General features: G+C 50.5%; 207 protein-coding genes, 6 tRNA genes, 1 other RNA gene and 4 pseudogenes (2 of these 218 only partly in view). 128 read left to right on the plus strand and 90 right to left on the minus strand.

The genetic code is table 11. The features are described from left to right. From rpoD to rpsU, 3 genes are all read right to left on the minus strand, one after another. On the minus strand, positions 1 to 1,228 hold the 5' portion of the coding sequence (gene rpoD, locus GZ59_RS02830) for an RNA polymerase sigma factor RpoD (RefSeq protein WP_011092296.1). It extends 608 nt beyond the left edge of the window; 1,228 of the gene's 1,836 nt are visible here — the first part of the coding sequence; the start codon lies at positions 1,226 to 1,228; its stop codon lies beyond the left edge, outside the window. A 154-nt stretch (positions 1,229 to 1,382) separates the two neighbouring features. Continuing rightward, positions 1,383 to 3,137, minus strand: a complete 1,755-nt coding sequence (gene dnaG / locus GZ59_RS02835) for a DNA primase (RefSeq protein WP_011092297.1) — start codon at positions 3,135 to 3,137, stop codon at positions 1,383 to 1,385. Between the two features lie 153 nt (positions 3,138 to 3,290). Further along, positions 3,291 to 3,506, minus strand: coding sequence for a 30S ribosomal protein S21 (gene rpsU / locus GZ59_RS02840; protein WP_001144069.1), 216 nt, complete (start codon positions 3,504 to 3,506; stop codon positions 3,291 to 3,293). Positions 3,507 to 3,733: 227 nt separating this feature from the next. Between rpsU and tsaD the strand changes: the two genes are divergently transcribed. After that, on the plus strand, positions 3,734 to 4,747 hold the full coding sequence (gene tsaD / locus GZ59_RS02845; RefSeq protein ID WP_011092298.1) for a tRNA (adenosine(37)-N6)-threonylcarbamoyltransferase complex transferase subunit TsaD: 1,014 nt from the start codon (positions 3,734 to 3,736) through the stop codon (positions 4,745 to 4,747). Positions 4,748 to 4,841: 94 nt separating this feature from the next. On the opposite strand, the gene argR is transcribed toward tsaD, so the two are convergent. Next, positions 4,842 to 5,312 carry a transcriptional regulator ArgR gene (gene argR / locus GZ59_RS02850; protein ID WP_011092299.1) on the minus strand — a complete coding sequence of 157 codons (471 nt, stop codon included), beginning with the start codon at positions 5,310 to 5,312 and terminating at the stop codon, positions 4,842 to 4,844. A 470-nt stretch (positions 5,313 to 5,782) separates the two neighbouring features. Between argR and mdh the strand changes: the two genes are divergently transcribed. Beyond that, complete coding sequence (gene mdh, locus GZ59_RS02855) at positions 5,783 to 6,718, plus strand: malate dehydrogenase (protein ID WP_011092300.1); 936 nt, start codon at positions 5,783 to 5,785, stop codon at positions 6,716 to 6,718. A gap of 224 nt (positions 6,719 to 6,942) precedes the next feature. Here mdh and GZ59_RS02860 read toward each other — a convergent pair whose 3' ends face one another. After that, positions 6,943 to 7,206: a helix-turn-helix domain-containing protein gene (locus GZ59_RS02860; protein ID WP_005971488.1), complete on the minus strand. Its 264-nt coding sequence runs from the start codon at positions 7,204 to 7,206 to the stop codon at positions 6,943 to 6,945. A gap of 187 nt (positions 7,207 to 7,393) precedes the next feature. Here GZ59_RS02860 and GZ59_RS02865 point away from each other — a divergent pair, with 187 nt between their 5' ends. After that, on the plus strand, positions 7,394 to 7,780 hold the full coding sequence (locus tag GZ59_RS02865; RefSeq protein WP_011092301.1) for a DNA-binding protein: 387 nt from the start codon (positions 7,394 to 7,396) through the stop codon (positions 7,778 to 7,780). Positions 7,781 to 8,029: 249 nt separating this feature from the next. Beyond that, positions 8,030 to 8,404, plus strand: a complete 375-nt coding sequence (locus GZ59_RS02870) for a DNA-binding protein (RefSeq protein ID WP_039289959.1) — start codon at positions 8,030 to 8,032, stop codon at positions 8,402 to 8,404. Positions 8,405 to 8,485: 81 nt separating this feature from the next. Here the strand turns inward: GZ59_RS02870 and ispB are convergent, their stop codons facing one another. Continuing rightward, positions 8,486 to 9,457, minus strand: coding sequence for an octaprenyl diphosphate synthase (gene ispB, locus GZ59_RS02875; protein ID WP_011092303.1), 972 nt, complete (start codon positions 9,455 to 9,457; stop codon positions 8,486 to 8,488). A gap of 256 nt (positions 9,458 to 9,713) precedes the next feature. On the opposite strand from ispB, the gene rplU reads away from it, so the two are divergent. The 4 genes from rplU (at position 9,714) to cgtA (ending at position 12,787) form a co-directional block, all read left to right on the plus strand. After that, the gene (rplU, locus tag GZ59_RS02880; protein ID WP_011092304.1) at positions 9,714 to 10,025 is read left to right on the plus strand and encodes a 50S ribosomal protein L21; all 312 of its coding nucleotides are present in this window, start codon (positions 9,714 to 9,716) and stop codon (positions 10,023 to 10,025) included. 19 nt (positions 10,026 to 10,044) lie between these two features. Then, a complete protein-coding gene (gene rpmA, locus GZ59_RS02885; RefSeq protein ID WP_005971498.1) occupies positions 10,045 to 10,302 on the plus strand; it encodes a 50S ribosomal protein L27 in 258 nt (85 codons plus the stop codon). A gap of 89 nt (positions 10,303 to 10,391) precedes the next feature. Then, positions 10,392 to 11,354 carry a DMT family transporter gene (locus tag GZ59_RS02890; protein ID WP_011092305.1) on the plus strand — a complete coding sequence of 321 codons (963 nt, stop codon included), beginning with the start codon at positions 10,392 to 10,394 and terminating at the stop codon, positions 11,352 to 11,354. A gap of 260 nt (positions 11,355 to 11,614) precedes the next feature. After that, on the plus strand, positions 11,615 to 12,787 hold the full coding sequence (cgtA, locus tag GZ59_RS02895) for an Obg family GTPase CgtA (RefSeq protein WP_011092306.1): 1,173 nt from the start codon (positions 11,615 to 11,617) through the stop codon (positions 12,785 to 12,787). 70 nt (positions 12,788 to 12,857) lie between these two features. Here cgtA and dacB read toward each other — a convergent pair whose 3' ends face one another. Further along, positions 12,858 to 14,291, minus strand: coding sequence for a serine-type D-Ala-D-Ala carboxypeptidase (gene dacB, locus GZ59_RS02900; protein WP_011092307.1), 1,434 nt, complete (start codon positions 14,289 to 14,291; stop codon positions 12,858 to 12,860). Positions 14,292 to 14,559: 268 nt separating this feature from the next. Between dacB and greA the strand changes: the two genes are divergently transcribed. Next, positions 14,560 to 15,039, plus strand: coding sequence for a transcription elongation factor GreA (gene greA / locus GZ59_RS02905; protein ID WP_011092308.1), 480 nt, complete (start codon positions 14,560 to 14,562; stop codon positions 15,037 to 15,039). Between the two features lie 127 nt (positions 15,040 to 15,166). Here greA and yhbY read toward each other — a convergent pair whose 3' ends face one another. Then, positions 15,167 to 15,460, minus strand: coding sequence for a ribosome assembly RNA-binding protein YhbY (yhbY, locus tag GZ59_RS02910; protein WP_010283039.1), 294 nt, complete (start codon positions 15,458 to 15,460; stop codon positions 15,167 to 15,169). Positions 15,461 to 15,604: 144 nt separating this feature from the next. On the opposite strand from yhbY, the gene rlmE reads away from it, so the two are divergent. The 6 genes from rlmE to GZ59_RS02940 all read left to right on the plus strand — a co-directional run bounded on the left by rlmE (position 15,605) and on the right by GZ59_RS02940 (position 21,219). Next, on the plus strand, positions 15,605 to 16,234 hold the full coding sequence (rlmE, locus tag GZ59_RS02915) for a 23S rRNA (uridine(2552)-2'-O)-methyltransferase RlmE (RefSeq protein ID WP_011092309.1): 630 nt from the start codon (positions 15,605 to 15,607) through the stop codon (positions 16,232 to 16,234). 47 nt (positions 16,235 to 16,281) lie between these two features. Then, a complete protein-coding gene (gene ftsH, locus GZ59_RS02920; RefSeq protein ID WP_039289965.1) occupies positions 16,282 to 18,228 on the plus strand; it encodes an ATP-dependent zinc metalloprotease FtsH in 1,947 nt (648 codons plus the stop codon). A 118-nt stretch (positions 18,229 to 18,346) separates the two neighbouring features. Further along, a complete protein-coding gene (gene folP, locus GZ59_RS02925; protein ID WP_011092311.1) occupies positions 18,347 to 19,180 on the plus strand; it encodes a dihydropteroate synthase in 834 nt (277 codons plus the stop codon). 7 nt (positions 19,181 to 19,187) lie between these two features. Next, a complete protein-coding gene (gene glmM, locus GZ59_RS02930; RefSeq protein ID WP_011092312.1) occupies positions 19,188 to 20,525 on the plus strand; it encodes a phosphoglucosamine mutase in 1,338 nt (445 codons plus the stop codon). Between the two features lie 250 nt (positions 20,526 to 20,775). Further along, complete coding sequence (gene secG / locus GZ59_RS02935; RefSeq protein WP_011092314.1) at positions 20,776 to 21,108, plus strand: preprotein translocase subunit SecG; 333 nt, start codon at positions 20,776 to 20,778, stop codon at positions 21,106 to 21,108. Between the two features lie 24 nt (positions 21,109 to 21,132). Then, positions 21,133 to 21,219, plus strand: a tRNA-Leu gene (locus tag GZ59_RS02940). Between the two features lie 430 nt (positions 21,220 to 21,649). On the opposite strand, the gene GZ59_RS23795 is transcribed toward GZ59_RS02940, so the two are convergent. The 6 genes and pseudogenes from GZ59_RS23795 to GZ59_RS24025 all read right to left on the minus strand — a co-directional run bounded on the left by GZ59_RS23795 (position 21,650) and on the right by GZ59_RS24025 (position 24,164). Further along, a complete protein-coding gene (locus GZ59_RS23795) occupies positions 21,650 to 21,901 on the minus strand; it encodes a hypothetical protein (RefSeq protein WP_051122318.1) in 252 nt (83 codons plus the stop codon). Between the two features lie 259 nt (positions 21,902 to 22,160). Next, positions 22,161 to 22,349 (minus strand): hypothetical protein, encoded by a 189-nt coding sequence (locus GZ59_RS23800; protein WP_039289967.1) that lies wholly within the window; start codon positions 22,347 to 22,349, stop codon positions 22,161 to 22,163. A gap of 64 nt (positions 22,350 to 22,413) precedes the next feature. Next, positions 22,414 to 22,845 carry a phosphopantetheine-binding protein gene (locus GZ59_RS23805; protein ID WP_228729509.1) on the minus strand — a complete coding sequence of 144 codons (432 nt, stop codon included), beginning with the start codon at positions 22,843 to 22,845 and terminating at the stop codon, positions 22,414 to 22,416. 95 nt (positions 22,846 to 22,940) lie between these two features. Further along, positions 22,941 to 23,357 carry a condensation domain-containing protein gene (locus tag GZ59_RS02955; RefSeq protein ID WP_039289969.1) on the minus strand — a complete coding sequence of 139 codons (417 nt, stop codon included), beginning with the start codon at positions 23,355 to 23,357 and terminating at the stop codon, positions 22,941 to 22,943. Further along, positions 23,281 to 23,694: a lysozyme gene (locus GZ59_RS22555; protein ID WP_162837365.1), complete on the minus strand. Its 414-nt coding sequence runs from the start codon at positions 23,692 to 23,694 to the stop codon at positions 23,281 to 23,283. Before GZ59_RS22555 ends, GZ59_RS02955 begins: the two co-directional genes overlap by 77 nt. Before the next feature lie 46 nt (positions 23,695 to 23,740). Then, a pseudogene (locus tag GZ59_RS24025) lies at positions 23,741 to 24,164 on the minus strand (DUF2589 domain-containing protein). Positions 24,165 to 24,451: 287 nt separating this feature from the next. Here GZ59_RS24025 and GZ59_RS22565 point away from each other — a divergent pair. The 12 genes from GZ59_RS22565 (at position 24,452) to GZ59_RS03005 (ending at position 37,421) form a co-directional block, all read left to right on the plus strand. Then, a complete protein-coding gene (locus GZ59_RS22565; protein ID WP_226302319.1) occupies positions 24,452 to 24,790 on the plus strand; it encodes a response regulator transcription factor in 339 nt (112 codons plus the stop codon). A gap of 310 nt (positions 24,791 to 25,100) precedes the next feature. Beyond that, positions 25,101 to 25,177: transfer RNA gene (locus tag GZ59_RS02960), tRNA-Met, on the plus strand. A gap of 217 nt (positions 25,178 to 25,394) precedes the next feature. Further along, on the plus strand, positions 25,395 to 25,847 hold the full coding sequence (rimP, locus tag GZ59_RS02965) for a ribosome maturation factor RimP (RefSeq protein ID WP_011092321.1): 453 nt from the start codon (positions 25,395 to 25,397) through the stop codon (positions 25,845 to 25,847). A 21-nt stretch (positions 25,848 to 25,868) separates the two neighbouring features. After that, a complete protein-coding gene (nusA, locus tag GZ59_RS02970) occupies positions 25,869 to 27,398 on the plus strand; it encodes a transcription termination factor NusA (protein ID WP_011092322.1) in 1,530 nt (509 codons plus the stop codon). 25 nt (positions 27,399 to 27,423) lie between these two features. Further along, entirely contained in the window at positions 27,424 to 30,126 is a 2,703-nt protein-coding gene (gene infB, locus GZ59_RS02975) for a translation initiation factor IF-2 (protein ID WP_011092323.1), read from the plus strand. A 74-nt stretch (positions 30,127 to 30,200) separates the two neighbouring features. Further along, entirely contained in the window at positions 30,201 to 30,599 is a 399-nt protein-coding gene (rbfA, locus tag GZ59_RS02980; protein WP_005971529.1) for a 30S ribosome-binding factor RbfA, read from the plus strand. Then, positions 30,599 to 31,543, plus strand: a complete 945-nt coding sequence (gene truB, locus GZ59_RS02985) for a tRNA pseudouridine(55) synthase TruB (RefSeq protein WP_039289972.1) — start codon at positions 30,599 to 30,601, stop codon at positions 31,541 to 31,543. The genes rbfA and truB overlap by 1 nt, the downstream gene beginning before the upstream one ends. Before the next feature lie 121 nt (positions 31,544 to 31,664). Continuing rightward, positions 31,665 to 31,934 (plus strand): 30S ribosomal protein S15, encoded by a 270-nt coding sequence (rpsO, locus tag GZ59_RS02990; protein WP_005971532.1) that lies wholly within the window; start codon positions 31,665 to 31,667, stop codon positions 31,932 to 31,934. Positions 31,935 to 32,183: 249 nt separating this feature from the next. After that, positions 32,184 to 34,304 carry a polyribonucleotide nucleotidyltransferase gene (gene pnp, locus GZ59_RS02995; protein ID WP_039289974.1) on the plus strand — a complete coding sequence of 707 codons (2,121 nt, stop codon included), beginning with the start codon at positions 32,184 to 32,186 and terminating at the stop codon, positions 34,302 to 34,304. A gap of 135 nt (positions 34,305 to 34,439) precedes the next feature. Beyond that, positions 34,440 to 35,324: a lipoprotein NlpI gene (gene nlpI / locus GZ59_RS03000; RefSeq protein WP_011092326.1), complete on the plus strand. Its 885-nt coding sequence runs from the start codon at positions 34,440 to 34,442 to the stop codon at positions 35,322 to 35,324. A 110-nt stretch (positions 35,325 to 35,434) separates the two neighbouring features. Continuing rightward, the gene (yrbN, locus tag GZ59_RS24030) at positions 35,435 to 35,506 is read left to right on the plus strand and encodes a protein YrbN (RefSeq protein WP_368858821.1); all 72 of its coding nucleotides are present in this window, start codon (positions 35,435 to 35,437) and stop codon (positions 35,504 to 35,506) included. Next, positions 35,499 to 37,421 carry a DEAD/DEAH family ATP-dependent RNA helicase gene (locus GZ59_RS03005; RefSeq protein ID WP_039289975.1) on the plus strand — a complete coding sequence of 641 codons (1,923 nt, stop codon included), beginning with the start codon at positions 35,499 to 35,501 and terminating at the stop codon, positions 37,419 to 37,421. Before yrbN ends, GZ59_RS03005 begins: the two co-directional genes overlap by 8 nt. A gap of 112 nt (positions 37,422 to 37,533) precedes the next feature. Here GZ59_RS03005 and GZ59_RS03010 read toward each other — a convergent pair whose 3' ends face one another. The 3 genes from GZ59_RS03010 to ubiU all read right to left on the minus strand — a co-directional run bounded on the left by GZ59_RS03010 (position 37,534) and on the right by ubiU (position 40,592). Then, a complete protein-coding gene (locus tag GZ59_RS03010; protein WP_039294678.1) occupies positions 37,534 to 38,541 on the minus strand; it encodes a luciferase-like monooxygenase in 1,008 nt (335 codons plus the stop codon). A gap of 165 nt (positions 38,542 to 38,706) precedes the next feature. Beyond that, on the minus strand, positions 38,707 to 39,585 hold the full coding sequence (locus tag GZ59_RS03015) for a U32 family peptidase (protein WP_039289977.1): 879 nt from the start codon (positions 39,583 to 39,585) through the stop codon (positions 38,707 to 38,709). Positions 39,586 to 39,596: 11 nt separating this feature from the next. After that, positions 39,597 to 40,592 carry a ubiquinone anaerobic biosynthesis protein UbiU gene (gene ubiU, locus GZ59_RS03020; protein ID WP_039289979.1) on the minus strand — a complete coding sequence of 332 codons (996 nt, stop codon included), beginning with the start codon at positions 40,590 to 40,592 and terminating at the stop codon, positions 39,597 to 39,599. A 356-nt stretch (positions 40,593 to 40,948) separates the two neighbouring features. Here ubiU and ubiT point away from each other — a divergent pair, with 356 nt between their 5' ends. Together ubiT and GZ59_RS03030 are read left to right on the plus strand one after the other, a co-directional pair. After that, positions 40,949 to 41,473, plus strand: a complete 525-nt coding sequence (ubiT, locus tag GZ59_RS03025) for a ubiquinone anaerobic biosynthesis accessory factor UbiT (RefSeq protein WP_011092330.1) — start codon at positions 40,949 to 40,951, stop codon at positions 41,471 to 41,473. Next, on the plus strand, positions 41,467 to 42,009 hold the full coding sequence (locus GZ59_RS03030; protein WP_011092331.1) for a GNAT family N-acetyltransferase: 543 nt from the start codon (positions 41,467 to 41,469) through the stop codon (positions 42,007 to 42,009). The genes ubiT and GZ59_RS03030 overlap by 7 nt, the downstream gene beginning before the upstream one ends. Here GZ59_RS03030 and GZ59_RS03035 read toward each other — a convergent pair. Continuing rightward, positions 41,993 to 42,304: a GIY-YIG nuclease family protein gene (locus GZ59_RS03035; protein WP_039289982.1), complete on the minus strand. Its 312-nt coding sequence runs from the start codon at positions 42,302 to 42,304 to the stop codon at positions 41,993 to 41,995. The two genes, GZ59_RS03030 and GZ59_RS03035, sit on opposite strands and share 17 nt — an antisense overlap. Before the next feature lie 773 nt (positions 42,305 to 43,077). Here GZ59_RS03035 and deoC point away from each other — a divergent pair. The 5 genes from deoC (at position 43,078) to GZ59_RS03060 (ending at position 49,965) form a co-directional block, all read left to right on the plus strand. Then, positions 43,078 to 43,857 carry a deoxyribose-phosphate aldolase gene (gene deoC, locus GZ59_RS03040; protein WP_039289985.1) on the plus strand — a complete coding sequence of 260 codons (780 nt, stop codon included), beginning with the start codon at positions 43,078 to 43,080 and terminating at the stop codon, positions 43,855 to 43,857. 129 nt (positions 43,858 to 43,986) lie between these two features. After that, the gene (gene deoA / locus GZ59_RS03045) at positions 43,987 to 45,315 is read left to right on the plus strand and encodes a thymidine phosphorylase (protein ID WP_039289989.1); all 1,329 of its coding nucleotides are present in this window, start codon (positions 43,987 to 43,989) and stop codon (positions 45,313 to 45,315) included. Positions 45,316 to 45,404: 89 nt separating this feature from the next. After that, positions 45,405 to 46,628, plus strand: coding sequence for a phosphopentomutase (deoB, locus tag GZ59_RS03050; RefSeq protein ID WP_039289991.1), 1,224 nt, complete (start codon positions 45,405 to 45,407; stop codon positions 46,626 to 46,628). 44 nt (positions 46,629 to 46,672) lie between these two features. Then, a complete protein-coding gene (deoD, locus tag GZ59_RS03055) occupies positions 46,673 to 47,392 on the plus strand; it encodes a purine-nucleoside phosphorylase (RefSeq protein WP_011092337.1) in 720 nt (239 codons plus the stop codon). A gap of 320 nt (positions 47,393 to 47,712) precedes the next feature. Then, complete coding sequence (locus GZ59_RS03060) at positions 47,713 to 49,965, plus strand: TonB-dependent receptor (protein WP_011092338.1); 2,253 nt, start codon at positions 47,713 to 47,715, stop codon at positions 49,963 to 49,965. Positions 49,966 to 50,054: 89 nt separating this feature from the next. On the opposite strand, the gene GZ59_RS03065 is transcribed toward GZ59_RS03060, so the two are convergent. The 3 genes from GZ59_RS03065 to GZ59_RS03075 all read right to left on the minus strand — a co-directional run bounded on the left by GZ59_RS03065 (position 50,055) and on the right by GZ59_RS03075 (position 51,562). After that, positions 50,055 to 50,534 (minus strand): discoidin domain-containing protein, encoded by a 480-nt coding sequence (locus tag GZ59_RS03065; RefSeq protein WP_011092339.1) that lies wholly within the window; start codon positions 50,532 to 50,534, stop codon positions 50,055 to 50,057. 202 nt (positions 50,535 to 50,736) lie between these two features. Then, positions 50,737 to 51,180: a ribosomal protein S18-alanine N-acetyltransferase gene (gene rimI, locus GZ59_RS03070; protein WP_011092340.1), complete on the minus strand. Its 444-nt coding sequence runs from the start codon at positions 51,178 to 51,180 to the stop codon at positions 50,737 to 50,739. Then, on the minus strand, positions 51,131 to 51,562 hold the full coding sequence (locus GZ59_RS03075) for a DNA polymerase III subunit psi (RefSeq protein WP_011092341.1): 432 nt from the start codon (positions 51,560 to 51,562) through the stop codon (positions 51,131 to 51,133). The genes rimI and GZ59_RS03075 overlap by 50 nt, the downstream gene beginning before the upstream one ends. A 159-nt stretch (positions 51,563 to 51,721) precedes the next feature. Here GZ59_RS03075 and rsmC point away from each other — a divergent pair, with 159 nt between their 5' ends. Next, positions 51,722 to 52,768: a 16S rRNA (guanine(1207)-N(2))-methyltransferase RsmC gene (gene rsmC, locus GZ59_RS03080; RefSeq protein WP_011092342.1), complete on the plus strand. Its 1,047-nt coding sequence runs from the start codon at positions 51,722 to 51,724 to the stop codon at positions 52,766 to 52,768. A 2-nt stretch (positions 52,769 to 52,770) separates the two neighbouring features. Here rsmC and GZ59_RS03085 read toward each other — a convergent pair whose 3' ends face one another. Continuing rightward, complete coding sequence (locus tag GZ59_RS03085) at positions 52,771 to 53,763, minus strand: aldo/keto reductase (RefSeq protein ID WP_011092343.1); 993 nt, start codon at positions 53,761 to 53,763, stop codon at positions 52,771 to 52,773. Between the two features lie 113 nt (positions 53,764 to 53,876). On the opposite strand from GZ59_RS03085, the gene GZ59_RS03090 reads away from it, so the two are divergent. The 4 genes from GZ59_RS03090 to GZ59_RS03105 all read left to right on the plus strand — a co-directional run bounded on the left by GZ59_RS03090 (position 53,877) and on the right by GZ59_RS03105 (position 55,300). Continuing rightward, positions 53,877 to 54,782 carry a LysR family transcriptional regulator gene (locus GZ59_RS03090; protein ID WP_011092344.1) on the plus strand — a complete coding sequence of 302 codons (906 nt, stop codon included), beginning with the start codon at positions 53,877 to 53,879 and terminating at the stop codon, positions 54,780 to 54,782. Between the two features lie 103 nt (positions 54,783 to 54,885). Continuing rightward, positions 54,886 to 54,972 (plus strand) — tRNA-Leu (locus tag GZ59_RS03095). A gap of 77 nt (positions 54,973 to 55,049) precedes the next feature. Continuing rightward, positions 55,050 to 55,136: transfer RNA gene (locus GZ59_RS03100), tRNA-Leu, on the plus strand. A 77-nt stretch (positions 55,137 to 55,213) separates the two neighbouring features. After that, positions 55,214 to 55,300, plus strand: a tRNA-Leu gene (locus GZ59_RS03105). Positions 55,301 to 55,419: 119 nt separating this feature from the next. Here the strand turns inward: GZ59_RS03105 and GZ59_RS03110 are convergent. Together GZ59_RS03110 and GZ59_RS03115 are read right to left on the minus strand one after the other, a co-directional pair. After that, entirely contained in the window at positions 55,420 to 55,710 is a 291-nt protein-coding gene (locus GZ59_RS03110; RefSeq protein WP_039289997.1) for a DUF1435 domain-containing protein, read from the minus strand. 106 nt (positions 55,711 to 55,816) lie between these two features. After that, the gene (locus GZ59_RS03115; protein WP_011092346.1) at positions 55,817 to 56,719 is read right to left on the minus strand and encodes a LysR family transcriptional regulator; all 903 of its coding nucleotides are present in this window, start codon (positions 56,717 to 56,719) and stop codon (positions 55,817 to 55,819) included. Between the two features lie 128 nt (positions 56,720 to 56,847). Between GZ59_RS03115 and budA the strand changes: the two genes are divergently transcribed. Further along, positions 56,848 to 57,630 carry an acetolactate decarboxylase gene (budA, locus tag GZ59_RS03120; protein ID WP_011092347.1) on the plus strand — a complete coding sequence of 261 codons (783 nt, stop codon included), beginning with the start codon at positions 56,848 to 56,850 and terminating at the stop codon, positions 57,628 to 57,630. Positions 57,631 to 57,651: 21 nt separating this feature from the next. Beyond that, on the plus strand, positions 57,652 to 59,331 hold the full coding sequence (alsS, locus tag GZ59_RS03125) for an acetolactate synthase AlsS (protein WP_011092348.1): 1,680 nt from the start codon (positions 57,652 to 57,654) through the stop codon (positions 59,329 to 59,331). 66 nt (positions 59,332 to 59,397) lie between these two features. On the opposite strand, the gene fucO is transcribed toward alsS, so the two are convergent. Then, positions 59,398 to 60,549: a lactaldehyde reductase gene (fucO, locus tag GZ59_RS03130; RefSeq protein WP_039290000.1), complete on the minus strand. Its 1,152-nt coding sequence runs from the start codon at positions 60,547 to 60,549 to the stop codon at positions 59,398 to 59,400. A gap of 563 nt (positions 60,550 to 61,112) precedes the next feature. Here fucO and gcvT point away from each other — a divergent pair. The 3 genes from gcvT to gcvP all read left to right on the plus strand — a co-directional run bounded on the left by gcvT (position 61,113) and on the right by gcvP (position 65,667). Continuing rightward, on the plus strand, positions 61,113 to 62,228 hold the full coding sequence (gene gcvT / locus GZ59_RS03135) for a glycine cleavage system aminomethyltransferase GcvT (RefSeq protein WP_011092350.1): 1,116 nt from the start codon (positions 61,113 to 61,115) through the stop codon (positions 62,226 to 62,228). 58 nt (positions 62,229 to 62,286) lie between these two features. Then, positions 62,287 to 62,679, plus strand: a complete 393-nt coding sequence (gcvH, locus tag GZ59_RS03140) for a glycine cleavage system protein GcvH (protein WP_011092351.1) — start codon at positions 62,287 to 62,289, stop codon at positions 62,677 to 62,679. A 114-nt stretch (positions 62,680 to 62,793) separates the two neighbouring features. After that, complete coding sequence (gene gcvP / locus GZ59_RS03145; RefSeq protein WP_039290004.1) at positions 62,794 to 65,667, plus strand: aminomethyl-transferring glycine dehydrogenase; 2,874 nt, start codon at positions 62,794 to 62,796, stop codon at positions 65,665 to 65,667. A gap of 133 nt (positions 65,668 to 65,800) precedes the next feature. Here gcvP and GZ59_RS03150 read toward each other — a convergent pair whose 3' ends face one another. Beyond that, positions 65,801 to 66,166 (minus strand): winged helix-turn-helix transcriptional regulator, encoded by a 366-nt coding sequence (locus GZ59_RS03150; protein ID WP_011092353.1) that lies wholly within the window; start codon positions 66,164 to 66,166, stop codon positions 65,801 to 65,803. A gap of 104 nt (positions 66,167 to 66,270) precedes the next feature. On the opposite strand from GZ59_RS03150, the gene GZ59_RS03155 reads away from it, so the two are divergent. The 6 genes from GZ59_RS03155 to GZ59_RS03180 all read left to right on the plus strand — a co-directional run bounded on the left by GZ59_RS03155 (position 66,271) and on the right by GZ59_RS03180 (position 72,376). Beyond that, entirely contained in the window at positions 66,271 to 67,020 is a 750-nt protein-coding gene (locus GZ59_RS03155) for an SDR family oxidoreductase (protein ID WP_039294682.1), read from the plus strand. Between the two features lie 135 nt (positions 67,021 to 67,155). Beyond that, entirely contained in the window at positions 67,156 to 68,028 is an 873-nt protein-coding gene (locus GZ59_RS03160; protein ID WP_011092355.1) for a carbohydrate ABC transporter permease, read from the plus strand. After that, the gene (locus GZ59_RS03165) at positions 68,018 to 68,917 is read left to right on the plus strand and encodes a carbohydrate ABC transporter permease (protein WP_039290007.1); all 900 of its coding nucleotides are present in this window, start codon (positions 68,018 to 68,020) and stop codon (positions 68,915 to 68,917) included. The genes GZ59_RS03160 and GZ59_RS03165 overlap by 11 nt, the downstream gene beginning before the upstream one ends. A 246-nt stretch (positions 68,918 to 69,163) precedes the next feature. Then, positions 69,164 to 69,988: a phosphodiesterase gene (locus GZ59_RS03170; RefSeq protein ID WP_011092357.1), complete on the plus strand. Its 825-nt coding sequence runs from the start codon at positions 69,164 to 69,166 to the stop codon at positions 69,986 to 69,988. Next, entirely contained in the window at positions 69,988 to 71,076 is a 1,089-nt protein-coding gene (locus GZ59_RS03175) for an ABC transporter ATP-binding protein (protein WP_039290010.1), read from the plus strand. The genes GZ59_RS03170 and GZ59_RS03175 overlap by 1 nt, the downstream gene beginning before the upstream one ends. Further along, positions 71,069 to 72,376, plus strand: a complete 1,308-nt coding sequence (locus GZ59_RS03180; protein ID WP_039290013.1) for an ABC transporter substrate-binding protein — start codon at positions 71,069 to 71,071, stop codon at positions 72,374 to 72,376. Before GZ59_RS03175 ends, GZ59_RS03180 begins: the two co-directional genes overlap by 8 nt. Before the next feature lie 61 nt (positions 72,377 to 72,437). Here GZ59_RS03180 and GZ59_RS03185 read toward each other — a convergent pair whose 3' ends face one another. The 4 genes from GZ59_RS03185 to GZ59_RS03200 all read right to left on the minus strand — a co-directional run bounded on the left by GZ59_RS03185 (position 72,438) and on the right by GZ59_RS03200 (position 77,825). Continuing rightward, positions 72,438 to 73,700 (minus strand): MFS transporter, encoded by a 1,263-nt coding sequence (locus GZ59_RS03185; RefSeq protein ID WP_039290016.1) that lies wholly within the window; start codon positions 73,698 to 73,700, stop codon positions 72,438 to 72,440. A 94-nt stretch (positions 73,701 to 73,794) separates the two neighbouring features. Then, the gene (locus GZ59_RS03190) at positions 73,795 to 75,939 is read right to left on the minus strand and encodes an alpha-galactosidase (protein WP_011092361.1); all 2,145 of its coding nucleotides are present in this window, start codon (positions 75,937 to 75,939) and stop codon (positions 73,795 to 73,797) included. A 219-nt stretch (positions 75,940 to 76,158) separates the two neighbouring features. Further along, positions 76,159 to 77,163 (minus strand): LacI family DNA-binding transcriptional regulator, encoded by a 1,005-nt coding sequence (locus tag GZ59_RS03195; protein WP_011092362.1) that lies wholly within the window; start codon positions 77,161 to 77,163, stop codon positions 76,159 to 76,161. 53 nt (positions 77,164 to 77,216) lie between these two features. Then, the gene (locus tag GZ59_RS03200; RefSeq protein ID WP_011092363.1) at positions 77,217 to 77,825 is read right to left on the minus strand and encodes an HD domain-containing protein; all 609 of its coding nucleotides are present in this window, start codon (positions 77,823 to 77,825) and stop codon (positions 77,217 to 77,219) included. A gap of 418 nt (positions 77,826 to 78,243) precedes the next feature. On the opposite strand from GZ59_RS03200, the gene trhA reads away from it, so the two are divergent. Then, positions 78,244 to 78,891: a PAQR family membrane homeostasis protein TrhA gene (trhA, locus tag GZ59_RS03205; RefSeq protein ID WP_011092364.1), complete on the plus strand. Its 648-nt coding sequence runs from the start codon at positions 78,244 to 78,246 to the stop codon at positions 78,889 to 78,891. Positions 78,892 to 79,114: 223 nt separating this feature from the next. On the opposite strand, the gene ygfZ is transcribed toward trhA, so the two are convergent. Continuing rightward, positions 79,115 to 80,116 carry a tRNA-modifying protein YgfZ gene (gene ygfZ, locus GZ59_RS03210; protein WP_039290019.1) on the minus strand — a complete coding sequence of 334 codons (1,002 nt, stop codon included), beginning with the start codon at positions 80,114 to 80,116 and terminating at the stop codon, positions 79,115 to 79,117. A 235-nt stretch (positions 80,117 to 80,351) separates the two neighbouring features. On the opposite strand from ygfZ, the gene sdhE reads away from it, so the two are divergent. The 3 genes from sdhE to rlmF all read left to right on the plus strand — a co-directional run bounded on the left by sdhE (position 80,352) and on the right by rlmF (position 82,255). Further along, on the plus strand, positions 80,352 to 80,618 hold the full coding sequence (gene sdhE, locus GZ59_RS03215; RefSeq protein WP_011092366.1) for an FAD assembly factor SdhE: 267 nt from the start codon (positions 80,352 to 80,354) through the stop codon (positions 80,616 to 80,618). Then, positions 80,599 to 81,012: a protein YgfX gene (locus GZ59_RS03220; RefSeq protein ID WP_011092367.1), complete on the plus strand. Its 414-nt coding sequence runs from the start codon at positions 80,599 to 80,601 to the stop codon at positions 81,010 to 81,012. Before sdhE ends, GZ59_RS03220 begins: the two co-directional genes overlap by 20 nt. A gap of 307 nt (positions 81,013 to 81,319) precedes the next feature. Continuing rightward, on the plus strand, positions 81,320 to 82,255 hold the full coding sequence (rlmF, locus tag GZ59_RS03225; protein ID WP_011092368.1) for a 23S rRNA (adenine(1618)-N(6))-methyltransferase RlmF: 936 nt from the start codon (positions 81,320 to 81,322) through the stop codon (positions 82,253 to 82,255). Between the two features lie 117 nt (positions 82,256 to 82,372). Here the strand turns inward: rlmF and GZ59_RS03230 are convergent, their stop codons facing one another. Both GZ59_RS03230 and fldB read right to left on the minus strand, forming a co-directional pair. Next, the gene (locus tag GZ59_RS03230; RefSeq protein ID WP_011092369.1) at positions 82,373 to 82,696 is read right to left on the minus strand and encodes a hypothetical protein; all 324 of its coding nucleotides are present in this window, start codon (positions 82,694 to 82,696) and stop codon (positions 82,373 to 82,375) included. Positions 82,697 to 82,724: 28 nt separating this feature from the next. Further along, positions 82,725 to 83,243 carry a flavodoxin FldB gene (fldB, locus tag GZ59_RS03235; RefSeq protein ID WP_011092370.1) on the minus strand — a complete coding sequence of 173 codons (519 nt, stop codon included), beginning with the start codon at positions 83,241 to 83,243 and terminating at the stop codon, positions 82,725 to 82,727. A gap of 266 nt (positions 83,244 to 83,509) precedes the next feature. Between fldB and GZ59_RS23640 the strand changes: the two genes are divergently transcribed. Further along, complete coding sequence (locus GZ59_RS23640; protein ID WP_155242714.1) at positions 83,510 to 83,647, plus strand: hypothetical protein; 138 nt, start codon at positions 83,510 to 83,512, stop codon at positions 83,645 to 83,647. A 14-nt stretch (positions 83,648 to 83,661) separates the two neighbouring features. Here the strand turns inward: GZ59_RS23640 and GZ59_RS03240 are convergent, their stop codons facing one another. The 5 genes from GZ59_RS03240 to GZ59_RS03255 all read right to left on the minus strand — a co-directional run bounded on the left by GZ59_RS03240 (position 83,662) and on the right by GZ59_RS03255 (position 87,570). Continuing rightward, positions 83,662 to 84,108, minus strand: coding sequence for a lysozyme inhibitor LprI family protein (locus GZ59_RS03240; protein WP_011092372.1), 447 nt, complete (start codon positions 84,106 to 84,108; stop codon positions 83,662 to 83,664). Positions 84,109 to 84,308: 200 nt separating this feature from the next. Continuing rightward, on the minus strand, positions 84,309 to 84,917 hold the full coding sequence (locus GZ59_RS22390) for a hypothetical protein (RefSeq protein ID WP_011092373.1): 609 nt from the start codon (positions 84,915 to 84,917) through the stop codon (positions 84,309 to 84,311). 266 nt (positions 84,918 to 85,183) lie between these two features. Then, positions 85,184 to 85,684 (minus strand): DUF4189 domain-containing protein, encoded by a 501-nt coding sequence (locus tag GZ59_RS03250; protein ID WP_011092374.1) that lies wholly within the window; start codon positions 85,682 to 85,684, stop codon positions 85,184 to 85,186. A gap of 68 nt (positions 85,685 to 85,752) precedes the next feature. Further along, a complete protein-coding gene (locus GZ59_RS23705; RefSeq protein WP_169743489.1) occupies positions 85,753 to 86,061 on the minus strand; it encodes an integrase core domain-containing protein in 309 nt (102 codons plus the stop codon). A 183-nt stretch (positions 86,062 to 86,244) separates the two neighbouring features. Continuing rightward, positions 86,245 to 87,570 (minus strand): MFS transporter, encoded by a 1,326-nt coding sequence (locus GZ59_RS03255; RefSeq protein ID WP_011092376.1) that lies wholly within the window; start codon positions 87,568 to 87,570, stop codon positions 86,245 to 86,247. 311 nt (positions 87,571 to 87,881) lie between these two features. Between GZ59_RS03255 and xerD the strand changes: the two genes are divergently transcribed. From xerD to GZ59_RS03310, 11 genes are all read left to right on the plus strand, one after another. Beyond that, a complete protein-coding gene (gene xerD, locus GZ59_RS03260; protein ID WP_011092377.1) occupies positions 87,882 to 88,781 on the plus strand; it encodes a site-specific tyrosine recombinase XerD in 900 nt (299 codons plus the stop codon). A 125-nt stretch (positions 88,782 to 88,906) separates the two neighbouring features. After that, entirely contained in the window at positions 88,907 to 89,623 is a 717-nt protein-coding gene (gene dsbC, locus GZ59_RS03265) for a bifunctional protein-disulfide isomerase/oxidoreductase DsbC (protein ID WP_039290025.1), read from the plus strand. Positions 89,624 to 89,629: 6 nt separating this feature from the next. After that, positions 89,630 to 91,375, plus strand: coding sequence for a single-stranded-DNA-specific exonuclease RecJ (recJ, locus tag GZ59_RS03270; protein ID WP_011092379.1), 1,746 nt, complete (start codon positions 89,630 to 89,632; stop codon positions 91,373 to 91,375). A gap of 114 nt (positions 91,376 to 91,489) precedes the next feature. Continuing rightward, positions 91,490 to 92,588 (plus strand): peptide chain release factor 2 gene (gene prfB / locus GZ59_RS03275; protein WP_011092380.1). Its coding sequence is split into 2 segments (ribosomal slippage): positions 91,490 to 91,564 and positions 91,566 to 92,588, totalling 1,098 coding nucleotides; the frame shifts between segments, so codons are not numbered across the junction. 8 nt (positions 92,589 to 92,596) lie between these two features. Beyond that, positions 92,597 to 94,114 carry a lysine--tRNA ligase gene (gene lysS / locus GZ59_RS03280; protein ID WP_011092381.1) on the plus strand — a complete coding sequence of 506 codons (1,518 nt, stop codon included), beginning with the start codon at positions 92,597 to 92,599 and terminating at the stop codon, positions 94,112 to 94,114. A 256-nt stretch (positions 94,115 to 94,370) separates the two neighbouring features. Beyond that, positions 94,371 to 95,126, plus strand: a complete 756-nt coding sequence (locus GZ59_RS03285) for an AraC family transcriptional regulator (protein WP_039290034.1) — start codon at positions 94,371 to 94,373, stop codon at positions 95,124 to 95,126. Between the two features lie 62 nt (positions 95,127 to 95,188). Then, complete coding sequence (locus GZ59_RS03290; protein ID WP_039290037.1) at positions 95,189 to 95,872, plus strand: LysE family translocator; 684 nt, start codon at positions 95,189 to 95,191, stop codon at positions 95,870 to 95,872. An 81-nt stretch (positions 95,873 to 95,953) separates the two neighbouring features. Continuing rightward, positions 95,954 to 96,027: transfer RNA gene (locus GZ59_RS03295), tRNA-Gly, on the plus strand. Between the two features lie 511 nt (positions 96,028 to 96,538). Then, the gene (locus GZ59_RS03300) at positions 96,539 to 97,228 is read left to right on the plus strand and encodes a PspA/IM30 family protein (RefSeq protein WP_011092384.1); all 690 of its coding nucleotides are present in this window, start codon (positions 96,539 to 96,541) and stop codon (positions 97,226 to 97,228) included. Positions 97,229 to 97,303: 75 nt separating this feature from the next. Beyond that, on the plus strand, positions 97,304 to 99,025 hold the full coding sequence (locus GZ59_RS03305; RefSeq protein WP_039290040.1) for a tetratricopeptide repeat protein: 1,722 nt from the start codon (positions 97,304 to 97,306) through the stop codon (positions 99,023 to 99,025). 57 nt (positions 99,026 to 99,082) lie between these two features. Beyond that, positions 99,083 to 99,475, plus strand: a complete 393-nt coding sequence (locus GZ59_RS03310) for a YybH family protein (RefSeq protein WP_039290043.1) — start codon at positions 99,083 to 99,085, stop codon at positions 99,473 to 99,475. A gap of 110 nt (positions 99,476 to 99,585) precedes the next feature. Here GZ59_RS03310 and GZ59_RS03315 read toward each other — a convergent pair whose 3' ends face one another. Next, the gene (locus GZ59_RS03315; RefSeq protein WP_039290047.1) at positions 99,586 to 100,656 is read right to left on the minus strand and encodes a DUF1176 domain-containing protein; all 1,071 of its coding nucleotides are present in this window, start codon (positions 100,654 to 100,656) and stop codon (positions 99,586 to 99,588) included. Between the two features lie 378 nt (positions 100,657 to 101,034). On the opposite strand from GZ59_RS03315, the gene lpxP reads away from it, so the two are divergent. Beyond that, positions 101,035 to 101,958, plus strand: a complete 924-nt coding sequence (gene lpxP / locus GZ59_RS03320; protein WP_039290049.1) for a kdo(2)-lipid IV(A) palmitoleoyltransferase — start codon at positions 101,035 to 101,037, stop codon at positions 101,956 to 101,958. A gap of 311 nt (positions 101,959 to 102,269) precedes the next feature. Here the strand turns inward: lpxP and GZ59_RS03325 are convergent, their stop codons facing one another. Next, positions 102,270 to 102,686 carry a hypothetical protein gene (locus GZ59_RS03325; RefSeq protein ID WP_039290053.1) on the minus strand — a complete coding sequence of 139 codons (417 nt, stop codon included), beginning with the start codon at positions 102,684 to 102,686 and terminating at the stop codon, positions 102,270 to 102,272. A gap of 214 nt (positions 102,687 to 102,900) precedes the next feature. Here GZ59_RS03325 and GZ59_RS03330 point away from each other — a divergent pair, with 214 nt between their 5' ends. The 23 genes from GZ59_RS03330 (at position 102,901) to GZ59_RS03440 (ending at position 139,821) form a co-directional block, all read left to right on the plus strand. Continuing rightward, positions 102,901 to 104,256, plus strand: coding sequence for an NCS2 family permease (locus GZ59_RS03330; protein ID WP_011092390.1), 1,356 nt, complete (start codon positions 102,901 to 102,903; stop codon positions 104,254 to 104,256). A gap of 393 nt (positions 104,257 to 104,649) precedes the next feature. After that, a complete protein-coding gene (locus tag GZ59_RS03335; protein ID WP_011092391.1) occupies positions 104,650 to 106,296 on the plus strand; it encodes a Na+/H+ antiporter in 1,647 nt (548 codons plus the stop codon). Positions 106,297 to 106,654: 358 nt separating this feature from the next. Further along, positions 106,655 to 107,365, plus strand: coding sequence for a response regulator transcription factor (locus GZ59_RS03340; protein WP_011092392.1), 711 nt, complete (start codon positions 106,655 to 106,657; stop codon positions 107,363 to 107,365). After that, positions 107,343 to 108,842, plus strand: coding sequence for a sensor histidine kinase (locus GZ59_RS03345; RefSeq protein WP_011092393.1), 1,500 nt, complete (start codon positions 107,343 to 107,345; stop codon positions 108,840 to 108,842). Before GZ59_RS03340 ends, GZ59_RS03345 begins: the two co-directional genes overlap by 23 nt. A 312-nt stretch (positions 108,843 to 109,154) precedes the next feature. Continuing rightward, positions 109,155 to 109,376: a Flp family type IVb pilin gene (locus GZ59_RS03350; RefSeq protein ID WP_010285252.1), complete on the plus strand. Its 222-nt coding sequence runs from the start codon at positions 109,155 to 109,157 to the stop codon at positions 109,374 to 109,376. A 7-nt stretch (positions 109,377 to 109,383) separates the two neighbouring features. Beyond that, positions 109,384 to 109,935 (plus strand): A24 family peptidase, encoded by a 552-nt coding sequence (locus GZ59_RS03355; RefSeq protein ID WP_039290057.1) that lies wholly within the window; start codon positions 109,384 to 109,386, stop codon positions 109,933 to 109,935. Positions 109,936 to 109,983: 48 nt separating this feature from the next. Further along, positions 109,984 to 110,937 (plus strand): Flp pilus assembly protein CpaB, encoded by a 954-nt coding sequence (gene cpaB, locus GZ59_RS03360; RefSeq protein WP_039290060.1) that lies wholly within the window; start codon positions 109,984 to 109,986, stop codon positions 110,935 to 110,937. Positions 110,938 to 111,017: 80 nt separating this feature from the next. Continuing rightward, positions 111,018 to 112,454 carry a type II and III secretion system protein family protein gene (locus GZ59_RS03365; protein ID WP_011092396.1) on the plus strand — a complete coding sequence of 479 codons (1,437 nt, stop codon included), beginning with the start codon at positions 111,018 to 111,020 and terminating at the stop codon, positions 112,452 to 112,454. A gap of 21 nt (positions 112,455 to 112,475) precedes the next feature. Beyond that, positions 112,476 to 113,162, plus strand: coding sequence for a CpaD family pilus assembly protein (locus GZ59_RS03370; RefSeq protein ID WP_011092397.1), 687 nt, complete (start codon positions 112,476 to 112,478; stop codon positions 113,160 to 113,162). A gap of 14 nt (positions 113,163 to 113,176) precedes the next feature. Beyond that, on the plus strand, positions 113,177 to 114,376 hold the full coding sequence (locus GZ59_RS03375) for a CpaE/TadZ family protein (protein ID WP_011092398.1): 1,200 nt from the start codon (positions 113,177 to 113,179) through the stop codon (positions 114,374 to 114,376). A gap of 39 nt (positions 114,377 to 114,415) precedes the next feature. Then, positions 114,416 to 115,819, plus strand: a complete 1,404-nt coding sequence (locus tag GZ59_RS03380) for a TadA family conjugal transfer-associated ATPase (protein ID WP_011092399.1) — start codon at positions 114,416 to 114,418, stop codon at positions 115,817 to 115,819. Positions 115,820 to 115,837: 18 nt separating this feature from the next. Beyond that, entirely contained in the window at positions 115,838 to 116,818 is a 981-nt protein-coding gene (locus GZ59_RS03385; RefSeq protein WP_011092400.1) for a type II secretion system F family protein, read from the plus strand. A gap of 14 nt (positions 116,819 to 116,832) precedes the next feature. Beyond that, positions 116,833 to 117,792 carry a type II secretion system F family protein gene (locus GZ59_RS03390; RefSeq protein ID WP_039290065.1) on the plus strand — a complete coding sequence of 320 codons (960 nt, stop codon included), beginning with the start codon at positions 116,833 to 116,835 and terminating at the stop codon, positions 117,790 to 117,792. A gap of 100 nt (positions 117,793 to 117,892) precedes the next feature. Continuing rightward, a complete protein-coding gene (locus tag GZ59_RS03395) occupies positions 117,893 to 118,744 on the plus strand; it encodes a tetratricopeptide repeat protein (protein WP_011092402.1) in 852 nt (283 codons plus the stop codon). Continuing rightward, positions 118,744 to 119,304, plus strand: coding sequence for a hypothetical protein (locus GZ59_RS03400; protein ID WP_039290066.1), 561 nt, complete (start codon positions 118,744 to 118,746; stop codon positions 119,302 to 119,304). Before GZ59_RS03395 ends, GZ59_RS03400 begins: the two co-directional genes overlap by 1 nt. Further along, positions 119,297 to 119,929: a TadE/TadG family type IV pilus assembly protein gene (locus tag GZ59_RS03405; protein ID WP_039290067.1), complete on the plus strand. Its 633-nt coding sequence runs from the start codon at positions 119,297 to 119,299 to the stop codon at positions 119,927 to 119,929. The genes GZ59_RS03400 and GZ59_RS03405 overlap by 8 nt, the downstream gene beginning before the upstream one ends. A gap of 179 nt (positions 119,930 to 120,108) precedes the next feature. After that, positions 120,109 to 121,740 carry a Tad domain-containing protein gene (locus GZ59_RS03410; RefSeq protein WP_039290068.1) on the plus strand — a complete coding sequence of 544 codons (1,632 nt, stop codon included), beginning with the start codon at positions 120,109 to 120,111 and terminating at the stop codon, positions 121,738 to 121,740. Between the two features lie 58 nt (positions 121,741 to 121,798). Further along, positions 121,799 to 131,494 carry a beta-propeller fold lactonase family protein gene (locus tag GZ59_RS03415; RefSeq protein ID WP_039290069.1) on the plus strand — a complete coding sequence of 3,232 codons (9,696 nt, stop codon included), beginning with the start codon at positions 121,799 to 121,801 and terminating at the stop codon, positions 131,492 to 131,494. 254 nt (positions 131,495 to 131,748) lie between these two features. Continuing rightward, on the plus strand, positions 131,749 to 133,524 hold the full coding sequence (locus GZ59_RS03420) for a TolC family protein (protein ID WP_039290070.1): 1,776 nt from the start codon (positions 131,749 to 131,751) through the stop codon (positions 133,522 to 133,524). Then, positions 133,524 to 134,282: an efflux RND transporter periplasmic adaptor subunit gene (locus tag GZ59_RS03425; protein WP_039290079.1), complete on the plus strand. Its 759-nt coding sequence runs from the start codon at positions 133,524 to 133,526 to the stop codon at positions 134,280 to 134,282. Before GZ59_RS03420 ends, GZ59_RS03425 begins: the two co-directional genes overlap by 1 nt. Beyond that, a complete protein-coding gene (locus GZ59_RS03430) occupies positions 134,279 to 135,637 on the plus strand; it encodes an efflux RND transporter periplasmic adaptor subunit (RefSeq protein ID WP_039290080.1) in 1,359 nt (452 codons plus the stop codon). The genes GZ59_RS03425 and GZ59_RS03430 overlap by 4 nt, the downstream gene beginning before the upstream one ends. Before the next feature lie 2 nt (positions 135,638 to 135,639). Further along, the gene (locus GZ59_RS03435) at positions 135,640 to 137,769 is read left to right on the plus strand and encodes a site-2 protease family protein (RefSeq protein ID WP_039290083.1); all 2,130 of its coding nucleotides are present in this window, start codon (positions 135,640 to 135,642) and stop codon (positions 137,767 to 137,769) included. A 321-nt stretch (positions 137,770 to 138,090) separates the two neighbouring features. After that, a complete protein-coding gene (locus GZ59_RS03440; RefSeq protein WP_039290088.1) occupies positions 138,091 to 139,821 on the plus strand; it encodes a polysaccharide lyase family protein in 1,731 nt (576 codons plus the stop codon). 78 nt (positions 139,822 to 139,899) lie between these two features. Here the strand turns inward: GZ59_RS03440 and actP are convergent, their stop codons facing one another. The 3 genes and pseudogenes from actP to acs form a co-directional block, all read right to left on the minus strand. Further along, entirely contained in the window at positions 139,900 to 141,558 is a 1,659-nt protein-coding gene (actP, locus tag GZ59_RS03445) for a cation/acetate symporter ActP (protein ID WP_011092413.1), read from the minus strand. Continuing rightward, a complete protein-coding gene (locus GZ59_RS03450) occupies positions 141,555 to 141,866 on the minus strand; it encodes a DUF485 domain-containing protein (protein ID WP_011092414.1) in 312 nt (103 codons plus the stop codon). Before GZ59_RS03450 ends, actP begins: the two co-directional genes overlap by 4 nt. A gap of 125 nt (positions 141,867 to 141,991) precedes the next feature. Next, positions 141,992 to 143,953 (minus strand): annotated as a pseudogene (gene acs, locus GZ59_RS03455) (acetate--CoA ligase). 902 nt (positions 143,954 to 144,855) lie between these two features. On the opposite strand from acs, the gene GZ59_RS03460 reads away from it, so the two are divergent. From GZ59_RS03460 to GZ59_RS03490, 6 genes are all read left to right on the plus strand, one after another. Further along, entirely contained in the window at positions 144,856 to 145,248 is a 393-nt protein-coding gene (locus tag GZ59_RS03460; protein WP_011092415.1) for a hypothetical protein, read from the plus strand. Between the two features lie 750 nt (positions 145,249 to 145,998). Then, a complete protein-coding gene (locus GZ59_RS03465) occupies positions 145,999 to 148,368 on the plus strand; it encodes a TonB-dependent siderophore receptor (protein ID WP_039290098.1) in 2,370 nt (789 codons plus the stop codon). 164 nt (positions 148,369 to 148,532) lie between these two features. Further along, positions 148,533 to 149,057, plus strand: a complete 525-nt coding sequence (locus GZ59_RS03475) for a sigma-70 family RNA polymerase sigma factor (protein ID WP_039290102.1) — start codon at positions 148,533 to 148,535, stop codon at positions 149,055 to 149,057. Next, complete coding sequence (locus GZ59_RS03480; RefSeq protein WP_039290104.1) at positions 149,054 to 150,001, plus strand: FecR domain-containing protein; 948 nt, start codon at positions 149,054 to 149,056, stop codon at positions 149,999 to 150,001. The genes GZ59_RS03475 and GZ59_RS03480 overlap by 4 nt, the downstream gene beginning before the upstream one ends. Positions 150,002 to 150,183: 182 nt before the next feature. After that, positions 150,184 to 151,194 (plus strand): AI-2E family transporter, encoded by a 1,011-nt coding sequence (locus GZ59_RS03485; RefSeq protein WP_011092420.1) that lies wholly within the window; start codon positions 150,184 to 150,186, stop codon positions 151,192 to 151,194. Between the two features lie 151 nt (positions 151,195 to 151,345). Continuing rightward, a complete protein-coding gene (locus GZ59_RS03490; protein WP_039290105.1) occupies positions 151,346 to 151,963 on the plus strand; it encodes a hypothetical protein in 618 nt (205 codons plus the stop codon). Between the two features lie 74 nt (positions 151,964 to 152,037). Here GZ59_RS03490 and GZ59_RS03495 read toward each other — a convergent pair whose 3' ends face one another. After that, the gene (locus tag GZ59_RS03495) at positions 152,038 to 153,564 is read right to left on the minus strand and encodes an MFS transporter (protein WP_011092422.1); all 1,527 of its coding nucleotides are present in this window, start codon (positions 153,562 to 153,564) and stop codon (positions 152,038 to 152,040) included. 382 nt (positions 153,565 to 153,946) lie between these two features. Between GZ59_RS03495 and GZ59_RS03500 the strand changes: the two genes are divergently transcribed. After that, positions 153,947 to 154,321 carry a hypothetical protein gene (locus GZ59_RS03500; RefSeq protein WP_039290108.1) on the plus strand — a complete coding sequence of 125 codons (375 nt, stop codon included), beginning with the start codon at positions 153,947 to 153,949 and terminating at the stop codon, positions 154,319 to 154,321. On the opposite strand, the gene GZ59_RS03505 is transcribed toward GZ59_RS03500, so the two are convergent. Beyond that, positions 154,314 to 155,801 carry a mannitol dehydrogenase family protein gene (locus GZ59_RS03505; RefSeq protein ID WP_039290111.1) on the minus strand — a complete coding sequence of 496 codons (1,488 nt, stop codon included), beginning with the start codon at positions 155,799 to 155,801 and terminating at the stop codon, positions 154,314 to 154,316. The genes GZ59_RS03500 and GZ59_RS03505 overlap by 8 nt on opposite strands. A 321-nt stretch (positions 155,802 to 156,122) precedes the next feature. On the opposite strand from GZ59_RS03505, the gene GZ59_RS03510 reads away from it, so the two are divergent. Further along, positions 156,123 to 157,403 (plus strand): O-acetylhomoserine aminocarboxypropyltransferase/cysteine synthase family protein, encoded by a 1,281-nt coding sequence (locus GZ59_RS03510; protein ID WP_039290114.1) that lies wholly within the window; start codon positions 156,123 to 156,125, stop codon positions 157,401 to 157,403. 62 nt (positions 157,404 to 157,465) lie between these two features. Here GZ59_RS03510 and GZ59_RS03515 read toward each other — a convergent pair whose 3' ends face one another. The 4 genes from GZ59_RS03515 to nifJ all read right to left on the minus strand — a co-directional run bounded on the left by GZ59_RS03515 (position 157,466) and on the right by nifJ (position 163,901). After that, positions 157,466 to 158,557, minus strand: coding sequence for a L,D-transpeptidase family protein (locus GZ59_RS03515; protein WP_039290116.1), 1,092 nt, complete (start codon positions 158,555 to 158,557; stop codon positions 157,466 to 157,468). Between the two features lie 181 nt (positions 158,558 to 158,738). Beyond that, complete coding sequence (locus tag GZ59_RS03520; RefSeq protein ID WP_039290119.1) at positions 158,739 to 159,536, minus strand: deaminated glutathione amidase; 798 nt, start codon at positions 159,534 to 159,536, stop codon at positions 158,739 to 158,741. A 21-nt stretch (positions 159,537 to 159,557) separates the two neighbouring features. Continuing rightward, positions 159,558 to 160,094 (minus strand): cytochrome b561, encoded by a 537-nt coding sequence (gene cybB / locus GZ59_RS03525; RefSeq protein ID WP_011092428.1) that lies wholly within the window; start codon positions 160,092 to 160,094, stop codon positions 159,558 to 159,560. 273 nt (positions 160,095 to 160,367) lie between these two features. After that, a complete protein-coding gene (gene nifJ / locus GZ59_RS03530; RefSeq protein WP_039290122.1) occupies positions 160,368 to 163,901 on the minus strand; it encodes a pyruvate:ferredoxin (flavodoxin) oxidoreductase in 3,534 nt (1,177 codons plus the stop codon). Positions 163,902 to 164,290: 389 nt separating this feature from the next. Between nifJ and GZ59_RS03535 the strand changes: the two genes are divergently transcribed. Together GZ59_RS03535 and GZ59_RS03540 are read left to right on the plus strand one after the other, a co-directional pair. Continuing rightward, on the plus strand, positions 164,291 to 164,716 hold the full coding sequence (locus GZ59_RS03535; protein WP_011092430.1) for a hypothetical protein: 426 nt from the start codon (positions 164,291 to 164,293) through the stop codon (positions 164,714 to 164,716). Positions 164,717 to 165,090: 374 nt separating this feature from the next. Further along, entirely contained in the window at positions 165,091 to 165,573 is a 483-nt protein-coding gene (locus GZ59_RS03540) for a GNAT family N-acetyltransferase (RefSeq protein WP_282916247.1), read from the plus strand. Between the two features lie 43 nt (positions 165,574 to 165,616). Here GZ59_RS03540 and GZ59_RS03545 read toward each other — a convergent pair whose 3' ends face one another. The 7 genes and pseudogenes from GZ59_RS03545 to GZ59_RS23235 form a co-directional block, all read right to left on the minus strand. After that, positions 165,617 to 166,243, minus strand: coding sequence for a LysE family translocator (locus GZ59_RS03545; RefSeq protein ID WP_011092432.1), 627 nt, complete (start codon positions 166,241 to 166,243; stop codon positions 165,617 to 165,619). Positions 166,244 to 166,439: 196 nt separating this feature from the next. Continuing rightward, positions 166,440 to 167,222, minus strand: coding sequence for an ABC transporter substrate-binding protein (locus tag GZ59_RS03550; protein WP_011092433.1), 783 nt, complete (start codon positions 167,220 to 167,222; stop codon positions 166,440 to 166,442). A gap of 410 nt (positions 167,223 to 167,632) precedes the next feature. Beyond that, a protein-coding gene (locus GZ59_RS03555; protein ID WP_100675189.1) for an IS3-like element ISPeat2 family transposase occupies positions 167,633 to 168,780 on the minus strand; the annotation gives its coding sequence in 2 pieces (ribosomal slippage) (positions 167,633 to 168,525 and positions 168,525 to 168,780; 1,149 coding nt in all). Positions 168,781 to 168,827: 47 nt separating this feature from the next. Then, positions 168,828 to 169,307 (minus strand): hypothetical protein, encoded by a 480-nt coding sequence (locus GZ59_RS03565; protein WP_226302329.1) that lies wholly within the window; start codon positions 169,305 to 169,307, stop codon positions 168,828 to 168,830. 854 nt (positions 169,308 to 170,161) lie between these two features. Then, a complete protein-coding gene (locus GZ59_RS22395) occupies positions 170,162 to 170,794 on the minus strand; it encodes a transglycosylase domain-containing protein (protein ID WP_158296417.1) in 633 nt (210 codons plus the stop codon). After that, positions 170,731 to 171,351 (minus strand): hypothetical protein, encoded by a 621-nt coding sequence (locus GZ59_RS23645; protein WP_158296418.1) that lies wholly within the window; start codon positions 171,349 to 171,351, stop codon positions 170,731 to 170,733. The genes GZ59_RS22395 and GZ59_RS23645 overlap by 64 nt, the downstream gene beginning before the upstream one ends. A 302-nt stretch (positions 171,352 to 171,653) precedes the next feature. Next, positions 171,654 to 172,081 (minus strand): annotated as a pseudogene (locus GZ59_RS23235) (winged helix-turn-helix domain-containing protein); the annotation flags it as partial. Between the two features lie 375 nt (positions 172,082 to 172,456). Here GZ59_RS23235 and abiEi point away from each other — a divergent pair. Both abiEi and GZ59_RS03585 read left to right on the plus strand, forming a co-directional pair. Further along, positions 172,457 to 173,002, plus strand: a complete 546-nt coding sequence (gene abiEi / locus GZ59_RS03580; RefSeq protein ID WP_039282029.1) for a type IV toxin-antitoxin system AbiEi family antitoxin — start codon at positions 172,457 to 172,459, stop codon at positions 173,000 to 173,002. Then, positions 172,986 to 173,213, plus strand: a complete 228-nt coding sequence (locus GZ59_RS03585) for a nucleotidyl transferase AbiEii/AbiGii toxin family protein (RefSeq protein ID WP_039290135.1) — start codon at positions 172,986 to 172,988, stop codon at positions 173,211 to 173,213. The genes abiEi and GZ59_RS03585 overlap by 17 nt, the downstream gene beginning before the upstream one ends. Before the next feature lie 300 nt (positions 173,214 to 173,513). Here the strand turns inward: GZ59_RS03585 and GZ59_RS03590 are convergent, their stop codons facing one another. The 10 genes and pseudogenes from GZ59_RS03590 to GZ59_RS03635 all read right to left on the minus strand — a co-directional run bounded on the left by GZ59_RS03590 (position 173,514) and on the right by GZ59_RS03635 (position 178,459). Next, a complete protein-coding gene (locus tag GZ59_RS03590; RefSeq protein WP_039290137.1) occupies positions 173,514 to 173,798 on the minus strand; it encodes a type II toxin-antitoxin system RelE family toxin in 285 nt (94 codons plus the stop codon). After that, a complete protein-coding gene (locus tag GZ59_RS03595; protein ID WP_005973616.1) occupies positions 173,788 to 174,039 on the minus strand; it encodes a type II toxin-antitoxin system Phd/YefM family antitoxin in 252 nt (83 codons plus the stop codon). The genes GZ59_RS03590 and GZ59_RS03595 overlap by 11 nt, the downstream gene beginning before the upstream one ends. Before the next feature lie 259 nt (positions 174,040 to 174,298). Then, positions 174,299 to 176,626: a phage/plasmid primase, P4 family gene (locus GZ59_RS03600; RefSeq protein ID WP_039290139.1), complete on the minus strand. Its 2,328-nt coding sequence runs from the start codon at positions 176,624 to 176,626 to the stop codon at positions 174,299 to 174,301. Between the two features lie 10 nt (positions 176,627 to 176,636). Next, positions 176,637 to 176,978, minus strand: coding sequence for a DUF5375 family protein (locus GZ59_RS03605; protein ID WP_039290142.1), 342 nt, complete (start codon positions 176,976 to 176,978; stop codon positions 176,637 to 176,639). Continuing rightward, the gene (locus GZ59_RS03610; protein ID WP_039290145.1) at positions 176,975 to 177,241 is read right to left on the minus strand and encodes a hypothetical protein; all 267 of its coding nucleotides are present in this window, start codon (positions 177,239 to 177,241) and stop codon (positions 176,975 to 176,977) included. The genes GZ59_RS03605 and GZ59_RS03610 overlap by 4 nt, the downstream gene beginning before the upstream one ends. Continuing rightward, on the minus strand, positions 177,238 to 177,432 hold the full coding sequence (locus tag GZ59_RS03615; protein WP_039294697.1) for a hypothetical protein: 195 nt from the start codon (positions 177,430 to 177,432) through the stop codon (positions 177,238 to 177,240). The genes GZ59_RS03610 and GZ59_RS03615 overlap by 4 nt, the downstream gene beginning before the upstream one ends. Next, a complete protein-coding gene (locus GZ59_RS23395; protein WP_039294701.1) occupies positions 177,425 to 177,622 on the minus strand; it encodes a host cell division inhibitor Icd-like protein in 198 nt (65 codons plus the stop codon). Before GZ59_RS23395 ends, GZ59_RS03615 begins: the two co-directional genes overlap by 8 nt. Positions 177,623 to 177,651: 29 nt before the next feature. Next, positions 177,652 to 177,969: pseudogene (locus tag GZ59_RS22585) on the minus strand (ash family protein); the annotation flags it as partial. A gap of 8 nt (positions 177,970 to 177,977) precedes the next feature. Next, a complete protein-coding gene (locus tag GZ59_RS03630; RefSeq protein ID WP_039281995.1) occupies positions 177,978 to 178,202 on the minus strand; it encodes a hypothetical protein in 225 nt (74 codons plus the stop codon). Beyond that, complete coding sequence (locus GZ59_RS03635; RefSeq protein WP_039290147.1) at positions 178,199 to 178,459, minus strand: helix-turn-helix transcriptional regulator; 261 nt, start codon at positions 178,457 to 178,459, stop codon at positions 178,199 to 178,201. Before GZ59_RS03635 ends, GZ59_RS03630 begins: the two co-directional genes overlap by 4 nt. A 546-nt stretch (positions 178,460 to 179,005) precedes the next feature. Here GZ59_RS03635 and GZ59_RS03640 point away from each other — a divergent pair. The 3 genes from GZ59_RS03640 to GZ59_RS03645 all read left to right on the plus strand — a co-directional run bounded on the left by GZ59_RS03640 (position 179,006) and on the right by GZ59_RS03645 (position 181,794). Next, positions 179,006 to 179,767, plus strand: a complete 762-nt coding sequence (locus tag GZ59_RS03640; RefSeq protein ID WP_039290148.1) for a hypothetical protein — start codon at positions 179,006 to 179,008, stop codon at positions 179,765 to 179,767. Beyond that, positions 179,764 to 180,012 (plus strand): ogr/Delta-like zinc finger family protein, encoded by a 249-nt coding sequence (locus GZ59_RS22590; RefSeq protein WP_071598516.1) that lies wholly within the window; start codon positions 179,764 to 179,766, stop codon positions 180,010 to 180,012. Before GZ59_RS03640 ends, GZ59_RS22590 begins: the two co-directional genes overlap by 4 nt. 393 nt (positions 180,013 to 180,405) lie before the next feature. Then, positions 180,406 to 181,794, plus strand: a complete 1,389-nt coding sequence (locus GZ59_RS03645; protein WP_039290149.1) for an ApeA N-terminal domain 1-containing protein — start codon at positions 180,406 to 180,408, stop codon at positions 181,792 to 181,794. Between the two features lie 73 nt (positions 181,795 to 181,867). Here the strand turns inward: GZ59_RS03645 and GZ59_RS03650 are convergent, their stop codons facing one another. Next, a complete protein-coding gene (locus GZ59_RS03650; protein WP_039290150.1) occupies positions 181,868 to 183,055 on the minus strand; it encodes an integrase domain-containing protein in 1,188 nt (395 codons plus the stop codon). A 742-nt stretch (positions 183,056 to 183,797) separates the two neighbouring features. Here GZ59_RS03650 and GZ59_RS03655 point away from each other — a divergent pair. After that, positions 183,798 to 184,001, plus strand: a complete 204-nt coding sequence (locus tag GZ59_RS03655; RefSeq protein ID WP_039290153.1) for a helix-turn-helix transcriptional regulator — start codon at positions 183,798 to 183,800, stop codon at positions 183,999 to 184,001. 918 nt (positions 184,002 to 184,919) lie between these two features. On the opposite strand, the gene GZ59_RS03660 is transcribed toward GZ59_RS03655, so the two are convergent. The 3 genes from GZ59_RS03660 to mobQ all read right to left on the minus strand — a co-directional run bounded on the left by GZ59_RS03660 (position 184,920) and on the right by mobQ (position 187,492). After that, positions 184,920 to 185,297 (minus strand): hypothetical protein, encoded by a 378-nt coding sequence (locus GZ59_RS03660; protein ID WP_039290156.1) that lies wholly within the window; start codon positions 185,295 to 185,297, stop codon positions 184,920 to 184,922. A gap of 36 nt (positions 185,298 to 185,333) precedes the next feature. Next, entirely contained in the window at positions 185,334 to 185,828 is a 495-nt protein-coding gene (locus tag GZ59_RS03665; protein ID WP_039290165.1) for a DUF4755 domain-containing protein, read from the minus strand. 362 nt (positions 185,829 to 186,190) lie between these two features. Continuing rightward, the gene (gene mobQ, locus GZ59_RS22400; protein WP_051122315.1) at positions 186,191 to 187,492 is read right to left on the minus strand and encodes a MobQ family relaxase; all 1,302 of its coding nucleotides are present in this window, start codon (positions 187,490 to 187,492) and stop codon (positions 186,191 to 186,193) included. Positions 187,493 to 187,832: 340 nt separating this feature from the next. Between mobQ and GZ59_RS03675 the strand changes: the two genes are divergently transcribed. Genes GZ59_RS03675 through GZ59_RS03700 form a run of 6 tightly spaced genes read left to right on the plus strand, consistent with a single transcriptional unit; the run spans position 187,833 to position 189,792 of the window. Beyond that, on the plus strand, positions 187,833 to 188,018 hold the full coding sequence (locus tag GZ59_RS03675) for a hypothetical protein (protein ID WP_023214638.1): 186 nt from the start codon (positions 187,833 to 187,835) through the stop codon (positions 188,016 to 188,018). Continuing rightward, a complete protein-coding gene (locus GZ59_RS03680; RefSeq protein WP_039290170.1) occupies positions 188,015 to 188,350 on the plus strand; it encodes a hypothetical protein in 336 nt (111 codons plus the stop codon). The genes GZ59_RS03675 and GZ59_RS03680 overlap by 4 nt, the downstream gene beginning before the upstream one ends. Beyond that, the gene (locus tag GZ59_RS03685; protein WP_039290172.1) at positions 188,340 to 188,690 is read left to right on the plus strand and encodes a hypothetical protein; all 351 of its coding nucleotides are present in this window, start codon (positions 188,340 to 188,342) and stop codon (positions 188,688 to 188,690) included. Before GZ59_RS03680 ends, GZ59_RS03685 begins: the two co-directional genes overlap by 11 nt. Beyond that, the gene (locus GZ59_RS03690; protein ID WP_039290174.1) at positions 188,683 to 189,093 is read left to right on the plus strand and encodes a hypothetical protein; all 411 of its coding nucleotides are present in this window, start codon (positions 188,683 to 188,685) and stop codon (positions 189,091 to 189,093) included. The genes GZ59_RS03685 and GZ59_RS03690 overlap by 8 nt, the downstream gene beginning before the upstream one ends. Then, positions 189,090 to 189,326 (plus strand): hypothetical protein, encoded by a 237-nt coding sequence (locus tag GZ59_RS03695; protein ID WP_001528703.1) that lies wholly within the window; start codon positions 189,090 to 189,092, stop codon positions 189,324 to 189,326. The genes GZ59_RS03690 and GZ59_RS03695 overlap by 4 nt, the downstream gene beginning before the upstream one ends. 1 nt (position 189,327) lies before the next feature. Beyond that, a complete protein-coding gene (locus GZ59_RS03700; protein ID WP_039290178.1) occupies positions 189,328 to 189,792 on the plus strand; it encodes a hypothetical protein in 465 nt (154 codons plus the stop codon). Between the two features lie 201 nt (positions 189,793 to 189,993). Here GZ59_RS03700 and GZ59_RS03705 read toward each other — a convergent pair whose 3' ends face one another. The 4 genes from GZ59_RS03705 to smpB form a co-directional block, all read right to left on the minus strand. Beyond that, a complete protein-coding gene (locus GZ59_RS03705) occupies positions 189,994 to 191,733 on the minus strand; it encodes an LA2681 family HEPN domain-containing protein (RefSeq protein ID WP_080641345.1) in 1,740 nt (579 codons plus the stop codon). Positions 191,734 to 191,815: 82 nt separating this feature from the next. Next, the gene (locus tag GZ59_RS03710; RefSeq protein WP_039290184.1) at positions 191,816 to 193,045 is read right to left on the minus strand and encodes an integrase domain-containing protein; all 1,230 of its coding nucleotides are present in this window, start codon (positions 193,043 to 193,045) and stop codon (positions 191,816 to 191,818) included. Between the two features lie 164 nt (positions 193,046 to 193,209). Beyond that, positions 193,210 to 193,572, minus strand: a transfer-messenger RNA (tmRNA) gene (gene ssrA / locus GZ59_RS22600). Between the two features lie 50 nt (positions 193,573 to 193,622). Further along, positions 193,623 to 194,105, minus strand: a complete 483-nt coding sequence (smpB, locus tag GZ59_RS03715; protein ID WP_011092441.1) for an SsrA-binding protein SmpB — start codon at positions 194,103 to 194,105, stop codon at positions 193,623 to 193,625. A 155-nt stretch (positions 194,106 to 194,260) separates the two neighbouring features. On the opposite strand from smpB, the gene GZ59_RS03720 reads away from it, so the two are divergent. Both GZ59_RS03720 and GZ59_RS03725 read left to right on the plus strand, forming a co-directional pair. Further along, the gene (locus GZ59_RS03720; RefSeq protein ID WP_039290192.1) at positions 194,261 to 194,707 is read left to right on the plus strand and encodes a type II toxin-antitoxin system RatA family toxin; all 447 of its coding nucleotides are present in this window, start codon (positions 194,261 to 194,263) and stop codon (positions 194,705 to 194,707) included. After that, complete coding sequence (locus GZ59_RS03725; RefSeq protein WP_207193906.1) at positions 194,697 to 194,978, plus strand: RnfH family protein; 282 nt, start codon at positions 194,697 to 194,699, stop codon at positions 194,976 to 194,978. Before GZ59_RS03720 ends, GZ59_RS03725 begins: the two co-directional genes overlap by 11 nt. Before the next feature lie 237 nt (positions 194,979 to 195,215). On the opposite strand, the gene bamE is transcribed toward GZ59_RS03725, so the two are convergent. The 3 genes from bamE to nadK all read right to left on the minus strand — a co-directional run bounded on the left by bamE (position 195,216) and on the right by nadK (position 198,325). Beyond that, complete coding sequence (gene bamE / locus GZ59_RS03730) at positions 195,216 to 195,551, minus strand: outer membrane protein assembly factor BamE (RefSeq protein WP_011092444.1); 336 nt, start codon at positions 195,549 to 195,551, stop codon at positions 195,216 to 195,218. A 154-nt stretch (positions 195,552 to 195,705) separates the two neighbouring features. Next, on the minus strand, positions 195,706 to 197,367 hold the full coding sequence (recN, locus tag GZ59_RS03735; RefSeq protein WP_039290198.1) for a DNA repair protein RecN: 1,662 nt from the start codon (positions 197,365 to 197,367) through the stop codon (positions 195,706 to 195,708). A gap of 79 nt (positions 197,368 to 197,446) precedes the next feature. Next, the gene (nadK, locus tag GZ59_RS03740; RefSeq protein WP_011092446.1) at positions 197,447 to 198,325 is read right to left on the minus strand and encodes an NAD(+) kinase; all 879 of its coding nucleotides are present in this window, start codon (positions 198,323 to 198,325) and stop codon (positions 197,447 to 197,449) included. Positions 198,326 to 198,473: 148 nt separating this feature from the next. Here nadK and grpE point away from each other — a divergent pair, with 148 nt between their 5' ends. Together grpE and GZ59_RS03750 are read left to right on the plus strand one after the other, a co-directional pair. Beyond that, a complete protein-coding gene (gene grpE, locus GZ59_RS03745) occupies positions 198,474 to 199,061 on the plus strand; it encodes a nucleotide exchange factor GrpE (protein ID WP_039290202.1) in 588 nt (195 codons plus the stop codon). A 436-nt stretch (positions 199,062 to 199,497) separates the two neighbouring features. After that, a complete protein-coding gene (locus GZ59_RS03750; protein ID WP_011092448.1) occupies positions 199,498 to 200,730 on the plus strand; it encodes an Nramp family divalent metal transporter in 1,233 nt (410 codons plus the stop codon). 31 nt (positions 200,731 to 200,761) lie between these two features. Here the strand turns inward: GZ59_RS03750 and GZ59_RS03755 are convergent, their stop codons facing one another. The 3 genes from GZ59_RS03755 to GZ59_RS03765 all read right to left on the minus strand — a co-directional run bounded on the left by GZ59_RS03755 (position 200,762) and on the right by GZ59_RS03765 (position 203,441). Further along, a complete protein-coding gene (locus GZ59_RS03755) occupies positions 200,762 to 200,965 on the minus strand; it encodes a 2-hydroxymuconate tautomerase family protein (RefSeq protein ID WP_010282462.1) in 204 nt (67 codons plus the stop codon). Between the two features lie 13 nt (positions 200,966 to 200,978). Further along, positions 200,979 to 202,145 (minus strand): MFS transporter, encoded by a 1,167-nt coding sequence (locus GZ59_RS03760; RefSeq protein ID WP_039290208.1) that lies wholly within the window; start codon positions 202,143 to 202,145, stop codon positions 200,979 to 200,981. A gap of 198 nt (positions 202,146 to 202,343) precedes the next feature. Then, a complete protein-coding gene (locus GZ59_RS03765) occupies positions 202,344 to 203,441 on the minus strand; it encodes a glycerol dehydrogenase (protein ID WP_011092450.1) in 1,098 nt (365 codons plus the stop codon). A 377-nt stretch (positions 203,442 to 203,818) separates the two neighbouring features. Here GZ59_RS03765 and nudK point away from each other — a divergent pair, with 377 nt between their 5' ends. The 6 genes from nudK (at position 203,819) to GZ59_RS03795 (ending at position 210,813) form a co-directional block, all read left to right on the plus strand. Continuing rightward, the gene (gene nudK / locus GZ59_RS03770) at positions 203,819 to 204,400 is read left to right on the plus strand and encodes a GDP-mannose pyrophosphatase NudK (RefSeq protein WP_011092451.1); all 582 of its coding nucleotides are present in this window, start codon (positions 203,819 to 203,821) and stop codon (positions 204,398 to 204,400) included. 394 nt (positions 204,401 to 204,794) lie between these two features. After that, positions 204,795 to 206,060, plus strand: coding sequence for an extracellular solute-binding protein (locus GZ59_RS03775; protein ID WP_039290211.1), 1,266 nt, complete (start codon positions 204,795 to 204,797; stop codon positions 206,058 to 206,060). 63 nt (positions 206,061 to 206,123) lie between these two features. Next, positions 206,124 to 207,005 carry a carbohydrate ABC transporter permease gene (locus GZ59_RS03780; RefSeq protein ID WP_039290214.1) on the plus strand — a complete coding sequence of 294 codons (882 nt, stop codon included), beginning with the start codon at positions 206,124 to 206,126 and terminating at the stop codon, positions 207,003 to 207,005. Between the two features lies 1 nt (position 207,006). Beyond that, positions 207,007 to 207,819: a carbohydrate ABC transporter permease gene (locus GZ59_RS03785; protein ID WP_039290217.1), complete on the plus strand. Its 813-nt coding sequence runs from the start codon at positions 207,007 to 207,009 to the stop codon at positions 207,817 to 207,819. Between the two features lie 36 nt (positions 207,820 to 207,855). Continuing rightward, the gene (locus GZ59_RS03790; protein WP_039290221.1) at positions 207,856 to 208,941 is read left to right on the plus strand and encodes an ABC transporter ATP-binding protein; all 1,086 of its coding nucleotides are present in this window, start codon (positions 207,856 to 207,858) and stop codon (positions 208,939 to 208,941) included. 348 nt (positions 208,942 to 209,289) lie between these two features. Next, positions 209,290 to 210,813, plus strand: coding sequence for a glycosyl hydrolase 53 family protein (locus tag GZ59_RS03795; protein WP_039290224.1), 1,524 nt, complete (start codon positions 209,290 to 209,292; stop codon positions 210,811 to 210,813). A gap of 118 nt (positions 210,814 to 210,931) precedes the next feature. On the opposite strand, the gene GZ59_RS03800 is transcribed toward GZ59_RS03795, so the two are convergent. From GZ59_RS03800 to rpiB, 10 genes are all read right to left on the minus strand, one after another. Then, positions 210,932 to 211,963, minus strand: coding sequence for a LacI family DNA-binding transcriptional regulator (locus GZ59_RS03800; RefSeq protein ID WP_011092457.1), 1,032 nt, complete (start codon positions 211,961 to 211,963; stop codon positions 210,932 to 210,934). A 136-nt stretch (positions 211,964 to 212,099) separates the two neighbouring features. Beyond that, on the minus strand, positions 212,100 to 212,861 hold the full coding sequence (locus GZ59_RS03805; RefSeq protein WP_039290228.1) for an amino acid ABC transporter ATP-binding protein: 762 nt from the start codon (positions 212,859 to 212,861) through the stop codon (positions 212,100 to 212,102). A gap of 74 nt (positions 212,862 to 212,935) precedes the next feature. Further along, the gene (locus tag GZ59_RS03810) at positions 212,936 to 213,880 is read right to left on the minus strand and encodes an amino acid ABC transporter permease (protein WP_039290231.1); all 945 of its coding nucleotides are present in this window, start codon (positions 213,878 to 213,880) and stop codon (positions 212,936 to 212,938) included. Beyond that, complete coding sequence (locus tag GZ59_RS03815) at positions 213,877 to 214,773, minus strand: ABC transporter substrate-binding protein (protein WP_039290234.1); 897 nt, start codon at positions 214,771 to 214,773, stop codon at positions 213,877 to 213,879. Before GZ59_RS03815 ends, GZ59_RS03810 begins: the two co-directional genes overlap by 4 nt. A gap of 411 nt (positions 214,774 to 215,184) precedes the next feature. Continuing rightward, a complete protein-coding gene (licT, locus tag GZ59_RS03820; protein ID WP_080641362.1) occupies positions 215,185 to 216,033 on the minus strand; it encodes a BglG family transcription antiterminator LicT in 849 nt (282 codons plus the stop codon). A gap of 148 nt (positions 216,034 to 216,181) precedes the next feature. Then, positions 216,182 to 217,609: a glycoside hydrolase family 1 protein gene (locus GZ59_RS03825; RefSeq protein WP_039290236.1), complete on the minus strand. Its 1,428-nt coding sequence runs from the start codon at positions 217,607 to 217,609 to the stop codon at positions 216,182 to 216,184. A 65-nt stretch (positions 217,610 to 217,674) separates the two neighbouring features. Beyond that, on the minus strand, positions 217,675 to 219,594 hold the full coding sequence (locus GZ59_RS03830) for a beta-glucoside-specific PTS transporter subunit IIABC (protein ID WP_039294713.1): 1,920 nt from the start codon (positions 219,592 to 219,594) through the stop codon (positions 217,675 to 217,677). Between the two features lie 316 nt (positions 219,595 to 219,910). Continuing rightward, positions 219,911 to 221,905, minus strand: a complete 1,995-nt coding sequence (gene tkt / locus GZ59_RS03840) for a transketolase (RefSeq protein WP_039290242.1) — start codon at positions 221,903 to 221,905, stop codon at positions 219,911 to 219,913. Positions 221,906 to 221,920: 15 nt separating this feature from the next. Beyond that, a complete protein-coding gene (tal, locus tag GZ59_RS03845) occupies positions 221,921 to 222,871 on the minus strand; it encodes a transaldolase (RefSeq protein WP_011092465.1) in 951 nt (316 codons plus the stop codon). Between the two features lie 198 nt (positions 222,872 to 223,069). Continuing rightward, positions 223,070 to 223,528, minus strand: a complete 459-nt coding sequence (rpiB, locus tag GZ59_RS03850; protein ID WP_039290245.1) for a ribose 5-phosphate isomerase B — start codon at positions 223,526 to 223,528, stop codon at positions 223,070 to 223,072. A 543-nt stretch (positions 223,529 to 224,071) separates the two neighbouring features. Here rpiB and GZ59_RS03860 point away from each other — a divergent pair. The 6 genes from GZ59_RS03860 to GZ59_RS03885 all read left to right on the plus strand — a co-directional run. Then, on the plus strand, positions 224,072 to 225,454 hold the full coding sequence (locus tag GZ59_RS03860) for an MFS transporter (protein ID WP_039290251.1): 1,383 nt from the start codon (positions 224,072 to 224,074) through the stop codon (positions 225,452 to 225,454). Position 225,455: 1 nt separating this feature from the next. Then, positions 225,456 to 227,228: an L-erythrulose kinase gene (lerK, locus tag GZ59_RS03865; RefSeq protein WP_039290254.1), complete on the plus strand. Its 1,773-nt coding sequence runs from the start codon at positions 225,456 to 225,458 to the stop codon at positions 227,226 to 227,228. Beyond that, entirely contained in the window at positions 227,225 to 228,004 is a 780-nt protein-coding gene (gene lerI, locus GZ59_RS03870; protein ID WP_039290257.1) for an L-erythrulose-1-phosphate isomerase, read from the plus strand. Before lerK ends, lerI begins: the two co-directional genes overlap by 4 nt. Before the next feature lie 16 nt (positions 228,005 to 228,020). Then, the gene (locus GZ59_RS03875; protein WP_039290260.1) at positions 228,021 to 228,848 is read left to right on the plus strand and encodes a sugar phosphate isomerase/epimerase family protein; all 828 of its coding nucleotides are present in this window, start codon (positions 228,021 to 228,023) and stop codon (positions 228,846 to 228,848) included. 27 nt (positions 228,849 to 228,875) lie between these two features. Further along, positions 228,876 to 229,733, plus strand: coding sequence for a phosphogluconate dehydrogenase C-terminal domain-containing protein (locus GZ59_RS03880; RefSeq protein WP_011092472.1), 858 nt, complete (start codon positions 228,876 to 228,878; stop codon positions 229,731 to 229,733). A 199-nt stretch (positions 229,734 to 229,932) separates the two neighbouring features. After that, positions 229,933 to 230,686, plus strand: the 5' portion of a protein-coding gene (locus GZ59_RS03885; RefSeq protein ID WP_011092473.1) for a sugar-binding transcriptional regulator. The gene runs 209 nt beyond the window's last position; only the first 754 of its 963 coding nucleotides appear in the window; the start codon lies at positions 229,933 to 229,935; its stop codon lies off the right edge, out of view.

The raw sequence follows: 230,686 nt of genomic DNA on the forward strand, positions 1-230,686 counted from the left end.
GACCGATGTTGCCTTCCTGAATCAGATCAAGGAACTGCAAACCACGGTTGGTGTATTTCTTCGCGATAGAAATAACCAGACGCAGGTTGGCTTCCACCATTTCTTTCTTGGCGCGGCGAGCCTTTGCTTCACCAATCGACATACGGCGGTTGATGTCTTTAACCTGCTCGATCGTCAGACCGGTTTCTTCTTCGATCTGTTTTAGCTTTTGCAGGCTGCGAGTGACATCTTCTGCAACATCATTCAGTTTTTCAGACCAGGGCTTGCCCATCGCCACTGCTGCTGCAAACCAGCTGTTGTTGGTTTCATTGCTGGTGAACATGGTGACGAAGTTTTTCTTCGGCATTTTGCACTGTTCAACACACAACTTGATGATCAAACGTTCCTGAGTACGGACGCGATCCATCATGGTGCGCATGCTGTTAACCAGGAAATCAAACTGTTTCGGCACCAGACGGAACTGCTTGAAGACTTCAGACAGGTTCAGGATTTCCTGTGCTGCTAGCGCATGGCTACGACCATGGGCCTTGATCACCTTACGGGTCGTTTCATATTGCTCACGCAGTTCAGTGAACTTCTCACGCGCCAGTTCAGGATCGATGCTGTTGTCGTCTTCTTCCTCGTCTTCGTCTTCTTCCTCGTCGTTATCGCTTATTTCTTCGCTCGAAAGCTCGGAACCAACGTGAGTCGCGGTAGGGGCAATGTCCTCTTCCGCATTAGGATCGACGAAACCGATGATCAGGTCGGACAGGCGGCTTTCGCCCGCTTCGACACGATCGTATTGTTCCAGCAGATAGGTAATGGCTTCAGGATACTCCGCGACAGAGCACTGAACCTGATTGATACCGTCTTCAATACGCTTAGCGATATCGATCTCGCCTTCACGCGTCAACAGCTCAACGGTACCCATTTCACGCATGTACATGCGAACTGGATCGGTGGTGCGACCAATTTCCGATTCAACACTGGATAGAACCTGCGCAGCAGCCTCTGCCGCATCTTCATCGGCATCATTGGTGTTTTCGGCCAGCAACAGATCGTCTGCATCCGGTGCTTCTTCCATCACCTGGATGCCCATGTCGTTAATCATCTGGATGATATCTTCGATCTGATCCGAGTCGATGATATCTTCCGGCAGATGGTCATTGACCTCAGCATAGGTCAGGTAGCCTTGCTCCTTACCACGGGTAACAAGCAGCTTCAGCTGTGACTGCGGGTTTTGCTCCATAAGACGGTATCCACACTTCAGAGTATTTGGGTTGGTGTCGGTCAGCGTAGTTCGCTAACAATAGCATTAGGGGTATTTTTCTTATCGCCGCGGCCCCTGCAGCGGCTCTTTGCAGGGATCAACCCTGCTATTTATCGGCAATTAAGCCTCTGTATCAGTGTCTTCTGGTCAATGCCAGTTGCAACGACCAAAGCTCTTTTTTTTCTTTGGCGTTGAGCCCATGCGTTCTGTCACGGGCAATCAATGTATCTTGTCGCTGTTTCAACAGCTGATCGTAGAGTTCTGCCAGACTGATTCTGAACTTCTCGTCTAGCTCTTCCTCTTCGATCATATGGTTCCATGAAGCCATGGTTTCAAGTTGCTTGCGGTATTTGCTGTCACGATATTTTTCCAACAGCAGACCCATATTCATACCAGGGCTGGCGTTGCAGGTTTTCACCAAATCCTGAAACAGTGATAAACCGGCAACTTTGTCTTCTTCAATGCCCTCTAGCGCGAGGTCAGGAACCTCTGCTGCCAGTCTCGGGTTTTGTACTAAAAGTCCTACAAGTATACGCATAGTTGTGACTTTTAGTTGTGGCTGCTGGTAGGATTGAGCCTGATCTGCCACTTTGGGCAGCAGTCTGTCCAACTGACTGTCGTCTAAAATCCCCAGCTTGTTGCCGAGCTGCTGGCGTAAATACAGCCGCAGCGTTTCTCCCGGAACTTGGCCTATTAGCGGTAATGCCAGCGTACTTAGCTTCGTACGACCATCGGGTGAGCTCATATCCACCTGCTGTTGCAGTGTCTCAAACAGAAACTGCGACAGCGGGAGAGCGTGTTCCATGCGCTGCTCAAATACTGCTTTGCCTTCTTTACGCACCAGCGTGTCGGGATCTTCACCGTCTGGCAGGAACATAAAGCGTAACTGACGACCATCGTTCAAATAGGGTAGCGCAGTTTCCAGCGCGCGCCATGCCGCTTCGCGTCCGGCACGGTCTCCGTCGTAACAACACACCACCAGGTCTGTGGCGCGAAATAGTAACTGAATGTGATCGGCTGTCGTGGAGGTGCCCAGCGAGGCCACCGCATAATCAATACCAAACTGTGCCAGCGCCACCACATCCATATAGCCCTCAACAACCAACAATCGCTTGAGTTCTGGATGGTTTTGCTGTGCTTCATACAGGCCGTACAGTTGGCGACCTTTATGAAAAATCTCTGTTTCGGGCGAGTTAAGGTACTTTGGGGTACCGTCGCCTAATACGCGTCCGCCGAAGGCTATTACTCGACCCCGTTTGTCGCGGATGGGGAACATCACACGCTCGCGGAAGCGGTCATACGTTCGACCCTGATCGTTAGTCACCAGCATGCCGGCATCGTTCAATGTGCTGCGATCGTCATTATTGCGGCCAAAGCGTTTTAAAACGTTATCCCAGCCGGGCGGAGCGAAACCAATCGCAAAATGGCTGATAACTTCTGCACTTAAACCGCGCTGTTGCAGATATTGCAACGCTGATGTTCCGATCGATTGGCTCAGTGCTTGCTGATAGAACCCGCTAAGCTGTCCCATCAATTCGTACAGACTTTGCCGTTGGTGACGCTCTAACTGGGTTGGGCCCGTGCCAGTTTCATAAGGCACTTCGAGACCGTATTGTGTGGCCAGTTCTTCAATGGTTTCAACGAATTCGAGACGATCGTAATTCATCAAAAAGTCAATGGCGTTGCCGTGTGCGCCACAGCCAAAACAGTGATAGAACTGTTTGTCACCGTTTACGGTGAATGAGGGGGTTTTTTCGTGATGGAACGGACAACACGCATGGTAGTTTTTTCCCTGCTTTTTCAGTTTGACGCGCGCGTCAATGAGATCGACGATGTCGGTGCGAGCCAGCAGGTCATTAATAAATACGCGTGGAATTCGTCCAGCCATAAGCCCCTAGTGTATACCTTTCTGTAACGTGGCTACATTGGATATAGCTTATAAACGACAACAAGCCGCGCTTCCTTACGGAAAGCACGGCCTTCGTATGCAACTGCTAAGTCTGCGGATTAATCACGCGTTGGAGGGAAACCCTCCTGAAAATTAATACAGACGAGTGCGGCGTGCGTTTTCTCGAGCCAATTTCTTCGCGTGACGTTTCACTGCAGAAGCTTTGGCGCGCTTACGTTCGGTCGTTGGTTTTTCATAAAACTCACGACGACGAACTTCAGCCAGAACGCCCGCTTTTTCACAGGAACGTTTGAAGCGACGTAGAGCTACGTCGAACGGCTCGTTTTCACGTACTTTAATTACCGGCATGTGCCTCTCACCTCAATAAATTCGGTTTGCCGCTGGCCTTGTGCCAGCCTTTTCAAAATGGTGCGGAATTCTACTGCAAACGTGACGCCTTTGTAAAGCATTGCGGTGATCATAAAACACCCAGCCGCGGCCAGCGCAGAAATCAGGTCGCTTATGGTAGACTATCCGCAGTTTGAAGCAAGCGGCATTTAACGAATTCTCGTATCGTCACCAAAGTAGGAACAGTAATGCGCGTATTGGGTATCGAAACATCCTGTGATGAAACCGGAGTGGCTATTTATGACACGGAGGCGGGTTTACTCGCCAATCAGCTATACAGTCAGGTCAAATTACATGCTGATTACGGTGGCGTCGTGCCTGAGCTCGCCTCACGCGATCACGTGCGCAAAACGGTTCCTTTGATTCAGGCAGCGCTGCGTGAAGCTGGGTTACAGGCTGACGATATCGATGGTGTGGCTTACACCGCCGGCCCTGGTTTGGTTGGCGCGTTATTGGTGGGGGCGACAGTCGGCAGGTCGTTGGCGTTCGCTTGGGAGGTGCCAGCGGTCCCTGTGCACCATATGGAAGGGCATTTGCTGGCGCCGATGCTGGAAGATAATCCTCCAGCGTTTCCCTTCGTAGCGCTGCTGGTTTCTGGTGGTCATACGCAGCTCATCAGCGTGACAGGCATTGGCGAATACCGCTTGCTGGGTGAGTCGGTTGACGATGCGGCGGGTGAAGCGTTTGATAAAACGGCGAAGTTGCTGGGATTGGATTATCCCGGTGGTCCAATGCTGTCGAAAATGGCGCAGGCAGGTGATTCCCAACGCTTTACCTTTCCGCGTCCGATGACCGATCGTCCGGGGTTAGATTTCAGCTTTTCCGGGCTAAAAACGTTTGCTGCGAATACGATCCGTAGCAACGGTGATGACGATCAAACGCGTGCCGATATTGCGCGTGCCTTTGAGGATGCCGTCGTGGATACGCTGGCCATCAAGTGTCGTCGTGCGTTGGATGATACGGGCTTTAAACGACTGGTCATGGCCGGTGGTGTAAGCGCCAATCGAACATTGCGTCAGCGCTTAGGTGAGGTGATGGCAAAACGCGGTGGTGAAGTGTTTTACGCGCGTCCCGAATTCTGCACGGATAATGGCGCGATGATTGCCTATGCGGGCAGCGTACGTCTACTTCATGGTGCGAGCCAGACGCTGGGCGTATCTGTTCGTCCACGTTGGCCGTTGGCTGATTTGCCTGCGGTGTAGTCCGATTGGTACTCGCTACGTGTAGCGGGTCTACACGTAGCAAGGAAAAGGTAGCAAAGAACGAGTAACAAAAAACGGCAGCGGACGAGCGGAATTACAGCTCTTGTTCGAATAGCACCAGAATCGCTTCGTAAAGTTGTTTGACGCTGAAGCCTCTTGCCGGGGTGGTGAAGATGGTGTCATCACCTGCGATGGTGCCAAGAATACCCTCTGACTTCCCTAGTGAGTCCAGCAGACGAGCAATGAGCTGCGCGGCTCCTGGGCTGGTATGGATCACGACGACTGCATCGTTGTAGTCCACGTCCAGCACAAGGTTTTTTAGTGGGCTGGATGTGGTAGGGACGCCGAGTTCAGCAGGGAGGCAATACACCATTTCCATTTTGGCATTGCGTGTGCGCACCGCACCAAATTTCGTTAGCATGCGTGACACTTTGGATTGATTGATATTTTCAAATCCTTCGTCTTGCAATGCGTGAACAATTTCACTTTGAGAGCTGAACTTTTCTTCTTTTAACAACGCTTTGAACGCTTTAACGAGATCTTCTTGTTTTGTCGAATTTCGCATTCTGCACCGGATTAATTGTTATGGTTAATCTCTCTATTATGCAGTTGTGTGAATTTTTATGCAATTAAATTGCGTATAATTCCAGTCTATTTCCCCATATATGCGCTAGTCGCTGTTTTCAAAAAAATTCAGCTTTCCGGATAGTCCGAAAAATGCGTCCTGAGTCACATAAAAGTAAAGGAAATGTTATCAGAATGATGTTGTTTGGACGCCATTGATCGGTGTAATGTAGCCCACTGGTTAAACGCACGTGAATGAACACCACGTTATAGCTCAATAGCTTATTAACTTTACTTACCTTTCAAACGAATGGTCGTTTTTGGTTTATTATTAGAGACATAGCGAATTTTTTTGTCTCTCGTTCATTTGTAGAAAGATAAGTAGATTGGTTTTATCCCCACTTTTATATTCTGTTTATAACCAAATGAATTCACGGCACTTTTTTATTTTACGATAATAAGGAGTTTAGGATGAAAGTTGCAGTTCTCGGAGCAGCAGGTGGTATCGGTCAGGCACTCGCACTCCTCCTCAAAACCCAGCTTCCTTCAGGTTCAGAACTATCCCTCTACGATATCGCTCCGGTAACGCCGGGTGTTGCCGTCGATCTGAGCCATATTCCTACAGCAGTGAAGATCAAAGGCTATAGCGGTGAAGATGCTAAACCGGCGCTTGCTGGTGCGGATATCGTGCTGATTTCTGCCGGTGTGGCACGTAAACCTGGCATGGATCGTTCCGATCTGTTCAACGTCAATGCTGGCATTGTACGTAACCTGGTTGAGCAAATCGCGATTACCTGCCCGAAAGCCTGTATCGGTATAATCACCAACCCAGTGAACACGACCGTTGCCATCGCAGCAGAAGTGCTGAAAAAAGCAGGCGTGTATGACAAAAACAAACTGTTCGGTGTAACTACGCTGGATATCATCCGTTCCAACACGTTTGTTGCTGAATTGAAAGGCAAGCAGCCGCAGGATATTAACGTGCCGGTTATCGGCGGGCACTCTGGCGTGACAATTCTGCCTCTGCTGTCTCAGGTTTCAGGCATCAGCTTCAGCGAGCAGGAAGTGGCCGATCTGACCAAACGTATCCAGAATGCGGGCACCGAGGTTGTTGAAGCCAAAGCAGGTGGCGGATCGGCAACGCTGTCTATGGGTCAAGCCGCTGCGCGTTTTGGTCTGTCTCTGGTCCGCGCGCTGCAAGGCGAAAACGGTGTGGTGGAATGTGCATACGTTGAAAGTGACGGCAAACATGCGCGCTTCTTTGCTCAACCAATTCTGTTAGGTAAAGATGGCGTCGCTGAGCGTAAAGACATCGGCACATTAAGTGCTTTTGAGCAAAACGCGCTTAGCAGCATGCTGGATACGCTGAAGCAGGATATTGAGTTAGGCGAGACGTTCATCAAGTAATTGATTACCCGTCATACTTCAAGCTGCATGTGCGTTGGCAATACTTGGCTCATTTCTGAGCCTCGCCCTAGAGGGCCTCGCTCACCCCAGTCACTTACTTATGTAAGCTCCTGGGGACTCTCTGCGTCGCAGCCAGCCTGCAACTCGAATTATTTAGGGTATTATTGAATGTTAATAATACGCAGAATAAAAAGCCGGAGATGTCTATCTCCGGCTTTTCTTTTTTAATCGGGGCGGATGAGTTTTTTTCTATCGATAAGCTCATTGGTTTCTGGATTGTAGTACCTGCTTGGCCAAATCTCTGATGGGTGAATACTCAGCGCATCGGCGATAAGCCATTCTCCCTTGGGCCAAGGGCGCGAGAGCGCGTTGGCTAGCGTAGATGAGCTTAATCCGGCCGCTCGCGATACCGCCGCCAGCGTCGTATTTTTCTTGCGCAGTGCAGCAATGATATCAGCGGGATGCCAGTCTTGTTTCCTTAAAATCATATTCCTTCCCTTATTTGCTATAAGACGACTGTAGATTAGTGGTATAAATAACGGATGTTAGTTATATGCCGGACTAACATGACATTATTATTTGGAAATAATATAGCATTAATTTTTCTTAAAACTCTCAATTAATTTCCAAATAAGCGCGTTTTTGTTAGGGATGGCACTATCAGGATGAATGGCAATGAAAAAAGAGTGGTTTGCTACCAGCGAATTGGTTGGAGTAGGCGGCCTTCCGAAATCAAGACAAGGATTGAATAAGCGCGCCCGCGAGGATGGATGGGAGAAGCGTCGCCGTAAAGGTGTCCAAGGAAGAGGAGTGGAGTACTTAATTCACAGCTTGCCGGATACGGTAAAAAAGTCCCTATTACTCGAAATCGAGCCTTCCGCCTACTCGGCGAAACAGCCTGCAGCGCTAGCTGTATGGATGCAAATTTATCAGCAACTATCTGAAAAAGAAAGAGATGAGCTAATCGCTTATATTCTGCGAATCGGGGTGTCCGCCACGCTGAGCCAGTTAGGCATCACTCCGTCGGATGAGGAACCTGTCTCATCAATGGTGATTGACTGATTCCGCTGCTGGCGATCTCTTCGATCGTTAATCGCAGCGATGAGAAGGAACCTGTATTTTCTTTCGCTTTGTAGGTCTGTTCTGGTCGCGATGTTTTGGCATCGCGTTGGACTTCATCATTTCTTCTATTGCTTAGATGTGTCGGTAACGTGTAAAAGTTAGCGGTTTAGGTAATTATAGTCTACTATATGGAAACTTTTAGGTGAATTGACGCAATGCCTGTTCAAAACAAACAAGGGAGTGACGAGTATGGACAAAGAATGGTTTGCAACAAGTGAGTTGGTTGGCGTAGGTGGGTTGCCTAAGTCACCACAGGGACTGAATAAACGGGCACGAGACGACGGTTGGGAAAAACGCAGGCGGAAAGGGATTCAAGGACGTGGCGTAGAATACTCTATTCGCAGTTTGCCCAATGAGGTCAGGAATTCTCTGTTAGTGAAAGAGAATCCTCCAACAGAATATTATCGTATCGATAATGAGCCGACGCTGCTGTCATCATGGGTGCATATTTTCCATCAGCTATCCGTTGATGAACGAGCTCGACTGATTAATTTCATCTTGCGTGAAGGAACAATAGCGATGTTGTCTCGGCTGGATGATGTCACAATCGATCAGACTGCCTAGTCTGTCGAGCAAGTAGCGCTGCCGGGCAGCGCTACTCAGGCAATAACCAACGTTCTTGTCAGATAAAAATCTAACACCATGCTAGAAATCGCGCTGTACGGCTAAGTGGGCGAGTCCTTCAAGTGCCATACGGTATGGCGTTTTCGGTAGCAGTTGTAGCGCGTTGATCGCTTTATCTGCCTCTTCTTCGGCACGTTGACGCGTGTAATCAAGTGAACCGCATTGCTGCATCGCGGCAAGAATAGGCTCCAGCAGGTGACGCCCGTTTCCTTCTTCAATCGCCTGACGAATTAGCGAACTCTGTTCCGCATTACCCTGACGCATAGCGTGTAACAGTGGTAGCGTTGGCTTGCCTTCATTGAGGTCATCGCCCGTGTTTTTGCCCAACGTTTTACCGTCTGCACTGTAGTCAAGCAGATCGTCAATTAACTGGAACGCGGTGCCAAGATAGCGTCCATAGTCCTGAAGTGCTTTTTCTTGCTCTGGCGTAGCGCCTGCAAGGATGGATGAGGATTGAGCTGCGGCTTCAAATAAACGCGCCGTTTTGCTGTAAATGACGCGCATATAACTTTCTTCTGTGATATCCGGGTCGTTGCAATTCATTAACTGCAAGACCTCCCCTTCAGCAATCACGTTGACTGCTTCTGACATCAGTGCCAGCACGCGTAAGGATTCGAGGCTGGTCATCATCTGGAAGGCGCGGGTATAGATAAAGTCCCCAACCAGCACGCTCGCCGCGTTGCCGAAGGCCGCATTCGCTGTCGCTTTACCTCGGCGCATGTCGGATTCATCTACCACATCATCATGCAGCAGCGTTGCGGTATGGATAAATTCGATCAGTGCGGCGACGGTGACGTGTTTATCACCGTTATAGGCAAGGGCTCTGGCTGCAAGCACAGCAATCATTGGACGTATACGTTTCCCACCACCGCTAATGATGTAATGACCAAGCTGGTTGATCAAAACGACGTCGGAATTCAGTTGTTCAAGAATGACTTTATTAACAGCCGCCATATCCTGTGTGGTTAATGTTGTAATTTGTTCTAGATTCATGGTTTGTGCCAACGTATGTCTTCAACACTGCCGTAAGATTGCTGCTGCATATCGGCAAGACGAAACTGATTGCGCCGATTGTACTTGAAAAATGAGAGAGATAAACGGCAGTTCATACGTTGTATTCTTTTTCTTCACATCCGTTGATTATGCACTTGTCATCCTCAGTATTTTTGCGTAGAATTCGCGCCCTATTATGAATATTTATAGCGCGCTCTGAAACCTATTAACGGGTGCGCGGAAAGCGGAGTTTTATATGTACGCAGTTTTCCAAAGTGGTGGTAAACAACACCGAGTAAGCGAAGGGCAAACCGTTCGCTTGGAAAAGCTGGACATCGCAACTGGTGAAGCCGTTGAGTTTGACCTAGTTCTGATGGTTGCCAACGGTGAAGAAATCAAAATCGGCGTTCCTTACGTTGATGGCGGTAAAATCAAAGCTGAAGTTGTTGCTCATGGTCGTGGCGAAAAAGTGAAGATCGTTAAGTTCCGTCGCCGTAAACACTACCGTAAGCAAGCAGGCCATCGTCAGTGGTTCACTGACGTGAAAATTACCGGCATCAGCGCTTAAGACTAGGAGAGCGGATTAAATGGCACACAAGAAAGCTGGCGGTTCAACCCGTAACGGTCGTGACTCTAACGCACAACGTCTGGGCGTAAAACGTTTTGGCGGCGAAAGTGTATTGGCTGGTAACATCATCGTTCGTCAACGTGGCACCAAATTCCACGCAGGAACTAATGTTGGCTGCGGGAAAGACCATACTCTGTTTGCTTTGACTGACGGTAAAGTTCAGTTTGAAGTTAAAGGCCCAAAAAACCGTAAATTTATCAGCATCGTTGCTGAATAATTTTTCGCGTTAGGTCTTACGGATTTAAGCCCCGCAATTCTTTGCGGGGCTTTTTACATTCTGATTCTGAGTAAACCATCTGGATAAGTATGAATACTAAACAACAGACGGGTATCGGTCTCTGTCTGGCGCTTACCACGGCTGTTTGTTGGGGGGCGTTGCCGATAGCCATGAAACAGGTTCTGGTAGTTATGGAGCCTTCTACTATTGTTTGGTATCGCTTTCTTATCGCGTCGATTGGACTCGGCATTATTCTGTCATCCCGTAAGAAGTTACCGCCAATGCGAGTTTTCCGTCATCGGCGTTGGTGGGTTCTGCTGCTGATTGCGACGGCGGGCTTATTAGGTAATTTTGTTTTCTTTAGCTCGTCTCTGCAATATCTGAGTCCGACAGCGTCTCAGGTTATTGGACAGCTTTCCCCAGTTGGTATGATGTTCGCCAGCGTACTAATCCTTAAGGAAAAGATGCGTGGCACGCAGATCATTGGGGCAATCATGCTGATCTGTGGTCTGATTTTATTCTTTAATACCAGCCTGATTGAGATTTTTACCCGGTTAACAGACTACACGCTGGGTGTACTGCTCGGCGTTTGCGCATCGGCAGTATGGGTATCTTATGGTGTAGCGCAGAAAGTCCTGTTACGGCGTCTGACATCGCAGCAGATTCTGTTTCTGCTCTATGTTCTGTGTGTTGTCTTTATCACGCCTTTTGCCAAGCCTGACGTTATTTTCCAGCTTAGCGGGTGGCAGTTTATCTGCCTACTATTCTGCGGCGCGAATACATTGATTGGGTATGGCGCGCTAGCGGAGGCGATGGCTCGCTGGCAAGCGTCACAGGTTAGCGCGGTTATTACCTTGACGCCGCTGTTTACACTGTTGTTTTCTGATTTACTTGCGTTGGGGTGGCCGAGTTTTTTCGCTGCGCCGGTGCTGAACTGGATTGGCTATTTTGGCGCGTTTGTCGTTGTTGCTGGTGCTATGTTTTCCGCTATCGGACACCGTTTCCTCCCCGGAAAAAAAGAACCAGTACCACCATTGATGGCGCAAAAGTAGATTAAGAAAAGCGTATTGCGGCAGGTCACTGCCATCTTTTGACATTTTGCATGCGTTGTTTATTTTTAATACAGATGAAATTATTGAGGCAGGCAGGTACAATCCTGCTCCTTTGCTGGAATGCGTTCTAGTGCGTCAGTTTTTTAATGGTGAGTAGAAATACGCTACATGCCTTAAAATCAAAAAGTTACGCCAAAGAGAACCAATAACAAGCCTAAAACACGTAGATATTCTCTATTGGTTTTTTGCGGAGAGAATCAATGAAGTTTGTAGATGAAGCCACAATTCTGATTGTGGCGGGCGATGGCGGTAACGGTTGTATCAGCTTTCGCCGTGAAAAATATATTCCCAACGGTGGTCCAGATGGCGGCGACGGTGGTGACGGCGGCGATGTCTATCTGCTGGCAGACGAAAATCTGAACACGCTGATCGACTATCGTTTTGAAAAATCCTTCCGTGCTGAGCGTGGACAAAACGGGCAAAGCCGCGACTGTACGGGTAAACGCGGCAAAGATATTACGATTAAAGTCCCTGTTGGTACCCGTGTTCTTGATCAGGGAACCGGCGAAGTGCTGGGCGATATGACACGTCATCAACAGAGCCTGATGGTCGGGAAAGGCGGTTGGCATGGTTTGGGCAACTCGCGTTTTAAATCGTCCGTCAACCGTGCTCCCCGTCAGAAAACCAACGGTACGAAGGGCGAAGAACGTGAGTTGACGCTGGAGCTGTTGCTGCTGGCTGACGTGGGGATGCTTGGCCTGCCTAATGCGGGTAAATCTACCTTTATTCGTGCGGTATCTGCGGCGAAGCCGAAAGTAGCCGATTATCCGTTTACTACGCTGGTGCCTAGCCTTGGCGTGGTCCGTATGGATAGTGAGCAGAGCTTTGTTGTGGCGGATATCCCCGGTTTGATCGAAGGGGCATCCGACGGTGCTGGACTGGGAATTCGTTTCCTGAAGCACCTTGAGCGCTGCCGTGTGCTGCTACATTTGGTTGATCTGGCGCCGATCGATGAGTCAAATCCGATTGAAAATGCCAAAGTTATTATCAACGAGTTAGAGCAGTATGGCGCTGGTTTGGCAGAAAAACCGCGTTGGCTGGTTTTCAACAAAGTTGATTTGATCGACAAGGCTGAAGCAGAAAAACGCGCTAAAGAGATTGCGGCTGCGCTTGGCTGGGACGATAAATACTATCTGATCTCTGCGGCAAACCGTGAAGGCGTCAACCCACTTTGCTGGGATGTGATGAACTTCCTGAAAGCCAATCCGAAAATGATGGCTATTGCTGAAAGTGCGCCGGAAAAAGTTGAGTTCATGTGGGATGATTATCACCGTGAACAACTGGCTGAAGTAGAAAAAGAAGCCGAAGAAGAGTGGGATGATGACTGGGACGATGAAGACGATGAAGGCGTTGAGATTATCTACCAAAAATAATTCATTCTTCTGCTAGTCAATTTTCGCCTATCACGGCCTTACCCTGTCAGGGTAAGGCCGTATTCTTATATTAGTTGCTCTGATAAATGTCTTTGTAGAGACGGCTTTCAAATCTCACCAGAGGGACGCGACGTGCGCGCTGGTCTTCTGGCGGTACGGCATAGCCAGACAGGAACTGGACAAATGCCATACGCTGGCCGCTCGCGGTGGTAATGAACCCCGCCAGATTGTATACGCCCTGTAACGCCCCAGTTTTAGCCGAAACTTTGCCGTCAACGCCAGCTTCATGCAGGCCGCCACGATAGCGTAGCGTGCCGTCATAGCCGGAAAGTGGGAGCATCGTGATGTAATTCAGCTCATTATCATGCTGCGCGATGTACTGTAATACCTGCATCATCGTTTCCGGTGAAATCAGGTTGTGCCGTGACAGACCTGAACCATCCACAACAATACTGTTTCCTAAATCTACACCCGCCTTCTGCCTCAGGATCTGACGCACAGCATCGGCACCTGCACGCCATGTGCCTGGCACGCTAAAGCGCTCATGCCCAATGGTACGAAAAACCGTATCGGCAATCATGTTGTCCGATTTTTTCAGCATGATAGTGAGCAGGTCGTGTAGCGGAGGCGATTGTGTCTGGGTTAGCACAGTCCCGGCTGGCCCCGGCTGCGTCTGGCGGCGCAAACTACCTTTAATGCGGATATCCGCCTGCTGAAGTTCATCTTTAACGATAGCGCCAGCATAGCTAGCCCCATCCTGAATCGCGAACGCCAACGGAAGTGGTTCTGTTCGCTGGGTTAGGCAGCCAGTGAGCGTAAAGCGATTCAATTCTCCGGGGACCACGTCCAGTTCGCAGTACTGGGCATCGGTAGATCCTTTAGCCAGCGTGCGCACCTCGCTGAACATCTGTACCGGATAATAGGATGCAACGCGGATAAAGGCGTTATCACCCGCTTTAGGCGCGCTGTAGAGTGAGACGGAAAAGCAGTTACGATCGACAATTGCAGCGCCCGGCGGGGCACTGAAACACTGTGTCATGTCGTTCCAAGGCCAGCCTGGTGCTTTGTCGTGACTGGCAAAAACGGAGGTATCGATTAGCACATCGCCTGCGATTTCCCGTATTCCTCGTTTCCTTAATTCCTGCACCATATTCCGTATTTGTTGGCGCTTCAGGGTCGGGTCACCGCTAAACCGTACGATCAGGTTGCCGTTTAGCAGGCTGCCGGTAACTGGGCCATGACTTTCCATCGTAGTGATGAATCGATAATCCGGACCCAATTGCAGTAATGCAGCTAATGCGGTTATCACCTTTTGCGTACTGGCAGGAAGCGCCATTTGCTGGCTATTGAAGGCCATGCTGGGTGTTGTTGCGCCAACTTTTTGTACCAATAACGCCAAATTGGCGCCATCAGGCAAATATTGACGATGATCTTCAACAGAAGCTGCATTGGCATGCAGAACAAAAGCGCAGGCAAGTCCGGTAACAATCGATGAAAAACGCATAATCTCAGCTAAGAACGGGGTAACGTGTGGTCATACTACGGCGCAATAAGGTCTAAAGTAAACGATGACCCTCATTGAACTCTGGGGTAAAATACGTATCAAAATGCAAAACCGCTGCTAGCCTGGATATTTTGTTCTGGGGCTGGTTGCTTTTGTTTTATGTCCAGTGAGGACTGGCACGTTGCAGAGACTCCGTCGCCTTTGATTTTTAGCGCGTCAGGATGACGATTATTTGAGTCTTACGGACTTTTTTAGAGGTATAGACAATATGAAACAATATCCGATGACGTTGCGTGGTGCTGAAAAATTGCGCGAAGAGCTTGATCATCTGAAATCTGTGCGCCGACCTGAGATTATTACGGCGATTGCGGAAGCACGTGAGCACGGCGATCTGAAAGAAAATGCAGAATATCATGCTGCACGTGAGCAGCAGGGTTTCTGCGAAGGGCGTATTCAAGACATTGAAGCCAAACTGTCTAACGCGCAGATTATCGATGTTACGAAAATGGCCGCTAACAACGGGCGTGTCATTTTTGGTGCAACCGTGGCGGTGATGAATCTGGATAGCGAGGAAGAGCAAACCTACCGGATTGTTGGCGATGACGAAGCGGATTTTAAGCAAAATCTGATTTCTGTTAACTCTCCGATCGCGCGTGGCCTGATCGGTAAAGAACAAGATGATGTCGTTGTCATCCGTACGCCGGGCGGCGACGTGGAATACGAAGTACTGAAGGTCGAATATCTATAAATTTACCATTTTGTTGATTAAAACAGCAAAAATTGTAAAGAAAAGAAAAAGGCCGCTTGCGGCCTTTTCTCTAACCGAGAGGCATGGCACCTTTCCGTTAAAGCTGAGTATCCTGAAATAAAAAGTGTTATCGTGGTAACACAATTTTACGTTCTTTCGCAGGGCGGTAGAGCACCAGCGTATGGCCGATGACCTGTACGTTAGCGGCACCCGTTTCACGAACAATCGCTTCAACAATCAAGGCTTTGGTTTCGCGATCTTCTGTCGCTACTTTTATCTTGATCAGTTCGTGATGCGCTAATGCTTGTTCGATCTCAGCCAGAACACCTTCGGTGAGACCGTTATTACCTAGCATGACAACCGGTTTTAGCGGATGTGCCAAGCCTTTCAGGTGTTGTTTTTGTTTATTACTTAGGTTCATTGTCTTTTTTACTTAGGTTGGGATTGAAAACGGTTCATTCTACCGCCATCTCATGATTATAACCAATTTGACTGTTCTGATTGGTAATATGTGAGAAGTTTCTTCCCCACCACGAGCGTGTTACTGAGAATAGTTGGAAAATCGATGGCGAATAAAAAGCGTTCTGCAAGCTCCAGTCGCTGGTTGCAGGAACACTTTAGCGATAAATATGTGCTGCAGGCCCAGAAAAAAGGCCTGCGCTCACGTGCTTGGTTTAAACTTGACGAAATACAGCAGAGCGACAAACTGTTTAAACCCGGCATGACAGTTGTGGATTTAGGCGCAGCACCTGGTGGTTGGTCACAATATGTGGTCACGCAAATTGGTGGAAAGGGTCGAATTATCGCGTGTGATATTTTACCGATGGATCCGATTGTTGGCGTCGATTTCCTGCAAGGGGACTTTCGTGATGAACTGGTCCTCAAAGCCTTGCTCGAAAGAGTTGGCGATAGCAAAGTTCAGGTGGTGATGTCTGACATGGCCCCTAACATGAGTGGTACACCAGCTGTTGATATTCCGAAATCGATGTATCTGGTTGAATTAGCACTTGGTATGTGTCGGGATGTATTAGCGCCAGGCGGAAGTTTCCTGGTGAAAGTGTTTCAGGGAGAAGGCTTTGATGAATACCTGCGGGAAATTCGCTCCCTGTTTACGAAGGTGAAAATTCGTAAACCAGACGCTTCACGTGCCCGGTCTCGTGAAGTGTATATTGTAGCGACAGGGCGCAAACTGTAGTACCCTAACGCTGTTTTTTAACACAGTTGTAATATGAGGTTAATCCCTTGAGTGACATGGCGAAAAACCTAATTCTCTGGTTAGTCATCGCAGTTGTGCTGATGTCTGTTTTCCAGAGCTTTGGGCCCAGCGAGTCGAATGGCCGTAGGGTGGATTATTCAACCTTCTTGACCGAAGTGAATCAGGATCAGGTCCGTGAAGCACGTATTAACGGGCGTGAGATCAGTGTTATCAAAAAAGACAGCAACAGATACACGACTTACATTCCTGTCAATGACCCCAAGCTACTGGATAACCTGCTAACGAAGAACGTGAAAGTCGTTGGTGAACCACCGGAAGAGCCGAGTTTGTTGGCTTCTATCTTTATTTCCTGGTTCCCGATGCTGTTACTGATTGGTGTCTGGATCTTCTTCATGCGTCAAATGCAAGGCGGCGGCGGTAAAGGTGCCATGTCCTTCGGCAAGAGCAAAGCGCGTATGTTGACTGAAGATCAGATCAAGACGACGTTTGCTGATGTAGCCGGTTGCGACGAAGCGAAGGAAGAGGTTAGCGAGCTGGTCGAGTACCTGCGTGAACCTAGCCGTTTCCAGAAACTGGGTGGTAAAATTCCATCAGGCATTTTGATGGTCGGGCCGCCGGGAACCGGTAAAACATTGCTGGCGAAAGCCATTGCCGGTGAAGCGAAAGTGCCTTTCTTTACGATTTCCGGTTCTGACTTCGTTGAAATGTTTGTCGGTGTCGGTGCCTCCCGTGTTCGTGACATGTTCGAACAGGCGAAGAAAGCTGCACCCTGCATCATCTTTATCGATGAAATCGACGCCGTTGGCCGTCAACGTGGCGCAGGTTTAGGCGGTGGTCACGATGAACGTGAACAAACGCTGAACCAAATGCTGGTTGAGATGGACGGCTTTGAAGGCAACGAAGGCATTATTGTTATTGCGGCGACTAACCGTCCCGATGTTCTGGATCCCGCGTTGCTGCGTCCAGGCCGTTTTGACCGTCAGGTTGTTGTTGGTCTGCCGGATGTTCGCGGTCGTGAACAAATTCTGAAAGTCCATATGCGTCGCGTACCGCTATCTCCAGATATGGATGCGTCAGTTATCGCGCGTGGTACGCCAGGCTTCTCTGGTGCGGATTTGGCTAATCTGGTTAACGAAGCTGCATTGTTCGCTGCTCGTGGCAACAAACGTGTTGTTTCGATGGTCGAGTTCGAGAAAGCTAAAGACAAAATCATGATGGGTGCAGAGCGCCGCTCCATGGTAATGACGGAAAAGCAAAAAGAATCGACGGCGTATCATGAAGCCGGACACGCCATCATCGGTCGTCTGGTGCCAGAGCACGATCCGGTACATAAAGTAACGATCATTCCGCGTGGTCGCGCACTAGGCGTAACGTTCTTCCTGCCTGAAGGGGATGCGATCAGCGCTAGCCGTCAGAAGCTGGAAAGCCAGATCTCTACGTTGTACGGCGGTCGACTGGCCGAAGAGATTATTTACGGCGTAGAACATGTCTCTACTGGCGCGTCCAATGACATCAAAGTCGCAACGTCGATTGCCCGTAACATGGTTACGCAGTGGGGCTTTTCTGAAAAACTCGGTCCATTGCTCTATGCGGAAGAAGACGGTGAAGTATTCCTCGGTCGCTCCGTAGCAAAAGCCAAGCACATGTCAGATGAAACGGCACGCATCATCGATCAGGAAGTGAAATCTCTGGTTGAACGTAACTACTTGCGTGCTCGCGAACTGTTGATGGCAAATATGGACATCCTTCATTCAATGAAAGACGCGTTGATGAAGTATGAAACCATTGATGCGCCGCAGATCGATGACCTGATGGGACGTAAGAAAGATGTACGTCCGCCTGCGGGTTGGGAAGAGTCTCGCTCTGACAACGATTCTGGTAACGGTGGTGCACCTAAAGCCCCTACGCCTGTCGATGAGCTGCAAACGCCTAATCCAGATAACACAATGTCTGAGCAAGTGGACGACAAATAATTCGCTCGTGATAGACATCTGTAACGTTACGAAACCCCAGCTCAGGCTGGGGTTTTTTACGAGTAATGTTCTTCAAATCATACTCCATGCTAACTACACCAGAATGCGGAGGTAAAACATGCAACTGGTTGCCAGAGACTCAACGCTGGACCTTTCCTGTCCACACGTCATGGGCATTCTTAATGTTACGCCGGACTCTTTTTCCGATGGCGGCAAGCACAACAAGTTCGATACCGCATTACTGCACGTTCAAGAGATGATTACCGCTGGTGCGACCCTGATCGATATTGGCGGTGAATCGACGCGCCCCGGTGCGGATGAGGTGAGCACAGAAGAAGAGCTGGAACGCGTGGTGCCTGTGATCGAAGCTATTGCTAAACGTTTTGACGTATGGATTTCGGTCGATACTTCAAAACCGGAAGTGATGATGGCATCGGCGCTGGCGGGAGCGCACCTGATTAATGATATCCGCGCTTTGCAAGAGCCTGGTGCTCTGGAGGCTGCGGCGGCAACAGGTTTGCCAGTGTGCCTGATGCACATGCAGGGTATGCCGAGAACCATGCAGCACAAACCTCATTATGATGATCTGATGCAGGACATCGGGAATTTCTTACAACAGCAGATTGAACGCTGTGTGAGCGCAAATATTCCGAAAAGTAAGCTATTGCTGGATCCTGGGTTCGGATTCGGTAAGAATCTTGCCCATAATTACGCGCTTCTGGCTCGCCTGAGCGAGTTACATCGTTTTGAACTGCCGCTTCTGGTTGGCATGTCGAGGAAGTCCATGATTGGACAGCTCCTCAATGTACCGCCTGCACAGCGTGTTCATGGTAGCGTCGCTTGCGCAGTGATCGCTGCGATGCAGGGTGCACAGATTATTCGCGTTCACGATGTTAAAGAAACGGCTGATGCCATGCGCATTGTTGAGGCCACCCTTTCTGCGAAGGAATAAAAACAAGATGAGTAACCGCAAATATTTTGGTACCGATGGTATACGTGGCAAGGTTGGTGATACGCCGATTACACCTGACTTTGTGCTTAAACTGGGTTGGGCTGCTGGGAAAGTGCTAGCGCGACATGGTTCTCGTAAAATTATTATCGGCAAAGATACCCGTATTTCTGGCTATATGTTGGAGTCTGCTCTGGAAGCTGGGCTGGCCGCTGCCGGTTTGTCGGCTTCTTTTACCGGCCCGATGCCTACGCCTGCGGTTGCTTATCTCACTCGAACATTCCGTGCTGAAGCAGGTATCGTTATTTCTGCTTCTCACAATCCTTATTATGACAACGGTATTAAATTCTTCTCGATTGACGGCACAAAGCTACCTGATGACGTGGAGGAAGCCATTGAAGCTGAGATGGAAAAACCGCTGACGTGTGTTGAGTCTTCAGAGTTAGGTAAAGCGAGTCGCATTGTTGACGCTGCCGGGCGCTATATCGAATTTTGTAAGGGGACTTTCCCGGGCGAACTGAGTCTTAATGGCTTAAAGATTGTCGTCGATTGTGCCAATGGCGCTACCTACCATATTGCGCCCAGTGTTTTGCGTGAGCTTGGTGCTAAAGTCATCGCGATTGGCTGTGAGCCGGATGGCATGAATATCAACGAAGAGTGCGGTGCAACGGATGTCAGACAGCTACAGGCTCGCGTGCTGGCTGAAAAGGCGGATGTTGGGCTGGCATTCGACGGCGATGGCGATCGACTCATTATGGTCGACCATTTGGGTAACAAGGTCGATGGCGATCAGATTCTGTATATCATCGCCCGCGAAGGCTTACGTCAGGGACAACTACGCGGCGGTGCGGTAGGTACCCTGATGAGTAACATGGGGCTTGAGGTCGCGTTAAAGCAACTCGGTATCCCGTTTGCTCGTGCCAAGGTGGGCGACCGCTATGTGTTAGAAATGATGCAGACAAAAGGGTGGCGCATTGGTGCGGAAAACTCCGGCCATGTCATCCTGTTAGATAAAACCACGACGGGCGATGGTGTGATTGCCGGTTTGCAAGTACTTACTGCGATAGTGAAAAACCATATGAGTCTGCATGATTTATGCAGCGGTATGAAGTTATTCCCACAGATTCTGGTTAACGTGCGGTTTACGGGTGAAAACGATCCGCTGGAAGACAAAAGTGTGCAGCAGATTACGCAGGATGTAGAAAAAGAGTTGGCCGGACGCGGGCGAGTATTACTGCGTAAATCTGGTACTGAACCACTTATCCGCGTGATGGTTGAAGGTGAACACGAAGAGACAGTAATAGCGCAGGCGAATCGTATTGCTGATGCAGTGAAAGCCGTCAGTTGAGGTTTTTTTGATTCACCAATCAGGTAGATAAGGCTTTCGAGATAGACCTTGTGTCGAAAGCCGCTGTTTTTTTCTGCAATCAACCTGTGGTGACCAAATTACCCTTGCGTACGTTACATCCTTTGGTTAGTATTCAGACCCGCTTGATAAGGGATGTACCATACATCCTGCTTAGCGGAATGACGCGCGGTTTACCGCCAGAATATAGCATCTCCATGAATCATGGGGAAAACGGTTAACGGGTACGACTATGTACGAAGCTCTGTTAGTAATTTTCCTGTTAGTGTCGATCGGGTTAGTTGCCTTGATCATGCTTCAGCAGGGTAAAGGTGCTGATATGGGAGCCTCGTTCGGAGCAGGTGCTTCTGCCACTTTGTTCGGTTCGAGCGGCTCTAGTAATTTCATGACCCGCATGACGGCGATACTGGCGACCCTGTTCTTCATTATCAGTCTTATTCTGGGCAACTTGAGTACGCTGCAGAAAAAAGGCGGTGCATGGGATAACCTGAGCCAGCCAGAAAAAGTCGAGCAGACGACAACGCCTGTTGCGCCTTCAACGCCGGCAAGTGACATTCCGAAGTAAGCGTTTTAAAGCAGTAATTGTGATGCCGTGGTGGTGGAATTGGTAGACACGCTACCTTGAGGTGGTAGTGCCCGATTGGGCTTACGGGTTCAAGTCCCGTCCTCGGTACCAACATAAAAAATAGACGTCGATAGACGTCTATTTTTTTGTCTTTAATTTACTGTCTCAGCCTTACAGGCGCACCAACTGCTTGCCAAAGTGTTTTCTGTCTAATAAGTCGATAAAGGCTTGAGGCGCGTTCTCTATTCCCTCAATAATATTCTCCCGATATTTCAATCGTCCTTTCTCAACGGCATCGAGTAGCCAAATATCGGCTTCCGCATTACTACTTTGGGTTTGGCTATTTTATTCAGGCCAAAATATGCGGAACGTCCCAGTGTTCCTGCTGCCCCAAAAAAAATAGAAGGCGACAACGTCGTCGGCAGTACGCGATGAGTAATAAAATCCTGAGGTGTGCCAACATAGTATTTCTGCCGGCCTGAAAAGGTGAATACGCAGTCTCCAAACTGAAATTTTGGATTTTTCGTTGCTACGATATTACCTATTGTTTCTCCTTAAATAACCTATCCCGGCTTGATAGGGCTAACAAAGGCCGTATTTTGCTGAGTCGAGTGCGTGTGTATTGGTCAATAGATAGCCACTTATTTTCAACTATGTATTCGCCGGATTGTAACGCATTGATCTGGCGCTCTTCGAACCTGAAATTCTCTAACTGGGCTGGGCCATCAGGATGGTGAGCGAGTACGATTAGTTTATTTGTTAACGGGTTCATAATATCCCCTATATTTATCATTCATTACGCATGGCTTGATGGCTGGTTCAGGCAGCGTTATCGTGCGCATGTGAAGACCAGCGATATTTTGGCCATTTGAGGCTGAAAATGACGATGGCTTTTATCAGATAGGTCAAAATCCACACCAATGAGACTTCGTTCTATATTTTGGTGTAGCGTGGGGTGCCATAGTTAGGAAGTGTTTTCAGTCTTGGCGTAGCTTATTCCGCTAATGTCTGTATGACCTGACGCCCGAGCATGCTGTAAATGCTGAAGATAATCACGGTGGACATTGCGCCGCTGACGGATAAAAAGACGTACCGGTAAATAAGGCGACATTCTGCGCAAAATACGCCAGACGTTCAGCTTCATTCATGTTTGCTGAACCGTCGATGTTGATCTCTGGCGTAGGCTGGTCCAACACTAATACGGTGGGTATCATGCCTTTTTCCGCGAACTGCTGCGCCATTTCAAAAGCGATAGTTGCGCCGAGAGACCATCCTCCGAGTACCAGACGAGATTAATGAACGATGTCACCAGCCTGTGAAAGATAGAAAGCGCAATCGTTTTGATATCGGCGTTATAAGGTTGGTTAACGCTAAAATTGGGCACCTGAATACCGTAGATCGGATAGCTTTCGCCCAATTTACGCGCCAGCCTGGAATGACACAGCACGTTACCGCCCGCTGGGTGGATAGAAGCAAGGTGGGGTTATCTTCAGGCTGCCCACGATTGAGAGTCACCCTTGCTGTTTGAGTCTGGGATCCTTTTTCTTCAATCACGCGGGCCAACTGGGTAATGCTGCTGTTTTCAAACAACTGCCCCAGAGACAGGGATGTCCCAAAATGCTGATTAACGCTGAGGATAAGTTTTAACGCGCTGAGAGAATTCCCGCCAAGCGTGAGGAAGCTCTCCTGCGTATCAACGGTATCGTTTTGTAAAATATCGCGATAAATCTTATGCAGGTTGTGTTAGTGCTGATTTTCTGGCGCATGGAACGAGACATTTTTTTCCACCGAAGGCAGAGGTAACGCGGCATAATTTATCTTACCGCTGGCGGTTAATTGCTTAGCATAAGCTTGATGGTGGTGCTGGAGAATAATGCATTGCTGTAGTTCATAGTAAACAGCAAACCGCCATTATCTCTATCTTCTTCTATCCATAAATTCAGATCTACTTTGGCACTGCCATAATCGACTTTTAGCAGTTTATATTTTATTCCGCTATTTCGACTGTGAAAATGAGGCAATACCTGATACGGCAATATTTCCTGAAACAGTGGGTTTATTTGGGGGGTACGAGTATAGGTGATTTCATCCAGAATATAATTGAATGGCACATCCTGATACTTCATGGTTTCTTCACATTCTATGCGGGCAGCATCAATCAGATGAATAATACTAGCGTATCTCCCTGCAACAGGCGAAAGTAATTCTATATTTACGGCATAAAAGTCCTTCCACGACTTTTTCACCATCTTTACCCCACCGTGGAAACTGTTCGGTAGCGGCGTTATAGTCGCCCTGATTAAACCGGCGTAATAATGTCGATTTCTCCAAGTTTTCTACTCCTAGATAGTAAGTAAATGAGGTTAATGCGCCAAATTTATTTCCATTGAGATCAAATTTTACGTACTTCTGAACTCCAGTTTTCGCTGTTTTTAAGTTTTTACATAATAGAAATTCAGCCTCCTGAGAGGTGGTCTCATTATCAAAATTTTCATTTTTCAGTATTAAATGTCCATATCCAATGGTCCATCTTCCTGCTGTGTCAAGATACCTTGTTAATCTCAGACCTTCAACGTTATTAGTCAGATCAAGGCCAGCCTAGTTGATTGTATTTGGAATTTTAGTCATTTTTTTATTCCTCTTGGGTTATTTGGGGGAGAATAAGATTAGTATATTCATCAATTAACCGCATAATGCTTTCTAGTGGATCGATCGAAGTAAACTGCATTTCTATATCGACGTGCTGACTATTTCTTCCCTTTTTATCTTCTCCAGCATCAATCCTCGTGGAGTAGAAAGGGCGACCAGGGCAGCTCGACGTGGTGCCGAGGATCGAGCTGAATCGTAATTATCTTTGGGGTTAACGCGCCATCTGCATCACGTTCAAAAAAAAGGATCTAGCGTTTGTTGATATTGATGAGCAATAAATTGATTGGCGGCGGTAGCCGCGTGCTGCATGCAGCGAGTAATGTCTGCAAATGTCATTGCCTTTGATGACGTAACGTGATTTTCTCTTGGATATTATCCACATTATCTGGTTTTTTATTTTTCCCCATAATTCAATTTTTGAATGAAATTTTCTCTCCTTATCTTATTTTTAGTTGCTAAGCGTAAGCAGCCTAGAGGGAAATAAATGATGATTTTAGAAAGTGTTAATAGCTAATAAAATAGGGTCACATCAGTCATTGTGTTGGATATGTCATGCAATGTGTCATAGGCCATTTATTCATGGTTTAAGAATTCATTGCGTTGGTTTTTTATACATTTATGAAATTATTACGCCATTATGGTTTATTTCGAATACCATTATTGTTGATAATGGTATTCCTCCGTGGTTTCTTATGTGAAACACCATGTTATTGGAGTCATTCTTAAAACATCACCCTTCGATTCCATTGCTCAGGCATTAAAAACAGTATCGATGGGTATGGTCTGCTTGCCGGATGATGGGGTGGTTTATGAGGGATGGAGTGTAGATAACAGCGTAAAAGGCAAACTCCGTGAAAGACAACATGAAGTTTTGCAACTGATTGTATCAGGCGCTTCTAATAAGCAAATTAGTCGGACATTAAACATCAGCGCAGGAACCGTTAAGTCACATTTGGAGTCGATTTTCAGACGGCTTAATGTGCGTAATAGAACGCAGGCTGCGATCGTGTTGTTAGAAGAAGAACGAAGATAAGTTTTATTCATTGCATTATTTATATTTAGTTATTGTCTGATTTAAGCATTAGGGAATCTTCATCGCGTTATCTCTTTCTGCCGCCCTAGCAGTGAGTCTTTCCTCAATGGTCGGCCAGCTTTGTGGCTAGCGTGACAGCACAAGATCGGTCCACAAAAAGTGGAATATCTATTGCGTGATGGCCGCTGCCAGGCGACCCGCGGATGTTGACAAAGGAACGTATTCCGCGTATAAAAATTGCCTTCGAACCAATCCTATGGATAACTTGCATTTATGCAGTTGTCAGCGTAGTATTTGCCACGTTTTCGGACGCGGGGTGGAGCAGCCTGGTAGCTCGTCGGGCTCATAACCCGAAGGTCGTCGGTTCAAATCCGGCCCCCGCAACCACTTAACTTCCAGTAAAGTGTTTTTTCAAATACGTCTTCACTCAATTTCTATCTCTTTTTGCAGTGATTTTTGAAAAAATCCTTCACCGAAAGTTATGCCGCGTTTGTAAGCGGTATTAGGGTCCAGTTGCATAAAGCCCCGATTTATCGGGGTTTTTTGTTATTTGGCAACAAACAACTGGGCTATTAGGCCCTTTTTTTATGTCTTGGGGGTGGACTTGTCCACATTAGAGCAAAAATTAACAGAGATGATTTCAGCACCCGTTGCTGCATTAGGCTACGAATTGGTTGGGATTGAGTTCATCCGTAGTCGCCAATCGACGCTGCGTATCTATATTGATAGTGAAGACGGGATCACTGTTGATGATTGTGCTGATGTCAGCCACCAAGTCAGTGCGGTATTGGACGTAGAAGATCCAATCACTGTCGCCTATAACCTGGAAGTTTCGTCTCCAGGTCTTGAGCGTCCCTTATTCACGGCGGCACATTATCTGCATTTCGTCGGAGAAGAGGTGGCAGTGGTGCTGCGTATGGCAGTCCAGAATCGCCGTAAATGGTTGGGTGTGATCAAAGCTGTTGACGGCGAAATGATCACCATAACAGTGGAAGGCAAAGATGAAGTATTCGCACTGAGCAACATTCAGAAAGCGAATCTTGTACCCCACTTTTAAAGTTTGGATGAGGCAACTAGGATGAACAAAGAGATTCTGGCTGTTGTTGAAGCAGTTTCCAATGAGAAATCCCTTCCGCGCGAGAAGATTTTTGAAGCGTTGGAAACCGCACTGGCGACAGCGACCAAGAAAAAATACGAGCAGGAAATTGATGTACGCGTCAGTATTGATCGCAAAACGGGCGATTTTGATACCTTCCGTCGTTGGTTAGTGGTGAATGAAGTCACTCTGCCAACTCGCGAAATTACGCTTGATGCTGCGCAATTTGAAGATCCTTCTCTTGATGTTGGCGGTTACGTTGAAGATCAAATCGAATCCGTAACCTTTGACCGTATTACGACGCAAACAGCAAAACAGGTTATCGTACAGAAAGTTCGTGAAGCTGAACGTGCGATGGTTGTTGATCAGTTCCGTCAACAAGAAGGCGAAATTATCACCGGTGTCGTGAAGAAGGTAAACCGTGATAATATTTCGCTTGAAGTCAGACCAATCGATGGTTCTAACACCAGTGCAGAAGCGGTAATTGGCCGTGAAGATATGCTGCCTCGTGAAAATTTCCGCCCTGGCGACCGTATTCGTGGCGTACTGTACTCTGTTCGTCCCGAAGCTCGCGGTGCTCAACTGTTTGTCAGCCGTTCCCGTCCGGAAATGCTGGTTGAACTCTTCCGCATTGAAGTGCCAGAAATCGGTGAAGAAATTATCGAGATTAAGGCAGCGGCCCGCGATCCGGGTTCACGTGCGAAAATTGCAGTGAAGACGAATGACAAGCGTATCGATCCTGTCGGTGCTTGTGTCGGTATGCGCGGTGCGCGTGTACAGGCCGTTTCCAGTGAACTGGGCGGCGAGCGTATTGATGTCATTCTGTGGGATGACAACCCAGCACAGTTTGTGATCAATGCAATGGCACCTGCTGATGTGGTATCGATCGTCGTTGATGAAGATACCTACACGATGGATATCGCTGTTGAGTCGAGCAATCTGGCTCAGGCGATTGGTCGAAACGGGCAGAACGTACGTCTGGCTTCCCAACTGTTGAAACAGCATCGTTCAGAAGATCGTTGGGAACTGAACGTGATGACAGTGGAAGATCTTCAAGCCAAGCATCAGGCCGAAGCACATGCTGCAATCGACGTCTTTACCAAGCACCTTGATATTGATGAAGAGTTTGCGACTGTGCTGGTTGAAGAAGGTTTCTCTTCACTTGAAGAATTGGCCTACGTGCCAATCAAGGAACTGTTGGCTATCGAAGGCTTTGATGAAGAAACCGTTGAAGCATTGCGTGAACGTGCTAAAGCTGCATTAACAACGCTGGCACTGGCGCATGAAGAAAGCCTTGGTGACGGTCAACCTGCTGAAGACTTGCTTAGCTTGCCTGGGCTGTCGCGTGAGTTGGCGTTCAAGCTTGCTGCGATCGGTGTTTGTACGCTGGAAGATCTTGCTGAACAGGGCGTTGACGACCTGACAGATATTGAAGAGCTCAATGATGAGCAAGCGGGCGAATTGATTATGGCCGCACGTAATATCTGTTGGTTTGGCGACGACAACGAATAACGAACTGTAGCAGGAAAGGAACAGCATGACAGATGTAACCGTAAAATCGCTGGCCGCAGAGATTCAAACTCCGGTTGACCGCCTGGTACAGCAGTTTGCTGATGCGGGAATGACCAAGTCTGCATCGGACTCTGTGACCCAGCATGAAAAAGAAACGTTATTAGCGCATTTGAACCGCGATCGCGGTAATGCGCCGAGTAAATTGACGCTGCAACGCAAAACGCGCAGCACGTTAAATGTCCCTAGCACTGGCGGTAAAAGTAAGTCGGTGCAGATCGAAGTCCGCAAGACACGCACTTATGTAAAACGCGATCCGATTGAGGCCCAACAGGCTGAAGAGGAAGAGCAGGCACGGCGTGAAGCGGAAGAACAGGCACAACGTGCCGCTGAAGAGCAGGTTAAACGCGAGGCCGATCTGCGCGAAACTGCTGAGAAAGCGAAGCGTGCTGCCGACGAGCAAGCCAAACGTGAAGCCGCCGAAAAAGCTAAGCGTGATGTAGCGGAAAAAGAAAAAGTGACGAACCAACAAAACGAAAATATGACCAAGCCAGCTCAGTCTGAGAAAGCGAAACGCGAAGCGGAAGCTGCCGAACTTAAGCGTAAAGCAGAAGAAACTGCACGTCTTAAAGTTGAAGAAGAAGCACGTCGTATTGCTGAAGAAGCTCGCCGTATGGCTGAAGAAAACGCCGGGCGTTGGGAAGCGGAAAGCGCGACTAAACCTGAAGAATCTGCCGATTATCACGTGACGACGTCTCATCATGCCCGTGAAGCGGAAGATGAAAACGACCGTCAGGTTGAAGGTGAACGCCGTACTCGCACCCGTGCTGCTAAAGTAACCAAGCAGAAGAAAGGCAATCGTCAGTCTGAGTCTAAAGCTGACCGTGAAGAAGCGCGTGCTGTTACCCGTGGCGGTAAAGGCAAGCGTAAGCCAAGTTCACTGCAGCAGAGCTTCAATAAGCCTGTTCAGGCGGTTAACCGTGATGTTGTGATTGGTGAAACCGTTACTGTTGCTGAACTGGCTAACAAAATGGCAGTTAAAGGCTCTCAGGTCATCAAAACGATGATGAGACTGGGTGCGATGGCAACCATCAACCAGGTCATCGACCAGGAAACCGCGCAACTCGTTGCGGAAGAGATGGGCCATAAAGTCATCCTGCGTCGTGAGAACGAGCTGGAAGAAGCCGTAATGAGCGACCGTGACATGGGTGTTGCTGCGGAATTCCGCGCGCCGGTCGTGACCATCATGGGTCACGTCGACCACGGTAAAACCTCTCTGCTTGACTATATCCGTTCAACCAAGGTAGCAGCAGGCGAAGCGGGTGGTATTACCCAGCATATCGGTGCTTACCACGTTGAAACAGACAACGGTATGATTACGTTCCTGGATACACCGGGACACGCCGCGTTTACCGCAATGCGTGCTCGTGGTGCTCAGGCTACGGATATCGTGGTACTGGTTGTGGCGGCAGATGATGGCGTGATGCCTCAGACAATCGAAGCTATCCAGCACGCGAAAGCGGCGCAGGTTCCTGTTGTTGTCGCAGTAAACAAAATCGATAAGCCTGATGCCGATCCAGACCGTGTGAAAACCGAGCTGTCTCAGTACGGTATCATGCCGGAAGAGTGGGGCGGTGAATCTCAGTTTGTCCACGTATCCGCTAAAGCTGGTACGGGTATCGACGAACTGCTGAATGCGATTCTGTTGCAGGCCGAAGTTCTGGAACTGAAAGCTGTCCGCAGCGGCATGGCAAACGGTGTAGTGATCGAATCCTTCCTGGATAAAGGTCGTGGCCCGGTTGCAACCGTACTGGTTCGTGAAGGTACGCTGAATAAAGGCGATATCGTTCTGTGCGGCTTTGAATATGGCCGTATCCGTGCGATGCGTGATGAGTTAGGTCGTGAAATTACGTCCGCAGGTCCTTCTATTCCTGTAGAAATTCTCGGTATGTCCGGTGTCCCTGCCGCAGGTGATGAAGCCACGGTTGTTCGTGACGAGAAGAAAGCACGTGAAGTTGCCTTGTATCGTCAGGGTAAATTCCGTGAAGTCAAACTGGCTCGTCAGCAGAAATCTAAACTGGAAAACATGTTTGCTAACATGACAGAAGGTGAAGTTTCTGAACTGAACATCGTTCTGAAATCTGACGTTCAGGGCTCTTGCGAAGCGATTTCCGATTCACTGCAGAAACTGTCTACTGATGAAGTGAAAGTGAAGATCGTCGGTTCCGGTGTGGGCGGTATCACAGAAACGGACGCCACGCTGGCAGCGGCATCGAATGCGATTATCCTTGGCTTTAACGTTCGTGCAGATGCATCAGCTCGCCGCGTAGTTGAAGCGGAAAGCTTGGATCTGCGTTATTACTCCGTCATCTATGATTTGATCGACGAAGTGAAACAGGCGATGAGCGGTATGCTGGCGCCGGAATATAAGCAAGAGATCATCGGTCTGGCCGAAGTACGTGACGTCTTTAAATCACCGAAATTTGGCGCTGTCGCTGGCTGTATGGTGACTGAAGGTATCGTTAAACGTCACAACAAGATCCGTGTACTGCGTGACAACGTGGTTATCTATGAAGGCGAGTTGGAATCTCTGCGCCGCTTTAAAGATGACGTTAACGAAGTCCGTAACGGTATGGAATGTGGCATCGGCGTGAAGAACTACAACGACGTTCGCCCAGGCGATATGATCGAAGTCTTTGAAACGATTGAGATCAAACGTACGATCGCGTAATCCGTTTTCAGCGACGACGTAAGTGATTCGTAAGGGGGGCCTAGTGCCCCCCGATTTTTACTGGAGGATTTATCATGGCAAAAGAATTCAGCCGCACCCAGCGCGTTGCGCAGGAAATGCAAAAAGAAATCGCCATTATCATTCAACGTGAAGTGAAAGATCCGCGCATCGGCATGGCGACCGTATCCGGTGTCGAAGTGTCTCGCGATTTAGCGTATGCCAAGGTCTTTGTGACCTTCCTGAATGATAACGAGCCAGAGCAAGTTAAAATAGCGGTGAAAGCACTGCAAGATGCGTCTGGCTTTATCCGTATGATGATCGGCAAAGCAATGCGCCTGCGCGTTGTTCCAGAATTGACGTTCTCCTATGACAACTCATTGGTTGAAGGGATGAGAATGTCCAATCTGGTGACCAATGTGGTCAGAAATGATACGGAACGTCGTTCTGTTACGGGTGAAGATCAGGAGGATTAATGAGTCGTCCTCGTCGCCGTGGCCGTGATGTACACGGCGTATTGTTATTAGATAAGCCGCAGGGCGTGTCGTCTAATGATGTTTTGCAGAAAGTAAAACGGATTTTTAACGCTAACAGAGCGGGACATACGGGTGCGTTGGATCCATTAGCAACCGGTATGCTGCCGATTTGTCTTGGGGAAGCGACGAAGTTTTCTCAATATTTGCTGGATTCTGATAAACGCTACCGTGTCATTGCTCGGCTTGGGCAACGAACCGACACCTCTGATGCCGACGGTAACGTGATCGAAGAACGTGCTATTGGTTTTTCTGCTACGGATCTGGAACTCGCACTGGAGAGCTTTCGCGGCACCACGCAGCAAGTGCCATCCATGTACTCGGCGCTGAAATATCAGGGGCGTAAGCTGTATGAGTATGCACGTCAGGGGCTGACGGTTCCGCGTGAAGCGCGTGAAATCACCGTGTATGAACTTCAGTTCATTCGCTGGGAAGGTGATGAGCTGGAACTGGAAATTCACTGCTCGAAAGGGACGTACATCCGTACCATTATTGACGATCTGGGTGAACAGTTGGGCTGTGGCGCGCATGTGATTTACCTGCGCCGCTTGCAGGTTGCTATTTATCCTACCGAAAGAATGGTGACGCTAGAGCAGCTAGCGGCATTGGCCGAGCAGGCTCAGACGCAAGAGCACTCACTTTCGCTGAGCCTTGATTCGTTGCTCATGCCGATGGAAAGCCCGGTTATTGATTTCCCTGAAGTGAATTTGCCGCTAGTTGTTGCAGGCTATTTGAAGTTGGGACAAGCCGTTCAGGCAGCGAATGCGCCGTTGAACGGCATGGTGAGGATCACCGAAGGTGATGCGCACAAATTTATCGGAATGGGCGAAATTGACGGCGATGGCCGCGTTGCACCACGGCGTTTGGTTGTTGAGTTTCCGGTGTAAATCCGCCCGTTGCTGCCTTGCTATCGCAGAATGCTGAAGGTAGAATAGCGCGGCTTGACTATTGGGTGGCTGAATTAGAGATCGGCGCCTGTTTTTTTATCTATAATGTTGGAGTATTACAATGTCTCTAAGTGTTGAAGCTAAAGCTAAAATCGTAGCAGACTTCGGTCGTGGCACTAACGATAGTGGTTCTACTGAAGTTCAGGTTGCTTTGCTGACTGCGCAGATCAACCATCTGCAAGGCCACTTTTCTGAGCACAAAAAAGATCACCACAGCCGTCGTGGTCTGCTGCGTATGGTTTCTCAGCGTCGTAAGCTGCTGGACTACCTGAAGCGTAAAGATGTAGCACGTTACACCAGTCTGATCGCGCGTCTGGGTCTGCGTCGCTAAGTCTTCTGCGTTTCAGTGGGAAGGGGCCTCTTTTGGCCCCTTTCTTCTAGGAAGCATTAGCAAAACAGAGTAGTGTATTGTTGTTAATAGGATCTTTCATTACAGAGGTTCGCGCGGCTAATGAGAGGCTTTATCTGCATAAGCAAGATAAGGGTTGTCATTAGTCGTGAGAATGTAGTGCAAAGGTCGGGAGTTCACTGGTGCGTTTATCTTGAATACGTGTAACGCGCCCCAGCTAAGGATATTATTTTGCTGAATCCGATCGTTCGTAAGTTTCAATATGGTCAGCATACCGTCACATTAGAGACAGGTATGATGGCACGCCAGGCAACCGCCGCTGTGATGGTAAGCATGGATGACACAGCGGTATTCGTTACCGTTGTCGGCGCTAAAAGCGCTAAACCCGGCCAAAGTTTCTTCCCATTGACGGTTAACTATCAGGAGCGTACCTACGCTGCTGGACGTTTCCCCGGTGGTTTTTTCCGCCGTGAAGGTCGTCCAAGTGAAGGCGAAACGCTGACTTCCCGTCTGATTGACCGTCCGATTCGCCCTCTGTTCCCAGAAGGCTTCCTGAATGAAGTTCAGGTGATTGCGACTGTGGTTTCCGTCAACCCACAGGTTAGCCCTGATATCGTTGCTATGATTGGTGCTTCTGCGGCGCTGAGCCTGTCTGGTATCCCGTTCAGCGGCCCTATCGGTGTTGCACGCGTCGGTTACCTGAACGACCAGTATGTCCTGAACCCAACGACAGATGAACTGAAAGAAAGCCGTCTGGATCTGGTCGTTGCAGGTACACAAGGCGCCGTTCTGATGGTGGAATCCGAAGCTGAATTGCTGAGTGAAGATCAGATGCTCGGTGCGGTGGTTTTTGGCCACGAGCAACAGCAAATCGTTATCGAAAACATCAACTCACTGGTTGCAGAAGCTGGCAAACCGAAGTGGGAATGGCATGCGCCAGAAGTTAATGTTTCTTTAGAGCAGCGCGTACAGGCTCTGTCTGAAGCACGTTTGGGTGACGCTTACCGCATTACCGAAAAACAAGAGCGTTATGCACAAGTTAACGTTATCAAAACTGACGTTGTTGCCGCTCTGCAAGCCGAAGATGAAACGCTGAATGCCGGTGAGATCCAGGAAATTCTGGGCAACATTGAGAAAAACGTTGTGCGTGGCCGTGTACTGGCTGGCGAACCGCGTATCGATGGCCGTGAAAAAGACATGATTCGTGGTCTGGATGTGCGTACTGGCGTACTGCCGCGTACCCACGGTTCTGCATTGTTCACCCGTGGTGAAACGCAGGCATTGGTAACTGCAACGCTGGGTACTGAGCGTGACGCGCAGAATATCGATGAACTGACCGGTGAACGTACCGATCGCTTCCTGCTGCACTACAACTTCCCTCCGTACTGTGTCGGCGAAACCGGTATGGTTGGTTCGCCTAAGCGCCGTGAAATCGGTCACGGTCGTCTGGCTAAGCGCGGCGTGTTAGCTGTAATGCCAAAGGCGAACGAATTCCCGTACACCGTGCGTGTGGTGTCTGAAATCACGGAATCTAACGGTTCTTCTTCCATGGCGTCTGTCTGCGGTGCTTCTCTGGCGCTGATGGATGCAGGTGTGCCAATTAAATCAGCCGTTGCGGGTATCGCGATGGGTCTGGTGAAAGAAGGCGACAACTTTGTTGTGCTGTCCGACATTCTGGGTGACGAAGACCACCTAGGCGATATGGACTTCAAGGTTGCTGGTAGCCGTGAAGGTATCACCGCGCTGCAAATGGATATCAAGATCGAAGGGATTACTCGTGAGATCATGCAGGTTGCTTTGAATCAAGCCAAAGGTGCGCGTTTGCACATTCTGGGTGTGATGGAGCAGGCAATCAGCACGCCGCGTGGCGATATCTCCGAATTTGCACCACGTATTCACACCATCAAAATCAGTACCGATAAGATTAAAGACGTGATCGGTAAAGGTGGTTCTGTGATTCGTGCGCTGACGGAAGAAACGGGCACGACTATTGAAATTGAAGACGATGGTACTGTGAGGATTGCTTCAACCGACGGCGAAAAAGCGAAACACGCGATTCGTCGTATTGAAGAGATCACTGCCGAAATCGAAGTCGGCCGCGTGTATCAGGGTAAAGTTACCCGCATCGTTGATTTTGGTGCTTTCGTTGCTATCGGCGGCGGTAAAGAAGGCTTGGTGCATATTTCTCAGATCGCAGACAAGCGCGTAGAGAAAGTGACTGACTATCTGCAGATGGGTCAGGAAGTGCCGGTCAAGGTTCTGGAAGTTGATCGTCAGGGCCGCGTGCGCTTAAGCATCAAAGAAGCCAATCCGCAAACTCAGGAAGCGGCAGCCCCGTCTTCTGAGGAATAACGACTGTTAAAACGGTCTTATGGCACCTTGCCTGATTATGGCAAGGTGCTGCGTGTATCGTAAGGATATGGATGTCCTTGCGTTGAGCGGTCCGGGACAGGATGTTCATCCAATGTTTGTCTTCGGGAGTGGGAAATGAAGCCTTTCTTGCGCTGGTGTTATGTTGCAACAGCACTCATGCTGGCAGGATGCAGCAACACGGATTGGCGTAAAGACGCAGTATTGGCGATTCCGTTACAGCCGACTTTACAGCAGGAAGTGATCCTGGCACGCATGGAACAAATCCTTGCAAGCCGGGCATTAACCGATGATGAGCGAGCACAGCTATTATATGAGCGCGGAGTGCTGTATGATAGTCTCGGGTTACGGGCATTAGCGCGGAATGATTTTTCACAAGCGCTGACTATCCGCCCTGATATTCCAGAAGTTTTTAACTATTTGGGTATCTATTTAACGCAGGCAAGCAATTTTGATGCTGCCTATGAAGCGTTTGATTCTGTACTAGAGCTTGATCCAACTTACAATTACGCGCGTTTAAACCGTGGCATCGCTTTGTATTATGGCGGTCGCTATCTGTTAGCGCAGGATGATCTGCTGGCGTTTTATCGAGACGATCCGAATGATCCTTTCCGTTCGTTATGGCTGTATCTTGTGGAGCGAGAAATCAATCCAGAGACGGCCAAAATTGCGTTGAAGAAACGCTATGACGACGTCAAGAAAGGGCCTTGGGGATGGAATATTGTCGAATTCTACCTGGGCAGTATCAGTGAAAAAACACTGATGCAGCGTTTACAGGAAGAAGCTACGAATAACACTTCGCTCGCTGAGCATCTCAGTGAAACTGACTTCTATTTAGGTAAGCACTACCTAAGTCTGGGGGACAAGAACACCGCTTTGGCGCTGTTCAAGCTGACGGTTGCCAACAACGTCCATAACTTTGTTGAGCACCGCTATGCATTGTTGGAATTGGCGCTATTAGGCCAAGAGCAAGACGACCTATCAGGATCGGACCAGCAATAGCTGACGAACACTTAATCAGCCTGAAAAACTTCGGTTATCACCTTCACGGGTGAGGGCTTTTTTGTTCGCTTTTTAATCCAATTTGAGCCGGTTCACACTTTTCAATGAAAATGACTGAAAATTTTCACGACAAGTTATGTAGACTGGCCGCCATGTCTAATGAGGCACGTGTACATGACTGATTTATTTACTTCTTTTTCCGATTTGGGGCTGTCTGCTCCTATTATTAATGCCCTGACCGATCTGGGCTATGAAAAACCATCGCCGATTCAGGCTGAATGTATTCCTCACCTGCTGAACGGTCGCGATGTGCTGGGTATGGCACAGACCGGCAGTGGTAAAACTGCGGCTTTTGCTCTGCCATTACTCAATAATTTAAAACCTGAGTTAAAAGCGCCGCAGATGTTGGTGTTGGCTCCAACCCGTGAACTGGCTGTTCAGGTTGCTGAAGCTTGTAGTGATTTTGCCAAGCATATGCACGGCGTTAACGTTGTTGCACTGTACGGCGGCCAGCGTTATGACGTTCAACTGCGCGCTTTGCGTGGTGGAGCACAGATTGTTGTTGGTACTCCAGGTCGTCTGCTGGACCACCTGAAACGCGGTACGCTGGATCTGTCCAACCTGAGTGGTCTGGTACTGGATGAAGCTGATGAAATGCTGCGTATGGGCTTCATCGAAGATGTTGAAAACATCATGGCTCAGATCCCTGCTACGCATCAAACTGCACTGTTCTCTGCAACCATGCCAGAAGCGATTCGCCGCATTACGCGTCGTTTCATGAAAGATCCACAGGAAGTTCGCATCCAATCAAGCGTGACTACGCGTCCAGACATCAGCCAGAGCTACTGGACGGTGCAAGGTATGCGTAAAAATGAAGCGCTGGTTCGTTTCCTTGAAGCTGAAGATTTTGATGCGGCGATTATTTTCGTTCGTACCAAGAATGCTACGCTGGAAGTGGCCGAAGCGTTGGAACGTAGTGGTTATAACAGTGCCGCGCTAAACGGTGACATGAACCAAGCGCTGCGTGAGCAAACGCTGGAGCGCCTGAAAGATGGTCGTCTGGATATCCTGATTGCGACCGACGTTGCGGCGCGTGGTCTGGACGTTGAGCGTATCAGTCTGGTAGTCAACTACGATATCCCGATGGACTCCGAGTCTTACGTGCACCGTATTGGTCGTACCGGTCGTGCTGGTCGTGCTGGTCGCGCATTGCTGTTTGTAGAAAACCGCGAGCGTCGCCTGCTGCGCAACGTTGAACGCACAATGAAGCTGGCGATTCCTGAAGTGGAATTGCCAAATGCGGAATTGTTGGGGCAACGCCGTCTGGCTAAATTTGCTGCAAAAGTACAGCTACAGCTGGAAAGCAGCGACTTGGATATGTACCGCGCTCTGCTGACGAAGCTGCAACCGCAGGAAGAGCTGGATATCGAAACGCTGGCTGCTGCTCTGCTGAAAATGGCGCAGGGTGAACGTCCTCTGATTCTGCCGCCGGAACCGGCATTCCGTCCTCGCCGCGAATTCCGCGATCGTGATGAGTCTCGTAGTGATTCACGTGGCGATCGTCGCCGTGAACCCCGCGATGCTCGCGATGCTCGCGATTCCCGTGAACCCCGTGACGGTGACCGTCCACAACGCCGTGAGCGTCGTGAGTCGGGTGAAATGGAACTGTATCGTATCGAAGTGGGTCGTGATGACGGTGTTGAAGTACGTCATATCGTTGGTGCTATCGCCAACGAAGGTGATATCAGCAGCCGCTACATCGGTAACATCAAGCTGTTCGGGTCTCATTCGACGATCGAACTGCCGAAAGGTATGCCGGGCGACCTGCTATCACACTTTACCCGCACGCGTATTCTGAACAAACCAATGAATATGCAATTGCTGGGTGATGCAGTAGCACAGCCAGAACGTCGTGGCGGCAGCCGTCCTGCTGGTGCTGGTACGGGTGGTGAACGTCGTGATGGCGCAGCTCCACGTCGCTCTTTCGGTGGTGGTGAACGCCGTGAAGGTAACGCTAACGGCGGTGAGCGTCGTGAACGTTCTGTCAACCGTGATGCGGCACCGCGTGCTCCACGTCGTCGTCCTGCTGACGCGTAAGCTTCAATACAATTTGTTTTAATGCGGATTGTTTCAACGAAATAAGCTGCAATGCAAAACGACCCGTTCACGGGTCGTTTTTTTTTGGCTGCAATAAATCTATCTATATATGTCAGAGCGTCTTCTGCACATCCATCGCAATTTCAAAAGATTGTAAACGTGCTTGATGGTCAAAGATCTGACCATTAATCATCACTTCATCTGCCTGAGTTTCACGCAAAAGACTCTGTAACCCATGACGGACTTTCGTGCGATCGCCGACAATCGACAGCCGTAAGGCTTGCTCAGTGCCAAACTGTTCGGCAGGTGACCCGACTGTGCTGATGTTTTCTACTGGTGCGGGCAGCGGGCCCGGTGTGCCACGGCGTAGGTTGATGAACTGTTGCTGCATCGAAGTGAAGAGGAAGCGTGCATCCCGATCGCTATCGGCTGCAACCACATTGATGCAAACCATCGCGTAAGGCTTGGCGTGGGTGGCTGAAGGGACAAAATTCTCACGGTAGAGGCGGAATGCTTCCAGCAACATATCGGGTGCAAAATGGGCAGCAAAGGCGAAAGGTAAACCCAGTCTTGCTGCCAGCTGTGCACTGTACAGGCTAGAACCCAGTAGCCAGATCGGAACGTGTAAACCTTGTCCTGGGACGGCCTGTACTGCCTGACCCGGTTGTGCATCAGCGAAGTAGCGCTGTAGTTCCTGCACATCGCGTGGGAAATCTTCGATATCGCCATTAAGGTGACGACGTAGTGCCATCATGGTGCGTTGATCGGTCCCGGGTGCGCGGCCTAATCCCAAATCGATACGGCCAGGATACAGCGATTCCAATGTACCGAACTGCTCGGCGATGACGAGCGGCGAGTGGTTCGGCAGCATAACTCCACCAGAACCGAGACGGATGCGCTGCGTACCCGAAGCAAGATAGCCGAGAAGCACCGATGTTGCTGCACTGGCGATACCGGTCATGCTGTGGTGTTCCGCTAGCCAATATCGGTGATAGCCCCATTTTTCTGTATGTTGTGCCAGATCCAGCGAGCGATGGAAGGCGTCACGTGCTGTCGCACCTTGCGGAATCGGCGCAAGATCGAGGACGGAAAACACAGCGGATTGAGAAGGTGTGGACATAATATGGCTCACTTTGTTGTTCACTGACTCTACCTTGTCGATAGATGCTAACGCTGTCAGTCAATGATGAAAGTCAGAGCAGTATGATGGAATGTCGCGGTTATACGTAGTTCAAAGGTGCGCTTAGGAAGGAAAGGGCGGTTGGCCGCCCTGACAGGATGTGAGTTATTGAACGAGCTCAAGGCCGGCGACGCGACGCCAGTAGCCGTTACAATCGGCCTGATTTTGCAGCGTTAATGGCATATTGCCTTGTTCGTTGGCGCGGAAGGTATCCAACATAGCCGGAGTGGTGATGTCGTTTGGAGACAGCCGGACAATATCGACCAAATCCCGCATTGACGTCAGCTCGTTGCCGAGGTTGTAGCAATAGCCGCTTTGCGTCTGGATGCCATTGAGGACAAAGACCTGCTGATTCTCCTGCGACAGCATTTTCCTGCCTTGCGGGTAGCTAAGGCAGCAGGTTTCGCATTCATCTTTCGGCCGATCTTCTGAGCGGGCGGTGAAGCAACGTGCGGAATAGGCTAATGGCAAATGGCCATAGCTGAGCACTTCCACTTCAAACTGATGGCGAAAACCAAGCTCTTCACACTGGTTCAGCAGGTTTTGTAGCCAGTCACGAGAGAGTTCGACCGGCATGCACCAGCGCACCATGCCTTGTTTGTGCAGCACACGTAGGGTGTACGCGTTGTAGCAGTTGAGCGCGTGTCCGGCGACAAATGGCAGGTTGCGTTCGGCTGCGATGTTGACTGCGCCCAGATCGTTAGCTTCCAGCAAGAACTCGCCATTTTCCACATAGCGTCTTAACTCCGTGAGTTCAGACGGTGCCTGTAAGAGTGCCAAGGTAGAGATCACCACCTGCTTGCCGCTGTTGGCGACTTCGCGGGCAACGTGGAACCAGTCCGCCACTTTCATCAGACGGCGCTTGCTGCACACCGTTTCGCCGAGATAAACGATATCGGCGCTGCTGTTCACCGCGGCCTGATAAAACGCCTCGACGTCTTCTTTCGGCCAATAGTAGAGGATATTGCCTAATGCGTATTTCATATGTTCTCCTGCTACTGCCATTTACGATGATACGCGCCAAGCGTGGTCTGCGTGCCTTCTGCCACTGCGCCTAATGCATCCATCCAAGCCTGAGTGGGTACGAATGTCTCAGGATTGGCACGGCAGCGATCAATAGCCTGTCGCCATACCTGCGTAATCTGGCTGACGTAGGCCGGGCTGCGCTGGCGACCCTCTATCTTCACGGAGGCAATATTGGCAGCGATCAGTTCAGGCAGAAGCTCCAGCGTGTTCAGGCTGGTTGGTTCTTCCAGTGCATGGTAGCGCTGCCCATCGACCAAATAGCGGCCTTTACACAACGTGGGATAACCGGCGTTTTCATCGTCCTGATAGCGGTCGATCAGGATATTGTTCAGACGCGATTCCATGCCGTTTTCCGTCTGCTGCCAGCGTACAAACCGCGCAGGCGAGCAGGCACCCACGGTATTCGGTGATTCGCCCGTCAGATAAGAAGAGAGATAGCAGCGTCCTTCCGCCATGATGCACAGGCTACCGAAGGCGAAAACTTCGAGCGGCACTGGGCTGGTGCGAGCGATTTGCTTCACCTGATGAATGGACAGCACGCGCGGCAGCACGATACGTGAGACATCGAAATGACGATGATAGAAACGGATCGCTTCAGTGTTAGTTGCGGAAGCCTGAACCGACACGTGGCGCTCGATGTCTGGATAGCGCTCGGCGGCATATTCCAACATGGCGAGGTCGGCGAGGATCAGCACATCGGCGCCGACCTGCGCGGCCATATCCACGGCGCGCTGCCAGCGTTGATAGCCGTTCGGGTGAGCAAACGTATTGATGGCGATATGCAGTTTACGCCGATGGCGGTGCACGTACTCACGTGCTTCCTGTAGTTTCTTATCGGTAAAATTCAGCCCGGCAAAATGACGTGCGTTGGTGTCATCTTTCAGGCCGATATAGACCGCATCCGCGCCATTATCGATGGCCGCTTTCAGTGCTGGCAGATTACCAGCGGGGCAAAGCAATTCCATATACAATCCTTCATTAATCCCTTCGGAGCCGTAGCGGCTCGGTACGATCAATGATGTTCAGACTGATGACCGCTTTTATGACGGGCGTTCTGCCTGCCGCCTTTGTGGGCCGTCGTAAGCGATTATTTATCAGTCGATGAATGTTGTTAACGATTGGAAATTTTAATTAACCCATCAGGTAAGGACTTTGATTTAAGGCAGTGAATGGTGCTAATCGTCGCGCAAGGACAAAATCTGTTGGGCATAATCGGATAAGCGACTAAATTATTGACATAGACCTCTGCCGCTTGCGGTGGATGTGGCAAAATGTTTGCAGATTATCTGAACAGTCAGATTGCTTTAAGAGGAGTACGCCAGTGTTGGAAAAACTACGAGCGCAGATTGTGCGTCAGGGACCGAGCTTATTAGGTAAGCCACTCAAGTTCACTCCCTTTGCGCTACAGCGTCAGGTTTTGGAACAGATGTTGGGCTGGCAGTTCCGTCAGGCGCTGGAAGAGGGCGATCTGGCATTTCTCGAAAGCCGCTGGCTGAAAATTGAAGTGCGTGATGTCGGTTTGCAGTGGTTTATGACGCTGCGTGAGGGGCGTCTGGTGGTAAGCCACGATGAGACGCCAGATGTCAGCTTCAGTGCGGATGCAAACGATCTGATTTTGATCGCCGCGCGTAAAGAGGATCCCGACTCGCTGTTTTTCCAACGTCGTCTGCGCATTGAGGGCGACACCGAATTAGGTTTGTATGTGAAGAACCTGATGGATGCCATTGAGCTGGAGGCTATGCCTGCGCCACTGCGTATTGGTCTGCTACAACTGGCGAACTTTGTTGAAGCTGGCTTACAGGAGGGCGTAGTGCAAACAACGAATCACGCGCCAGTATCATGCTAGTTCGGGTGGAAATTCCCGTTGATGCGGCAGGGATCGACAGCTTATTGCGTCGTTCTTTTCCTACGGGTGCAGAAGCCGATCTGGTGCATCAACTGCGTGAAGACGGCTTATTGACGCTTGGCGTCGTGGCAACCGACGATGAAGGTGGCGTGGTGGGCTACGCCGCATTCAGCCCAGTGCTGATCGAAGGTGAGGATCGGCAGTGGGTAGCGCTTGCACCGTTGGCGGTAGACGAAAGTCTGCGTCGACAGGGCGTGGGTGAGAAGCTGGTCTACGAAGGGTTGGATGCGCTGAATGAATTTAGCTATACCGCCGTTGTTGTGCTGGGTGAGCCTGCGTACTATTCCCGCTTTGGTTTCGTTCCGGCTACGGAGCACCAGTTGCATTGTCGCTGGCCGGACAGCGAATCGACTTTTCAGGTCTACCCACTGGCGGACAATCAGGTTGCCGGTGAAGAGTCGTCTGAAGGCGAAAGTGGATTTGAAGATGCCATCGGGCTGGTTGAATACGCCGAGCCGTTTAACCGCTTTCTCTAGCTGAGAGCGTATCAATACAAAGCGCCTGAGGCTGGTCTTGTACCAGCCTTTCTTTTTGGTTTTTGCTTAACTGCTTAATGCGGTATTCCAGCTTAAGTGCATTTGAACGATCGCCTGCCAGACAGTGAAACACTAGCGTCAACTCCCCTTTCCCCCGCAGTGCTTTTGCCCCTTTTCCTGCTTGATGTTGATTCATGCGACGGCTGACATCCGTCGTGATACCGGTATACAGCGCCCCGGCGACCGTGCGAAGTATGTACAGATACCAGCGGGAGTGTTCGGCGTGTTCAGTCATGATTTTGTCTGCGGTTTCTCGGAAGCAGTCTTATTGGCAGTCAGTGTAGGGTGCTTATCTTGTTACGTGAAGTAGCACGTCGCTGTTGTGAAACGGATTGCAACCTCCCGTAAGGAAATAATTTGCCTGCTCTGCCACAGTTTCTCCCTGTACTTAGGGAGAAGCCGCTATGCTTATTCTATACCCGTCATACTTCAAGCTGCATGTGCGTTGGCTGCGTTCAGTCACCCGAATCACTTACTTGAGTAAGCTCATCGGGACTCCTTCGCTTGCCGCCTTCCTGAAACTTGAATTATTTAGGGTATATATATGACTTCAACCAGAAGCATTGGGCGATCTGCGACTGTGTGCTGCCGCCTCTTTATTCATTTATGAAGGGCGGAGCTGGTCGACAAGGCTATCAGCGCTATTCCCCAGCTTGGCCTTATTCTGGGCAGTATGTGTGATAAAAATCACATATAATCATTATCTATTGCATTTCTCTTACATCAAGTGTGAATGAATGCACAAAATAGTCCGGCATGGCGTGTTCAAATATCTGATATGTCCACGTGTATAAAGCGTTTCTTTCGATATCGTTCTTTCGGTGTTGAAATAATCACAGGATGAAGGGTAGAGGAAGGTTGACTGCGGCGAGAAGGATCTCGGTGCCGCTACAGGTTGTTTCTCCTGAGCGCTATCTTCAAGGAACCAAGTCCGCTCGCCAAACGTACTGGTTTTACACCAGTTAATGTTCAGGGCCGGTTAGACCGGCTGACGAGTTGGAGAGTTGTATGACCAAGCTGACCACGGCCGCGCAGCGCGCGCTGGCGTTGATGGATTTAACCACGCTGAATGAGGATGATACGGATGAAAAAGTGACGGCACTCTGCCGTCAGGCAAATAGCCCGGCAGGAAAAACTGCTGCTATCTGTATCTATCCACGTTTTATCCCCCTGGCGAAAAAAATCCTGCGTGAGCAGGGTACGCCGGATATCCGTATTGCGACGGTGACCAACTTCCCGCACGGCAATGATGATGTTGACATCGCTGTTGCAGAAACCAGAGCGGCGATAGCCTATGGCGCTGATGAAGTTGATGTCGTATTCCCTTACCGAGCACTGATTGCAGGCAATGCGCAAATTGGTTTTGAGCTGGTGCAGGCATGCAAAGCCGTATGTCAGGATGCCCACGTGCTGCTGAAGGTGATCATCGAGACAGGCGAGCTGAAACAGGAAACGCTGATACGTCAGGCGAGCGAGATTGTCATTGATGCGGGTGCCGACTTCATTAAAACCTCAACCGGTAAAGTGCCGGTGAACGCGACGCCGGAGAGTGCCTCGATCATGCTGAAGACGATCCGCGATAAAGGCGTGGGTGAGTATGTCGGCTTTAAAGCCGCTGGCGGCGTGCGTAACGCGGAAGACGCCGCCATTTATCTGCAACTGGCGGACGATATCATGGGCGCTGAATGGGCGAATGCGCAGCATTTTCGCTTTGGCGCATCCAGTTTGCTGGCGAGCCTGCTGACAACGCTCGGACACGCGGCAGCGGCCCCACAGGGCAGCTACTAATCATGCGGCCACGGCGCACTATTTTATTCGTGACATCATGTTGTTGATGGCTGCATTGGTCCACAACAGCAAGTGTGCTCGCAGCGACAGTCTGCTGAGCCATATCAGAATTCATCAGGAGTACAGACCTTGTTTCTGATTCAAGAAATTATTCGTAAGAAGCGTGATGGAAAAACTCTGAGCGAAGAGGAGATCCGCTTTTTTATCAACGGTATTCGTGACAATACCGTCTCTGAAGGTCAGATTGCCGCTCTGGCGATGACCATTTACTTTCACGACATGTCGATGGATGAGCGTGTGGCGCTGACGTTGGCGATGCGTGACTCCGGTACAGTGCTGAACTGGAAGAGCCTGAACCTGAACGGACCGCTGGTGGACAAACATTCTACCGGCGGCGTAGGGGATGTTACCTCGCTCATGCTGGGGCCGATGGTCGCCGCTTGTGGTGGCTACGTCCCGATGATCTCTGGGCGTGGGCTTGGACATACTGGCGGCACGCTGGATAAGCTCGAAGCGATTCCGGGACTGGATATTTTTCCGAACGATGAAAATTTTCGTCGCATCATCCAGCAGGTTGGCGTCGCGATTATTGGGCAGACCTCATCGCTGGCTCCGGCGGATAAACGCTTTTACGCTACCCGTGATATTACCGCTACGGTCGATTCGATCCCGCTGATTACGGCGTCGATTCTGGCGAAGAAGCTGGCCGAAGGGCTGGATGCGTTAGTGATGGACGTTAAAGTGGGTTCCGGGGCGTTTATGCCGACCTATGAGCTGTCCGAACAGCTGGCGCAGGCGATTGTCGGCGTAGCAAATAACGCAGGATGCCGCACCAGCGCATTATTGACGGACATGAATCAGGTGCTGGCCTCCAGCGCGGGTAATGCGTTGGAAGTGCGGGAAGCCGTGCGTTTCCTGACGGGAGAGAGCCGCAATCCACGCCTGTATGATGTTACTATGGCGCTATGTGGCGAGATGCTTCTAGCGGGCGGACTAGCAAGCTCGGCGGACGACGCGCATTCACGTTTGCAGGCCGTGTTGGATAACGGCAAAGCCGCCGACGTCTTTGGCCGCATGGTCGCCGCACAGCGTGGACCGGGCGATTTTGTCGAACACTACGATCGTTACCTGCCGGTGGCGACGTTAAGTAAGCCGGTGTTCGCGACGCGTGAAGGCATTGTGACCGCGATGGATACCCGTGCTCTGGGCATGGCGGTCGTGTCGCTGGGCGGCGGACGTCGTCAGGCCTCGGATACGATCGATTACAGTGTCGGTCTGGATAGCATGATTAGCCTGGGTGAACGCGTTGACGCGCAGCGCCCGCTGGCGGTGATCCACGCCAATACGGAAGCGCAATGGCAGCAGGCGGCGAATGAAGTCCGAGCTGCGATCCAACTGGGCGATACGGCACCAGAAAAGACTCCGATGGTCTATCGTCGGGTGAGTGCGGAAGCGTGATTGCGTAGGGTTGGCGATAGATAACCTTGAATTGATTTTCCCCTGCCGGTAGGCAGGGCGTGAGCGCATCGCTGCGCAGGAGAGAAAGAATGAAACGTGTACATATTATGATTCTCGACTCGTTCGGGATCGGCAGCAGTGCTGATGCAGAACGCTTTGGTGATGTCGGTTCGGATACACTGGGCCATATTGCTCAGGCGTGTGCGGCGGGAAAGGCGAATAAAGGGCGCAGCGGCGCGCTGCATTTGCCAAATCTGAGCCGTCTGGGTCTAGGTAAAGCCGCCGAAGCCTCAACGGGAACGTTCCCAGCAGGGCTGGATGAAAACGCAGACATTATCGGTGCTTACGCGCACGCCAGTGAAATTTCTTCGGGTAAAGATACACCGTCTGGTCACTGGGAAATTGCCGGTGTGCCTGTCCTGTTCGACTGGGGCTATTTTAAAGATGAAGAAAACAGTTTTCCGCAGGAACTGCTGGATAAACTGGTGAAGCGCGCCAATCTGCCAGGCTATCTGGGCAACTGTCATTCTTCCGGTACGGTGATTCTGGATCAACTGGCTGAAGAACATATGAAAACGGGCAAGCCGATTTTTTACACTTCTGCGGATTCGGTGTTCCAGATTGCCTGCCATGAAGAGACGTTCGGTCTGGATAAGCTGTACGAGCTGTGTGAAATTGCCCGCGAAGAGCTGACTGAAGGGGATTACAACATCGGGCGAGTGATCGCGCGTCCGTTTATCGGTGACAAACCCGGCAACTTCGAGCGTACTGGCAACCGTCACGATCTGGCCGTTGAACCGCCAGCGCCGACCATCCTGAAAAAGTTGGTGGATGAAAAAGGCGGTGAAGTGGTTTCCGTCGGTAAAATTGCGGATATCTACGCGCAGGTCGGTATCACGAAGAAAGTGAAGGCGACCGGCATCGATGCGCTGTTTGACGCCACGCTGAAAGAGATGGATAGCGCGGGCGACAACACGATCGTGTTTACCAACTTTGTGGATTTCGACTCCGCCTACGGGCACCGCCGCGATATTCCGGGCTATGCGGCTGCGCTGGAGCTGTTCGATCGCCGTTTACCCGAGCTGATGTCCCGCGTGACGGGCGATGACATCCTGATTTTGACTGCCGATCACGGCTGTGATCCGAGCTGGCACGGGACCGATCATACCCGCGAAAACGTACCGGTGTTGATCTATGGGCCGAAAGTGAAGCCGGGGTCATACGGTCACCGTGAAACCTTCGCCGATATCGGGCAGACGGTCGCAGCCTACTTTGGCCTGTCGCCTATGGACTACGGTAAATCGATATTGTAAAAACACCGTTTTTAGTGAAACTTGATTAATTAAGGAATAAACGCATGGCTACGCCACATATTAATGCAGAAATGGGTGATTTCGCGGACGTTGTACTGATGCCGGGCGACCCGCTGCGCGCTAAGTTTATTGCAGAAACCTTTTTGGATGACGCCCGCGAAGTGAACAACGTGCGTGGCATGTTAGGGTTCACCGGCACGTATAAAGGCCGTAAAATTTCGGTCATGGGTCACGGTATGGGTATTCCATCCTGCTCGATCTATGCGAAAGAGCTGATCACCGAGTTTGGCGTGAAGAAGATCATCCGCGTGGGTTCCTGCGGTGCGGTACGTGAAGACGTCAAACTGCGCGATGTGGTGATCGGTATGGGCGCCTGTACGGATTCCAAAGTGAACCGTATGCGTTTCAAAGATCACGACTATGCGGCTATTGCCGATTTCGACATGGTGCGTAATGCCGTTGATGCTGCTAAAGCACGCGATGTTTCTGTCCGCGTAGGTAACATCTTCTCCGCCGATCTGTTCTACACGCCAGACCCGCAGATGTTCGACGTGATGGAAAAATACGGCATTCTGGGTGTAGAAATGGAAGCCGCCGGTATCTACGGCGTAGCGGCAGAGTTCGGTGCGAAAGCGCTGGCAATCTGTACCGTTTCTGACCACATTCGTACCGGTGCACAAACCACCTCAGAAGAGCGTCAGACTACGTTCAATGAGATGATCGAGATCGCGCTGGAATCCGTTCTGCTTGGCGATAACGAGTAACATTATTTAGCCCACGCATACTACTCGGCGGTTTGTCTGTAGCTGCCAGGCAGGTCTGAATTCGTAAGTCAGCGGATTCAGACCCTGCTATTTCCTATGACCCCTATAGCGACAGATGCGCTGACCCGCGCGTAATATCGGTGTTCTTCTTTATCAGCGCACGCTTGCTAAGGTGCCGCACGCTACTGTTTTATCTATTTTCCAGGTTCGAGCGCCGTGATTCACGACAAGTTAGGTTCTATGACTTGTTTTATGAAAAGCTGAGTTCATAATTAATAATGAAAATAATAATCATTATTATTATTAATTCTGGGAAAGAGATGAAAGCATTCATTCTGAAAAAGCGTATCGCGGGTATGCCAACGAAACTGGCGGTGTTAATCGGTGTACTGTGCAGCGGCATGGCCATGCCGCTGTTGGCTGAAGAGCCGCCAACAGCGGTACAACCCACCACAGCATCCTCTGCATCAGAAAAGGAAACTCGCGGCGACACGATGACCGTCGTGGCTAAGCCAGGTAATACGTTCCGTGCAGGGGGTGACGATCTGGTTCCCGCCTATCTGGATGGACAAATTGCGAATGGTGGACGTCTCGGTTTTCTGGGGCAGCAGAATGCGCGTGATGTGCCATTTAACGTGATTAGCTATACCGACAAGATGATCCTGTCCCAGCAGGCGGAAACGCTGGCTGATGTCGTGAAGAACGATGCCTCTATTCAAACTCTGAAAGGCTTTGGCAATTTTATGGAAACCTATCGCATCCGTGGTTTTACGCTGGATGGCGATGATATTACCTTCGGAGGACTGTATGGTGTGATGCCGCGTCAGATGGTGTCGACCAATATGGTTGAACGCGTAGAAGTCTTTAAAGGTGCCAGTGCATTTGTTAACGGGGTATCTGGTAGCGGGATTGGGAGTGGCGTCGGCGGTTCGATAAACGTGGAACCGAAGCATGCGACAGATGATCCACTCACTCGTTTGACCGTTGACTATGAATCGAAAAACAAGATTGGTGGTGGGGTGGATGTCGGTCGTCGTTTTGGTGATAACGATGAGTTTGGTGTACGTGTCAATGTGTTGCACCGCGAAGGAGAAGGCGCCATTCACCACCAAAAAGACCGTATGTCGATGGCCTCTGTTGGCCTTGATTATCGCGGCGATCGTTTCCGTACTTCATTGGATGCAGGCTACCAGCACCAGACCGTGCACGGTGGGCGAATTGCAGTAGGTACTGGGAGCGCCACAGTAATCCCTTCTGCCCCGGATGCCACATTAAATTATGGTCAGAAATGGGTCTCGACTGACCTGAAAACGACTTTCGGTATGTGGCGCAGCGAATATGATGTTGCCGACAACTGGACGTTGTATTCCGGTATCGGTAGCAGTCGAGCGGATGAATATGGAGTCTATGGTTCACCTAAGCTGACGGATAACAACGGCAATGCGACAATATCGCGGATGGATGTCCCCTTTAAACGTGATACGTTCTCCGGCTTGTTAGGCATCCGTGGACAGTTTGATACAGGCGCGGTGACACATAAAGTTAATATCGGTTATTCAGGTGTGTATGCGAAAAGTCGAACGGCTTACACGATGTCTGACAATGTCGGGCCAATCGATATTTATCATCCTGGTGATATTAGTAACCCTCCGTCTATCTACTTTGGTGGGGATATGGGGGATCCTAAAGTACGTAACCGTGTCAGAAGTGCGGGGCTTTCGTTGTCTGATACCCTATCGATTATGGATGATAAAGTTGCGTTGACTGCTGGGTTACGTCGGCAAGAAATTATGGTACGTAACTATAGTTATGAAGGGATTGAAGAAAGTGACAGTACCTTTAACCGTACTAAAGTCACGCCAGCATACGGTTTGGTTGTGAAGCCGTGGGAGAATATTTCTCTGTATGCCAACCATATAGAGTCATTATCACCGGGCGGCATTGCGCCGTTTAATGCTGCGAATAAAGGGAAAGTCACGGGAATTTATGTTGCTAAACAGAATGAAGTGGGCGTGAAGTTTGACTATGAGCGGGTAGGTGGATCGCTGGCGCTGTTTGAAATTAAGCGACCAAATGAATATATCAATAGTCAGACGGGCAATTTCGGGATTTACGGCGAGCGCCGCCATCGCGGCATGGAACTCAATGTGTTTGGTGAGCCGGTATTTGGCCTGCGACTGAACGGTAGTGCGACATGGATTGCAGCACAGCAGATTAAAACGGATGGTGGCGCTAACAATGGTAAAGATGTTGTCGGCGTGCCACGCTATCAACTGGTTCTTGGGTCAGAATATGATATCAAATCCGTCGAGGGGCTAACGCTGTCGGGAACGGCGATCCGTTCCGGTTCACAGTATGCGAATAACAGTAATACTATGAAGCTCAAACCGTGGACGCGATTGGATCTTGGCGCGCGCTACAGTATGCCGATGAACGATCACACGCTGGTCTGGCGAGCCAATGTTGAAAACGTAACGAATGAAAAATATTGGTCGTCAGTCAACGATTCCGGTGCCTATCTGTATCAAGGCGATCCGCGTTCACTGAAACTGTCTATGTCAGTCGACTTCTAACGACGGTAACCGTCATACTCATACTTGTATAGAAAACCCACCTCAGGTGGGTTTTCGCGTGTTTGGCCGGTCGAAATTTTTGGGAAGGGCTACTTAATCGCTTGGGCAGGAACCTGCGCAGCGCTGTTAAAGCTGATCTCGTTGATAGCACTCCATTTATTCACATCGGTACCAAACGTATCCAACTTGAAGAATTTTGCTTTAACGGCAGGGAAGGTGAATTTTTCACCGTCTTTGGCATTGCTGGACGTGACCAGATTGTCAGCCAGTTTTTGCCAGGTTTTACCGTCGGTAGAGTAGGAGACGGAGAACTTCAGCTTGCGCTCGTCCGCTTTGAAAGGAACCAGAACAAAGTTCTCAACCGATTGTTCTTTATCCAGTTCTAACTGAACCCAACTCTCACCATTTGCTGCCCAGCGCGTTTTTACGTCACCATCGGCAATGTTGGCAGGTTTGTGACCTTTGTCTGAGTCATAAGCGGAGGCCGTAACCGCTGTGACTTGTACCGCGTAAGCGGAAAGAGAGAATAAACCGCACAGGAGCGTCGTAGCCAGAGTGTATTTTTTCATATTATTCCTCGTAGATAACGGATAAACCATGGCATGCCTGCAAACCAGAAACATGAAATGGAACCTTATTGTGATAAAAAAGAAACGAGGTTTTATTTATGACGATCACGTTGCGGGGATTTTTCTGTCGGGAAAAAAGGCAGGGCGGGACGGGGAGCACATTATGGCACCCGCCTTGTCGCGAGGAGTATAGATAAAGAGGTTAGCCGAGCGGTAGCGCCATGAGGATCGCGTCCTCTCGGCCTTGTGCCGCGGGATAATAATCGCGGCGCACGGAGACTTCGTTAAATCCCAGGCTTTCATACAGCGCGATGGCCCGCGCGTTTGACTCACGGACTTCCAGCCACAGTGTAACAATACCGCGCTGCTCCATCTCGTCGATCAGCTGTTCCAGCAACTGGCGGCCCAGCCCCTGACGCTGGTGGTCAGGATGCACGGCGATATTGAACAACGTCGCTTCATCCAGCACCACTTGCGTGATGGCGTACGCGGCAATCTGTTCGTCATGGCTCAATTTCAGATTGAAATAACGTTCACCCTGATTGCTGATAAACGTTTTTTCCGTCCAGGGAAAGGCGTGGCTAGCTTGTTCAATTTTAAAGGCTTGTGCCAGATCGGCTGGCGTCAGAGAAGATATCGTGTTCATGTTCACAGATCTGTTGCCACAGCGCCCGTTTGGCGTCGGCATTTTGATAAAGTTCAGAAAGCAGAGGGCTGGAAAGCTGGATGCCCTGTAGCGCAATGGGCTCCGCGATGCCCAGCCGCCAGCTATGGCAGCGTGCATCGGCGGGCAACATCTCTATCTGCTGCGGCGTCAGGCGGTAGGCTTGCGCAGGGGTGAGCGCAAGACTGTGCAGAACGTCGGCCAGCAGCGGTTCATCATCGGCCAGCGGTTCGGCGGAGACGATCACCAGACGCACCTGATCGGGCAGACTGACGGCGATTTCGCCTTGCAGCACCGTCGGGCGACGCAGCGTCCACTGCGTAATCCCCAGTTGCTGTAGCAGCCTGTCACGTCTTGATTCCATGCGTTATCCTGTCTGGCGTGCGAGAAAATGATTCGTGCCTATGCTAACAAACCCCGCCATGCTGCGCCAACGTCGGTGCGGTTATTTCCTCTCCGCTCTGCAACTTCGAGGCCGAAGCGTATATAATCCCCCGTTCAATGATTAAGGAGCCGTAGCCCGATGTCCGCATTAACCCCCGCCAGTGAAGTCATACTGCGCCATAGTGACGAATTTCTTTCACGCCGAGTTCTGTTTGCCGGTGATTTGCAGGATACCCTGCCCGCGCAATTTGAGGCGGCGTCGGTGCGTGTCCATTGCAACCAATATCACCACTGGCAACAGATGGCAAAGCCACTTGGGGATAATGCTCAATACAGTCTGGTAGCGGACGCTGAGCTGGTAGCGGATAGCGATACGCTGATTTATTACTGGCCAAAGAGCAAACAAGAAGCAGAATTCCAACTGTGTAACCTGCTTTCACTGCTGCCGGTCGGCGCGGAGATCTTCGTTGTTGGGGAAAACCGCAGCGGCGTACGCAGCGCTGAAACCGTGTTGTCTGATTTCGTTGAACTGGTAAAAATCGACAGCGCACGCCGCTGTGGGCTTTACCACGGCCGAATTGATAAGCAGGCCAGCTTCACGCTGGATGATTGGTGGGACGAATATGTGACGGAAGGGGTGACGGTCAAAACGCTTCCGGGCATCTTCAGCCGTGATGGTCTGGATCCGGGCAGCAGACTACTGTTGTCTACGTTTGAGCCACATATGAAAGGCAAAGTCCTGGATATTGCGTGTGGTGCGGGTGTGCTTGCATCGGTGTTGGCGAAACAGTCGCCGAAAATTCGCCTGACGCTGAGTGATGTCAGCGCCGCAGCGGTGGAGTCCAGCAATGCAACACTGGCAGCGAATGCGCTGGAAGGCAGCGTGATTGCGAGTAACGTCTATTCAGACATCGACGGCCGCTTCGACATGATCGTGTCCAACCCGCCGTTCCATGACGGCTTGCAGACCAGCTTGCAAGCCGTAGAAATGCTGATTCGTGGTGCGGTAACGCATCTACCGATTGGCGGACAATTACGCATCGTCGCTAACGCCTTCCTACCTTATCCGGCGCTGTTAGATGCCGCGTTTGGCAGCCATGAAGTGCTGGCGCAAACCGGACGCTTCAAGGTGTATCAGGCTACCGTTGGGCGTCCTCCACGTACAGGTAAAGGTCGCCGCCGGTAATCCTACTGATTAAGGGTCGCCATACTCTCCTTGCCGTAGCGTTCTCCTGCTGCGGCATCAGGCGGGAAGATGGCATTAATGGCGGCCAGTTCCTCTTTCGTCAGTGTGACATCCAGCGCGGCAACGTTCTCTTCCAGATAGAGACGGCGTTTGGTGCCCGGAATCGGCACGATATGTTCGCCCTGCGCCAGTACCCACGCCAGCGCGAGCTGTGAGGGTGTGGCCTGTTTTTCCTGCGCCAGTTGGTTAATTTTCTCTACCAGTTGCAGGTTTTTCCCGAAATTTTCCCCAGCGAAGCGTGGATTGGTGCGACGAAAATCGTCGGCTGCCAGATCGTCTAGGCTGCGAATCGCGCCAGTCAGAAAGCCGCGACCGAGTGGGCTGTAAGGCACAAAGCCGATGCCCAAACGCTCACAGGTGGGCAGAATCTCAGCTTCCATATCGCGCGTCCACAGTGAATATTCGCTCTGTAACGCTGTAATAGGGTGCACGCGATGGGCACGCTCCAGCGTGGTGACAGAGGCTTCACTCAGGCCGATGTAGCGAATCTTGCCTTCTTTAACCAGCTCGGCCAGCGCGCCGACCGTCTCTTCAATCGGAACCGTCGGGTCGATACGGTGCTGATAGTAAAGATCGATAACGTCTGTACCGAGCCGTTTCAGGCTACCTTCCACCGCTCGACGGATATAATCCGGTTTACCGCAGACGCCGCGAGCGTAGGGATTAGCCGGATCGCGCACGATGCCGAATTTAGTCGCCAGAAAGACCTGCTCGCGTTTGCCCTTTATCGCGTTGCCAAGCAGTTGTTCATTGGTGTGAGGGCCATACATATCGGCGGTGTCCAGCAGCGTAACGCCCAGCTCCAGTGCGCGATGCAATGTGGCAATGGACTCTTTTTCATCCTGCGCAGTAGAGTAAAAATCACTCATTCCCATGCAGCCTAGCCCAATCGCTGAAACCTGTGGACCGTTCGCCCCTAATTTGCGCTTTTGCATCGTCATCTTCCTCATCTTATTGGCAGTGAGAGTAGTTTGGTTGTTTATAGCACAAAGATAAATACTGCTTTCTATGCAACACTATTCAAAAATAACTAACAATGGTGGCGGCGATGGATCATATTCAGGCGATGCGGGTTTTTGTGCGTATTGTCGAATTGGGAAGCTTTAGCCGTGCGGCGGAGCGGCTGGCGCTACCGCGTGCGACGGTGAGCAACACTATCAAGCAGCTTGAAGGGCGGCTGGGTGTACGTTTACTGCAACGCACGACCCGTCAGGTACAGATCACCGATGAAGGGCGCGTTTATTATGAGCGTTGCCTGCAATTGCTTGCTGAAATTGAAGAGATCGACACACTTTTCACACAGCAAAAGCTACAGCCGGTTGGTAAAGTGCGGGTTGATATGCCGCACTCGCTGGCACGGGAAATCGTTGTTCCGGCGTTAGGGGAGTTCTATGCGCGTTATCCGCAAGTGACGCTGATGCTAAGCGCCAACGATGCGGCGATTAATGTGCTGCGTGAAGGCGTCGACTGCGTGCTGCGTGCCTGGCAGACGGATGACGAGACGCTAGCGACCCGCCATTTGCCGTCGATGCCGCAGGTAACCTGTGCGTCCGCTGACTATCTGGCGCGATATGGCGTGCCGCGTTCGCTTGATGAGCTGTCGGGGCATCACATGGTGGGCTATTTCTCTCTGCGTACCGAATACCTTTATCCGCTGGAATTTATGTCTGGCGACGAGCGCATTACGCGTATGCTGCCCGGCACGTTGCAGGTAAACGGCGCCGATGCCTATATCGCAGGTGCATGCGCGGGATTGGGAATTATTCAGGCACCGCGTCGCGGTTTGATCTCACTTCTCGACGGTGGAGAACTGGTAGAGATTTTGCCGGAGATACCGCCGCCCGCGATGCCACTTTACGTGATGTATACGCCCGGTCGCTTTCTTGCGCCGCGGATTAGGGTGTTCATAGAATGGCTCGATGAACTCTTTACGCGCAACGCTGCGGTGAGATGATGTTTTTTACAGCAAACCCCGCATTCCAGAGGAAATAATCATTGACGTGAACGCGAAAACCTCTAGAATTCGCCCCCGTAGTGATATTGCGTAAAGCAGTGTTGCGAAGGTGGCGGAATTGGTAGACGCGCTAGCTTCAGGTGTTAGTGTTCTTACGGACGTGAGGGTTCAAGTCCCTCTCTTCGCACCAACATCACTACAACGGTTCTGGTTTGTCGAACCGAAGCAGTAATCAGTATTGCGTAACCAGAAATACATGACAGAGTTGCGAAGGTGGCGGAATTGGTAGACGCGCTAGCTTCAGGTGTTAGTGTTCTTACGGACGTGAGGGTTCAAGTCCCTCTCTTCGCACCAACATCACTACAACGGTTCTGGTTTGTCGAACCGAAGCAGTAATCAGTATTGCGTAACCAGAAATACATGACAGAGTTGCGAAGGTGGCGGAATTGGTAGACGCGCTAGCTTCAGGTGTTAGTGTCCTTACGGACGTGAGGGTTCAAGTCCCTCTCTTCGCACCACCGAACGCCTCTGTATCTTCCTGATTTTCCTCTCTGTTTATTCTCTTTTATCCTATTCCTGGCTATAGCGCTTTTCTGCGTTTGTTGGCAATTCTGTGCTGCTTATCATTTGCGTGTGTTTATAACGTCGTCAAATTAAACATGACTGACAGCGCCGCCAAACCGCCAGCTAGCGCAATGCAGGATGGCAGCAATAAATAGTGGCGCAAACGTTGATGAAACAGCATGGCGAGGGTCGCCAACAAAGCGACGGCGATAATCACTTTCAGGTGTGTCAGGTTCAGATTGAGTAGTGCCAGCAGCGGCATAATGGCACAAGGTAACAGCACGCCCCAGGCACTAGACAGGTGCTTCCCCATACACCAACTCACACCCCATAGCCCGCAGGCTGTGATCATTGCTGTCAGCATTTATCCACCCGTCAAAAATGATAATGATAACTAATATCATATAAGAATTTATATCAATTACTAGCTTTTTGACGAGTAGAATGCCGGAATTTGCTACCTAGCGGCGTTAATCGGGATGTGAGCTGCTCAGATGCTGTCGTATTAGGTGGATCATATTCACGATCGCGGCCGATCGTTCATGTTTACGCCAGATAGCCGCAATTTGTGTATGGACTTCGGGCATGCCGATATCATGATATGTCACATTCTCAGCCTTAATACAGGCAAGCGACTCCGGTACAAGGGTAATGCCGAAACCTGCGGCGACCATCCCAATGGTGGCCGTCAACTGTGGGGCAAAGGGACTGGGTCTGGGACCATAACCTGACAGGTAGCAGGTACGAATAATCATATCGTGCAGCCCCGGACATACCTCGCGTGGGAAAATAATCAGCGGCTCCTGACGCAGCTCGCTTAGCGAAACCTGTGTTTTATGGCTAAGCGCATGCCCTGCGGGTAACACCAATTTCATTGGCTCTTCTGCCAAAATTTCCCCGTTAATATCATCACTGAGATCGCAAGGTAAGCGCAGAAATGCGATGTCGATATTGCGTTTTTGCAATGAGGCGATAAGCGTTGCCGGGTTTTCTTCCTTCGGTAACGGTTGAACGTGCGGATGCTGCTGACAGTAGCTATGCAGCAGCCCAAGCACGGTGGGATGGAACATGGCCGACGGCGAGAAGCCCACGTTCAGGCTACCTTTCTCGCCTCGCGCAATGCTTCTTGTACGCGCGATCGCCGAATCGGTGAGTTGCAGAATCCGGCGGGCGTCTTCATACAGCGCTTGTCCCGCCTCCGTCATTTCTACGCCGCGCGTCAGTCGCTTGAACAGCGGTGTACCGATCTCCAGCTCGAATTTCTTGATCTGCTGGCTGAGCGGCGGTTGTGACATCCCCAGATTTTCTGCCGCACGAGTGAAATGCCGGGCTTGTGCAACGGCGACAAAATAGCGCAGGTAACGTAGTTCCATTCACGTAACTCCATATGTATCCGATCTTGAAGTGACCTTAATTGCATATTGGAATTTTGTTCTCTTCCGCGTCAATCTTTATCTAAATATTAGCAATATTTAAGTAATTGTGCGGTGAAAAGGAATGTATGAAAACGAGTATCGGTGAACAATCCTGTGAAGAAGCCTTTGCTAGCTACGCTTATGACTTTCGGCAGGAGCACGCAGACTGCGTTATTTATCAGACCTCATTAATGAGTGGACTAATAAATGGCGTATACGAAGGTAGCCGAACGATGGCTGAATTATTGGAACATGGTGACTTTGGATTAGGAACATTTAATAGTTTGGATGGGGAACTGGTTGCATTAAATAGCCAGATTTTCCAGCTGTTATCTGATGGTAGCGCACGGGCGGCGAGGCCGGAGCAGAAAACGCCATTCGCGGTAATGACGTTCTTCCGCCCGACGGAAACGATCCGTTTCCATCGCTGGACCTCGCGTGAAGAAGTGCATCGCCAGATCGATGAGATCGTGGGAACAGACAATCTGTTCTGTGCGTTGCGGATTGATGGGCGTTTTCGCTGTGTTGAAACTCGCACCGTCCCTCGGCAGTGCCGGCCTTACAAGCCGATGCAGGAAGCTATTGAAGGGCAGCCGACGTTTCATTTTGAACACCGGAGCGGCAGCGTTATTGGGTTTCGCAGCCCAGCTTATACCCAGGGAATTAATGTCGCGGGTTACCACGAACACTTTATTACTGACGATCGCCAAGGCGGTGGCCATATTCTGAATTATGACGTTGAAAACGGCACGCTGACATTTGGCGTGATCGCCAAATTGATCATCGACCTGCCTCAGGATCGGGAATTTCTCAATGCCGATCTGTCATCAGAAAACCTCAACAGCGTAATCAAGTCAGTAGAGAGCTAGTCATTTCATCGGAGTCATGTCATGGAAAAGTCCACCGAAAAGCAAAGCTGGAGTAGCGGAGCTGAGCTGATTGTAAAACACTTAGAAGCGCAGGGCGTGAAGCATATCTTTGGTATTCCCGGCGCAAAAATCGATCGCGTGTTTGATGAACTGGAAGACTCGACGATTCAAACGATCCCAGTACGGCATGAGGCGAACGGCGCGTTTATGGCGGCGGCAATAGGACGCCTCACAGGAAAAGCCGGCGTGACGCTGGTGACATCCGGCCCTGGCTGTTCCAATCTGGTGACTGGGCTGGCGACGGCAACCGCAGAGGGAGATGCCGTCGTGGCGTTAGGCGGGGCGGTCAAACGGGCGGATAAGCTCAAGTTGACGCACCAGAGTCTGGATACCGTTAGCCTGTTTCAGCCGGTTAGTAAATTCAGTGCGGAAATTACGGCTTCCTCCGCAATATCGGAGGTGTTGGCGAATGCTTTCAGGGCAGCGGAAAGTGGGCGTCCGGGGGCGGCGTTTGTCAGCCTGCCGCAGGATATCGTCAATGAACCGGTCATTAGCCCGGTGTTGGCCTGCCCGCATTTACCGTTATTAAACGGTGCACCACAGAGTGACATTGCTGAAGCAGCCAAGCTGCTGCGGCAGGCTAAAAATCCAGTGTTGCTGCTCGGATTAATGGCCAGCCAGCAGGAAAATGCGCAGGCACTGCGCCGTTTTCTGCATCATAGCCAGTTACCCGTTACCAGCACGTATCAGGCTGCTGGTGTGATCGACCAGCAACAGTTCAATCATTTTGCCGGACGTGTCGGATTATTCAACAATCAGGCTGGTGATAAGCTGCTGCAACAGGCGGACGTGATTGTCACCGTGGGTTACAGCCCGATTGAGTATGATCCATCGTTGTGGAACAACGGCAAGGCGACATTGATTCATATTGATGTACTGCGAGCGGAGATCGACAGTGCCTATCGCCCTAACATTGAGCTGCTCGGGAATATCGCGATGACGGTGGACACGCTGAATGCCTGTATCAGCGAACCCTTTATCTTATCTTCCGGCACCCAGGCTGTATTGCAGGATCGTCAGCGTCAGCGCCACGATCTCAGCACACGTGCCATCAACATGACAGGGTTTGCAATCCACCCGCTGCGTCTGGTGCGGGCGATGCAGGATATCGTGAATGAGGATGTCACGCTGTGTGTAGATATGGGGAGTTTCCATATTTGGTTGGCGCGTTACCTGTATAGCTTCCGGGCGCGACAGATTCTGATGACTAACGGTCAGCAGACCATGGGCGTAGCATTACCGTGGGCGATCGCCGCATCGCTGGTACAACCCGGCAAGAAAGTGGTCTCCGTTTCCGGCGACGGTGGATTTATGCAATCCAGCATGGAACTGGAAACAGCGGTGCGCCTGAAAAGCAATCTCCTGCATATCATCTGGGTGGATAACGGCTACAACATGGTGGAAATCCAGCAACTGCACAAATACCATCGTCCAGCAGGCGTGTCGTTCGGGCCGATAGATTTCAAAGCCTATGCGGAAGCGTTTGGTGCAAAAGGGTTCGCGGTGGAATCTGCCGATGAACTGGTTAGCAAACTCCGTCAGGCAATGGACGTTGACGGCCCTGCGGTGATTGCTATTCCGGTTGATTATTCCGACAACCACTGGCTGATGGAGAATCTGAATATTAGTGTGCTGGTGTAGAAGGTATAAATTTTGTGCCCGCATAATAACGATAGCGGGCACAACCTAGAGCCTTGTTGTTATGCGTTAATAAATAGATTGATACAGCGCTTTTATGTCGTCGATGTTGGTATCGCGCGGGTTACCGCCGGTGCAGACATCGTCAAAGGCGGCCTGCGCCAGCGCTGGAATATCCTCTTCTCTCACGCCGACATCGCGCAATCTCGGTGGGATATCTACATCGTGAGAAAGCTGTCGCACCGCATGAATAGCTGCTTCCCTCGCCTGAGCAATCGACATATCTGTCGCGCCGTTTACCCCCATCGCAACGGCGATATCCCGGAATTTTTCACCGGTGTAATCTGCGTTGTAGGCCATGATATGCGGCAGTAGGATCGCATTAGCGACGCCGTGCGGGGTGTTGTAGAACGCGCCGAGTGGGTGCGCCATGCCGTGTACCAGCCCAAGCCCAACGTTCGAGAACCCCATACCGGCGATGTATTGTCCCAGCGCCATCTCTTCCACGCCTTTCGGCTTCCCGGCAACGGAATCACGCAGTGAACGGCTGATAATTTCAATGGCCTTCAGGTGCAGCGTATCAGTCAGTTCCCAGGCGGCTTTGGTGGTGAAACCCTCAATGGCGTGCGTCAGAGCGTCAATCCCCGTTGCCGCTTTCAGCGAGGCAGGCATGCTCATCATCATGTCAGGATCGACGATGGCGACAATTGGAATGTCATGTGGATCGACGCACACGAATTTGCGGCGTTTTTCTTCGTCGGTGATCACGTAATTGATCGTAACCTCTGCGGCTGTGCCTGAAGTGGTCGGGATAGCGATAATCGGCACCGAGGGGCGTCGGGTGGGCGCAACGCCTTCGAGGCTGCGGACATCGGCGAACTCAGGATTATTGATAATAATTCCGATGGCTTTGCAGGTATCCTGCGGTGAGCCGCCGCCAATCGCGATCAGGTAATCGGCCTGCGATGCCTTGAAGTGCTCGATGCCTCTTTCCACCACGCCGATGGTAGGGTTGGGAATCACCTCATCGTAGATATCGTAGGGCAACCCTGCCGCATCCAGCTTCGCCGTAACCTTGGCGGCGACACCGAATTTAACCAAATCTTTGTCCGTCACCAGCAGGGCTTTCTTGAACCCGCGCCGTTTTACTTCATCGGCAATCTGAGCGATAGCGCCTGTGCCAAAATAGGATGTTTCGTTAAGGATCATTCTGTTAACCATCATCTCTCTCCTAATAACGTTTTATTTTGATAACGCGAAAAATACATGCTGCGCAATTCCTTGCTATTAGTATGGGAAATGCCAGCTATGAATGCCTTCCGCCTGCTGCCATGTACATCTTGTACGCTGGCACTGAGGTAAAGACGCTTGAGAAGTGGCTCACAGAATCGTGATGATGGCTGCGTAAGGTAGGGAGTAAGGCTGAGATTCGCTGTTGGGTTTTGATTGAAAAAATCTAATTTAGGCCTATTTTTATCATTATATTATCTAATTCGAATGGGTTTTTTCTTCGAGTGGCATTGTCTGAGTTGTCCGGTTTTAATGTCATTAATCTGTGCTATGTGCTCATTTAAATAATTTACGTGCTTAATTTTATCGAATATTAAGCATATTAATCTGCTTTGTTTTTTGTGAGTGGCTCGGATTTCTTCTCTTTCTATATAATTTATCTTATGACTAAGAGTGTGGTTTAACCTGCGCTTCAGTGGTAAGTTCAGTCATAAGATATCGTTTGCGCAGTGTGTTTTATCGCCTAAACGCCATGCGCTGAAGAGGGATGAGGAATGGCAAAGCAGACTCCGTTGTACCAACAACATCTGGCCGATGGCGCCAAAATGGTGGATTTTCATGGCTGGATGATGCCACTGCATTACGGCTCCCAACTGGATGAGCACCACATTGTGCGTCGGGACGCTGGCATTTTTGATGTCTCCCACATGACTATTGTCGATTTGCATGGTGTGAGAACCCGTGAATTCCTGCGTTACCTGCTGGCGAATGATGTCGCCAAACTCACACAGCCAGGAAAAGCACTTTATACCGGCATGTTGAATGCTTCCGGCGGCGTGATCGACGATCTGATTGTTTATTTTCTGACGGAAGACTATTTCCGTTTGGTAGTGAACTCCGCGACGCGTGAGAAAGATCTTGCCTGGATCGAGCAGCATGCTGCCGCGTTCGGTGTCGACATCCGTGAGCGTGACGAGCTGGCGCTCGTCGCGGTACAAGGTCCGCAGGCGCAGGAAAAAGTTCAAGGCCTCCTGAAGGCAAAAGGCCTGAGTGATGAGGACGTAGCTGCGGTTGCCAGCATGAAGCCGTTTTTTGGCAAACAGGCGGGGGACTTCTTCGTCGCCACGACGGGATATACGGGCGAAGCGGGTTATGAAATTGCGCTGCCAAATGAGCAGGTGGTCGATTTCTGGCAGCAACTGCTGGCGGTTGGCGTGAAGCCTTGTGGGCTGGGCGCACGCGATACGCTGCGGCTGGAAGCTGGGATGAACCTGTACGGTCAGGATATGGATGAGGGGATTTCGCCGCTGGCGGCTAATATGGGCTGGACGATCGCCTGGCAGCCGGAAGATCGCCAATTTATCGGGCGTGAGGCGTTAGTGCATCAGCGTGAAAAAGGCACTGAGCAACTGGTTGGTTTGGTGCTGACGGAAAAAGGCGTATTGCGCAATGATTTATCTGTGCGCTTTACTGATAGTGATGGCGTAATGCGCGAAGGGGTGATCACCAGCGGATCGTTCTCGCCGACGCTCGGCGTCAGTATCGCGCTGGCGCGTGTTCCGGCGGGAATTGGTGAACAGGCAATCGTGCAGATTCGTAACCGCGAACTGCCCGTGCGCGTGACCAAACCCGGCTTTGTCCGTGCCGGAAAAGCCATCGTTCAGTATTAATAGCCGCGTGCTTATCAAAATAAGCCCATAGGATTAACGACTTTAGATAGGGGATTCAATGAGCAATGTACCAACAGAATTAAAATATGCCACGTCACACGAATGGGTACTGCATGAAGGCGACGGTATCTACAGCGTGGGCATTACCGAACACGCGCAGGAGCTTCTGGGTGACATGGTTTTTATCGATTTACCGGAAGTCGGCACGGTGGTCGCGGCAGGCGATGACTGCGCGGTTGCGGAGTCGGTAAAAGCGGCCTCGGATATTTATGCACCGATCAGCGGTGAGGTCGTGGAAGTTAACGAAGACCTGGAAAATTCCCCTGAGCTGGTCAACAGCGCGCCTTATACCGACGGCTGGCTGTTTCGTATCAAAATTTCTGATGAGTCTGATTTGGATGAACTGCTTGATGCCGAAGGCTATCAGGCGTCGTTAGAAGAAGACGAGTAGTTATCGCGCCCCAGCCTCTGTGCTGGGGCGTTTTATTTTATTCTCCCGCGTCGTATTTCAGCGCGGCAGCTATCACGATTGATGCAGGCACGATTGATTCAGGAATTTACTGTAATGACCCAGACACTCAGTCAACTCGAACATGACGGCGCGTTTATCGAGCGCCATATCGGCCCTTCTGTCAGCCAGCAGCAGCACATGCTGTCGGTGGTGGGGGCGACGTCGCTGGATGCGCTGATTCGCCAGATTGTTCCGGCGGACATTCAACTACCTAGCCCACCAGCGGTGGGGGAAGCTGTGACGGAGCATGAGGCGCTAGCTGAGCTGAAGGCCATTGCAGGACGCAATCAACGTTACAAGAGCTATATCGGCATGGGCTACAGTGCGGTGCTGATGCCGCCAGTGATTTTACGCAACGTGCTGGAAAACCCAGGTTGGTACACCGCTTATACGCCGTACCAGCCAGAAGTCTCTCAGGGGCGTCTTGAAGCGCTGCTGAATTTCCAGCAGGTTACACAGGATTTAACCGGATTGGATCTGGCTTCCGCTTCGCTGCTAGATGAAGCTACTGCCGCGGCGGAAGCGATGGCGATGGCAAAACGCATCAGTAAACTCAAACAGGCCGAGCGTTTCTTCGTTGCCGATGATGTACACCCGCAAACGCTGGACGTGGTGCGCACCCGTGCGGAAACGTTCGGTTTTGAAATTGTGGTCGGCAAGGCTGAAGAGGCGCTGAAAGACGATGCGGTGTTTGGCGTACTGCTGCAACAGGCAGGAACCACGGGCGAACTGCACGATTACAGCGACCTGATGGCCGCACTGAAAGCGCGTAAGGTCGTCAGCTGTGTGGCGTCGGATATCATGGCGTTGGTACTGCTGACCGCACCGGGCAAGCAGGGCGCGGATATCGTCTTCGGTTCCGCACAGCGTTTCGGCGTGCCGATGGGCTACGGCGGCCCACACGCGGCGTTCTTCGCCTGCCGTGATGAACATAAACGTGCCATGCCGGGCCGTATTATCGGCGTGTCGCGCGATGCGGCGGGCAATACCGCGTTTCGCATGGCGATGCAGACGCGTGAACAGCATATTCGCCGCGAGAAGGCGAACTCCAATATTTGTACTTCGCAGGTGTTGCTGGCCAACATTGCGGGGATGTATGCGGTATTCCACGGGCCGGAAGGGCTCAAACGTATTGCGGGGCGTATCCATCGTCTGACTGACATTCTGGCGGCAGGATTAACGCAGGGCGGGCTGCTGCTGCGCCATCGCAGCTGGTTCGACACGCTAACTATTGAGGTTGCGGACAAGGACGTGGTACTGAGCCGCGCATTAAGTTTTGGCATCAATCTGCGCAGCGATTTGGCGAGTGCTGTGGGTATCACGCTGGATGAAGCGACCACGCGTGAAGACGTGCTGGCGCTGTTCGCGGTGCTATTAGGTGACGATCACGGGCTGGATATTGAAGCGCTTGATGCGTCCATCGCTCAAGAGGTCGCGACGATCCCGGCTGGGTTGCTGCGTCATGATGCGATCCTGTCGCATCCGGTTTTCAACCGGTATCACAGCGAAACCGAGATGATGCGCTATCTGCACCGTCTGGCGCGTAAGGATCTGGCGCTGAATCAAGCGATGATTCCGCTCGGATCTTGCACCATGAAGCTTAACGCGGCGGCGGAAATGTTGCCGATTACCTGGCCGGAATTTGCCGAACTGCACCCATTCTGCCCGCCGGAACAGGCGCTGGGTTATCGTCAGATGATCGAGCAGTTATCGGGTTGGCTGGTGCAACTGACGGGTTATGATGCAGTTTGCATGCAGCCCAATTCGGGCGCACAGGGTGAATATGCGGGACTGCTGGCGATCCGTCGCTATCATGAAAGCCGCAATGAAGCGGGTCGTCATCTCTGCCTGATCCCTAGCTCCGCGCACGGAACTAACCCAGCATCGGCGCAGATGGCGGGGATGGAGGTGGTGGTAGTTGCCTGTGACAAACAGGGCAACATCGACCTGCACGATCTGCGTGAGAAGGCGCAGGCAGCGGGTGAACAGCTTTCCTGCATCATGGTGACCTATCCGTCTACCCACGGCGTCTATGAAGAGACGATTCGCGAAGTGTGCCAGATCGTGCATCAATACGGCGGTCAGGTGTATCTGGACGGCGCGAATATGAACGCACAGGTCGGCATTACGACGCCGGGCTACATTGGCGCGGACGTATCGCACCTGAACCTGCATAAAACTTTCTGTATTCCGCACGGTGGTGGCGGTCCGGGTATGGGGCCGATTGGCGTGAAAGCGCATCTGGCACCGTTTGTACCGGGTCATCAGGTGGTCAAAATTGATGGTGTGCTGACGGATCAGGGCGCTGTCTCTGCGGCACCGTTCGGCAGCGCTTCTATCCTGCCGATTAGCTGGATGTACATCCGCATGATGGGCGCGGAAGGGCTGAAGCAAGCCAGCCAGATGGCGATCCTGAACGCTAACTATATCGCGACACGCTTGCAGCAGGCGTATCCGGTGCTTTATACCGGCCGTGACGGTCGTGTCGCGCACGAGTGCATTCTGGATATTCGTCCACTCAAAGAAAGTACGGGCATCAGCGAAATGGATATTGCCAAACGTCTAATTGATTACGGTTTCCATGCGCCGACCATGTCGTTCCCAGTAGCGGGTACGCTGATGGTGGAACCGACGGAATCAGAAAGTCAGGTGGAGATCGACCGCTTTATTGATGCGATGCTGGCGATCCGTGCCGAAATCAATCGCGTTGCGCAGGGCGAATGGCCGCTGGACGACAACCCGCTGGTCAATGCCCCGCACACGCAGGCAGAGCTGGTTGCCGACTGGGCGCATCCATACAGCCGCGAGCTAGCGGTATTCCCGGTAGGTAGCGAACACAAATACTGGCCGAGCGTGAAGCGTCTGGACGATGTTTACGGCGACCGTAACCTGTTCTGCTCGTGTGTGCCGATGAGCGACTATGCGTAATTAACCGCACTGGCAGTCATTTACAATGTCGGTAGCGTTGTTGTTCATGGTTCTTTAAAGCCTCCTTTCTACAGAGGAGGCTTTAATTTATTGATTTTTTTATTTTTATCCCTCCTCTGTCGGCATCGTGTGCTTAGCCACCATCAGCCAATGTTTTGCCATGTGTCCTCATCCAGTCTGCCAGTGAATCCAGCGTTGGCTGGAGCGATTTGCCCAGTGGAGTGATCTGGTACTCCACTCGCGGTGGCACTTCTGCATACACCTTACGTTGCACCAGCTTGCGCTGTTCAAACAGGCGCAGTTGTCGTGTCAGTTCCTTCTGAGTGATAGGGGCGATAGCGCGTTGTAGTGCACTGAAGCGTACGGGTTCGCCGATCACGATCAGGCGGTACAGTATGGGTATCGCCCATTTTCCCGCGATGAGGTTGACGAAATTTACCATTGGGCACGGTTCTGCCATGTCAGATGGCGTATTTGCTGATGGGCTGTGAACAGACATAGGGTTCCACTATCCTCTTTAGTATCCAATTGGTGCCTACTTACAAAAAGATACTATTGATGAAATACTGCCGTTTTTCAAGCAACGAGATAGGACACATCATGATGAAACGGCTACAAGATAAGTTTGCTTTGATCACGGGTGGCACCAGCGGCATTGGGATAGAAACTGCACGTCAGTTTCTGGCTGAAGGGGCGACGGTCGCGATTACTGGACGCGATGAGAAAGCGCTGGCGCGTGCGCAGGCTGAGTTAGGCCATTCTACGTTGGCGATCCGTTGCGATGCTGGAGATATCCGCGCCCAGCATGATCTGGCGCAGACGCTGGCACAACAATGGCCTCGTCTTGACGTGTTGTATGCCAATGCAGGCGATGTCACCCATCGTTCCTTGGAAGACTGGGATGAAGCGGCCTGGGATCGACTCATGGCAACCAATCTCAAAGGGCCATTCTTTCTGGTTCAGGCACTACTTCCGCTGCTGAACAACCCGTCTTCGGTGATCCTGTGTGGATCAACCAGTGCCCATATCGGTCTACCGCAGAGCAGCGCCTACGCCGCGAGTAAAGCGGGATTACTCTCTCTGGCGCGTACGCTATCGGCTGAGCTGGTGACGCGTGGCATTCGGGTTAACGGCTTGAGTCCCGGCCCCACAGAAACGCCCGCGCTTGATAAGCTGGGTCTCTCTCCCGAACAGCAACGTGCCATGCAGGAACAAATTCGACAGTTGGTGCCGATTGGCCGTATGGGAACGCCCTGGGAGCTGGCGAAGGCAGCCGTTTTCCTTGCCTCCGACGAGTCCCGCTTTGTTGTTGGAACGGAACTGCTGGTCGATGGTGGTGTTGCCAATCTGTAGGTGATGGGCCTGCGAAATCATTCGCAGGCATATTTTCCCAATCGGAAAACAAACTGTCATTAAACTGACGCGCCAGTGACACGCTGGCGTTCTAGGGTAAGGCCTCTGTGTTTCACACTGAGCGACCCTTGAGTTATGCGTGCAAAATGCTTTCCCTACCTTGTGCTGTTGCCGACGCTGGTTTTTTTGCTTGCCTTCACTTATTTCCCCCTGCTGCGCTCGGTCATCGACAGTCTGTATGACACCCGTTTGAATGCAGATACGCCGCTGTTCGTCGGGTTGGATAATTTTGCGCGTCTGGTGCAGGACGCGGTGTTCTGGCAGGCGTTGCTGAACAACGTGCTGTATATCCTGATGACGGTCGTGCCCGGCGTGCTGTTGGCGCTGTTGCTAGCGGTGCTGCTGTGGGAAAACACGCGCGTGAATCGCTGGCTGCGTACCGCCTTTTTCTTTCCGATGATTATTCCGTTGGTCAGTGCTGCGACGCTGTGGTTGTTCATCTTTATGCCGGGGCTGGGGCTGCTGGATTACTATCTGGCGAAAGTGTTCGGCCCAATGAATAACAACTATCTCGGTATGAGCGACAGCGCGCTGGTGGCGGTGAGCGTCATTGGTATCTGGAAATTTGCTGGCTACTACATGCTGTTTTTTCTCGCCGGTCTGCAAGCTATTTCTACCTCTGCACGCGAGGCGGCGCTGATGGAAGGAGCCTCGCGGCGTCAGGTGTTTTTCTACGTCACGCTGCCGCTGCTGCGGCCAACCATCGCCTTTGTAGTGACCATCGCTTTTATCTACGCCATTACACAGATCGACCACGTTGCCGTGATGACGCGCGGCGGGCCGAATAACGCCACGACCGTGCTGCTTTATTACATTCAGGATCTGGCGAATGACACGCACGATCTGGGCAAAGCCTCTGCGGCCACCTTCCTGACGCTGGCGCTGCTGTTCGCCTTTTCCATCATGAACCTGAAAGTACTGGAGAAGGGGGCACATTATGAGCGCTGAAAATCAGATCGTTGATGTTCGGAGCGTGAAAAGTCAGCGTGGTGAAAGCCGAAGTGTGACTAATCCTCTTCGTGTCACGACGCGTTTTACACTGCCGCTGCTGCTGATTTGTGCCGCGTTGCTGTGGGTCAGTCCGTTTATCTGGATGCTGTCTTCTTCCATCAGCGCCAGCAGCTTTGGCGTGGACATGGCCTCGCTGTTGCCGCGTCTACCGCTGACGTTCGATAACTTCCGCGATGCGTGGGACAGTGCCGACTGGTTACGGCTCTACACCAACACGCTGATCTTTGCGGTCGGCACGTTTCTGGTACAGCTGGTCACGATCACCACGGCGGGCTACATCTTCGCCTACCACGAATTCCGTGGCAAAACGCTGCTGTTCTATCTGCTGCTGATTCAAATGATGATCATGCCTGTCGTTATGATGGTGCCAAACATGATGACGCTTAAGCAGCTCGGCCTGCTCAATACCCTGACTGGCGTGATGATGCCGTATTTCGCTTCGGCATTTGGCGTGTTTCTGATGCGTCAGGCGTTTCTCAATATCGCTAAAGAAATCGAAGAAGCCGCGTTGATGGAAGGCTGCCGCTGGTGGCAGGTGGTGTTTCACGTCCTGATTCCTATGACCTGGCCGTCGATTCTGGCCTTCGCTACGGTCAGCATTACCTACCATTGGAACGAATATCTCTGGCCGCTGATGGTGCTCAATGACCCAGATAAACAGGTGCTGACCATCGGGCTGGTGTCGTTTGCGATGGGCGCAGAGTCCGGCGGACAGTGGGGATTGATCTGCGCGGGTACGTTGCTGGTGTGCCTGCCGCTGATGGTGGCCTTTGTGGTGTTCCAGAAGCAGTTCCTGAGCAGCTTCGGCTTCTCGGGTATTAAGTGAATCGCTGATAAGGCCATGCGGATAATACTGGTTACTTAAGCCCGTTGTTAGGGGAAACACAGGGGGAGGTTCCCGCAGGGATGCCTCACCCCTGTGGTCGCCCCGTGTATCTCGATGCTTAAGCGATCGGCGTTAGGCCATGCGGGTTAGTTAATTCTATTTATCAGGAGCGACACGCTCCGTGTATCTCGATCCTTAAGCGATCGGTGCTCGCCAACGGGCGAAATAATGATAGAGGTGGTTGTTATGTTGCTGGCTCAGATTTCCGATCTGCATTTTCGCAGTGAAGGGCGCAAGCTCTATGAGTTTATTGATATTAACGGGGAAAATGCCAAAGTCATCAATCAGCTGAACGCGCTGAGCGAGCGGCCGGACGCGGTGGTCATTAGCGGCGACATCGTCAACTGTGGGCGTCCGCAGGAGTATCAGGTTGCCCAGCGCGTGTTGCAGATGCTGGATTATCCGCTGTACGTGATTCCGGGCAATCATGATGACAAGCAGCATTTCCTCAACGCGATGCGTCCACTTTGCCCGCAATTGGGCGATGATCCAGAAAATATCCGCTATGCGGTGGATGATTTTCCGATGCGCCTGCTGTTCATCGATACCAGTTTGACTGGGCAGGCGAAAGGCTGGCTGACGCCATCCACGCTAGGCTGGCTGGAACAGCAATTGCAGGATCACTCAACGCGTGAAACGGCGATCTTCATGCACCACCCGCCGCTGCCGTTGGGATCGGCGCATATGGATCGTATCGCCTGCGAAAATGGGCACGAGCTGCTGACGCTGATCGAGCGTTTCCCACAGCTTACGCGGATCTTCTGCGGCCATACGCATCGGCTGATTATGACGCAGCATCGGCAGGCGATTATTGCTACGGTGCCGGGCACCGTCCATCAGGTGCCGTATTTCTACTATGACGACACGTCATACTACAACCTGGAACCTGCCAGCATTGTCATGCACCGCTATGTGCCGGTAACCGGGCTAGTGAGCTACTGCCAGTCGATCGCGTCGAATACCGGGCCTTACCTCTACGATCCACGAATCAGCTGTCCGGTGGATGCGTAATGGCCGTGATTCAGTTACGTAATATCAGTAAACGCTTCGAACACATGCAGGCGCTGGCGTCACTGTCGTTAGATATCGCTGACGGTGAGTTTCTGGTGCTGGTCGGGCCGTCCGGCTGTGGCAAAAGTACGCTGCTGCGTATGCTGGCCGGTCTGGAAGACGTGAGCGATGGGCAAATTCTGCTGGGCGACGACGACATTACGACGTGGAGCCCGAAGCAGCGTAATTTCTCGATGATCTTCCAGAACTACGCACTGTTTCCGCATTTGACCGTTGAGCAGAACATCACTTTTGGCATGCGGATGCGCGGCGAACCGAAGGCCGAATATCCACAGCGGGTACAGCGCGTTGCCAGCCTGCTTCAGCTTGAGCCGTTACTCAAACGCAAACCGGGAAAACTGTCCGGTGGTCAGCGTCAGCGCGTGGCGATGGCGCGTGCGATCGTGCGCGATCCTCGCTTGTTTTTGATGGATGAACCACTGTCGAATCTGGATGCTCGCCTGCGCAGCGATGTGCGGGACGGCATTATGGATCTGCATCGGCAGTTGAAAACCACCACCGTCTACGTCACGCACGATCAGATCGAGGCAATGACGATGGCGGACAGGATCGCCGTGCTGGATCGTGGTGTGTTGCAACAGGTCGGTACGCCGGAACAGCTGTATTCTTACCCGGCTAACGTCTTTGTCGCCGGATTTATCGGCACGCCCGCAATGAACATGGTGACGCTGGTATGTTCCGAAGGTCACGCGTTTTTACAAGCATTGCCTGTGGTGCTGCCCGTCAGTGAAGAAACACGTTCATTAACCAGTGTGCTGCTAGGGATTCGTCCTGAGCATATTACCGAACACGCCGCGTCAGACGGCGATTTGTCATTGTCGGGAACGGTGAAGCAACGGGAGCTGTTTGGCGCGGAGTATCTGATGCATGTGGATACGCCGTTGGGAAATATTCGCTACCGTCGTCCAAATCGCGATGGCGTGCCGAACATCGGCGCGTCCGTTGTGCTTCATTTTTCACCGCAGGATTGTCATTGGTTTTCTGGGCAAACCGCCCGTAATTTATCCCAGGAGAAAAGAAATGCGTAAGCCTCGTATGATGGCGCTGGCGATAGCCTTGCTGATGTCTGGCCCTGCTCTGGCAAAAGAGAATATCGATTTTATGTTCCCCGCGCCGGTTGATGGCAAGCTGACGATGGAAATGACGCGCATCATTAAAGAGTACAACCAATCGCAGGATCAGGTTGAAGTGCGTGGGATCTTCACCGGCAGTTACGACACGACGAAAGTGAAAGCGGAAGCCGCCGCCAAAGCGGGCGATCCGCCAGCGCTGGTGATTATGTCTGCAAACTTCACCGCCGATCTGGTTATCAAGGATGAAATCCTGCCGATGGACGAGCTGTTCAAATACGGCAACGAAAAAGCCACGCCTTTCCTGACCAAAAATTTCTGGCCCGCGCTGCATCAGAACGCGCAGGTGATGGGGGTGACTTACGCGATCCCATTCCACAACTCGACGCCGATCCTCTATTACAACGAAGACATGCTGAAGAAGGCGGGCTTTAACGAACCGCCAAAAAATTGGGATGAAGTGGCTGCGGTCGCCAAGAAACTGACCGATCCGGCGAAAGGGCAGTGGGGCATCATGATCCCGTCCACGAACGATGACTACGGCGGCTGGATGCTGTCTGCGCTGACGCGTGCCAACGGCGGGGCGTATTACAATGCTGATTATCCGGGTGAAGTGTATTACAACACGGCATCGACCAAAGGTGCGCTTCAGTTCTGGCGTGATTTGGTGTACCGCGACAAAGCAATGCCAGCCGGTGTGCTGAATTCCAAGCAAATCAGTGCCGCGTTTTTCTCCGGCAAGTTGGGCATGGCGATGCTGAGCACCGGTGCGCTGGGCTTTATGCGCGAAAACACCAAAGATTTCTCGCTCGGTGTGGCGATGATGCCGGAAAAAGAGCGTCGTGGTGTGACCATCGGCGGGGCGAGTTTGGTGAGCTTCAAAGGGATTTCCGAGGAGAAGAAGAAAGCGGCCTGGCAGTTTATGAACTATCTGGTCAGTCCGGAAGTCAGCGGAAGCTGGAGCCGTTTTACCGGCTACTTCGCACCGCGTATGGCGGCCTACGATCTGCCAGAAATGAAAGACTATTTGGCGAAAGATCCGCGCGCAGCCATTGCGTTGTCACAGCTGCAATATGCCCATCCGTGGTACGCAACTTATGAAACGGTTGCCGTACGCAAAGCGATGGAAAATCAGCTGGCGGCGCTGTTAAACGATCCGGCGAAAAAGGTCGATGACGCTGCTGCCGCTGCACAGAAAGAGGCGGATGGCATCATGAAGCCTTACGTGGATAAAACCGCGTTGCGAGACGTGAAATAAGGACATCTTGCCCCGTTGATGTTAATTCAACGGGGCAAGAGGGCTCGAAGCGAGACCGTTTTCAGTGCGCAGCCTGAGAATGCATATTCGTCGTGCTGCGTGAAGATGACAGCGTAAAGGCGGAGATCGCTGTAAAGGTGAGCGCGATACCACCAAGAATCAGGTAAGTCTGGTTGAAGCCGATACGATCGTACAGATTGCCCGCGGCGGAGGAGAGAAATATCGCCATGAACTGTTTAGCGAACTGGAAGCCCACCAGATAAATCGTGGCCGACAAGCGCGAATCAAACGTACTGGCGATGTATTTGAAAATCCCGATAAGCAGTAGCGGCACCTCGAAGGCGTGCAGCATTTTCAGGATGATGACTTCTGTGATAGACGTGGCACAGGCTGAGCCCAAAATCCTGATCGACATAATCGTTCCCGCCACCAGCAGCGCATTTTTGGCACCGATCCGCCCGATCAGCCATGGCGTGCAGAACATCACCAGCGCATTCGCTGCTTCCCCAGCCGTGGTGACAAAGCCAAAGATCTGATTGCCCTGCTCCTGCGAGTTAAAAAACGATTTAAAGAAATTAGCGAATTGCTGATCGTAGACGTCATAAATACAGGCGACACCGACCACGTATAGCACCAGCAACCAGAACTGACGGTTGGCCAGCAGACCTAATGCCAGCTTCACACTAAAAGGCGAGGTATTGGCACCGAGCGAGTCCATGACGGCGGCGGTCGGGTTGCTTTCCGTCTTCGCCAGACACAGCAACACGATCAAAATAATCGCCGACCCGGATCCCATCCAAAACACAATATCGGGGTTGATGTTAAACAGCATTCCCGCCGTTGAAGCACAGATTCCCCAGCCAAAGCAGCCAAACATGCGCGCCTTACCGTACTCAAAATGGTGCTGTCGGCTGATGCGTTCGATATAGGCTTCAATGGCACCTGCTCCCGCACTGAAAGAGAACCCGATATACAGGCCGCCGACTAAGGCACCCAGTATCACGTTGATTTTTAACAGCGGGGCGAAGACATAGAGAAAGAAAGGGGCAAAGAAGAGCAAGAGCACGGAGATCACCCAGAGCAGGTGCTTCTTCATGCCCAGCTTGTCGGACAGAATGCCGAGGAACGGTTGAAACAGGATCGCGAACAACGACAGGAAGGAAAAGACGATACCGGTATCGGTTTTGTTGAGCCCGATGACGTCCGACAGCCAAATCGGCAAAAACGGAAAGCACGTCGCCATGATGAAAAAATAAAGAAAGAAGAACGCGCCGAAAACCCAGAAGTTACGGTTATTTTTATAGTAGCAGGAAGTAGTAGGCATCTTTATTCCCTCCTAGAGGGCAGAAGTCATCATGACGCGGGACAGTGCTGTCCCGCGCGGTCGTGTTGCGAATGTGTAGGGCTGGGGAAAAAAGTTATCTGCCAGCGCTCTCCGGCACCGCGGAAAGCTCGACCAGAATGGCGGTTTCTGGCGTCAGGACAGGGAGGGCAAGACCGGCCTGCATTAGCCAATCGCCGGAAACGACCAGCGGTTGGCGTAACCAAGGGGGAAGTTCACGCATGGTGCTGCCACCTTCGCGCACCGTTTTGATTTCCGGGCCGTCCAGCAGTTTGATTTCATAACGTGCGTCAGGCAGCAGGCCAGGGAAGCGAAGCGTGCCTGCCAGCGAATAATCTGGCATTCGCAACTGGGCTACCTGGAAAACGGCATGCTGTCGATCGCGGCTCACCACGCCGGTGACTTGCACCGTATCGTCCGGCATCTCGACCCGCCAGGTTGTGCCGCTGTGCAGCAGCGGGCGCAGCGTTTTATGCAACTGGATATAGTGGCGATAGCCTTCCAGCTCGTCATCATCGGCTTTGACAGGATCGAGCTCGATTCCCATATGGCCGAACAGGGCGGTCAGGCCGCGAAACGCGATAGTGTGACGCCGATACGTGGCGTGGCAGCGGGCGTGTCCGATGTGTTGCCCCATCACCTCTGGCGGGAAGAAGTAGCTCATACCGCGTTGGATGGTCTGACGCTCCAGCGCGTCGTTGTTATCCGATACCCAGAAACGCTGGGTGCGCTCCAGCACGCCATAATCGATGCGGCCGCCGCCGGAGGCGCAGGATTCAAATTCGACATGGGGAAAACGCTGGCGCAGGGTATCGAGCAGGCGATAGAACTGCCGGGTTTGCGCATCGGCGGCCAGACGTCCTTCATGGCCGGGTTGCACCAGTTCGCGGTTCATATCCCATTTGACATAATCGACAGGGTGTTCGCCCAGCAGCCAGCTCAGCCGTTCCAGTAAATAAGCGAAAGCGTCGGGCTGGTTTAAATTCAACACATACTGGTAGCGGCCTGTGGGCTGCTTATAGCCGGGCAATTGCAGCACCCAGTCGGGATGGGCGCGAAACAGATCGGAATCGGGGTTAATCATCTCCGGTTCGACCCAAATGCCGAATTCCATCCCCAGTGCTTTGACATGCTCAATGACTGGCATCAGCCCGTTAGGGTACTTTTCCTCGTCCAAATACCAGTCGCCGAGCGCGGCCCTGTCGTGATGACGCCCGCGGAACCAGCCGTCGTCGATAATGAAGCGCTCTACGCCGACGTCGGCGGCTTTGCTCGCCATCTGCATGATGTACTCTGGGGAGTGATCGAAATAGATCCCTTCCCACGTATTGAGGTGCACCGGGCGGGGCTTATCGCCGCAGAATTGGATCAGCGATTGGCGTAAGAAGGAGTGATAACGCTGGCTCATGCCGTTCAGGCCAGTGTCGGAGAACGCCGCGTAGACCCATGGTGTCGTGAGCGATTCCGACTGTGCCAGCGTGATTTCGCCCGGCAGATAAAGGGCTTCTGCCTGTACGACGCGACGTCCGTCGGTTTTGATATCGGCACGCAAACGGTGGTTGCCGCTCCAGCCTAAATGCACGCCCCAGACGGCCCCACGTTGCTCGCTAAATGCGGGTTCGCCGAGAATTAGGGCAGGGAAATATTCGTGTGAACTTCTTCCCCGACGGCTTTCCTGAATAAAACCGCCGTGCTGCAACGTCAGGCGGTGAGCCTGAAACTCACGCAGCCAGCGACCGTGAAACGCCATGACATCGCTCGCCCGTTCAGGGACGGGCAGCGTGACGGCAAGACGCTGTACTTGCCAGGCGTCAGCGCGCAGATTCTGTAACGTGTGGCGCAGTTGTAGCACATCGGTCTGCGGATCCAGTCGCAGTTCGCTGGTCAGGCGAAGGCCAGCCTGCGTGTCGTCTGCCGTGATGGTGAGCGTGTTGCCTTGAACATCAACCTGCGTGGTCGTGAAGATTGGCGCGGCGTCGTAACCTGAACGATGGCCTTCAATACCTGGCGAACCGAACTGGCCACGCCCATATTCCATCGCCAGCGTCAGGGGGAGATCGACATCCAGACGACCATTGGCGACGGGGCGTTGCAGAGAAGCGACATCTTCTGGCAAAAAGCCGCGTAGCCGTGGCCCCCAATAGAGAATTTCTGCTGCTGGCGCGCAACGCACGATGACATCGCACTGCGCACTGGTTAATTGAACAATATCACGCATCATGAGGAAGGCTCCAAATTACGACCAAACTGCAAGTAGTGCCTTTTAGTGGAAACTTAAACGTTTAAGTGATCAACTTAAACGTTTAAGAAATGTGATTTTGTTAAAACAATCGTGAGTAAATGGGAATGAATTTCGAAGAAGATGTGAACGGCATCTCGCTGTCGGATGGTGTAAAAAACCAACCGGTGTCTTTATGAGGGAGGGAGAGAACGGAATAGCTTAGGCGGGAAAACTCGTTTTACCGATGCGCAGCGTCGGCTGCCATAATACCTGCAAGTTTTCTACGGCTTCGCCCGCGATGAGCGCCTGCGTCATGCTGGCAATTTGTTCGCCAACCTGTTCGCGTGTCGCCTGCTCTATTGCGGTTACGTTGAGGTCGGTCAGGCTGTCCTGTGGTAAACCGTCATACATCACTAACGCGATAGGGTGTGGACCGGAAAGACGACCGGCCTGCTGCAAGGCGGCAACGGCGCCGTCACCATGAACGTTGCCATCCATCACAATCGCGGTTGGCGGTTCAGGTAGCGCCAGAAGGTCGAGCATGGCCTGGTAGCCCGCGCGGCGTGTTGGGTCCACACCACGCAGATAGTCATCGTGAAACGGCAAGTTGTGGCGTTGCAGAGCATCGCGATAGCCCTGACGACGTTGCATGATGAACGCCTGTGGATGGTCTTCGCTTAACATGGCGATGCGGCGATGGCCGAGCGTAATTAGGTGTTCGGTCGCCAACGCCATGCCTGCGCGGTTGTCAAAATCGAACCAAGCGTAAGGGTGCGGTAGTTGGCTGCGCCCCAGTGCCAGAAAAGGCACCTTGTGGTGTTGCAGCAACATCAGTCGCGCATCTTGTTCGCACGTATGCGCCACAATCAGCGCGTCGATACGGTGGCTGGTGATCAACCGGACAGCACCCTGACAGGCGTCTTGTTCGTCTGCCAGCAGGAGAAAATCCACGTCGTGCTGCGCCAGTTTGCTGCTGATCGCACCAATCATCTCAAAAAAGATATCGTTACTCAGGGAGGAGGCGTAGGGATAGACCAGCCCGATGGCATCGCTTTTACCCATTTTCAGACGGCGCGCGTGCGTATTGGGACGATAACCGATACGTTCCGCTTCTTCCTGAATACGCTGGCGCGTGGCTTCGGAGATATCCCGATGGCCGTTCAGAGCACGGCTCACCGCGGTTACCGACAAACCCAGGTTATTCGCGATTGTTTTTAAAGACATCACCCTCTCCTGACGTGAATGCCCGGCGACGGGCGTCTATCGGGAAAACCGAATTATAGCAACCACCCTTTGGCTTTGGCGTCTTCCAGATGCTGCTTCATGTATTGCCACAGTTCCGGGTTGATAGTGGCGATGAACTCGGCGCGGTCGAGAACCTGTTCCAGACGGATGCCGTTTTCTACCCAGCTTTGCCCGCCGTTGTACAAGTTCATCAGCATCGGCATAACGCGATCGAGTACCAGAGCGAACTGGGCGCTGGGGGTTTCATTGGCTTCGTATTCTTCCCATAGATCCTGGAATTGCTGACGCTGTGGTTCCGGCAGTAGGCCGAAAATGCGGGCAGCGGCAGCGACTTCCTGATCGTGAATCGCCAGACGAGCGGAAAGATCGTACACGATCACATCGCCCGCATCGATTTCGACGATATCGTGAATCAGCGCCATTTGGATCACGCGCTGAATATCCACGCCTTCACCTGCGTAAGGAGCCAGCGCCATCGCGGCGACGGCAAAATGCCAGCTGTGTTCGGCAGAATCTTCGTGACGTTCGCTGCCGATAATCTTGGTGCGGCGCTGTACGCTTTTCAATTTATCGATTTCTATCAGAAAGCCGAAAACATCGGTCATGGAACCGAAATTCAGAGTAGATGGGGAAGATGACATGAAAGGCTTACCTCTTGCAGTGAAAACGATGCAGTAAAAGTCATGCAGTGAAACGGTATGTAGTGGTAACTACAGCAAGGCGCTGTGAGCATCAGAACCGGATAACCGTTAACGCGAATAACCGGTAAGAACGACAGAGCCCTTCAAAAAACAGGAAGATATCGAAGTCGAACATTCTAGGGGATGTTGTCCGAGATTGACATGCATGATTGCACGTTAAGTGGGTGAGAAAGCCAAAAGTAAGGCGGTAATAATTATTTTAGCTTACACGTGTACACTGAAACTATTCTCAGTTAATCTGCTCAAAGGTTAAACACCTACGCCTGCTTCGCTCTGTACCAGAGCGGGAAAGGTAAGGCGGATGACGTCAGCGTACGACGTTGTTGAATGTGTACTGTTAATACTGCGGAACCTATTGATGTCAAAAAATGCACAGATGTCGGACTACTCGCTGGCAGAGGAAATTGCGAATAGCATAAGCCATGGAATCGGTGTGATTTTCGGTATTGTTGGCCTGGTTTTACTGCTGGTGCAGGCGGTCAACAATGATGCTGGTAGCGTGGCGATTACCAGCTATAGCCTCTATGGCGGCAGCATTATCCTGCTGTTTTTAGCGTCGACGCTGTACCACGCGATTCCCTCGCCGCGTATCAAACCGTGGCTGAAAAAATTCGACCACTGCGCTATTTATCTATTGATTGCCGGAACCTATACGCCATTTTTGCTGATCGGGCTGGATTCACCGCTGGCGCATGGCTTGATGGTTGTCATCTGGAGCATGGCGCTGTTGGGCGTGATCTTCAAGCTGGCGTTTGCCCACCGTTTTGAAGTGCTGTCGTTGATTACCTATCTGGTCATGGGCTGGCTGTCGCTGGTGGTGATTTATCAGATGGTGATGAAGCTGTCGGCGGGGAGTGTGACACTGCTGGCGGTAGGTGGCGTGGTGTATACACTGGGGGTGATTTTCTACGCCAGCAAGCGTATTCCCTACAATCATGCGATTTGGCACGGATTTGTTTTGGGCGGCAGCGTCTGCCACTTTCTGGCGATTTATCTTTATATTTAATCTTTGTGTGCTTGCCGATAGCGTATGGCGTGCAGTGATAATGGGTAGATCGTAAAGACGCTGTGAATACATCCCTGTACGCTCGAGCCGCGCGGATATGAATCTCATCCCTGAGATTCACCCTTTCAGGGCTGTCGCGGACGCTTTACTCTTCTATCCCATTATCACTGTTATCGTTCTGAGAAGAGATTTGCCATCTTCATGATGTGGCTTACTCGTCGGATTAATCCGTTATTTCATACGGCAGAGGCTGAACGGTGAGTTGGCTGTCGGCATCGTCACGTACACGCAGGGTATTCTCTGCGTTCAGATCGTTATTCAGCACTGCCTGCACCCACACGTCACCGTTCTGCAATTGGCTGGCTGCCAGCACCGTACCCGTACGACGCCAGTTCTCGCCGAGCTGCAATTCGAGATCGTCCCCTGCCTGAGGCACCTTATTTGCCTTACCCGCCAGCCAGTAGAGCGCCCGCTTGTTTGCTCCGCGATATTTTGCCCTAGCGACCATTTCCTGACCGGTATAGCACCCTTTGCTGAAGCTAATCCCATTTAATGCCTGTAAATTAGTCGCTTGCGGGATGAACTGCGCACTGTTTGCGCTGTCAATGATGGGTTGACCTGCTTCAATATCTAGCGTCAGCCACTGGCGGCTGTCATTCAGGCTGACTTTATCGCCGAGCTGTTCAAGCAGCGAAGCACTGTGTTCAGGAGACAGCACCAGCAGGAAACGTTCTGCAGGATGGGCGAAATGCAGTAAGGTGGCGCCTTCATGCTGAACGACAGGGTGCTCAGCGTCTGGAAGTTGGCTAAATACAGAGGCCAATAGATCGCGGATACCTGCACCCGCGGCGCCCAGCAGGATAGTGTTATCGTCTGGCGCGATGGTCGTTTTCGAGAAAACGGCGTATTTTTTCAGTTCGCTAAGCTGGACGTCGCGTAGGTTACGACGCTCAATGAAAGCAAAACCTTCGCCGTGATGGAACAGACGCAGGTTGCTCCACATTTTCCCTTTCGCGTCGCAGTGGGCGCAAAGGATGTGCCCATCGTCAGGCAGCGCCCCGACATCTGCGGTGACCTGTCCCTGAAGATATTTGACGGTATCCGGCCCGACCAGCGTGGCCAGTGCCCAGTCATCCAGTGAGATGAGCGTGGCGGCCAGTTGGGTGGACGCAAATGGGAGCTGTGAGGCAAAAGGAAGTTGATGAGCCGTATGTTGGTTAACCATATAGTACAATCCTGCGCTAAGGGCGATACCCGAATGGCCTAATGGTAAAAGAGCGCTCAGGGTTTGCAAGTGGTTATTCACGCAGCGTTGTGGCATAGCACATCCTGATACTGATGAGCGCACTTGGCGCAGTACACGTGGGTAAACTATGTCAAAATGTTACTATTAGTTGATGCCCGCTACCGGAATCGGAGTACACTAACGGCAAGTAGCGATAACAAGGTGGACATGAAATATGGAAATCGATAATAAATCACGCATTCATTGGGCATGCCGCCGTGGTATGCGTGAACTGGATATCGCGATCATGCCGTTTTTTGAGCATGACTATGACACACTTAATGACAGTGATAAGCGCGCGTTTGTACGCCTGTTACAAAGCGACGATCCCGATTTATTCAACTGGCTGATGAACCACGGTGAACCGAAGGACGGAGAGTTGAAACGTATGATTTCCCTTATTCAGACGCGAAATAAAGACCGTGGCCCAGTGGCAATGTGACCTTCGTGTTTCCTGGCGCATGCAACTGCTGTCATTGGTTGTGCATGGCCTACTCGTATTGCTCATTCTGCTGGCACCGTGGCCGGACGGTTACGCATGGCTATGGCTATGCTTAGTCACGATGGTGATGTTCGGTTTTATCCGTAGCCAAAGGAATATCAAATCCCGACAGGGGGAAATCGTTTTGCTTAGCGAAACGACCCTGAACTGGCGGCAGCAGGAATGGCAGATCGTCAAACGACCGTGGCTTTTGAAAAATGGCGTGTTGTTGGCATTGCAATCTATCAACGATAAAGAAAGACAACAGCTGTGGCTGGCATCGGACAGTATGGGCGATGATGAGTGGCGCCATCTGCGTCAGCTTCTTTTGCAGCAGAAACACTGGGCGCGATAACGGCGCGTTTTTACGCGGTGTATCGCGGCCTGTGTGTAGAAAAATCACCACGGTGATTTACGGAAATAATCGCAGCAGGTATCTTACGCCGCTTCGTGAGGATAGGATATCGGCTGTTCCCGTCAGGGAAATGTTGGCTTTCCTTTCTCTTTCCTCTGTTCTATACCCTAAATAATTCGAGTGGCGTGACAAAACGTTGGCGTTTTGAACAACGCACAAGCAGCTTGAAGTATGACGGGTATATACGGGAAAATGTTCTTATTCGGCCACCGTCTGGCCGTGCCTTGAAATTTATTGGGTATAATTGATGACTAAGCCCGCAGTGCAAAAAAGTGGTCTGCATCCTCGCAATCGCCATCGCGACCGTTATGATTTTCCCGCGCTCAAACAGAGCTATCCTGCGCTGATCCCGTTTGTAAAGGTGAATGCCTACGGTGATGAGTCAGTGGACTTTGCCAATCCCGAGGCGGTGAAAACGCTGAATCAGGCGTTGTTGCAGCATTTTTATCAGATTGAGCACTGGACGATTCCAGACGGCTTTCTGTGCCCACCGATCCCCGGTCGCGCCGACTATGTCCACCACCTTGCCGATTTACTGGCGGAAGATAACCGCTCGGTGGTGCCGCGTGATGCATCCGTGCTGGATGTCGGCTGCGGTGCTAACTGCGTTTACCCGCTGATTGGACATCGTGAGTACGGTTGGCGTTTTACCGGCAGCGAGGTTAATCCGCTGGCGATGAAAGCGGCCAATGAGACGATTGAGGCGAACTCCGGCTTGAACCGTTCGATTCGTCTGCGCCGTCAGAAAAACAGCAAAGCGATACTGGCAGGCATTATTCACAAGAATGACTCGTTTGATGCCGTCATGTGTAATCCACCGTTCCATGCCTCTGCTGAGGATGCCCGTGAGGGATCGCAACGCAAGTTGCATAATTTGGGGCTGGATAAACGCTCACCGCTGAATTTTGGCGGCCAGCAGGACGAGCTATGGTGTGAAGGCGGCGAGTTAGCCTTCATCGGTCAGATGATCAAAGATAGCGTCAGCTTCGGCCGTCAATGCCTGTGGTTTACGTCGCTCGTGTCGCGCAAAGAGCACCTTCCGGAGATTTACCGTGCGCTGGAAGCGGTTGATGCGGAAAAGGTCAGAACGATAGATATGGCGCAAGGCCAGAAGCAAAGCCGCTTTGTCGCGTGGAGTTTTCTGGATACCGCCGCACGGGCCCGCTGGTTACAAAAGCGCTAAGCGACTTCAACCTTTACGGATACCAATCTTCGCGGACATTAACCTTCACGGATAGTTGTCGCAAAGGTATCCGTGAACGTTTTGTTGTCAGCAAACCACCTCTCTGGAGGTGGTCCTTTACTCCACGCTAACCGTATCCGCTTCCTGTTTGGTCACCTTCAACGATGTGCCTTGAATCGCCATAAACACCGCTTCCCGCCTTGTCAGATAGCCTTTGACGGGATGTGGCTTAATCGCGCCAGTCAGCGAGGTGTCGGTGGTGATGCCGCAGCCCGTCGCATGCGCGATTTGCTGCGCTGTCTCATCAAATCTTGAGAAATCGATATCGTAATATTGCGGCACATCGCATTTCCCGCCCAGATTTTTGGCGTATTTCTCTGTGCCTGTTTGCGCACAGCCAGCGAGCAATAATCCTGCGACCGTTATGAGTAATATCTTCATCGTGTTTACTCCTGTTGACGCGTACCGTTTACAGCAGTGACGCCATCTCTTGCAGAATCTGTTCGCACCACTGTTCCAGCCGTTCATCGCTGAGATCGTATTGATTCACTTCGTCCAGCGCCAGCCCGACAAAATGTTTTCCGTCAGTGGTCAGCGGTTTTGGACTGGTGAACTCGTAGCCATCGATTGGCCAATACCCAATGAATGTGACACCTAACGGCAGCAGTTGTTCATGCAGCATGCCCAGCGCATCAAGGAACCATTCGCTATAGCCAAGTTGGTCGCCCATACCGTAAAGCGCGACCACTTTTCCTTTGAGGTTCAGCGTCGCCAATTGGCCCCAGATGTTCTCCCAGTCTTCCTGAATCTCACCGAAATCCCAGGTCGGGATGCCGAGAATCAGCGTACTGTAGTCTTCCATACGTTGAGGTTCGACATCCTTAACGTTGTGCAGATCCACCAGTTCTTCGCCCAACATGTCGCGAATTTTTTCCGCTGCCATCTCGGTGTAACAGGTGCTTGAGCCGTAAAACAGACCGATTTTCATACTATCTATAAGTCCATGATTTAATTATTTTCTACAATCAATGCGTTGATTCAGTCTCTGCGCTGTAACGTGATTGCCTAAAGGCGACAAGTCCATAACTCATGTGCAGCAGAAAACAGGTAATGGCTGCCATATTCGATGATATTGAGGTCTTTTACAATCGCTGGTGAAGCACGCGGTGCAGAGCGATTGGCTTCAATGGTGGAGGGAAGAAGCGTATTTAGGGGATGATTTCAGGGGGAGGAACGCCTCTCTGCGATGGACAAGTGAAAAGAGGCGGAACCTCCCTCGGTGCCGCGACCCACAACGAAACATGTGTCGCCAGCATCACCGACATCGTGAGTATCAATGTCGGTGATGCTGGCGGCGTTGTCATTTTGATTGGCTATGGTCTGCTCCATTGAACAGCAAGTTGCGGCTACTGATCGTTTGCGATCGACAAATATTCCTCCAAAACATTGGTGCGTTCGCAGAGACGAAAAATTTCTCTCTGCATGACTTCAAAGCTGCTCACCGTTTCGCTGCCATAGAGTGACGACTCAAAGGTCTTGCTGGCGCTGTGGAAATCGAGCCAGGCGCGCTCGGCGCGGATCAGATTGTCCTTGGCCGTGCCACTCTGTTTGCTGAGCAGCGCTTTATAAGCAGCGTTCAATCGTGCGTCTTGTCGTTTTTTCTCCGCAGATTGACATGCAGCAAGTGCGATGTTTTCTGATCCCGCATTTTCAACGCAGCTATAGAACACATCGGTAATGCCTGCTGGCGCTTGACGTTTGATGACCTGAGCGGTGCTCTCATTCGCCTGTGCGCCCGACGCATACATAACGAGTGCGAGGCTGAGGGTAAAAATTCCGGTTGCTGTTTTCATGCGATTCCAACCTCGATGTAGGAAAGTGTTGAAAGAAAGTGTTTGCTCGGGTGCACGGTGTGCACATGGATCACCTTGGAATTCGCCGTTCCGGGGTTGTCGGCATGGTTGACAGTTTTACACGTCACACCACCCAGGACAACTTCCTTGTTGAGCTCACGAATCCTGTGCCCGCAGCGGGTAATCCATGGACTTGCTCGTCATTGGAATTTCTCCTTGGCAGAGAGCGATATCGAGAAGGTGTTCGTCGGATCTTTGAATTCGGCCCGGCTTGCGTTGCCACTGCTGCCACGCGGGTGGTCGCTTTTTGGCGACCTGGCATCTTCGCTAACGTAAGACAGTTTGTTGAAATACCGTGTGTCTGACTTACTTGCCAGAATGTCTTCAAGGGAGATGGACTGAGCGAACGTCAGGTTTCCAATTTGCAGAGCGAAGTTAGCGAAAGGCATGGACCAGCGGCAGAGGCCCCGCCCGAAATAGTCCTCATCCGTCAACAGATCGACGTAGAGCTCGCCCTTGTAGACCTTGTCGCTCACACGGGTCAATGCCATCGGTACATTCTTCCTGGGAGTCAATGTTGCCCCGCTGAAAGGCGTGAGCGGCACGCAATCGCCGTTCGCTACTTCATAGCCAGCAGATCCCTTCACGGCATCGAACGGCCCCGGGGCGTCCTCAATGGTCAGCGTGATTTCGTAGCGCATCTTGGGATGCGGGTTGAGCTTGATGTCGATCTTTTCCATGGACTTCCCAAACACAGGGAGAGTGAGGGTTGAAAGAATGAAGAGGGCTATGGCATAACGGTGCTTCATGACGATTTCTCCTGTGACACGCTTGGGCGGTGCGCGTTTGCGCTGGTGGGTTAATTGGTGGCAATTGATAGAGAAGCTTCATGGTGCCAAGAAAGTAAGTGGGGCGCTTCACCCATTCTGCGATTGAGCCGAAGTCATTGACATAGATAGTAGAAAAATGCTGCACACGCGCGTCTGGCACTGGAAATATCTTCATGCCCAGCCCGATCTTCATCGACGCCGTGGCGGCATTGGAGGCGGTATAGGTCTTCATTGAGAGTTTTAAGCTAACGGATACGGACTGGAGGACTGCAAGCGCTGTAGTAAGTCTCGCATTTCTTGTCTGTTTCATTACACTTTTTCAAGCCATCGGCAACCGCTTGGTGAAGTGTGGCCATGGCCCCGCGGTAATAGTTCCGTTCGCCGATCGTAAAAGCGGTGCAGCCGTTTACATAGGAAATCTCGATCTGGCAGTTGTCACCACCTTTGACTTTGCAGTGATTCAGCGCAGCCGACTTTGCGGCTTGCTCACTTGGGAACTCAGCGGATGCACCCAATATGAATTTGGGTCCATCGAATGCAATTGCGCCCCATCGATCCTCCCACACAGGCTCGGGAGCACTGGGCGCTTGCTGTTGTCCGCTGCCGTTACCGGGAATAGGAGCACATCCTGCTGTCGCGCCCCCACCAATCGGGTAGGAACCTGGCGGGCAGTTTCCTTCGGCATGGACGTCTATGCTGAAGCAAGAAAGAGCGAGCAACGCACCTGCCAAGTGTATGTGTTTCATTGCCGTGCTCCCGGATCACCTTGATAGGGCTTCACGCTATCAGAAGGCGCGCGCGCTGGTCAATTAATTCAGGACACTGCTATAGGTGGTTCTGATGCCATCGTCCGTTCGTATATGGTCGGTGGTAGAGAGCTCAGCTTTGAGTGAAGCCGTTCGTTGTTATAATACCCAACGATGTATTCCGTGATGTCTCTTATAGCCTCGGCATGATTGGCGTAATCGCGCCTCCAGACAGGCTCCATTTTTAAACTCAGGAAAAAACGTTCAACGATGCCTTGAGTTGTACAACCACAGGGCAACTGTGCTGAACAGGCGCCTTGGCACGCTTCTGGGCCTCGTAGAAACCGGAACGACTGACATTCAGTATCGACAGACATACGCCACCGAATTTGATTGTTACATCGACAGGGTTGTTGGTATACCTCACTTAATTAGCGTGGTAAATGCGAAATGTATCAAAGTGATAATAACAAGAGGTGATGATTTGAGGTGGTAACAGGTTGGTGCCGGGGTGAAACAGGAAAGGTGCTGTGAGGGCCGTAGCCCTCACAGAAGGGAAATTATCCCAGAGACTGGTGACGCGTTTCTTTGGTTAGCAGCAGTGCAATCAGCGTCAGTGACGCCATAGCCGCCAGATAAACGCCGACGTAGAACAGACCATAGTTAGCCGTCAGCCACGCGGCGATATAGGGTGCAACTGATGCGCCCAGAATCGACGAGACGTTATAGGAGAATGACGCGCCAGTGTAACGTACTTCCGTCGGGAACAGCTCCGGCAGCAAAGCACCCATCGGGCCGAACGTCAGCCCCATTATACTCAGACCCAGCACCAGAAAGCCCATTACCAGCGCCTGATTGCCTGAACCGAGCATATAAGGGAACAGCATGGAGAAGACCAGCATGATACAGGTAACGGTAATCATGGTCTTGCGGCGGCCAAAGGCATCTGCCAGATAGCCCGCGACCGGTACCATCAGACCAAAGCCGATTACCGCGACCATCAGCATCAGCAAGAAGCTATTACGCGAGAAACCCAGCCCCCTAGGTGCTGGCGTTGTGCCGTACGTCATGGAGTAAACGGTCATGATGTAGAACAACGTGTAAGTCGCCAACATAATGAAGGTGCCGAGGATCGTGACTTTCATATGTTTGCTGAGCAGCGTTCCTAGCGGCATACGCACCTGCTTACCGGCTTTGACCGCTTTGGTAAAGACCGGTGCTTCATGCAGAGATATGCGGACATACAGGCCAACCAGCACCAGCACGGCAGACGCGACGAACGGTACGCGCCAGCCCCAGGCCATGAACTGTTCTTCCGTCAGCAGCCAGGACAACAGCAGGAAGGTGCCGTTAGCGAAGAAGAAGCCAATCGGTGCGCCAAGCTGAGGGAACGACCCATACAGCGCACGTTTATTGGACGGGGCATTTTCGGTCGCCAGCAGCGCCGCGCCACCCCATTCCCCGCCAAGACCCAATCCCTGACCGAAACGAGCGATGGCCAACAGGATCGGTGCAAGAATACCGATGGTTTCGTAGGTCGGTAACAGTCCAATCAGAACGGTCGAAACACCCATGGTCAACAGAGACGCGACCAGCGTGACTTTACGTCCGACGCGATCGCCAAAGTGACCGAAGACCGCCGAACCAATAGGGCGAGCCACAAAGGCAATGGCAAAAGTTGCCAACGACTGTAGCGTAGCGGCAGTCGGATCGCCCTGTGGGAAGAAAATGTGCGGGAAAATCAGCACTGCAGCGGTAGCGTAGATATAAAAATCGAAAAATTCGATCGCGGTGCCAATGAGTGACGCAACAATCACTTTATTGCGTGAATTTACGGGTGGTGCTTCCGTTTCGGCATCAAGAGTGGGGGTGATGGTGGCTTGCATAATGTTTCTTTATTTTAACAACACGAACAGCCATTCTACGCATAGAAAAATCGGCTTTTCAACGTTGATTAAGTAAGGTCAATACCAGTAGACATGCGGCATCAAGATGCCTGTTCCGATATATTGACGATACATGAAATATAATGTGCCACGGCCTTATTTTTGCCGGAGAATGTTATGGCGATGTTGATGTTCACGGAATATGTGAGATCGCACACAATTCTGTTTGTGAGAGAATACAGCCTTGATGAAGGTGTAAAGTAGTCGCTTCATCGGCATAATATTGCCAATAAGTGAAGAAGGACACGGCGATGCAAGAACACGATCAGACGCTTATCGAACAGTTTCTCGATGCGCTGTGGCTGGAAAGAAATCTGGCCGAGAATACGCTGGCGTCTTATCGCTTGGATCTGCGTTCGTTGGCTGAGTGGCTTGCACACCATGACAATGATTTGCTTCATGCGCAGGCGCTCGACCTTCAGGCGTTCCTCGCCGATAGGATCGATGGAGGCTATAAAGCGACGAGTTCTGCCCGTTTGCTGAGTGCGATGCGTCGCTTCTTTCAGTACCTTTATCGAGAAAAGCAGCGTAGCGACGATCCGAGTGCCGTGCTGTCGTCTCCGAAACTGCCGCAGCGTCTACCCAAAGATTTGAGCGAAGCGCAGGTTAGTGCGTTACTTGATGCCCCGAGCATTGAACAACCGCTGGAATTACGCGATAAGGCCATGCTTGAGGTATTGTATGCGACGGGGCTACGCGTTTCCGAACTGGTTGGTTTGACGATGAGTGATGTCAGCCTGCGGCAAGGCGTGGTTCGCGTGCTGGGGAAAGGTAATAAAGAACGGCTGGTGCCGCTGGGTGAAGAAGCGGTGTATTGGATCGAGTATTATCTGGAACATGGCCGCCCGTGGTTGTTAAACGGGCAGACGTTGGATGTCCTGTTTCCCAGCAATCGCGCACGGCAAATGACGCGCCAGACGTTCTGGCATCGGATCAAGCATTATGCGGTGCTGGCGTCCATCGACAGCGCCAAGCTCTCGCCGCACGTTTTGCGTCACGCGTTTGCTACCCATTTATTGAACCACGGCGCGGATTTACGGGTCGTACAGATGCTCCTTGGGCATAGCGATCTTTCCACGACGCAGATTTATACCCATGTTGCGACGGAGCGGCTGAAGCAACTGCATCAGCAGCACCATCCGCGTGCATAGCATAGAGTAAATAGACAGAGTAACAGGATGTTATCTGACTGGCGGGGCCTCTCGCCAACCACCTTAGCGCATTGCTACGAGCGACGTATTCACCATGACGTTGCGACACAAACAGGATTGATGAAATGAAAAAAGGGTTATTACTGCTTTCTTTGCTGGTGGCGACGGCGACTAATTTTGCTCACGCCGATGATGCCGCAATCAAGCAGACGTTGACGCGTCTGGACATGCAAGGTGCGGAAATACTGCCTTCGCCGATGGCTGGCATGAAAACTGTCATTACCGAGAGTGGCGTGCTGTACATCAGTGAAGACGGCAAGCATTTGCTGCAAGGCCCGCTTTATGATGTGAGCGGCACGATGCCGGTCAATATCACCAATCAAATCCTGATCGGCAAGCTGAATGCGCTACAGGAACAGATGATTGTTTATAAAGCCGCGCAGGAAAAACATGTGATTACCGTTTTCACCGACATCACCTGCGGCTATTGCCACAAACTGCATGAACAGATGAAGGACTACAACGCGCTGGGTATCACTGTGCGCTATCTGGCTTTCCCGCGTCAGGGAATGAAATCCCCGGCAGCGAAAGATATGCAGTCCATCTGGTGCGTGGCCGATCGCAATAAAGCGTTTGATAACGCGATGAAGAGCGAAGCTATCTCGCCGGCAACGTGCAAAACCGATATCGCCGCGCATTACCAACTGGGCATCCAGTTTGGTGTGCAGGGGACCCCTGCTATCGTGCTGCAAGACGGCATGGTTGTGCCGGGATATCAAGGGCCGAAAGAGATGCTGGCGATGTTGGAAGCACACAAAGCCTCGAAGAAAACTGGCGGTTGATGCTACGTGAATATGATTACCCAACTCCGCCGGCGTCCGCTGGCGGAGGATATTGATTTACCTGACACCGTTCCACCCTTACTGCGTCGCCTTTATGCGCAGCGTGGCGTTAAAGGGGCTCAGGAGCTAGAACGTGGCCTGAATGGTTTACTCAATTACCGTTTGTTAAGCGGCATTGATAAAGCGATCGACCTGTTGCAACTGGCGCTAGCCGAGAAGCGTTGCATCGTGATTGTGGGCGACTTTGATGCCGATGGTGCCACCAGCACCACGCTTGCCGTACTGGCGCTGCGCAGCATGGGTGGCGAGAACGTAAAATATCTGGTACCGAATCGTTTTGAAGATGGCTACGGGCTAAGCCCAGCAGTGGTGGCGCAGGCTGCCACGCTGGGGGCTGAGGTGATTGTTACCGTTGATAACGGGATATCTTCTCATGCGGGCGTCGAGGATGCGCATCGGCGTGGTATCGCGGTGCTAGTGACCGATCACCACCTGCCGGGCGAAATCTTGCCTGACGCCGATGCCATGATTAACCCCAATCTGCCTGACTGTCAGTTTCCTTCCAAAGCGCTGGCTGGCGTGGGCGTCGCGTTTTACCTGATGATGGCGCTTTTTGTGCGCCTGCGCGATAGCGACTGGTTTACGCAACAAGGGCTGGCGAAACCGAATCTCACCGAATTACTGGATCTGGTGGCGCTGGGCACGGTGGCGGATGTCGTACCGCTGGATGCCAACAACCGGATTCTGGTGGCGCAAGGGCTGAATCGCATTCGTGCCGGAGAGTGTCGGCCGGGCATTCGAGCACTGCTTGAGGTGGCTAACCGCGATGCCAGCCAACTGGTCGCCAGCGATTTAGGTTTTGCCATCGGGCCACGGCTCAATGCAGCCGGACGGCTGGATGATATGACGGTCGGGGTCGAACTGTTATTGAGTAACGACATTACTCAGGCGCGCATGTTGGCTAACGATTTAGATGCGTTAAATCAGGATCGGCGAGAGATCGAACAAGGAATGCAGGTAGAAGCCTTGCGCCTGTGCGAATCACTGGAACGTACCCGCACCGAGTTGCCTTACGGTCTGGCGATGTATCATCCTGAGTGGCATCAGGGCGTCGTCGGTATTCTGGCTTCGCGCATCAAAGAACGCTTTCATCGTCCGGTGATTGCCTTTGCGCCTGCCGGTGACGGCATGCTGAAAGGATCGGGACGTTCTATTTCTGGTCTGCACCTACGTGATGCGTTGGAGCGGCTGGATACGCTGTATCCCGGCATGATGGACAAGTTTGGCGGACATGCGATGGCAGCAGGGTTATCGCTGCATGAAGATCGGTTTGAGGATTTCCGCCAGCGCTTCGGCGAACTGGTTGGTGAGTGGATCGATCCGTCTCAGCTTGAAGGCGTCGTTTGGTCTGATGGCGAACTGGCTTTGCCAGAACTGAATTTGCTCTCAACGGCAGAAATGCTGCGGTACGCTGGTCCGTGGGGGCAGGAATTCCCGGAACCGACGTTCGATGGGTGCTTCCGTATTATCAAGCCTCGTCTACTCAAAGAGCGCCATTTGAAAGCAATGTTTGAGCCGATCGGTGCAACAGGACCAGTGCCGCTGTTAGATGGCATCGCATTTAATGTCGATACGACCGTTTGGCCGGATCCGAGCATTAAAGAAGTGGAAATGGTGTACCGGCTGGATATTAACGAGTTTCGTGGTAAACGCTCGGTGCAGTTGTTGATTCAACATCTGTGGCCGCGTTAACTTTGCGAACCGAATAGGGTGGGCGGAAAGTCTATAAAATGCGCCTTTTATCCGCTAGAATGGCGGGTTACATCATTCCGTTGTCAACGACTTAACGTAAGAATATAAAAAATCATGTTTGAAATTAATCCGGTAAAAAACCGCATTCAGGATCTGGCTGAACGTAGCGCCGTTCTTCGGGGGTATCTTTGACTATGATGCCAAGAAAGAGCGCCTCGAAGAAGTAAACGCCGAACTGGAGCAGCCTGATGTCTGGAATGAGCCTGAACGTGCTCAGGCATTAGGAAAAGAACGCTCCTCGCTGGAAGCTATCGTAGACACCATCGATCAACTGGCTCAGGGTCTGGAAGATGTGACCGGTTTGCTTGAGCTCGCGGTGGAAGAAGATGACGAAGACACTTTTAATGAAACCTCGGCAGAACTGGACGTGCTGGAGAATAAATTAGGCCAGCTCGAATTCCGTCGCATGTTCTCTGGTGAGTACGACAGCGCGGATTGCTATCTGGATATTCAGGCGGGATCTGGCGGTACGGAAGCGCAGGACTGGGCCAGCATGCTGGTACGTATGTACCTGCGTTGGGCGGAAGCCAAAGGATTTAAAACCGAAATTATTGAAGAGTCAGACGGTGACGTGGCGGGTACGAAATCTGCCACCATCAAGATCATCGGTGACTATGCGTTTGGCTGGCTGCGTACGGAAACCGGTGTACACCGTCTAGTTCGTAAGAGCCCGTTCGATTCCGGCGGTCGCCGCCACACCTCATTCAGCTCCGCGTTTGTCTACCCGGAAGTGGATGACGATATCGATATCGAAATCAATCCGGCCGATCTGCGTATTGACGTTTACCGCGCATCCGGTGCGGGTGGTCAGCACGTTAACCGGACAGAATCCGCGGTGCGTATTACCCACCTTCCGACCAACATTGTCACGCAGTGTCAGAATGACCGTTCCCAGCATAAAAACAAAGATCAGGCGATGAAACAGCTGAAAGCCAAGCTGTACGAGTTTGAGATGCAAAAGAAAAATGCTGAGAAACAGGTGATGGAAGACAACAAGTCTGATATCGGCTGGGGCAGTCAGATTCGTTCCTATGTTCTGGATGATTCGCGCATCAAAGACTTACGTACCGGAGTGGAAACACGTAACACTCAGGCCGTACTTGATGGCGATCTGGACAAATTTATTGAAGCAAGTTTAAAAGCGGGGTTATAAGAATTCGCATGGCTGAATCACAATCACAGGGTGCCGATCAGGCGCAAGATCTGAATAATGAATTAAAAGCGCGTCGTGAAAAGCTGGTGACGCTGCGTGAAAACGGGATCGCATTCCCGAATGATTTCCGCCGTGACAGCATCTCCGATCACTTGCACGCTGAGTTCGATGCCAAAGAGAACGAAGAGCTGGAAGAACTGGGTATCGAAGTGACCGTTGCGGGCCGTATGATGACCCGTCGCATCATGGGTAAAGCCTCTTTCGTAACCTTGCAGGACGTCGGTGGCCGCATTCAGCTGTATGTTTCCCGCGACGATCTGGCGGAAGGCATCTATAACGAGCAGTTCAAGAAATGGGATCTGGGCGATATCCTGGGTGCGCGCGGCAAGCTGTTCAAAACCAAAACGGGCGAGCTGTCCATTCACTGTACCGAGCTGCGTCTGCTGACCAAAGCGCTGCGCCCGCTGCCGGATAAATTCCACGGTCTGGCCGATCAGGAAACCCGCTATCGTCAGCGCTATCTGGATCTGATCGCTAACGACGACTCTCGTAATACCTTCCGCATCCGTTCTAACGTGATGGCGGCCATTCGCCGCTTCATGGTGGATAACGGCTTTATGGAAGTGGAAACGCCGATGATGCAGGTGATCCCCGGCGGCGCGTCTGCTCGTCCGTTTATCACGCACCATAACGCGCTGGACATTGACATGTACCTGCGTATTGCACCGGAACTGTATCTGAAGCGTCTGGTTGTAGGTGGTTTTGAGCGTGTGTTCGAGATTAACCGTAACTTCCGTAACGAAGGTGTTTCCCCACGTCACAACCCTGAATTCACCATGATGGAACTTTATATGGCGTATGCCGATTATAAAGACCTGATTGTGTTGACGGAAAACCTGTTCCGTACGCTGACGCAGGACGTGCTGGGCTCGACGACGGTGGTGTACGGCGATCAGACATTCGACTTCGGTAAGCCGTTTGATAAGCTGACGATGCGCGAAGCGATCTGTAAATACCGTCCTGAAACCAACGTTGCCGATCTGGACGATCTGGAGAAAGCGACCGCGATCGCACTGTCTCTGGGCATCAAGATCGAGAAAAGCTGGGGCTTGGGACGCATCGTTACCGAGATCTTCGAAGAGACAGCAGAAAGCAGCCTGATCCAACCAACCTTCATCACCGAATATCCGGCTGAAGTGTCGCCGCTGGCGCGTCGTAACGATCAGAACTCGGAAATCACCGATCGCTTTGAGTTCTTCATCGGCGGTCGTGAAATTGGCAACGGTTTCTCCGAGCTGAATGATGCCGAAGATCAAGCAGAGCGTTTTGCTCAGCAGGTCAATGCTAAAGATGCGGGCGATGACGAAGCGATGTTCTACGACGAAGACTACGTGACGGCGTTGGAGCACGGTCTGCCGCCGACAGCGGGCCTGGGTATTGGTATCGACCGTATGGTGATGTTGTTCACTAACAGCCACACCATCCGCGACGTAATCCTGTTCCCGGCGATGCGTCCGCAGAAGTAAGCTCGTTTTAGCTGAGCCTTCCAAACCGGTGCAATTGCACCGGTTTGACGTTATCGGCTACGTCAAATTTTAGGGGAAACACGGGGATGAGGTTCCCGTAGGGATACCTCGCACCGTGGTAGCCCCGTGTATCTCGCACTCACCTCGATAGTACTACCTCTCGTTTTATCTCTGCACTCTTGTCGTCATTCTGTGATTGTTGCCCGACGGGGGAAGATGCTATTTTCAAGCATTCATTCACTGCCGGAACGCCCTCATGATGACTTACCGCGATGCCTGGTTTGAGCTTGCGCTGTTAACTAACGGCCGCAGTTTTCCACGGCATACGCACGACGAGTTCGTCATCAGTGCCAATCTCAGCGGATTGGAAACGGTCTGGTTGGATGGAGAGACCTTTGTTGCCACCAACGATATGGTGACGACCTACAATCCCAATCAGCTACAGGGCAGCGACAATGCATTTGACCGCTGGCAGTGCGCATCGCTGTACGTTCACCCGCGGGCATTCGAGCATTATTTCCATCAAACGTTTCTATTCTCACAGGGCTGGAATCCGTCGGCGCAACTGGCGTCTGAGCTAAAACAGCTCGTCACCTCTGATTTGGACGACAGCGTCCGTCAGGAGCGCATTATCCTGCTACTGGCAGGATTGATGGAAGGCCAGCATAAAATGCCGTCCCAAAGCCAAGTCAAAGAGGCTGAGCGGATCACGCGGATCAAAAACGGGTTGCTGAACGATCTCAGCGATATCCCCACGCTTGACCAGCTAGCGCAGCAGGAAAATCTGTCGGTTGCGCATCTGGTACGTTCGTTTAATCAGGCGGTTGGTCTGCCACCGCTGGCGTGGCTGATGCAGCGGCGTATGTGTAAAGCACGAGAGCTGTTGCGGCAGGGCACAGCGATCAGTCAGGTCGCAGGCGATGTTGGGTTTGCCGATCAGGCGCATTTCACGAAAGCCTTCAATCGCTATAACGCGATGACACCGGGACAGTTCCGCCGTATCAATTTTTGACAATACAGCGTTCCCCTTGGGTTCTACACTCGCCTTATTGCTTAACGCTCTAAGGGAATATCATGCTGTTAGTTGCCTTCACGGGGATGCTGCTATCCTTGTCGTTGTGTCTCGATCTGGGGATGGTCAATACCGCGATTATTAACCGTGGGCTACGGCACGGCGCGCGTTCTGCCTTTTATATCGGGCTGGGCTCCTGTTTCGGCGATCTGTTTTATGCGACGTTGTCGGTACTGGGGTTGGCAGTGGTGTTTAACCTGACACCGGTGCGCTGGGTGCTATGGATTGGCGGCGGACTGATTCTGATCTGGATGACGATCAGCATGGCGCGTGCGGCATGGCGTGACTATCAGGTTAAACGCTTTGCCGATCTGTCTACGACAGCGAATGCGGTGGATTCCACCACGCCACCTGCTCGGTACACCGAGTTTTTCAGTGGCGTCGGCATGGCACTGGCTTCGCCGACTGCGCTACTGTGGTTTGCGGCGATTGGCGGCACCATTATTGCGCAGTCTACGGATGGCTCTGCTTTCATGATCAGCCTGTTTCTGCTGGGCTTTTTCTTCGGCGGTGTACTGTGGACGTTCTTACTCGCGGCGCTGGTGAAGTATGGTCAGCGGTTGCTGAAAGAACGCATTTCATTTTACTGCAGCCTGATCTCTGCGCTGTTATTTGCCTACTTTGCCTGGCACGTCATTTCCAATGGCTATGAGACGTTGTTCCTACCGCTATCAACTGCTGCATGACCGGTCAAAACAACAGCACTTTGTCGGGTTTTTTACTTGCTCGGCAACGGCATAGCGCTATAATGCCACTCGCCTCTCCGTGCGAGTGTAGTTCAATGGTAGAACGGCAGCTTCCCAAGCTGCATACGAGGGTTCGATTCCCTTCACTCGCTCCAGGCTCTCTTCCTACAACGTCCATCCATGTTTATTAAATCCAGTAACCACAAGACTTAGCACTACTTTTCAGTCGTTCAGGGAAAGCACTCGTCTATCTAAATCAGTATCTCAATGTATATAGTTATGTATAGGGCATGGTGACACTCTAAATCCTATACACATTCTCCCCCTACTCAGATAGGAAACTATACACATGCCGCTTACTGGTTTTGAGAGCAGCGGCGCCAAGCCAGTACCTTTCAGGAAGATGTTTTCCTGTTCATTTACATCGACCACTGTGGATATTCAGGTAGTGGGGCTAATGCCAGTGTTAGAAAAATGGGATGAATGTAGATCCACCTAGAAATGTTGCAAAGCTTTGAAAATGTAAAGTTTATTTATAATAATTGGTTTATATTTCACAAGATATATTATAGATTATAAGAGAGCGATTTATTTAAAGGATTAGCGGTGAGTTGTTAAGTGTCTGGTAGCTTAATACTAATAATTTTAAACAAGGAGAGATATTGCATGAGTCTTTTATCTAAAGTAGTGACACAAATTAAGGGTTTCCTTCATGATTCCGTAGATAAGGCTTCTGATGACGGACGTACTGCACGCCAACTTATTCGTGATGTCGGTGAAAATGAAGAAAAAATCAAAGAGGCGTTAGTAGAATCCAGATCTCAGGCTATTATTTCCAAACAGAAAGTTGAAGATAAGCAATCTGCAATCGCTTTGTCGAAAAAACGAGCAGCAAAGGCAGTTGAGTTGGACAAGGAAGATTTGGCAAGAACTATTCTTGTTGAAAAAAGACAGCAGGAAAGTGATTTGGCAGCGCTTCAAAACCAGCAAGCTAAATTTGATAATATTGTAGTTACATTAACTTCACGTTTTAATGACATTCAGAAAAAACGTTCTGAAATGGAAAGAAAGGCAGATAGTATTGACTTGCGTTCTAAAGTCGCAGCGGCAACTGAAGAAGCAACAAAATTACTTGATGTAGGTAATTTTGCTTCTTATGATAGCGCTTCTAAAGTATTTGATCGTTTAGAAGATAATATTGCAAAAAAAGAAGCAAAATCTCAGGCTCGTGGTGAGTTTATTGATGCAGAGAAAGATAAGCAAGACGAGTTGGTTTCTCTTGATAGACATGGCCTTGATGAGTCAATTGAAGATGAGTTAGCGGCATTACGTGCTATGAATAAAAAACAAGAATAAAATAAAAATAATCTTCGAGGGTATAGAAATATACCTTCCATTGTATTTATTTTTCAATAGAAGATAAGAGGTTCTATGAAAAGTGTCAGTTACTCTATCATTAAAAGTCTTTTTTTTTCGATAGGTATTATTTTTTTTATAGGGGTAATCAGTGGCACTGATTTTTCACCACAAAAAGCTATCGCTGCTCAAAATCAGGTTGTTCCTAAACCGAGTGAAATAAAAGCAGCCGTTAGTAGTGGTAATTGGACACTAGCTCATGCTCTTATTAAAAAAGTAGTGGCAGCTCATCCTGATAAACCTCAGTCTTGGTATCTGAAATCTCAGATTGAAGAACGATTAATGCCAAGTGGAAAATCGACACCACAAGAAGCATTAGCTTCTTTAAATAAGGCAATGGAGTTAGATCCTACTTATTCTTTTAGTACTTCTTATGGGAATGTAACAGAACTGCATGATAGGTTAACGACGAAGGTCAATGTTTCAGAAGGTAAGCTTAAAGTATTTACTCCAGATGATGATCCTATTCTTAACAAGGATAAGATTATTACACCATCAGAAACAGAACCTTTAATGGCGAAAGAAATTAATAAATTAAGTGACAATGATAATTTAAAAAATATTATTGCAGCATCAAAAGAAGTGGAGGATGACTCTTCGAGTTTTTTTGAGTATCTTGTTGTTATTTTTATCGCCATAGTTCTCTGTTATTGTGCTTATTATTCATCTAGAGAAGACAAGAAGAAGTTTAATGATACGAAAGAAAAAGAGTTAAATAGAATTAAATCATTAGACTTGGCTACACAACTAGATGATATGTTATCTAAAGATATTTCATATATCGAACTGGATTTGCCACGTGAATTAGATAGCGAAGGGATGATTATTGAATATAAAAAGAGGAAGAAAGATCTTGTTTCTATAATGGAAGAACTTTTGGATAAAAATAAAAAAAGTTTTAGACTGGAAATATCTAAATTAGAAGAGTTATCAGTCCTTCAAGTCACTGAGCGGAATTTTATAAGACAGGCTGTTGAAAAAGCTAAATTCCATATGAATGATATTGAAGAGTATAGAGGTAAAGAATTATTTGAGAAAATAGAAAGTATTTGCTTAACGTTTTTATGTGATAGGCTTAAGAATATCGATAATGTCATTAGTGAATCACCAGGGAGCTATAGTTCCATGTTGAGAGTTTCATTAAAAAGCGTTTCTCATTCTTTTATTAAAGTTCAAAAAGACAATAATGAATTTTTGATTAATTCAATTGATGATAATTTTATTTCTGAAAAAATGATTGGTAAATTGAAGTCAGCAGTTATTGGATTTTATTTTTATAATGAGGTTTTTGAGAAAGAAAAACAAAATTATCGAGATAACATGGAGGATCAGCGCAGAGCGTTAATTGAGGAGGATTTGCGAATAAACAGAGAGCTGGAAGAGAGCGCTTCTAATAGGAGAAGACAAGAGATTAGTGAGCAAAAAATAATTATGGAGGCTGAATATCGTCGTAATAACCTACCAAGGAAGATATATCGCCATAGATCAGGTAGTAATGGCGGTGACTTTCTTTCAGGAATTATTGCAGGTAGTATTTTTAATAGTGCTAATAATAACTCCAATAACAGTAATTATAATAAAAATAGCAGTGGCGATAATCGTTCATCATCTGATTCTACATTTGATTTTGGAAAGAGTGATAGTGGAAAGAGCGATAGTAGATTCGATTTTGGTAAAAGCAGTGGAAGCAGTAGTAGTTTTGATTTTGGCAGTAATAAAAATGATGATAAATGGTAAATTATAAATTATAAATACTATGAAATGTTCTGCGCTGCGTTACTGAGGTCAATACTTATGAAGCCACATCCGATACGCGAAATCATTGAAGCCTGTGATAGAGCAATATCTGCACGAAATTTTGATGCCTTGATGAATTATTATGCCGAGGATGCTGCACTTGTTATCAAACCAGGAATGGTTGCAAGAGGGAAAGGTGATATAAGAAAAGCATTTGTCGCTATTGCCGATTACTTTAAAAATCAACTTGTTGTTGAACAAGGAAATATGCAGGTCATAGAAGGTGGTGGCGACGCTTTAGTTATCATGGAAACGGTGTTTTATTACCCAGACGATCAGGGGAATATTGTCACAACAACTCGGCGAGCGACCTACGTATTCAGGAAAGAAGCTGATGGAAGCTGGCTTTGCACTATTGATAACTCCTATGGAACAACACTTCTTGACTGATTATGTCTAGTCAATTCAGGCGTGCTCAGGATGATGTTAGCGCGTTTTTATTCTTTCGTAACAGCTTCCCCATGTTTGAATATGAGGCCCGCGAGTGGCCCCAATTTCTTTCATTTTCCCGGTCTAATCACAGTCGCTGTCCAGTAGGGTAAATCCCAAGTGCCGCCGAGACGGATCATACGGCATGAGCCTGTAATTGATGCTCGGCTTTGCTGGAATGTTTTGCCATCCCAGACCCAGGCACTATCGCTCATGCAGTCCGCGAGTCCACGTCCTTTCTGTACGGCGGTAATTTCACCGTTTTCGTAGCCTACTCCGATTGTGGTCACGAGCTGGGGCTGAGTTTGCATGGCGTTGTCGATGACCCAGTAAGCGTAACCTTCGTTGTAGGCTGCACGCCAGCAGAGGGTGCTGAGCAGCGACATGCTGCCATTGAGCGGCGTGATCATCATCGGTTCTGCTACTCTTTCTTCCTGTGGCGGAAAGTCATAGCAGTCATCTTCCTTTAGCGTCTTAAGCAGCTTTTTCTGGATAGCGGCTTGTTCCGCATTCGTCAGATTTCGTGAGGGTTCCTGTTGGGTTGCTGCCGCATAGATAACAGGGGCTGTTACGGCGGATAGCTCACTACTTTTGTTGCCTTTTTTGGTGATGGCGTCTGTTGCGCCAATGCGACCCTGTCTCTCATCCATTTTTAGCAACACAGCGTAGGCACCTGCCCCAGACAGTTCGGAAACCATGCCATCGTGCAGAAAAGCCACTTTCCCGCTCCCTTTCAACGCCTGTAATACGGCAGGGATTTGTGTCTCATTGAGCTGCCAGAGATTGTCTTCGGTCGAGGTAAGTGCGCCTTTATCCACACCATCAATCGCGAGTGTGAGCCGCGTACCTTTAGAAATCTCTTTGTCTACTTCAGCGAGTGTAACCTCAGCCGTTATTGGCGTATTTTGCCCAGCATGGCGCGTTATGAGCAGTGAAACGTCTTGAGTTTCGGTATCTTCTCCCATGCCTTTTTCTTCTGGCGAGTAACCAGCCGCCCGGCACGTTAGCGTGTTATCGCAGACGATTTCCCAGTCTTTATGAAAGAAAGTGCTATCGGAGAATGTTGTGGAAAATGCGAGCGTAGGAATGCTGGCGATGACAACACTTAATATATTGAATCGGTAAGGGAGCGGAAAGAACATATTTCATCAAGTCCTTGATTATGCAATGGCTTGTTATCTTCTATAACCTGATGTCGGGAAGCCAGTCGCGTTTAGTGGCGCAGGGTATTATGTTAGCTTCAGGTTGCCTCAGATTGCGAATATTTCTTATCCCACTACTCCTTTATTGAGCGTGAATCGGGTATAATATCGCTACCGTCAGCCGTTCATCGGCTGTGCAAAATCCCCTCGGTGTTATCAGCATGTTTATCCTGCTTTTTAACCTCATGCGCGATAACGGTCAGACGTAAGTTTTCCACACAACTGAAACGATCCCTATAAATAAGTGTCATGATAGATGTAGCGCGATGAGAACGACTCTTTATGCGGTACGCTGTTAATCACTTAAAGATGAGTATCATGAAGATTAAGCAAACATTTACCAGGGCATTACTCCATCCACGCTATTGGACGACTTGGTTCGGCCTCGGCGTGCTGTTTTTATTAGTCCAACTTCCTTATCCGTTGTTGATGAAAATCGGAAGCAGCGCAGGTCGTTTATCCCGTATCTTTCTTAAACGTCGGGTGTCGATTGCTCGGCGCAATCTTGAGCTGTGCTTCCCTACGATCTCTGATGACGAGCGGGAAGCTATGATCGACAGCAACTTTGCGTCGCTTGGAATGGCATTGGTCGAAACGGGCATGGCCTGGTTTTGGTCCGATCGTCGCGTGCGCCACTGGTTTGATGTTTCAGGGTTGGAGCATCTACAGCATGCTACCGCAAAAGGTCAGGGCGTGATGGTGATTGGTATTCACTTCATGTCACTGGAACTGGGCGGTAGGGCGATGGGACTATGTCAGCCGATGATGGCGATGTACCGTCCGCACAATAATAAAGCGATGGAAATGGTGCAAACCTGGGGGCGTTCACGTTCGAACAAAGCGATGATCGACCGTAAAGATCTGCGTGGCATGGTGCAAGCACTGAAGCGTGGTGAAGCGGTATGGTTCGCTCCCGATCAGGATTACGGCCCTAAAGGCAGCGTGTTTGCGCCGTTCTTTGCGGTGAAAAATGCGGCGACCACCAGCGGTACCTACACCATCAGTCGTCTGGCAAAACCCGCGATGATGACAACGGTGCTGATTCGTAAGCCTGATGCTTTGGGTTATCAACTGGTGATTCAGCCTGAATTACAGGATTATCCTTATCATGATGAACAAGCTGCGGCCTGCTACATTAATAAGGTGATTGAGAAAGAAATCATGCGTGCACCTGAACAATATCTCTGGCTGCATCGCCGCTTTAAAACTCGTCCGGCAGGCGAAGTGTCACTCTATGCCTGATGGGCGTAGTGAAGGATAATCGTGAGATAGCGCAAACACGTGTGACATCGGATGGCGCTTCGGTGCCATCACTGCATAGTGAGCAGAATCAGTTACGCATGGTGTAGAAAAAAGGTCTAGAAACAATAAAGGTGTACAAACAAAAATGGCTACCGGATGGCAGCCATTTTAGGGTGGTTAACGTACACGAGTACGATTAACGGAAGATAGCGTGGGGGTTAACACCGCGATAGGTTTTGCCCAACGCTTTTAATATTTGATTGATTTTGCGGACAACGCGCATCTTTTTTATCCCCACGATTCTTAAATAATTATTGGTTGAAAGTACCAAAGTTGATGTTGATGTTTTCAAACATAGCGATGATTTTGTTTAGCAGTTTCATGGTCATTTCCTCGTTGTTCGTTGATTTGTTTTCTGTGATGCTGCTCACGTTTTTAAGAATACTCGCACAGATACGGACGGTCAACTTTTTTGTGATGTGAATCACAAAAAAATGAACGAGCAGTTTGTGAGGAGTAAACCGCTGTTTTGATTTCCGTCTAAGAACCCTTTCTGCTTTTTCTTCATACTGGCGCGTTTTCAGCGGCTTGCCTGATTGAATGTTACCTGTACGAGTTGCGCATTTCCTTATCGGAAAGATGATGTGAGATAGGTAAATTGTCTCGATTAGCAGTTGAAATAAGCGCGGGGTAAGCGGGATAATCGTGCGCTTCGCATTGTCTGGCACCGTTTTATCCGGCTTGTTTAGTGCCGCCTGTTTTTATTCGACAATGTCTTGAGACAGTAACGTTTTCCGGTTCTGCATTCAGCGAGCTAATCGTTTGCGTGCGTGACCATACGGTTCATGGTGCGCCAGTGATGTTGGTGCGCTCGCGGGGCAAGGCTGCGGGAACCGTTCAGAATTGATCTTAAATAATAATGACATTTCAGGGGATACCACCATGTCAAACACCACCCGTCAGGCTGGCTCGCAAGGCTCGCTTGATGCTTTTTTCAAAATTACACAGCGCGGCAGCAACGTGCGTCAGGAAGTGTTAGCAGGCCTAACGACGTTCCTGGCCATGGTTTACTCGGTGATTGTGGTGCCGAGTATGCTGGGCAAGGCTGGCTTCCCGCCGACGGCCGTGTTCGTTGCGACCTGTCTGGTTGCGGGGCTGGGATCGCTGCTGATGGGGTTGTGGGCCAATCTGCCGATGGCGATTGGTTGTGCGATTTCTCTGACCGCATTCACCGCGTTCAGTCTGGTGCTGGGGCAGCAAATCAGTATTCCCGTGGCGCTGGGGGCAATCTTCCTGATGGGCGTGCTGTTTACCATCATTTCCGTCACGGGCATCCGTTCCTGGATCTTGCGTAACCTGCCGCTGGGCGTAGCGCACGGTACAGGGATTGGTATCGGTCTGTTCCTGCTGATTATTGCCGCCAACGGTGTAGGTCTGGTGGTAAAAAACCCGATTGACGGCCTGCCGGTTGCGCTGGGTAATTTCACTTCTTTCCCCGTTATTATGTCTCTGCTGGGGCTAGCGGCGACCATCGGTTTAGAGAAACGTCGCGTACCGGGCGGTATTTTGCTGGTTATCGTGGTGATCTCTATTCTGGGACTGATTTTTGATCCAAACGTAAAATATGCTGGCTTCTTTGCATTGCCGAGTCTAACGGCGGCTGACGGTTCGTCGCTGATCTTCAGTCTGGATATCATGGGTGCGTTGCAGCCGCTGGTTCTGCCAAGCGTGTTGGCACTGGTAATGACAGCGGTGTTTGATGCTACGGGTACGATTCGTGCGGTAGCCGGACAGGCGAATCTGCTGGATAAAGACGGGCAAATCATCAACGGTGGTAAAGCACTCACCGCAGACTCCGTGAGCAGCATTTTTTGCAGTCTGGTCGGGACGTCACCAGCGGCGGTCTACATCGAATCCGCAGCAGGTACGGCGGCTGGTGGTAAAACTGGCTTAACGGCAACGGTAGTCGGTGTGCTGTTCCTACTGCTGCTCTTTGTATCCCCGCTAGCGTATCTGGTTCCCGGCTATGCCACCGCGCCAGCGCTGATGTACGTTGGTCTGCTGATGCTGGGCAACGTCTCCAAACTGAACTTTGATGATTTCGTTGATGCGATGTCCGGTTTGGTATGTGCCGTATTCATCGTACTGACCTGTAACATCGTGACCGGCATCATGCTGGGCTTTGGTGCACTGGTACTCGGACGCATCTGCTCCGGCGAATGGCGTAAACTGAACATTGGTACAGTGATTATCGCTGTCGCGCTGGTAGCGTTCTACGCTGGCGGCTGGGCGCTGTAATCCCTTCCCGCAGACCTTCTGGCTCCGTCCAGAAGGTCTGTAATTCCCCGTTTTTCCTTCCTCTCTCATTACCTACGTCAAACGCGATTTTATGTGCCCTTTTATTGGCTTTGGGTTGATGTTACTTGTGTGATAATCAATAAAGTAATTATCCGTCATACTTCAAACCGCATGTGCGTTGGCTTTCCTCGCTCACCCCAGTCACTTACTGATGTAAGCTCCCGGGGATTCGCTGTGTCGCCGCCTTCTTGCAGCTTGAATTATTTAGGAGGAAACCTCTCTTCTTTACCCAGAAATCCATTTTCATACCGGACTAAATGCGTTAAATATGTAAGGGCAATTCACGCGCTCGCAGGCAGAGTTTTTTGATTTAGGAGTACGTCTAAGGAAAGCATGGAAATATTTTTTACGATTCTTATTTTGACCCTGGTTGTATCCCTTTCCGGGGTAGTTACGCGCATTTTACCTTTTCAAGTTCCTCTGCCTTTAATGCAAATCGCGCTGGGTGCCATCCTCGCCTGGCCCCAGTTCGGGTTGCACGTTGATTTCAATCCTGAACTGTTTATGGTGCTTTTCATTCCGCCGCTGCTGTTTGCCGACGGTTGGAAGACACCCACGCGTGAGTTCCTGAGACACGGTCGAGAGATTATCGGTCTGGCGCTGGTTCTGGTTCTGATTACCGTGGTTGGCATCGGCTATTTCATCTACTGGATGGTGCCAGGGATGCCGCTGATCGCCGCTTTTGCGCTGGCTGCTGTACTGTCGCCGACGGATGCTGTCGCGCTGTCTGGCATCGTAGGCGAAGGTCGTATTCCGAAAAAACTGATGGGCATTTTGCAGGGCGAAGCGTTGATGAACGATGCGTCCGGCCTGGTGTCGCTGAAGTTTGCTGTCGCTATTGCGATGGGCACGATGGTATTTACGGTTTCCGGTGCGACGCTGGAATTTGTTCAGGTCGCGCTGGGCGGGCTGCTGGCGGGCGTCGGTGTGACCTGGATATTCGGTAAATCGCTGCGCGTTATTAGCCGCTGGAGTGGTGATGATGCTGCAACGCAGATCGTACTGCTGCTGCTGCTGCCTTTTGCGTCGTATCTGATTGCTGAACACATCGGTGTGTCGGGCATTTTGGCTGCGGTAGCGGCGGGGATGACGATCGGCCAGTCGGGTGTGATTCGTAGCGCGCCACTCACGATGAGAATGCGTGCCAACGGCGTGTGGTCGATGTTGGAATTTGTGTTCAACGGCATGGTGTTCATCATGCTCGGCCTGCAATTGCCGGACATTCTGGAAACGTCGGTTACGCAGGCAGAGCTGGACCCAACGGTTGAAACCTGGATGCTGTTTACCGATATCGCGATCATCTATGGTGCCTTGCTGTTACTGCGTTTCAGCTGGCTATGGGTGATGAGAACATACAGTGTGCACATCCAAAAAAAGCGCCCTATGGTCTTCGCCGAATTTTCCACGCGTGAGCTGTGGATCGCTTCCTTTGCCGGCGTGCGAGGGGCGATTACGTTGGCGGGGGTGCTGTCTATTCCGCTGTTGCTGACTGACGGCACGGCGTTCCCATCACGCTATCAACTGGTGTTTATCGCCACGGGCGTCATTTTGTTTTCTCTGCTGTGTGGCGTACTGGCGCTACCGTTTCTGCTGCGCGGTGTGGTGGTGGCGGACAAAGCGGCGCATGCCAAAGAAATCCGCATGGCGCGGATGGCCGTGGCGGAAGTGGCGATCAAAAGCATGCACAAAATGGAGGAGCGTCTGGCAGCCGATCGAGAGGAAAACATTGATGAGCAGGTGCTGAAAGAAGTCAGCGCACGTGTCATCGGTAACCTACGTCGACGGCTAATCAATAAAGACGATCCTGAAAACGGTCTGTTGATTGAGAATCTGGAGCGGCGTTTTCGCCTGACTGCCCTGAATTCCGAGCGTGCAGAGCTGTATCACTTACGCGCCACGCAGCAGATCAGCAATGAAACGTTGCAAAAAATGCTGCGCGACCTCGATCTGATGGAAGCGCTCTTGATCGAAAATGAGTAAGACGCAGTGAGGCGCTCCCCGCTACCGCGTTGATTTCTTTCTCTTCTCTTTCCTTCCTCTGCATCCCCATGGCGTAAGCGATGGGGATGTTTTTTATACGCCTAACCTAAGAACTGTGTCAGGTGATTGTAAACTGCTTGTCACTAAATGATAATGATTGTTATTATCCGTAGGATTTTTCTTAGCAGTATAGAAATCCTAAGTAAAAAGCTAAGAAGTAGAAAACCAGAAATAAAAAACGGCCCGCACGGTATCAGAACCGCGTGGGGTGAATGGCTGTTTGAAAGACCAGATAAAAAATAAACGGACATTAACCCTGAATTAATTAGGTAATAAGCCACGTTTATAGGGGAAAGTTATGCGTGTATTAGTGGTTGATGATGATTCTGTGCTGTGCCATTGGCTCGGGTCTAAATTACATTCCCACGGCCATTCTTGCCGGATGGTGCACGATGGCGCACACGCATTAAAAGCGATCAAGGATGAAGTTTATGATGTCGTTCTGTTGGACAGAATGCTCCCTATCATGGATGGATTTACGGTATTACGTGAATTACAAGGCTCACGTCATCCGCCTATTATGCTGCTCTCGGCGCTGGATCGTGATGTCGATCGGGTGATGGGGTTAGAGCTGGGTGCAGAAGATTATCTCGGCAAGCCTTTTAATTTTAATGAGCTTAGATTACGTCTGGATATTATGGCGCGACGCGGTAAACGTCATGCTGATAATCCTTCCATGCTGATTTTTGAAGATCTGCAACTTGACCGTATGCAGCGCGTAGCATGGCGCGGTACCAAGCGTATCGATTTGACCGATAAAGAAATCAAGTTACTGATTATATTGATGGAAAACCCGGGGCAAGCGATTACTCGCACGATGCTGTTAGAGCGAGTATGGGGCTACAATTTTGATCCGCAGACCAATCTGATCGACGTTCATATGTCAAAGCTGCGGGCGAAAATTGATAAAGGATTCCCTCGTCCATTAATTAAAACGCTGAGAGCGATGGGCTACGCATTAGGCGCGGTAGATAAGGACAAAACTGATGTTGGCAGCCACGCTGAATAAAATAAAAATAAAGAAGCTGGGGCAGCGCTGGCAGATAAAAATAAAACACTGGCAATTACTAGGGGCAAGCCAATACCCCGGTTTTTTATGTACCTCTAATTTTCGTCAGGCAATAACCATTGTTTTTCTGTTCTTATTGATGATGCTGATGTGTATTGTTGGCTTCAGTTCATTAAGCGAAACGCTGATTCGAACGCATGTCCGTGAAGTTATTCTGGGTAATATTTATGATTACTCGATGCAGTCGCGTTTAACCAATGCCGATAGCCTGATTGCGCAATTACGACAGGATAATCGAGCGAAGGGTGATGAATTACCGCTGTTTCTGGTGATGAATAAACACGGTGATATTCTGTATCACAATCATCCTCTAAGAACGCATCCTTTAACCCCCGATTCTGCCAACACGCATCCTCTGGAAATGCGCCAGCATACTGATTGCCAGATGGATGTCAGCTGTCTTAAAGCCGAAATTTCCAGCCCAGACGATCCCAATCTGATTGGTTTGTCCGTCATGTTGGATGATGGGGGCGTGCTGTTTACCGCTTACAACATTCGACCCATGTTAGAACGAGTGAGGACGATCCCGCTTGTTGCGGGAGCTGGATTGTTTATCGTGCTGCTCTTCTGCCTGTTTGTCAGCCGCCATTTCAGCTTACGTAGCTTGCGGAGCGTGGAGAAAATCCGCGCGGCGCTGCATCGCTACAGCAGCGGTGAGCAGCAGGTGCGTATGCCGTTGTCGCCTTACGATGATGATTTTGACAGCCTGAGCGCCGATATTAACCAGAATCTGGAACGGATTGAGCGCCTGATGGAGCAGGTGCGCAATACATCGAGCCATGTTGCACATGAACTGCGTACTCCGTTGACGCATCTGCAAAATCGTTTGTTCAACCTGACTGAGCGTGCAGGGCTGGATAACGACGTTCGTGATGAATTGAATCTGGCGGTGGACGAGGTGCATAAAATCCTCGGGCTGTTCCGTACCGTGATGCGTATCGGCGAAATCGAAAGCGGGCGCTGCGTGCATCAGTTTGAGAACATTGAGGCGCGCCAACTGCTGGAAGAAATTGCCGAATATTATCAACCGCTGGCGGAAACGCGCGGCTGTCGCTTGAAGATTGAAATCAAAGCCGGAATCCAGCTCTTTGGCGACCGTGCGCTGCTGTTTCAGGCGCTGGCAAATCTGGTGGAAAACGCGCTGAAATACGCGGCACAGGGGAAATACATCACGTTGAGTGTGACGCTTTATCGCGGTTGGATCGCCCTAAGCGTTGCGGACCGAGGTCCGGGTATTCCGCCTGCACTGCACACCAAAGCGCTACAGCGCTTTCAACGGCTGGATACCTGGTTTCAGTCCGGCTATGGGCTAGGATTGTCTCTGGTTCAGGCGATTACCGATCTGCACGGCGGTAAGCTCTATCTGGACTCCTCCGAACCGGGGTTGAACGTCTATCTGTGCCTCAATCGCTGTTAATGTCTTTTTCCTCGCAATGAATACGACTCGTGGTGAGCGGTTTGTACTCCGATCACCACGACGATCCTCTCTGGTTTTTATGAATACCCTTGCAAAAAATATGAATATTTATTAATTTTTCCCGCAATAAAACTTATGTTAGTTATTGATTTATATTGATAATTTTCTTAATGGAAAGATTAACGAATATTAATGTTCTGCTGCTTGTAGTGTTTGATAATAAGTCTCATTATTAATCTTATTATCATCATGGCGCCCACGAATCCCCGAGTAGGCCATGATTTCTTTGGCTGCGGATTAGAGAGTCTTCCCATGAAAAATATGAAAGCAAAATTGCGTTCTTTCCTGCGTGACGAGAGCGGTGTAACGGCAATCGAATACGGCATTCTTGCGGCGGCAATGGCTGCGGCCATCGGCGCTATTTTCGGCGGCGACGGTATTTTCGTAAAAGCGCTGAATGAAAAATTCAGCCAAATTGCCGATCAGATTACCGGCACGGGCACCAGCGGCGGTACATCCGGCGCAGCGAAATAAGCGCGAGATGGCGGATTACACGCACTGGCCGCAGACGGCGCTGCTGATGGGCTGTCTGCTGTGGTGTATCAGTACCGATCTGTTAGTACGCAAAATCACGAATCAGGCGGTATTGATTTTATTGCTGGGCTGGCTGTTTTTCAGTGCTTCACACGTCCTGCAATCCGGTGCGTTAGATAGGTTGGCACTACAGAAAACGTTATGGGCGTTACCAGGCGCGGCGGCAGTACTGGTTGTGGGTTTTTTGCTTTTCCTCACCGGCAGATTAGGCGCTGGTGATGTCAAGCTGATGAGTGTGCTGTGCCTGTGGGTGGGTCAAGGACATCAGATCGTTTTCGTCATGGTGACAGCGCTGGCTGGTGGTGTTTTAGCACTTAGTCTGCCGCTGCTTAATACCGTACCCACAGCGGTGGCGATGGGCATTCAAACCACCAACCGGATATTCAAGAGTCGGTTGCCTATGCCACCCGCGTTGCCCGCCGATCTTTCTCAAGGCATACCTTACGGCGTAGCCATCGCGTTTGGCGCGATGTATGTCCTGATTTTTCCCTTGTTTTAATTCTGTCGCAGCTTTTTAAGACACACACGCTAGGGTAGGCAAGTTGAAATGAAAGTGAACTCTACATACGTACTGTCAGGCGCACTCGTGCTGGCAGGCATTGTTGCGCTGATGGTGCGTAGCCATCTCTCTTCTGAACCCCCAGCGCCACCTCCGATGGTGGTTAAAGCACCGGAAAAAGTCGCAGTTCTGGTGGCCGCGAAAGCGCTTCATCCCGGTGATTTCATTGACTCCGCATCACTGCGCTGGGACGAAACAGATAAACCCGTTTCCCGCACGTTCAATTTTATTCGTGGTAAAGACAGCCAGTCTTTGCTGCTGGGCGCAACGCTGCGTGAAACGGTAGCGGAAGGTACACCGTTGACCAGCAACGTATTGGTTAAGCCGAATGAACCGGGCTTTGTTGCTGCCGTATTGCATAAAGGCATGCGTGCTATTTCTGTGCCTACCAGTGCCGTTGCCAGCAATGCCGGATTAGTGACGGCGGGCGACCGTGTCGACATCATCCTGAGTATGAAAAGAGACGATCAGCCAGAACTGCCGGTAAGCCGCACCCAGCCAGTTATGATGCCGCTTTTGGCTTCACAGACCATTGTGCGCGATTTGCGTGTGTTGGCGCTTAACGATCGCACAGATGCCCCTATATACCCGCGTACGGATGTCAGTGCAGAAGACGGTGGTGAGCTGAATACTACAGCCAAAAGTCGTGAATCCGCGATGGGAACTCGCTCGCGTACCGCTACCTATCAAACCGTCACGCTGGAAGTGACGCCGCAGCAAGCCGAAATGTTGGCTGTTGCAAAAGAGTTAGGTGTTTTACATCTGTCTCTGCGTAGCGCAGCTACGGATGAAACAGGGGATTTGGTTACCGCACCTTCTCAAGTAACCACTGTGACACAGGCTACGGATATCTATGGTGTTTTATCCGCAGGATCCGGCGGTCATAAAGTCAAAACGTATCGCGGTGAGCAAAAAGACGTGGTGACGTTCCCCTCCCGATAGAACAAATACGCAATCTGACAGCCTGCGGGGTGCCGCGAGTTGCTCATAGAACAATGAAGCCCATTACGGAAATTAAGTAAATGACGATGTTTTCGCTGTTTTTGAAATCGGACTTTCAGGGTACGTGCAAACGATTGCTGGCCGCTGGCCTGTTTAATGCGGTATTGCCTGTCACGCTGACGACGATGATGTTGCCTGCGACCACGATGGCTGCCGGGGTATCTGAAGTGGCTGAGACCAACGTGGTGCACTTGACCGTGCATCAGGGGCGGTTATTACAGCTCGACGCGCTGCCAGACAGCGTGCTGGTGGCCGATCCGAATATTGCCAGTTTTGAATTACCTTCTCCGGGTAACCTGTTTGTTTACGCCAAAAGCGTCGGCACCACCACGCTCTATGCGATGGACGAAAATGGCAACGTTATCAACGCCATTCGTCTGGTGTCTGAACATGATTTGAAAGCGTTGGGTGAACGCATGAAGCGTGAATTCCCCGGTGCGGATATCCAACTGGAAGCCTCGATTCCTAGCGGTGTGATTGTGCGCGGCAGCGTCGATACACCGCAGGACGCCAAGCGTGTCATCGACAGCATACAGGCTTATATCAGTGCGTCCGCAGGCGGGCAGGGCGGCGGTGGAGGCGGTGGCGAAAAACTGCCTGGCTCCAGCGAATCCTCCGGCAAAGTGATCAACCAGCTCAAAATCAAAACGCCTTCGCAGATCAATATTCAGGTGCGCGTGGTGGAAGTGTCCCGCAAGTTGACCAGTGAACTGGGATTCAACTGGGCGGCATCATTGAGCACTGGCAGCGGCAACATGAGCGCAGGCAGCGGTTCGCGCCTGAATCTGTTCAACGCCACAACCGGTCGATTTGCTAACCCAACGGATTCGGGCTTCCTGAACTTCGGTCGTTCCAGACTGAGCGGATTGTTAACCGCCATGAACCAGCAGGGCATGGCAACTGTTTTGGCTGAACCCAACCTGACGGCGATGTCAGGGGAAACCGCTGCCTTTGCCGCGGGTGGTGAAGTGCCCATCGTTTTGATCACCAACAACAGCGTCAGCATCGATTACAAATCCTACGGTGTGATTCTGCGTATGACGCCGACGCTGCTGTCTGCCAACCGCATCAGCCTGCACATTGCGCCGGAAGTCAGCGAACTCACGGACGTAGGTTCCGTACAGTTGGAAGGCGGATCGCGTATTCCAGCCTTAACGGTACGTCGTGCAGATACCACGGTGGAGCTGGCTAGCGGACAGAGTTTTGCGCTAGCGGGGATGCTGCGCAGCGCGGGTAGCCAGACAATCAACGGCGTGCCGGGGCTGAGTAGCGTCCCGATGTTTGGCCGCCTGTTTGAAAGCGAATCCACCAGTCAGGAAGAAACGGAACTGGTAATTATCGCGACCGCTTATGTGGTCGAGCCGGTCAATGCAGGCGATCTTCAGACGCCGGGACAAGGCGTAAAAATGCTGGACTCGTCTATGCCACGTTCTGCATCTATCGGCTATCTCTACTGAGTTCGTGAGGGGAAATAAAATATGAAAACGATCAACAGCAACCACCCTCCGTTTCGCCCGCTGCACGTGCGTGCGGCAGTGCTAACCGCCGTTTTTCTGCTGGCAGGATGCGGATGGAACAAGCCGATTAACGATGTGCGGATGCAGCGCTTTGATCAGCCTGCTCTGCAACCGATCGCGGTTCAGCCTTCATCAGTGTCCGTGCCGTTGCTGGTTGCACCGAACGGGCGGGGCTTTCTGCCGGAATCCTTGAAACAGCTCAATATCATGTTGAAAGATCAAGGGCGGTTATCCGCGCAGACGCTAACGCTTATCCCGCACAGCGCGAGCGGCGAGCAGATGGCCGGGCGACTGGCGACGGTGCTGAAAAATGCCGGTGCCAATGCGCAGAATGTGAAACAGATGCGCCGTTCTACTGCGAGCGGACAAACTGGCGATCTGGAAGTGATCTCCGAGGCGCTGGTCGTCAAAACCACCCGCTGCACGATCAACGATCCCAATCAACTGATGGTGAAGCCCTATGAGGCGATAGGCACTCTCGGCTGCGCTACGCAAAACAATCTGGCGATGATAGTCGCTGAACCACGCGATCTGATTCAGGCGAAAGCGCTGGACGGTGCGGATGGCGTGGCGGCAGTCAATAGCATCGAACGCTATCACAAAGGTGAAGTGAAAGAGCTTATCGACATTAACTTTGAAGAAGATTAAGGGCGTGACATTCCATGAGTGAAATTACCCCTAACGATGGTGAAGAACTGGCGCTGCCGCTGGTGGCGTTCGCCAATGACGTACGCGATGTAGCTGATATCAGCGATCTCTTTACTCGCCTGAAACAGCCGGATGTACCGGTGATGTCCGGTGGTATCGCCGCTGCTCGTCAATGGTGTGAACTGAATGTTCCGCCGCGCATTTTACTGGTGGATCTGGAAGGCGCGCACTGGCCGCTTCCCGCGCTGGAAGAACTACTGAGCGTCTGCGGCCCTACCAGTCAGGTTATTGCGACAGGCAAAGAGCAAGATGTTGGTTTATACCGCGCGCTGCTTCAGGCGGGCGTGGTGGACTATCTGGTCAAACCGCTCACGCTGGATCTGCTGGCGACAACGTTGGCGAAGTGTGAAGGCCAACAGGCTGGGCCGGAATATGCACGTATGGGCAGAACGATTGCGGTCGTCAGCGCTAGCGGCGGAAGTGGTGCCAGCACTGTGGCGATGGGGCTGAGTCGCCTGCTGTCTGGTGAACGTCATTTACCCGTGGCACTGGTGGATTTTGACCGTCGTAACGGTGACCAACTGCTGCTGCAAGGGCAAACCGATGATGCGGGTCTGGCGGCGGTATTAGGGACTCAGGAACTGGATACCCGACTGTTGCAGCGCGCCATGCTGCGCGTGGATACCCGCTTGCACCTGCTAGCGCAGAAGCCAGAACTGGGTGAATTGAGCCCGGTTGAGGTGGATAACGTGCTGAATCTCGGCGGTGCACTGTGCCGCATGTTCAATCAGGTGATTTGGGATCTGCCCAGCAGCTATCCGACCGGGGCGCTGGACGTACTGACCTATGCGGATCTGCGCATCATCGTGACGGAATTGACGCTTCAGGATGCGCGTAATGTGCGGCGTGTACTGAATGAAATCGGCGACGAAAGCGAAGGGCAGCGTCTGCTGCTGGTGCATAACCAGAGCCGTTTTGCTACGACCGCGCCGTTAAGCCGCGATCAGTTTGAACAATTTACCGGCCGGAAGATTGATGTCGTGCTGCCGAATGCAGGCCACGCGCTGGCGCAGAGCCTCACGCTCGGCGCATTGAATCTGGCTGCGGCTCCTGCTTTCCAGCAGGGATTACGCCAATTGGTCGATCTGGCCTGTGGCGTACGCGCCAGACCGGCGGAAAAACGCTGGTTCTCGCGTTGGTTAAAACGCGCCTGATGATGTTCAGCGTTCACCGTTTTTCAAAGGGTTACGGACATGTTGATTCGCAAGAATAACCTGCAAAAAAGTGAAGCAGGAAAAAGCACGCCTCAGCCTGCGCCTGCTGCCAACGTGGCAGAACTGAAAACGCGCCCGGCTGCGGAGAACCGCACACAGCCTGCGGCGAACACGTCTTCTGGATCTGCAACAGCTGCCCGCCAGACGGACAACCGGAACAGTCAGCGTCGGATTATCCGCGCGCAGCTCTACGATCAGATCGATGCCGGTAAAGCGGCGATGATGGGGCGTGACAAACTGCTGGTACAGATCGAAACGGTGATCCGCCGCATCTGTGATGAGCAACGTTTGCAGCTTTCTCGGCAGGAAGAGGAAGCCATCGCTGCCGAAATGCTGGATGAGATGACCGGAATTGGGCCGATCCAGCCGCTGCTGTCGGATGACTCGGTCAACGACATTCTGGTTAACGGTGCCGGTCAGGTGTTTGTCGAGCGTTTTGGCAAACTGGAGCTGTCGCCGATTACCTTTATCGACGAAGAACATGTGTTTAACACCGCGCAACGTATTGCCGCCGCGGTGGGACGCCGTATCGACGAAGCCAGCCCGATGGTGGATGCGCGTCTGCCAGACGGTAGCCGCGTCAACGTCATTACTTATCCGCTGGCGATCGACGGCACTACGATCTCGATCCGTAAATTTATGCGCCGCAACCTGTCGCTGGAAATGCTGGCTGAGCGCCGCTGCATGTCCTATGCGATGGCGGATGTTCTGAATAAAGCGATGCAGGCGCGCGTTAACGTGATCGTTTCCGGTGGAACGGGTGCGGGTAAAACCACCTTGCTGAATGCGCTGTCGCAGAAGATCGGTACCACCGATCGCATTATCACCATTGAAGATGCCGCCGAGCTGCAATTGCAGCAGGAGCACGTGGTGAGATTGGAAACCCGTCCTGTCAGCGCCGAAGGTACTGGACGCGTCGATCAGCGCGATCTGATGCGTAATGCCCTGCGTATGCGCCCCGACCGCATCATTTTGGGTGAGGTGCGCGGTGGCGAAAGCTTCGACATGTTGCAGGCGATGAACACTGGGCACGATGGTTCGCTGTGTACCGTCCACGCCAATACCTCGCGTGACGCGATACAGCGTCTGGAAAACATGGTGATGATGGCGAACATGCAACTGCCGCTGATGGCGATCCGTCGCCAGATCGCCAGCGCGGTTCATTTGATCGTGCAGATCGAACGTATGCGTGACGGCATGCGTCGCGTGGTGTCCATCACCGAAGTGTGCGGCATGGAGAACGAAGTAATCCAGCTTCAGGACCTGTTCAGCTTCAACATTCAAGGGATGGATGGGCAGGGTCTGTTGACAGGTGAATATGTTCAGCACATTCAACGCCCGCAGTTCTACAGCGATAAAGCGCATCTGTTTGATGCGCAATGATGAACTGAGGAGACGCCGATGAGTGATTTACGCCTGAATCTGATCACGTTGCTGGTATTTGGCAGCGTGCTGATGCTGCTTTTGGCGGTCAACGCCTGGAGAAAATCACGCCAGCAGCGCATGCAGCGTGAACAACGCTGGCAGCAGATTTTGAACGAGGTCAGCCCGTCGGCTGCCGCCGTCGCGTCTGATTCGATCCTGCGTGACGAGATCAAAACGCCGTTGATGGGCGTCCCTGTGATTGGGCGCTGGATGGCTATCCTCTGGGCGCAAATGACGTTCATCGGCTGGAAAAAGAACCTGCTTCAGCGTTCTCTTTCGCTGGGAGCGGTCAGCCTGATACTCGGCATGGTCCTGGGGCAGCGTACCCTGCTGCCGCTCACGATGGGGCTGATATTTACGCTGTTGCTGTTTGTCAGCATCGGCATGATGTTGTTTCGTTCGACGTTGCAAAAACATTTGAAAGCGCTGCGCGAAAGCCTGCCCGAAGCCATTGATGCGATTACCCGCAGCTGTCGTGCGGGTGTGCCTGTGGCGAATACTTTCTCGATTGTCGCCGAGCACCTCGCTGGGCCGCTGGCGAATGAATTCAAGACGATTGACCACTGGCTGAAACTTGGTATTCCACTGCGTCAGGTCATTCAGGCCTCGGCGACGCGGGTGCCGATGGCTGAGTACCGCTTTTTCGTGGTGATTTTGATCATCAATCAGGAGGCCGGTGGGCGACTGGGGGAAACACTGGAGCGTCTGTCTGCGACGCTGCGTGACCGTCGGGAACTGCAATTGAAAGTGCAATCCAAGACGTCTGAAGCGCGTGCGTCGGCCAAGATTGTCGCCATGCTGTTCCCAGGCTGCCTGGCCTATTTGTATATGAAATCACCCGACGATTTCAGCTTCCTGTTCTCCGATCCGGTTGGAACGACGGTACTGATTTACGCCTTGTGCAGTGTCTCGGTCGGCATGTTGATCACGCACGTTATGGTTAAACGGATAGGGTAAAGGGAGAGCCACTCATGACTGTTTTTGACGATCCCTTACTGCTGTTGGCGCTAGTGCTGATGGTGGCTGGAATCTATCTGGCCCGTACACAACATAAAATCCAGCAATACAAACAGCTGGAAATTCGCATGCGTGGGCATTTACCCAGCGCCTCTATAGAGGCGGCCTCTCAGGATAACATCCTGAGAGGCCAGGGAACGTCATTATCCCCCCTGTTGGAAAAACTGTTGCAGCCTCTCGCCACGCAGGGCGAACGCCTGTCGGGATCGGATCGCGATCGCCGTAATCTACGCCGCCTGCTGGATCTCGCAGGGCTTCGCCGTAACGAAGCGGTGGGCTGGCTGGTGATGGGGAAATTTGCTGCTGGGGCGTTGCTCGCTATCGCTCTGGTGTGGGGATGGTTGCCACCTGCTGACCGTGCAGGTTTGACGGGCGTAGCGGCAGGTCTCATTGGCTTCTTTGTCGGCTCTATGGTGCCGGAGTGGTGGCTGAAATGGCGTGCAGCAAGTCGGGGGGAAAAGCTGGCACGCGCAGTGCCGGATGCACTGGATCTGATGGTGGTCTGCGCTGAGGCTGGGCTGCCTATCGGACGCGTATTGCAGGTGGTATCGAAGGAGTTAGGGCTATCTTCGCCGGAAATGGCGGATGAACTGCACTACACCGCTGCCGAATTACAGATCCTGTCGGATCGTACGCTGGCGATGAAGCATTTGGCAGAGCGTACACGGGTCAGTGAGATCGAAAGCATGGTGGCGACACTGATTCAGGCGGAGCGCTACGGTACACCGCTGTCTCAGGCGCTGCGTACGATTGCAGATGAAAGCCGAAAGACGCTGATTTTGGGGCTGGAAGAGAAGGCCGGGAAATTGCCTGCACAACTGAGCGTGCCGCTGATGGCGCTGATCCTGCCGCCGATTATCGCGATTATGGCATCACCCGCGCTGGTGCGAGTGATCCGCCTGCTGGCGCAATAGCTTTTTACTTTCAACATATTGATTTTAAGTTTTTTTAAACACATTGATTCCCGGTGTTAGCCGGAAATTACCAAGGTTACAACCGATGGAGTTATCGAAGATGGTCGATCTGGTAGCAAAACTCAAGCGCGGCGCGCCCATGCTGGCCCTGCTGATTGTCAGTACCGTGCTGGCGGGATGCAGCAGCTCGACGGCGATTAAAGGCAGCAAGGATGAAGGCCTGCGTTTGGCACGTCTGCTGCGCGATCAAGGGCGTGTTGAAGCCGCGACGGAAGTGTACGCGCGCCTCGACAGTCGTGATGCGCTGAAAGGGGCTGAAATGCTGGAATACGCCAGCGTTGCGGCTCTGGCACGTTCGCCACAGCAGACGTTGGAGCTATACGGACGAGCACGTCAGGCACTGGGCGGTGATACCAACAAAATGACACCGGGAGAAGCGCTGGCGGTGTGTCTGGGTATGGGGCGTACACAGTTGGCTCTAGGACGTAATGCGATGGCGCAAACCGACTTTGCCTGTGCGCTGAAAGCACAGCCGAATGACGCTGGCGCACTCAATGGCATGGGCGTGGTGATGGATGCATCAGGCAAACACGCAGAAGCGCGTCAACTGTTTGAAAAAGCATTGCAGGTGAACCCAGCCGATGTTGCAGCACTTAACAATCTAGCGCTGTCATGGTTGGCGAGTGGCAATACGGACAAAGCGATTTCTCTGCTGCGTTCGGTGGATGAGAGCAACGCAACCAGCAGGCTGAATCTGGCGCTGGCCTACCTTTCTGGTGGCAGAGACGATGAAGCGCGTTCGGCGCTGGCGACCATTGCACAGCCGCAGCGTATTGATGGCTTAATGGACGAGCTGAATCAGCGTTTACAGCAGATGCAGAAGGATAAATCCCGTGGTGAAGCGCTGCTGTTGTCCAGCCGTCAACGTCTGCAATTGAGTGCACCTGAGTAATGGTGTGGCTCCGTAATCGCGACCCGTGGCGTAAGAAAGGCATAATGCAAGGAATCGTGCCACACCATGAACGCAATTGGCGCAGCACGCGCGGCGTGATTGCCACGGAAGTGGCATTTCTGGTGCCGGTGGTGTTGGTCGGGGTGATGATGCTGTTTGAACTGGCTCGTATCGGGCTGGTGATTGCCGTTGGCAGCGCCGCGCTGGATAAAGCCGTGCAGACGTTTCGTCTTGATAACCTCGTTACGGACAGTGCGGAACAGATGGGAACGCGGCTAAAGGCGCGCATGGTTGAAGCGGGATACGGCTACCTCAAGGAAGATGATTTAACGGTTAGCGTGTTGCACTTCGACAATTTGACTCAGCTTGGCGGGCTGACGAACGGCAATAGCAGTCAGGACAACCCCAATGGCGAAGAAACGACGACGCTACCGGTGTGGTCCGTGACGGTGCAGATCAAAAAAGCGTTCATTACGCCGCTGCCTGAAGTGTTAACGCTGGGGGACACTTTCCGCTATCAATACAAGCATGTGTTTGGGACGGAACTGCGCAATGACTGATCGCTTATTGAAAACCAGTCATGTATTGAAAAACAATCGCTTCCTGAGCGGGCTCCGTCGCTTCTGGTTTTCTCGCCGCGCTTCTATTGCGGTAGAAACGGCGCTGGCGTTTCCGATTGTGCTAGCGATAGGGTCGCTGTGTGCGGATCTCTACACCGTAGGGTTGGAACGTACGCGCATGGAACAGCGAGCGGGTGCCATTGCGTCAATATTAGCGATGCAGCAGAAGCTGGATGAAAAAGGGCTAAAAGGGCTGCTCGATACGATATTGCCAACGGAAGGTGCAGGAAACTATCAGTTGTTAATCAGCAACGTGCGCCAGACTGGTGAACTGTACTGGCAGTTGAGCAGAGGCACAGCAGAAGCGCTGTGTGTGGACAGTGAAACACTGCCAGGTGAAGAGTATCTCCCTGAACTGCCAGAAAGAGATCGTGAGGAAGGCAGTAAGACGACCTCCATGATAGTGGTCGAGATTTGCCGTCAGGGTAAAGACGTGAGCCTGCTGGGCGGCATGTCGCTGGGCGGTCTGCTGCACGCGTCGTCAGTCAGTCGGGTTGCTATCAACGTGGTTGAACTGGACGAGGTACTCAGAAAAGAGGCTCGGCTAGAGGAAGAAGATCAGTAATAACCGGCGTATATACAGATACAGAAGCGGCACATAGACCGCAAACGGCAGCGAGTGTCTCGTTACCGAAATAACGAAACAATTAAGACAAATAGGCATATGAGCAATGTCGTTTTTATTTTCCCGTTTTATGGGCGGGTTGAGTACGTGCTGAATCTAGGTATACAGGATAGGAATTGATGAAAAAAACCTTACAGAACAGAAGCGTAAAAAAAGACGATACCGGAATAACGCTGTTCTTACGTGAGCGCCTGTCTGCCTTTGTTCATCAGGAAAAGGGTGCAGGCACGGCATTCTATGCGCTGGGTGCGATGGCGTTATTGGTGACGGCGGCTTTTATCGTCGATACCTCGACGGCAACCGGCGATGCGACGCAGATCAAACGTGCGACGGATGCCGCCGCGCTCGCAGTCGGGCATCAGGCGACCATTAATGGCGAAGAATACAGTCAGGAAGACACGAATAAGCTGGCGTATGAATACGTCAAAAACAATCTGGGGATGAATAAGGCCCTGAGTGAAAAACTGGTGGCGAGTGATGTGTCCGTTACTGAAGGGCGCAACAGTGCCACACGTAAAACCTATACCGTTACTGCCGCCTTTGAAACCAAGCCTAGCCTGCTGAGCCTGGGCGCAAAGAAGCAGGAAGTGTATTCGACCTCGGAAGTCATCAACCGTCCGACCGAAATTGCTCTTGTCATGCCAGTGACAGGCGATATGAGTGAGGGGGATATCCGCTCGCTGAAAAGCGTCAGCCGCTCGTTTGTCGAACGCATGCTGAGCAGCGCGGACGGTAAACGTGACAACCTGTGGCTATCGCTGGTGCCGTACAGCCAGTCCGTGAACGTGTACGACGCAGAAGATGCGAATCGCATTCGCCGCTGGTCTACGCCGAGTGCACTGAACCCGCCGGAGCTGCGTTCGCTCTTTGCCAGTGGCGTTGTCAGTAGCCTCGCCGACCGTCGTTTCCCCGATCGCCGCGCTAACCTGCTGTGCATGTATCGTGGGCTGGGTCGAGAGGAAAACTTCTTCTGGGATGAGCCGCCTGCCGGCCAATTCAGCATTTACTACCGTCACGACTTGCCGCAAAACGGCAGCCCCGGCGCACCGCCGATCTCTTGGCGCGGCCCGAATCCCGACCTCTATCCGTGGGATAACAACTCCAATGCCGTGGATACCCGCTTTATTGTGGCAGACCGTGGGTGCCCTAACGCGGCACTGATGCCGCTGACCAACGAAGAAAGCAGGCTGAATCAGCGTATAGAGCAATTTTCTGCCCGTTTTAACGTGAACTACGCCATCGGCATGTCGTGGGCGGGCGCTGCGCTGTCGCCAAATATGCGCGGTTCAGACGGCTGGGGCGATGCCAAGCTGCCGCTGGATTTCAATCTGGACGGCAACGGTGATGGGCAAAAGGTGATCGTGATGATGGCCAACACGATTGGTAACTGGTTCGACACCGATGGCTACAACTTCAAGCGTAATCAGTTTTCTGGCAGCACCGGATCAGATGTCGCACGCGAGTTCGCACAGCAGCGCTTCCGCGATCTGTGCTCCAGCTTCCGTGCGCGGAACATCAAATTTTATTTTGTCGGCATTCGCCCCGGCGACCCTGAAGACTTTGGCCGCAACCTGTTTGACACGGAGGCAACGCCGGGCCTGCTGGTCTGCACTGAAGGCGAAAAACGCATGAGCTTTATCGATGGTTCAGGCTTCGGCGCAGAAGGCGTTGAGGATCAATTGATTCAACGGTTGGATCGTATTGCCGGCCAGATCGAAACCGAGGGCGGTTATGTTCGGCTGGTTGAATAACTGCTGAATGTAGCCAGGAATGACGCGATTTGCCCCTTTTATTACAGGACATGACACGATGACTTTTTCCCGCTCAAAATCTGGTTCAGCCTTAACGCGCACGCCGCGTCAGGCGTGGGTATTGGAACCGCGCATGATGTTTGATGCCGCTGCTGTGGTCACTGCGGTGGATGTGGCTGCGCACGTTGCCGTTGCGGCAACGGATTCCGCGCCCGGCGTCGATGCCACGCCGGTTAAGGCAACGGTCACCATCACCGATTCCAGCGACAGCTTTGCACCGATTGATCTGTTCAGCGGCGTTAGCGTGTCAGCGGATAACGGCGGGCAGGAACTGAAAGATCTCGTGATTACCGTCAACCGCACGGGCGCAAATCAGGCAATCGTCATCGACGGTACTGACATTACGCTGGAAGCCGCTAATGGCGCAAAAACAACAGCGGGTGATGGACAATACAGCTATACCGTTGCGGTGAGTGGCGCGACGACAACCATCACGGTGAGTATTGAGTCATCTGCTGATGCATTTGAGCCTACTGACGTTGCGAAACTGATCGACGGTATCGCCTATAAACCACTCGATAAAACCGTGGCTGGCGGCGATGTGACGGTAACGCTGAAAAGCCTGAGTGACGACAGCGACACTGCTGACCTGAATATCCACGCGACTATCACTGTTGACAGCAAGATCAATGTGGCGCCCGTGGTGTCTGCATCGGATGCGCCAGAACTGGCCGAATTAATCATCGTACCCGGTATGGAATCGCCACAGGACGTGCGTTACTCCAATAATGGCGAGCGTGCCTATGCCATAGGAATCGATGGCACACTGGGTGTCTTTACCGTTGGCGAGCATGGCAAACTGACGTTGAGCCAAACGCTGAGTGATATCAGCGCGCTCAAGGATGTGAAAGACATCGCGCTGAGTGCGGACAATCGTTCACTTTATGCCATCACGGGCGATAGCAATATTGTCGCACTTAGCCTTGACGACAATGGGCAGATAATTCGGCTCAGCGGCAGCGATGAGCTGCCGGTATATACCCAGACGATTGCTGTGCAAAACGGCAATATTACCGGACTTGCTGTCTCCAGCGATGGCACTCAGGTTTATGTCACTACGCAATGGAACGGCATGATCGTCTTTACTCGCGATGCGACGACGGGCAGCCTGACATTCTTCCAGCGCGTGAATGAGAGCGGAATCGATCGCAGCGGCATTGTGGCGAGCAGCGGTAACTATGTTGTCACGATGGGGATGGGGGCAAAGCACACGCTGTCGGTTTTCCAGCGGAGTGAAACCGGAACATTAACCTCTGTCGCGACGCTGGAAACGTCTGGGGAAGGTTATGGCGCAGTAGATTACCAACTGACGATCTCGAAGGATCAGCAGTTCATCTACGTCGCCGATCCTGACAGCGGTGAAATCAGCGTCTATCAACTGCGCGATGGTACTGAAGGGAAGACGCTGACCCGCACGGATACGAAAACGCTGGAAGGTGTCAACGCACTCTATCTTAACGCCGACGGTAGCCAGCTCTATGCCTTGAGCAGCGAAGGTGCATTACAGATTTACAGCGTCAACGCCTCTACGGGTGCGCTAAGCGAAAGCGGCCAGATTAAGGATATTGGCGATACGCGCGGCATGGTGCTGTCGCCAGATGGGCAATCACTGCTGGTTGCTGGCGAGGCGATTCAGCGCTTTAGCGCGTTACGCACTTATCTCTATGGCAGCGACTTACCGTTTGCCGATCATATTGCGCTTTCGGATAGCAATCTGGATGTGTTAAACGGCGGCGCAGGTAACTATAACGGTGCCACACTGACTATCGGTCGTGAAACGCCTTCCGCAGACGATCAATTCGGCCTGAGTGCAGGTAACAGCCTGACGCTGCAAGACGGAAAAATTCTGCAAGCAGGTGCAGAAATTGGCACCTTTGCACAGAGTCAGGGCACGCTCAGCGTAACCTTTACCGCTGATGTGACGAAAGAAACCGCCAATGCTGTCCTGAAACAGATTACCTACCACAATGTCGGCAGCCAGAGCACCACCGACGCGGTAGTGCTGACGGTGACAGCGAACGATGGAGAGCTGAACAGCACGGTGACCACTGTCGCGTTGCTGTTGACCGCCAATAGTGCGCCAACGCTGGTTAGCCAGGGCGGAAGCAACCTGACGCTGGATACGCGTGGCGCATCCGTCACACTATTCAAAGATACGGCGATCAACACCGGGGAAGCCGGACAGGCACTGACCAAACTGTCGATAGGTATTGATGGCCTAAACAACCCGCATCAGGAATACCTGACGGTGGATGGCACTGTCATCGACCTGAGCAAAGACAGTTCGGGCACCACGGTGAGCGGTTACCAGTATAGCTACACCTATAACGCCCTGAGTGATGAATCTTCACTGGTGCTGAGTCATGCTCAGGGCATCAGCAGCATGGCGATGATGAAGCTGGTCGATGGCCTGAGCTACTCGGCTGGCAAAGAGAGCACCAGCGCCAGCGGCTTGCGTACCATTACGCTAACCGAGTTGCAGGATAACGGCGGCACCGCCAATGGCGGGAGCGATACCGCGACGCTGCTGGTATCCGGCAGCGTCAATCTGGCCTTCAACGAACTGCCAACGATCGAGGCGACCTATTCCCCCGATGCTGCGCTGTTTTACAACGATGGGAAGCTCAGTGACTACAACGAGCGCGTCTCGGCGATCGGCGTTTCTCAGGATGGTAAAACCCTGCTGGTCACCGGCAGTGAAGGGAACAATAACGGCGGCAAGACCTACCTGCGCGTTTACGCTCGTGATGCGGAAACCGGCAAGCTGACGCTGCTACAAAGTTTCACGCAGGGCGAACAGGACGATCCGTCCACCCCTGTGATTGAAGTTAACGGACTGAATACCCTCACCACGCTGGCACAGTCGAAAGACGGCTCCAGCGTGTATGTGGCGGGCGGTAGCGGTAGCGCCTACTCGCTGGTGCAGTTTAGCCGCGATGCGACGACGGGACAGCTGAGCTATGTCGGCATCGTCGCCACACAGGACGTGAATGGCGTTAGCGGCCTGGATGCGGCGGTTTCCGAGATCGTGGTGTCCGACGACGGCACCTCGCTATATACCATTAATGGTGTGACGCCAGTTGATGGTTCTACCGGTAAAAATGCTGTTACCTTCTTCTCGCGCGATACCACTTCCGGTGCGCTGGCGTTTGTCGGCTCGCTGGTTGGTAGCGATACCATTCCACTGAAAAGCCCAAGCGGCATTGTGCTGTCCAGCGATGGTAAATCGGCCTATATCTCTAATCTGGGGAACAACAGCATTACCGTACTGTCGCGTGATGCGGATACGGGCAGCCTGAGCTATGTCACCACGATTAATAAAAGTACGATCGCAGCTGATACGAATAGCGCAGACATTCCGAAGGACGATCGTTACCTCACCGCGCTGCAAGATATCGTTATTTCACCCGATAACCGTTTTGTTTATGTGTCGTCAAATACGCAGGGTACCGTCTCAATTTTCAGCCGTGATGGGGACACAGGGGCGCTGACCTACGCGGGGACAATGGATTTATACAACAGTGAAAGCCATGTTCCTGCTGAGCTACGTGCGACATCACTGCGCGAAATTATTCTCTCTCAGGATGGTTCAGCGCTGTATGTTGCGGCGTTCGGCGGTAAGTCACTGCTGGTCTTCGCCCGCGACGCAGATTCTGGTGCCTTAACGTACCGTAATAGTGTTGAGCTCTCGGTTGCCACCGTCAACCACCTCGCTGTTAGTGCAGATGGTAAAAATATCTATGCGGGCGTCAGTACGTTTTTTGCGGGGCTAAACGTGTTCACCGCAGCGGCAAATGCACCTTATAGCCAGACGGCGGATGTACCGTTTGCCACGGGCGTTACGCTGTCAGACCAGGAGTTGGACGCCGCTGATGACTACAAAGGCGCATCGATCGTCATTAGTCGCAATGGTGAAGCATCGGCAAATGACCACTTCGCTTTCCAGAATGGAAGCGATCTGACGCTGTCCGGCAGCGAGATTCAGTATCAGGGCGCGACCATTGCTACCTTCAATGTGAGTGATGGTGCGGTGTCTATTGTGTTTACCGAAAGTGCTACGAAAGCGGTCGCCAATCAGGTTCTGCATCAGATTACCTATCGTAATGATGGTGATACGGCTGGCGCATCGATTCCACTGAAGATCACCTTGAGCGATGGTGCTAAGGATACCAGCCTGCTGTTGACGCTGGTGGAGAACAAAGCGCCGATCGTGGATAACGTGGGGTACGTCCCGCCGTCTGGTACAGCAGGACAGTCATATAGTGCCGTATTGCCAGAAAATCTGTTCCGAGCTCCTGAAAATGGCGCACTGACGTGGCGGGTCAACGGTCTTCCTGATGGATTAACCTTCGATTCCACAACCCGCACGATTTCCGGTACGCCAGCGCTTAATGGCGCAGGAGCCTTTACTCTTACCGTGATAGTGACCGATGAATCAGGTGCAGAGGCGGAGCAGACGCTTACGCTAACCATGACATCCGTTCTCGCACAAATGCCAGTGATTGGCGGTGAGTCGAGCGCCCTTCAGAATGATTACGGCCTTGATGGTTATGACTCCAATAGTTATGTCGATGTGCTGAGCGGAGTAAAAGACAGCGCGCTGGCTGCGGATGGGAAAACCCTCTATGTCGTGAGTTCACCTGAGGGGGGATCTGCGGTACTGAGCATTTTTGTACGCAATGAGGAAGGCAAATTTACCCTGTCGAAAACCTTCTTTAACTACCGCTCTGTTTATAACGATGAGACAGGGCAAAACGATAACGTTGTGGACAATGCCGGATTGGCCGGCGCGTCAGACGTCATTCTGTCCGCTGATGGGCAGTACCTGTATGTGGTGGGTAGCGAAGGCAATGCGGTAACGATCTTCCGCGTTGGTAGCGACGGTGAGCTGACGCAGGCTGGCGTCCTTGATTCGGCTGAACTGGATGGTCGTTCGCTGGATGTGCGTTCTCACATTGTTTCTCAGGGCGATTACCTCTACCTGACGGCCGCGCAGTCTGACAGCGATACAGATGCGCGTAGCGTGCTGGTGTTTAAGCGCGGGGTGGACGGCAGCCTGACGTCAGTTTCCCAGACCGATAATTTGATCGGGGCGAGCCGTCTTGTTCTTGATCCAACCGGACGTTATCTGTTCGTGTCGGGTTCAGGCGGTACGGTTGGTGTCACCGCATTCAGTATTGATGCACAAGGCGCGTTGTCTCAGGTCGGCCAGATTAGTGGAACGAGCGAGTATGACATCAATGGGCTCGCCCTCTCGCCTGATGGCAAAACGCTATATGCGATTAATGCTGATGGAATTCAGTACACACTCAATACGATAACGGTAGGTGCCGATGGGGCACTGACGCTTACGGATACAACGCCAATTACCGATGATGGGGGCGATACCGGTGAAGCGCTGGCAACCAGTCTGGTGGTTTCTGCTGATGGCACGTCGCTGTTCGTAATTGGCAAGAATATTTCTGTTTTCTCTCGTGCTGAAGATGGCAGCCTGACGTTGAAGCACACGATTAGCGGCAGTTGGGATAGCCCGCTCAATATTTCCTTCTCTGATCTGCAAAACGTGGAATTGAGTGCAGACGGCAAGCAGCTGTACCTGATTGGCGGCGATAAGATCCATGTGCTGAATGTCGGTACTGCCAGTGCTACCTACACCGAAGATACTGACGCAACGGTGCTACTGCCATCAGGTCGTTTGTCCGATCCGCAGTTAGATGCGTTAAATAACGGTGCGGGTAATTATAGCGGTGCGAGCATCACGGTAGGCCGACAAGAAGGCGGGCTACCGGAAGATATCTTTGGCTTTAAGGCCTATAACGGCTTGGCACTGGACGGTAATAATATCGTCAAAGATGGCACCACTATTGCCACCTTTACGCAGGCTGATGGTGTGTTGACGGTGACCTTTACGGCTGTGGTGACAAAGGCCGATGCGCAGAATGTGCTACGGCAGATCACCTACCACAATACCAGTCCGGATCCAGAACACGCGGGATCGTCACCGGCCTTCACCTTCAGCATCAATGATGGCGACAATAACGTCGCTACGATGGACGTGACGGTTAATCTTGTTGGCGTAAACGATCCGGCTGTACTGAATACGACGGTGCTGAATCCACAAATCCCAGGCAACGGCGAGTTCGTTAAGCTGTTTAAAGATACGCATATCGACACCGTCGAGAGTGGGCAAACTATCTGGCAGGTGGTGCTGACGTTTGATGTCTCAGGGCCAAATGAGACGATCAGCGTCGATGGCAGCACGATCGTGCTCGAAAAATCCAACGGTACACCGCGCACAGCCAGTGGATTGCAATATTCCGTTGAAGTGAAAGACGGTAAAGCCACGGTTCTCCTGTATGTCGGGAAAGACGGTAGCGGTACTGCCGAGATTATTGACAGCATCGGCTACAACTATCTGGGCAGCGAGTCCAGCGGGGAACGCCACGTTACCCTAATGGTCAAGGAAAATAACTATAGCGGCAGCGCCCCGGAAACCACTCTGGAACAAACCATTACGCTGACGCTGGTACCTGCGGCGGAAGCCAATACCGCGCCGGTTATCACGGTTCCGGCTACAACTCCCGCGTATACCGAACGCGCCGAACCTGTCGTGCTGGCACCTGACGCAACGGTGTCTGATGCACAGATGGACAAGCTCAACGACGGTAAAGGCAACTACGACGGCGCGACGCTGAAGATTACGCTGGGCGAGGGTAAAACGGCGCTGGATAAGCTGAGTCTGGGTGCTGGTAACAGCCTGACATTATCGGGTGATACGCTTCAGAAAGATGGTGTGGCGATTGGTCAGGTCAGCAATAAAGACGGCGTGTTGACGATTCACTTCAATAGCAATGCAGGCACGATCCCCACCACGGAAGACGTGCAGAACACGCTGCGTCAGATTACCTACGCCAGCGACAGCCATACGCCCGCCGCACAGGTCGCGGTGACGGTAACATTATCCGATCGCTATCTGGTGTCTCAGATCACTGCCTTGTCAGTGGCGATTACCGCTATCAATGACACGCCTGTGGTGGCGAACGATCCGGTGCTCTCTGCCGATGAATTGCGTTTGGTGAATGCGTATACCGCGATTACCGGGCTGGGCACGGTGACGGCTGCTGCCCGCACGGCAGATGGGTTGGCGGTGTATGTCAGCGATGATAAAGGGGCGATTGCCTTATTCCAGCGTGACGCGAATAGCGGTGAATTAACCTATGTGCGTACTTTTTCCGCCGTAGACGGTGTTCAGGGGATAAGTCAGCTACAGGTTTCTGCCGAGGGCAATAGCGTGTATGCGCTGCGTGCCGACGGCAACGCAATTGTTTGGTTTAGCCGTGATGCTGAGGGCAATCTGGAGCATAAAGAAACGCTTAATGAGGGAGAAACGAATCGTTTCGAAGGCAACCTCTGGGACGTAAAAAATATTACGTTGTCGGAAGATGGCAAGACGCTGTATGTCATCAACAACTACAACCTTCTCTGGTTTAGCCGCGATGCGGCAACAGGCAAACTCGATTATGTTGGATTGATCGAGGGGGGGATGTGGAGTGAGCCTTACCTATGGCAACCCAGTGAGCTGGTCAGCCGCGGCAATCTGCTATTTGTGACGACGAATACCAGCAGTGGTTCATCACTGATTGTGTATACGCGTGGTGACAACGGCGAGCCGACGCTATTGGGGTACACCCGCGACTTTATCGATGCCTCGGATAATACCGTGCAGCTCTCTGGACTGGAACAGATAACGGTCAGCGCCGATGGACGCAGTGTCTTTGTCGCCAGCGCAGGGCAGATCGATGCCTTTGCGCTGGATACGGCAACGGGAACCTTCACGCACCTTGCTCGTGTCGCAGCAGAAGGCTCGGTGAGTGATATTGCCCTCTCTGCGGATGCGCGAGTGCTGTATGTTACGAAAGACGATGGTTCGCTCACTCGCTATGTGTTGAACGATCAAGCGCTGATAGCGCTCGATACGCAGGTCAGTGGCGGTGCGGGTTTCACTCATCTGCTGCCGGTTGACGGTAGCCTGATTGCAGCTGGCAGCGGCGTAACGGCGCTGGGTGAATCATCTCGCCTGCCGGTTTACCGTATCGATGGTTCAGCGGTCATCGTCGCACCAGCCATCATACTCAATGATGCGGAACTGGATGCATCGAACGGTGGGGAAGGAAATTATCAGGGGGCGTCGATCACGCTACAGCGTGGTGAAGCGGCGTCTGCAAGCGATCGTTTCGACTTCTCCGCTGGCAAGGGTTTCACGTTGGCGAATGGCGTGATTAGCCAAGAAGGGCAAGCGGTTGCGACCTTCACGCAGGTGGACGGCAAACTGACTGTAACCTTCACCGCAGCCATTTCTCGTGCAGATGCGACGACGCTGGCCCGCCAGATTAGCTGGGCGACGAGCGCTCCACTGACCGGAAACGCGGTGTCGTTGACGCTGGTATTCAATGATGGCGAAGCCGATTCCACCGCGCAGACGCTCGGTGTTACGTTGCTACGAGAGAGCAACCTGCCGCCTGTTGGTCATGCTGAGCAGTTCACTCCGCCAGCCGCACAGGTTGGTACCCGCTGGTCTTACTCCTTGCCCGATAGCCTGTTCAGCGATGCGGAAAATGATGCACTGACGCTGTCGATCAACGGTCTACCGAACGGGCTGACGTTTGATGCCGCAACGCGCACGATCGGCGGCGATCCGACCGTATCGGGAACATTCAACCTGACGATTATTGCCACGGACAGCGTGGGCAACGTGACGGCGCTGAATGTGGCACTGACGGTCAATACCGCCTCGACGCCTGTCGATCCCGGCACACCAGTCGACCCCGGCATACCAACGGAGCCGGTCAATCCTGATAACACCACCACAGCGGCACCGGTCATCCTTGTGCAGCAGGGCGTAAGCCTGCCTGTTGATTCGAACGAAAGAGATCGCGAACAGCCGCTGAGCGCGATTGTCGCCGACCTGTCTCGTCCAGATGTTCAACCGCTGCCGACCAACATAACTGCTGAGCCTGTGCGTCAGCGCGATGCTGATACGGCGCGCCAGTCTGATGCCCCGTGGGTGCTCGATCCCGTGATGTCGCAGCTGATGCCGACGCTAGATCAGGTCAATTTCTCTTCTCGTGCTAGCACTGTCGTGCGCGATAGCACGGCAGTCTCTCCGGCGGATTCCAATCTGTTCCTGAGCGTGCGCGGTCAGACAACGGCGCTGGAGTCGGCGTTTAGCAGCGTGCAGGGCGCGTTACGGCCGGATGCCTCCGGCGCACTCGCCTTTAGCTTGCCGCAGCGCATGTTCAGCGTGCGTGAAGGCAATGCCACGCTGACGCTGCAACTGGCGAATGGGCGTCCACTGCCTGCGTGGATACAGTTTGATGCCCGCAGCGGCGTGGTACGCATTACCGATGCCAGTGCATTGCAGGTGAATCAGGTCCAACTGGCGCTGAAAGCTCAAGCCTCAGACGGCACCAGCCGGACGGTGCCAATCACGCTGCAAACCGGACAGGGCGATGGCGCAGCGATGCCTACTGACCATGGCGCGATGCAATCGCCTTCCCTCCCCATTGAAAACTGGGATGTTGAACGGTTAGCGCCAGCGGGGAAAACCGCTTTTACCGAACAGTTGCGTCAGCATCAGCCTGAACAGGATGAACTGCTGGCGGCGCTCAGTGAGTTGAGCAGCCTGCGTACATAGCACACGTAGGCTGAATATTAAGACGAGATTTTATTTACTTATACCCTAAATAATTCGAGTTGCGTGAAGGCGGCAACTGCACGAATCCCCAGGAGCTTACTCAGGTAAGTGACTGGGGTGAGCAAGGGCAGCCAACGCACAAGCAGCTTGAAGTATGACGGGTATAACCACTAACCCGGGCGCTTGCAGGTGGTAATCAATCTACCGCCTGCAAGATGAAGGGACCAGACAAATAGAAGATGGGGAGAACCCGGGTGAATCAGCACATAGCGCATTTCTGGGATAGCCAGCAACACGACAGTCAGCAGCAGAACGTTCAACGCGAGGCTAGACCACGCTCCACAGGTTCCCGGGCGTTACGGATCGCGGTGACCCTCGCCTGTCTGGGATTGGCTGGCTGTGCCGTCAAACCAGAACCGGTAACGGTTGAACAGCAGGTTGCACAGGCGCTAAGCGACAGAACACAGATGTTCGCCAATCAGGAACCGGTGCGCGGTACGATCACGCTGGATGAGGCCATTGCCCGTGCGCTGAAATATAACCTGCAACAGCGGGTCGCGCTGCTGGAACAAGCGATGGAAGATGACCTATTGGGCGTACAGAATCTGGACATGCTGTTACCGAAACTGACCGCGCGCGCCGGGCTACAAACCCGCGACAACGTAGCGGGCTCTAGCAGCGAGTCGGTCACTACGGGCCGACAGTCGCTGGAAGCGTCCACCAGTCAGGATCAGACCATGCGCACCGCCGATTTGACGATGAGTTGGAATGTGCTGGACTTCGGTATCAGTTATTTCAATGCCAAAGTGCAGGCTAACAAATCTCTGGCGGCGGAAGAACGTCGTCGTCGCGTGGTGGCAGATATTACCCGTCAGGTGCGTACCGCTTATTGGGAAGCGGCAACGGCGCAGCGTTTGCAGCCGGAAGTCACTACTTCGTTGACGCAAGCACGTCAGGCGCTGGAATACGCGCGTCAGACCGAACAGCAGCGTCTGCTTGCACCGGTTGAAGCGCTGCGTTTCCAGAAAAATATGCTGGAGATGGTGCGCCAGTTGGAAATTGTCGACAGCGATCTGGTGGTGGCGAAATCCCGTCTGGCGGCGTTGATGAACCTGCCGCCGTCCAGCAAATATGATGTTGTCGTGCCGAGTGAAAGCAGTCTCGTAGCGCCGAAGATGGCCTACTCGCTCGACGATCTGGAAAACTTCTCGATGGTGAAACGTCCGGAAGTGCGTGAAGAGAACTATCTGGCACGCAACAGCGTACTGGAAACGCGTAAATCGCTGCTGCGTCTGCTGCCGGGTGTGTCGTTATTTGCCGGTATCAACGGCGATAGCAACAGCTATCTGGTTAATCACCAGTGGGCGAATGCGGGCGTTCAGGTCAGCGGCAACCTGCTGAACGTGCTGTCGTGGTCATCGGTTAAACGTGCCGGACAGGCGAATGAAGATCTGGCAGAAGTCCGTCGTCAGGCGTTGCGCATGGCGGTATTGACGCAGGTGAATGTAGCCTGGCAAGAATACCAGCAGAGCACGTGGATGTTCGGTCGCTATCAGGAACTGGCGCGGATCCAGCGCGGCATCCTGAACCAAACCACGCTCAGCGTACAGCATCGTGCCGAAACGCAGATGGAGCAGGTACGCGTCAGTACGGAAACCATTCTGACGACCCGCGCGCGCGACCGTAGCTTTGCCGACGTGCAGAACTCGCTGGGCGCGGTGTATCAGGCTGCCGGGCTGGATGTGCTGCCGGATAACGTGAACGATGTCAGTCTGGCCGCACTGAGCAGCTCGATTGCCCGCACCACGGGGAATCTTGAAAAAGGCGGTGTTGCGGTGCCGCGTCTGTCCCTGTCAACACCGGCTACGCCTGCCACCACGACGGCTTCTACCATAATAGCTCCATCTGCAACGAAGCCCGTCACGCCTGTTGCCGTGACGCCATCGGCTAACACGGGGAAACCCTATCGCGTGGTGAACACGGATATGTGGGACAACCTGCAATCTCTACAGGCGGGAGGCTCGCGTTAATGGCTGTCTGCATGATGCGTCCGCTGTTACTGGTGAGTGCGTTAAGTCTGCCCCTGTGGGGGCAGGCTGCGACCACAGGAGACATTCGTGTGCAGCTTAGCGCACAGCGTTACACCGTGTTATCCAGCGAAATAGCCGGGAAAGTGACGGATATTGCAGTGAAGGAGGGCGAACACTTCAAACAGGGTGACACGCTGGTAACGTTTGATTGCACCGTGCTGCGTGAAAAACTGAACTACTCGAATGCCGCAGAGAATGCCGCGCGTAAGAAGCTGGCGATTGCCGATCGGTTGGATAAGCTCAATTCGATCAGCCTGTCGGATGTCGATCAGGCACGATCGTCGGTGTCGATGGCGCAGGCAGAAAGCGGTGTCAATCGCGCCATGCTGCAACGCTGCGTCATTAAAGCTCCGTTCTCTGGTCGCGTAACGGAAACCAAGGTCAAGCGTTGGGAATCCGTGCCTGAAGGGAAAGAGCTGTTGGCGATTTATGATGACAGCGCGTTCGAGCTGGAAATGATCGTGCCGTCGCGTTGGTTAGTGTGGTTAAAGCAGGGCAGCGCTTTCCAGGTCACGCTGGATGAAACCGGCCTGAGCTATCCGGCTGAAATCAGCCGCCTTTCGTCAGCGATCGATCCGGTCAGTCAGTCGGTGAAGGCCTTTGGTCGGATTACGCAATCCACCGCAGGATTACTGCCGGGCATGAGCGGCGTCGCGCAGATTGCACCGCCTGACGCAGCAGGTAGCGTATCGCCATGACCGATCGGAACACAACGGCAGCAGCAGCAACCGAACAGGATACCCGACTGGCGCTGTTGGCCGAGCTATTGCAGTTGCAAAGCCGTGCCAGAGCGCGGGAAACGCTGGATGAACTGGCGTTTTTCATCGTCAATGAAACGCACCATCTGGTGAAGTATCGGCAGGCGCTGCTGTGGGACTGCGACAAACGACGCTTGCAGGCAGCTTCCGGGCTGGCCTCGCTCGATCACAACGCGCCGTTTTGCACCGAATTTAGCCGCCTGTGCCGCCAGTGGCAGGAGGAAGGACGCCAAACACAGGTGCTGCAATGCCAAGAGTTGCCTGCTGACGATCGGGTTCTATGGCAGGAGCATTTGCCGGAATTTTTACTCTGGTTACCGTTGCGTGTCGCTCAGGGGAATGCGCCGCTGGTGCTGGTGTTAGCACGCGACAGCGCATGGCTGCCTGCCGAAATCGTGCTGCTGGAAAAACTGGCTGACGCCTACGCGCATGCGTGGTCAAGCCTGTGCAAAGTGCGTCGTCGCCCATCGAAAACGCCGCCGGCCAGACGCCGCCTGATCCTTGCCGCCGCGATCGCGCTGGTGCTGATCTTATTGATCCCGGTTCGCCAGTCGGTGCTGGCTCCGGCGGAGATCGTCGCGCACCGTCCGGTTATGGTACGCGCGCCCGTGGCGGGTGTGGTGGATGACATTCTGGTTCGGCCCAATCAAACCGTTAGCGCTAACCAACCGCTGGTGCGGCTGGACGTGCGCGAACTGGAAAATCGGTTGGAATCGGCGCGGCAGTCTTTTGCCACTGCCGATGCCCAGTACCGTCAGGCGCAGCAGCAGGCGTTGTTCGATGCTAACAGCAAAGCCAGTCTGGCTGTGCTGCAAAGCCGCCGAGAACAGGCACAGAGCGATATGGATTTTCTGCAACGTCAGCAGGAACGTATGCAGCTCGTTTCCCCGCGTGACGGCGTGGCGATTCTTGATGACGCCAGTGACTGGATTGGGCGCTCGGTGGCGGTCGGGGAGCGCATTATGATGATCGCCGATCCGCACGATGTGGAGCTGGAAATTCAGTTGCCTGCGGCGGATGCGATTGCGCTGGAAAATGGCGCGGATGTCCGCCTGTTCCTCAATGTTGCACCGAATTCTGCACAGGAAGCGCGGCTTGAACAGATTGGTTATCGCGCTGCGCCGACGCCGGATAATGTGATGGCCTATCGGCTGCGGGCGCGTTTTACGCAGGATGACCCACTGCTGCGCGTAGGCCTGAAAGGTACGGCTAAGTTATACGGGAAACGCACGGTGCTATTCGTTTATCTGCTGCGTAAACCGCTGGCATCCCTGCGTGTTTGGCTGGGCGTCTAACGATGGCCGGAGGTGCGACGCCAACTGCTGGGCTCAGTCCGCTGCGCGATGAACTGATCCTGCATACCGGGCCAGCTAATCGCGATGGATCGCCAAGCTGGACGCTGGAAGATCCGCTGCGCGGTCTTTATTTTCGTATCGGCTGGGCAGAAATGGCGATGCTATCGCGTTGGTCGATGGGGAACGCCGCACAGATCGTGGCCGAGGTTAACCAGACTTCTGCATTGACGCTCGATGACAGCGATGTGCAGTACTTCAACCGTTTCTTACAGGCTAACAGCCTGACGCGTGTTTCCGGTGATGAAGCGCTGGCGCAGTTTACCCGTCAGGTGGAGCAGTCACGCGTCTCGATTTGGCGCAAGTTACTGAAGAATTATCTGTTTTTTCGTATTCCTTTATGGCATCCCGATCGTTTTCTGGGCGCGACGCTGCCGTGGATCGCGCCGCTTTTCAGCCGTACTTTTCTCAAGCTGACGCTGCTGGTGGCCGTGCTGGGCTTATTCCTCGCCGGACGCCAGTGGGAAACGTTCAAACATACGTTTTTGCACTTCTTCACGCTGGAAGGCGCTGCGTTAGCCGGGCTGACGCTGTGCTTTACCAAGATCCTGCATGAGTTCGGCCACGCCTACACCTGCAAGCGCTTTGGTGCGCGGGTTGCCACGATGGGCATCGCATTTCTGGTGATGATGCCAGTGCTGTACACCGATACATCCGGTTCATGGAAACTCACCCGCCGCCGACAGCGGATGGCGATTGGCGCAGCGGGTATGATGACCGAACTGGTGCTGGCGGCGTGGGCTACGCTGGCATGGAGCTTCTTACCGGACGGCATGCTGCGTAGCGCCGCGTTTATGCTGGCGACGACCACCTGGATCATGACGCTGGCGATTAATCTCAGCCCGCTGATGCGCTTCGACGGCTATTTCCTGCTTTCAGACGGATTACAGGTGCCGAATCTGCAAAACCGAGGTTTTGCCATCGGCCGCTGGCAGATGCGGGAGTGGCTGTTCGGGCTAGGGGATACACCGCCGGAGCACTTTCCGCGCTGGCTGCAACGCACGCTGGTGGGCTATGCGTTTGCGGTGTGGATATACCGTTTCTTCCTGTTTACCGGTATCGCGATTCTGGTTTACCACATGGCGTTCAAGCTGCTGGGGATGCTGCTTTTCGCGATTGAAATCGGCTACTTCGTGGTGATGCCTGTGGTGAATGAAGTGCGCGAATGGAGTAAACGTCGTAAGGACTATCGTATGAACCGTAATATGACGACGACGCTGACCGTGAGCGCCGTGGTTCTGCTCTTGCTGATGATTCCCTGGCAGCGCAGCGTGTACGCGCCGGCGCTGCTGCGGGCGGAACAGCAAAGCAGCCTGTATATGCCTGTACCCGCGATGATTCAGCACATTAACGTGCAGGTTGGTCAGCCTGTGCGCGCTGGTCAGGCACTGTTTACGCTATCGTCTGATGCGCTGGCGCATGAACGGCAACAACTGGAACGACAAATCTCTACGCTGAACTGGCAAAGTACCTTTCAGGTATTCAACAAGGAAGCAGTTGGCGATCATCAGCGTGTGAAGCAGGAGCACGAAGCCGCGCTGCAAAAATTACAGGTATTGCAGCGTCAGTCTGAACAACTGACGGTACGTGCGCCGATCGATGGGGTGGTGGCAGACATGGCGACGCCGCTGGAAACGGGCGAATGGCTGGGGCAGGGCGAATGGCTGGCCGTCGTGACCAAGCCAACCGGCGGGCTGGTGGAAGCATTCGTGTCGGAAAAAGACTGGCAGCGACTCAGCGCGGGCGGAAAAGGCACGTTTTATTTACAGGATGTCAGCCGCTCGTCGCTGCCGCTCACGATTGTGGAGATCGCCAGTACCGCGACCCGCGACCTTAATGCCGCGCCGGAACTCGCCTCGGTTTACGGCGGTGATATTGCCACTCTGAGCGATTCACAACGCAGGCTGCATCCTGAGCAGGCGGTTTATCGGGTCTTGCTCAGTCTACCTGCCGATTATCGTGCTCAGCCGCAGGTACTGCGCGGCACGGTAGTCATGGATGGTGAGGCTCAAAGCCTGTTGATTCGCGGCTGGAAAGTAGTATCCGCCGTGCTGATCCGTGAACTGTCATTCTGATCGGTTTTGATTTCTGCGATGTCGATCCTGACTTTCTTCCCGCTAGTGCCAGATTCTTGTTTTTACTGGCAGTAGCGGGAAGGAGGGCGCTTATCTCCTCGATTATGTTGTTCCTATCACTGCTATATATTTTAAATAGCTGGAATTTTTATATCTCAGGCTACACCCAATGTTGGATATTAGGGGAAACACGGTGATGAGGTTCCCGCAGGGAGACCTCGCACCGTGGTAGCCCCGTGTATCTCGATATTGAAGCGATAATAGCTTGAACCATCGCGATAAACGTTTCTGTCTAAACAGTGGAACACAAGAGGGCTGACTGTGAAGCGATCTGTCTTGTTGTTGGTGGGTGCCACGCTGGCACCCTATAGCTATAGTGCGCAGGATAATGCCGTGTCGTTATCCGTTTCCGGTTTGAATACCGTTCTGGATAACGGCTTGCTAAAAGCCACATTCGGGGAGGATGGCAGCGCGGTGAGCATGGTGACGGGCGGCAATAATATTGTCACTAACCTGTCCGGTGCGGCACGCGATCCGAGCAAAACGCGTAGCGCTTACCTCGATTACTATATCAATAATGGCAATGTTAAAGGCGTCAAAGATTTCACTCCCGAGCGCGTGGAAGTGCTGCGTAACGATCGTGAGATGGCGCATGTGGCCTATATCGACGATCGAGGCGGGTTGTTAAAGCTCGAATATCATCTGATTATGCGTCGTGGCGTTAGCGGGCTTTATAGCTATGTGGTGGCCGAAAATAGCGGAAGTCAGGATGTTAACGTCAGTGAACTGCGTAATGTCTATCGCTTCGATCCTGCACGGTTAGACCATCTCTACAGCGGCGTTCGTCAGGGTAAGCCGCTGCTCTACAGCCAGCTTGAAGCCTCGCCAAAGGTGCAGGATGAAACCTGGCGACTGCCGGATGGCAGCATCTATTCCAAATATGACTTCGCTGGTTATATGCGGACCGCGCCTTTCTGGGGTGTTTTCGGCAATGGCGTGGGCGCATGGTTGATTCACGGCAACCGAGAGTATTTCTCCGGTGATGCGCTCAAGCAGGATTTGTTGGTGCATCAGGATGCGATCATTCTGAACTATATGACGGGGTCGCACTTTGGCACGCCGGATATGGCGGCACAACCGGGCTGGAAAAAATTCTATGGCCCATGGCTGCTGTACATTAATCAGGGCGATACCGAACAGATGCTGGCGGATGCCCAGCGTCAGGCGCTGACGGAAACGGTCAGTTGGCCGTATAAATGGGTGAGCGATTCCCGTTATCCTATCGATCGCACGCAGGTTAGCGGACGCGTTGCCAGCCAGCAGTCAGTCACTGTTGTGCTTTCATCATCATTGGATGAGCCATTTGATGTGCAGACCCGCGGCTATTCGTATCAGGCAACGATTGACTCGAAGGGGAATTTTGCCATTCCTCATGTCCGACCGGGTAATTACCATCTGGCCGTGTACGCTAACAGCGGTACGCAGCCGGGGATATTGGTGGAGCAAACGCTGTCCGTTTCTGGTGATAAGCAAGTACTGCCGATGATAACGCTGCCTAAAGCCGAATCGGTTGTCTGGGCCATCGGACAGGCAAATCGACAGGCGAGCGAATTTCGTTTTGGCAATGAGGCACGCAACACCCGCTGGCAGCATGAGGTTCCTGCAAATCTGACGTTCGATATTGGCCGCAGCGACTATCAGCGCGACTGGTATTACGCGCAGACCAAACCGGGAAAATGGGATATCCGCTTCGCGCTACAACCTGAGAAGAAAACCTATTTCCTTAACATCGCACTGGCGGCAGCCAGCAACAGCGGCATGAGCGAGCCAACCGTGCCACAGTTGGCGGTAATGGTAAACGGCACCATGCTGGAGACACTAACTTACGACAACGATAAAGCCATCTATCGCGGTGCGCTACAGAGCGGTCGCTATCACGTTGCGCGTATCCCCGTGTCATCCGGTTTCCTGAAAAAAGGCAACAACACAATCACGCTGCAATTAAAAGGCGGCAGCGTGATGTATGACGTGGTGACGTTAAGCGAGGAGTAAACCCCGTTTCAGCAACTCAGAGCGTAGGATTTCATAAAGGAGCTGGCCCGCGAAATGCGGGCCAGAGAGAGGCAGAGATTAGTGAGAACTGCCTTTTGAAGCACCGACGCCGGTTTGTGAGCGGACAAACTGCGCATGGAAGCGAGCACGTTCCTGCTGTCCTGTTTCGGAACGATCGGTGATGGAGAAGAACCAGATACCGATAAACGCGACCAGCATGGAGAATAGCGCTGGATAATCGTAGGGATAAATAGGCGCAGCGTGACCGAGGATTTTCACCCAGATCGTCGGCCCCAGTACCATCAGAATGACGGCTGTTAACAGTCCCGCCCAACCACCAATCATGGCGCCGCGTGTCGTCAGCTTCGACCAGTACATGGAGATGATAATGATGGGGAAGTTACAACTGGCGGCAATGGAGAAGGCCAACCCAACCATGAAGGCGATATTCTGGTTCTCAAACAGGATGCCGAGCGAAATAGCCACGACACCCAGTACCAGTACGGTGATTTTCGAGACTTTCAGCTCATCGCGTTCTGTCGCTTTCCCTTTCTTAATGACGTTGGAATAGAGATCGTGGGATACGGCAGACGCGCCCGCTAGCGTCAACCCAGCGACGACAGCAAGAATAGTGGCAAAGGCCACGGCGGAGATAAAGCCGAGGAAGAAGTTGCCACCGACCGCATCGGCAAGATGTATTGCCGCCATGTTATTTCCACCGATGAGTGCGCCCGTTGCGTCTTTAAACTCCGGGTTGGCGCTCACCAACAGGATGGCTCCGAAACCGATGATGAAGGTCAGGAAGTAGAAATAACCCATGAACCCAGTGGCGTAGAACACGCTTTTTCGGGCTTCCTTGGCATCGCTGACGGTGAAAAAGCGCATCAGAATGTGTGGCAAACCGGCCGTACCGAACATCAGCCCTAATCCGAGAGATAACGCGGATATCGGGTCAGAAACCAGTCCGCCGGGGCTCATGATCGCCGCGCCTTTTGGGTGAACCTCCATCGCCTGTTTGAACAGCGCGTCAAAGCTGAATCCCACGGATTTCATCACCATGACGGCCATGAAGGTGGCGCCGAATAGCAGCAGTACAGCTTTGATAATCTGTACCCATGTGGTGGCGAGCATGCCGCCAAACATCACGTACATCACCATCAGAATGCCGACCAGTACCACGGCCACATGATAGTTTAGGCCGAACAGGAGTTCGATGAGCTTCCCCGCGCCAACCATCTGTGCGATGAGGTATAACGCCACGACCACTAGCGAACCACAGGCAGAGAGGCTGCGGATGGGGTTTTGTTTCAGACGGTATGACGCGACGTCGGCAAAGGTGTAACGCCCAAGGTTGCGTAGTCGCTCCGCGATCAGAAACAGAATAATCGGCCAGCCGACCAAAAATCCGAGCGAGTAGATCAGGCCGTCATAGCCGGAGGTATAGACTAGCGCAGAAATACCGAGGAAGGATGCGGCTGACATGTAGTCACCCGCAATCGCCAGACCGTTCTGGAAACCGGTAATGTTGCCGCCAGCCGTATAATAGTCGCTACGTGAACGGGTTTTCTTCGACGCCCAGTAAGTGATATACAGCGTACCGCCGACGAACAGCAGAAACATCACGATGGCCTGAATATTCAGCGGCTGGCGCTGGACATCCCCCGTGAGCGCATCCGCCGCCCATGCAAGTACGGGTAGCGTCAACAGTCCGAACAGCATCATAAAGCGTATTTTCATTGCTTTACCTCATCCAGTAACTGCTTGGTCAGACGATCAAATTCACCGTTGGCGCGATACACATAGACGCCTGTCAGAATGAAGGAAATCGCAATCAATCCCACTCCGATTGGAATACCACGGGTAATGCTCGAATCGGGAGCGATTGGTGTTCCCAGCCAGCCTGGCGCAAAGGCGATCAGCAGAATAAAACCGACATAAAGCACCAGCATGATCAACGAAAGAAAAGCGGCAAAACGCTGTCGCTTGTTGACCAATTCTCTGAATAAGGGGTTACTTTCAATCCGTTGATAAATGGCATCATTCATCGTAAGTCTCCAGTAATCTGTTAGGTTGAGTATTGCCGCAACGTGGCCGCCTGATTTATCGCCAGCCACATTCCCGCAAGCCACGTCATGGCTTACGGGGATGGAGAACGCGGTGGGTCAGGTAGTTATTGAGAGGCGGTACTCATGGCCTGCTTTTCTTCGAGCAGTTTTTCGACGACACCAGGATCGGCCAGCGTTGAGGTATCCCCCAGATTGCTGGTGTCACCGGCGGCGATCTTACGCAAAATACGACGCATGATTTTGCCGGATCGCGTTTTCGGTAAGGAATCAGTCCAGTGCAGGATGTCCGGTGTGGCAATGGGGCCGATTTCCTTACGCACCCAGTTGCGCACTTCCGTATACAGCTCGCTGGACGGCTCTTCGCCGTGGTTTAGTGTGATGTAGGCGTAAATAGCCTGCCCTTTCATATGGTGCGGGATACCCACCACTGCCGCTTCGGCAATCTTAGGATGTGCGACGAGAGCAGACTCGATTTCCGCTGTCCCCAGACGGTGCCCGGAAACGTTCAGCACGTCGTCAACACGACCCGTGATCCAGTAATAGCCATCCTCGTCACGGCGCGCGCCGTCGCCGCTGAAATACATGCCTTTAAAGGTGGAAAAATAGGTTTGCTCAAAGCGATCGTGATCGCCAAACAGGGTTCTTGCCTGACCTGGCCAAGAATCTACAATCACCAGATTGCCTTCACTGATGCCTTCCTGCGGGTTGCCGAGATTGTCGACTAGTGCAGGTTGTACGCCAAAGAACGGACGCGTCGCGGAGCCAGCTTTCGCTTCGATTGCACCCGGGATCGGGGTGATCATGAAGCCGCCCGTTTCCGTTTGCCACCAGGTATCGACGATAGGGCATTTACCGTTGCCGATTTTGTTGAAATACCACTCCCAGGCTTCCGGGTTGATCGGCTCACCGACAGAACCCATGATCCTGAGCGATTCGCGCGATGTGCCCTCGATCGCCTTGTCACCTTCAGCCATCAGCGCGCGGATTGCAGTAGGGGCGGTATAGAGGATGTTAACCTTATGCTTATCGACCACTTGCGCCATACGGCTAGCGTCCGGCCAGGTTGGTACACCTTCGAACATCAGCGTAATCGCGCCGCATGCCAGCGGGCCATAAAGCAGGTAGCTGTGCCCCGTAACCCAGCCAACATCCGCCGTACACCAGTAGATGTCGCCGGGATGGTAGTCAAATACATACTTGAAGGTCAGCGCGGCATAAACCAGATAGCCGCCAGTGGTGTGTAATACGCCCTTGGGTTTACCGGTCGAACCCGATGTATAAAGGATAAACAGTGGATCTTCCGCATTCATCTCTTCTGGTGGACAGTGATCGTCTGCTTTTTCAACCAGATCGTGCCACCACAGATCGCGTCCGTCCTGCCATTCATTGATCTTACCGGTACGACGGAAAACGATAACGCTGGAAATTGTCGTGACGTTCGGATTTTTTAACGCCTCATCAATATTCTTTTTCAGTGGAATCACACGCCCGGCTCGCATGCCTTCATCGGCGGTGATGACCAGCTTGGCGCTGGAATCGATGATACGCCCAGAAATCGCTTCGGGAGAAAAGCCTCCGAAGATCACCGAGTGAATAGCGCCGATTCTGGCGCATGCCAGCATTGCCACAGCCGCTTCTGGCACCATCGGCATATAAATAGCAACGACATCACCTTTCTTAACGCCCTGTGACTTCAACACATTAGCGAAACGGCATACGGACTGGTGCAGTTCACGATAGGTGACTTTTTTACTTTCGGTTGCGTCATCCCCTTCCCAGATGATGGCCGTTTGATCGCCACGCTCGGCCAGATGGCGATCCAGGCAATTTGCTGCCACATTTAATGTACCGTCTTCAAACCAGCGAATACGTATGTGGCCAGGGTCGAACGAGGTGTTCTTGATCGTTTCATAGGGTTTGATCCAATCGACAATCTTTGCCTGCTCACCCCAAAAGGCGGCGGGATCGTCAACGGATAGCCGATACATATTTTCGTATTGCTAGGCATTTATCAGTGCATTTTCCGCAATAGAGGCGGGAATGGCGTGTTTATTATGTTGTGTCATAGCGCTTCTCCTTAAACATGTTAATGCTATGTCAAATAATGGTTAATTGTAGTTAACTAGTTATCTTTGTTTCTTTTTTGCGCGATTGATCACGCAATGCAGGAAAAGCAATGCAGCGTTACTTAAAAGATAGTCTTTTAGTTCAGAAAGTAGGCAGTTTTTTCGCGGTAGCCAAAACGCGATAAGTGATGTATGTCACAATATGAAAGTCAGCAGAATTATCTATGCTGTTATAATGTCATTAACGATCAATTCATTGTTTTCAATAGATTATATCTATTGTTATCAAGTTTTTGATCGCCCTTTACGATCAAAAGGCATAAAGATCCCGCTTATTCAGCCGATAGTAAAAATCCTGTTCAGAGTATATTCCTACGTGAGCCAGCTATTTAGTGCGTTCAGCTGTGGTTTATGTGTTGAAATTTTGTACCAGTTGTTAATTATATGTAGGCTATTAATGAAATAGATTTATCTGATTATCAACGGGCAGATAAGTATGAATAATCTACACTCTAGGTGGGTTACACAGTACAGATGTGGGCCTTCTTAAAAAGGGTAAAGATGCCGTCTGCTAGCCGCAGACAAAAAGAAAAAGTGAAGTGTTATTTTTTGTGCCTTATTCAGAAATATCCGGTTTCCAAAAATAAATAACAGAGATATACCCAACATCACTGACGCTGAGTAAGGCGGCAGATGTTTGAGCCCCGGTAACCAGAGAACAGGTAAAAGGTTCCGGTTAGCGAAATTCACTATTTTCATTAGGTGATTTTCTGGGGTGGGAAGAACACTATTAGTCCGGAAACCTTTTAAATTCCGGTAGGTTGATTGCTTATCAATGGTGTGCCGTGACGTCATGGTGCGCTGTGAGATATCTTTTTACATAGCATGATGCAGAGGAAACAATGAGTCTGATATTTGGCCGGAATGAGATTTTAGGCATGCTTTCTCAACCAGTTCAGAATGATCGGCGTGCTGTGGCAGTGATTGACGAGAAATGTAAAGTCGTCTGCGCGAATTCTGCCTTCAACGCCCATTTTGGATTGCGTGCTGAAATGAATACGCCCGTCTCAATTGATGATGTGCTACCTATCAACGTGAAGTTTGCTTATCACGACTTTATGACGAATTCCAACGTGTTGAGTACGCGTGTGGTCTCGGATCTGCTGTCTGATGGCTTTACCAAAAAGCAGTTAAGTACGCTGTCTTTTTCTAAGCTGAACGTTGAAAATCGAGTGCTTTCTCTGCTGATCCTGAATCAGGATGCGGTTGAGCCTTCGACAAATTTGGCGTCATAAGCTTGAATAATCGTAGACTATCTGGCCGGAAGAGTAGATACGTGTATTTTCCAGTGGAATATAACGACAAAAGAGGCGTTGTTGTTATTGATAACGTTGTTATTGCTAATTTAGCATCGTTTTCTCAACAGCAATCGATTGCGTTGGTTATTCTCTGATACCCGCTGACGGCCAGTAGAACGATAAAGCAGCACCGAGTTTTCATGAATGGAGAATAAAAAACGTTTTTTATTAACCTCCATAGTGTGAAAAATTAAGAAAAATAGAGAGTTAACTATTTTATTGCATGTAATATGCTCCTTTTGAAATAAACAGCGAAACGTTTCGATATCATCCTGCCTTACTCTTCGCCTATTCCCTTTTCCTTCTGTCTTTTTGTGGATTATTCCTTTAGGTAACACGGTTTATTAATCATTGATAATAAGCTCTGAAAATTTTCTTTATTTTTAGTGCGTTGAATCCTGAAGGATGACGAATGAATAAGTAGACTCTCGTCTAATTATTGATGAGGTTAAGCCGATGCAGCGCTTATCGGCATATAGCACTTTTTGATAAAACCCGACGTTAGTTTTTTACTGGTAATGATATTTTTGCCCATCGGTTTACCAATATCGACAACGCGCTTTCCGTAATAATTCTGACTCACAACGCATTACTTTAATTATTTTTCGATTTCTGGTTCCCCTTTTTACTTTCTCAATTGGCATAGCTTCTGAAAACAAGCGTTTCTTATGCTATAGGGGATAAATAATGGTTAAATTTCGTACCCACCTGTTGGCTCGTATTTTACGTGCCGGGGTACTTGGGGCATCGTTTGCTTCAGTGCTGCCAATGGCGGCGGTCTATGCTGCATCTGCTGTGTCTGTCCAACAATACGCGGTGTCGTCTGGCCCGCTCAATCAGGTACTGAATCAATTTGCCCAACAGGCTGGCGTATTACTTTCTTACGATCCAGCATTAGTGGCAGGTAAACGCGGTGCGGGGTTGCAGGGGAACTACAGCATTGAGCAGGGTTTCCAGCAGATTCTCAGCAATAGTGGCATAAGTGCGCAGTACAGTGCTGATGGTAGCGTGATGCTAGTGCAGCGCACGACGAGTGAGCCAGTACCCGTTTCTGCACCTGTTGTCGCTAAAAACGATCGAATTGTCGTTAATGCCCCGCCGAATACCGCGATGAAGTTGGATGTACCGGTTTCAGAAACGCCGCGCGCGGTTGCGGTTGTGACAGAAAAACAGATCGAAGAGCGCGGTGCGCAAAAAATCGATCAGGCACTGCGCTACAGCAGCGGTATTCTGGCCACGACATACGGGCCGGATAATAAGGCCGAATGGGTGACTATTCGTGGATTTAGCGATCAATCTCGGTTCCAGAATGGTCTGGCTACGCTGAATGAAGATGGATTCTATGGCCAGCAGATTGAGCCATTTGGGGTCGAGCGTATCGAGGTTCTGAAAGGCCCAGCCTCTGTTCTGTATGGACAAAACCCGCCGGGCGGCCTGGTTAATGTCATCACCAAACGGCCGACGCGTTTGCCGCAGGGAAAAGTGGAGCTGGAATACGGTTCTAACGACTATCGCCATCTGGCCGTCGACAGTGCGGGTCCGTTAAATGATGATGGCTCGGTGCTGTATCGCGTTGTCGCGCTGGCTCGCGATACCTCGGGTGAGATGGATTTCTCGAAGAGTAAGCGACTTTACCTGGCTCCGAGCGTCACGTTCCTCGGAGAAGACACCGAACTGACCGTGTTAGCCAGCTACATGGATACGAATTCCGACACGACCAACGGCTTTAAACTGCCGTACGGTACATTACATGGCACGCCGTTTGGCAAAGTTGGCTATAAAACATCGCTGGGTGAACCGGGAATGAACCGCCATGATACCCGGCAGTTCAATCTGGGTTATGAGTTCACGCATCATCTGAATGATACCTGGACGTTCCACCAGAATCTGAACTATGCCTACCTTAATTTGGATCTGCGTAATGCTTATGCGCTGAGTATGGCTGATGCGCGTCAGGCTAATCGTGGGTTGACCTACCGCGACGGCTTTGCGCAAAACTGGGCCACGGATAACCGCTTAGTGGGGGAATGGCAGTGGGAAGATATTGAAAACACTCTGTTGCTCGGGTTTGACTATCGTCGCGCCAATGCGCAAAGCCGCGATGGTAATCTGTACTCCTTTGGCGCCCCTATCGATATTTTTAATCCGGTCTACGGTAACTATGCGTCACCTGACAGCCAACTGTTCGATCATCGTTCTGGACGCCATCAGACCGGTTACTACGTTCAGAATCAGATCAAGTATGACGAGCGCCTGATCGTCTTGCTGGGTGGACGTTACGACGTGGCGAAGTCTCGCGACCGTAATTTATCATCAGGCGAGGATACCCGCACCGACGATACCAAATTCACCAAGACTGCTGGGGTAATGTATCTGTTTGACAACGGGATCTCCCCTTACATCAGCTACTCGGAATCGTTCCTACCGGTGTCAGGCCGTGATGGTTACCAACGTCCTTATGTGCCGGAAGAAGGCCAACAGACGGAAGTTGGCGTGAAATATACGCCGGAAGGCTTTAACGGTTATGCGTCTGCTGCCTTGTTTAATCTGGAACAGAAAAACGTTAAAACGACGGATCCTAAAAACCCGAATCTGACTATTCAGTCGGGTGAAGCCCGGTCACGTGGCCTCGAATTGGAATTGAGTGGTGAGGTCTATACCGGCCTGACGCTGACGGCAAACTACACTTACAACGAAGTGGAGACGACCAAATCGGGTTCCGTTGGTGAAGTCGGCAAACGTCTTCCGGGATTGCCTGAGCAAATCGTGTCTGGCTGGGCGACCTATGCCTTTAACGGCAAACTGGGAGGGTTAAGTATCGGTAGTGGCGTGCGCTATGTTGGCAGCTCTTACGGCAACATTGCCAATACGGCGGATATGAAGGTTCCGGCTTATACGCTGTGGGATGCGATGATTGCCTATGATTTCAGCAAAGACTGGCGGTTGCAGGTTAATGCCACCAATCTGGCAAATCACGAGTACGTCAGCGCCTGTAACTATTGGTGCTACTACGGCGAAGGCCGTAACGTTAGCGCGAATGTCAGCTATCGTTGGTAATTTCCCGTTTTGAATATCGCTGAAAGAAGCCTTCGGGCTTCTTTCTTTTTTGCACCACTCGCCATGCAACTCCCTCCTTTTTACTGTAATCGGCACGATAGTCGTTGACTTTGCTGTTAATGATAATGAAAATCATTTCATTGCTGTCACATTGAGCGAACACCGTGAAGAGTCCCGCCGCTGCCTGCCCTCATCAGCCTGAAACCTTAAATGTTCAGCAGATTTATCATGACCATCATGCCTGGTTACAGGCATGGTTGCGTCGGCGTTTGGGATGTTCACAGCAGGCGGCGGATCTGGCGCAAGACACGTTTCTACGTTTGATTTGCCAACATCAGACCGATCACATTCGTGAACCGCGTGCCTGGCTGACGACCGTGGCCCACGGGCTAGTGGTTAACCACTGGCGACGTAAAGACATTGAGAATGCCTACCTTCAGGTGCTAGCTGAGCAAGAGTTTAACTTTTCCCCTTCGCTGGAGCTGCAGGCCATCGTGGTGGATGCGTTGCTGGCCATCGACCAGATGCTGGCGATGCTGCCTGTTAAGGTGCGTCAGGCATTCTTGCTGGTGCATCTTGACGGCTTGACCTATCGGCAGGTTGCTGAAAAATTAGCCGTTTCCGAGCGGATGGTAAAAAAATATATGGCACAGGCAATGCTGAATTGTCTATTGTGTCAGGACTTATGATTTCCTCTATCACTTCTTCTATTCCGAAAGATGTTCTTTATGCTGCCGCTGAGTGGTATGCGACGCTGTATGACGAAGACTGTTCCGAAAATGATCGTCAGACATGGCAGCGCTGGTTACATGAAGATGAAACCCATCAGCTTGCCTGGCAGCAGGTTGAACAGATTCATGCCCGTTTCCATGCGGTAGATAGCCAATTAGCTTCTTCGGTGCTGAGCAGGCGGGGTGAAGAACGCCGACGCATGCTTAAATTGTTGGTTATCGCCAGCGTTACCGGAGGCGTGGGTTTTAGTCTGCCGTGGGACAGTTATGCTGCCGATTACCGCACGGGAACGGGAGAGACGCGTGAGCTCAGCATCGAAACGGGGATGACCGTCTGGCTGAATACGGATTCTGCATTGAATCAGCAGGGCAACCCCGCGTTGTCTCAGCCGCTGACGTTTCAATTGATAAAAGGTGAATTGATGCTGGACAACCAAACGGCGCATGCTGCTCGGTTGTCCACCCCGCATGGCGATCTCGCTGCTGCTGCGTATTCCTGCCAATTGGCGCTCCGATACACTTCCGCCCACAGCGTCCTTTCTGTTTTTAGCGGTGAGGTTTTGCTACAAACGGCAGTACCCGCCGCACAGCGAGTGACGGCGGGGCAGCAGGTTATTTTTACTCGAGACAGGTGCAGCGAGCCTGCGCCCGTTGAGAATTTCCGCCAGAGCTGGCGCAAGGGACTGCTGGTCGCGGATAGCATGCCGTTAGGACAGCTCATCAATGAAATTTCCCGTTATCATAATGGTTATTTTCATGTCGATTCCGCTGTCACGAATTTACGGATTTCGGGCGTTTTTCCGCTGCATGAAACCGACCGCCTGCTTGACGCCATTGTACGGACGCTGCCAGTGAAGGTGAGCAGACGTTTTTCTTGGTGGGTAGATATCCGCCCGAGCTAAAACACAGCTGGTATTTCGCCGATAAAACACCAAAAATATGCCGCATTTGTTAGCTGGTTGGTTATCACTCGCAGACTAAACACAAATCTGGCGCATATATATCAATCTGTTGATACCGAAAAAGGCGTAGCATACTCCACAAAGGGTATTCTGAGCGTTGCCTCTTCATACGGGATGTCATCATGCAGTTACTGAACCTGAAACAAGCTCGCCTGTTGAGCTTTTTCTTTATTATGGGTGGCCTGTTTATATTGCTGCCTTTACGCCTGCTGACCTGCTTTATTGCCGGTTTTTTGGTGTATGAAATTGTGAATTTGCTGACTCCCTATTTTCAACGGGTCATCAGTGGTAAACGTGCTCGTTGGATTGTGGTCGCAGTGATCAGTACGCTGGTAGTCAGCCTATTGAGTCTATTGTTTGGCAGCCTGGTCGGATTGTTGATGCAGGAAATGAAGGATACTGCCGCGTTCAATATACGCATTGGCTACATCCTCAATGACATCCAGCAGCAGATTATCCACTACTTACCGGGATATCTGCCAGTCAGTATTGAAGAACTCCAACACGAGTTTCTGCAATGGGTTCAGGCGCATATTGTGATGTTGCAGAACATGGGGAGAAGTTTCCTGCATGGATTTGTGACGATGCTCATCGGTATGGTGCTTGGGGCGATTGTCTCGCTTTATAACGTCGATCCGGACACGGAGAAACCGTTACTAAAAGCGGAGTTACTGCGCCGGGTTTCGTTGCTGTCGGCATCGTTCCGCAACATTGTTTTCGCCCAGGTGAAGATCTCTGCCGTTAACACGTCGCTGTCCGCCATTTTTATTCTCGGTGCTTTGCCGCTGTGCGGTATTCATCTGCCGTTTGCCAAAACGCTGGTGGTGCTCACCTTTGTTTTTGGTTTGCTACCGGTCATCGGTAACCTGATTTCTAACTCCATCGTTTTTCTGTCTGGCTTATCTCTTTCACTGCCAATCGCGCTGGTTGCGCTGGTGTATTTGATGCTGATTCACAAGCTTGAGTATTTCCTCAATGCACAAATCGTCGGAACGAGGATCAAAGCACACGCATGGGAAATTCTGTTGGCAATGCTGGTGTTTGAAGCGGCATTTGGCTTGTCCGGTGTGATTGCGGCACCGATATACTACGCCTACCTGAAAAGTGAATTAAAAGAAGCTGCACTGATTTAATCCTGCATTTCGGCAGGCGATTGACGCGATCGCCTGCCATATCATTCCATTGCCATATAGCACGCTACAACTGCGCACCAACGGCCCAATGCCCTCCTTTCCTAAATGATACCCTTAGCAGCATTACTATTGTCGTACGGATTAGTGAAGTATGAGTAAAGATGTTGCTGTTGTTGTTCGCCGTTTGGGATTTGCCTTGATGCTGGCGGTGATTGTGGGCTTGGTGTTGCTTGCGCTGTTTATTGACGTGGTGGTGCTGAATAACGCCGTGGGGGAGATTTCCATTACTGAGTTTTCTCAGGAGGCGTTCTTATTATTTACTGGGCTGCTGTTCTTGCACATCGCGATAAAATGGCGTGCGCGTCGGGGTGGCTATCTGCTTATCGCTGGGTTCTTTTTCTGCTTGTTAATTAGAGAAATGGATTTCTTTCTGGATAATATTGCGCATGGCAGCTGGTTCTATTTCGCCATACTGTGTGCGGTGGTCTGCATTGGCTACGCGGCATTTTCACTAAATAATACGTTTGCCGGGCTGGCGCATTTTCTCCAGCACGCTAGCTACAGTTATATGGTGTGTGGATTACTGGCCGTTCTGGTCTTCTCTCGCCTGTTTGGTATGACCCAACTGTGGGGAACGCTGATGGATGATGGGTATATCAGAACCGTGAAAAACGTTGCAGAGGAAGGGGCTGAACTATTCGGCTATACGCTGTGTCTGATCGCTGGCTTACTGTATACCCGCTCTGTTAATCAAAAAACGAAGATCTAAATGAATCAGCCCAATGCAAGATTGGGCTGATTGTTTTTAAGTGATGCTAGTTTTTAGCTAATAATCATCTTCGATTAATGCTGCGCAGTAGCAACCTGCGGCTTCGTCTCTTCTGACTGAACACCTAACGGGTTGTTGCCCCAGCACTTCTCATATTCCCAGCCTGTCAGCTCTTCAGCGACGACGCGGGCATGAGCCGGGATATCGGCAATGGCACCGCCCGCTTTGATACGTGCAATTTCTTCCAGCAGAATGGCGTGGTTCTTACGATCCAGCTTCATCTGCGTCGTATAGTAAATCGCAACCAGCGCAAGAGCGATAACGCCCAGTGAGAACACGCCAACAATCGCCTGTACGGCAGATTCCGGCTGTACTGACTGCCCAGAGATAAAGCCGAATTGGCTCAGCGTCCAACCCATCGCGAAGACAATGACAGAACGCACCATTTTGCCGGCAAATGTCATTGCACCTGCGTAAATACCCTCACGGCGACGTCCGGTCAGAACTTCATCCACATCGGCCAGGAAGGTATAAACCGTCCAGGGAATGTAGTAGATACCGCCAGTGCTTAGGCCAAATACGGCGGTAATGGCAAACAGGACGAAGATAGTCATGTCTTCTGACCAGTTCGCAAAATAGAGTGCGGCATAGGCTATTACGCTAACAATTACTACCATCAGAGCCAGACGGAACGGCCGTGCAAAGCCCATTTTGACGCAAATACCGATGAAGGCTGCGGTAGAAATGAGCTGCATAACTGAACTAAAACTGTTGAGGTGTGACACCAGTGCCGTGTTTTGTTTCAGGCCAAAGACGATGAAGTAGGTAAATGCAGAAGCGAAAAGCCACTCCGCGCCGAAGCCAAATAGGTACATCCCCAGATGCTTGCGGAAAATACGCAGGCGGAAGGTGGAGGCCATATCTACGCTCAGCTTCTTCATGGCTTGCCACAGGCTGGATGTGCTTTCGCGTACAATTTCGTTTACCGGACGCTCCCAGGATGTCATATACAGTGCGATCATCGCCGCAGACATAATGGCACCGTAGACCAGACCGGTGTAGAAGAATGGCGTTGCAGAGTCTTTACCGTAGACGGCAATAAACTGCCCTGGAATGAACGCTGCCAGGAAGTTGGCGATTTTACCGAAAATGGCTTTAGAACCTGTCAGCTTAGAGCGCAGTTTAAAGTCGGAGGTCATTTCGGTAGCCAGCGTCTCATACGGCACCATGATCGAGGTATAAATCAGCTCGAATAGCACGTATGTCGCCAGATAATACCAGAAGCCAAAGCCTTCAACCCATAGCATGGGGTAGACCAGAACCAGTGGGGCACCCAGCAGAATAAAGAAGCGGCGGCGACCAAATCGGCGACCAATACGGGTGTTGTAAAAATTATCGCTGATGTACCCCATGATAGGGTTACTGATAGCATCAATGATGCTGGCGACGGAGAAAATAGCAGCAGCCTGAACCAATGTTAAACCACAAAATGTGGTGTAAAAGTACATCAGCCATGCGCCGCTGATAGCAAGCGCGCCACTGCCGAGCAGGTTTGCGCTGCCGTAGCAGAACGTATTTTTGAAAGAGATTGGTTTATTCATGATCAGCCTAATTACAAATATGAAACAATATTTCAGTTCAATTGAACTATCATTTCTTTATAATTTGCTCTATTGAAAAGAAAGTAAACTGACGATCACGCTTTTGAGTACTTTTAATAACGATCTGTCAGGTGGATCATGAAATAAGATATTTTAATTTGATTTTTATAATTTTCTGATTTTGGTTTTATGTGATTAATTTACAAATTTTGTAGGTTTCCTACAACAAGCCGTACGCGCGCAGATTGACGGCGAGACGATATTGGGCGCTATCCCACAAATCGATAGCATGGTGTGAAATAACGCATTGACCTCAGAGAGGAAATGTCGTCATCATCCCGCCCAGTTTACTTTATCGTATTCCCTCATCAGGAGCCGTAACGTGAGTCATTTGCTGGTCTATGCCATTATTTATGTGATTTTTATTGCTGTGGTTGGGTTGTTTGCTTTTCAGGCTTGGTTGCCTTCTTCCGCTCCGCGTGGGTTGAGAGATCGCGCGGGTATTCTGGTAGGGGTATTACGTTGCGTCACGTTGTTTCTTGTGGTTTCCGCGTTGCAAATTCTGTTTCCCAATTCGCTGCTGGATAAGTTTGTCTGGCTGGTTGCCGCAGCGCTGTTGGTCATCGCTGTTATCGGTGGGGGAATGAGTTGGTCATCGTTGCCGTGGTTGGATGAAACAAAAGGTAAAATCCGCACTCTGGCACTGGGTGCCCAAAGTGCGGTATATCTTGCATTGCTTGGGATTATCGTTATTTAAAGCTTTGTACCAATGCAGCCACGGTGTTCTTTGCGCCGTGATCGCGCAGCTTCAGATAAGACTGTGCGATAGCGTTGAACACATCGTGGTTTGTAGGCAGATCCTCGCCAAAAATAGAACGAATATTGAGAAATACACTGACCCGCTCGGCGCTATCTGACGTCTCTGCAACGATGCGTCCGAGCTTCTCTGCTAGCGGATCGCGGATTTCGATAGGGTTACCTGCATCATCTTTTCCGCTGACATAACGCATCCAGCCAGCGATCCCCAATGCCAGAACACGATAGTCCCCTCCATTACGCACATGCCAGCGTAGGGATTCCAGCATGCGCTGAGGCAGCTTCTGTGAACCGTCCATTGCGATTTGCCAGGTTCGATGCTTAAGCGCGGGGTTAGAGAAACGGGTAAGCAACTGAACGGCGTAGTCTTTCAGGTCGATATCCACCACGCTAAGCGTCGGTGCCTGCTCCAGTAACATCAGATGAGACACGGCTCGGCGATAATTCTCGTCATTCATACAATCGCTGACGTGATCATAACCGGCGAGATAGCCCAAATAGGCTAAAAACGAGTGACTGCCGTTCAACATGCGCAGTTTCATTTCTTCAAATGGTAGAACATCGTGCACCAGCTGAACGCCTGCTTTTTCCCACTCTGGGCGTCCGGCCGTGAAATGATCTTCGATCACCCATTGAATAAAGGGCTCACAGGCTATCGCACAGGGATCGGCGACGCCAAGGTGATCGGCAATTTCCTGTAACGCTTCAGGCGTCGCTGCCGGGACAATGCGGTCGACCATCGTATTTGGGAAGGAAACATTATCCTTGATCCACTCGATCAGGCTCTGATCGTTGATCCCTGCGGACTCCAGCACGGCCGCTTTGGCCGTTTTACCATTTTCCGGCACGTTATCGCAGGAAAGTACGGTGAACGGGGCTATCCCTCGTTCATGACGTAGGCGTAGCGCTTCCGCCAGTAACCCCGGTACGGAGGCGGGATGGCGGGGATCGATGAGATCCTGTTGAATCAGTTTATTGTTACGATCCAACTTGCCGCTCGAACCGTCCATGCAATAGCCTTTTTCGGTAATCGTCAGGGAAACGATGGCCGTTTCTGGTGCGGCGAGTTTCTCAATAATGGCGTCAATGCCTTCTATTTTAGCATGTAACGATTCGCACACGGCACCGACGACAATGGGCTGATTGGCCGTAGCGGCTTTTTCCAGCACGGTAAACAGATGATCCTGCTGACGAAGCGCATTGATCATGGTGTCGTCGCTAAATAGCACGACTTCACAAACTCCCCAGTCTCCTCCTACCATATTCAGCACGCGATCGGTGAGCAGCGCCTGATGAGCGCGATGAAAAGCGCCAAAACCGATATGGACGATGCGTGGCTTCAGTGCCTGGCGATCGTAGTGAGGGAATTGAACGCTGGCAGGCAATTCGCTGGTGGCGATATTTTTCATTTTATCAGTCATTTATTGCGCTTTCGGGTGGGTGATCCATGACGTTAAAAGTAGCTGTGATTTACAGGCGGTGCAATACGCGACGCGCAGATAGGTTACGATGCGCACGTTTTTTTCTCTGTGCAAATTTTAGCGCTTTTTCAGATTAGGTTCAGCGGCAGCGTGTGGTTTTGTGAGGGGGTTCCAGCGTAATAATGTAACGCTGAAATTTAGTCTTGTTTTTACTAACTTATCTCCATTTCTTCTACATCATCACGTGCCTTTCCCGATCGCAGTCTGCTATTTTGTTTCGATATTTCCTCACTCCAACGATCAACAAAAAAGGCCCGTAAGATGAAACTTGAGTCCCTCGCGCTACATCATGGTTATGAATCTGAAGCGACAACGAAGTCCGCCGCAGTGCCGATTTATCAAACGACCTCTTACACTTTTGACGACACGCAGCACGGTGCCGATCTGTTTGATCTGAAGGTGGCGGGCAATATCTATAGCAGAATCATGAACCCGACGAACGCGGTGCTGGAACAGCGGCTGGCAGCCATTGAGGGTGGAATCGGTGCGCTGGTGCTTTCATCCGGCATGGCGGCAATTGCCTATTCGCTTCAGGCTCTCACACAGGTTGGGGACAATATCGTCAGTACCAGCCAGCTGTATGGCGGCACTTATAACCTGTTTGCTCACACGTTGCCGCGTCAGGGGGTTGACGTGCGGATGGCCTCTTTCGATGATTTTACGACGCTGGAATCGTTGATTGATGAGCGCACCCGCGCCGTTTTTTGTGAATCTATCGGGAATCCGGCGGGAAATATCGTGGACATTGCTAAAATCGCGGAGATTGCACACCGCCACGGTGTACCGGTTATTGTCGATAACACCGTGGCGACGCCCGTGCTGTGCAGACCTTTTGAGCACGGGGCAGATATCGTCGTCCACTCGCTGACCAAATATATTGGTGGTCATGGCACCACGATCGGCGGTGCGATTATCGATTCTGGCAAGTTTGACTGGGTCGCGAATAAAGCGCGTTTCCCGTTATTGAACGAGCCTGATCCTTCTTACCACGGTGTGGTGTATACCGATGCTTTCGGTCCTGCGGCCTATATTGGACGCTGCCGCGTGGTGCCGCTGCGCAATACTGGCGCGGCGCTTTCTCCTCACAGCACGTTCTTGTTGTTGCAGGGACTGGAAACCCTCAGCCTGCGTATCGAACGCCATTGCAGCAATGCGGAAGTGTTGGCTAGTTATCTGAATCAGCATCCGCTGGTGACCTGGGTGAACTATGGCGCATTGCCTGATAGCCCCTACAAGGCAAACTGCGACAAAATTACCTCGGGTAAGGCGTCTGGGATTATCAGCTTTGGTATTAAAGGTGGAAAGACATCAGGTGGCCATTTTATTGATGCGCTGAAGATGATCTTACGGCTGGTTAATATTGGCGATGCTAAATCGCTTGCGTGCCATCCGGCAAGTACCACGCATAGGCAGTTGAATGCGGAAGAACTGGCGAAACCGGGAGTGAGTGAGGATCTGGTTAGAATCTCGGTCGGCATTGAGCATATTGACGACATCATCGCTGATGTGGCGCAGGCGCTGGAAGCCTCGCAGAAAAATTAAACGGTAGGGGCGTTTGAGAAACACGTTGGAAACCCGAATCGGTTTCCAACGTGTCATAGCGATCACGAACGGTTGGCGTTGGCCTCTGTCGTAGTCGTCTGTGGCTCAACGGGTGCAGCGTTTTGTACCGCATTGAGGCTGTCTTGCGGCTGTGCTTCTGGTGCTTCTTGTTGAATTTCTGGTGTAGCGGGTACCGCAGCAGATTCAACCGGAATTGCCGGTGTGGCTTGTTCGATCAGACCATTGATTTTGGTCGGCATACCAGAACGTCTCTGGACTGCCTGATCGACTTCGCTGGTGTTCACACTGGCATCAGCCAGAACCTTGCTCACTTTTGGCGTCATGCTGATCGGTGCCGGAGAATCAGAATGGAATTCTTCTACCGTGCGGGACAGCGGATTGTGAACTTCAACATAGCGTGAACCATCTGGCTCAACGGTGGCTTTCACTGGCTCATTGATGAACTGAACGCGTGTACCGACCGGAACGCTGTTGAACAGATATTTAATATCATCGGCACGTAGACGAACACAGCCGTGGCTTACGCGCAGGCCAATACCGAAATTGGCGTTGGTCCCGTGGATCGCGTACAGATTACCGATGTAGAGCGCATACAGCCCCATAGGGTTATCCGGGCCTGCTGGGAAAACTTTTTGCAGCGTCTCACCGCGTGCTGCATATTCTGCGTGCATCTTGGCGGTTGGTGTCCAGGTTGGGCCCGCTTTCTTACGCTGAACGGAGGTTGTCCAGTTAATCGGCGTATCTTTACCTAATTCACCAATCCCGATTGGCAGTACAACTACGGTCTTGGAACCTTTCGGGTAGTAGTACAGACGCATTTCGGCGCTGTTGATGACAATGCCTTCACGCGGTGCGTCTGGCAGAATTAACTGATGAGGAATCATCATTTTGCTGCCGGGAACGGGCAGATAAACGTCCGCTTCTGGGTTGGCTTCCATGATGTTACTCAGGCCCATTTGGAACTGTGCAGCAAAATGTTCCAACGGCTGCGTGCTATCTTCCGGTACGGTGATTTCTAGATTTTCGCCTACCAATCGGCTGTTAGCCGCAGGCAGAGGATAAACTACGGCAAAAGCGGCCTGGCTGAATGTGGCGGCTGCAAGAACTAAAGTAAAGATCGCGCGAATACTCATTTTCATTTCTTTATTTGAGTGATAAATGCGCCTCCGAATAGGGAGGCCGGGCTGCTAAGGTCGATAACGACCGGATGCGCATTATATGTGCAGAATGGCCTTTGAGGGAAACAACATGTGTAACTAATCACACTTTTTGACGCACCAATGAGAGAGCGGGTTTATCGAGTATATAGCTGACTTAGTTTTCCCCTTCCAGTGTGGGTTTTTGAAAGCGGCGATTAGCCAGTACCGGAAGAGCCTGACGAGCGTACGCCAGCCGTTCTGGTTCAATGTCGGCATAGATAAGAGCAGGTGTTTCCGGTGCCTGAACCACGACAACGCCCAGAGGATCGACAACCATGCTGTTGCCGATATTCTTGACGCCGCATTCGCCAACGGCGACGAGATAAGTGGTGTTTTCCAGTGCTCTTGCGCGCACCAGCAGCTCCCAATGCGCTTCTTTCAGCGGCCCTTTAATCCAGGCGGAAGGGAGGACAAGTACGTCTGCGCCGTCCAGAACCAGACGGCGTGCAAGCTCAGGGAAGCGAATGTCATAGCAGGTCATCAGCCCAACGTTCAACCCAGCGATGGTCAACAGCGGTGGAATCGCTTCACCTGCTAGTACGTTTTCTGATTCTTGTACGGAGAACGCATCATACAAATGCAGCTTTCGGTATTGGGCGATGATCTCGCCGTTGCGCAGCGCCAGCAGCGTATTCCAGACTTTCCCCTCTCCGTTCGGGATATGCACACACAGCATGGTCGTCAGGTTGCTGCCCTTGCTGGCTTCCAGCAGATGTGACACAAACGGGCCATCAAGCGGCTGGGCGGCGGTGAGCACCATGTTGGGATTGGTGATATCGCGAGCCAGCACGCCTTCAGGCAGCACCAGCAGATCGGCACCGTTTTGCTGTGCTGCCGACATAAATTCAGCGATTGTCGTGGCGTTTTGTTGCCACTTGCGGTCAACAGCGAATTGTCCCAGCGCGACTTTCATTCTTGCTCCTTCTTTGCCTGATTAATCACGTTTGGCTGGCATCATGCGCAGCAGCGTGTTGTCTTTCATGACATAGTGGTGGAACAGGGCGGCTGCGGTATGCAGTGCAATGAGCCAGTACCCTAGCGGTGCCAGCGTTTCGTGCCAGCCAATCAGTGTTTCAGCAAGCTCGAAATTCGGTGTAGCGGATGTTGGCATACTGATACCAAAAAGCATCCAGTCGCGGCCATTGTAATAGCGTGAGGCAACGCCCAGTATCGGCAGCGTGATAAACAGCAGGTAAATAACGGCGTGAGTGAGTGAGCCCAGCGCACTCTGCAAACGGGACAACGGCGGCGTAATAGCGGGTGAGGTATGCCGATGGCGTAAGAACAGACGAGCCAGCATAAGAACAAGTATGGCTACACCACAGCTAAAGTGCGTCACGATCATCACGGTGCGCAGCAGTGAACCTCGTTCAGCAAATCCGCGTAGTTCTATCGTGGCATAGGTAACAACGAGCAAAATAAAAACCAGCCAGTGCAGTGCAATCTGCGATGGTGCGAACTTTCCTTTCATGTTTCATCCTCTGCAACGTTGAGCTCGATTTAACACCGTAACGAACGAATAATCCCATAAAGTATAAGGTAACGTGCTTCTTGTCAGCCCTTCTTTACCCTGCCTGACAAACTGGGTTATCAGCGTTGGATTTCTCAGTATTAATCCCTATTCGGTTCTCCGTTTATCGTAAGAGAAAGCAGATCAAATTGCATTGATGAGCCAGTACAAAGGGGAGATCTCGGAAAACGTAGATATAAAAAAACCGGCCGAAGCCGGTTTGGAGGGGAAAGGTTATTCCTGCGGGTTTTTCTCTGCCTTGCCTGCCATCATGGTCAGGAAGTCAAAGCGGCGACGCAGATCCAGTTCTGCCTCTTCATAGAGCCGTGCGGTTTCTTCCGGCATCATGTTATTCAGGCGGCGGAAGCGTTGCTCTTTCAGCAGCGTTTCACTCAGGCTGCTTGATGGCGGACGAGAATCCGTCACCAGCGCAGGTTTACCTTCCTCGGTGCGACGTGGGTCGAAGCGATAGAGTGGCCAGAAACCGGTAGCCGTCAACTGACGCATCTGATCGTGGCTGAATGCCAGATCGTAGCCGTGCTCTTCACACGGGCTGTAGGCGATAATCAGTGACGGACCCGGCCAGGCTTCTGCTTCCTGAATCGCTTTCACGGTCTGGTTCAGCTGTGCACCCAGCGAGATCTGCGCAACATACACGTGACCATACATCATGACGTTGATGCCCAGATCTTTACGCGCTTTGCGTTTACCCTTCTCACCAAATTTGGTCACTGCGCCCAGCGGCGTGGCCTTGGATTGCTGGCCGCCGGTGTTGGAATAACACTGCGTATCCAGCACCAGTACGTTGACGTTTTCACTTAGGCTCATGACGTGATCTAACCCGCCGTAGCCGATGTCATACGCCCAGCCATCACCACCGATGAGCCAGATGGATTTATCAACAAAGTGGTCGGCTTCGCTCGCCAGCACTTTGGCGTCAGTATCATTGACGGCTGCCAGCAATCCACGCAGTTGCTCAATCTGCTGGCGGCGCAGATCGGGCGCGATGGCGTCTTCCTGCAACGCACTAACCAGATCTTGCGGCAGTTGCGGTGCCAGTTTATTGAGCAAACGTACGGCGCGCTGACGGTGTTGATCGACGCTCAGACGGAAGCCCAGACCGAATTCGGCATTGTCCTCGAACAGAGAGTTAGCCCAGGCTGGGCCGCGACCGTTGGCATCGGTGGTCCACGGCGTGGTCGGCAGATTACCGCCATAAATAGACGAACAGCCCGTTGCGTTCGCCACCAGCAGACGGTCGCCATAGAGCTGCGTCAACAGCTTGATGTACGGCGTTTCGCCACAGCCGGAGCAGGCACCTGAATACTCGAACAGCGGTGAAATCAGCTGAGAAGTCCGGATATCGATACGTTCCAGCGTAGATTTGTCGATTTCCGGCAGTTGCAGGAAGAAATCGAAGTTCTCTTTTTCCGCCGTCAGATTATCCAGACGGGATTCCATATTGATAGCTTTGATTTCTGGGTTCTGACGGTCTTTAGCAGGACAGACTTCCACACACAAATTACAGCCGGTGCAGTCTTCCGGAGCGACCTGCAACACGTATTTTTGGCCGCGCATGTCGCGTGCTTTCACATCCAGTGATTGCAGTGACGCAGGTGCATTCTCCATCGCATCTGGCTGGACAACTTTGGCGCGGATGGCAGAGTGCGGGCAGGCGGCGACACAGTGGTTACACTGCGTGCAGAGCTGCGGCTGCCATAGCGGAATCTCTTCCGCGATATTACGTTTTTCCCACTTGGTGGTGCCGGTTGGCCAGGTGCCATCGGGCGGCAGGGCTGAAACGGGCAGCGTATCACCCAGCCCAGCCAGCATCGCGGCCGTGACGGTCTTGACGAAATCGGGTGCGGCGTCGGAAACCACTGGTGGCCACTGCGGGCTGTCTGGGTTAACGGCTTCTAGCGGGACTTCTGCCAGCGCTTCCAGCGTGGCGCTCAGCGCCTGCCAGTTACGTTCAACCAGTTCCTGGCCTTTACTGCCATAACTCTTGGCGATGGCGGTACGCAGTTTTTCTACCGCAACATCCGCTGGTAAAATCTGTGACAGGTGGAAGAACGCCATCTGCATGACGGTGTTAATACGCGCACCCAGATGGCACTCACGGGCAATTTTGGCGGCGTTGATACAGTACACGCGAGCATTGCGCTGATTCAGCCCTGCCTGCACTTCCTGCGGCAAACGGTGCCACAGATCGTCGCTGCTATACGGCGAGTTGATCAGGAAAACGCCGCCGGGCTTCAGTCGTTCGACCATGTTGTACTTGTCGATAAACTGCCACTGATGACAGGCGACGAAATCGGCCTGATCGATCAGATAGGCTGAGTTGATCGGGTGCGGGCCAACGCGCATATGGGAAACGGTGAGGCTACCGGCCTTTTTCGAGTCATAGACAAAGTAGCCTTGTACAAACATCGGGGTGGTTTCACCGACGATTTTGATTGCGTTCTTGGTTGCAGAAACGGTGCCGTCACTGCCTAGGCCGTAGAACAGGGCTTCGAGTGATGCACTACTTGGAAAACGCTGTTCTGGCAGTGGCAGGGACAGGTTAGTGACATCGTCATAAATCCCAACGGTAAAGCGGGGTCGTGGGTTAGCAAGTGCTAACTCATTAAAGATCGCCTGTATGCACTGAGGGGTAAATTCTTTGGAAGACAGCCCGTAACGTCCACCAATCACGCGTGGCATAAGTGAACGCTCACCAGCGGAGAACGCCTCGGCCAGCGAGGTCATCACATCAAGATATAGCGGCTCTGCCAATGCACCTGGCTCTTTAGTGCGATCCAGCACCGCAATGCTCTTCGCCGTTTGCGGAATGACGGCCAAAAAATGTTTGGCAGAGAACGGGCGATATAGGCGGATTTTCACCACGCCGACTTTCTCGCCGCGCATCAACAGCGTATCGACGACTTCTTCGCAGGTGCCGACGCCGGATCCCATCAGGATGACGATTTTGGTCGCTTCTGGGTGGCCATAGTATTCAAACGGCTGATATTGGCGTCCTGTGGCGGCGGCGAAATCATTCATCGCCTGCTCAACGTGCCCATAACCTGCGTCATACCACCGGTTAGTGGCTTCACGAGCCTGGAAGAAGGTATCTGGGTTAGATGCAGTACCTCGAATCACCGGACGTTCCGGTGTGAGTGCTCGCTCACGGTGTGCATCAATGGCGTGCTGTGGCAGAAGCTGGAGGAGCACCTCATCACTCAGCGGCTCAATCTTGTTAATTTCGTGCGAGGTACGGAAACCGTCGAAGAAATGGATAAACGGCAGACGGCTGTTCAGGCTAGCGATTTGCGAAATCAGCGCAAAGTCCTGCGCTTCCTGCACATTGCTGGCACACAGCATAGCGCAACCCGTCTGGCGTACGGCCATGACGTCCGAGTGATCGCAGAAGATGGACAACGCATGCGTCGCAACCGTACGCGCCGCGACATGCAGGACGAACGGCGTCAGCTCACCGGCCAGCTTATATAGCGTGGGGATCATCAGCAGTAGACCCTGCGATGAGGTAAATGTGGTGGCTAGAGTGCCCGTCTGTAATGCGCCGTGGACGGTAGCGATCGCGCCGCCTTCCGATTGCATTTCAACAACGCGTGGCGTGTCTCCCCATATATTCAGCCCGCCGTCGCTCGACCAGGCGGCCGCGTGTTCAGCCATGCTGGAGCTGGGAGTGATGGGGTAGATGGCGATGACTTCACTGCTTCGCCACGCCACAGAGGCGACTGCGTTATTACCGTCGGTGGTGATCATGACTTATAGCCTTCTTGCTCACTAAGCCTTTCATTTTACATGGTCTTTTGGGGCGATGAAAATGACTGGGCATAAACGAAAATACGATTTTTATCGGAGGATTATCGCATTTCAGGAAAAAAGAGGGTGGAACGATGTATGCAGAGTTGTATCAATATGTGTTTTATCTCCGTCATACTTCAAGCTGCCTTTCTGCGCGTTGCTTTCGTGATTAGGAAGAGCCGCGTTTCCGAAAGATGGGCGTTATTATACACCGCAGAGCAGATTGATGTCTTTTTGTACCTCTTCAAGAGTACTGGAGCATGATTTTGTTTGCTCATTACTGTCATGACAGGTAGCGTGCTTATACTAAAATAACATCTGCAATGAATGTATGAAGGAACCGAACGATGGCAAATGATGAAATAAAAAATAAATTGGTTTCCGTACTGGCTTCACAACAGGCGCAGGGAAAAACGCCAGAACAGGCCGTCGAACACATCCTTCAGGCATTGGGTGGGCGAGCAGGTGATGTGTCCCGTATTTCAGTTTTGACGTCGACATTAATTGCTGATGTGCTTTATACCGTGTATCAGGATGCGATAACACACCAACAGATTGCGGTGATTTTACGCCAACTGTGTTATCCCGCTCGCGACATTGCCGTCGCATCACACGCCATCTACCCTAAGTTGACGGTACAGGAAATTGGCCAACTTTTGCAGAGCCCAGAGATTTATCCGACGATCGATCGCGCCGCGCTACTTGATGCGCTGACCTACGCAAATTTTTCCAAAGCGGAAAGCGAGCAGGCTGCTGATGTTCTCGGCGTTTAATACCCGAGCAATTCGATACCAGAACAGTACCGAAGAGTAGACAGCCAGACTCGTGATTTTCCTATAGCCGCTATCGGACCGGACTATTGTTCGATAGCGGTGACCTTAACGTCCTTTACCCGAGCGTGACTTCCGCTGTTTCCTGATGCAGTCGTCAGCTCATACAACCCCACTTTAGCGCCTACCCATTTCTGCGGCGAAATGTTCGTCAAGTGTACAATATTCCCCGTTATCGCCCAGCCAGGCGAACTGGCAAATGGCGTTCTGCCGCACGGTGACACGCAGTGTGATGCTCTGCGGTCCGAGTAGGTACTGGAAAGTTAGCATCATAGAAGAGAGACTTTATGAATCGAGCCCGTATGGACCGAACCTGTATAGATATAGTCATCCGCCCCGCGCAGAAATCAGATGCGAGCGTGATTCTGGAGTTAATTATTGAATTGGCCGTATACGAGAAGGCGCGCCACGAAGTGTTAGCCTCGCTTGAGGATATTGAGAACTCGCTATTTGGCGAGGGTGCGACGGCCGAAACGCTGATTTGTGAGATTGACGGCAAACCTGTCGGCTATGCGATTTTCTTCATGAGCTATTCAACCTGGCTGGGGAAACACGGCATTTATCTGGAAGATCTCTATATTGCGCAGGCGTATCGTAATGCGGGAGCAGGAAAGGCGCTGCTGAAACAGATTGCGCGTCTTGCGCAGGAAAGGCAGTGCGGTCGTTTGGAATGGAGCGTGTTGGACTGGAACCAACCTGCGATCGATTTCTATAAAAGTATTGGTGCGAATCCGCAGGATGAGTGGGTTCGCTATCGGATGGACGAGAAGGGCATTGCTGATTTCGTTACGGCATCGTAACGACTTTGCTCCTGCTGGCTTTAAGGCAGCAGGAGCTGATGGTTTAACGCGTTGACGCCGCCAGCGTAGTGCCTGCCAGAATAAATATGCCACCCGTTGAGCGGTTAAACATCTTAATGCGGCGTGGGTTGGAAAACAGGCCCGATAAACGGCGGCCGGTGCAGGCATAGATAAACATGATGCTGAAATCGAAGAAAGCCCAGGTTACCGCCAGAATGATGAGCTGTAAGGCGTGCGGCGCGCTGGTATCGATAAAGTTTGGGAACAGTGCAGCGAAAAACAGCAGATCTTTTGGATTGCTGATCCCGACCAGAAAGCCTTTGCGGTATAGCGGAAACCATCCCGGAGCCCCTGTTTCCCGCACGTCCTGCTCCGCTGTGGTCATATCTTTGGAACGCCATGACGCGATACCTAACCAGATGAGATAAACCGCACCAATAATTTTTAATGCGATAAATGCAGTGGTTGACGCGGCGAGGATGGCACCTAACCCCAATGCTGAACAGGACATCAATATCATTGCCGCGCTGACTCCGCCGAGTACGGTTGCTGTTGCGCGTGAAGCGCCGTAGCGTAAACCGTGCGACATGCTGATTAAGGCAGAGGGGCCCGGAATGGCAATCAGGGCGATGATGATTCCTGTATAAGCCAGCCAGAGGTGAAGGCTCATGATTTCTCCTGCGTGTCGTTCACGGTGAAAGCGTCATTAAAAACGGTGATGTCGAGCAATATGTATTCACATACATATCGATATTTTCCAACGCGTGATAGTAACAGAAAAGGGGCTGATGGCGCGCTCCCTCTTTATCAACATTCTGTTGCTGACGCTGGTGTGGGGCGGATCATGGCTGTAACCACGCCTGATGTTATTCCTTCACGCTTAAATCGATATCGCCAAAATAGCGTTTCTGTATATTGGCATATATGCCTTTTTGGACGATATTTTTCAGCCCCTGATTGATTAGCTGTTTTGTTTTTATATCATCTTTGCGTATGCCGTATGCGGAACCAATACTGAATAAATTAGCATCGGTGACTTCCGGGCCTTTTAGTTCAAAATCCTTGCCCTGCGGACTGTGTAAAAATCCAAATGTCAGAGCAACGGACGGGCACAGCGCGCCTTCAACTCTGCCTGAATATAAATCCTCATAAATGGCTTCTTGGTCAGGATAGCTTTTAACTATGACTCCTGCGGGCAGCCAATATTTGTTGGCGTAAGCTTCCTGAATAGTGCCTTGCTGTACCGCGATATTTTTCCCGCGCAGCACATCTACATTGGGAAGAATATTTGCCTCTTTCCTTGCGACAAGTTTAGTGGGGGCGTGGAAAACGTAGTTACTGAAATCTATCGATTCCCTTCTCTTACGCGTCACCCCAAGCGGTGCAATAACGTCTATTTTTTTCGAGAGAAGGGCGGGAATCTGGGAATCGAATGTGTTGACGATATAGTCGCATTTTGCATTTATTGATTGGCAGATGGCATCGGTCACCTCAATATCAAAACCCGATGGATTACCATTTGTACTCATGCTCTGAAAAGGAGGATAGGTCAAATCGACGCCAATACGCAGTATGTCCGATTTTGCACATGCAAAGGGCGAAATAGCAAAAATGGCAACGATTTTCAGGAAAGATAATTTTCTGGACATAATAGTAACACCTCTTTTTAGTCGTATGAAATGAAGATGAATATTCCGATCTTCATATCATCAGTGATCGGACTTGAGCGGATTGGGTGCCGCAATATCATTCAGGCATATTCGAAAAACTGACGTTAATTTACACTTGAAATTATAATCAATTGTTATTATTTCTTTTCGGAATGTAATATTGAGAAATCGATGATGTCCAGACGTGTAAATAATAAATCGATTCCAATCGATAATTTAATTTTTTTTGCGGGGAGTCTTACTTGTAGGTAAACCGATAATCGACAATATAAGTGCCGAGTTTATTAACTCGTGCGGTGATCCATAACTCATCCATGCCTTGTCTTCTTTTTTTAAACAACGTCTCTCTATTGGTACACTGATCCTACCCACCTAATGTGGACACGGCCCTAAGCGAGGTTCTGGTTTTCAAATTGTTCCGGGCTGAGTCCGCCACAGGCACTGTGACGACGCCAGCGATTGTAATCACACTCGATATAATTAAACACCGCTGTTCGCATTATTTCCCTGCTGACAAAGCGTTCGCCGTGGATACATTCTACTTTTAGCGAGTGAAAGAAGCTTTCCGCGCAGGCATTGTCGTAACAACATCCCTTCGCACTCATACTGCCACGCAGATTATGCTCATTCAGCATCGCTTGATAATCCGCTGAACAATACTGACCACCGCGATCGGTATGTACAATAACGTTTTGTGGACGCTTTCGCCTCCACAGTGCCATTTGCAGTGCATTACATGCCAGCGCCGCCGTCATTCGCGATGACATCGACCAGCCTATAACTGCACGCGACCACAGGTCGAGAACAACGGCAAGATAAAGCCACCCTTCATCCGTGCGTAAATACGTGAAATCGCCGGCCCATTTTTGATTCGGGCCGCTGGCGTAAAAATCCTGCTTCAATAGGTTCTCTGATACTGGCAACCCATGTTCACGGTAGCTGACCGGGCTGAACTTCCGAGCCGCTTTCGCTCGTAGTCCCTGACGACGCAGGCTGGCGGCAATGGTTTTGATGTTGTAGGCCGGAAGCTCATCAGCAAGACGTGGCGCACCATAGCGCTGTTTTGCGTCACCGAATGCCTTACGGACCGCGCCATCGCAAGTGAGACGGAACTGCTGACGCGGGCTTATCTGATGGCGGCGCACTCGCCAGGCATACCAGCCGCTGCGGGCAACCCGAAGCATACGACACATGGTCCTGACAGTGAATTCAGCCCGATGTTTTTCGATAAAGACATACTTCATTTCAGGCGCTTCGCGAAGTATGTCGCGGCCTTTTGGAGAATGGCCAACTCCTCATCCCGCTCAGCCAGTTGTCGCTTAAGGCGGGCATTTTCAACGGCAAGCTCGCTCTCACGCTCTGAAGAAGTCATTTGTTGCTGCTGTTTACTGCGCCAGGCATAAAGCTGTGACTCGTACAGGCTGAGTTCACGGGCTGCGGCAGCAACACCGATGCGTCCAGCCAATTTTAGGGCTTCATCGCGAAACTCTGGCGTATGCTGTTTACGGGGCTTCTTGGTTGATACTGATTTTGTCATGTGAGTCACCTCTTACTTGAGAGTTTACTCACTTAGTTGCGTGTCCACTATTGTTGGGGAGGATCACACAGCTGTTTAAATTGACCGGTATGCACATCTTTAATCCATAAACCTGCTTCGCAACGACTACTTTTCCCTTTGGATGGCCCGGGAAAAACAATTTCATAGTCGGATGTGTAATTAATCACGTCATCGGGGAACAGATAAACGTATACGTCAAAAATATTAACGATGGAAAGAAATCCCAAAACAAAGCCACCTAGGAACATTTCGAGCATGTGTTTTAGTTTTTTCTTTATCGATTGAGAGTAGAGCGCTCGGACAGAAAAAATCAGCCCCAGAACGAGTCCAAAGGTAAGATAGAGGGCGAAGTCTGGAAGTGTCTTTATCAATATTGTGCTACGCGACAGATTCGAAGCCCAAAGCATGTACCAGAGAATCGGTAACATGATGGATAAAACGAGGAGAATAACGAGAAAATCCTTGGATAATAAATAGGTTATCGATTTTTTATAGAGACGTTGCATCTATCCATGACCTTGTATCAACAGCTTGTTTTGTTGGTATGTTACATGACTTTGCCACTTAGAGAACCAAGATGGTTACTTGTTATTGCTTATTGGCCTATGCGCTACTGCTTAATAAAATAAATCATTATATTCAACCCATTGTCGTTGTAGGGTATTACCGCAACAATACAAGGCTATTTAATTTATTCAGAAGGGTTCGTTATAAACCACTTGATACTAAATAGCCTCACCTATTGTTGCTCCATTTTAGCCCTGTCGTGCTGGGGGAAGTTGAGGTAAATGGCTATCTTTATTTTTTAAAATGTTAATTCTGAATCCAGATCTGTAGTGTGTACCTAAACGTATACCAGTACAGATAACTGTGCTTCGTGATGTTCATATTTTGAACTCTTTCGAAGAGGGACTTTGACAAAACCTACGCAATAAAAAAGAATTATGGAAAAACTGATTGTAGTATTCATTTTTTAATCTAACTGATTAATGATTTATATAGTGATGACTATGTTGTTAGTTGACCTAAACTAACTAACCAGCTGTTATTAAAAGTCTTTCTTCTAAGAAAATATTAGTCTTAAGCAGCGCAGATATTCCAGAGGTACTATATATGTAATGAACATTGAAAATAATAGGAAGTCCTGTAAGTATGCCTTGCTAAAATAAAATGACATAATTTTTTTAAAATTAAAGTGTTGTTCTATTAAAAATAGCATATTAAATATCATAAGTTATTTTGTGAATTAAAGTAATTAGCGCTGTGTTATTTAGTGTTGTATCTTTTATTTTTGTATGAGGTTTTTTTATATGTAAGTTTAAAGTTTTTTCAATCGACATGAAATGTATGATTAAATGTGTTATAAAAAGTTTTTTAATAACAAGTTTTCTATGTGTTTATATCTTGCAGTGTGCTTTTTAGAATGATTGCTATCCGCAATGATTGGTTTGGGGTATTTAAGGTATGCAATGCATTTCGATTCAAAAAAATCTACTGAATCGCTTTTTATTTTCTCTATTCCTAAAGTCCCAATCATACCACTACCGTAATAAGCACAGCTTAGATAACTAATAGATATTATATTTTTAGGTACTAATTGGTTTAACATAACAGCTAATACTTGTTCCCGTATTTTCCTTCGTAGCGTTCGCTCATAACGTTGAGTTATGGTTCTAACAAATTGTTGCTCTATAGTGCTTGCTCCCTGATATTTCCCATATAATATGCGTAATTTTATAACACGCAGTATAGCCAACAGGTCAACACCAAAATGAAGGCTGTTTCTGTGATCTTCTGAAATCACTAATGCTTTTATTAATTGGTTCGTGATTGATGAATTTTCATTTCCTTGCGTTGCATGAATATACGTTAGACATTTTTTCAAATCTTTAATAAGTGGTTTGTAATTAACCAGTTTTAAGAGGAATATTATTGTAAATATCGGGATGGTGAAGAGTGCGAAGGATGTTCTGTAAATTTTGAATCTTGACATATTATAGAGCCTTTTGAATCTGCAGAACTTGAAAAGAAACTTCCACTGAACAATTTTGATTCTCTTTTTTTCCAAACTTTCCATTTGAATGGATCGTTATTTTTTAAATAGATATAGTGAGAAAAGGATCTTAAACTGCCATTTTCTTCAATGTGTATGTGTATCTTATGAGGTCTTAGATATCGTCTTTCTATTCTTCCTGTTACTTTTCCTCTACTTCTGAATTTTCCAGTATACAACCAATCTCCCTTGATAGGGGCTGTCTCTGCTGTTTTTTCAGAGGTTCCCTCTATAATGCTTCCATCAGAGTAAATTATTAATGTATAATAAATAATTATGTTTTTGTATGGATTGTAAGATGATTCTGTTGTCGTTGATTTAAGATAGAAAACTCCAGATAATTTTGGCGGTATTCTGAAAAATTCTTTTATGAAAAACAATATAAAAGCAACAATAATAGCTGAAACGATAGAACCATAATTATCAGGTTGATGAACTACTTTATTTATATAATTAAATGTTAAGGAAGTGAATTCAAGAAAATTGCAAATAATCATAATAAATCCTAACTATTTATGTTATAAAAACACTGGGTTCTCAGCATTGCGCTCACAGCATCTTTCATTAAACCATTGAAATCTTATTTAAGTAATATGAATATAATATCCTTAAAATATCTCATTTAAAAGGGTTCTAGAACAATTAATTACTTTATCTATTTATTTTAATTAAGCCTTAAAAAACATATAGTTAGTTTGCAGGCGGTCATGAGATGGTTAGGAAGATGAAAATTTTTAGATCTACCGTCTAATATTGATAAACTGGCCTGATTCGGTTTTATTGAGTAAGTAATTTAGGCTTAGTACTTCGGCAACCAATCCACCTCACTGTCGTCGTTTAATGTAAGATTAGTTTGCACATTCCCTGATTTGTCTTGCGCTTCAAAAATTCAATCTCATACTCCTTTAACGTTTGCGGCACTGCCCGACCAAAAGCCGTCATGCTCATAGGGCGCTCATGCCCTCGCGCTTCCATCATACACGAAAGGTAAGCGTGATAGAGGTACTTGCGCGGGTTAGCAGGATGCCAATATAGAGGGCATTAGTCGCACTGGCAGACAGCAGGTAACCGCAGAAATCAACTAAAGGATCGGCGCTGCGTTTTATCTCCAATGCCTCATTGGAATTCTGCTGTATCTGTAACAGCGCGTGCGTCATCGGGAACGGCAAAGCGTTGCATCAAGTGGTGAACAATGATGACCAGTTCCTGACCTATTTTCTCTACTACGGACACAAAAAAAACCGCAGGGCTTGCGCCATGCGGGTTTTTCGTACTTCATCGGACTTATCTGGTAATACCCGATGTCTAAATTGGGCTGGGGAATCTGAATAATTCACATAACATCATGATATTTATGTTTTAAGTATGAGTTTAGACTTTGTTGGTATACCTAAACGTATACCAATGCAGAAAAGTGATAGGTTTTTTTGCTAACGTTCTCACCCTACTAGCCCCACCTTTTTGTTACCTCAATCTATGACGATTCTTTGATAAGTACACGTGAATATCACTTTTTAGTGGTATTGGCGTCAACTTGACGGATGGCTTCTATTTAAGTATACGTGAATAACACAATTATGTGGTTTTCATGTGGACTTATGAATGGACAGGATCACTGCTATTGAGCGTTTAAATGCTTTCGATAAGCAAGGGCGTTATGTCTTCACCTCCCGCGATTTAGCCAAGATTTTCCATGAAGATACGCCCAGAGCGTTTAATGCTGGGCTAAATCGTTTGGTAAAAGATGGCATTCTTACCCGTGCGATTCGCGGCGTGTACGTTTACAACCATGCCAAAAGCAAAGATGCCTATACGCTTGAGCGCATCGTGTTAGCGCTACGCCGTGGTGAATATAACTATCTTAGCCTTGAATCCGCATTGTCTGAATATGGTGTGATTTCTCAAATCCCGATTGACCGGATCACGGTGATGACTACCGGACGTTCCGAAGAACATAAAACGCCTTTTGGGGTGATTGAATTTACCCATACCAAGCGGCCCCCAGAGCAGATTTTGCAGGATACCTATTTTGGCAATTCCCCGTTACGGCAAGCGACGAAGAAAACCGCCGTGAGGGATTTACGCCGCGTTGGGCGCAATACCCACCTGATTGACGAATCGGAGCTATATCATGAATCAGAAAGTTAACTTTGCCGAATTGGTCAGCAAAGCGGTGGAATCAGCCGAGCTTGAAGGCTTGCGCAATGTGGTGGAGAAGGAGCTTTTGCACTACGACATCCTCTATTGTTTGGATAATGCGGGCTTGCTGGAGCAGCTTACTTTTCAGGGAGGGACATCGTTAAGGCTGTGTCATGGCGCAAACCGCTATGCGGCGATTCCTGCCACAAGCAGTATTTGATAGAACGTTAGGGAGTGAGGCTTTTAGCCAATATTTAAGCAGCGAATTAAAAGCACTCTTAAGTGCGTTACAGCAAGCGTTAAAAGGAGAGGGCGGGAAAGTGCCGTTCGTCATGTAAGCGTCAGTAGCCAAAATAAAAAGATTTTGCACAAAACTGTTCACTCTCTTCACTATGGTTTTTTATTTTTACTAATCAATACATTAATGGGTGATGAGTTGGTGAACAGGTGACGAGTGACTCATCACCTTGATGGCAGATAGGCCATATAACAAAAAGCTGTAAATGTAAGATATTCGCGCTTATAGTCGGTCTTTGGCTGCTTGATAAACCTCTGAGCGTTCACGCTTGCCCACAGCTAAAACCAGTACTACGATCTCATGCTCAAGCACTTGATACACTAGCCGATAGCCAGCGGAACGAAGTTTGATTTTGTAGCAGTCAGCCATTCCATGAAGTCGGTTGGCGGGAACGTGGGGATTTTGTAAAACCGCTTTCAGCTTTTTGGTGAACAGCTCCCGCACGGGTGCACCCAGCTTCTTAAATTCTTTCAGCGCGTGCTCTTCAAACTCCAGCTTATAACTCATCCAGATCGACCTTCACACGTTTCCCCTTCATCCGGGAGCGGGCAATTTTGGCAAGTTCGATATCTTCCTGATAGTCGGCCAGCGCTTCCCATGTTTCCGGGGAAACATAATAGCCAGAGATACGGCCATTGGTTAACACGGCTACAGGCTCGCCGTTAGCTTCTTTCAACGCTGCATTGGGCGATTTTTTAAAGTCGCTAATACTCACGGCAGCATTGGCAAGAATAGGTTGCACGGACATAATCAGCCTCTTTTAAGTATGATATTTGATACTTAATTTAGCACTTAATCAAAAAATCAGCAACGCTATGGTATAAACGTGACACCAAATAAAAAAATTTTTCACAAAACTGTTCACTATCTTCACTACGGATTTTTATTTCTATTAATCAATTAATTACATAGTGATGAGTCGGTGAACAGGTGATGAGTAACTCGTCACCTTTGAAGTGTTTGGACGTAAAAAAACCGGCCGGAGCCGGTTTTGTCGTTTCTGGTGTCTACCTCGCTATCTCGCATTTGGGCAGCCAGTCAGCGTCGGATTCGTCTTTCAGTTCAAGGTTAGTCTGTATGCCCTGATTGGTTCGCCCCTTGAGATACGTCTGCCCATATTCCGACATCATGTTCGGCAGCACCTTACCAAACGCCGTCAGGCTGATAGGCTTCTGGTGGCCGTGCGACTCCATAAAGGACAGGTAGGCATGGTACAGGTATTTACGCGGGTTACGGGGCGTGATGTTGGCGTTGCCCATATACAGCCCGGTGGTGTCGCCATGTGCCAGCAGGTAGCCGCAAAAATCAACCAGCGGGTCAGCCTGCCGTTTGATTTCCAGCGCCTCAGCGGAGTGTTGCTGTGCCTGTAACAGCGTCCGGGCATCGTTCGGGTCAGCAAAGCGTTTCATCAGGTGACGCACAATCACCGCCAGTTCTGCGCGGATTTTCTCTTTCAGCTTGGGGTCGCGTTCGCTGGCCGGGATGGTTTCGCCGAAGTGGATAATCACCCGGCGACGGGACACGCCGCCGCTGCGGTCGCTAAAGCGCATCGGCGAGTTATTGACGGCCAGAATCACCGCCGGAATACGGGTGGAATAGGCATCACGGTATTTCGGGTCAACCATCACCGCATCGCCGCCGGTAATGGCTTTAATGCCTGCACCGTCACCGCTCCATTTTTCTTGGTCAGGCAGGACGATTAACGAGAAGCCGATAATCGACGAGCGTTCACGGGACGATTCAATGGTGTTGATGGTCGCCGCCGTGGTGTTGTCCTCCCCGGCCAGCATGGTGGCAATTTCTGCCAGAATACTTTTTCCACTGCCGCCGGGGCCGGTGACCTCAAGAAACAGTTGCCAGTCGTAGCAGTTCGCCAGCACCATAAACAGCGCGGCCAGAATACGCTCCTGCTTATCCGCGTGGTTCCCGGCGGCACGGGTCAGCCAGCGCCAGAAGTGCGGGGCGTTATCCGCAAGGTTTTCCCCAGCCTTAAACGGCGTGTAATCCACATCATTGACGGTATTCAACCAGTGCTCCCGGCGATGCGGTTTAAATTCACCGCTGGCAGTATCAAACACCCCGTTACGAAAACCGATTAACCGGCGCTGGGGCTTCTCCTGCGTCGGGATAATCAGTTTCAGGGTGTCCAACACGCTGCCAATGCCGGACGCGGTAAAGGGGGCGTGTATCTTCTGAAACAGCGCTGCGATATCCCGGCTTAACAGGCGATAGGGCAACACTTTCCACGCACCATTCTGATACTGGAAGAAGGTTTCCACGAAGGCGTCAATCGCCAGTGTGTCGCGGTAGTGGTCGCGTATCTTCTCTGCTTTCTCGCTGGCGCTCATGGCCTTGAATTCAGCCTCGCCCAGCGACGCAAACGGGCTGACTGGCTCCGGCTGGGTAAACACGTCCAGGTGCTGCCGGGTGGCGTCAGCACCCTCGGCACGATAGACATCATTCCAGTCACCAAACACCGGCGGCAGCGCGACACGGCCATTCACAGCCGCGGCGGCTTGTTCGGCTTTGGTCTGGCCGGTGCCGTTCTCGTCCCGGTCAGCGGCTATCAGCAGCGTGACCGCCGGGTGGCGGGTTTTCAGCTCACGGGCAAGGGACGGCAGGTTGTTGGCACTGAGCGCGACATACACCGTATCACCGGTTAACTGATGCAGCGTTAAGCCCGTGGCGTAGCCCTCAGCCAGCCAGATAACGCTGGCCTGCTTACCGCTGAAAGCGTGAAAGGTGCCTTTGACCTGTCCACCTTTTAACGTGCGCTTGTCACCCTGTGCATTGATAAGCTGGAGATTCACCACTTCACCGTCCGGTGTGGTCAGCGGCACCAGTACATCGCCGGGCTGATAGGTGATACCGCCCACGCGCAGCGGCTTACCCTGTAGGGTTGGCACGGCGCTATCCGGCCAGCCTTTGACGCTGAGATACGCGTTGCCGGGTTGTGTCACCGCCTCTTTCAGTTTCGCCTGTGCCTGAACCGCCGCCCGTTGCCGGGCGGCCTCGCTGTCTTCTTCATCGGGTGTTGACGCTGCCGGACTGTCCGGCAGATCGCCCAGCCATGCGCCCACTTTCAGGGCGGCTTCTGTCGGCGTCAGCTTCAGCACTTTTTCAACCAGATTCAGGCCATCCCCCGCGCCGCACTGGTTACAAATCCATGTGCCGCGCCCTTCCTTGTTATCGAAGCGGAAACGGTCTGTGCCCTCGCACATCGGGCAGGCGGTATGCTGCCCGGTGGCATCAATGCGGATACCCACTGCGGGGAGCAGTTGCGGCCAATGGCCGCTGGCGCGTTTCACAGTCTGTGTCACGGTAAGGTGTGCCATGCGTTGCCCCTTAATGTAGTGTGGTGGTCGGGGTCGCCGCTGTCGCGCACTGGCACAGCTCCCCCATGATGATGTGCCCCAGCACGGTTAGCCGGGGTTTATCGGTCAGTAAGGTGGGTTGCACCATATCACCCAGCATGGCGCAGGCGATTTCCATCCCGGTGGCGGTGCCGTGCTCACGCACGTGTGCGCCCTCCAGCTCCAGCGCAATGGCGATTTCCAGTTCGGTTAAGTTGCAGTTCAGGGCAATGCCGGTTTCCCGGCAGTTATCCAAATAGGCCTGTGCCACGGCGCGACGGTACACGGCAGTACGCACTTCCAGCGGAATACAGGACTGATTATTGATGTTCATTGTGCTGTCTCCCGTGCGGTGAAAAGGTGGGCTTCACAGTGGGTCATGACGTGGCCTATCTGGTCAGTCAACAGCGCCACCAGTGCGGCCATATCATCGGCCGGTAGCGTATTGGGTTTGGCGGCGGTCATGCCGCATTGCTGGGCATCCAGCATATCGAGAAACATCACGCCGACGCGGTGCGCATGAGACAGGCGCAGGTAGTCAGCATGGGAAACAGGATAGGTATCATGATTATTGAGACGGGCGGCTAAGGTATTCATGCGCTCACCCCGTTCTCGGTTTCGGACGCTTCCGGGCTTTGCAGCGTCGTCGCCAATAATTCCAGCCGTTCAGCGAGTACAAACGTCAGCACCTCTTTGGCTACCGGGTTATCCAGCTCAATCACGGCGTGCGTCAGGGCGCGGCACTGGTCGGCGATTTCATCAAGGGTCAACGGAGTAGAATCAAACATGGCTAACCCCCTGAGCAGGCAGACGGCCAGCAAAAGACAGCACATAGTCACGCGCCAGTAAACGGCGGGCGCTGATTTCATCCGGAGCGATAACAGCTTCACGGTGCGGTAAGGCGCGTAATTCGGCGCGGCGCACGGCCAGAAACAGAAAGGTAAATTGCGGGTGTGACGGAGTGAGGGTCGTAGCCATGTGGGAGTCTCCAAGTTTAGCTGATAACAGCTACCACCGGAGTTCCTACACTCATGGGTGGTAGCCCAGACGGGGGTAGGAATACCGGCAACCTTGGAAACCGGCCAGCCCGAAGGCTGCCCCGCCTGAGCCACCATTGTTTGGATGCAATAACGGCGTAAAACATGCCGCACAACATGCAGGTGTGCTAAGGCTACGACACAAAAAAAGACGCAAGCGGCGTCTGGTGTCGCCAAGATTAAACACGGGTTCCTACGCCCGGCTGTCGATTTTGCGACAGCAGCGAGACTATAACGCCAAAAAGCCCCGGCAGGCAAGCCGGGGAAACGGATAAATTGCGCAGTCATGAACAGCCTCAGCAGTTGGTCAGCGCATCACCGGCACGGGATGCACAGTAACGCCGGGGTGAATCAGAAGCGGCGGGCGTCGGTGCAACGCTCAGCAGCAACGCGCCGAAACGCTGTTCACGGGCGGCAACGGTGGCCGGATTACGGATGGCGGGAAACAGTTGATCGCACAGGCTGAGGGCTTCCCGTTCATCGAGTGTGACTGACTGACCGGCGATAGTTAAGGTGATCATGCGTGGTTCTCCTGTTGACGGGCGGCGATACGCTCAGCCACCCAATGATGAATTTCGGACTCAACCCATGCGACGTTCTTTCCACCCAGTGGAACACGGGCGGGAAAAACTTTGCGGCTGCTCAGTTCGTACAGCGTCGAGCGGGAAATGCCGGTGACGTGCAACACTTCCGGCAGACGCATTAAGCGCTCTCTGACCGGATGAAGTGGCATCGGGGGCATAGCAGGAATAGGGGCTAGGGGTGTGGCTGACAACATGTGATGCTACCTCGTTAATGTCCGCCCGGGTCTGGCCGGATGGCGCTGGATTGCTCTGGTAGCTCGCTATTATGTGAATATTTTCGGAGACCGCAACAAGGTGCTGTTGTGCTATCGGTGAGCAAAATACGGTCTATTTTTTCCACCAACTGTTAATAAAGGGCAATAAAAAGCAACGAAGGGCAGCGTGATTTATTCAATAAAAATATAAGTGTTTGTAACTATCGATAACCCACTTATCTATAGGAAATAACATCGTAAAACAGGCTCGCCAGAAAAAGGCTCAAAAAAACGGGTGAACAGTGTGAACACTCGGTGAAGAGTTTTTTACCGACTATTCACCTCTTTATTTATTGATTTATCTATTCTTTTCTCTCAAGTGAAGAGTAGTGAATAGTTTTATAAAAGAGTTAGTTCTAAATCGAGGAAACCGCCTAAGGGTGAGATTGTTTTGTGTGGTCGATGGCAGGACAGGCTCAGATAGCGGGGGTTGTGTGGTGAATTGCACAATAGCCACCAGACACTAACCCCATACAGAGAATGACAATGAGCCAGACAACCACATCAGACACGAAACCGGTTAATACCCTGCCGGATACGCTGACAAAAGCGACTGACTATTACCTGAAAATGCGGGAAGCGCACACCGTTAACGCGGGTGAGCTGGATAACATCGATACCGCCATTGCGCGTGCCAAAGAGCAGAAAGCCAACACGGAAGCGGAAAATCAGCTTTCCGATACCGACTGGCGTGCGCGTTTTCTTGCCGCACGTGGCGAAATGACGGAAGAACTGAAAAATCAGCAGTTACAGCGGCTGGCACAGCGTGAGCTAGCGCAGGAGTATGACGGCTTGCTAGCACAGTTGGAAATAGAGCAACTGAGACAGAAAGCGAAGTGTCACTCATCAGCAAAAGATTGCTCTAATGCTCACGCCAGCGCCCTACGTGACTACGCTGAATGGGAGTTTAATCAGGCGTTAAATAACATCAGTACAAACCTGATCCGGGCGATTGAGTTAAAGCGGCATATGCTGGATATCACCACCTCTGAATTTACCCTAGGAGTCGCCTATCAGAAGCCTGAAAAAGTGGTAATGGATTTGATTGTTGAAAAGCTGAAGGTGAAAGCGAATGACTACCGCTTTGATATGAGTAACGAGCCAGTGCTGTCATCGCTGGGGCTGAACTCCCCTTCACTGCCGCATGCCGATTTCGCACCGGTATCCAGCCCGGCAAAACGAATGATATTTTCCCGTGAATTGAAAGAAAAAGAAGAGGCATTAAAAACACGGAGCCAAAAATTATGATGCATTGCCCGTTCTGCGGCCACGCTGCTCATGCCCGCACCAGTCGCCCGTTATCGGAGAACGTCAAGCAGCGTTATCACCAGTGCCGGAATATTGAATGCTCGGCAACCTTTCGGACACTGGAATCAATAGAAGAAATTATTCAGCCATCGAATAGACGAGATCTGCCAATACCGGATATTCCATTATCACCGGCTATGCAGAAAAAATATAAGGATTACCCAGCCTCAGCCCTACGGAATTAATTAGCCAGATTATGGTTTCATTTCCGCCAATATCAGGACGTCGCCCGCCACTGCGCGGGCTTTTTTGCGAGCTTTTTTCTCTGGCTAGCGATTTTTTGGCCGTACATGCATACGGTGCATGGATTTGCATGCAATACTTACCCCCGAATCTGCCCTACAGCGCCAGTATTGGCGCGGCCTGAACGCTTCCATGCAACTGCATGAAATGCGCTACATAAAGCGGGCAGGCGTGGCGGGGATAGCATTGCGCGCTAGTGGTTGGTGATTTATTTTATAGCTTTGCTGGCGTAGCTGCAGTGGTGGTACTCAATACGTTGAAAGTCAGAAATTATGCTGGTATTGATTTTTAATTAAGCTGATATAAATAGAAAATATTAAAGGAATTATTTGGATATGAAAAACATTAAGTTTTACGGAGAGTCTGTTGATGAACACCGTAAGGGGGTGATAAGAGTTGATGGAGAAGATTATCCTGCGGACTTGAAAATAACACAGTCTAATATAGAAATTCGTTTTTTCGATTTTAGTTGTAAAATGAACCGGGATTTCTCAGACCTTCTCAACCTCAAAACCGCAGTTTTTAATGGAAGTGGCGGCTTTTTTCGCCTTTTTGGCATGGAATTAAATGAAAGCTCCTTTAGGTTTATTGAACCATCCAATAGTTTTAACGATTATACCTTCTCGGCAAGTGGTTTTTTATATTCGAGTGCTAACTTAAACGATATTGAGATGTATCAAGTATTGAGATTTTATTCAAGTGGAATAAAAAATTGGTTGGGGAATACTGAAAAATTAAATAAAATAATAAATCGGTCTATTTTAAATAAATTACCTGAACAGGAAGATTTAGTTGAATTTGAGAGGGGTATTAAAGATGTAGGTACAGTAGGTGGCTATTATGGATATAGATATGGTGGTTTAGATGGCTTACATACCGTAGGCATGTCAGTTACACCACACATAACATTGCATCTTGAAAACAAAGTGGACTTAAACGGACTGCTTGAGAGATATACTGATCTCTATATGCTTATGAGGTTTTTAATTGGGAGACAACTCGATTTCACGGATGTTAAGGTTCGTGTGAGTGAAAACAGCAGGCACAGTGACATTAGCCTTTACTTTCCAGAAAGAAAGAGCATCAGCAGTGAATTGCATAATTCGATGTCACTTCTCTATTCTTCAGTATACAATGACGGTTCTGAAAAAAAATTCCCGCTTCAAATATTTGATAATTATTTTCATGGCAAAGAAAATGAAACTAATTTGCTAGTTAAGAAATTTATTAATTATTCTCTTATAGATAGTGATGAAGAGAGGTTTTTAGGTTTTTATCGAATAATAGAAAGATCAACGTTTAAACAATCTTATTATGTTGATAAAAATAAGCTATCGGTATTACTTGACCGTTCAAGAAGTATACTCCAAAAAACATTCCATGGCTCATCAATTAGTGAATTCAAAAGAGCAGTGATGAGGGTGAATGGTAGCAAGGAAAACACTGAGACATGCATTCGGCATTATATAAAAAACCTACCTGAAGAGTTTGTGGTTGCTTTGGGGCTTGATAAAATAAAGATAGATGCATTATGTAGAGTCAGAAATAATATAATTCATCAACCTTTGTTTTCTGTGTCTATTTCTAAACTGCATGACTGTATGGTTATATCAAGAATATTGGCATTTGTTATACTAATGGAGAAGTTAGGTATACCTTATGGTTTGATTGAAGAAGTAGCTAACTTGAATAGATGGAAGGGGGGGATATCATATTTAATCTGAGGGTTTCTTAGATATTATATATTTATTCAATATTAAAAATTGGCATATTTATTAATCTGCCAATTTATTTAAATTATTTTTTTACTACCTTTCCCCACCAAACCATCAATTCTTTCCGCTGTTCAAGATAGGTAGAGCGGTTATAAGCCCGTCTAACTTCATTCTTATCACAATGCGCTAACGCTGCTTCAATCACATCAGGATTAAAACCAGCTTCATTCATGGCTGTGCTGGCTATTGAGCGTAAACCATGTGCGACCAGTTTGCCACCGTAGCCGATGCGTTTTAACGCAGCATTCGCGGTCTGGCTGTTCATGGATTTTTTAGGATCGTTACGGCTTGGGAATACGTGTTCGCGGTTTCCGCTGATAGGGCGCATGATATCGAGCAGTTCCAGCGCTTGATCGGAGAGCGGAACGATATGATCGTGCTTGGCTTTCATTCGTTCAGCCGGAATGCTCCACGTTCTTTTCTCTATATCGATCTCTACCCATGCCGTCGCGGAGGCTTCTGCCGGGCGAATCAGCGTCAGCAACTGCCATTCTAATAAGCAACGGGTCGGAATGGACAGGTTAGACATGGCAATGGTGCGCATCAGCTTAGGGAGTTCTTCTGGCCGGATAGTCGGCATGTGCTGCTTTTTCGGGCGCTCAAAGGCCATACCAATGCCAGAGGCGGGGTTAGCGTCAATCAGCCCCGTATTGACCGCGTAAACCATGATTTCATTGATGCGCTGTACTAACCGCCTGACTGTTTCCAGTGCGCCACGGGCTTTAATCGGCTCTAGCGCCTGTATCAGCGTGCGGGCTTTGATTCCTTGTACCGGGATATTCTCAATCGCCGGGAGTACGTCTTTTTCCAGCGATCGCCAAATGTCTTTGGCATGATCCGCACTGACCTTGGTCTGCTTCAACGTGAACCAATTACGCGCCACATTGATGAAGATGCTTTCTATCGCGATTTGTGCTTCTTCGACTTCCTTAGCCACTTTTTCCTGTGGGTCTATTCCTTTGGCTAACAAAGACAGTTTTTCGTCTCTCATGGCGCGTGCGTCGGCTAATGACAATGCCGGGTAAGTGCCAAATCCGATCATAGTGCGCTGGCCGGTTATGGGTTTCTGGTAGCGGAACCGCCACAGCTTTTTACCTGTGGTTTTGACTAAGAGGAATAACCCGTTGCCGTCATGTAACGTCAGATCTTTGTCTGTCGCTTTGGCTTTTTGTACTTCAGTGTGGGTGAGGGAGCGGGTTGTCCGTGCCATGGGGGAATATCCTTCGTGATTGGTATACGCATGCAATTGGTATACGCCTTTTGGTATATATCCTACCGTATACCAATTCGTATACCAATAATCTCTGGATTCAGGCGAATATCGTCGGACAATGACGGACACAAAAAAGCCCGCAGAGCTTGCGCCATGCGGGCTTTCCGTACTTCATCGGACTTATCTGGTAATACCCGATGTCTAAATTGGGCTGGGGTCCCTGTGATTATACTTATAATAAATTGATTTTTATCGTTATTTTGTTATGGTTTTTAATTGAGGGTTCAATAAAGGAACCAAAGAAACACTATGAGCAAAGTCGTATCGTTTTTCAGCGTTAAAATCATCGATTGTGCCGATGCTGAGGAGTTGAACTCACGACAAGCATCAAAATCTATTAGGATCAGAGATAGCATATTTAAAGGTCAGTGGTAAATCTTACACCTACCCAAATCTTTTTTAGCCTGAAGCAAGATGAATAGCAGATAATAGTGCAGAATTTAAACGCAACGAAATTAACTAGATGATAAATAAGGTAATATTAAATAACTTAAAATAGAGCGAAAAATAGCACTTTTTGCAAAACAGCTTCAAAGCCCGCAGCAACTGGCTTTTTCTACTCCCATCTCTAATCTGCCTAAAAATCCACCACCGCTTGATCAATTCGTGCTTTTTGAACGTTGATCGTCATAAGCGATCTGAAGATACTACCTCCATCAAAACAACAATGGAGAAATGTATGACCAAAGCAAAAAGATTTATCCGTTTACCTGAAGTGCTGGAAAGAACCGGATTTTGTAAAGCTTGGATTTATCGATTGATCAGTCGTGGTGAATTCCCTGCGCCTATAAAAACAGGTGACCGAGCAATCAGGTTTGTAGAAAGTGAAATAGATGCATGGATTGATGAAAAGATATATTTCTCAAGAAATAAAGTCGCCTGAATGTTATTGCATTCTTTTTTGATTTATTCCTGACAGATTACATCATTAAAAGTGAAAGCATCTCAAAATCGCGTATAGAGCGTTTTAGAGCCACATATGAAAAATATCATTTATTTAAAATAAAAGACTGGGTTTTTATCTGGTCTTTTTTGTTTTTTATCTAATCGTGTTTTTAAAATATTTTTGATTTTATCTATTGACTGATGTTATAAATGTATTTATATAATATAAAGATACAAAAAATTAAAAACTCTTCGCCGACTTTTAACTTATGTTAAATACCACTTCCAGAAGATTTTAATCTTTAATAAAGCAATAACGCTAATCCTATGTATCGGGTATAAGAATGAAGGTTCCTCAAGTGTTTGGCAATTCTTATGTTATTGTGGCAGTGCCGGATGACGCGTAGCTGCCAACCTGAATCGCACAATCTAAAAAATTTACAAATGGTAGTATAAACTCTTTAGTAAAACGAGAGTCGTTTGAAAGTTTAATGATTTGTGTTTGCGCGGGTCGTGGGGGAAGTATCAGGATGGAAACGTTCTGAATATTTTCAAGGCGCAATGAGCATCTCCTATCTCTCTCTTTTAGCCTTTTCGGCGTGGGGGGTAGGGGGGGAATGCTTAAAGAAAAACTATTTCCTCCTTCGGAGGAAAACTACTACGGCTGAAAGCCGCCCCGCTAAAACACAAACCCCAAAACCTTAAAACAAAAAACTTTTAAATTAATTAATTAGTACTACTAGTACAAAATTAATTTCAATAAAAACAAAGGTTAAACCCCCATATAGAGAAATATAAAAAGTAAGGTGCCATTTCATAAGGCACTAATATAAGAAATGTCATGTTATTGATAAAATATAAAAGAAGTCGGATTATTCCAACTTCTTTTTAAAGATAAAATGGTATTTTATTTAAATTAATCTAACAACCCGCGAGAAGCTTTGCTTGCCGTTTGTCTAAAGGTATAGCGTTCAACCACATCACCTTTAAACCAGATCTCAAGTTCTTTCATGTGCGCTGTGCTGCTATTCTTCAATAACGCTAATCCCGGTATGTAATTTGAAATCTGAGATTCACCGGACATAACGGAATATCCCCACATTTCTTTACCATCGTTAGTTTCTTTAGTCTGAGGTTCTCCATAAAGTTGAAGGATATCTTTTTGAGTAGTTTTACCTTTTATAATTTTAGAAGCTATATTTTGCTGCGTTTCGTCTTTAATGGAATTGTTTCCATAAACAGTACAACTCGCTAAAGGGAGAATAATAAATACTGCCGCAATCAATTTTTTCATGTCAACTCCATATATAAATAATAAAACGCAACAAGGTTATAAAACGTATTTATTAAAAATGAGAAGCCAGCGATCGCAGATCTCCTGATTGGTCGATGATGTTTTGTTTTTCATTGGTAGATTGATTTTCCATGAAGGATTTTTTATATCATCTGTAAGTATAAAAATACCGGAACGCTGATTAGCTAACATTTGTTCATTACTGTTAGCTCCAGCGGACTTTATCATAGAGTTTAGATTATTACCTGCGTTATAAATTTTTCCAGCTTCGGATAGCGTATAATTTATTTCCCTGATGTTGTCGTATTCAAAAGTGCTATCTTTATCTGCATTGAAAATACGCACTGTGCGTTTTTTAGTATTAATGACTATACCGGTGTTTTGGCATTCATATGAGAGAATATCACCATCTAATATCTCTGTGTAAGTATTGAGATGCCTTCTTTTCTTAGGGCCAAAGTAAAAAAGCTGGCAGAGAATCAGGATAAAAATCACTGCCCAAAAAAGAAAAATAATGTTTTCGGTTTTCATAAAATTTCATTCCTCATAGAGTGATAGTTTTTAGCTTAATCATGAAGATACCAAGGTGATTCGCCCGGTCTTCCACGCTCCGAGCATAACATGAGGAGGGCTGCTCTCAAGTAAAATGATCGTTATTACAGATCAATTATTTAATATTGATAGTTTTTAACGATTAAAAAGTGCTTATCGATCGGTTTTTTAATTGTTTTAATCGATCAATGGTATTATTATGATAGGTGGTAACTATCATTATATCGATTTTGATCGATATAAACGATACGACGGCAGGTGGAAATAAACCAACACTATCAATTGGTTAAAGTGAATATGACTCCAAGTCATTCATTGGGGATAAAAAATGAGCAAAATATTTAGCGCGTTATTGGTCGGTTTCTTCTTTTCTCATATGCTTCACGTTCTTCATTAAATCTCTGTTCAGTTAATGATATTGATTGTTTAGCTGTATGAAGCTTATTTTTAAACTCACTTTTTGACTGTGTTTTGTTATCTTGAGAAAGTTCAGGAACGACAGCGCCGCCCATCAGATAAGCTTTTTTCTTCGCTGCTGTTTCTTTATTTTCTAAATCCTCTAACTCTTCTTTTTGTGCTTCTGTTAAGTGTAGATTCTTATCTACTTTCTCATCGGTTAAATTAATATTTGATGTTGAACCTATAGCCGCTGCTGAACTGCTTTTACTATTATTTTTAGTGGTGTGAACTTTTATTTCATTATCAGCATTAAGATCTGCTTTATCTTCTTTATTGAGTTTAGATTGAAGATATTCGCCAACTTCGCCGAGTCTATTTTTCGGGTTGTTTTCATTGCCTCCCTGTGTAGCATCTTGCAAAGATGCGGCAGGGAAGGAAGCTGGAGCCAACGGCGAGGGCTTAAGCTGTTTCTGTTCAATGTGGTTAAGTGCTTTTGCCTCTTGTGATACTTTCACTTCTTGGAGCACGTCAAAGCGTGCTTGTCGCTCTGGATTGCGGCTATGGCCTCTATGGATAGTCGCCGGTCTGTCTAAGCTGATTGCCTGCGCCTCTTGCTCAACCGTTCTGAGAGGGGGCAGGATAGCGTCAAACTCTGCTTTTTGTTCTTTCAGTGATCTGTGATCGATATGCGCATCGATGCCAGCCTTTTGCATGTGCTCGTTTGCTGCGTCTGCCCAGCTCTTGCGCCATTGCTCTAACAGTTCTTTATCGTTCCATTTCCTTTCCTTCTGACCGAACCCCGCGCCATCAGGAGTAAGGAGGCGAGTAGTTAGCATTACGTGAAAATGCGGGTTGTCGCTATCGAGTTTGTGGAAGGCTATATCAGCAATCATTCCATTTTTTACAAAATTCTCTTGGCAAAAATCTATTGCTAACGCCTTTTTTTGTTCGTCTGTCATTTCGACAGGAAGCGCAATATTAAACTCGCGTGCTAACTGCGCATCTTTTCTTTTTTCGCTTTTTTCTATCGTGTTCCATAAATACGCAGGCTTTAAAAAATTACGGTCTGCGCTTTCAGGTAATAATATCACACTGTCTGAAATACCTTTCTTTTTGCTGTAGTCGTGGATCTCTCCTGTGTGTTCGTCCATTAATTTTTCGCCGTGGCGATAAGCTGCCGCAGCTACGCTACTATGCCCCTTGCTGCGTGTTATTGTTTGAGCGCTCATATGAAATATTGCCATTGTTTTTATCTCCTGATATTGAAAGCACATACTTTTTAAAACAAGAAAAATATATTTGTTTTTTTAAAAATTGATTAAGTAATATTGAGCATAAAGCGAATATTACTTTTTATTTTTATGCGTTAGTAAATCCCCATTTATGGGGCGCGCACATTCGAAGAATGTATAAGTGCGCTATTGTAGTTTTTAGCAAAACTAAAATAGCCGCTATACGTAAACCTTTTATCTATAAAATCGCGCTCTGGAAATTAAAATACATATATCGCGCTTTACTTAAATAAATAAATATATTACTTAAAATATATATAACAGAAAAACATAAAAATAAAAGAGGTGAAATATGAATGATAATGATAAAAAAATAGAAGTGGCAGCGTCTGAACTTGTTAGATTGATTATTAAAAAGCTACAAGATGAAAATACGGATGTTATATGTAGAACGAGCTTATTTATAACTTACAATCTTTTTTCTCATGAAAGCGATTTTACTGTTGTTTATGACACGTTAGGGGGAGATCTGGAATGATTGGAAATTATAACAATGATTACGACTATGATGATAATGAGTATTTAAATGATGACACTATAGAAATCCCTTTGAGCTGTGAAGATGACGAATATAGAGAGGATTATTTAAGAGAACAAGAGCAAGAACAAAAATCTGTTTTACAGAAAATGATTGAGTATAAAAATGAAAATACATTTTTTGGTCATTTATACGAAATGTCCGGCATTTTTGGTTTTACTGTTGTTTTATTGTTAGGGTTTATTTTTACGCTGCCGATTTTGTTTATAGCTGGATTGATTGCGTTTTTTATTACGATAAAAGAAAAAAGAGGCTCTAAAAATGGCATTTAATATTGATAAATATAATAAATTGAAAAAAGAACTTGAACAAAAAGCAAACTTACTAAATAGGTTGGAGCAAGAAATGAAAGCTGAAAAAAGAAAAGAAGATACAGCGCGCAAAATAAAAATTGGTGCTGAGTTAATAAGGATAGTTAGAGAAAATAGCAAAGAAGTATCTGACGAGTTAGATTTTATTAATGATTTATCGCTATTGGTCGGGGCTTTAACTAATCATATGGTATTAAAAAGAATATACGATCAGCGCGAGTTTTTGAGAGCGGAAGGGGATAAGAGGCTTAACGAATGGAAACTAAAAAACAATAAAAAAAGGAGTAAAACGGATGAATAACTTAAGACCTAACCCGAACCCTCCACGCGAGGGAACGGCGGACATGATTAACCGCCTGAACTTCTATGATACGTCTTTTACTTGCTTACATTTTTTAATGATAGATTTTGATAATGACATGCAAGAAATGAAAAGAAAAAAAGATTTTAACCCGCTCCAGCTTTTAATCAAGCACGATAGAGCAAGTTTATATTTAGAGATATTAAATATTATTAGAATATCACTTGCTAGCAAAACTTTAGATATTCAAAGTGAAGAGCTATTGAGTGCTTATTTATATTTTAATAAAAAAGATGAGTTAGATATGGGGGAGGATGCGAGAATAATAGGTTTTGTGTTTAGAGACTTTGTAAAACAAAGAATAGAAACAGCGATTAAAACTATTGAGGAGAAAAATATATGAATATATTAGGTTTAATAGCAAAAGCAAAACCTGCTGTAGACGATGGCGGCGGTAGTCTCATTCCTGCCGCGATGGGTTTTTTTATTTGTGCTTTTTTAGTTGCTATCATTGCCTCTGTTGTTTCTAGTGCTTTTCGTTCTGCTAAAAATTCAGCAGACGTGAGTATAAACAATGCAAAAAAATATCACATAGCACTAATAAAAGAGCAGTATAGAAAGAAAGGCGGGGGCTGATATGTTTTATTTAATATGTATGGTTTTTATGGTCATATTTTTTATTGCTTGTATGTTGTCGGTTATATATGCGTCTGAAATATATCAGTGGCAGCATTATAACAGCTATAAGTTTAAGCAATGGTTAAAAAGTGGGAGTATAAAAAAAGATGTGCATGAAGAAAAAATAAAAAAGGAAGTGAAAAAAATGCCTATAGATTATATATTAAAACTTCTTAAAAAATACAATATAGATTTTGATGCTAACGAGTTTGTAAAAGCAAGTTTTAATATTAAGATGAAATACTACAAGTTAATATTAAATGAAAAGGAGAGGCTGAAAGAAAATAAAATATTAGATGAAGCAGTTAAACAAAAAATAAAAATAGAGACTGACACATTTGACGCTGAAAAATTTCAAAAAGAAGCTGATGAACGTTATAAGTTATTCATGGAACGCCGCAATCTCTCCAATAGAGAAAAATAACAACTCCTATATTTAGGACGTCAAGAAGAATGGCGGGGGTTCCCTTTTAAGGGTTCCGCTATTGTTCTTGATGACACATAGATAAAGAATTTTTATGAGTGGGTGATTCACGTAGTGAAACACTCCACCTATTAGACCTTTTTATCACGGCCTTACATGAAAAAGCATATGTTTAGATCTGCTGAAATGTTCTTAGTACAATCATAAATTATGCTTGAGTGGTACTTCTCTTTGCATGTAAATACCGTCGTTTGGGCGTTTTCGCTCTTCAAAATGGATAGCTAATGATAGATACATTATTGAGTTACGAGCTAAGCCAATGAGTTGCATAATTCTTGATTCGAATTGGCTTATTGGCACTAAAAGACAATGTGATGATAGTTTTTCTTTTTCATGGATTTTTGCTTTTAAGTCTGAATGCTTAGTATTTAGTTTGTTAATCTTTTCTTTAAGCTGTATAGATAAATGAGGGTCATTGTCTTCATTTGTTTTTTTTATCTTTAATTCAATTTCTCTAATTTCATCTGGTATCGTATTGACCTCTCTTTGCAATTTTGTAAATTCTTCATCATTGTAAGTATTATGTGATGTTGCGAGTTCATAGCCAAAATCATCAACAATTTTCAATGAACGATGTTCCATAGCATTTCTGATTTCAGCAAATGCTACAGCATTTGGATCTAACCATTTTGATACTGAATCAGAGCTACCAACTTTGCGAATATCTTTTAATATATAGAATAAAGCATGGATAAAAGGATTATCACTATCCTTAAGTTTTTTATGGGGCTTCCATTCATTATTCTTGCCTGTGAAGTCGCGAAATAAATTGTCGATGCTTATTTTTCTGTCATGCTTCAAGTCATTTAAATCAAAAAAATGGCTAATTAGGTATGCTATTTTGTCAAAAAGTGAATATATTATTCTGAATGCTGATTTGTATTGGGCAACCTTTAAATTGTTAATTGAGTAAGTCATATCTTCAACGTGTTGAAAAGTTGAGTTGAATATATGAGGCGCATCGTCCGGTATATCCTTTGAGGAGTATATTAAATACCGCGCATAGCAGTAATCATTTTTTAATTCATCATAATTACCATGATATGATAATTCTTCATGCATTGTAAGCGCACCATTAAGAGATTGGATAAATGATGGTAATGAAAAAATATCTTGGTAAGTAATCTGGTAATCGCAAACATCATTTAAATCATTAAGGAAAAGCTTGTTTTTTGCACACCATTCAAAATACTTTTTCTGTTTTATTGATGTAAGTTTTTCAGTGTATTTCATGAAATAATCGAAAGATGATATCTCAAAATTATCCTCAAACCATTTTTGGAAATTGTGTAATCGCCCCCCATCTTCAAGTGATTCTTTTTGTTCTGGATATTGTTTTTTGAAATTATCGAGTCCCTTTTTTAATAGATTGTAAGCAATGAAATAATGATATTCAGAATGTCCTTCATCGTATAGTGAATTTCCAAGAAATAATTCATTATTGGCTTTTGATATAATTGCTACGGGATTGTTATCTATAGAAATAGCTTTGTCATAGTGAGGGATACAGCATAGTGCTCTTCCCTGTGATGAAAGACGGTTAGCTAAGTTTGTCTCAATCATAGATCTAAGACTATCATATGCATGAATGTTATTTACGTGTTCCTGCCAGTTTGCTTTAGGGAGAGTATGTATGGCTTTTCTGTAGAAGATGACCGATTTCATCAAATCCTCTGAATACCACTCTGTTTTACGTGTTTCATAGAGTTTGGAATAACAATTTCCTAGACAGTAGAGATAATGGGCTTCGTACAAGGGGTGAGAAAAGGTGAAATCCTGTTTTGTATAACTTTCGACTAACGCAGCTAAAGAAGCGTGATCACATGTTATGATGTATTGATCCGCAAGTTTACTGAACTCCTCAAGTTCATCTTTTACCATTAACAAGGGAACTCCTTAAATATTGATAATTACTGATTGCCGAACTTCGATATTAAAAGATAGTATACATTTCTGTGTTTTATCATGCGGCAATAGACTTATATTTTTGTATTTGGACGTAATCACTCCACCATTGCATTAACTCGGCACGCTCGGCTAAATATTCTGCACGGTTGTATGCCGCAATGATTTCATCTTTTTTAGAGTGAGCGAGGGCTGCTTCAAGAACTTCTGTTCTGAACTTACTGGATTCCTCGGCGGCAGTTCTGGCAATAGAACGCATACCATGTGCCACCATTTCACCGCCAAAACCCATGCGGATGATCGCAGCGTTAGCTGTTTGCTCGTGCATATGGCTAAGAGGAGCTTTGATGCTGGGGAAAACCCACTCACGATGTCCGCTGATTGGCTGCATTTTTTCGAGGATGCGTAGTGCTTCTTTGCTAAGCGGAACCTTATGAGGCCGTTTCATCTTCATGAACTCTGGCGGGATGTTCCAAAATTTATTCTCAACATCAATATCTGCCCAACGCGCCCGAACGGCTTCCCCCGGACGAACCCACGTCAACAACTGCCATTCGATCAGCATACGTGTTTCGAGTCGTATGGAAGCATTAGCCAGCGCAATCATAAATCTTGGCAGCTCGCTGGGGGGAAGGGCAGGCATATTTTGCTTTTTAGGCTTACTGAAACGCTGTCCAAGATTGTCAGCCGGATTGAACTCGATGAGTTCTTCTGTTGCGGCATAGCGGAAAATTTCATTCAGTCGTGAAATTATGCGCCGCAAGGTTTCCAGAACACCGCGTTGCTCAATCGGATCAAGATGCTGCTTTAAGAGCTTAGGGCGTATTTCTTTGATAGGGACATTGCCCAGACCGGGAAAGATGTTTCGTTCAAGGCTACGCCAAATATCATCAGCGTGGTCTTGTGAGATGCCCGAGGTCTTTACCTTCTCATCTAACCACTTACGAGCAACAGCCTGTAGCGTGTGTTCAGTAGCATCCTTTAGGGCATTGGCTTTATCGCTATTATGGATCTGTGGGTCGATGCCATTGGCAAGTAAGGTGAGGTATTCATCACGTAAAGCTCTTGCTCTCGCTAAGGTAAGATGAGGGTAGGTCCCAAGGCTCATCTTCGTCCGTTTTTTAGTCACTGGCACAGGATACCTGAGATACCAATTTTTCTTCCCACCTTTTGCGATGGGGGCTATGCGGAGAAGTAAGCCATCGCCATCAAACAGGCTGATTTCTTTATCTGCAGGTTTGGTATTTTTGATTTCAGTATCGGTGAGTTTCTTAGCGAGCTTAGCCATTTTGGACCCTCTAGTTTTGGACCCTTAACGTTGGGTCCCAAAAAGGGTGCCATAAGTAGTAGCTTCTAGCAATTCTCTGTAGACTTCAATAGACGTAAAAAAGCCCGCGAGGCTGGTTCCAAGCGGGCTTAATAGACTTCAGTATACTTCAAACAACTAAAAAGTGGTGGAGCTGGGGGGATTTGAACCCCCGTCCGGAACTACTCTACCGTCGGTACTACATGCTTAGTCAGTCTTTACATTCGCTTGCCAGCTGCGGACAGACACGCCACTAACAAACTAGCCTGATTAGATTTAGCCCTTCAACCCCAGGCAGGGCATCCACGCGATCTCTTTTGGGTTTGACCTCTCTTGATCCCCGTCCTAAGAGCGGAGGCTAGGGAGAGAGGGCTCTTAGCAGGTTATTAAGCTGCTAAAGCGTAGTTTTCGTCGTTTGCGACTATTTTTTTGCGGCTTTTTACGAGGCAAACCGCCCCTCGGCATGCACCTTGGGCTTTGCAAATCCCGTCGAATCCAGAATCAGCCCCCAAGAAACTGTCACCAGTATACCAGAACTTACCGTTGTTAAGCCAGTGGCTTAGCGATTGGCGTTCTTCATGATACGGGCTTTATCTAACTTCCATTCACGTTCTTTAATGTCATCACGCTTGTCGTGATCTTTTTTACCTTTCGCTACGCCGATTTTGACTTTGCTCCAGGCATTTTTCCAATACATGGACAGCGCGACGACCGTGTAGCCATCACGGCTGACGCGGCCAAACAGCGAATCCATCTCGCGTTTGTTGAGCAGAAGTTTGCGTGTGCGGATGGGATCGCAAACAACGTGCGATGAGGCCACATTCAGCGGCGTGATCGTTGCGCCAAACAGGTAAGCCTCACCGTTCATGAAGGTGACATAGCTGTCGCTGAGGTTTGCTTTGCCTGCGCGCAGTGATTTGACTTCCCATCCTTGCAGCACAAGGCCAGCCTCAAATTCTTCCTCAATGGAGTATTCGTGACGGGCGCGCTTGTTCTGCGCAATGGTGGCGGAACCGGGTTTGTATGCTTTTTTCTTTGTCATAGTACCGTCATTATACTGGATGTCATTGGGAATGAAATCCCCGCCGTGCGTCCGTGTCGTGGTTAATGATATCGTGCGATAAGCTTCGCAGAATTTTTGTCTGCCGGGCTATCAATGCTATTATTTTGCGCGTTTTATGAATCTCGGAAAATAGTATGCCAAAGATAAGTCGTTCCGCATTGGTGCCGTTCAGTGCAGAGCAGATGTACAAACTGGTGAATGATGTCTCTTCCTACCCCGCGTTTTTACCGGGCTGTACGGGGAGTCGCGTGCTCTCTTCCTCAGAAGAGGGGATGACTGCCGCAGTAGATGTTTCCAAAGCCGGTATCAGCAAGACATTTACTACACGTAATACGCTGACGCACAACCAGAATATCAATATGCAACTGGTCGATGGCCCATTCCGTCAACTGAGTGGCGACTGGCACTTTACACCGCTGAGCGCCGATGCCTGTAAAGTTGAGCTGCATCTGGAATTTGAATTCACCAATGCCTTGATTGAACTTGCTTTTGGCAAAGTATTCAAGGAGCTAGCGGGGAATATGGTGCAGGCTTTCACGCAGCGAGCAAAAGAGGTTTACAGTGTCCGCAATGCAGGTTGATGTGGTCTACGCGTTGCCGGAACGCCAATATCTACGCACGGTGAAGCTGGAAGAAGGCAGTACGGTCGAGCAGGCGATTGTGGCATCAGGTCTGCTGGAGTTGCGCCATGATATCGATTTGCAGGTGAATAAAATCGGTATTTACAGCCGTGCGGCGAAACTGGCCGATGTGGTGCAGGATGGTGACCGTGTGGAGATTTATCGTCCGCTGATTGTCGATCCGAAAGAGCTACGCCGTCAACGTGCTGAACGTTCTAAGAATAAAGCCTGAGCAATGCCGTTAAATGACAAGTGACGTTCTCCCGATGGCACATTACCAATGCGTCCTTATAAAAAACACAGGCAAACCTGAAATATTCAGATTTGCCTGCTGTTGTACCCATCGTATATCAAGCCGCGTGTGCGTTGGCTTTCCTTAAGTACTCTGCCGCAGTGGGCTTCGTCTTAAAGCGACGCTTCTAGCTGATAGGATCATTCATCCTGATTCAACTTAGCGGCATTGAAAGCATTAATCCAGCGCAGGCTTGTTGTTGATGTTGGTTAACACGCCACTGCCGCTGAACGTTAGCGTCAGCGTCTGTTGTTTTACCGATTCATGGCCAGGCTGCTGGCGGAAGACGTAAAACCAGGTATCGCTGCCAAACGGATCCTGCATCATAGGCGTACCCAGCGTATAAGCGACCTGTTGTTTGGTCATGCCGGTGTGAATTTTCGCAACGTCAGCCGGTGCCAGATAGTTTCCCTGATTGATGTCCGGCCGATACACCACCTTTTCCAGCGTGGAACAACCGGCGGTCAGCATAACAACCACCGCGGCGACGACAGTCAGCGTTTTACAGCGCATAGTGATTACATTCCTTAAGGGCATAGGTTGCTGATGATAATAGACCTTGCAGGACTTGGAAACCTGCAAGGCGATTGTATGACCCCAGGAAGGTAAAAAAGTTGAGCTTTTTTACCTGTAATGCGCCTTTCTTGCCCTGTGTCGGCAGCAGATTTTAGGCTGCCAACAATTCTTTGGCGTTCGCCAGCGTGTTTTTGGTCACGGCGCTGCCACCCAGAAGACGAGCCAGTTCCTGTAACCGCGCACGTTTGTCCAACGGTTGCATCAGCGTTTCCGTTTCTGCACCGTCCGTTTGTTTGCTCACGAAGAAGTGCTGGTGACCGCAGCCTGCAACCTGTGGCAGGTGTGTCACACACATAACCTGCGTCGATTCGCCGAGCTGGCGCAGCATTCTGCCGACGATGGCGGCTGTTGGCCCGCTAATACCCACATCGACTTCATCGAAGATCATTGCTGGTGTGTCCATTTTCTTCGCGGTGATGACCTGAATAATCAGTGCAATACGCGACAGCTCGCCACCCGATGCCACTTTCGCCAGAGTCTGGTGCGGTTGACCGGGGTTGGTGGTTACGCGGAATTCGATATTGTCGGCACCGGTGGCCGTCAGGCTGTCTGGCGTAAACTTCACATCAATGGTGAAGTAGCCGTGCGGCATCGCCAGTTCACGCATATTGGTGGTGATGAGCTGTGCCAGTTCGCTGGCATGGTGCTGACGACGCACGTGCAATTGTTCGGCAAGCTGTAACGCCTGCTGATGATATTCACTGACGGAGGCACTGAGCACCTCATGGTCGCTTTCCTGCTGTTCCAATTGTCGGTGTTCTTCCTGTAATTGCTGATGGAACGCTGGGATCGCTTCTGGCGCGATATGATGTTTGCGTGCTAACACCAACTGACGTGACAGGCGCTGTTCCAGTTCATACAGTCGAATCGGGTCGAGATCCATCTGTTCGCTGTAGTGGCGCAGTTCATCACTGGCTTCGCTAAGCTGAATGCCCGCTTCTTCGAGCATGGACAGCACACCGGACAGCGTTTCATCCATACCGATCAGTTCGCCGAGCTGACTTTTTACGCTGTGCAACATACTGAGTATGTTTTGCTCTTCGTCTTCGCTCAGCAACTGCATGGCCTGCTGGCTCATCGTCAGTAGCTGACCGCTATTTGCCAGACGCTTGTATTCAATATCAATGTGTTCATATTCACCGAGCTGTGGGGCGAATTCATTCAGCTCTTTTAATTGATATTGCAGTAGTTCTCGGCGGGCTTCGCGTTCAATAGCTGCTTGTTGCAACTGCGCCAGTGCACGGCAGCTTTGGTGCCACTGATGCCAAACCTGTTGCATAGCAACCAGCAATTTCGGTTCATCGGCATAAGCATCCAGCAGGTGTTTTTGATGATCGGGGCGCAGCAGTAGTTGATGAGCATGCTGGCCATGTATCTGAATCAGGTGCTGGCCGAGTTCACGCAGTTGAGACAGCGGCACGGCGGTGCCGTTAATAAAGCCGCGTGAACGACCATCGGCGCTAATCACGCGGCGTAACAGGCACTCATTACTGTCATCCAACTGGTTTTCTTCCAGCCACTGACGTGCCATTGGGGTATCCGTCAGCGCGAAGCGGGCGCAGATGTCCGCTCGGGCAGCCCCCGGCCTGACCATGCTGGCGTCAGAACGATTTCCCAGACATAAACCGAGGGCATCAATCGCAATTGATTTCCCCGCACCGGTTTCTCCGGTGATTACGCTCATCCCTGACTGAAAATCGATTTCTAATTCGCGCACGATGGCGAAGTTACTGATAGTGAGTTGCGCCAGCATGATAGTTTTCCTGTATGGGAACTGTGTTTACATACAGTATAAACTGGTTTTATATACAGTAAAGTAGCTTGGTGGAATTTTAGAATAATTTTTTTGACCAGCCGAGCTTTGAACTTAGTGTATTGAAATAACTGTAATTTTTTGGATGAATCAAATTCAGGTGATGTTCACTACGGCGAATCAGCACTTCTTCGCCTTCCTGCACTGGCAGCGCAATCTGGCTGTCACAGCTGATTTCCAAATCGTTGGTAATGCAGGAAAATTTCAGCCGAATCGTGCTGCTGCTATTGATCACCAGCGGGCGGGCAGACAATGTGTGCGGGAACATCGGCACTAGCGCAATGGCTTCCAATGACGGTGTTAGGATAGGGCCGCCAGCGGAAAGCGAATAGGCGGTTGAGCCTGTGGGCGTGGCGATAATCAGGCCATCTGAACGTTGGGAAAAGGCGAATCTGTCGTCAATATAGACTTCAAATTCAATCATGTGTGCGACTTTCCCTGGGTGAAGTACCACTTCATTAATTGCGGTACTGATGCTGTCGGGCTGGTTTGTGCGGCAAACGTGTGCTTCCAGCATGAAGCGCTGTTCGCTCAGATAATGGCCGTCAAGAACGTCAGAAAGCTGCTGCTGAGCATGATCGGGATCGAGGTCAGTCAAAAAGCCGAGATTGCCACGGTTTACGCCGATTACTTTGATGTCATAGCGCGACAGCACGCGCGCGGCGCCCAGCATGTTGCCGTCACCGCCGACGACCACGGCGAGATCCGCCTGCTGACCGATGTCGGCAAGGCTACCTGTTGGTGCGTCTTTCAGGTTAAGTTCCCGTGCAATCTGTTGTTCGATCAGCACGGAGTAACCTTTTTCGGTGAGCCAATGATAGAGCATCTCATGCGTTGCCAACGCCGTTGGGTGGCGCGGGTGGCCGACAATGCCAATACAATTAAACGGCTTGTTCATTGTAAGCGGTGTGTTCATTGCTGTTTTGTCCTCAGCGTGGTGTATCGGCAGCAGCAGGAACCAATATATGACAGGTTCCCTTGAATCTCCGGTTTTGATCCCCATAATAAGCAACTAGCGAGATTAATGCTAAACCGCGGAGAATTTCATGAGTAGTAAAGAACAGAAAACGCCTGACGAGCAAGTCCTGGATCAAAAGGAAGCAGCAAAAGGGCAGCAAGCGGATGCCGCGCCAGAGACGGCAGACGTAGCTGACCCGCGTGATGAGCGCATCGCCGAGCTGGAAGCCCAGTTTAGTGAACTGCAACAGCGTGAACGTGACAATATGCTTCGCGTCCGTGCAGAAGCCGATAACGTTCGCCGCCGTGCGGAAATGGATATCGAGAAAGCGCATAAATTTGCGGTAGAGAAATTTGCCAGTGAAATGCTGCCAGTCATCGATAACCTGGAACGTGCGCTGGATACGGCGGACAAAGCCAATGAATCACTGGCTTCAATGATTGAGGGTGTCGAATTGACGCTGAAATCGTTGCTGGATGCCGTGCATAAATTCGGTATCGAGGTGGTGGGCGATGTGGGTGTACCGTTTAACCCAGAAGTGCATCAGGCTATGACGATGTTACCTTCAGCCGATCACCAGCCGAACCATGTCATGATGGTAATGCAAAAAGGCTATACGCTGAACGGTCGTTTACTGCGTCCGGCGATGGTTGCTGTATCAAAAGCACAAGACTAATACTCTCTGCTTTTACGCACGCTATTTAAAACGTATCTTCATCCTAAACCCCGTGCTCAGCATGGGGTTTTTTGTTTGTATACCCGTCATACTTCAAGCTGCATGTGCGTTGGCAATACTCGGCTCATCTCTGAACCTCGCCCTGAAGGGTCGCCACAAGCGGCGTTCAAATTGGCTAAGCCAATTTGTCTTCGCTCACCCCAGTCACTTACTGGAGTAAGCTCCTGGAGATTCACTGTGTCGCCGCCTTCCTGCAACTCGAATTATTTAGTGTACATTTTGTTAAGATTTGTTTGATAAAAAAGATGTTTTTTAGATTTTTAATGACTCATCATCATTAGCTATCAAAAGAATTGGTATTACCAATCTAAATGCACTTGATAATCATTATCATTTTTGTGAGAGTAATAAACAACAGCGTTAGAAGGGTCATACTATGCCGGGTGTTATTGAGTCAACAAGCCGTACATCAAGGAAGGTAAAACTTTCTCTGATGGGCCCGGCGTTTATCGCGGCGATTGGTTATATCGATCCGGGTAACTTTGCCACGAACATCCAGTCTGGCGCGGCCTATGGCTACACGCTGCTGTGGGTTGTGGTGTGGGCGAACCTGATGGCGATGCTGATCCAGCTATTGTCGGCCAAATTAGGCATCGCAACGGGTAAGAATCTGGCGGAACATATCCGCGATCGCTTTCCGCGTCCTGCTGTTTGGGCGTACTGGGTACAGGCCGAAATTATTGCGATGGCGACCGATCTGGCCGAGTTTATCGGTGCAGCGATTGGTTTCAAACTGCTATTGGGCGTGTCGCTGCTGGAAGGCGCGATCCTCACCGCGATTGCCACTTTCCTGATTCTCATGCTGCAACAGCGTGGTCAGAAGCCGCTGGAGATGGTCATCGGCGGCCTGCTGCTGTTTGTTGCGGCGGCGTATATTGTCGAACTGGTATTTTCTCAGCCTGAGCTGTCCGCTTTAGCCAAAGGCATGGCAATCCCTAGTTTGCCGACTTCCGATGCCGTGTTGCTGGCCGCAGGCGTGTTGGGGGCGACAATTATGCCGCATGTGATTTACCTGCATTCTTCCCTGACGCAGCATGAAGGCGGTCATTCCCGTGCCGAGCGCTATTCTGCAACGAAAGTTGATGTCGCGATTGCGATGACGATTGCCGGATTCGTCAATCTGGCGATGATGGCAACGGCGGCGGCGGCATTCCATTTCAGCGGTAACCAGGATATTGCCGATCTGGATAAAGCCTACCTCACGCTGGAGCCGCTGTTAGGTAAAGCCGCCGCGGTGATTTTCGGTCTGAGTCTGGTGGCGGCAGGCCTTTCTTCCACCGTTGTCGGTACGCTGGCGGGTCAGGTAGTGATGCAAGGGTTCGTGCGCTTCCATATCCCGCTCTGGGTTCGCCGAGCCGTGACGATGCTGCCATCGTTTATCGTAATTTTGTCCGGTATGGATCCGACGCGAGTGTTGGTGTTGAGTCAAGTAGTGCTGAGCTTCGGGATTGCGCTGGCGCTGGTTCCTTTGCTGTCCTTCACTGGCAATCGTGAACTGATGGGGTCGATGGTTAACGGAAAATGGGTACAGCGCATCGGACAACTTATTGTCGTGCTAGTGGTTTCCCTGAATATGTATCTGCTGATTGATACGATCATAGGGATATAAATCTGGTGCCACATAGCGTGGCACCGTTTCGCTATTTGCTTGCCTTCCTCAACTCTGTCACCGGCACGCCGCCGATTCCCCAGTTGTCCGTTTCAACTTCATCAATTACCACCACAGTGGTTTTCGGGTTTTTATTGAGCACATCGACCAGCAGCTGAGTTACGCCTTCAATCAATTGACGTTTTTGTTCAGCGGTGACGCCTTCATTGGTGATTTTGATGTTGACGTACGGCATAGGTTCTCCGGAGTTAGAGTGATGAGCGGCGATTGGGTAAGCAGAGCCCAGCCGCGATGAAAAGTGCTGCTGCGCTACACAGAATCGCAGGTGCGACAGCGTGGGTGTCCGTCAGGACGCTGGTGAGTAGTGGGCCAAGAATCTGACCAATACCGTAAGTGAGCGTCACCAGCCCAAGCAGGTTGATGCCGTGCGGCGCGCGTAGCCGCTTGGCTAATGGCATCACCAGTGAGGTGGTTCCCATAAAAGTAGCACCAAAGCCGATACAGCTGAATATCAATGCCACCAGAGAGTGGCTGAACAGCGTCAGCAGGACACACACGCCTTGAATCAGCAGATTAGCTGTCAGGCAGGGTAACGTTCCCCACCGACTGGCGGCCCACAGCCAGAAGAAACAGCCAGGGATGATTGCTAGCCCAACCAGCGACCATAAATGCAGGGATAAATGCGGTATGCCTAGCGCCGTCACCATCAGCGGCAGATAGGTGGCGACGACGATATAGCCGAAGCCCGCGAGGCCGTATAGCAGCGCGAGCCGTCGCCAGCCAAGGTGAGGCTGTTCATCAACATTGACCATAGGCTGCTGCGGTACGGTCGTTTTGTGCGGCGAAAGTATGAGTAGGGCGAGCAGAAGTAGCGTGGAGATCAGCGCCGCTCCCCACCACAATAGTTCGGCCGTTAGTACGTAATGCCGTCCCATGATGATGAATTCATTGCCTAACACGATCCCCACGGCAACCCCAGCATAGAGCGAGGCGATAATGCCAGTATGCCTTGTGTGGTGTAAAACGATTAGGGATCCGAAGATCATCATCGCTGCGCTGGCGATCCCCGCGATGAAGCGAATGAGCATGACCAGCATCGTATTGGTGGTCAATGTCATCGCGAAGAGCAACACGCTGGTCGCCGCCGCTGCGGTAAACAGCAGGAACACTGGTTGAGAGGTTGAGGCGCGACGGCTGAAAGAGAAAAACAGGCTGCCGAACAGATAACCGACGTAGTTTGCGCTGGCAATATAGGAAAGCTGGCTGAAGGTGAAATCACCTTCTTCCAGCATGACGGGCAGCATCGGTGTATATAAAAAGCGCCCAAGCCCCATACCCAATGCCAGTACGATTGTCCCAAAAAGGGCAAGAGTCAGCGTGCTCGATAGGGCGATAAAGCGCGGACGTTCCATCATGCGATGACCCAAGACATAGAGAATATGTCGTTATCCTGCCCGTTTTCTCGTCAAATAAAAGTGAATAGTCATGAATAGGTTGATGACGCAGAGAGAATGTTTTCTGGCAGAAATACGCTGGTGAAAATCGCCTGTTATATCAAGCCCGGCTCCATTGCACTGTTCCGCTGGAGCCGGGTTTTTTTACCTCAATTGCGATTAGCTGATGGTTTTACTGAACGCGTCGACAGCAATAATCGCGTGAGCGACGTCTTCAGCCGTTAATCCGCTGTCCAGATTTTTCAGCGTATCGGCGTCGCTGCACGCCAGTTCACCCACTTTGATCAAATTCTCAAACGGCTCATTTTCCAGATGCAGATCTTTTAGCAGCGTCGGCATGTTAATCGCGCGGTAGAAGCGAATGTAGCGTGCGATTTCCTCGTCAGGACGTTGCTCCAGCACCATATGTGTCAGCGTGCCGTAGGCGACTTTTTCCCCATGCGTGAGGTGGTGGATGTCGCCTTTGATCGCGGTAAACCCGTTGTGGATGGCGTGAGCGCCCGCCAATCCGCCATTCTCAAAGCCCAAGCCGGAAAGTAGCGTGTTGGCTTCAACTACGGATTCCACTGCGGGTGTTACCACACCTTTTTCCACCGCTTTGTAAGCACTATAACCGTAGGCTAGCAGCGTTTTTTCGCAGGTTTCGGCAATCGCCATGCCCGCTAGCGTAGGTTTACCGCCCAGCATAGAAAGTGCGTGAGAGCGCAGAACCGCCTGTGCTTCGACAAAGGTTGCCAGACCATCGGCAATGCCGGAGGCAAACAGGCGTGCTGGAGCCTGCGCACACACGGCGGTATCGACCAATACCAGATCGGGATTCTTGTCGTAAAAGCGGTAGGACTCGAACACGCCCTCGTCGGTGTAGATGACGGACAGCGCGCTGCACGGTGCATCCGTTGAGGCCACGGTTGGGACAATCGCGACATTGTGTTTCAGCTCATCAGCAACCGCTTTCGCCGTATCCAGCGTTTTACCGCCGCCTAACCCAACGACAATGTTGGTGCCCGCGTCGCGTGCTAGCTTAGCAAGACGGGTGATTTCGTTGCTGGACGCCTCACCGTTAAAACGCTCGTAATGGTAGCCGATGCTCACCTGTTTGAGGGACGCATCTACGCGCTGGCCGATGATGTCCCAAACAATGCCATCTGCCATCAGAAACGCTTTCGTTCCCAGAGGCTTGAGTTGTTCACCCAGTTCATCCAGCACGCCGCGACCCTGAACATATTTTCTAGGTGAAGAGAAAATGAAATGACTCATGTTATCTACCTCGATGATGTGGTTTGAGAAGTGATGCGGTATTGAATTCGAGTGAATCATGGAAGGCGGTTGCGGTACGCGCGTTATGACGAGACAAATTGACGGTGGTGATGGGGAAAACGAAAGCGCAGCACGACTTCCTGAAACGTGACTGATTTAAGGTATAGCATAGTCGATAAACGCGAGATGGACGAAAAGAGCGGAATGAGAGAATGAAACTAAACCATGAATATCATAGGTTTGGTGCGTGACGATGCCGTAATTTCCACCAGACATACGTTTCCTTATTCGTTTATGCGGGAGTTCAAAAGGGATATGATGGCTTCGTTGTTATAAATGAATGCGCTCTTCCAACCATCGATCACCGAGGTGTTTGCATGTCGTCTCCTATTGATATCGTCGAAAAGAAGCTGCTATCCGATCACTGGTTTATTCTTCACAAGTATGTTTTTGATTTGAAAAGAAAGAATGGTGGCGTAGTACGCCAAATTCGTGAAGTTTACGATCGTGGCGATGGTGCGACAATTCTGCTGTACAACCGGGCGAAAGGCACGGTGATTCTGACACGACAATTCCGTATTCCTACCTACGTTAACGGCAACGAAAGCGGCATGCTGCTGGAAGCCTGTGCCGGTTTGCTGGACGACTATTCGCCCGAAGAGTGCATCCGCAACGAGGCGATAGAAGAAACCGGTTATGCGGTTGGTAACGTTGAGAAGTTGTTTGATGCCTACATGTCGCCCGGCGGCGTAACAGAACGGCTGCACTTCTTTGCTGCCGAGTACGATGAATCGCTACGTGATAATTCGGGTGGCGGTGTGGAAGATGAAGATATTGAGGTACTGGAGCTGCCGTTCAGCGAAGCCATCGCGATGATGAACGATGGGCGGATTAAAGACGGCAAGACCATCATGCTGCTACAGCACGCGATCATTCGCGGCTGGTTTGCCAAAGGGTGAACGTATTTTATGGCACACGGCTCTCTCCGTGTGCCGCTTGATTTGTAGTGGTAGCGTTTTCATTTTTGGGTAATGCCGCAGTGACTATGTGATCATGTCGATTATTACCTGAGTAAACGTTTTATTTATTCTTCTGTGACTCAGTTTTAACTTAAATTTCAATGTTATGGGTTGGTTTTTAGGTTGATTTTCATCACTTTTATCGGTCAGGTATAGACTTTTTTGAAGGAAATTTTTCCTAAATTTATTCTATTGAGATCGAATATTCAGCTATTTCTCTCCCTGTTGTGTGACCCGTATCACTGGATGAAGGAATGTAAGCGGTGTAACTCGTTGCTTCATTATGCAGTAACTCATATTCTCTCTTTACAAAAAGTAAAGAAGGACTGCTCTGATGAAGATCAAGAATAAAGTATCTACCCTATTTGCAGTTTCATTTTTCACGCTGGGCTTATCGAGTCAAAGCTTGGCTGCTGACGTCACCGTATGGGCCTGGGATCCTAACTTCAATGTTGCGGCAATGCATGAAGCCTCATCGATATATAAAAAAGCTGACCCAAGTTTCAGCCTGAAAGTGATCGACTCGGGTAAAGAAGATATTGAACAGAAATTAAATACCATGTTGGCTTCTGGGGTTAAAAATGTTCTTCCTGATATTGTGCTTATAGAAGATTATAATGCACAGAAATACCTTCAGGCTTATCCTGATGCGTTTGTCCCATTGCAGGATGCCATCGATTATAGTCAGTTTGCGCCTTATAAAACGAAAGTGATGACGGTCGGGAATAAGATTTACGGTATTCCCTTTGATTCCGGCGTGGCAGGGATGTTCTATCGACTCGATTATCTGGAAGCTGCCGGATATAAAGAGAGTGATATGGTGAATATTACCTGGGATAAATACATTGAGATCGGCAAGAAAATAAAGGAAAAAACTGGCGTTGATATGCTGACCTACGATATGAACGATGTTGTTCTTCCTCATATTATGATGCAGTCCGGTGGAGAATGGTTCTTCGATAATCAAGGCCAAATTAATCTCACCAAAAACGCTGCATTGAAAGAAACGTTAAAAACGATTAAAGCGATTAACGACGCGAAAATTGCACGTCCTATTTCTGGCTGGTCGAGTTTTGTTGGCAGTTTTAATGCCGGAAAATCGGCGAGTGTGGTTTCCGGTGTATGGGTGATTGGCTCAATTAAAAGTGCCGACGATCAGAAAGGAAAATGGCGTGTTGCGCCGATTCCACGGTTAAATCTCGACAAAGCGGTGCGAGCATCTAATCAAGGTGGGTCGAGTTGGTATGTATTAAAGGGCGGCAAAAACACTCAACAGGCGATTGAATTCCTGAAAAAAACATTCGCGGCAGATAGTGATATGTATCAAACCCTTTTGGTTGATCGCGGCGCGCTTGCAACCTTCCTTCCTGCCACATCTGGCCCCGCTTATGCAGTAAAAGATCCGTTCTTTGGCGGGCAACCCGTGTTTGCTGATTTCTCTAAATGGGTGACTGAAATCCCGCAGGTATCCTATGGCATGTATACCCAGGAAGTTGATAACGCGATTGCCGCTGAAATACCCGCATTACTGAAAGGCGATTCTGTTGATGACGTTTTGAAACGCGCCGAAACTGCATTAAAAAATCAGATTATGCAGTAGTGAGTGTGAGCTTGGGGGCCGTGAGCCCCCAAGCACTTCTCTCCAGAAATATATGGTGTGATAATGATGTATAAACCTAAAATGAATAGGCTTTATAACATCAACGGCTGGGCTTTTGTCTCTATAGCTGTTGGGTTAATTGCCCTAATGACGATATATCCTATTTTCAAATCACTTTGGCTTTCCTTTCAGTCTGGCCGTGGAGTGGTGACGCAATTTGTCGGCATGGGAAATATCATTCGTTTATTTAATGATCCGATGTTTAAAACGGCGCTTTGGAATACGTTGACGTTTCTGGTGATCCAAGTGCCGATTATGATTTTGCTCTCATTAGCGATTTCTTCTTGCCTGAATTCGTCGCAGCTTAAATATCGCCAGTGGTTTAGAATAGCGATCTTTTTACCCTGTGTGACGTCGCTGGTTGCCTACTCGATTCTTTTTAAGAGTATGTTTGAACTGGATGGTGTGATTAATTCATTTTTGATGTTTATTCATGTTATTGACGATCCGATTCCGTGGCTCTCCGATCCTTTCTGGGCGAAGGTGACCATTATTATCGCGATCACATGGCGCTGGACGGGATACAATATGATCTTTTATCTTTCCGCCATGCAGAATATTGATAAATCGATTTATGAGGCCGCCAGAGTCGATGGCGTGAGTCCAATCAAGCAATTTATCTTTATCACCATACCATTATTGAAGCCGGTCATTCTTTTTACCAGTGTGACATCAACGATTGGCACACTACAGTTGTTTGATGAGGCCATGAATATCACGAACGGCGGCCCGGCAAATGCGACCCTGACATTATCACTTTATATTTATAATCTGTCGTTCAAATTTGTGCCTAATTTTGGTTATGCGGCAACGGTTTCGTACGTGATTGTCGTTTTTTCAGCAATATTAGCGCTGATTCAATTTAAAGCGGCACGGAAGGGATAATATGAGAAAAAGTAAAATTAACAGCATATTGATGCATGCTTTTCTCGTGTTGATGAGCATTTTCTCGCTTTTTCCGTTCTATTGGATGGTGGTATCCAGTACCAATAGCACCAGTCAAATCAACATGGGGAAATTTACGTTTGGCGATCAATTATTGGTCAATTTTACCAATCTGACGAGCCAGGTGGATCTCGCATTGATATTTTGGAATACATCAAAAATTGCACTAATCAGCACCGTATCGACGCTTGTGGTGTGCTCCATTGCGGGTTATGCATTTGAGATTTATTCCAGTAAACATCGCGAACGTGTCTATGTCACACTATTAGCGACGATGATGATTCCGTTTGCGGCGTTAATGATCCCACTCTTCACCATGTTTGGTAAGGCGGGGTTACTGGACACACACTTTGCCGTGATTATGCCGACGGTGGCAGGGGCATTTATTATTTTCTACTTTAGGCAATGTACTAAAACGTTTCCGAGAGAGTTAATCGATGCTGCCCGCGTGGAGAGCGTCGCAGAATGGAAAATTTTCCTGTATGTCTATGTGCCGATTATGCGAGCCAGCTATTCTGCTGCGTTTATCATTGTTTTCATGACGTCATGGAATGCTTTTCTCTGGCCACTTATTGTCCTCCAGTCTACTGAATTAAAGACGATTAATCTGGTGCTATCCAGCTTTGCTTCGGCCTATTCTCCAGACTTCGGGCTTATTATGGTGGGAACGGTTATTTCTACTCTTCCTAGTTTGCTTATCTTCTTCGCCATGCAAAAGCAATTTATTGCCAGTATGACGGGCGCAGTAAAGTAATACACGCGCAATGGAAAATTAAGTTTGAGGTTCAACATGGCTGATATTTTACTAAAGAATATAGTGAAGCGTTACGATAAAACTGAAACGATCCATCGTATTAATCTTGAGATTAATTCAGGCGAATTTGTGGTATTTGTTGGCCCGTCGGGGTGTGGTAAATCAACGTTACTGAGAATGATCGCGGGATTGGAAGAGATAACGGATGGCGAGATCCATATTGATAACCGCGTAGTTAACCATTGCGATCCCGCAGAGCGGGGGATTGCGATGGTGTTCCAGTCATATGCGTTGTACCCGCATATGACGGTGGCTGAAAATATGGGGTTTGGGTTGAGAATGAATGGGCATCCCAAAGCCGAAGTCGAGAAAATGGTGCGAAAGGCTGCGATGACGCTCCAGTTAGAAGCCTTGTTAGATCGGACACCGAAACAGCTATCTGGCGGCCAGCGTCAGCGCGTTGCAATTGGGCGGGCCATTGTGCGCGATCCTAAAGTGTTCTTATTCGATGAGCCCTTATCGAACCTTGACGCCGAATTACGCGTGGAAATGCGTTTACAAATTGCCCAGCTTCATCAGGAAATGCGTAATACCATGATTTATGTGACGCACGATCAAGTGGAAGCGATGACGTTGGCGGATAAAATCGTGGTGTTAAACAAAGGGGATATTGAGCAGGTCGGGACGCCGATGGAGCTATACCATAAGCCAGAAAATCTTTTTGTCGCCGGTTTTATCGGTTCGCCGAATATGAATTTTCTACCCGGTGAAGTGTTACAGGTTGAAGGAAATAAAGTGAGCATCTTGATCAATAAACTCACTACACTTTCCGTTAATCTTGCTAGCCGCGGATTGCACGCCGATCAGAAAATTACCGTGGGTATTCGCCCTGAGCACCTGAGTATTGATCCGCAGGGGGGAGATGTCAGCCTGTCGATCAATAGCGAAGTAACAGAAAGGCTGGGTAATGCCACGTATATTTTTGGTACTTACTCTGGCGTTAATCATTTCAAAGTACATTTGTCAGGTGACAATAGTATTGTGCCTTACTCAACGATTCCGCTCACATGTCGTAGTGAACATCTTCATTTTTTTGATGAAAATGGGAAAAGAATTAACTAACTATAAATAACTGGTTATATGGGGACCATTAATTCCATATAAAACGCTACGTTGACTCGGTGGAAAAGTCAGAAATTTAACTAAGCAGCCGTTCGTATTCACATCGGCTGCTTATTTTACTATGCGATATTTATTTTTATAAATATCGTCCTCTGTTTTTAATCTGTCCCTAGAAATACCATAAATAATTCGAGTTTCAGAAAGGCGGCAAGGGAAGGAATCCCGATGAGCTTACTCAAGTAAGTGATTCGGGCGAGTGAACGCAGCCAACGCACATGCAACTTGAAGTATGACGGGTATATTTACGTGATAAATACCATTTAAGAGTATCGACTCAAGGAGAAATGAATGAAAAAGAATAATTATTCAGGAATGATCTCTATATTGTTAATGCTATTTATAGGGTTCATGGCAGCCAATGTGGCGAAAGCAGCGCAGCCGTTTGCTTATGGTGCGGATATTGGTTGGGTAAAGCAATTGGAAGATCGGGGGGTGACCTGGCGTGACGATGCAGGAGCTCAGCGCGATGTATTACAGATATTGCGCGATCACGGCATAAACTCTGTGCGGCTACGCATTTTCGTTAATCCTGACCCCAGTGCACTATGGCATAAAGATAATACGACCTGGACGATGCTCGGTTATACGGATAAAACTCGCGTGGTGGATGCCGCTCAGCGTGCCAAAGCGATGGGAATGCGTGTCATGGTAGATTTCCACTACAGTGATGTTTTCGCGGATCCAGGTCATCAAATAAAGCCAGCGGCATGGGCGAGCTACAATATTAGCCAATTAACTACGGCCGTTTATAACCACACACATGAGGTGATGACTGCGCTCGTTTCCGCTGGCGTGACGCCGGAATGGGTGCAGGTTGGTAACGAAATGAACCCGGGGATTTTACTACCGGAAGGGAGCACAAGTCGGTTTGCTAATTTAACGCAGCTACTGAATGCAGGCTATGATGCGGTTAAAGCGGTCAGCCCTTCCTCTAAGGTGATTAGTCATTTGGCGCATGGGGATAATAATTCAAACTCTCGCTGGTTTTTTGACAATTTCCTCACCACGCACGGTGGAAAAACCGATGTGATTGGCTTTTCATTCTATCCCTACTGGGAGGGGAAAAATTATTGGGAACTCACCGGCGCACTGGCTAGCAACCTCAATGATATGGCGAGCCGCTATGGTAAGGAAGTCATGGTCGTTGAAGTCGGCGGTTTAGAGACGAATCCGACAGATAGCTATTGGACTATCAAGGATACGATTAATCTTGTTAAAGCGGTGCCGGGAAATAAAGGGATCGGGGTTTTTTATTGGGAACCTGCGGGTAATGCCAATGTGCTGCTGGATGGCTACGCATTAGGTGCGACGAGACAAGTTTCAGCTAATGTATTGCAATTTACCCGAGCTCTGGACGCGTTTGCCGAATCACAAATCAATTTTATCAACGGAACCCGCTATAAGATCGCTAATCGGCATAGTGGTAAATCGCTTAATGTCGTGAGCGGCTCACATGAGGATGGCGCATTTGTTGAACAATACAGTGACAGTAATTGGGATAGTCAGCGTTTTTATTTTAACGCGATTGGCAATGGTTACTTCAATCTGGTGAATGTTAATAGCGGAAAGTACATTGATATTGATTCCAGTGCCAATGAGGATGGTGCGCAAATTCTCCAAATGTATAACACCGGTCATTTTAGCCAACAGTGGCTAATTTTGGATGCTGGCGATGGCTATTATAAAATTATGAATAGGAACAGTGGGAAGCTTTTGGATATTAACAGTCGTTCAACAGAGAACGGTGCATCAGGTATTCAATGGCATGATAACGGGGGATGGAATCAGTTGTGGCAAATAACCGCTAATTGACGCTCGCTGGCCGCGTAATTTCTTTGCGTGGCCGCATTATCTCTTCAGGTAAGTGTGCCAAGTAGCGTAGCCAACACACCGTCAACTTGACGTATGACGGATATATAAGCGGGTACCGTTATATCGTGCTGAGTGTGAAACTTTCACGCCAGACCATGTCATAACCAATCTGTACGTGTTTCTTATAATGGCGTCCCGCCACCAGTTCTAAAAATAGATCGACGGCGGCTTCGCCCATTTCAGTGGGGTAGAGTCGCATTGTGGTCAGACTGGGGTTGAGGTGCTGTGCCATGGGGATATCATTCATTCCAATCACTTTTATTTGTCTGGGAATGGAAATGCCTTTCTCTTGAATCGCGCGGTACACGCCGATAGCGATAATGTCTGTCGCGGCGAACACAACATCGGGCCATTCTTTTTGTTGCAGCAACTCATTCATCGCCTGATAGCCGGATGCAATACAGAATAGCTGACTGACCTTACATCGTGATTCATGGTAGATACCGTATTTTTGGGTTATTTCTTGAAATACATGCAGCCGGCTCTCATTGTTCCCGATGAATGCAGGTCGCTCAGCACCGCTCTTAACAATGTAGTGTAATACTTCGCGTGCAGCCGCTTCCCGGTCAAAAATCACGGCATCACATTTTTTATTGAGGGGAGCCGAATCGATAAAAATCAGGTTTTTATTTAATGAATAGATTAAGGCGATGTCATCATCGCTAAAATGCCCTACGCAAATGATCGCCTGCGCCTGAGATAACGTATGACTATTGGATGATAAGTTTGTGGTGAATATATTTCGCAACGAAATAGCAAAATGGTGGCAGCGATTTTCAATGCCAATGCGCATTGCGGTAAAATAAGGATCGTTGAGTTCTTCAGAGGGCGTAAGAAAGTGGACGACGGCGAGATGTAATAAATTGTCGTTATCCATTTTAAAATGAGATCGTACAACAAGCGAGTTCTCTAACTTTTTTTTCTGCTGCTTGCGTTGTGTGGGCGATAAATAGGCCAACTCATGGGCAATGTTCTTGATGAGCTGGCGCTTTTCTTTGGTTACCGACAGACTGGGGTCGTTATTCAGCACGCGAGAAACTGTTGATGCTGCGACTCCGGCTTTTTGGGCAATATCTCTAATCGTTGTCACAAAAAATTTTCCATAATTTTTCTATGAAACTTATATTAGCCAATGATTAATTAATTTAACATCCTCATTATTCAAAAGTACGAGTAAATCGTCAGAAATCTGATGGTTGCCAATATCAATGACTATACCCACGTTATCACAGCACCGTTGAGAAAAAGGCCTGTGTACGGCGGTTTTGCGGGGCATCGAGTAGCTGTCTGGCTGGGCCAGTTTCGACAATTCTGCCATTTTCCATAAACACGATGTTATCGGCGATCTCACGGGCGAAACCGATCTCGTGTGTGACGATGACCATCGTAATACCGGAATGCGCCAGCTTTTTAATTACCTGAAGCACTTCGCCGACCAGTTCCGGGTCTAACGCCGAAGTCGGTTCGTCAAAGAGCATCACCTGGGGATTCATGGCGAGGGCGCGGGCAATCGCCACCCGCTGCTGTTGGCCACCGGAAAGCTGGTGCGGCCAATCGTCGGCTTTTTCTACGAGTCCAACCTGTCGCAGCAGCGAATACGCCTGATCGAACACCTCCTGCTGAGCGCGTTTTTTGACACGCAGCGGGGCATCGCTAACGTTTTGCAGCACGGTACGGTGAGGGAACAGGTTAAAGTGCTGAAATACCATACCAATCTTGCTGCGCTGGGCCGCGACCTGTTTGTCACTCAATTCATAGAGCCGATGGCCTTTCTGCCGATACCCGACCAGCGTGTCGCCAACGCAAATAGTGCCGCCATCGAGCTTTTCGAGGTGGTTAATACAGCGCAGCAGCGTTGATTTACCCGCGCCGGACGGACCCAGAATCGCAGTAACCGAACCCGCCTCCATCTGCAAATCGATGTCATCTAAAATCAGGTTTCCCGACAGGGATTTACGCACGTTCCGTAGTGTAATGGCCTCGCCCATAGTTGCGTTTCCTTCATGATTCATTGAGTGCATGACATTGTTCGCCAGTCGTTGATGCGTGATAGCCCGCCAGTTCAGGTGCTGGGGGATTCGCTGGGCTGTGGCCTGTTCGTTGGCTGAGCACGTTGGGTAAACCTTGCGGCACGCAGTTTGCGGCTTTTACCTGGCTTGTTGCGTTTGAGCGTTGAACGGCCGAAATAGCGTTCAATATAGTATTGGCCGACAGACAGCACGGAAGTCAGCAGCAGATACCAGATAGTGGCAACCAGCAGCAGCGGGATGACTTCATAGGTTCGCTGATAAATGATCTGTGCCGAGTACAACACATCCTGAAGTGAAATCACCGAAACCACCGCTGTGGTTTTCAGTTGGCCGATGACCTCATTACCCGCCGGAGGCAGGATGGCGCGCATCGCCTGCGGCAGAACGGTGTAGAAGAATATCTGCGGTTTACGGTACCCCAATGCTCTGGCGGCTTCCAACTGACCGGGGTTGACGCTCTGAATACCTGCGCGAACAATCTCCGCCGCATACGCAGATTGATGCATAACCAGCGCCAGCACGGCGGCATTAAACGGGCTGATGAGCGTATTGCCAGGAACGCTGAAAACCTCGCCGAAGAATGGCAGCGAGAGTGAAATCGTCGGGTAGAGCGCTGCAATGTTGTACCAAAGAAACAGCTGTACCAGCGTGGGGACGCCACGGAAAAACCAGGTGTAGCCGCAACTGACTGCCACCAGCACGGGGTTGCTGGATAGGCGCATCAGCGCCAGTATCGTGCCGCCGCCAAAGCCTAACACCACCGACATTGCGGTCAGTTTCAGCGTCATGATGACGCCCTGAAGAATGGAGTCTTCCGTAAAACTGTCCACAACGACCCGCCATTCAAAGCGGGGGTTGTTCAGCACAGAATGGGCGATAGCGCCCAATAGCAACAGAACCAGCAGGGCGCTGAGCCAGCGCCCGTAGTGTCGGTTGGCGACGATATGCAGTTCCTGATGTGGTGAGGGGAGACTCATCCGAAGATCTCTGCGTTACGTTTCGCCTCTGGGACCGCGCCGTAGCCGATATCCCACTTATCCAAAATCTTCTGATAGGTGCCGTCTTTAATCAGCGAGTTCAATGCGGCCTGAACGGCGTCTTCCAGAGCCGAATCTTTAGGAAACGCAATAGAGACTGGCGCATCGTTGACGGCGATATCACCGCTGATGGCTAGCCGTTTGACTTGACTCACCTGATAGCGTAACCCTTCATAAGGGCCGAAGAACAGCGGGACACGTCCACTGATCACCGCCTGTACGCCGGATGGACGATCGGGGAAGATCGCAATTTTGATCGCGTCTTTCTGTTCTGCAACGCACTGCTTGTCGGCTTCTTGCAAGCGCAGTAGCTGAGTCGTACCGGCCCCTGCACCAATGTCTTTACCGCACAGTACGCTGAGGGAGGTAAATGGCGCGACGTTAGCGTCTTTAAGGGAAATGATGGCCAGTTTTGACGCGTTGAAATAGCCGATGAAGTCGATCTGCTCAAGGCGCTTGGGTGTTGCATTGATATTCGACAGTGCCACATCGTAACGGCCTGATTTTAAACCGGGAATAATATTGTCGAACCCACCGGTATCGTGCCAGTTCACCGGTACGCCCAGCCGGTCGCCAATAGCGTTCATGATATCGATCTCGCGGCCTGCCAGCGTTTTATTATCTTCCTGATAAAAGGTGGTTGGCGGCGTATTGGGATTGGTGCCTGCAACGATAAATCCTTTTTGCAGGACGGCATCTGGCACTTTGGCTTTTAAGGCTGCATCGGGCTGTATCTGAAAGGTGCGAGTCGTGGGGACGTTTTGATCGGCAGAGAAGGCAGGCGGTAATACGGCAAGCATCAGTAATGGAAAGGCAAACAGATTTTTTTTCATTATCTTTACCCAGATTAATTGGCATGTCTTTTTCATCGGACATGGAAAAATAAATGCATTTCTCTTATCAAAAGAAAAGGGACTGATGCGGTATGTGATTTGCCAAACGGCATTTTTTGACACCTTTCTCTTTTAATCTTCAGAGTAAAACCGGACAAATAAAAAAAGGTTATAAGTTATAAACTGGCGGTTTTGTTACGTTTTTTTTTGCAAAAAAAAGTGGGTGAGGTGTTTTTTATCTTTAATAAACATATTGATAGAAGATGTTTTATTGTTCACGCTTCGGAATGAAGACTAAAGAAGAAATATCGCAAAGCAAAGGTGAACCGCAGATATACCCGATACACTGCCAGATGGTAATGGCCGAGAATTTACCCAACTGCGGCGTTTCATCTGGTGAGTGGGTAGGACTTACTCTTGCGGGGCGATGCGAACGATATGAATCATCAGGTACAGCATTTCATCGTTAGAAATGTCGATATTGAGCAGGTTGTGAATATAGTCTTTGATCAGTCGGCTGCATTTATAGGCATCAGGATACTCTTTGGTGACCTGATCAAAAATAAAGTCATCACTTGAATGGATTAGGGTGTTTTCCAACAGGCGCTGGATAAAGAATTGCATGTGCGTCAGGAAGCGTGAGTAATTAATCGATTCTTTATCAATCACGATATGGAAGTTGTACTGGATGATATTAAAGATATCTTTCAGCATCTTGACCGACTGGAGCGTGTTCTCCATATTCTGGACGTCGGTTTGCGCGTTGACTAAATGAAACGCGATATTGCCCGCTTCCTCTTCTGGCAATTCCAGCTTCATCTGCTGGTTAATGTCGTTGAGCGCCCGCGAAGCAATCGCAAATTCCTGCGGGTAGAACCGCTTTACCTCATAAAGCAGACGATTTTGTATGCTGATGCCTTTGCGATAACGCTCAATCGCAAAGCTGATATGGTCGATCAGCGTAAAAAAGACCTGTTCGCTCAAGCGGCCATGAAGTTGCCGGTTCGCATCATCAATAATCTTATTCACGATGTGAACATATTCTTCCCCGACGTGCTCAATCAAACGGGCAAATTCGCGTGGTGATGGGCCACCTTTGAGAATAAAGGTTTTCTCAATTTTGGCTGGATCGAGAATATCTCCAGTCTTGCTGTTAAAGCCGATCCCTTTCCCCATGACAATGATTTCGTTGTTATCTGCATCAGAAGATAACACCAGGCTATTGTTCAGTATTTTTATTGCTTTTATCGGTTCAGCCATCATGCGTTTCTTGAGTGATATCAGTGGGAACGTCAGTGAAATAATAACCCATTTCTTCTCTTTCATGTTGCGGGTGATTGTCCCGCAACATGAGTCATGCAGAGTAGGGCTTATCCCCGTTTTAACGCGGTGTTCTAGGGCGTCAGTATTAGGGCTCGCGGGGAAATAACCGCGTGCCATTTGATTCTATGACACCCTGATACCAGTAAAAACTTTTCTTTTTGATACGGCGTAGATCTTTCAGATCGAATTCATCGCGGTTCACATAAATAAACCCGTAGCGCTTACCGTAACCCTGATGAGTGCTGACCACATCGATCGCCGACCACGGACAATAGCCAATCAGATCAACCCCATCGCTGATGGCGAGCTGCATTTGTTCAATATGACGGGCAATAAAATCGATACGGTATTGATCGTTGATTGTACCGTCAGCTTCAAGTTTATCCGGCGCGCCCATACCGTTTTCCGTAATCAGTATCGGCAGATGATAGCGCTCGTAGGTTTTACGTAATGTTAAGCGCAGGCCAATGGGATCGATGACCCAGCCATAGGGCGTTTTATCAACGTGCGGATTTTCCGCCGCGCGATAGACGCCGGGTTCACCCAGCATGATTTGCTGATCGCCCGCGCGGGCGCTGACGTCCGATGCATCGCCTTTGCTAGCGGCAATGGTGGCGGTGGAATAGTAGTTGATCGCCACGTAGTCAGGTTTTCCTGACTGTAGGATCTCGTCATCGCCGGGTAATGTCTCCGGTGCCAAACCGCGATCTTCCAGATAACGCCAGGCTAGCGCGTTGTAGCGGCCATGCACGGCGACATCCAAAAAGCTCCAGCAGCGCAGCGTTTCCCAGTTGTGCGCGGCGATAGCGTCTTCCGGTTTGCTGGTGGCCTGATACATCGAGGTAGTGTTGATCGCCGGGCCAATCAAACCGTTGGGCGCGAGTTCATGACACAACGCCATGACCTGCGCCTGCGCCAGCATCATGTGGTGGTTCTGCTGATACAGCGCTTTTTTGGATGGTAAAACGCCACCTTCCGGTAAGCCAATCGCGCCGGGATGCAGAATCATGGTGTTCTGCTCATTAATTGTTAGCCAGTATTTAACCTTGTCGCCGAAATGTGTAAACAGCGTGCGAGCGTAGTGAACAAAGGCATCAATCGTGGCGCGATTTTGCCAGCCACCTTGAGCTTCCAGACAATAAGGCAAATCGAAATGGTAGAGCGTGACGACCGGTTCGATACCGTGCGCGTTCAGCTCATCAATTAGCTCGTTGTAAAACGCGATGCCCAGTGGATTTACGTCACCGGTGCCGTTGGGGAGAATACGCGTCCAGGCGATAGAGAAACGGTAAGCCTTCAATCCCAGCTCCGCAAAAAGTTGCACATCGTCTTTAAACCGATGGTAGTGATCGCTGGCTACGGTGAAATCAGCGGTGTTTTCCGGGTGCTGACACTTATCAATGATCGACGGGCTTTTCCCATCGGCCTGCCAGCCACCTTCAACCTGATAAGCCGATGTCGACGCTCCCCACAGAAAGCCTGCTGGGAAATGTTTTTGCTGTTGATAGTGCATATTTTCTCTCACACCTAGGAAGATGGTAAGGCATTGGGTAGAGCACCCAATACCTTTATGGGCGATCAGGCGTTCACGTTAATGATGGTATCCATCGGTGCGATCGGCTGTGGCACGGTGCAGACGACGCTAGCGTACTCATCGCTGTTGATGATCACGACTGGCGTAATCGGGTCATAGCCCAAACGCGTTATCTCATGCAGATCGAAGCTAATTAACCTGTCGCCCGCGGTGACACGGTCGCCCGGTTTGATGTAGCCGGTAAAGTGCTTGCCGTTGAGGTTCACCGTATCGAGGCCGACATGAATCAGTAATTCCAGACCGCTATCCGTGCGGATACCGACGGCATGTTTGGACTCAAGGAATGTGATGATTTCGCCACTGACGGGCGCGACCACTTCACCGTTGTCAGGAATAATCGCAACGCCTTGCCCCAGTAATCCCTGTGAGAATACGTCATCGTTGATGTCGCTCAGCGCGACCAGCTTGCCGGACAGCGGGCTGAGAATCGTTTGCGGTTCAGCGTGGTTTTCTGTGGCCTGTGATTTTTGTGTGGTATTAGCTGCTGGTGCAGATTGGCGCGCGTCTGATTGGGTCGAGTCGGTTTGGGCATTGTCAGTTTCATCCACCGGATCGTCGAATCCCATAATCCAGGTGAGCGCAAACGTGACGACGATTGCAATGGCGCAGGTGATCAGCGCATGTACGATGTTCATCGGGTTTTCGCCAATAAAGGCAGGCAGCGCTGCCAGTCCCGGTGAGACGAAGGCGTAGCGAACCAGACCCGCTAAACCGGCATAGATGCCCGCGCAGCCCCCGCCAATCATGGCGGCAATCAGCGGTTTCTTCAGTTTCAGCGTTACCCCGTATAAAGAAGGCTCGGTGATACCCAGCAGGGCAGTGAAGCCCGCAGAAGAAGCTAACTGTTTCAGGTTTTTGTTCTTGGTTTTAAACGCAACGCACAGTGTGGCGGCACCCTGAGCAATATTGGAAGCCAGCATGCCGGGACCGTTAATCATCTCGAAACCGTTGCGGGTAAGCTGCGAGGTAGCAATCGGCGTCATCGCCCAGGCCGTACCGGTGATCACCAGGAACGGTTGCAGTCCACCCATCAACATCGGAATGAGCCAGCTTGCCTTTCCGTCAATGATAGCGGCACCGCTGGCGACTAAATCGTTGAGGAAAATACCGAAAGGCCCAATCACTACCAGCGCCAACGGTGCGGTAAACAGCAGCACGATCATTGGCTTGGTGAAAAAGGTGATCATCGAGGGCGAAATTTTTTCAGCGAAGCGCTCGATGTAGGACATGATCCACACGGTGAGGATGATCGGTAACACCGATCCGGCATAGTCTGCCAGCCGTACTGGAATACCGATAAAGCTGATCGGCCCGCCTGATGCCAGCAACTGAGCCAGATTTGGGTGCAGCAAGGCGCCCGCAATCGTCATCGCCAGAATCGGGTTACAGGCGAACTTGATGGAGGCACCGTAGGCCAGCAGCACGGGCAGGAAGAAGAAAGCCGCATCGGAGATAGTATCCAGCAGGCGATAGGTCGTGCTGTCGGCGGAAATTAATCCGGTCAGTTTGAGGATCGCCAGCAGCGCTTTGATCATCCCCGCACCGGTAATCGCCGGGATGACAGGAGTGAAGGTGGTGGATATTACGCTGATGATTTGCGAGAAAATGCCGCCTTTCTTCTGCTGCTTGTTTTTATCAGAAGTGCGCTGGCCGTTCATTTCGCCGATCTCATTCAAAATCGCCCGGTAGGTGATTTGAACATCGTTGCCGATCACCACCTGAAACTGACCGCCGCGATCTACGACGCTGATGACGCCGGGAAGTTTGGCAATCGCTTCTGCCTGTACCGCATGGCTATCGTTGAACTCAAAACGTAAACGAGTGGCGCAGTGGGTCAGTTTGCTGACATTCTGCTTGCCGCCGCTCAACGCGAGTATGTCGACCCCAAGTTTTTGATAATTCATTTTTTGATAATTCATAGTTTCACCCTGTGTTGACGCCAATTAGGCCAAAAAAAAAGACCAAAATAAAAATGCACCTCTTAAAAAGAGGAAATGCATTTTTACTTTGGTCTTGCCTGCCGTAGCAGTAGCACGCCGCGATAAAAATAGGCTGGTGCAACGTGTTGTGTTGCGCCGCAATATCAGCATGCGGCGCCAGAGTCATGCAATGTACTCAGGTGAATTAATTGATCTGGATCACAAACAATATCGCCGTTTGCGATCCTTTTGCGCGGAATATCGCAGTCTTACTTCGCTGCAATATGGCTCCATCACAATATTACTTCAGCAGCGCCTGCGCTTTTTCGACCACGTTATCGACAGTGAAGCCGAATGCTTCGAACAGCAGTTCAGCCGGAGCCGATTCGCCGAAGCTCGTCATACCGACAATTGCGCCGTTCAGGCCGACATACTTGAACCAGTAGTCTGCAATACCCGCTTCAATGGCTACGCGCGCCGATACCGCTTTCGGCAGCACCGCTTCACGGTAGGCGGCGTCCTGCTTGTCGAACGCATCCGTTGACGGCATCGACACCACGCGCACCTTGCGGCCGGCGGCAGTCAGCTTGTCATACGCACCGACAGCCAGTTCGACTTCAGAACCGGTGGCAATCAGGATGAGTTCCGGCTGGCCGTCGCTGTCTTTCAGCACGTACCCGCCTTTCACCACGTTCGCCAGTTGTTCTGCGGTACGCGTCTGCTGCGCCAGATTCTGACGCGACAGGATAAGTGACGTCGGACCGTCCTGACGCTCGATGGCATATTTCCACGCCACCGCCGTTTCCACCTGGTCTGCCGGACGCCAGTTGCTCATGTTCGGCGTTACGCGCAGGCTGGCCAGCTGTTCAACCGGCTGGTGCGTCGGGCCGTCTTCCCCCAGACCGATGGAGTCGTGGGTGTAAACGTAGATGCTGCGGATTTTCATCAGCGCGGCCATACGCACGGCGTTACGCGCGTATTCCACAAACATCAGGAAAGTCGCGGTATACGGCACAAAGCCACCGTGCAGCGCAATCCCGTTGGCAATGGCGGTCATACCGAACTCGCGCACACCGTAGTGGATATAGTTACCCGCGTGGTCTTTATCCAGCGATACCGAGCCGGACCAGATGGTCAGGTTGCTCGGCGCCAGGTCGGCAGAGCCGCCAAGGAATTCCGGCAGCAGTTTGCCATAGGCTTCCAGCGCGTTCTGTGAGGCTTTACGGCTGGCGATTTTCGCCGGATTAGCCTGCAAATCCTCGATGAATTTCTGTGCATCGGCCTGCCAGCTGGTCGGCAGTTCACCACCGGTACGGCGTGTGAATTCAGCAGCCAGTTCAGGGTACGCGCTGGCGTAGGCGGCAAACGCCTCATCCCAGGCCGCTTCCTTACGCTGACCGGCCGGTTTGGCGTCCCAGGCGGCATAGATATCCGCCGGAATATCAAACGGCGCGTGCGTCCAGCCCAGCTGTTCGCGGGAAGCCGCGACTTCCGCCTCGCCCAATGGCGCACCGTGCGAGTCGTGCGTGCCGGCCTTGTTCGGTGAACCGAAGCCAATCACGGTTTTGCACATCAGCAGCGACGGTTTGTCGGTCACCAGCTGTGCTTCGCCGATGGCGCGCTTGATGGCATCCGCATCGTGACCGTCCACGCCGCGCACCACATGCCAGCCGTAGGCTTCAAAGCGGGCGGCAGTATCGTCGGTAAACCAGCCTTCTACGTGGCCGTCGATGGAAATACCGTTGTCATCATAAAACGCGGTCAGTTTGCCGAGCTTCATGGTGCCTGCCAGCGAGCAGACTTCGTGAGAAATCCCTTCCATCATGCAGCCGTCACCGAGGAAGGTGTAGGTGTGATGGTTAACAATCTCGTGGCCCGGGCGGTTGAACTGCGCCGCCAGCGTGCGTTCGGCAATCGCCATCCCGACCGCGTTGGCAACACCCTGACCCAGCGGGCCGGTGGTGGTTTCAACGCCGGCGGTGTAGCCGTATTCAGGGTGACCCGGAGTTTTGGAATGCATCTGACGGAAGTTTTTCAGTTCTTTAATCGGCAGGTCGTAGCCGGAGAGGTGCAACAGGCTGTAAATCAGCATGGACGCATGACCGTTGGACAGCACGAAGCGGTCGCGGTTGGCCCAGTTGGGATTGGCCGGATTATGGTTAAGATAATCACGCCACAGCACTTCGGCGATATCGGCCATGCCCATCGGTGCGCCCGGGTGACCGGATTTGGCTTTCTGCACCCCATCCATGCTCAACGCGCGGATAGCATTGGCAAGTTCTTTACGAGAGGACATGCTTGACTCCAAAAGTTACAGCTTGGCCGCCAGCAGCGCTTCCAGCTTTTGTTGATCGGCGGCGAACAGGCGAATGCCTTCCGCCAGTTTATCGACAGCCATCGCATCCTGATGGTGTTCCCAGCGGAATTCGGCTTCAGACAGCGGTGAAGGGGGATGGAATGCTTCGGTGGACGGTGTCAATTGGCGTTCGACAGGATCACTGCTATTTTTCAACTGCTCCAGCAGCGCAGGGGAAATCGTCAGACGATCGCATCCCGCCAGTGCCAAAATTTGTTCCACTTTGCGGAAGCTGGCACCCATGATCACGGTTTGGTAGCGGTGGCGTTTGTAATAATCATAGATATCACGCACGGAGATCACGCCGGGATCGCTTTCGGCCTGATAATCGCTGGTGGGCTGTTTTTCCTGATACCAGTCATAAATCCGGCCCACAAACGGCGAGATCAGGAAGACGCCCGCTTCGGCGCAGGCACGCGCCTGAGCAAAAGAGAATAGCAGCGTCAGGTTGCAGTTAATCCCTTCTTTCTCCAGCTCTTCAGCCGCGCGAATGCCTTCCCAAGTGGCGGCGAGTTTGATCAGGATGCGCGAGCGTGGAATGTCTTTTTCCTGATACATCCCAATAAGTTTACGGGCTTTGGCGACGCACATCCCGCGATCGAACGAGAGGCGGGCATCCACTTCGGTGGAGATGCGGCCGGGAATACTTTTCAGTACTTCTGCGCCGATGTTCACCGCCAGTCGGTCGCTGGCGTTGATGAGCCGCGTTTCCGGGCTACCGCCTTGCAGGTTAGCATAGGCAATCGCGTCATCAAAGAGCGGTTGGTATTGGGGCAGGGTGGCTGCTTTCAGAATCAGAGACGGATTCGTGGTGGCATCTTGTGGTGAAAATTGGCGAATGGAGTCGATATCGCCGCTATCGGCGACCACTACGGTAAACTGCTTAAGGGCTTCTAATTGATTCATGATTGAGCTCCTTGATGTAAATAGAGAAATGGCATGCGCAAAACAGAGCTAACACACTGCACCATGAGGTCGTGGAATAATATGCGCTTTTTCCGATTGCTGCGGTTGGACTCTCTCGACTGAACCCATATTCGGCTGAATGAACAATAAGACTGACGGCCAGTCAGTCTGGGGATAACTGCGGGCCGTCAGACAGGATTACTGGTGTTTTTCCTGATGTTCGTAGTAGCCGATTTTCTCGACTTTTGGCGCGGAGCCGCCACCTTCAAACTCGGCATCCAGCCAGGCGCCAATAATCTCTTTTGCCAGTTCGGGACCGATAACCCGCGCACCCAGTGCGATGACCTGCGCATTGTTACTTTTTCTGGCCCGCTGAGCGGAATAGGTGTCATGGCACTGAGCGGCACGAATGCCGTTGACCTTGTTAGCCACGATACACATGCCGATCCCGGTGCCGCATAACAGGATCCCACGATGGTGCTTACCATCTTTAATCGCGTGCGCCAGCGTGTAGGCAACATCGGGGTAGATCGGATTTTCCCCGCTGGGATCGTAGCTGTAGTCGGTCACCGTCAGCCCTTTCTGCTGTAAATAATCAGTAATCGTGTTTTTCAGATCAATCGCGGCGCTGTCTGCACCAATTGCAATCGAGAGCATATCTATCTCCTGCCTGGCTGAGGGTCAAAGTGAGCCTGATATGTCGCTTTCGTTAGGTTGTTTATAAAAACATGAATAAACAAACACTAACGAGAATCTCTCTGCCTGATTCCGTACATTTCCGGCCTTTTCATGGCTAAACATATACCGCTTCTTTCAAATGTTCAACGTGTGATTATTTGTTTTTTGTTTTGTCAGGGAAGATAAAGCGATAAAAAGAGTGGCTCTGGTCACTTTTACGCCTTTTATGGCGGTATTTTACCTTTTTGATACATATTTAGATCATGCTCACAATTTTTAAACAGAGAGATAGGCAAAAGATCGGGGCGAATATATCGTTCATATGTTCATTGAGTGTGTTAATGATCTGAATCTTTTAGAGGGCATAACAATGTGTCAGACCTGTATGCAAACCATAAAAAAGACAATAAACAATAAAGGTCACACCGGGTATCGAATGACGAAAGAGGATGAAATGCAGGAACAGCCTGGCGTAGAGGCAATGACAGGGAAGGGATTGGCTATCGGTAGTAAGGGGGCTGTATGAGTAAAGTATCGGCTACTGCAACGGCGGGGCAATCTGCCACAAACCCGTCCACCACAAAACCATCTGCTGTAGAACAATCGGCCATTCGCAAGATCTCTTGGCGTTTGGTGCCTTTCGTCGGCTTGATGTTCTTCATTAACTTCCTCGATCGTACGGCCATTTCGTTTGCGGGCCCGAATGGCATGAATGCCGATCTTGCGCTAACCGTCGCACAGTTCGGGCTAGCTTCTGGCATTTTCTTCATTGGTTATATTCTGCTGGAAGTCCCTAGCAATCTGGCGCTGCACCGCTTCGGCGCACGCAAATGGCTATCACGTATTATGGTGTCGTGGGGCATCGTGTCACTGCTGTTTACTTGGGTAAGTAGTCTTGAAGGGTTGTATATCCTACGTTTCCTGTTGGGGATTGCAGAGGCGGGGTTCTTCCCCGGTGCGATCTTGTTCCTCAGTATGTGGGTGCCTGCCCGCTATCGCAGCAGAATCCTGTCATTGTTCTATCTGGCACAACCCCTGACGGTGGTACTCGGTGCGCCACTGGCTGCCTGGCTGATTGAGCAGCATGGCCTGTTCGGACTGTCGGGTTGGCGGGTGATGTTCCTCGGTGTCTCTATTCCCGCCATTATCGTCGGTATTATTACCTGGTTCTATTTGGTGGATCGTCCGGCCGATGCAAAGTGGCTTAACGCCGATGAGAAACGCTGGCTGGTCAGTGAGTTGGAAAGCGAACATGCCACCAAAAGCCACAGCAAACACCCTAGCGTGACGACCGTGATGTTTAATAAACGCGTGTGGGTATTGTGCCTGATTTACTTCGGTTTTATTTACGGTCTCTACGCGCTGGCGTTCTTCCTGCCCACGATTATCGCGGGTTTCCAACAGCAGTTCGGCACGACGTTTAATGTCATGGATAAAGGCCTGATTACCGCTATCCCTTACTTGCCTGCGGCCATCGTGATGTATTTCTGGTCGCGTGATGCAACGCGTCGCGGCTGCCGTTCGTGGCACATTGCTATCCCAGCGTTGACCGGTGCGATCAGCATTCCGCTGGCGCTGTTTATGGAATCCCCGACGGCGACCATTGCGGTGATCACCGTAACGGCCTGCTCCATCTTTGCTGCGCTACCTAACTTCTGGACATTACCGACCCAATTCCTGACGGGAGCATCAGCGGCAGCGGCTATCGCGCTCATTAATACCATTGGCAATGTTGCCGGATTTTCAGCGGGATACATCACCGGTGCGGTACGGGGCGTAACGGGAACCTACGTGATGCCTATGATGATTGTCGGCGGATTTATGCTGCTTTCCGCTGTGTTAATGGTTCTGCTCAGTCGTTCGGATCGGGTATCGAAAGCCGCCTCAGTAACACAGGAGCATTAATATGACGTATTTGTTCAACCAACCTTCCGCCTTTGCTCGGGAACTGACCGAAGGCTTTGTGGCGGCACATGCTGACAAAGTGCGTCAGGTACCTGGCGGCGTGGTCAGAAGTACTCGCAGTCGTGAAGGTGGGGTCGCCATTGTGGTCGGAGGTGGCTCCGGCCACTACCCGGCGTTTGCCGGGCTGGTCGGGCAGGGGCTGGCGCACGGTGCGGCGATGGGTAACCTGTTTGCATCGCCATCAGCCCAGCAAATCTGCTCCGTCGCCCGAGCGGCACACAATGGCGGTGGCGTGCTGCTGACGTTCGGTAACTATGCGGGCGATGTGCTTCATTTCGGACAGGCCAAGGCACGTCTGAATGCGGAAGGTATTCCGTGTGAGCTGCTGGCGGTTACCGATGATATTTCCAGTGCGCCACTGAACGAATGGCAAAAGCGTCGCGGGGTTGCCGGCGATCTGATGGTCTTCAAGGCAGTCTCTGCGGCGGCGGAAGCGGGTTACGATTTGGCCGCCGTGCTTGAGGTTGCCGAACGCGCCAACCAGCGTACCCGCTCGCTCGGCGTGGCCTTTTCTGGCTGTACCTTGCCGGGTGCGGAACACCCGCTGTTCACCGTTCCTGAAGGTATGATGGCGGTGGGCATGGGGATTCACGGCGAGCCGGGCATCCGTGATGTCCCCATCTCAACCGCCGATGAACTGGCTGAGCTGCTGGTCAGTTCACTGTTGAAAGAGGTGCCGCACGGTATTACGACGCTCTCCGGGCAGCGGATCAGCGTGGTACTCAACGGCCTCGGTGGCGTGAAATACGAAGAGTTGTTTGTGGTTTATCGCCGCGTTTCACAGCTGTTGGTTGAGCAGGGGCTGACGGTGGTCGAACCGGAAGTCGGTGAGCTGGTAACCAGCTTCGATATGGCGGGTCTATCGCTCACGCTGTTCTGGCTGGATGAGGAACTGGAGCGTTTCTGGCGTGCGCCTGCCGATGCACCCGCATTTCGTAAAGGCAGTATGTCTCCCGCCGAACCGCTTGCTGAGCGCACATTCACGGCAGAGCTCGAGGTGATCCCACCCGCTACGGCGGCATCGAAAGCGGCAGCACATTGTGTTGCGGCAGCGTTGAATGCGGCGCGTGACATTGTGCTGGCTAACGTCACCGAGCTGGGCCGTATCGATGCGATTGCCGGAGATGGCGATCACGGCATTGGCATGGAGCGCGGGGTGATTGCCGCAGCGGAAAAAGCCACGGAGATGCTGGAACGGCAGGCGGGTGCCGGTACGTTATTGCAACGTGCGGCAGATGCTTGGGCCGATCAGGCTGGGGGCACGTCTGGCGCAATCTGGGGCGTTGCGTTAAATGCGCTGGGAACCGTGTTGGGTGATGAACAACGGCCTGACGGTCGCCGTGTGGCAGATGGCGTGCGTCAGGCCAAAGAGAGCGTGATGCATTTCGGTAAAGCAAAACCGGGGGATAAAACGCTGGTGGATGCCTTAATCCCCTTTAGTTTGGCACTTACGCAACGAGTCGAGGCGGGAATGAGCTTGCCAGAAGCCTGGCAGCAGGCCGCGCAGTGTGCCCAACAGGCGGCTGACGACACGGCACAGCTGTTACCCAAAATTGGCCGCGCCCGCCCGCTGGCAGAAAAAAGTCTGGGAACACCCGATGCGGGGGCGATATCACTAGCCATGATCCTTGATGCGGTGTCGGCCGTGTTGAACCGTGATACGACGTCGACTCTCTCGAATCAGACGGTGACGCAAGCGGAGAGTGAGCGATGAGTTCGCGCAAATTGACGCTGGGCGTCAGCCTGAAAATGTATTTTGGCTATCAGCAGACGCTCGACTGGTGCCAGAAAATCCACGAGATAGCCGAACAGCATCCGCTGGCATCACTACCCTCAGCCCGGCTGTTTGTGTTGCCCGCATTCCCGACGTTAGCACCCGTGGTGCAGCGGTTTGCGCAGTCACCCGTTCATGTCGGTGCACAAGATTTGCACTGGGCGGATAACGGAGCTTTCACTGGGGAAGTGAGCGGCACCATGCTGCACGAAATGGGGTGTTGCTATGTAGAAATCGGGCACGCCGAGCGTCGCCGTTATTTCGGCGAAACGGATGAACATTTCGCGCTGAAAACGGCGGCGGCCTGGCGCAATGGGCTAACGCCAGTGCTGTGCGTCGGCGAGGAACAACGTGGCTCGACGCAGCAGGCAATCGACACCTGTCAGGCTCAACTGGCGGCGTCGCTGAATCTGGCCCAGAAGCAACAGCTGACGGGCGATCTGGTACTGGCCTATGAACCGCAGTGGGCTATTGGCAGCACGGAGCCCGCCCCGACGGCGTACATCAGCGAAGTCTGTCAGGCATTAAAACAGCATCTTCCAACACAGGCTGGCGTGCGCGAGGGGCGAATTATTTATGGCGGTAGCGCCGGACCGGGATTGCTGAGTCAGCTCGGCGACGCCGTTGATGGCTTGTTTCTGGGGCGCTTTGCCCACGATCCGGCCGCGTTTAACGCCATTATGGATGAAGCCTTCACGCTCAGCTCGCAGGCGTAAGAGAGAGGAAATAACCATGGCAATTGGATTAAGTACCTACGCGTTCTTCTGGCGAGCCTCTTCCCGCGTGCCGAATCCGCTCGGTTTGGCAGCCATGCTGGAGCAAACGGCAGAGTCTGGTGCGGGCGTTTTTCAGATTTGTGATTACGCGGCGGTGGAAGCACTCTCGTCTGCCGGGTTGGAAACATTGCGGCAGCGCGCGGTCGATCTCGGTATTCAGTTGGAACTAGGAACACGAGGATTAGCTACTGAACACCTGACGCGCTATCTCACGATGGCTCGCGCGCTGGATGTTCGTTTTATCCGCACCATGTTCAACAGCGCAACACATAAGCCGACGCAAGATGAAGCGCTTGCTTTGCTGCGTCGCGTGCTGCCTGAGTTTGAGCAGCACAACATCCAACTGGGGTTGGAAACCTACGAACAAGTCAAAACGCGTGACGTGCTGGCGGTCGTTGACGCCATCGACAGCCCGGCGCTGGGTATTTGTCTCGATCCCGGTAACTGTGTTGCCGCGTTGGAATACCCGCATGAGGTGATTGAATTAACCGCCTCACGGGTGCTTAACCTGCACATCAAAGATTTTGCGTTTGCCCGTCAGGAAGGATGGGTGGGCTTTACCTATTCCGGCTGTCTGCTGGGAACTGGCCTTTTGGATTACGACGCGCTTCACCAGATCGTACGCCCGAACGAAAGAAACATTAACCAAATCGTCGAGCATTGGCTGCCGTGGCAGGCCAGCGCGGAAGAAACGTGCCGTCTGGAAGACGCCTGGACGCGCCATAGCCTGAATTATCTCTACACACGTAATCCCTATGCGAACCGTTCATCACACATTCTTTGAATATCCCAAATCTGAGGAGTAACAATCATGGCTGCTGAATTGAAAACCATTACCGTACTGGGCGCTGGCGGAAAAATGGGCATGCGTATCTCTGCCAATTTCCAGAAAAGTGACTATCAGGTGTTTTACTGCGAGAACTCGCCACGCGCGCAGGAGCAAGTGGTTGCCGCAGGTAGGGAATTGTCCATTGCTGAACAGGTTATTCCTGAAAGCGATGTAGTAATTTTGGCGGTGCCGGATATTGCGCTGAAAGCGGTCTCTGGGATTGTCGTTCCGCAGATGAAAAGCAACGCAGTGCTGCTGACGCTGGACCCGGCTGCGGCCTATGCCAATCTTATCGCCAAACGTGATGATATCGATTATGCCGTCGCTCATCCGTGCCATCCTTCCGTATTCCTGGATCGCTTCACGCCGGAAGAACATGCCGATGCTTTTGGCGGCGTGGCCGCGCCACAGCACGTTGCTGCTTCTTATGAGACAGGCAGTGACGAGCAGAAAGCCACGTTAGCCCGCGTAGTTAAAGTGATGTATGGCCCGGTGATTGATGTGCACTGGGTGACGGTAAAACAGCTGGCCTATCTGGAACCGACGCTGGTTGAAACCGTAGCCTGTATGGTTGGTACCTTGATGAAAGAAGCGCTGGATGAAACCATCAACACGATTGGCGTGCCGGAAGCGGCGGCGAAAGCCATGCTTTATGGCCACATTCAGATTGCACTGGCAGTGGCTTTCCGCAGCACTAACCCGTTCTCGGATGCGTGTATGATCGCGATTGAATACGGTAAAGAGAACATCATTAAGCCGGATTGGAAGAAGATTTTCGATGAGAAAGAGCTCGATCTGGTGATTGCAAAAATGCTGAAGATCGATGCTATTGAGCGGTAATGTGCCACGTTGCCGGAGTCAGTTTTTTTGTCTGGCTCCGGCGCTTCTGCCTCTGTCCGTTTACGCTACCATCAGGGATAATCGCGCTGGGCTTGAGCCTCTCCTCCCAGCGTGTAACAATTATTCATTGCGACGGTTTTCATCTGTAGACACAGCGTCTGTATAAACCGATCCCCTTGCGTAAGGAAAATGTGACCAGATGGAAAAACAATCAGGATCTCAGGAAAGCGAACTTCTGACTGAAATCGCCGTCGCTTATTATCAGGACGAAATTACTCAGGAAGAGATCGCCAAGAAATTCGGCATTTCGCGCATCAAAGTCGGGCGTTTGCTGAAACGCGCGAAAGAAGAAGGCATTGTTGAAATTACCGTACGCTATCACCCGGTATTCAGCACGCGTCTTGAACAGCAGATGCTGGAGCGCTTTTCGATCAAGCGTGCCCTGATTGCATTAGATCATCAGGATGAGGAGGAACAGCGTCGGCAGGTTGCGGCACTGGTTTCTAACTATCTGGCGCTGTCGTTGAAAGACGATACGGTGGTGGCAGTTGGGCAAGGACGTAATGTGGCGGCGGTCGCCGACCATGTGAGCAATGTGACAGAACGTAATTGCCGCTTTATCTGTGGTATCGGCGGAACACACCGCCCCGGTGATGCAATTAACGCCGACCATATCAGCCGCCGTCTGGCAAAGAAATTCGGTGGCAGCAGCGAAACGCTGTATTCACCTGCCTATGTCGAAAACCGTGCGCTGAAAGAAGCTTTCATGCAGAACGGCACCATTAAAGAAACGCTGGATCGGGCGCGCAAAGCCGATATTGCGCTGGTGGGCATTGGGGATATGAATGAGAACAGCTACATGGTCAAACTCGGCTGGTTCACCCCGCATGAAATTATTGACGCCAGCCTCAACCAAGGCGTGATTGGCGATATCGCCGGATATGATTTCTTTA

Origin of the sequence: Pectobacterium atrosepticum (genome assembly GCF_000740965.1) — a bacterium.
Classification (GTDB): Bacteria; Pseudomonadota; Gammaproteobacteria; order Enterobacterales; family Enterobacteriaceae; genus Pectobacterium; species Pectobacterium atrosepticum.

Coding starts and splice junctions, on each gene's coding strand:
- dnaG (WP_011092297.1), bottom strand. CDS start 3,137: ATGGCTGGACGAATTCCACGCGTATTTATTAATGACCTGCTGGCTCGC.
- rpsU (WP_001144069.1), bottom strand. CDS start 3,506: ATGCCGGTAATTAAAGTACGTGAAAACGAGCCGTTCGACGTAGCTCTA.
- tsaD (WP_011092298.1), top strand. CDS start 3,734: ATGCGCGTATTGGGTATCGAAACATCCTGTGATGAAACCGGAGTGGCT.
- argR (WP_011092299.1), bottom strand. CDS start 5,312: ATGCGAAATTCGACAAAACAAGAAGATCTCGTTAAAGCGTTCAAAGCG.
- mdh (WP_011092300.1), top strand. CDS start 5,783: ATGAAAGTTGCAGTTCTCGGAGCAGCAGGTGGTATCGGTCAGGCACTC.
- GZ59_RS02860 (WP_005971488.1), bottom strand. CDS start 7,206: ATGATTTTAAGGAAACAAGACTGGCATCCCGCTGATATCATTGCTGCA.
- GZ59_RS02865 (WP_011092301.1), top strand. CDS start 7,394: ATGAAAAAAGAGTGGTTTGCTACCAGCGAATTGGTTGGAGTAGGCGGC.
- GZ59_RS02870 (WP_039289959.1), top strand. CDS start 8,030: ATGGACAAAGAATGGTTTGCAACAAGTGAGTTGGTTGGCGTAGGTGGG.
- ispB (WP_011092303.1), bottom strand. CDS start 9,457: ATGAATCTAGAACAAATTACAACATTAACCACACAGGATATGGCGGCT.
- rplU (WP_011092304.1), top strand. CDS start 9,714: ATGTACGCAGTTTTCCAAAGTGGTGGTAAACAACACCGAGTAAGCGAA.
- rpmA (WP_005971498.1), top strand. CDS start 10,045: ATGGCACACAAGAAAGCTGGCGGTTCAACCCGTAACGGTCGTGACTCT.
- GZ59_RS02890 (WP_011092305.1), top strand. CDS start 10,392: ATGAATACTAAACAACAGACGGGTATCGGTCTCTGTCTGGCGCTTACC.
- cgtA (WP_011092306.1), top strand. CDS start 11,615: ATGAAGTTTGTAGATGAAGCCACAATTCTGATTGTGGCGGGCGATGGC.
- dacB (WP_011092307.1), bottom strand. CDS start 14,291: ATGCGTTTTTCATCGATTGTTACCGGACTTGCCTGCGCTTTTGTTCTG.
- greA (WP_011092308.1), top strand. CDS start 14,560: ATGAAACAATATCCGATGACGTTGCGTGGTGCTGAAAAATTGCGCGAA.
- yhbY (WP_010283039.1), bottom strand. CDS start 15,460: ATGAACCTAAGTAATAAACAAAAACAACACCTGAAAGGCTTGGCACAT.
- rlmE (WP_011092309.1), top strand. CDS start 15,605: ATGGCGAATAAAAAGCGTTCTGCAAGCTCCAGTCGCTGGTTGCAGGAA.
- folP (WP_011092311.1), top strand. CDS start 18,347: ATGCAACTGGTTGCCAGAGACTCAACGCTGGACCTTTCCTGTCCACAC.
- glmM (WP_011092312.1), top strand. CDS start 19,188: ATGAGTAACCGCAAATATTTTGGTACCGATGGTATACGTGGCAAGGTT.
- secG (WP_011092314.1), top strand. CDS start 20,776: ATGTACGAAGCTCTGTTAGTAATTTTCCTGTTAGTGTCGATCGGGTTA.
- GZ59_RS23795 (WP_051122318.1), bottom strand. CDS start 21,901: ATGATAAATATAGGGGATATTATGAACCCGTTAACAAATAAACTAATC.
- GZ59_RS23800 (WP_039289967.1), bottom strand. CDS start 22,349: ATGGCGCAGCAGTTCGCGGAAAAAGGCATGATACCCACCGTATTAGTG.
- GZ59_RS02955 (WP_039289969.1), bottom strand. CDS start 23,357: ATGGTGAAAAAGTCGTGGAAGGACTTTTATGCCGTAAATATAGAATTA.
- nusA (WP_011092322.1), top strand. CDS start 25,869: ATGAACAAAGAGATTCTGGCTGTTGTTGAAGCAGTTTCCAATGAGAAA.
- infB (WP_011092323.1), top strand. CDS start 27,424: ATGACAGATGTAACCGTAAAATCGCTGGCCGCAGAGATTCAAACTCCG.
- rbfA (WP_005971529.1), top strand. CDS start 30,201: ATGGCAAAAGAATTCAGCCGCACCCAGCGCGTTGCGCAGGAAATGCAA.
- truB (WP_039289972.1), top strand. CDS start 30,599: ATGAGTCGTCCTCGTCGCCGTGGCCGTGATGTACACGGCGTATTGTTA.
- rpsO (WP_005971532.1), top strand. CDS start 31,665: ATGTCTCTAAGTGTTGAAGCTAAAGCTAAAATCGTAGCAGACTTCGGT.
- nlpI (WP_011092326.1), top strand. CDS start 34,440: ATGAAGCCTTTCTTGCGCTGGTGTTATGTTGCAACAGCACTCATGCTG.
- GZ59_RS03005 (WP_039289975.1), top strand. CDS start 35,499: ATGACTGATTTATTTACTTCTTTTTCCGATTTGGGGCTGTCTGCTCCT.
- GZ59_RS03010 (WP_039294678.1), bottom strand. CDS start 38,541: ATGTCCACACCTTCTCAATCCGCTGTGTTTTCCGTCCTCGATCTTGCG.
- GZ59_RS03015 (WP_039289977.1), bottom strand. CDS start 39,585: ATGAAATACGCATTAGGCAATATCCTCTACTATTGGCCGAAAGAAGAC.
- ubiU (WP_039289979.1), bottom strand. CDS start 40,592: ATGGAATTGCTTTGCCCCGCTGGTAATCTGCCAGCACTGAAAGCGGCC.
- GZ59_RS03030 (WP_011092331.1), top strand. CDS start 41,467: ATGCTAGTTCGGGTGGAAATTCCCGTTGATGCGGCAGGGATCGACAGC.
- GZ59_RS03035 (WP_039289982.1), bottom strand. CDS start 42,304: ATGACTGAACACGCCGAACACTCCCGCTGGTATCTGTACATACTTCGC.
- deoC (WP_039289985.1), top strand. CDS start 43,078: ATGACCAAGCTGACCACGGCCGCGCAGCGCGCGCTGGCGTTGATGGAT.
- deoB (WP_039289991.1), top strand. CDS start 45,405: ATGAAACGTGTACATATTATGATTCTCGACTCGTTCGGGATCGGCAGC.
- deoD (WP_011092337.1), top strand. CDS start 46,673: ATGGCTACGCCACATATTAATGCAGAAATGGGTGATTTCGCGGACGTT.
- GZ59_RS03060 (WP_011092338.1), top strand. CDS start 47,713: ATGAAAGCATTCATTCTGAAAAAGCGTATCGCGGGTATGCCAACGAAA.
- GZ59_RS03065 (WP_011092339.1), bottom strand. CDS start 50,534: ATGAAAAAATACACTCTGGCTACGACGCTCCTGTGCGGTTTATTCTCT.
- rimI (WP_011092340.1), bottom strand. CDS start 51,180: ATGAACACGATATCTTCTCTGACGCCAGCCGATCTGGCACAAGCCTTT.
- GZ59_RS03075 (WP_011092341.1), bottom strand. CDS start 51,562: ATGGAATCAAGACGTGACAGGCTGCTACAGCAACTGGGGATTACGCAG.
- rsmC (WP_011092342.1), top strand. CDS start 51,722: ATGTCCGCATTAACCCCCGCCAGTGAAGTCATACTGCGCCATAGTGAC.
- GZ59_RS03085 (WP_011092343.1), bottom strand. CDS start 53,763: ATGCAAAAGCGCAAATTAGGGGCGAACGGTCCACAGGTTTCAGCGATT.
- GZ59_RS03090 (WP_011092344.1), top strand. CDS start 53,877: ATGGATCATATTCAGGCGATGCGGGTTTTTGTGCGTATTGTCGAATTG.
- GZ59_RS03110 (WP_039289997.1), bottom strand. CDS start 55,710: ATGCTGACAGCAATGATCACAGCCTGCGGGCTATGGGGTGTGAGTTGG.
- GZ59_RS03115 (WP_011092346.1), bottom strand. CDS start 56,719: ATGGAACTACGTTACCTGCGCTATTTTGTCGCCGTTGCACAAGCCCGG.
- budA (WP_011092347.1), top strand. CDS start 56,848: ATGAAAACGAGTATCGGTGAACAATCCTGTGAAGAAGCCTTTGCTAGC.
- alsS (WP_011092348.1), top strand. CDS start 57,652: ATGGAAAAGTCCACCGAAAAGCAAAGCTGGAGTAGCGGAGCTGAGCTG.
- fucO (WP_039290000.1), bottom strand. CDS start 60,549: ATGGTTAACAGAATGATCCTTAACGAAACATCCTATTTTGGCACAGGC.
- gcvT (WP_011092350.1), top strand. CDS start 61,113: ATGGCAAAGCAGACTCCGTTGTACCAACAACATCTGGCCGATGGCGCC.
- gcvH (WP_011092351.1), top strand. CDS start 62,287: ATGAGCAATGTACCAACAGAATTAAAATATGCCACGTCACACGAATGG.
- gcvP (WP_039290004.1), top strand. CDS start 62,794: ATGACCCAGACACTCAGTCAACTCGAACATGACGGCGCGTTTATCGAG.
- GZ59_RS03150 (WP_011092353.1), bottom strand. CDS start 66,166: ATGTCTGTTCACAGCCCATCAGCAAATACGCCATCTGACATGGCAGAA.
- GZ59_RS03155 (WP_039294682.1), top strand. CDS start 66,271: ATGAAACGGCTACAAGATAAGTTTGCTTTGATCACGGGTGGCACCAGC.
- GZ59_RS03160 (WP_011092355.1), top strand. CDS start 67,156: ATGCGTGCAAAATGCTTTCCCTACCTTGTGCTGTTGCCGACGCTGGTT.
- GZ59_RS03165 (WP_039290007.1), top strand. CDS start 68,018: ATGAGCGCTGAAAATCAGATCGTTGATGTTCGGAGCGTGAAAAGTCAG.
- GZ59_RS03170 (WP_011092357.1), top strand. CDS start 69,164: ATGTTGCTGGCTCAGATTTCCGATCTGCATTTTCGCAGTGAAGGGCGC.
- GZ59_RS03175 (WP_039290010.1), top strand. CDS start 69,988: ATGGCCGTGATTCAGTTACGTAATATCAGTAAACGCTTCGAACACATG.
- GZ59_RS03180 (WP_039290013.1), top strand. CDS start 71,069: ATGCGTAAGCCTCGTATGATGGCGCTGGCGATAGCCTTGCTGATGTCT.
- GZ59_RS03185 (WP_039290016.1), bottom strand. CDS start 73,700: ATGCCTACTACTTCCTGCTACTATAAAAATAACCGTAACTTCTGGGTT.
- GZ59_RS03190 (WP_011092361.1), bottom strand. CDS start 75,939: ATGATGCGTGATATTGTTCAATTAACCAGTGCGCAGTGCGATGTCATC.
- GZ59_RS03195 (WP_011092362.1), bottom strand. CDS start 77,163: ATGTCTTTAAAAACAATCGCGAATAACCTGGGTTTGTCGGTAACCGCG.
- GZ59_RS03200 (WP_011092363.1), bottom strand. CDS start 77,825: ATGTCATCTTCCCCATCTACTCTGAATTTCGGTTCCATGACCGATGTT.
- trhA (WP_011092364.1), top strand. CDS start 78,244: ATGTCAAAAAATGCACAGATGTCGGACTACTCGCTGGCAGAGGAAATT.
- ygfZ (WP_039290019.1), bottom strand. CDS start 80,116: ATGGTTAACCAACATACGGCTCATCAACTTCCTTTTGCCTCACAGCTC.
- sdhE (WP_011092366.1), top strand. CDS start 80,352: ATGGAAATCGATAATAAATCACGCATTCATTGGGCATGCCGCCGTGGT.
- rlmF (WP_011092368.1), top strand. CDS start 81,320: ATGACTAAGCCCGCAGTGCAAAAAAGTGGTCTGCATCCTCGCAATCGC.
- GZ59_RS03230 (WP_011092369.1), bottom strand. CDS start 82,696: ATGAAGATATTACTCATAACGGTCGCAGGATTATTGCTCGCTGGCTGT.
- fldB (WP_011092370.1), bottom strand. CDS start 83,243: ATGAAAATCGGTCTGTTTTACGGCTCAAGCACCTGTTACACCGAGATG.
- GZ59_RS03240 (WP_011092372.1), bottom strand. CDS start 84,108: ATGAAAACAGCAACCGGAATTTTTACCCTCAGCCTCGCACTCGTTATG.
- GZ59_RS22390 (WP_011092373.1), bottom strand. CDS start 84,917: ATGAAGCACCGTTATGCCATAGCCCTCTTCATTCTTTCAACCCTCACT.
- GZ59_RS03250 (WP_011092374.1), bottom strand. CDS start 85,684: ATGAAACACATACACTTGGCAGGTGCGTTGCTCGCTCTTTCTTGCTTC.
- GZ59_RS23705 (WP_169743489.1), bottom strand. CDS start 86,061: ATGTCTGTCGATACTGAATGTCAGTCGTTCCGGTTTCTACGAGGCCCA.
- GZ59_RS03255 (WP_011092376.1), bottom strand. CDS start 87,570: ATGCAAGCCACCATCACCCCCACTCTTGATGCCGAAACGGAAGCACCA.
- xerD (WP_011092377.1), top strand. CDS start 87,882: ATGCAAGAACACGATCAGACGCTTATCGAACAGTTTCTCGATGCGCTG.
- dsbC (WP_039290025.1), top strand. CDS start 88,907: ATGAAAAAAGGGTTATTACTGCTTTCTTTGCTGGTGGCGACGGCGACT.
- lysS (WP_011092381.1), top strand. CDS start 92,597: ATGGCTGAATCACAATCACAGGGTGCCGATCAGGCGCAAGATCTGAAT.
- GZ59_RS03285 (WP_039290034.1), top strand. CDS start 94,371: ATGATGACTTACCGCGATGCCTGGTTTGAGCTTGCGCTGTTAACTAAC.
- GZ59_RS03290 (WP_039290037.1), top strand. CDS start 95,189: ATGCTGTTAGTTGCCTTCACGGGGATGCTGCTATCCTTGTCGTTGTGT.
- GZ59_RS03300 (WP_011092384.1), top strand. CDS start 96,539: ATGAGTCTTTTATCTAAAGTAGTGACACAAATTAAGGGTTTCCTTCAT.
- GZ59_RS03305 (WP_039290040.1), top strand. CDS start 97,304: ATGAAAAGTGTCAGTTACTCTATCATTAAAAGTCTTTTTTTTTCGATA.
- GZ59_RS03310 (WP_039290043.1), top strand. CDS start 99,083: ATGAAGCCACATCCGATACGCGAAATCATTGAAGCCTGTGATAGAGCA.
- GZ59_RS03315 (WP_039290047.1), bottom strand. CDS start 100,656: ATGTTCTTTCCGCTCCCTTACCGATTCAATATATTAAGTGTTGTCATC.
- lpxP (WP_039290049.1), top strand. CDS start 101,035: ATGAAGATTAAGCAAACATTTACCAGGGCATTACTCCATCCACGCTAT.
- GZ59_RS03330 (WP_011092390.1), top strand. CDS start 102,901: ATGTCAAACACCACCCGTCAGGCTGGCTCGCAAGGCTCGCTTGATGCT.
- GZ59_RS03335 (WP_011092391.1), top strand. CDS start 104,650: ATGGAAATATTTTTTACGATTCTTATTTTGACCCTGGTTGTATCCCTT.
- GZ59_RS03340 (WP_011092392.1), top strand. CDS start 106,655: ATGCGTGTATTAGTGGTTGATGATGATTCTGTGCTGTGCCATTGGCTC.
- GZ59_RS03345 (WP_011092393.1), top strand. CDS start 107,343: ATGTTGGCAGCCACGCTGAATAAAATAAAAATAAAGAAGCTGGGGCAG.
- GZ59_RS03350 (WP_010285252.1), top strand. CDS start 109,155: ATGAAAAATATGAAAGCAAAATTGCGTTCTTTCCTGCGTGACGAGAGC.
- GZ59_RS03355 (WP_039290057.1), top strand. CDS start 109,384: ATGGCGGATTACACGCACTGGCCGCAGACGGCGCTGCTGATGGGCTGT.
- cpaB (WP_039290060.1), top strand. CDS start 109,984: ATGAAAGTGAACTCTACATACGTACTGTCAGGCGCACTCGTGCTGGCA.
- GZ59_RS03365 (WP_011092396.1), top strand. CDS start 111,018: ATGACGATGTTTTCGCTGTTTTTGAAATCGGACTTTCAGGGTACGTGC.
- GZ59_RS03370 (WP_011092397.1), top strand. CDS start 112,476: ATGAAAACGATCAACAGCAACCACCCTCCGTTTCGCCCGCTGCACGTG.
- GZ59_RS03375 (WP_011092398.1), top strand. CDS start 113,177: ATGAGTGAAATTACCCCTAACGATGGTGAAGAACTGGCGCTGCCGCTG.
- GZ59_RS03380 (WP_011092399.1), top strand. CDS start 114,416: ATGTTGATTCGCAAGAATAACCTGCAAAAAAGTGAAGCAGGAAAAAGC.
- GZ59_RS03385 (WP_011092400.1), top strand. CDS start 115,838: ATGAGTGATTTACGCCTGAATCTGATCACGTTGCTGGTATTTGGCAGC.
- GZ59_RS03390 (WP_039290065.1), top strand. CDS start 116,833: ATGACTGTTTTTGACGATCCCTTACTGCTGTTGGCGCTAGTGCTGATG.
- GZ59_RS03395 (WP_011092402.1), top strand. CDS start 117,893: ATGGTCGATCTGGTAGCAAAACTCAAGCGCGGCGCGCCCATGCTGGCC.
- GZ59_RS03400 (WP_039290066.1), top strand. CDS start 118,744: ATGGTGTGGCTCCGTAATCGCGACCCGTGGCGTAAGAAAGGCATAATG.
- GZ59_RS03405 (WP_039290067.1), top strand. CDS start 119,297: ATGACTGATCGCTTATTGAAAACCAGTCATGTATTGAAAAACAATCGC.
- GZ59_RS03410 (WP_039290068.1), top strand. CDS start 120,109: ATGAAAAAAACCTTACAGAACAGAAGCGTAAAAAAAGACGATACCGGA.
- GZ59_RS03415 (WP_039290069.1), top strand. CDS start 121,799: ATGACTTTTTCCCGCTCAAAATCTGGTTCAGCCTTAACGCGCACGCCG.
- GZ59_RS03425 (WP_039290079.1), top strand. CDS start 133,524: ATGGCTGTCTGCATGATGCGTCCGCTGTTACTGGTGAGTGCGTTAAGT.
- GZ59_RS03430 (WP_039290080.1), top strand. CDS start 134,279: ATGACCGATCGGAACACAACGGCAGCAGCAGCAACCGAACAGGATACC.
- GZ59_RS03435 (WP_039290083.1), top strand. CDS start 135,640: ATGGCCGGAGGTGCGACGCCAACTGCTGGGCTCAGTCCGCTGCGCGAT.
- actP (WP_011092413.1), bottom strand. CDS start 141,558: ATGAAAATACGCTTTATGATGCTGTTCGGACTGTTGACGCTACCCGTA.
- GZ59_RS03450 (WP_011092414.1), bottom strand. CDS start 141,866: ATGAATGATGCCATTTATCAACGGATTGAAAGTAACCCCTTATTCAGA.
- GZ59_RS03460 (WP_011092415.1), top strand. CDS start 144,856: ATGAGTCTGATATTTGGCCGGAATGAGATTTTAGGCATGCTTTCTCAA.
- GZ59_RS03465 (WP_039290098.1), top strand. CDS start 145,999: ATGGTTAAATTTCGTACCCACCTGTTGGCTCGTATTTTACGTGCCGGG.
- GZ59_RS03480 (WP_039290104.1), top strand. CDS start 149,054: ATGATTTCCTCTATCACTTCTTCTATTCCGAAAGATGTTCTTTATGCT.
- GZ59_RS03485 (WP_011092420.1), top strand. CDS start 150,184: ATGCAGTTACTGAACCTGAAACAAGCTCGCCTGTTGAGCTTTTTCTTT.
- GZ59_RS03490 (WP_039290105.1), top strand. CDS start 151,346: ATGAGTAAAGATGTTGCTGTTGTTGTTCGCCGTTTGGGATTTGCCTTG.
- GZ59_RS03495 (WP_011092422.1), bottom strand. CDS start 153,564: ATGAATAAACCAATCTCTTTCAAAAATACGTTCTGCTACGGCAGCGCA.
- GZ59_RS03505 (WP_039290111.1), bottom strand. CDS start 155,801: ATGACTGATAAAATGAAAAATATCGCCACCAGCGAATTGCCTGCCAGC.
- GZ59_RS03510 (WP_039290114.1), top strand. CDS start 156,123: ATGAAACTTGAGTCCCTCGCGCTACATCATGGTTATGAATCTGAAGCG.
- GZ59_RS03515 (WP_039290116.1), bottom strand. CDS start 158,557: ATGAGTATTCGCGCGATCTTTACTTTAGTTCTTGCAGCCGCCACATTC.
- GZ59_RS03520 (WP_039290119.1), bottom strand. CDS start 159,536: ATGAAAGTCGCGCTGGGACAATTCGCTGTTGACCGCAAGTGGCAACAA.
- cybB (WP_011092428.1), bottom strand. CDS start 160,094: ATGAAAGGAAAGTTCGCACCATCGCAGATTGCACTGCACTGGCTGGTT.
- nifJ (WP_039290122.1), bottom strand. CDS start 163,901: ATGATCACCACCGACGGTAATAACGCAGTCGCCTCTGTGGCGTGGCGA.
- GZ59_RS03535 (WP_011092430.1), top strand. CDS start 164,291: ATGGCAAATGATGAAATAAAAAATAAATTGGTTTCCGTACTGGCTTCA.
- GZ59_RS03545 (WP_011092432.1), bottom strand. CDS start 166,243: ATGAGCCTTCACCTCTGGCTGGCTTATACAGGAATCATCATCGCCCTG.
- GZ59_RS03550 (WP_011092433.1), bottom strand. CDS start 167,222: ATGTCCAGAAAATTATCTTTCCTGAAAATCGTTGCCATTTTTGCTATT.
- GZ59_RS03565 (WP_226302329.1), bottom strand. CDS start 169,307: ATGCAACGTCTCTATAAAAAATCGATAACCTATTTATTATCCAAGGAT.
- GZ59_RS22395 (WP_158296417.1), bottom strand. CDS start 170,794: ATGTCAAGATTCAAAATTTACAGAACATCCTTCGCACTCTTCACCATC.
- GZ59_RS23645 (WP_158296418.1), bottom strand. CDS start 171,351: ATGATTATTTGCAATTTTCTTGAATTCACTTCCTTAACATTTAATTAT.
- abiEi (WP_039282029.1), top strand. CDS start 172,457: ATGGACAGGATCACTGCTATTGAGCGTTTAAATGCTTTCGATAAGCAA.
- GZ59_RS03585 (WP_039290135.1), top strand. CDS start 172,986: ATGAATCAGAAAGTTAACTTTGCCGAATTGGTCAGCAAAGCGGTGGAA.
- GZ59_RS03590 (WP_039290137.1), bottom strand. CDS start 173,798: ATGAGTTATAAGCTGGAGTTTGAAGAGCACGCGCTGAAAGAATTTAAG.
- GZ59_RS03595 (WP_005973616.1), bottom strand. CDS start 174,039: ATGTCCGTGCAACCTATTCTTGCCAATGCTGCCGTGAGTATTAGCGAC.
- GZ59_RS03600 (WP_039290139.1), bottom strand. CDS start 176,626: ATGGCACACCTTACCGTGACACAGACTGTGAAACGCGCCAGCGGCCAT.
- GZ59_RS03605 (WP_039290142.1), bottom strand. CDS start 176,978: ATGAACATCAATAATCAGTCCTGTATTCCGCTGGAAGTGCGTACTGCC.
- GZ59_RS03610 (WP_039290145.1), bottom strand. CDS start 177,241: ATGAATACCTTAGCCGCCCGTCTCAATAATCATGATACCTATCCTGTT.
- GZ59_RS03615 (WP_039294697.1), bottom strand. CDS start 177,432: ATGTTTGATTCTACTCCGTTGACCCTTGATGAAATCGCCGACCAGTGC.
- GZ59_RS23395 (WP_039294701.1), bottom strand. CDS start 177,622: ATGGCTACGACCCTCACTCCGTCACACCCGCAATTTACCTTTCTGTTT.
- GZ59_RS03630 (WP_039281995.1), bottom strand. CDS start 178,202: ATGATCACCTTAACTATCGCCGGTCAGTCAGTCACACTCGATGAACGG.
- GZ59_RS03635 (WP_039290147.1), bottom strand. CDS start 178,459: ATGTTGTCAGCCACACCCCTAGCCCCTATTCCTGCTATGCCCCCGATG.
- GZ59_RS03640 (WP_039290148.1), top strand. CDS start 179,006: ATGAGCCAGACAACCACATCAGACACGAAACCGGTTAATACCCTGCCG.
- GZ59_RS22590 (WP_071598516.1), top strand. CDS start 179,764: ATGATGCATTGCCCGTTCTGCGGCCACGCTGCTCATGCCCGCACCAGT.
- GZ59_RS03645 (WP_039290149.1), top strand. CDS start 180,406: ATGAAAAACATTAAGTTTTACGGAGAGTCTGTTGATGAACACCGTAAG.
- GZ59_RS03650 (WP_039290150.1), bottom strand. CDS start 183,055: ATGGCACGGACAACCCGCTCCCTCACCCACACTGAAGTACAAAAAGCC.
- GZ59_RS03655 (WP_039290153.1), top strand. CDS start 183,798: ATGACCAAAGCAAAAAGATTTATCCGTTTACCTGAAGTGCTGGAAAGA.
- GZ59_RS03660 (WP_039290156.1), bottom strand. CDS start 185,297: ATGAAAAAATTGATTGCGGCAGTATTTATTATTCTCCCTTTAGCGAGT.
- GZ59_RS03665 (WP_039290165.1), bottom strand. CDS start 185,828: ATGAAAACCGAAAACATTATTTTTCTTTTTTGGGCAGTGATTTTTATC.
- mobQ (WP_051122315.1), bottom strand. CDS start 187,492: ATGGCAATATTTCATATGAGCGCTCAAACAATAACACGCAGCAAGGGG.
- GZ59_RS03675 (WP_023214638.1), top strand. CDS start 187,833: ATGAATGATAATGATAAAAAAATAGAAGTGGCAGCGTCTGAACTTGTT.
- GZ59_RS03680 (WP_039290170.1), top strand. CDS start 188,015: ATGATTGGAAATTATAACAATGATTACGACTATGATGATAATGAGTAT.
- GZ59_RS03685 (WP_039290172.1), top strand. CDS start 188,340: ATGGCATTTAATATTGATAAATATAATAAATTGAAAAAAGAACTTGAA.
- GZ59_RS03690 (WP_039290174.1), top strand. CDS start 188,683: ATGAATAACTTAAGACCTAACCCGAACCCTCCACGCGAGGGAACGGCG.
- GZ59_RS03695 (WP_001528703.1), top strand. CDS start 189,090: ATGAATATATTAGGTTTAATAGCAAAAGCAAAACCTGCTGTAGACGAT.
- GZ59_RS03700 (WP_039290178.1), top strand. CDS start 189,328: ATGTTTTATTTAATATGTATGGTTTTTATGGTCATATTTTTTATTGCT.
- GZ59_RS03705 (WP_080641345.1), bottom strand. CDS start 191,733: ATGGTAAAAGATGAACTTGAGGAGTTCAGTAAACTTGCGGATCAATAC.
- GZ59_RS03710 (WP_039290184.1), bottom strand. CDS start 193,045: ATGGCTAAGCTCGCTAAGAAACTCACCGATACTGAAATCAAAAATACC.
- smpB (WP_011092441.1), bottom strand. CDS start 194,105: ATGACAAAGAAAAAAGCATACAAACCCGGTTCCGCCACCATTGCGCAG.
- GZ59_RS03720 (WP_039290192.1), top strand. CDS start 194,261: ATGCCAAAGATAAGTCGTTCCGCATTGGTGCCGTTCAGTGCAGAGCAG.
- GZ59_RS03725 (WP_207193906.1), top strand. CDS start 194,697: ATGCAGGTTGATGTGGTCTACGCGTTGCCGGAACGCCAATATCTACGC.
- bamE (WP_011092444.1), bottom strand. CDS start 195,551: ATGCGCTGTAAAACGCTGACTGTCGTCGCCGCGGTGGTTGTTATGCTG.
- recN (WP_039290198.1), bottom strand. CDS start 197,367: ATGCTGGCGCAACTCACTATCAGTAACTTCGCCATCGTGCGCGAATTA.
- nadK (WP_011092446.1), bottom strand. CDS start 198,325: ATGAACAAGCCGTTTAATTGTATTGGCATTGTCGGCCACCCGCGCCAC.
- grpE (WP_039290202.1), top strand. CDS start 198,474: ATGAGTAGTAAAGAACAGAAAACGCCTGACGAGCAAGTCCTGGATCAA.
- GZ59_RS03750 (WP_011092448.1), top strand. CDS start 199,498: ATGCCGGGTGTTATTGAGTCAACAAGCCGTACATCAAGGAAGGTAAAA.
- GZ59_RS03755 (WP_010282462.1), bottom strand. CDS start 200,965: ATGCCGTACGTCAACATCAAAATCACCAATGAAGGCGTCACCGCTGAA.
- GZ59_RS03760 (WP_039290208.1), bottom strand. CDS start 202,145: ATGATGGAACGTCCGCGCTTTATCGCCCTATCGAGCACGCTGACTCTT.
- GZ59_RS03765 (WP_011092450.1), bottom strand. CDS start 203,441: ATGAGTCATTTCATTTTCTCTTCACCTAGAAAATATGTTCAGGGTCGC.
- nudK (WP_011092451.1), top strand. CDS start 203,819: ATGTCGTCTCCTATTGATATCGTCGAAAAGAAGCTGCTATCCGATCAC.
- GZ59_RS03775 (WP_039290211.1), top strand. CDS start 204,795: ATGAAGATCAAGAATAAAGTATCTACCCTATTTGCAGTTTCATTTTTC.
- GZ59_RS03780 (WP_039290214.1), top strand. CDS start 206,124: ATGATGTATAAACCTAAAATGAATAGGCTTTATAACATCAACGGCTGG.
- GZ59_RS03785 (WP_039290217.1), top strand. CDS start 207,007: ATGAGAAAAAGTAAAATTAACAGCATATTGATGCATGCTTTTCTCGTG.
- GZ59_RS03790 (WP_039290221.1), top strand. CDS start 207,856: ATGGCTGATATTTTACTAAAGAATATAGTGAAGCGTTACGATAAAACT.
- GZ59_RS03795 (WP_039290224.1), top strand. CDS start 209,290: ATGAAAAAGAATAATTATTCAGGAATGATCTCTATATTGTTAATGCTA.
- GZ59_RS03805 (WP_039290228.1), bottom strand. CDS start 212,861: ATGGGCGAGGCCATTACACTACGGAACGTGCGTAAATCCCTGTCGGGA.
- GZ59_RS03810 (WP_039290231.1), bottom strand. CDS start 213,880: ATGAGTCTCCCCTCACCACATCAGGAACTGCATATCGTCGCCAACCGA.
- GZ59_RS03815 (WP_039290234.1), bottom strand. CDS start 214,773: ATGAAAAAAAATCTGTTTGCCTTTCCATTACTGATGCTTGCCGTATTA.
- licT (WP_080641362.1), bottom strand. CDS start 216,033: ATGGCTGAACCGATAAAAGCAATAAAAATACTGAACAATAGCCTGGTG.
- GZ59_RS03825 (WP_039290236.1), bottom strand. CDS start 217,609: ATGCACTATCAACAGCAAAAACATTTCCCAGCAGGCTTTCTGTGGGGA.
- GZ59_RS03830 (WP_039294713.1), bottom strand. CDS start 219,594: ATGAATTATCAAAAACTTGGGGTCGACATACTCGCGTTGAGCGGCGGC.
- tkt (WP_039290242.1), bottom strand. CDS start 221,905: ATGTCCTCTCGTAAAGAACTTGCCAATGCTATCCGCGCGTTGAGCATG.
- tal (WP_011092465.1), bottom strand. CDS start 222,871: ATGAATCAATTAGAAGCCCTTAAGCAGTTTACCGTAGTGGTCGCCGAT.
- rpiB (WP_039290245.1), bottom strand. CDS start 223,528: ATGCTCTCGATTGCAATTGGTGCAGACAGCGCCGCGATTGATCTGAAA.
- GZ59_RS03860 (WP_039290251.1), top strand. CDS start 224,072: ATGAGTAAAGTATCGGCTACTGCAACGGCGGGGCAATCTGCCACAAAC.
- lerK (WP_039290254.1), top strand. CDS start 225,456: ATGACGTATTTGTTCAACCAACCTTCCGCCTTTGCTCGGGAACTGACC.
- lerI (WP_039290257.1), top strand. CDS start 227,225: ATGAGTTCGCGCAAATTGACGCTGGGCGTCAGCCTGAAAATGTATTTT.
- GZ59_RS03875 (WP_039290260.1), top strand. CDS start 228,021: ATGGCAATTGGATTAAGTACCTACGCGTTCTTCTGGCGAGCCTCTTCC.
- GZ59_RS03880 (WP_011092472.1), top strand. CDS start 228,876: ATGGCTGCTGAATTGAAAACCATTACCGTACTGGGCGCTGGCGGAAAA.